This is a genomic window from Pseudomonas sp. FW305-96, from assembly GCF_058783825.1.
Genome location: NZ_JBYSYW010000009.1, coordinates 1 through 177,201 on the forward strand (window position 1 = coordinate 1; position 177,201 = coordinate 177,201).

160 protein-coding genes, 5 tRNA genes, 1 rRNA gene and 2 pseudogenes are annotated in these 177,201 nt (G+C 63.8%); 70 read left to right on the top strand and 98 right to left on the bottom strand.

All coding sequences use genetic code 11. The features are described from left to right. Positions 1-263 precede the first annotated feature (263 nt). Positions 264-1,619, bottom strand: coding sequence for an amino acid permease (locus AC3WL2_RS09055; RefSeq protein ID WP_046854285.1), 1,356 nt, complete (start codon positions 1,617-1,619; stop codon positions 264-266). 120 nt (positions 1,620-1,739) lie between these two features. Next, positions 1,740-2,681 carry an AEC family transporter gene (locus AC3WL2_RS09060; RefSeq protein ID WP_102684907.1) on the bottom strand — a complete coding sequence of 314 codons (942 nt, stop codon included), beginning with the start codon at positions 2,679-2,681 and terminating at the stop codon, positions 1,740-1,742. Positions 2,682-2,870: 189 nt separating this feature from the next. Here AC3WL2_RS09060 and AC3WL2_RS09065 point away from each other — a divergent pair, with 189 nt between their 5' ends. Beyond that, entirely contained in the window at positions 2,871-4,505 is a 1,635-nt protein-coding gene (locus AC3WL2_RS09065; protein ID WP_102684908.1) for a phospholipase, read from the top strand. 14 nt (positions 4,506-4,519) lie between these two features. Beyond that, a complete protein-coding gene (locus AC3WL2_RS09070) occupies positions 4,520-4,708 on the top strand; it encodes a hypothetical protein (protein ID WP_102684909.1) in 189 nt (62 codons plus the stop codon). A 133-nt stretch (positions 4,709-4,841) separates the two neighbouring features. Here AC3WL2_RS09070 and AC3WL2_RS09075 read toward each other — a convergent pair whose 3' ends face one another. Both AC3WL2_RS09075 and AC3WL2_RS09080 read right to left on the bottom strand, forming a co-directional pair. Beyond that, positions 4,842-5,402: a response regulator transcription factor gene (locus AC3WL2_RS09075; RefSeq protein WP_023632665.1), complete on the bottom strand. Its 561-nt coding sequence runs from the start codon at positions 5,400-5,402 to the stop codon at positions 4,842-4,844. Beyond that, entirely contained in the window at positions 5,402-6,658 is a 1,257-nt protein-coding gene (locus AC3WL2_RS09080; RefSeq protein ID WP_102684910.1) for an ATP-binding protein, read from the bottom strand. The genes AC3WL2_RS09075 and AC3WL2_RS09080 overlap by 1 nt, the downstream gene beginning before the upstream one ends. A 202-nt stretch (positions 6,659-6,860) precedes the next feature. On the opposite strand from AC3WL2_RS09080, the gene AC3WL2_RS09085 reads away from it, so the two are divergent. The 9 genes from AC3WL2_RS09085 to AC3WL2_RS09125 all read left to right on the top strand — a co-directional run bounded on the left by AC3WL2_RS09085 (position 6,861) and on the right by AC3WL2_RS09125 (position 18,505). Continuing rightward, a complete protein-coding gene (locus tag AC3WL2_RS09085; RefSeq protein ID WP_102684911.1) occupies positions 6,861-7,583 on the top strand; it encodes an SIMPL domain-containing protein in 723 nt (240 codons plus the stop codon). 312 nt (positions 7,584-7,895) lie between these two features. After that, entirely contained in the window at positions 7,896-9,521 is a 1,626-nt protein-coding gene (locus AC3WL2_RS09090; protein WP_102684912.1) for an ABC transporter substrate-binding protein, read from the top strand. Positions 9,522-9,733: 212 nt separating this feature from the next. Continuing rightward, complete coding sequence (locus tag AC3WL2_RS09095) at positions 9,734-11,326, top strand: ABC transporter substrate-binding protein (RefSeq protein ID WP_102684913.1); 1,593 nt, start codon at positions 9,734-9,736, stop codon at positions 11,324-11,326. A 157-nt stretch (positions 11,327-11,483) separates the two neighbouring features. Continuing rightward, positions 11,484-12,866, top strand: coding sequence for an OprD family porin (locus AC3WL2_RS09100; protein WP_404940935.1), 1,383 nt, complete (start codon positions 11,484-11,486; stop codon positions 12,864-12,866). 72 nt (positions 12,867-12,938) lie between these two features. After that, positions 12,939-14,534 (top strand): ABC transporter substrate-binding protein, encoded by a 1,596-nt coding sequence (locus AC3WL2_RS09105; RefSeq protein ID WP_102684914.1) that lies wholly within the window; start codon positions 12,939-12,941, stop codon positions 14,532-14,534. A 76-nt stretch (positions 14,535-14,610) separates the two neighbouring features. Further along, positions 14,611-15,621 carry an ABC transporter permease subunit gene (locus AC3WL2_RS09110; RefSeq protein WP_028689623.1) on the top strand — a complete coding sequence of 337 codons (1,011 nt, stop codon included), beginning with the start codon at positions 14,611-14,613 and terminating at the stop codon, positions 15,619-15,621. A 10-nt stretch (positions 15,622-15,631) separates the two neighbouring features. Beyond that, on the top strand, positions 15,632-16,558 hold the full coding sequence (locus AC3WL2_RS09115; RefSeq protein ID WP_046854276.1) for an ABC transporter permease subunit: 927 nt from the start codon (positions 15,632-15,634) through the stop codon (positions 16,556-16,558). Between the two features lie 10 nt (positions 16,559-16,568). Then, positions 16,569-17,537: an ABC transporter ATP-binding protein gene (locus AC3WL2_RS09120; RefSeq protein WP_046854275.1), complete on the top strand. Its 969-nt coding sequence runs from the start codon at positions 16,569-16,571 to the stop codon at positions 17,535-17,537. Then, a complete protein-coding gene (locus AC3WL2_RS09125; RefSeq protein ID WP_102684915.1) occupies positions 17,537-18,505 on the top strand; it encodes a peptide ABC transporter ATP-binding protein in 969 nt (322 codons plus the stop codon). The genes AC3WL2_RS09120 and AC3WL2_RS09125 overlap by 1 nt, the downstream gene beginning before the upstream one ends. A gap of 150 nt (positions 18,506-18,655) precedes the next feature. Here AC3WL2_RS09125 and AC3WL2_RS09130 read toward each other — a convergent pair whose 3' ends face one another. Continuing rightward, positions 18,656-19,564, bottom strand: coding sequence for a hypothetical protein (locus tag AC3WL2_RS09130; protein WP_102684916.1), 909 nt, complete (start codon positions 19,562-19,564; stop codon positions 18,656-18,658). A 244-nt stretch (positions 19,565-19,808) separates the two neighbouring features. Here AC3WL2_RS09130 and AC3WL2_RS09135 point away from each other — a divergent pair, with 244 nt between their 5' ends. From AC3WL2_RS09135 to AC3WL2_RS09150, 4 genes are all read left to right on the top strand, one after another. Continuing rightward, the gene (locus tag AC3WL2_RS09135; protein ID WP_102684917.1) at positions 19,809-20,618 is read left to right on the top strand and encodes a helix-turn-helix domain-containing protein; all 810 of its coding nucleotides are present in this window, start codon (positions 19,809-19,811) and stop codon (positions 20,616-20,618) included. A 64-nt stretch (positions 20,619-20,682) separates the two neighbouring features. After that, the gene (locus AC3WL2_RS09140) at positions 20,683-22,089 is read left to right on the top strand and encodes an NAD(P)/FAD-dependent oxidoreductase (RefSeq protein WP_102684918.1); all 1,407 of its coding nucleotides are present in this window, start codon (positions 20,683-20,685) and stop codon (positions 22,087-22,089) included. A gap of 33 nt (positions 22,090-22,122) precedes the next feature. Then, entirely contained in the window at positions 22,123-22,464 is a 342-nt protein-coding gene (locus tag AC3WL2_RS09145; protein ID WP_102684919.1) for a cupin domain-containing protein, read from the top strand. A 52-nt stretch (positions 22,465-22,516) separates the two neighbouring features. After that, a complete protein-coding gene (locus AC3WL2_RS09150; RefSeq protein ID WP_102684920.1) occupies positions 22,517-23,596 on the top strand; it encodes a polyamine ABC transporter substrate-binding protein in 1,080 nt (359 codons plus the stop codon). Positions 23,597-23,692: 96 nt separating this feature from the next. On the opposite strand, the gene AC3WL2_RS09155 is transcribed toward AC3WL2_RS09150, so the two are convergent. From AC3WL2_RS09155 to AC3WL2_RS09165, 3 genes are all read right to left on the bottom strand, one after another. Then, complete coding sequence (locus AC3WL2_RS09155; protein WP_102684921.1) at positions 23,693-25,276, bottom strand: peptide chain release factor 3; 1,584 nt, start codon at positions 25,274-25,276, stop codon at positions 23,693-23,695. A gap of 110 nt (positions 25,277-25,386) precedes the next feature. Further along, the gene (locus AC3WL2_RS09160) at positions 25,387-25,716 is read right to left on the bottom strand and encodes an XRE family transcriptional regulator (protein WP_102684922.1); all 330 of its coding nucleotides are present in this window, start codon (positions 25,714-25,716) and stop codon (positions 25,387-25,389) included. 3 nt (positions 25,717-25,719) lie between these two features. Further along, on the bottom strand, positions 25,720-26,166 hold the full coding sequence (locus AC3WL2_RS09165) for a type II toxin-antitoxin system RelE/ParE family toxin (protein ID WP_256582536.1): 447 nt from the start codon (positions 26,164-26,166) through the stop codon (positions 25,720-25,722). 291 nt (positions 26,167-26,457) lie between these two features. On the opposite strand from AC3WL2_RS09165, the gene AC3WL2_RS09170 reads away from it, so the two are divergent. From AC3WL2_RS09170 to AC3WL2_RS09185, 4 genes are read left to right on the top strand one after another with little or no spacing between them, the layout of a single operon-like run. After that, positions 26,458-27,171, top strand: coding sequence for an ABC transporter permease (locus AC3WL2_RS09170; protein ID WP_102684924.1), 714 nt, complete (start codon positions 26,458-26,460; stop codon positions 27,169-27,171). Positions 27,172-27,184: 13 nt separating this feature from the next. Next, positions 27,185-28,096 carry a glycine betaine ABC transporter substrate-binding protein gene (locus AC3WL2_RS09175; protein ID WP_102684925.1) on the top strand — a complete coding sequence of 304 codons (912 nt, stop codon included), beginning with the start codon at positions 27,185-27,187 and terminating at the stop codon, positions 28,094-28,096. Beyond that, entirely contained in the window at positions 28,093-28,746 is a 654-nt protein-coding gene (locus AC3WL2_RS09180; RefSeq protein WP_102684926.1) for an ABC transporter permease, read from the top strand. Before AC3WL2_RS09175 ends, AC3WL2_RS09180 begins: the two co-directional genes overlap by 4 nt. Further along, on the top strand, positions 28,743-29,900 hold the full coding sequence (locus tag AC3WL2_RS09185; protein WP_102684927.1) for an osmoprotectant ABC transporter ATP-binding protein OsmV: 1,158 nt from the start codon (positions 28,743-28,745) through the stop codon (positions 29,898-29,900). The genes AC3WL2_RS09180 and AC3WL2_RS09185 overlap by 4 nt, the downstream gene beginning before the upstream one ends. A gap of 72 nt (positions 29,901-29,972) precedes the next feature. On the opposite strand, the gene AC3WL2_RS09190 is transcribed toward AC3WL2_RS09185, so the two are convergent. The 3 genes from AC3WL2_RS09190 to AC3WL2_RS09200 form a co-directional block, all read right to left on the bottom strand. Then, the gene (locus tag AC3WL2_RS09190; protein ID WP_102684928.1) at positions 29,973-32,390 is read right to left on the bottom strand and encodes a TonB-dependent siderophore receptor; all 2,418 of its coding nucleotides are present in this window, start codon (positions 32,388-32,390) and stop codon (positions 29,973-29,975) included. 108 nt (positions 32,391-32,498) lie between these two features. After that, on the bottom strand, positions 32,499-33,461 hold the full coding sequence (locus tag AC3WL2_RS09195; protein ID WP_102684929.1) for a FecR family protein: 963 nt from the start codon (positions 33,459-33,461) through the stop codon (positions 32,499-32,501). A gap of 17 nt (positions 33,462-33,478) precedes the next feature. Next, positions 33,479-33,967, bottom strand: a complete 489-nt coding sequence (locus AC3WL2_RS09200; protein ID WP_102684930.1) for a sigma-70 family RNA polymerase sigma factor — start codon at positions 33,965-33,967, stop codon at positions 33,479-33,481. A 654-nt stretch (positions 33,968-34,621) separates the two neighbouring features. Here AC3WL2_RS09200 and AC3WL2_RS09205 point away from each other — a divergent pair. Beyond that, positions 34,622-35,785, top strand: coding sequence for a type III PLP-dependent enzyme (locus AC3WL2_RS09205; protein ID WP_102684931.1), 1,164 nt, complete (start codon positions 34,622-34,624; stop codon positions 35,783-35,785). Positions 35,786-35,964: 179 nt separating this feature from the next. On the opposite strand, the gene AC3WL2_RS09210 is transcribed toward AC3WL2_RS09205, so the two are convergent. Continuing rightward, positions 35,965-36,714, bottom strand: coding sequence for a tetratricopeptide repeat protein (locus AC3WL2_RS09210; RefSeq protein ID WP_102682066.1), 750 nt, complete (start codon positions 36,712-36,714; stop codon positions 35,965-35,967). Between the two features lie 3 nt (positions 36,715-36,717). Then, positions 36,718-37,398: a Fe2+-dependent dioxygenase gene (locus tag AC3WL2_RS09215; RefSeq protein WP_046854262.1), complete on the bottom strand. Its 681-nt coding sequence runs from the start codon at positions 37,396-37,398 to the stop codon at positions 36,718-36,720. 220 nt (positions 37,399-37,618) lie between these two features. On the opposite strand from AC3WL2_RS09215, the gene AC3WL2_RS09220 reads away from it, so the two are divergent. Together AC3WL2_RS09220 and AC3WL2_RS09225 are read left to right on the top strand one after the other, a co-directional pair. Continuing rightward, positions 37,619-39,898 (top strand): TonB-dependent receptor, encoded by a 2,280-nt coding sequence (locus tag AC3WL2_RS09220; RefSeq protein WP_102682067.1) that lies wholly within the window; start codon positions 37,619-37,621, stop codon positions 39,896-39,898. Between the two features lie 102 nt (positions 39,899-40,000). Next, positions 40,001-42,556 carry a sulfite reductase flavoprotein subunit alpha gene (locus AC3WL2_RS09225; protein ID WP_102690664.1) on the top strand — a complete coding sequence of 852 codons (2,556 nt, stop codon included), beginning with the start codon at positions 40,001-40,003 and terminating at the stop codon, positions 42,554-42,556. Positions 42,557-42,699: 143 nt separating this feature from the next. Here AC3WL2_RS09225 and AC3WL2_RS09230 read toward each other — a convergent pair whose 3' ends face one another. The 21 genes from AC3WL2_RS09230 to trmJ form a co-directional block, all read right to left on the bottom strand. Further along, positions 42,700-43,491, bottom strand: a complete 792-nt coding sequence (locus AC3WL2_RS09230; protein WP_102682069.1) for an amidohydrolase — start codon at positions 43,489-43,491, stop codon at positions 42,700-42,702. After that, positions 43,479-44,627 carry a pyridoxal phosphate-dependent aminotransferase gene (locus AC3WL2_RS09235; RefSeq protein ID WP_102682070.1) on the bottom strand — a complete coding sequence of 383 codons (1,149 nt, stop codon included), beginning with the start codon at positions 44,625-44,627 and terminating at the stop codon, positions 43,479-43,481. Before AC3WL2_RS09235 ends, AC3WL2_RS09230 begins: the two co-directional genes overlap by 13 nt. Before the next feature lie 200 nt (positions 44,628-44,827). Next, a complete protein-coding gene (gene der, locus AC3WL2_RS09240; protein ID WP_102682071.1) occupies positions 44,828-46,291 on the bottom strand; it encodes a ribosome biogenesis GTPase Der in 1,464 nt (487 codons plus the stop codon). A gap of 117 nt (positions 46,292-46,408) precedes the next feature. Further along, complete coding sequence (gene bamB, locus AC3WL2_RS09245; RefSeq protein WP_094011722.1) at positions 46,409-47,578, bottom strand: outer membrane protein assembly factor BamB; 1,170 nt, start codon at positions 47,576-47,578, stop codon at positions 46,409-46,411. Beyond that, entirely contained in the window at positions 47,553-48,194 is a 642-nt protein-coding gene (locus AC3WL2_RS09250) for a tetratricopeptide repeat protein (RefSeq protein WP_038706767.1), read from the bottom strand. Before AC3WL2_RS09250 ends, bamB begins: the two co-directional genes overlap by 26 nt. A 38-nt stretch (positions 48,195-48,232) precedes the next feature. Further along, positions 48,233-49,522, bottom strand: coding sequence for a histidine--tRNA ligase (gene hisS, locus AC3WL2_RS09255; protein ID WP_102682072.1), 1,290 nt, complete (start codon positions 49,520-49,522; stop codon positions 48,233-48,235). Between the two features lie 24 nt (positions 49,523-49,546). Further along, the gene (gene ispG, locus AC3WL2_RS09260; protein ID WP_011532347.1) at positions 49,547-50,656 is read right to left on the bottom strand and encodes a flavodoxin-dependent (E)-4-hydroxy-3-methylbut-2-enyl-diphosphate synthase; all 1,110 of its coding nucleotides are present in this window, start codon (positions 50,654-50,656) and stop codon (positions 49,547-49,549) included. Positions 50,657-50,659: 3 nt separating this feature from the next. Beyond that, positions 50,660-51,709, bottom strand: coding sequence for a RodZ domain-containing protein (locus AC3WL2_RS09265; protein WP_102682073.1), 1,050 nt, complete (start codon positions 51,707-51,709; stop codon positions 50,660-50,662). Beyond that, complete coding sequence (gene pilW / locus AC3WL2_RS09270) at positions 51,706-52,467, bottom strand: type IV pilus biogenesis/stability protein PilW (protein WP_102682074.1); 762 nt, start codon at positions 52,465-52,467, stop codon at positions 51,706-51,708. Before pilW ends, AC3WL2_RS09265 begins: the two co-directional genes overlap by 4 nt. A 14-nt stretch (positions 52,468-52,481) precedes the next feature. Then, positions 52,482-53,624 (bottom strand): dual-specificity RNA methyltransferase RlmN, encoded by a 1,143-nt coding sequence (gene rlmN, locus AC3WL2_RS09275; RefSeq protein ID WP_102682075.1) that lies wholly within the window; start codon positions 53,622-53,624, stop codon positions 52,482-52,484. A 28-nt stretch (positions 53,625-53,652) separates the two neighbouring features. Continuing rightward, positions 53,653-54,078 (bottom strand): nucleoside-diphosphate kinase, encoded by a 426-nt coding sequence (gene ndk, locus AC3WL2_RS09280; RefSeq protein ID WP_023630072.1) that lies wholly within the window; start codon positions 54,076-54,078, stop codon positions 53,653-53,655. 89 nt (positions 54,079-54,167) lie between these two features. Next, positions 54,168-54,368 carry a Fe-S cluster assembly protein IscX gene (gene iscX / locus AC3WL2_RS09285; protein ID WP_102682076.1) on the bottom strand — a complete coding sequence of 67 codons (201 nt, stop codon included), beginning with the start codon at positions 54,366-54,368 and terminating at the stop codon, positions 54,168-54,170. A 10-nt stretch (positions 54,369-54,378) separates the two neighbouring features. After that, positions 54,379-54,720: an ISC system 2Fe-2S type ferredoxin gene (gene fdx, locus AC3WL2_RS09290; RefSeq protein WP_046854253.1), complete on the bottom strand. Its 342-nt coding sequence runs from the start codon at positions 54,718-54,720 to the stop codon at positions 54,379-54,381. Positions 54,721-54,723: 3 nt separating this feature from the next. Continuing rightward, positions 54,724-56,586, bottom strand: a complete 1,863-nt coding sequence (gene hscA / locus AC3WL2_RS09295; RefSeq protein ID WP_102682077.1) for a Fe-S protein assembly chaperone HscA — start codon at positions 56,584-56,586, stop codon at positions 54,724-54,726. 43 nt (positions 56,587-56,629) lie between these two features. Further along, positions 56,630-57,151, bottom strand: a complete 522-nt coding sequence (hscB, locus tag AC3WL2_RS09300; protein ID WP_102682078.1) for a co-chaperone HscB — start codon at positions 57,149-57,151, stop codon at positions 56,630-56,632. Positions 57,152-57,159: 8 nt separating this feature from the next. Next, positions 57,160-57,483, bottom strand: a complete 324-nt coding sequence (iscA, locus tag AC3WL2_RS09305; protein ID WP_023630636.1) for an iron-sulfur cluster assembly protein IscA — start codon at positions 57,481-57,483, stop codon at positions 57,160-57,162. 25 nt (positions 57,484-57,508) lie between these two features. Then, entirely contained in the window at positions 57,509-57,895 is a 387-nt protein-coding gene (gene iscU, locus AC3WL2_RS09310) for a Fe-S cluster assembly scaffold IscU (protein WP_023630637.1), read from the bottom strand. 46 nt (positions 57,896-57,941) lie between these two features. Next, a complete protein-coding gene (locus tag AC3WL2_RS09315) occupies positions 57,942-59,156 on the bottom strand; it encodes an IscS subfamily cysteine desulfurase (RefSeq protein ID WP_023630638.1) in 1,215 nt (404 codons plus the stop codon). Between the two features lie 44 nt (positions 59,157-59,200). After that, positions 59,201-59,692, bottom strand: coding sequence for a Fe-S cluster assembly transcriptional regulator IscR (iscR, locus tag AC3WL2_RS09320; RefSeq protein WP_023630639.1), 492 nt, complete (start codon positions 59,690-59,692; stop codon positions 59,201-59,203). A gap of 168 nt (positions 59,693-59,860) precedes the next feature. After that, complete coding sequence (gene cysE / locus AC3WL2_RS09325; protein ID WP_102682079.1) at positions 59,861-60,649, bottom strand: serine O-acetyltransferase; 789 nt, start codon at positions 60,647-60,649, stop codon at positions 59,861-59,863. 3 nt (positions 60,650-60,652) lie between these two features. Next, on the bottom strand, positions 60,653-61,408 hold the full coding sequence (gene trmJ, locus AC3WL2_RS09330; protein WP_102682080.1) for a tRNA (cytosine(32)/uridine(32)-2'-O)-methyltransferase TrmJ: 756 nt from the start codon (positions 61,406-61,408) through the stop codon (positions 60,653-60,655). 151 nt (positions 61,409-61,559) lie between these two features. Between trmJ and suhB the strand changes: the two genes are divergently transcribed. Then, complete coding sequence (gene suhB / locus AC3WL2_RS09335; protein WP_046854248.1) at positions 61,560-62,378, top strand: type III secretion system regulator SuhB; 819 nt, start codon at positions 61,560-61,562, stop codon at positions 62,376-62,378. Positions 62,379-62,587: 209 nt separating this feature from the next. Here the strand turns inward: suhB and AC3WL2_RS09340 are convergent, their stop codons facing one another. The 6 genes from AC3WL2_RS09340 to queA form a co-directional block, all read right to left on the bottom strand. Then, a complete protein-coding gene (locus tag AC3WL2_RS09340) occupies positions 62,588-63,136 on the bottom strand; it encodes a glycine zipper 2TM domain-containing protein (RefSeq protein ID WP_102682081.1) in 549 nt (182 codons plus the stop codon). A 121-nt stretch (positions 63,137-63,257) separates the two neighbouring features. Continuing rightward, positions 63,258-64,166, bottom strand: coding sequence for a protein translocase subunit SecF (secF, locus tag AC3WL2_RS09345; RefSeq protein ID WP_102682082.1), 909 nt, complete (start codon positions 64,164-64,166; stop codon positions 63,258-63,260). A 10-nt stretch (positions 64,167-64,176) separates the two neighbouring features. After that, complete coding sequence (secD, locus tag AC3WL2_RS09350) at positions 64,177-66,039, bottom strand: protein translocase subunit SecD (RefSeq protein WP_102682083.1); 1,863 nt, start codon at positions 66,037-66,039, stop codon at positions 64,177-64,179. Between the two features lie 64 nt (positions 66,040-66,103). Then, positions 66,104-66,439 carry a preprotein translocase subunit YajC gene (gene yajC / locus AC3WL2_RS09355; protein ID WP_102682084.1) on the bottom strand — a complete coding sequence of 112 codons (336 nt, stop codon included), beginning with the start codon at positions 66,437-66,439 and terminating at the stop codon, positions 66,104-66,106. A gap of 42 nt (positions 66,440-66,481) precedes the next feature. Beyond that, a complete protein-coding gene (tgt, locus tag AC3WL2_RS09360; RefSeq protein WP_173862418.1) occupies positions 66,482-67,597 on the bottom strand; it encodes a tRNA guanosine(34) transglycosylase Tgt in 1,116 nt (371 codons plus the stop codon). 14 nt (positions 67,598-67,611) lie between these two features. After that, positions 67,612-68,661: a tRNA preQ1(34) S-adenosylmethionine ribosyltransferase-isomerase QueA gene (gene queA, locus AC3WL2_RS09365; RefSeq protein ID WP_102682086.1), complete on the bottom strand. Its 1,050-nt coding sequence runs from the start codon at positions 68,659-68,661 to the stop codon at positions 67,612-67,614. 109 nt (positions 68,662-68,770) lie between these two features. Between queA and AC3WL2_RS09370 the strand changes: the two genes are divergently transcribed. Both AC3WL2_RS09370 and AC3WL2_RS09375 read left to right on the top strand, forming a co-directional pair. Next, a tRNA-Leu gene (locus tag AC3WL2_RS09370) sits at positions 68,771-68,855 on the top strand. Between the two features lie 216 nt (positions 68,856-69,071). Further along, entirely contained in the window at positions 69,072-69,551 is a 480-nt protein-coding gene (locus AC3WL2_RS09375) for a GNAT family N-acetyltransferase (RefSeq protein WP_102682087.1), read from the top strand. Between the two features lie 155 nt (positions 69,552-69,706). Here AC3WL2_RS09375 and AC3WL2_RS09380 read toward each other — a convergent pair whose 3' ends face one another. Continuing rightward, entirely contained in the window at positions 69,707-69,868 is a 162-nt protein-coding gene (locus AC3WL2_RS09380; protein WP_102682088.1) for a helix-turn-helix domain-containing transcriptional regulator, read from the bottom strand. Between the two features lie 190 nt (positions 69,869-70,058). On the opposite strand from AC3WL2_RS09380, the gene AC3WL2_RS09385 reads away from it, so the two are divergent. Beyond that, positions 70,059-70,949 carry a bestrophin family protein gene (locus AC3WL2_RS09385; RefSeq protein ID WP_102682089.1) on the top strand — a complete coding sequence of 297 codons (891 nt, stop codon included), beginning with the start codon at positions 70,059-70,061 and terminating at the stop codon, positions 70,947-70,949. A 15-nt stretch (positions 70,950-70,964) separates the two neighbouring features. Here the strand turns inward: AC3WL2_RS09385 and AC3WL2_RS09390 are convergent, their stop codons facing one another. Further along, the gene (locus tag AC3WL2_RS09390) at positions 70,965-72,083 is read right to left on the bottom strand and encodes a polysaccharide deacetylase family protein (RefSeq protein ID WP_102682165.1); all 1,119 of its coding nucleotides are present in this window, start codon (positions 72,081-72,083) and stop codon (positions 70,965-70,967) included. A gap of 149 nt (positions 72,084-72,232) precedes the next feature. Here AC3WL2_RS09390 and yaaA point away from each other — a divergent pair, with 149 nt between their 5' ends. The 15 genes from yaaA (at position 72,233) to AC3WL2_RS09465 (ending at position 91,582) form a co-directional block, all read left to right on the top strand. Then, a complete protein-coding gene (gene yaaA / locus AC3WL2_RS09395) occupies positions 72,233-73,012 on the top strand; it encodes a peroxide stress protein YaaA (RefSeq protein ID WP_102682090.1) in 780 nt (259 codons plus the stop codon). Between the two features lie 791 nt (positions 73,013-73,803). Further along, positions 73,804-75,120 carry a nucleotide sugar dehydrogenase gene (locus AC3WL2_RS09400; protein WP_102682091.1) on the top strand — a complete coding sequence of 439 codons (1,317 nt, stop codon included), beginning with the start codon at positions 73,804-73,806 and terminating at the stop codon, positions 75,118-75,120. A gap of 71 nt (positions 75,121-75,191) precedes the next feature. Continuing rightward, positions 75,192-76,673, top strand: coding sequence for a glycosyltransferase family 2 protein (locus tag AC3WL2_RS09405; protein WP_173862416.1), 1,482 nt, complete (start codon positions 75,192-75,194; stop codon positions 76,671-76,673). A gap of 34 nt (positions 76,674-76,707) precedes the next feature. After that, positions 76,708-77,874: an alginate biosynthesis protein Alg44 gene (locus AC3WL2_RS09410; RefSeq protein WP_102682093.1), complete on the top strand. Its 1,167-nt coding sequence runs from the start codon at positions 76,708-76,710 to the stop codon at positions 77,872-77,874. 12 nt (positions 77,875-77,886) lie between these two features. Further along, a complete protein-coding gene (algK, locus tag AC3WL2_RS09415; protein ID WP_256582533.1) occupies positions 77,887-79,419 on the top strand; it encodes an alginate biosynthesis TPR repeat lipoprotein AlgK in 1,533 nt (510 codons plus the stop codon). Beyond that, positions 79,416-80,894, top strand: coding sequence for an alginate export family protein (locus AC3WL2_RS09420; protein WP_102682095.1), 1,479 nt, complete (start codon positions 79,416-79,418; stop codon positions 80,892-80,894). The genes algK and AC3WL2_RS09420 overlap by 4 nt, the downstream gene beginning before the upstream one ends. Before the next feature lie 18 nt (positions 80,895-80,912). Beyond that, positions 80,913-82,469: a mannuronan 5-epimerase AlgG gene (gene algG, locus AC3WL2_RS09425; RefSeq protein WP_102682096.1), complete on the top strand. Its 1,557-nt coding sequence runs from the start codon at positions 80,913-80,915 to the stop codon at positions 82,467-82,469. A gap of 13 nt (positions 82,470-82,482) precedes the next feature. Continuing rightward, positions 82,483-83,925 (top strand): alginate O-acetyltransferase, encoded by a 1,443-nt coding sequence (locus AC3WL2_RS09430; RefSeq protein ID WP_102682097.1) that lies wholly within the window; start codon positions 82,483-82,485, stop codon positions 83,923-83,925. 7 nt (positions 83,926-83,932) lie between these two features. Further along, the gene (locus tag AC3WL2_RS09435; RefSeq protein ID WP_102682098.1) at positions 83,933-85,036 is read left to right on the top strand and encodes a mannuronate-specific alginate lyase; all 1,104 of its coding nucleotides are present in this window, start codon (positions 83,933-83,935) and stop codon (positions 85,034-85,036) included. A 179-nt stretch (positions 85,037-85,215) separates the two neighbouring features. Next, entirely contained in the window at positions 85,216-86,673 is a 1,458-nt protein-coding gene (locus AC3WL2_RS09440) for an MBOAT family O-acyltransferase (protein ID WP_102682099.1), read from the top strand. Between the two features lie 10 nt (positions 86,674-86,683). Further along, positions 86,684-87,844 (top strand): alginate O-acetyltransferase, encoded by a 1,161-nt coding sequence (locus AC3WL2_RS09445; protein ID WP_102682100.1) that lies wholly within the window; start codon positions 86,684-86,686, stop codon positions 87,842-87,844. Between the two features lie 20 nt (positions 87,845-87,864). Further along, positions 87,865-88,512 carry an alginate O-acetyltransferase AlgF gene (locus AC3WL2_RS09450; RefSeq protein WP_102682101.1) on the top strand — a complete coding sequence of 216 codons (648 nt, stop codon included), beginning with the start codon at positions 87,865-87,867 and terminating at the stop codon, positions 88,510-88,512. A gap of 35 nt (positions 88,513-88,547) precedes the next feature. Then, the gene (locus AC3WL2_RS09455) at positions 88,548-90,002 is read left to right on the top strand and encodes a mannose-1-phosphate guanylyltransferase/mannose-6-phosphate isomerase (RefSeq protein WP_102682102.1); all 1,455 of its coding nucleotides are present in this window, start codon (positions 88,548-88,550) and stop codon (positions 90,000-90,002) included. Positions 90,003-90,144: 142 nt separating this feature from the next. Then, positions 90,145-90,609: a multidrug transporter gene (locus AC3WL2_RS09460; RefSeq protein WP_102682166.1), complete on the top strand. Its 465-nt coding sequence runs from the start codon at positions 90,145-90,147 to the stop codon at positions 90,607-90,609. A gap of 148 nt (positions 90,610-90,757) precedes the next feature. After that, positions 90,758-91,582: an SDR family oxidoreductase gene (locus AC3WL2_RS09465; RefSeq protein WP_094011735.1), complete on the top strand. Its 825-nt coding sequence runs from the start codon at positions 90,758-90,760 to the stop codon at positions 91,580-91,582. Between the two features lie 43 nt (positions 91,583-91,625). On the opposite strand, the gene AC3WL2_RS09470 is transcribed toward AC3WL2_RS09465, so the two are convergent. The 4 genes from AC3WL2_RS09470 to AC3WL2_RS09485 form a co-directional block, all read right to left on the bottom strand. Then, the gene (locus AC3WL2_RS09470) at positions 91,626-93,053 is read right to left on the bottom strand and encodes an efflux transporter outer membrane subunit (protein WP_102682103.1); all 1,428 of its coding nucleotides are present in this window, start codon (positions 93,051-93,053) and stop codon (positions 91,626-91,628) included. Then, positions 93,050-94,111, bottom strand: a complete 1,062-nt coding sequence (locus AC3WL2_RS09475; RefSeq protein ID WP_102682104.1) for an HlyD family secretion protein — start codon at positions 94,109-94,111, stop codon at positions 93,050-93,052. The genes AC3WL2_RS09470 and AC3WL2_RS09475 overlap by 4 nt, the downstream gene beginning before the upstream one ends. A 27-nt stretch (positions 94,112-94,138) precedes the next feature. Beyond that, positions 94,139-95,680 carry an MFS transporter gene (locus tag AC3WL2_RS09480; protein WP_102682105.1) on the bottom strand — a complete coding sequence of 514 codons (1,542 nt, stop codon included), beginning with the start codon at positions 95,678-95,680 and terminating at the stop codon, positions 94,139-94,141. Between the two features lie 145 nt (positions 95,681-95,825). Then, entirely contained in the window at positions 95,826-96,731 is a 906-nt protein-coding gene (locus tag AC3WL2_RS09485) for a LysR family transcriptional regulator (protein ID WP_102682106.1), read from the bottom strand. 260 nt (positions 96,732-96,991) lie between these two features. On the opposite strand from AC3WL2_RS09485, the gene AC3WL2_RS09490 reads away from it, so the two are divergent. The 3 genes from AC3WL2_RS09490 (at position 96,992) to AC3WL2_RS09500 (ending at position 98,368) form a co-directional block, all read left to right on the top strand. Then, a complete protein-coding gene (locus AC3WL2_RS09490) occupies positions 96,992-97,438 on the top strand; it encodes a universal stress protein (RefSeq protein WP_102682107.1) in 447 nt (148 codons plus the stop codon). Positions 97,439-97,547: 109 nt separating this feature from the next. Beyond that, entirely contained in the window at positions 97,548-97,874 is a 327-nt protein-coding gene (locus tag AC3WL2_RS09495; protein WP_102682108.1) for a type II toxin-antitoxin system PrlF family antitoxin, read from the top strand. After that, positions 97,871-98,368: a type II toxin-antitoxin system YhaV family toxin gene (locus AC3WL2_RS09500; protein ID WP_102682109.1), complete on the top strand. Its 498-nt coding sequence runs from the start codon at positions 97,871-97,873 to the stop codon at positions 98,366-98,368. The genes AC3WL2_RS09495 and AC3WL2_RS09500 overlap by 4 nt, the downstream gene beginning before the upstream one ends. Before the next feature lie 44 nt (positions 98,369-98,412). On the opposite strand, the gene AC3WL2_RS09505 is transcribed toward AC3WL2_RS09500, so the two are convergent. From AC3WL2_RS09505 to AC3WL2_RS09520, 4 genes are read right to left on the bottom strand one after another with little or no spacing between them, the layout of a single operon-like run. Next, on the bottom strand, positions 98,413-99,273 hold the full coding sequence (locus AC3WL2_RS09505; RefSeq protein ID WP_102682110.1) for an efflux RND transporter periplasmic adaptor subunit: 861 nt from the start codon (positions 99,271-99,273) through the stop codon (positions 98,413-98,415). Positions 99,274-99,283: 10 nt separating this feature from the next. Then, the gene (locus tag AC3WL2_RS09510; RefSeq protein ID WP_008097766.1) at positions 99,284-99,484 is read right to left on the bottom strand and encodes a DUF1656 domain-containing protein; all 201 of its coding nucleotides are present in this window, start codon (positions 99,482-99,484) and stop codon (positions 99,284-99,286) included. A gap of 4 nt (positions 99,485-99,488) precedes the next feature. Continuing rightward, complete coding sequence (locus AC3WL2_RS09515) at positions 99,489-101,666, bottom strand: FUSC family protein (protein WP_102682111.1); 2,178 nt, start codon at positions 101,664-101,666, stop codon at positions 99,489-99,491. Further along, on the bottom strand, positions 101,663-103,189 hold the full coding sequence (locus AC3WL2_RS09520) for an efflux transporter outer membrane subunit (protein ID WP_102682112.1): 1,527 nt from the start codon (positions 103,187-103,189) through the stop codon (positions 101,663-101,665). Before AC3WL2_RS09520 ends, AC3WL2_RS09515 begins: the two co-directional genes overlap by 4 nt. A gap of 180 nt (positions 103,190-103,369) precedes the next feature. Here AC3WL2_RS09520 and AC3WL2_RS09525 point away from each other — a divergent pair, with 180 nt between their 5' ends. Both AC3WL2_RS09525 and AC3WL2_RS09530 read left to right on the top strand, forming a co-directional pair. Beyond that, positions 103,370-104,317 carry a LysR family transcriptional regulator gene (locus AC3WL2_RS09525; RefSeq protein WP_046854215.1) on the top strand — a complete coding sequence of 316 codons (948 nt, stop codon included), beginning with the start codon at positions 103,370-103,372 and terminating at the stop codon, positions 104,315-104,317. A gap of 85 nt (positions 104,318-104,402) precedes the next feature. After that, positions 104,403-105,377, top strand: coding sequence for a 2-hydroxyacid dehydrogenase (locus AC3WL2_RS09530; RefSeq protein ID WP_102682113.1), 975 nt, complete (start codon positions 104,403-104,405; stop codon positions 105,375-105,377). 48 nt (positions 105,378-105,425) lie between these two features. Here AC3WL2_RS09530 and AC3WL2_RS09535 read toward each other — a convergent pair whose 3' ends face one another. From AC3WL2_RS09535 to AC3WL2_RS09550, 4 genes are all read right to left on the bottom strand, one after another. Beyond that, positions 105,426-106,364: a glycosyltransferase family 2 protein gene (locus AC3WL2_RS09535; protein ID WP_102682114.1), complete on the bottom strand. Its 939-nt coding sequence runs from the start codon at positions 106,362-106,364 to the stop codon at positions 105,426-105,428. Next, positions 106,361-106,729, bottom strand: coding sequence for a GtrA family protein (locus tag AC3WL2_RS09540; RefSeq protein ID WP_102682115.1), 369 nt, complete (start codon positions 106,727-106,729; stop codon positions 106,361-106,363). Before AC3WL2_RS09540 ends, AC3WL2_RS09535 begins: the two co-directional genes overlap by 4 nt. Continuing rightward, a complete protein-coding gene (locus AC3WL2_RS09545) occupies positions 106,726-108,183 on the bottom strand; it encodes a glucosyltransferase domain-containing protein (protein WP_158247500.1) in 1,458 nt (485 codons plus the stop codon). The genes AC3WL2_RS09540 and AC3WL2_RS09545 overlap by 4 nt, the downstream gene beginning before the upstream one ends. Positions 108,184-108,329: 146 nt before the next feature. Next, positions 108,330-109,229, bottom strand: a complete 900-nt coding sequence (locus tag AC3WL2_RS09550; protein ID WP_102682117.1) for a DMT family transporter — start codon at positions 109,227-109,229, stop codon at positions 108,330-108,332. 228 nt (positions 109,230-109,457) lie between these two features. Here AC3WL2_RS09550 and AC3WL2_RS09555 point away from each other — a divergent pair, with 228 nt between their 5' ends. Further along, a complete protein-coding gene (locus AC3WL2_RS09555; RefSeq protein WP_102682118.1) occupies positions 109,458-110,333 on the top strand; it encodes a helix-turn-helix domain-containing protein in 876 nt (291 codons plus the stop codon). 57 nt (positions 110,334-110,390) lie between these two features. Here the strand turns inward: AC3WL2_RS09555 and AC3WL2_RS09560 are convergent, their stop codons facing one another. The 6 genes from AC3WL2_RS09560 to AC3WL2_RS09585 all read right to left on the bottom strand — a co-directional run bounded on the left by AC3WL2_RS09560 (position 110,391) and on the right by AC3WL2_RS09585 (position 116,712). After that, entirely contained in the window at positions 110,391-112,793 is a 2,403-nt protein-coding gene (locus AC3WL2_RS09560) for a TonB-dependent siderophore receptor (RefSeq protein WP_102682119.1), read from the bottom strand. A 204-nt stretch (positions 112,794-112,997) separates the two neighbouring features. After that, the gene (locus tag AC3WL2_RS09565; RefSeq protein ID WP_102682120.1) at positions 112,998-113,969 is read right to left on the bottom strand and encodes a FecR family protein; all 972 of its coding nucleotides are present in this window, start codon (positions 113,967-113,969) and stop codon (positions 112,998-113,000) included. After that, a complete protein-coding gene (locus tag AC3WL2_RS09570; protein ID WP_256582529.1) occupies positions 113,966-114,517 on the bottom strand; it encodes an RNA polymerase sigma factor in 552 nt (183 codons plus the stop codon). Before AC3WL2_RS09570 ends, AC3WL2_RS09565 begins: the two co-directional genes overlap by 4 nt. Positions 114,518-114,521: 4 nt before the next feature. Then, positions 114,522-114,848, bottom strand: coding sequence for a DUF3325 domain-containing protein (locus tag AC3WL2_RS09575; protein ID WP_102682121.1), 327 nt, complete (start codon positions 114,846-114,848; stop codon positions 114,522-114,524). Further along, positions 114,848-116,410 (bottom strand): PepSY-associated TM helix domain-containing protein, encoded by a 1,563-nt coding sequence (locus AC3WL2_RS09580; RefSeq protein ID WP_102682122.1) that lies wholly within the window; start codon positions 116,408-116,410, stop codon positions 114,848-114,850. The genes AC3WL2_RS09575 and AC3WL2_RS09580 overlap by 1 nt, the downstream gene beginning before the upstream one ends. Then, positions 116,407-116,712, bottom strand: a complete 306-nt coding sequence (locus tag AC3WL2_RS09585; RefSeq protein ID WP_094011745.1) for a DUF3649 domain-containing protein — start codon at positions 116,710-116,712, stop codon at positions 116,407-116,409. The genes AC3WL2_RS09580 and AC3WL2_RS09585 overlap by 4 nt, the downstream gene beginning before the upstream one ends. A 178-nt stretch (positions 116,713-116,890) precedes the next feature. Between AC3WL2_RS09585 and AC3WL2_RS09590 the strand changes: the two genes are divergently transcribed. The 3 genes from AC3WL2_RS09590 to fecA all read left to right on the top strand — a co-directional run bounded on the left by AC3WL2_RS09590 (position 116,891) and on the right by fecA (position 120,771). Continuing rightward, positions 116,891-117,385, top strand: a complete 495-nt coding sequence (locus tag AC3WL2_RS09590; protein ID WP_102682123.1) for a sigma-70 family RNA polymerase sigma factor — start codon at positions 116,891-116,893, stop codon at positions 117,383-117,385. Then, positions 117,382-118,308, top strand: a complete 927-nt coding sequence (locus tag AC3WL2_RS09595) for a FecR domain-containing protein (protein ID WP_102682124.1) — start codon at positions 117,382-117,384, stop codon at positions 118,306-118,308. Before AC3WL2_RS09590 ends, AC3WL2_RS09595 begins: the two co-directional genes overlap by 4 nt. A gap of 153 nt (positions 118,309-118,461) precedes the next feature. Next, positions 118,462-120,771, top strand: coding sequence for a TonB-dependent Fe(3+) dicitrate receptor FecA (fecA, locus tag AC3WL2_RS09600; protein WP_102682125.1), 2,310 nt, complete (start codon positions 118,462-118,464; stop codon positions 120,769-120,771). A 58-nt stretch (positions 120,772-120,829) separates the two neighbouring features. Here fecA and AC3WL2_RS09605 read toward each other — a convergent pair whose 3' ends face one another. Then, positions 120,830-121,312 carry a glutathione peroxidase gene (locus AC3WL2_RS09605; RefSeq protein WP_102682126.1) on the bottom strand — a complete coding sequence of 161 codons (483 nt, stop codon included), beginning with the start codon at positions 121,310-121,312 and terminating at the stop codon, positions 120,830-120,832. A gap of 145 nt (positions 121,313-121,457) precedes the next feature. After that, complete coding sequence (locus tag AC3WL2_RS09610; protein ID WP_046854201.1) at positions 121,458-121,943, bottom strand: FKBP-type peptidyl-prolyl cis-trans isomerase; 486 nt, start codon at positions 121,941-121,943, stop codon at positions 121,458-121,460. On the opposite strand from AC3WL2_RS09610, the gene AC3WL2_RS09615 reads away from it, so the two are divergent. Both AC3WL2_RS09615 and pta read left to right on the top strand, forming a co-directional pair. Continuing rightward, positions 121,942-122,244 (top strand): DUF3565 domain-containing protein, encoded by a 303-nt coding sequence (locus AC3WL2_RS09615; protein WP_102682168.1) that lies wholly within the window; start codon positions 121,942-121,944, stop codon positions 122,242-122,244. The genes AC3WL2_RS09610 and AC3WL2_RS09615 overlap by 2 nt on opposite strands. Before the next feature lie 32 nt (positions 122,245-122,276). Further along, entirely contained in the window at positions 122,277-124,367 is a 2,091-nt protein-coding gene (gene pta, locus AC3WL2_RS09620) for a phosphate acetyltransferase (RefSeq protein WP_102682127.1), read from the top strand. 33 nt (positions 124,368-124,400) lie between these two features. Here pta and AC3WL2_RS09625 read toward each other — a convergent pair whose 3' ends face one another. Further along, complete coding sequence (locus tag AC3WL2_RS09625; RefSeq protein WP_102682128.1) at positions 124,401-124,931, bottom strand: cytochrome b/b6 domain-containing protein; 531 nt, start codon at positions 124,929-124,931, stop codon at positions 124,401-124,403. Further along, positions 124,928-125,197 carry a PepSY domain-containing protein gene (locus AC3WL2_RS09630; protein WP_046854198.1) on the bottom strand — a complete coding sequence of 90 codons (270 nt, stop codon included), beginning with the start codon at positions 125,195-125,197 and terminating at the stop codon, positions 124,928-124,930. The genes AC3WL2_RS09625 and AC3WL2_RS09630 overlap by 4 nt, the downstream gene beginning before the upstream one ends. Positions 125,198-125,390: 193 nt before the next feature. On the opposite strand from AC3WL2_RS09630, the gene AC3WL2_RS09635 reads away from it, so the two are divergent. Beyond that, positions 125,391-126,569 (top strand): acetyl-CoA C-acetyltransferase, encoded by a 1,179-nt coding sequence (locus AC3WL2_RS09635; RefSeq protein WP_102682129.1) that lies wholly within the window; start codon positions 125,391-125,393, stop codon positions 126,567-126,569. A gap of 445 nt (positions 126,570-127,014) precedes the next feature. Further along, the gene (locus AC3WL2_RS09640; protein ID WP_023631032.1) at positions 127,015-127,902 is read left to right on the top strand and encodes a hypothetical protein; all 888 of its coding nucleotides are present in this window, start codon (positions 127,015-127,017) and stop codon (positions 127,900-127,902) included. A gap of 67 nt (positions 127,903-127,969) precedes the next feature. Here the strand turns inward: AC3WL2_RS09640 and AC3WL2_RS09645 are convergent, their stop codons facing one another. Next, positions 127,970-128,677 (bottom strand): SDR family oxidoreductase, encoded by a 708-nt coding sequence (locus AC3WL2_RS09645; protein WP_102682130.1) that lies wholly within the window; start codon positions 128,675-128,677, stop codon positions 127,970-127,972. Positions 128,678-128,753: 76 nt separating this feature from the next. Between AC3WL2_RS09645 and AC3WL2_RS09650 the strand changes: the two genes are divergently transcribed. Further along, on the top strand, positions 128,754-129,710 hold the full coding sequence (locus tag AC3WL2_RS09650) for a bile acid:sodium symporter (protein WP_102682131.1): 957 nt from the start codon (positions 128,754-128,756) through the stop codon (positions 129,708-129,710). Here AC3WL2_RS09650 and AC3WL2_RS09655 read toward each other — a convergent pair. Continuing rightward, on the bottom strand, positions 129,707-130,225 hold the full coding sequence (locus AC3WL2_RS09655; protein WP_102682132.1) for a histidine phosphatase family protein: 519 nt from the start codon (positions 130,223-130,225) through the stop codon (positions 129,707-129,709). The two genes, AC3WL2_RS09650 and AC3WL2_RS09655, sit on opposite strands and share 4 nt — an antisense overlap. Before the next feature lie 135 nt (positions 130,226-130,360). Continuing rightward, complete coding sequence (gene metE / locus AC3WL2_RS09660) at positions 130,361-132,664, bottom strand: 5-methyltetrahydropteroyltriglutamate--homocysteine S-methyltransferase (protein WP_102682133.1); 2,304 nt, start codon at positions 132,662-132,664, stop codon at positions 130,361-130,363. Between the two features lie 301 nt (positions 132,665-132,965). Between metE and AC3WL2_RS09665 the strand changes: the two genes are divergently transcribed. The 3 genes from AC3WL2_RS09665 to AC3WL2_RS09675 all read left to right on the top strand — a co-directional run bounded on the left by AC3WL2_RS09665 (position 132,966) and on the right by AC3WL2_RS09675 (position 136,553). After that, positions 132,966-134,453 (top strand): methylenetetrahydrofolate reductase C-terminal domain-containing protein, encoded by a 1,488-nt coding sequence (locus tag AC3WL2_RS09665; protein ID WP_102682134.1) that lies wholly within the window; start codon positions 132,966-132,968, stop codon positions 134,451-134,453. Positions 134,454-134,622: 169 nt separating this feature from the next. Next, complete coding sequence (locus AC3WL2_RS09670; protein WP_102682135.1) at positions 134,623-135,405, top strand: hypothetical protein; 783 nt, start codon at positions 134,623-134,625, stop codon at positions 135,403-135,405. Positions 135,406-135,956: 551 nt separating this feature from the next. Next, the gene (locus tag AC3WL2_RS09675) at positions 135,957-136,553 is read left to right on the top strand and encodes a transglycosylase SLT domain-containing protein (RefSeq protein WP_102682136.1); all 597 of its coding nucleotides are present in this window, start codon (positions 135,957-135,959) and stop codon (positions 136,551-136,553) included. Between the two features lie 144 nt (positions 136,554-136,697). On the opposite strand, the gene AC3WL2_RS09680 is transcribed toward AC3WL2_RS09675, so the two are convergent. From AC3WL2_RS09680 to AC3WL2_RS09715, 8 genes and pseudogenes are all read right to left on the bottom strand, one after another. Continuing rightward, positions 136,698-136,928, bottom strand: coding sequence for a hypothetical protein (locus AC3WL2_RS09680; RefSeq protein WP_102682137.1), 231 nt, complete (start codon positions 136,926-136,928; stop codon positions 136,698-136,700). Beyond that, positions 136,921-137,061 carry a hypothetical protein gene (locus AC3WL2_RS09685; RefSeq protein WP_158247499.1) on the bottom strand — a complete coding sequence of 47 codons (141 nt, stop codon included), beginning with the start codon at positions 137,059-137,061 and terminating at the stop codon, positions 136,921-136,923. Before AC3WL2_RS09685 ends, AC3WL2_RS09680 begins: the two co-directional genes overlap by 8 nt. A 998-nt stretch (positions 137,062-138,059) precedes the next feature. After that, on the bottom strand, positions 138,060-142,199 hold the full coding sequence (locus tag AC3WL2_RS09690; protein WP_158247498.1) for a tetratricopeptide repeat protein: 4,140 nt from the start codon (positions 142,197-142,199) through the stop codon (positions 138,060-138,062). 866 nt (positions 142,200-143,065) lie between these two features. Further along, positions 143,066-143,259: pseudogene (locus AC3WL2_RS09695) on the bottom strand (hypothetical protein); the annotation flags it as partial. Then, positions 143,256-144,235: pseudogene (locus AC3WL2_RS09700) on the bottom strand (integrase domain-containing protein). The pseudogenes AC3WL2_RS09700 and AC3WL2_RS09695, both read right to left, overlap by 4 nt. A gap of 897 nt (positions 144,236-145,132) precedes the next feature. Further along, the gene (locus AC3WL2_RS09705) at positions 145,133-146,455 is read right to left on the bottom strand and encodes a tyrosine-type recombinase/integrase (protein ID WP_102682140.1); all 1,323 of its coding nucleotides are present in this window, start codon (positions 146,453-146,455) and stop codon (positions 145,133-145,135) included. A 161-nt stretch (positions 146,456-146,616) separates the two neighbouring features. After that, a tRNA-Thr gene (locus AC3WL2_RS09710) sits at positions 146,617-146,692 on the bottom strand. A gap of 58 nt (positions 146,693-146,750) precedes the next feature. Beyond that, positions 146,751-147,161, bottom strand: a complete 411-nt coding sequence (locus tag AC3WL2_RS09715) for a pilin (protein ID WP_102682141.1) — start codon at positions 147,159-147,161, stop codon at positions 146,751-146,753. A gap of 227 nt (positions 147,162-147,388) precedes the next feature. Here AC3WL2_RS09715 and AC3WL2_RS09720 point away from each other — a divergent pair, with 227 nt between their 5' ends. The 4 genes from AC3WL2_RS09720 to yacG are packed head-to-tail and all read left to right on the top strand — an operon-like array spanning position 147,389 to position 150,286. After that, positions 147,389-148,597, top strand: coding sequence for a type II secretion system F family protein (locus tag AC3WL2_RS09720; RefSeq protein ID WP_102682142.1), 1,209 nt, complete (start codon positions 147,389-147,391; stop codon positions 148,595-148,597). A gap of 2 nt (positions 148,598-148,599) precedes the next feature. Further along, positions 148,600-149,466 (top strand): prepilin peptidase, encoded by an 867-nt coding sequence (locus AC3WL2_RS09725; RefSeq protein ID WP_102682143.1) that lies wholly within the window; start codon positions 148,600-148,602, stop codon positions 149,464-149,466. Then, positions 149,466-150,089 (top strand): dephospho-CoA kinase, encoded by a 624-nt coding sequence (gene coaE / locus AC3WL2_RS09730; RefSeq protein WP_038706809.1) that lies wholly within the window; start codon positions 149,466-149,468, stop codon positions 150,087-150,089. Before AC3WL2_RS09725 ends, coaE begins: the two co-directional genes overlap by 1 nt. Continuing rightward, positions 150,086-150,286: a DNA gyrase inhibitor YacG gene (gene yacG / locus AC3WL2_RS09735; protein ID WP_046854173.1), complete on the top strand. Its 201-nt coding sequence runs from the start codon at positions 150,086-150,088 to the stop codon at positions 150,284-150,286. Before coaE ends, yacG begins: the two co-directional genes overlap by 4 nt. Before the next feature lie 159 nt (positions 150,287-150,445). Here yacG and AC3WL2_RS09740 read toward each other — a convergent pair whose 3' ends face one another. Continuing rightward, entirely contained in the window at positions 150,446-151,153 is a 708-nt protein-coding gene (locus AC3WL2_RS09740) for an energy-coupling factor ABC transporter permease (RefSeq protein ID WP_102682144.1), read from the bottom strand. Positions 151,154-151,239: 86 nt separating this feature from the next. Between AC3WL2_RS09740 and AC3WL2_RS09745 the strand changes: the two genes are divergently transcribed. The 4 genes from AC3WL2_RS09745 (at position 151,240) to AC3WL2_RS09760 (ending at position 154,042) form a co-directional block, all read left to right on the top strand. Further along, positions 151,240-151,671 (top strand): hypothetical protein, encoded by a 432-nt coding sequence (locus tag AC3WL2_RS09745; RefSeq protein WP_102682145.1) that lies wholly within the window; start codon positions 151,240-151,242, stop codon positions 151,669-151,671. Between the two features lie 55 nt (positions 151,672-151,726). After that, positions 151,727-152,356, top strand: a complete 630-nt coding sequence (locus AC3WL2_RS09750) for a DUF1780 domain-containing protein (RefSeq protein WP_038706811.1) — start codon at positions 151,727-151,729, stop codon at positions 152,354-152,356. 132 nt (positions 152,357-152,488) lie between these two features. After that, entirely contained in the window at positions 152,489-152,662 is a 174-nt protein-coding gene (locus AC3WL2_RS09755; RefSeq protein WP_023631877.1) for a DUF3094 family protein, read from the top strand. A gap of 84 nt (positions 152,663-152,746) precedes the next feature. Further along, complete coding sequence (locus tag AC3WL2_RS09760) at positions 152,747-154,042, top strand: NAD(P)/FAD-dependent oxidoreductase (protein WP_102682146.1); 1,296 nt, start codon at positions 152,747-152,749, stop codon at positions 154,040-154,042. A 124-nt stretch (positions 154,043-154,166) separates the two neighbouring features. On the opposite strand, the gene AC3WL2_RS09765 is transcribed toward AC3WL2_RS09760, so the two are convergent. From AC3WL2_RS09765 to rluD, 7 genes are all read right to left on the bottom strand, one after another. Continuing rightward, positions 154,167-154,703, bottom strand: a complete 537-nt coding sequence (locus tag AC3WL2_RS09765) for a dihydrofolate reductase family protein (protein ID WP_102682147.1) — start codon at positions 154,701-154,703, stop codon at positions 154,167-154,169. Between the two features lie 103 nt (positions 154,704-154,806). Then, positions 154,807-154,882: transfer RNA gene (locus AC3WL2_RS09770), tRNA-Lys, on the bottom strand. Between the two features lie 6 nt (positions 154,883-154,888). Then, positions 154,889-154,965: transfer RNA gene (locus AC3WL2_RS09775), tRNA-Pro, on the bottom strand. Positions 154,966-154,969: 4 nt separating this feature from the next. Next, positions 154,970-155,045, bottom strand: a tRNA-Asn gene (locus AC3WL2_RS09780). 456 nt (positions 155,046-155,501) lie between these two features. Beyond that, on the bottom strand, positions 155,502-158,066 hold the full coding sequence (clpB, locus tag AC3WL2_RS09785; protein ID WP_102682148.1) for an ATP-dependent chaperone ClpB: 2,565 nt from the start codon (positions 158,064-158,066) through the stop codon (positions 155,502-155,504). Positions 158,067-158,191: 125 nt separating this feature from the next. Continuing rightward, positions 158,192-158,932, bottom strand: a complete 741-nt coding sequence (gene pgeF / locus AC3WL2_RS09790; RefSeq protein WP_102682149.1) for a peptidoglycan editing factor PgeF — start codon at positions 158,930-158,932, stop codon at positions 158,192-158,194. Next, positions 158,929-159,891: a 23S rRNA pseudouridine(1911/1915/1917) synthase RluD gene (rluD, locus tag AC3WL2_RS09795; RefSeq protein ID WP_038706814.1), complete on the bottom strand. Its 963-nt coding sequence runs from the start codon at positions 159,889-159,891 to the stop codon at positions 158,929-158,931. The genes pgeF and rluD overlap by 4 nt, the downstream gene beginning before the upstream one ends. Before the next feature lie 149 nt (positions 159,892-160,040). Here rluD and AC3WL2_RS09800 point away from each other — a divergent pair, with 149 nt between their 5' ends. Then, positions 160,041-161,060: an outer membrane protein assembly factor BamD gene (locus AC3WL2_RS09800; RefSeq protein ID WP_046854166.1), complete on the top strand. Its 1,020-nt coding sequence runs from the start codon at positions 160,041-160,043 to the stop codon at positions 161,058-161,060. Between the two features lie 94 nt (positions 161,061-161,154). Next, on the top strand, positions 161,155-161,385 hold the full coding sequence (locus AC3WL2_RS09805; protein ID WP_102682150.1) for a PP0621 family protein: 231 nt from the start codon (positions 161,155-161,157) through the stop codon (positions 161,383-161,385). Positions 161,386-161,413: 28 nt separating this feature from the next. On the opposite strand, the gene thiO is transcribed toward AC3WL2_RS09805, so the two are convergent. The 5 genes from thiO to pilV are packed head-to-tail and all read right to left on the bottom strand — an operon-like array spanning position 161,414 to position 164,423. Then, positions 161,414-162,511, bottom strand: a complete 1,098-nt coding sequence (gene thiO, locus AC3WL2_RS09810; protein WP_102682151.1) for a glycine oxidase ThiO — start codon at positions 162,509-162,511, stop codon at positions 161,414-161,416. A 53-nt stretch (positions 162,512-162,564) separates the two neighbouring features. Beyond that, complete coding sequence (locus tag AC3WL2_RS09815; protein WP_102682152.1) at positions 162,565-162,963, bottom strand: type IV pilin protein; 399 nt, start codon at positions 162,961-162,963, stop codon at positions 162,565-162,567. A gap of 1 nt (position 162,964) precedes the next feature. Further along, the gene (locus tag AC3WL2_RS09820) at positions 162,965-163,435 is read right to left on the bottom strand and encodes a hypothetical protein (RefSeq protein WP_102682153.1); all 471 of its coding nucleotides are present in this window, start codon (positions 163,433-163,435) and stop codon (positions 162,965-162,967) included. Beyond that, positions 163,432-164,067, bottom strand: a complete 636-nt coding sequence (locus AC3WL2_RS09825; protein WP_102682154.1) for a PilW family protein — start codon at positions 164,065-164,067, stop codon at positions 163,432-163,434. Before AC3WL2_RS09825 ends, AC3WL2_RS09820 begins: the two co-directional genes overlap by 4 nt. Continuing rightward, positions 164,064-164,423 (bottom strand): type IV pilus modification protein PilV, encoded by a 360-nt coding sequence (gene pilV, locus AC3WL2_RS09830; RefSeq protein ID WP_102682155.1) that lies wholly within the window; start codon positions 164,421-164,423, stop codon positions 164,064-164,066. Before pilV ends, AC3WL2_RS09825 begins: the two co-directional genes overlap by 4 nt. A gap of 141 nt (positions 164,424-164,564) precedes the next feature. On the opposite strand from pilV, the gene AC3WL2_RS09835 reads away from it, so the two are divergent. Next, positions 164,565-165,011, top strand: coding sequence for a GspH/FimT family pseudopilin (locus AC3WL2_RS09835; RefSeq protein WP_256582537.1), 447 nt, complete (start codon positions 164,565-164,567; stop codon positions 165,009-165,011). A gap of 1 nt (position 165,012) precedes the next feature. Here AC3WL2_RS09835 and ispH read toward each other — a convergent pair whose 3' ends face one another. The 6 genes from ispH to murJ all read right to left on the bottom strand — a co-directional run bounded on the left by ispH (position 165,013) and on the right by murJ (position 172,348). Further along, positions 165,013-165,960, bottom strand: coding sequence for a 4-hydroxy-3-methylbut-2-enyl diphosphate reductase (gene ispH, locus AC3WL2_RS09840; protein WP_102682157.1), 948 nt, complete (start codon positions 165,958-165,960; stop codon positions 165,013-165,015). Between the two features lie 14 nt (positions 165,961-165,974). After that, complete coding sequence (locus tag AC3WL2_RS09845) at positions 165,975-166,412, bottom strand: FKBP-type peptidyl-prolyl cis-trans isomerase (RefSeq protein ID WP_023629753.1); 438 nt, start codon at positions 166,410-166,412, stop codon at positions 165,975-165,977. Further along, complete coding sequence (gene lspA, locus AC3WL2_RS09850) at positions 166,405-166,920, bottom strand: signal peptidase II (RefSeq protein WP_102682158.1); 516 nt, start codon at positions 166,918-166,920, stop codon at positions 166,405-166,407. The genes AC3WL2_RS09845 and lspA overlap by 8 nt, the downstream gene beginning before the upstream one ends. Continuing rightward, positions 166,913-169,744: an isoleucine--tRNA ligase gene (ileS, locus tag AC3WL2_RS09855; protein ID WP_102682159.1), complete on the bottom strand. Its 2,832-nt coding sequence runs from the start codon at positions 169,742-169,744 to the stop codon at positions 166,913-166,915. The genes lspA and ileS overlap by 8 nt, the downstream gene beginning before the upstream one ends. After that, positions 169,741-170,691 carry a bifunctional riboflavin kinase/FAD synthetase gene (ribF, locus tag AC3WL2_RS09860; protein WP_102682160.1) on the bottom strand — a complete coding sequence of 317 codons (951 nt, stop codon included), beginning with the start codon at positions 170,689-170,691 and terminating at the stop codon, positions 169,741-169,743. The genes ileS and ribF overlap by 4 nt, the downstream gene beginning before the upstream one ends. 118 nt (positions 170,692-170,809) lie before the next feature. After that, a complete protein-coding gene (gene murJ, locus AC3WL2_RS09865) occupies positions 170,810-172,348 on the bottom strand; it encodes a murein biosynthesis integral membrane protein MurJ (RefSeq protein WP_102682161.1) in 1,539 nt (512 codons plus the stop codon). Between the two features lie 250 nt (positions 172,349-172,598). On the opposite strand from murJ, the gene rpsT reads away from it, so the two are divergent. After that, a complete protein-coding gene (rpsT, locus tag AC3WL2_RS09870; RefSeq protein WP_023533220.1) occupies positions 172,599-172,877 on the top strand; it encodes a 30S ribosomal protein S20 in 279 nt (92 codons plus the stop codon). Between the two features lie 223 nt (positions 172,878-173,100). Here rpsT and AC3WL2_RS09875 read toward each other — a convergent pair whose 3' ends face one another. The 4 genes from AC3WL2_RS09875 to rrf form a co-directional block, all read right to left on the bottom strand. Next, positions 173,101-175,401, bottom strand: coding sequence for a PqiB family protein (locus tag AC3WL2_RS09875; RefSeq protein ID WP_102682162.1), 2,301 nt, complete (start codon positions 175,399-175,401; stop codon positions 173,101-173,103). Next, positions 175,394-176,017, bottom strand: a complete 624-nt coding sequence (locus tag AC3WL2_RS09880) for a paraquat-inducible protein A (RefSeq protein ID WP_102682163.1) — start codon at positions 176,015-176,017, stop codon at positions 175,394-175,396. Before AC3WL2_RS09880 ends, AC3WL2_RS09875 begins: the two co-directional genes overlap by 8 nt. Further along, entirely contained in the window at positions 176,004-176,663 is a 660-nt protein-coding gene (locus AC3WL2_RS09885; protein WP_102682164.1) for a paraquat-inducible protein A, read from the bottom strand. Before AC3WL2_RS09885 ends, AC3WL2_RS09880 begins: the two co-directional genes overlap by 14 nt. Before the next feature lie 228 nt (positions 176,664-176,891). Next, positions 176,892-177,007: ribosomal RNA gene (gene rrf, locus AC3WL2_RS09890) — 5S ribosomal RNA — on the bottom strand. Between the last annotated feature and the right edge of the window lie 194 nt (positions 177,008-177,201).

Genomic DNA, 177,201 nt, shown 5'->3' on the forward strand with positions numbered 1-177,201 from the left:
TCCATGGCCTGATCGGCGCTCGACGGGCATCCATGCCCGTCGCCTCCCTACGCAAGCCCTGCACTCGGCCTCCTGAAGTCGCAATCGGCGGCGCCTGAGCTACCGTGCGCTTAGAAGCAAGAGCAAGACCAAGAGCAAGAGCAAGAGCAAGAACAAGAACAAGAACAAGAACAAGAACAAGAACAAGAACAAGAAATGCGAGTTTCGTGGTTGGCAGTGGCGATGTTATCGCCACTGCCATCTTCAAACCGACATGGGGCAGATCAGGCCTGACGTGCCTTCTTCATCCGGAAGGCCACCCACAGCACGGCGATCCACGCTGGGATCAGCATCACCGAGATACGGATTGGCGGGGTGAGGTACATCACCACCAGGATCAGCACGATGAACGCCAGGCACAGGTAGTTGCTCAGCGGGTGCCACAGGCTCTTGTAGAACGGCGTGATGCCGGCCGCCAGCTTGGCCTTGCGGAACTTCAGGTGGGTGATGCTGATGCTCGCCCAGTTGATCACCAGCGCCGACACCGCCAGGGCCATCAGCAGGCCAAAGGCCTCGCCCGGCATCAGGTAGTTGATCAGCACGCACAGGCCGGTGGCGAACGCCGATACACCCAGCGCGGTGAGCGGCACGCCACGGCGGCTGACCTTGAGCAGCTGGCGCGGCGCGTCGCCCTGCGTGGCCAGGCCGAACAGCATGCGGCTGTTGGCGTACACGCAGCTGTTATAGACCGACAGCGCGGCGGTCAGCACCACGATGTTGAGGATGGTCGCCACCAGGTCGCTGTCCAGTTCGTGGAAGATCATCACGAATGGGCTGCCGCCCTGCACCACCTTCTGCCAGGGGTACAGCGACAACAGCACGGCCAGCGCGCCGATGTAGAAGATCAGGATGCGATAGACCACCTGGTTGGTCGCCTTCGGGATGCTCTCACGCGGGTTGGCCGCCTCGGCGGCGGTGATGCCCACCAGCTCCAGCCCACCGAAGGAGAACATGATCACCGCCAGGGCCATGATCAGCCCGGTGACGCCATTGGGGAAGAAGCCGCCGTACTGCCACAGGTTGGCGACGCTGGCATCCGGCCCGCCGTGGCCGCTGCTCAGCAGCCAGGCGCCGAAACCGATCATGCTGACGATGGCCACCACCTTGACCAGGGCGAACCAGAACTCCATTTCGCCATATACCTTCACCTGGGTCAGGTTGATGGCGTTGATCACCACGAAGAAGATCGCCGCAGTGGCCCAGGTGGGGAAGTCCGGCCACCAGTACTGCACATAGATCCCCACGGCCGTGAGTTCGGCCATGCCGACCAGCACATACACCACCCAGTAGTTCCAGCCCGAGACGAAACCGGCGAACTCGCTCCAGTACTGGTGCGCGAAGTGGCTGAAGCTGCCGGCAACCGGCTCCTCGACCACCATCTCGCCCAGCTGGCGCATGATCAGGAAGGCCATCAGGCCGGCGATGGCGTAGCCCAGCAGCACCGACGGGCCGGCCAGCTGGATGGTCTGGGCGATGCCCAGGAACAGCCCGGTGCCAATGGCCCCGCCCAGCGCGATCAGCTGGATATGACGATTCTTCAGCCCGCGCTGCAAGCGCTCGGGCGTGCTCTGGTCTTGCATGAAGTGTCCTTTAGGTGAGGCAGTGTTATTGGTTTTGCTTGCAACTGAGCTGGTGTGGTGTTTTGCAAATACGACCAATAAAAAGCCGCGAGTTATGGTCGTTATTTGTGAAACACCACACTAGATCCATCCACCCCATTGCAAGAAGAAAATCCCGATGTTCGTGGTGATGGCGGCCATCAGTGTAGTGATCACGATGATCGACGCCGCCAGTTCATGGTTGCCGTTGGCCTCCCGCGCCATCACATAGCTGGCCGCCGCAGTGGGGCTGGCGATGTAGAGGAACAGGATGCCCAGTTCGGCACCACGGAACCCGCACAGCCAGGCACCCAGGGTGCCCAGCAGCGGCAGCCAGACCATCTTCACCAGGCTGACATCGACGGCCAGCCTGCCGCTGTCGCGCAGGGCCGCCAGCGACAGGGTGCCGCCGATGCAGATCAGCGCCAGCGGCAGGGTCATCTGGGCCAGGTAGTCACCGGAGGTCAGCAGCCAGTTGGGCAGCGGCACCTGGCCGTAGGCCATGGGTGTTGCCACCAGCACGCTGAGGATCAACGGGTTGCTGAAGATGCTCTTGCAGATGCTCCACGGGTCGGACTTCAGGTCCGGGCTGTACACCGCCAGTACCACCGCCGACAGCGAGTTGTACATGAGGATCACCAGCCCGGCCAGCACCGCGCCGAGGGATATACCGTAGTCGCCATACAGGCTGGCCGCCAGTGCCAGGCCGATCACGCCATTGTTGCCGCGAAACGCGCCTTGCGTGTAGACGCCGCGGTCGGCCCGCGGGCAGCGCCAGATCGCCAGGCCCCAGGCCAGGCCGAAGCATGCCAGCGTCGCGCCGACGAAGTAGAGCATCACTCCTGGTTTTACCGCCGACGCCAGGTCGGCGTGGTAGATGCCGAGGAACAGCAGCGCCGGCATGCACACGTTGAACACCAGCTTGGAGGCGACCCGGTTGAAGTTGTCGTCGATCAAGCGGATGCGCTTGAGCAGCACGCCCATGAACAGCATGGCGAATACAGGTGCCGTGATGTTCAGTGTCTGGATGAGAAGGGCGAGCATGCAACGTGGTCCCGGGAAATGCGGTTAGGAGGGCAATCATACGTGAGAGCCGGGGGCTTGCGCCCGCCACAGCTGCCAGATGCCAGCACAAAGGGGGCTTGACGTAGGAAATTTCCTGCATATGATGCATATTACTGTATATGCATACAGTATAAAAATGGATTATCCAGACATTGCAAGGAGCAAATCATGTCAGGAATGCAAACAGCGCCTGCGGCCATGAAAGCCCAGGCCACGCTGGTGGTCGCTGACCTCGACCAGTTGTTCGATGAGCACGGCATCGCCCTGCCCGGCCCCGACAGCCATCTGGTGCTGGTCATGCACGGCCACCACACCCTCAAGTATCACCGCCCTGCGCCACCGTCGGCTGGCGGCAATGCTGCGCAGCGCGGCCCGGAGCTGTTCTTCGAAGGCGCAGAACACACCGCCATCGGCGACAACACCCTGTTGCGTTACGAGACAGGCCAACCAGGCACCCCCGCCCATCAGTCGCCATTGCCGCTGCCCAACGGCCTGAACCTGACCTATGGCCAGGTGATCGCCCTGGGCGGCGACTTCTATGGGGTGCCCGAGCGCCCGATTGCCGATGGCGGCACCGACGCCGAACGAGTCGAGCGCTTCATCCAGGCGTTCGACTCCCTGGCGCGCCTGCCGGCGGCCAAGGCGGAAGCCGAACAGATCCTCGCGGTCATGCAGGAAGAAATCCGCGCAGCCAACCAGGCCATCAAGGACGGCCGTCAGCCCCATGAAGCCTATGAGGCACTGGGCGACAGCCTGTCGGCACGCTGGAACCGCATCACCGGCGGCGGCAGCTTCGCCTCCGACCTGTTCCCCTTGGGCCGCTACCTGAAGCTGGCCGCCAGCAACTGGGACCACTTCGGCCCCTGGGCGCTGCTGGCCTACCAGGCCGGCCACGCCGCGGCCTTGCAACAGGCGCTGAAAGCCCGCGCCAGCGGCGCCGAACGCGACCTGCAACTGGCCTATGCGATGAACGCCTTCGCCGACCACTTCCTCACCGACCTGTTCTCCGCCGGCCACCTGCGGGTACCGCGCAAGGCCCTGGCCGACACCGTCACGCCGAGCGACGTTGGCTCGCTGATCTCGCGCTTCATGCACGACGAGGACAGCAAGTACGGCCTGGCCGTGCGCAATGCCGAGGGCGAGCAATGGCGCGCCTACGGCGACAAGCGCTACTTCGACAGCGTCGATGTGGCCAACCGTCGTCAAGTGGCGCGCGCCGTGCAGCGCTCGGCCGATGAAGTGTTCCAGGCCTTCGCCGAGGGCCGCGTGCCCCAGGCCAAGGACTTTTCGGCCCTGCGCCTGGCGCCCGACCTGCACGCCGCCGAACAGGACCTGGTGCCCGGCAACTTCGCCGCGCTGTACTTCCAGGACGGCAAGGCGGTGCTGCGGCGCAAGGACGTCAACGACCTCAACGACCGCAACCGCATCGGCGACTGGTGGGGCTGGAGTACCTACCTGCTGCTCAAGGACTACAAGCCGAACAAGCCCACCGGCTTCATCGATGCCCCTGCCACCTCGCCGGTAATCACCGGCTGGGAGCGTCGTGAACCCGATGGCCTGAACTGGCAACGGGGCAATGCGGTGCGCTATGCCTTCAGCATCACCGACCAGCTCAACGAGTCGTACATTGGCCCATGGAGCGGCTATGCCGAGCTCACCGACCAGTTCCACCCGAGCGTGCAGGTGCCGGCGGACGGTAAGCAACGCGGGCGCAACCTGTTCCGCCAGTTCCGCGGAGGTTCACCGGAGCTGATTGCCAGCCTGGACGGCAAGACCACTCTCTATATCGATCGCAACGCGTGACAAGGAGGTCACCGATGAATATCAAGGTCAAACTGGAACTGGCTTCGGGCCAGTCGATGGAAGGCATGCCGCTGGAATTGCTGCGTGATGGCAAGGTGATTGGCCGGGCGAAAGTGCCGGCAGGCGGACAGGTGGCGTTCGAGGCACCATCGGGAGCAGGACAGCTGGCGGTACGGGTTGACCGCTCGGGAGAAAAAGCCTGACAAAACGCAGGGGGCCACTACGTGGCCCTTTCGTCGCGGTTCGTCGCCACGACAAGCCGGCTCCCACAGGGCATCGATGATCCTTGTGGGAGCCGGCTTGCCGGCGATGGGCGCGCAGCGCCCCCAGTGGACTTCAGCGTCGGACCGGACGCTTCTGCAACTTGCGCTGCAAGGTGCGCCGGTGCATGCCCAGCGCCCGCGCCGTGGCGGAGATATTGCCCTCGTGCTCGCCCAGCACGCGCTGGATGTGCTCCCACTGCAGGCGGTCCACCGACATCGGGTTTTCCGGCACCAGCGTGTCCAGGTCGGTATGCTCCGAGAGCAGCGCCGCCAGTACATCGTCGGCGTCGGCCGGTTTGCACAGGTAGTTGCAGGCCCCGCGCTTGACTGCCTCGACCGCCGTGGCGATGCTCGAGTAACCGGTCAGGATCACCACGCGCATCTCCGGGTCCAGCTCCAGCAGCTTGGGCAACAGCACCAGGCCCGAGTCGCCCTCCATCTTCAGGTCCAGCGTGGCGTAGTCGGGCAGGTCCTGCTCGGCCAGTTTCAAGCCTTCCTCGGCGGAACCTGCGGTGCTCACACGGAACCCACGACGCGACATCGCCCGGGCCATCACCCGGGTGAAGGTGGCGTCGTCATCCACCAGCAGCAGGTGCGGCAGCTCTTCGCCTTCGACCTGGTTTTCTTCGCTCATCATGCATCTCCTCGCTTGCCATGGGGCAGGCGCAATTCGGTCAGGGTGCCACCCTGCTCATGACTATAGAGTTTCACCGAACCGCCCGCACGCGTCACGCTGGCCTTGCTCAAGAACAGGCCCAGGCCGAAGCCTTTGCCCTTGGTGGTAATGAAAGGTTTGCCGATCGCTTCGGCGATGGCCGGCGGCACGCCGGGGCCATGGTCGCGGATGCTGATGACGATGTCCTGGGCGTCCCAATCCAGGCGCACCTCCAGGTCGTCCGGGCAGGCATCGGCGGCATTGTTCAACAGGTTCAGCAGGGCCTGGGTCAGGTCCGGCGGCGGCGTCAGCCGCGGCACCACGCCGTCGCGCAGGCGCTGGAAGCGGTAGCTGGCTTCCGGGCGCATCAGGTGCCAGCGGTTGAGCGCCTCGTCGAGCCAGGCGGTGACATCCTGCTCAACGATCGCCAGGCGCCGGTTGGCCTCGGCAGCGCGCACCAGTTGCTGCAAGGTTTCCTTGCACAGCTTGACCTGGTCCTGAAGGATCTGCAGGTCTTCCTGCAACAGCGGGTCGGCGTGGTCCTGGCGCATTTCGTTGAGCAGCACGCTCATGGTCGCCAGCGGCGTGCCCAGTTCGTGGGCGGCGCCGGCGGCCTGGGTGGCCACGGCCAGCAACTGCTCGTCGCGCAGGCTTTCTTCCCGACGCTCGGCGCGCAGGTTCTCTTGCTGGCGCAACTCCTCGGCCATGCGCGCGGCGAAGAAGGTGATCACCCCGGCGGCCAGGGCGATGCTCAGCCACATGCCGTAGACCTGCATGGTATCGCGTGCCAGCGGCAGCGTTTCCAGCGGGTAGTACTGCACCAGCAACAGGCTGTAGGCGACCAGGGCGATACCCGAGAGCACCAACGAGTAGATCCACGGCAGGGTGACCGCGGCGATGGCCAACGGCACCAGGTAATAGGAGACGAAGGGGTTGGTCGAACCGCCCGAGTAATAAAGCAGGGCACTGTGGATCAGCAGGTCGCAGGCCAGTTGCAGGGCGTACTCGAGTTCGGTGACCGGCAGCGACAGGCGCAGGCGCAGGGCGGTGAACGCGCACAGCAGCGACGACAGGGCCAGCGTGACTGCCAGCGAGAACCACGGCAGCGGCAGCAGCTCGGTCCAGTAGGCCACGCCTACCGAGCCGGCCTGGGCCGCCAGGACGAGAATACGGATGAAGGTCAGGCGCCAGAGGTTCTGGCGTGTGGCGGACAACGGATGTGCGACGGCGAGCATGAGCTCTCCCAATTGAGTGCTCCAGGAAAATCGGCTGGAGTATACCGAAGCCGGGCGCTCCACTGCAGCGATGCGGCAAAGCGCCACACTTTGTCATAGATTCATGATGGCACTTTTGAACCCTCTACACTGTCACCGGTCTGATCGGCCATGCGTGGAACGGATCTGCTCACCCACGCCTTACCCTGCCAAGGAGTTCCACATGCACATTACCCGTCGCGGCGCCGCCGCCGTTGCCCTGTCCTGCGGCATGCTCGCCAGCCTGCCGGCCCTGGCGGCCGACGAGCCACGCTACAACCAGGTGTCGCTGCGTGCCGAAGTCAGCAAGGAAGTGGCGCGTGACCTGATGGTCGTGACGCTGTACAGCGAAGCGCAGAACACCGACCCGGGCAAGCTGGCCAAGGAGATCACCGAAACCATGAACAAGGCCGTGCAGCAGGCCCGCCAGGTCAAGGACGTGAAGATCAGCCAGGGCAGCCGCAACAGCTACCCGATCTACGACACCAAGGGCCAGAAGATCACCGGCTGGCGCGAGCGCGCCGAACTGCGCCTGGAAAGCGCCGACTTCCCGGCCCTGTCCAAGCTCACCGGTGACCTGCTGCAAGACCTGAAGATGGGCGGCATGGACTTCTCCATTGCCCCGGCCACACGCAAGTCCAATGAAGACGAGTTGCTCAAGGATGCCGTCGCCGCCTTCAAGGCGCGTGCCCAACTGGCCACCGATGCCCTGGGCGGCAAAGGCTACAAGGTGGTCAGCCTGAACCTCAACAGCAGCGGTTACCCACGCCCTTACCTGCGTAACGCGCCAATGGCGATGATGGCCAAGGGCGCCGCCGATGAATCCGCGCCGGCGCCGGATATCGAAGCCGGAACCAGCGAAGTGAGCATGAGTGCCGATGGCCTGATCGAAGTCCAGGTGCCCTGACTCACTCAATCGGATGTCAGAGGCGGTCAAAACCGTCTCTGACAGCAGTTTCAGACCTTTCCTACGCACCAAACGGGTGCGTCTGCTTGTCACATAAAGTGCGAAATATCCTGAAATTTTCGCCCTTTTCCCCCTCGCAAACGATCAACATTCGCCAAAGTTATATGGATGCGACATCCATGTACGTCCGTACCACGTTTTTGCCGTCAACCATCCTGCTGAGTGTTGCATTGGGAATACCCCCTGCATAAGTATCCGCAGGTCGGCTCACGAGGCCGCCTCAATTCGAAAAATGACAACAATGAGGCCACCATGCTCAAACACGCAGTCATTCCGTTCCTGGTAGGTGCAGGCTTGCTAGCCGGCGCTCCCTCCGCCCTCGCCGCATCCAACCTGGTGTTCTGCTCCGAAGGCAGCCCGGCCGGGTTCGACCCGGGGCAATACACTACCGGAACCGACTTTGACGCCTCCGCCGAGACCATCTTCAACCGCCTGACGCAATTCGAACGCGGCGGCACCAAGGTCATTCCGGGCCTGGCCACCAGCTGGGACGTCTCCGATGACGGCAAGACCTACACCTTCCACCTGCGTGAAGGCGTCAAGTTCCATACCACCGATTACTTCAAGCCGACCCGCGACTTCAACGCCGACGACGTGCTGTTCACCTTCAACCGCATGCTCGACAAGGACCAGCCCTTCCGCAAGGCCTACCCCACCGAGTTCCCGTACTTCACCGACATGGGCATGGACAAGAACATCGCCAAGGTGGAAAAACTCGACGACCACACGGTGAAGTTCACCCTCGCCCAGGTCGACGCCGCGTTCATCCAGAACATGGCCATGCACTTCGCCTCGATCCAGTCAGCCGAATACGCCGACCAGTTGCTCAAGCAGGGCAAGCCCGCCGACATCAACCAGAAGCCGATCGGCACCGGGCCGTTCGTGTTCAAGAGCTACCAGAAAGACTCGAACATTCGCTTCACTGGCAACAAGAGCTACTGGAATCCTGAAGAAGTGAAGATCGACAACCTGATCTTCGCCATCAGCACCGACGCCTCGGTGCGCATGCAGAAACTCAAGAAGAACGAGTGCCAGGTGACGCTGTTCCCGCGTCCGGCCGATATCAAGCCGCTGCAGGAAGACAAGAAGCTGCAGATGCCCGACCAGGCCGGCTTCAACCTCGGCTATATCGCCTACAACGTGATGGACAAGATCAAGGGCAGCAACGAAGCGAACCCCCTGTCCCAACTCAAGGTCCGCCAAGCCCTGGACATGGCGGTCAACAAGCAGCAGATCATCGAATCGGTGTATCAGGGTGCCGGCCAGCTGGCGGTCAACGCCATGCCGCCGACCCAATGGTCCTATGACGACACCATCAAGGACGCCGCGTACGACCCAGAGAAGGCCAAGCAACTGCTCAAGGAAGCCGGCATCAAGGAGGGTACCGAGATCACCCTGTGGGCCATGCCGGTGCAGCGCCCCTACAACCCCAACGCCAAGCTGATGGCCGAGATGCTCCAGTCCGACTGGGCCAAGATCGGCATCAAGGCCAAGATCGTCAGCTACGAATGGGGCGAGTACATCAAGCGTTCCAAGGGCGGCGAGCAGGGCGCCATGCTGATCGGCTGGAGCGGCGACAATGGTGACCCGGACAACTGGCTGGGCACGCTCTATGGCTGCGATGCCATGGATGGCAACAACTTCTCCAAGTGGTGCTACAAGCCCTACGACGACCTGATCAAGCAAGCCAAGGCGACCTCCGACCAGGCCAAGCGCACCGAGCTGTACAAGCAGGCGCAACATATCCTCAAGGAGCAGGTGCCGATCACCCCCATCGCCCACTCCACCGTGTATCAGCCCATGAGCGCGAAAGTGAAGGACTTCAAGATCAGCCCCTTCGGCCTGAACTCCTTCTACGGGGTCAGCGTGGACAAGTAACGGTCGTGACCGCCCCGCCAGCGTTTGGCGGCGGGGCGGTGACATGATCGGGCGATACGCAGGGCAATTCCCTAGTGTTCGCCGGAACGCTCCCGCACCCAAATCAGTAGCGAACCCTGGTTCCCGCATTCTGGCGCATCTATCGTCAGGACCGGGATGCAGCAGCCGCGTTTTGCCTGCCGCTGCCTGAAAACACGGACAAAGGACCTGCCATGCGCCTGACCACACTGAGCTCCACCCTGCTTGCCCTCGGCCTGCTGAGCCAGGCTCCCGCCAGCCTCGCCAACAACCTGGTGTTCTGCTCCGAAGGCAGCCCGGCGGGCTTCGACACCGCCCAGTACACCGCGGCCACCGACAACGACGCCGCCGAACCGATCTACAACCGCCTGGTCGAGTTCGAGCGTGGCGGCACCGCCGTGCAGCCGGGCCTGGCCACCGACTGGCAGGTGTCCGAGGACGGCCTGAAGTACACCTTCCACCTGCGACCCGGGGTGAAGTTCCATGGCAACAAGGACTTCAAGCCCAGCCGCGACTTCAACGCCGACGACGTGCTGTTCACCTTCAACCGCATGCTCGACAAGGACCACCCCTTCCGCAAGGCCTACCCCACCGAATTCCCATACTTCATCAGCATGGGGCTGGACAAGAACATCGCCAAGGTCGAGAAGACCGACCCGCTCACCGTGGTCTTCACCCTCAACAAGGTCGACGCCGCGTTCCTGCAGAACATCGCCATGGCCTTCGCCTCGATTCTCTCCGCCGAGTACGCCGACCACCTGCTGGCCGGCGGCAAGGCCAGCGATATCAACCAGAAGCCGATCGGCACCGGCCCCTTCGTGTTCCAGCGCTACCAGAAGGATTCGCAGATCCGCTTCAAGGGCAACAAGGACTACTGGGCACCTGACCGGGTGAAGATCGACAACCTGGTGTTCTCGATCAACGTCGACCCGTCGGTGCGCATCCAGAAGCTGCGCCGCAACGAATGCCAGATCACCCTGCATCCACGCCCGGCCGACCTGCCCGCGCTCAAGGAAGACGGCAAGCTGCAGGTAATGACGCAACCCGGTTTCAACCTTGGCTACATCGCCTACAACACCCAGCACCCACCCTTCGACCGACTGGAAGTGCGCCAGGCCATGGACATGGCGGTGAACAAGCAGGCGATCATCCAGGCGGTCTACCAGGATGCCGGTCAGACCGCCGTCAACGCCATGCCGCCAACCCAGTGGTCCTACGACAAATCGATCAAGGACGCCCCCTTCGACCCGGAAAAAGCCAAGCAGCTGCTCAAGCAGGCCGGGGTCAAGGAAGACACAGAGATCACCCTGTGGGCCATGCCGGTACAGCGCCCCTACAACCCCAACGCCAAGTTGATGGCCGAAATGCTCCAGGCCGACTGGAGCAAGCTCGGTTTCAAGGTGCGCATCGTCAGCTACGAATGGGGTGAATACCTCAAGCGCATGAAGAACGGCGAGCATGACATCGCCCTGATCGGCTGGACCGGCGACAACGGTGACCCGGACAACTGGCTCGGCACCCTGTTCAGCTGCGACGCCATCGGCAGCAACAACTACTCCTTGTGGTGCGATTCGCAATACGACGCGCTGGTGAAAAAAGCCAAGCAGGTCACCGACCGCGACCAGCGCACCAGCCTCTACGAACAAGCCCAGCAACGTCTCAAGCAACAGGTGCCGATCACCCCGGTCGCGCACTCCACGGTCAACCAGCCGCTGAGCATCAGCGTGAAAGACTTCAAGGTCAGCCCCTTCGGACGCAACGTTTTCTCCGGCGTCAGCATCGATTGACCCTGCAACGCCCGGACGGGAGTGCGACCCACTCCCGCGCCAGCGTGCAGCCCGGATTTGCCTGGCAACCCCCAGGCAGACACTGCAGTACCGCGTCACCGTGACAAGCCCGGCTCACAAGGCCGGGTGATAACTAGAAAAATATCAGGGAGCTTTCATGTTGATTCGTACCACAACCACCGCACTGGCCTTGTCCGTCGGCGCCTTCTGCGCCCTCGCCCAGGCCGAACCCGCAAGCCAGGACTTCGTGCCGTTCGCGCTCAAGTCCAGCAGCGAACAGGCCGAAGCCAAAGGCTTCATCGATGGCCAGAGCCTGTCCGGCAGCACCCGCAACTGGTATGCCCGCGAACGCGCCACCCGCGCGCCGCTGTGGAAATACACCAAGGGCGACGGCACCCGCCACGACACCCACAGCCGTGACAACTGGGTGCAGGGCACCATCCTCAACTACAGCTCGGGCTTCACCGAAGGTACCGTCGGCTTTGCGGTGGAGGCCGCCGCCTACAATGCCATCGCCCTCGAGCAGGGCCGCGCCGCCGTGGCCGGCCCGAACAACCGTACCCTGACCCACAGCGACGGCGACCCGATCGGCCAGTGGAGCAAGATGGGCCTGGGCAACGTCAAGGCGCGCATCTCCAACACCACGCTGACCGTCGGTCGCCAGTCGGTCGACACGCCGATGATCGCCTACATCGGTAACCGGGCCTTGCCATCGAGCTTCCAGGGCGCGTTCCTGCACAGCGCCGAGTTCGAGAACCTGTCGTTCGACGTGGGTACCTTCGACCGCGTTTCGCCACGTACCGAGCAGAGCCTGAGCAAGTTCCGCAGCGAGTACGGCGCCGCCGGGGTCGAGACCGACCGAGCCAGCACCGTCGGCATCAACTACCAGCCGCTCAAGAGCCTGACCACCAGCCTCTACGCGACCAAGGTCGACGACTTCTGGAACCAGTACTACTTCGGCGCCAACCACGTGCTGGGCGACAGCGCGGTGCTGAGCCTGACCACCGGTCTGAACTACTACAAGACCGTGGACGAAGGCAGCAAGAAGATGGGCGAGATCGACAACGACACCTACAGCCTGTCGTTCGGCCTGACCCACCAGGCCCACACCCTCACCGCCTCCTGGCAGCAGGTCAACGGCAACGAGTACTTCGACTACCTGCATGAGACCAACGGCATCTACCTGGCCAACTCCCTGCTGTCGGACTTCAACGGCCCGAACGAGAAATCGCTGCAGATCAGCTATGTGCTGAACATGGCGCCCTATGGCGTGCCAGGCCTGAAGTTCAACGTCTACAACGCCCGCGGCTGGGATATCGACGGTACCCACTACAAGGGCACCGCCTATGACGTCCGCGGCCAGGACGGCGAGAACCACTACGAGTGGGGCATCGGTACCAGCTACGCGGTGCAGAGCGGCATGCTGAAGGACACCACCATCCGCGCCACCTATACCGCCCACCGTGCCAGCAAGGCACAGAGCGACGGCAGTCTCGACGGGTTCCGCGTCGTCACCACCATTCCGTTCAACATCCTCTGACCGTTGGCGCCACGGCCCGCCTCCCCACGGGCCGTGGCGGCTACGCTGGAACTAGCACTGCAGGGAGGTTCCATGAAATCGCTACCGCTACGCGCTGCCCTGGCAGCCGTCATCCTGGGCACCGCATCGAATCTGGCGGCCAAGCCGCTGGTGGTGTGCACCGAAGCCAGCCCGGAAGGCTTCGACATCGTCCAGTACACCACCGCCGTCACCGCCGACGCCACGGCCGAGGCCATCTTCAACCGCCTGGTCGACTTCAAGCCCGGCACCACCGAGATCCAGCCGGCCCTGGCCACCAGCTGGGACGTCAGCCCCGACGGCCTGGTCTACACCTTCCACCTGCGCGAAGGCGTCAAGTTCCACACCACCGACTACTTCAAGCCCACCCGCGACTTCAATGCCGATGACGTGCTGTGGAGCCTGAACCGCCAGCTGAAGAAAGACCATCCGTGGCACGACAAGACCAGCGTCGGCTACCCCTACTTCGAGAGCATGGCCTTCAAGGACCTGCTCAAGTCGGTCGAGAAGACCGACGATCACACCGTGGTGATCACCCTGACCCGCCCGGAAGCGCCTTTCCTGCGCGACCTGGCCATGGCCTTCACCTCGATCTACTCCGCCGAGTACGGCGACCAGCTGCTCAAGGCCGGCAAGACTGGCGAGCTCAACAGCAAGCCGGTCGGCACCGGCCCGTTCGTGTTCCAGCGCTACAACAAGGACGCCAACGTCCGCTACAAGGCCAACCCGGACTACTTCCGTGGCAAGCCACCCGCCGACGCGCTGATCTTCGCCATCGCCACCGACAGCAACGTGCGCCTGCAGAAACTGCGCGCCAACGAATGCCAGATCGCCCTGTATCCCAAGCCTGACGACGTGCCGGGGATCAAGACCGACCCGAAACTCAAGGTCGCCGAGATCGAGGCGCTGGTTACCGGCTACATCTCGATGAACACCCAGCACAAGTACCTGAGCGATGTGCGCGTGCGCAAGGCGATCGACATGGCCTTCGACCGCCAGACCCACGTCGACCAGCTGTTCGGCAAGGGCAACGCCCTGGTTGGGGTCAACCCGTATCCACCGACCATGATCGGCTACAACACCGACAACAAGAACCCGCCCCACGACCTCGACAAGGCCCGCGCCCTGCTCAAGGAAGCCGGCGTGCCGGAGGGCACGGTGATCACTCTGTTCACCCGCAACGGCGGTGGCCCGACCAACCCCAACCCGCGCCTGTCCGCCGAAATGCTGCAGTCGGACCTGGCCAAGATCGGCATCAAGCTCGACATCCGCGTGATGGAATGGGCCGAGATGCTGCGTCGCGCCAAGAAGGGCGAGGCCGACCTGGTCTCGGCAGGCTGGGCCGGCGACAACGGCGACCCGGACAACTTCCTCACGCCGATGCTCAGCTGCGACGCGGTGAAAAGCGGCGAGAACTATGCGCGCTGGTGCAACCAGAAATTCCAGGACCTGATCACCCGCGCCCGCGAGGTGATCGACAACGACGAACGCGCCAGGCTCTATAACGAGGCCTTGGCGGTGTACGATGAAGACCAGCCGTGGATCAGCATGGCCCATCCGAAAATGTTCACCGCCATGCGCGAGAACGTCGAAGGCTATGTGATCAACCCACTGACCAACAACAACTTCGCCACCACCAAGGTGAAGTAGAACAACAACAGCCGCCGGACCTTGTGCAAGAGGCCCCGGCGGCGCGCCGTTTCCGGCTGATGAGGTACCCCTGACAATGTTGAGTTTTATTGCCCGACGCCTGGGTCTGCTGATTCCGACCTTCTTCGGTATCACCCTGCTGACCTTCGCGCTCATACGCCTGATCCCCGGCGACCCCGTCGAAGTGATGATGGGCGAACGCCGGGTCGACCCCGAAATGCATGCCCAGGCCATGGAGCGCCTGGGCCTGAACAAACCGCTGCCGGCCCAGTACCTGGACTATGTCGGCAAGCTCGCCCAGGGCGATCTGGGCGAATCCCTGCGCACCCGTGAAAGCGTATGGAACGAATTCCTCACCCTGTTCCCGGCCACCCTGGAGCTGGCCATGGCCGCCCTGCTGTTCGCCGGGGTCATCGGCCTGCTGGCCGGGGTGATCGCCGCGCTCAAGCGCGGCTCGCTGTTCGATCACGGGGTGATGGGCATCTCGCTCGCTGGCTACTCGATGCCGATCTTCTGGTGGGGCCTGATCCTGATCATGTTCTTCTCGGTGAGCCTGGGCTGGACGCCAGTCTCCGGGCGCATCGACCTGCTCTACGACATCGAACCGAAGACCGGCTTCATGCTCATCGACACCCTGCTCAGCGACGAGGAAGGCGCGTTCAAGGACGCGGTGATGCACCTGATCCTGCCGGCCATCGTGCTGGGCACCATTCCGCTGGCGGTAATCGCCCGCATGACCCGTTCGTCGATGCTTGAGGTGCTGCGCGAGGACTACATCCGTACCGCCCGCGCCAAGGGCCTGTCGCCGTCGCGCGTGGTGTTCATCCACGGCCTGCGCAACGCGCTGATCCCGGTACTCACCGTGTTCGGCCTGCAGGTCGGCACACTGCTGGCCGGCGCCGTGCTCACCGAAACCATCTTTTCCTGGCCGGGCATCGGCAAATGGCTGATCGAGGCCATCGGTGCCCGTGACTACCCCGTGGTCCAGAACGGCATCCTGTTGATCGCCTGCCTGGTGATCCTGGTCAACTTCGTCGTGGATATCCTCTACGGCCTGGCCAACCCACGCATCCGTCATCAGCGCTGAGGACTACGCCATGACCAGCCCGATTCCAAAATCCGTCACCCCGCCCAGCGTGGTCGACCAAAGCTTGCTCTACCCCTCGCCGTACAAAGAATTCTGGCAGGCCTTCTCGCGCAACAAGGGCGCGGTGGCCGGCCTGGCGTTCATGTGCCTGGTGGTGTTCTGCGCCCTGTTCGCCCCCTGGGTAGCGCCGCACAACCCCAGCGAGCAATACCGCGACTTCCTGCTCACGCCGCCGGTATGGCTCGAAGGCGGTACCTGGCAGTTCATCCTCGGTACCGACGAACTGGGCCGCGACCTGCTCTCGCGGCTGATCCAGGGCGCCCGACTGTCGCTGCTGATCGGCCTGTCGTCGGTGGTGATGTCGCTGATCCCGGGCATCCTGCTGGGCCTGCTGGCCGGCTTCTTCCCGCAGATCCTCGGCCCCTCGATCATGCGCCTGATGGACGTGATGCTGGCCCTGCCCTCGCTGCTGCTGGCCGTGGCCATCGTCGCCATCCTCGGCCCAGGCCTGATCAACACCGTGATCGCCATCGCCATCGTTTCGCTGCCGTCCTACGTGCGCCTGACCCGCGCCGCGGTGATGGGCGAACTGAACCGTGACTACGTCACCGCCGCGCGCCTGGCCGGTGCCGGCCTGCCACGGCTGATGTTCGTCACCGTGCTGCCCAACTGCATGGCGCCGCTGATCGTGCAGGCCACCCTGAGCTTCTCCTCGGCGATCCTCGACGCCGCAGCCCTGGGCTTCCTCGGCCTCGGCGTGCAGCCGCCAACCCCCGAGTGGGGCACCATGCTGGCCTCGGCCCGCGACTACATCGAACGCGCCTGGTGGGTGGTGAGCCTGCCCGGCCTGACCATTTTGCTCAGTGTGCTGGCAATCAACCTGATGGGCGACGGCCTGCGCGACGCGCTGGACCCGAAACTCAAGAACGCCGCCTGAGGAGATCGCCATGTCACTGTTGCAGATCAACAACCTGAACGTGCGCTTCGGCGACGCCAATGCCGTGCCCGTGGTGGACGGCCTCGACCTGAGCGTGGATGCCGGCGAGATCCTCGCCATCGTCGGCGAGTCGGGCTCGGGCAAGTCGGTGACCATGATGGCCCTGATGGGGCTGATCGAAGCCCCCGGGCGCATCACCGCGGACGTGCTCGACTTCGCCGGCACCAACATGCTCAAGCTCAGCGGCCGCCAGCGCCGCAAGGTGGTGGGCAAGGACATCGCCATGGTCTTCCAGGACCCGATGACCGCGCTCAACCCCAGCTATACCGTGGGCTACCAGATCGAGGAAGTGCTGCGCCAGCACCTGGGCCTCAAGGGCAAGGCAGCGCGTCAGCGCGCGCTGGAGCTGCTGAAGAAGGTCGAGATCCCGGCCGCCGAAAGCCGCCTCGACGCCTACCCGCACCAGCTGTCCGGCGGCATGAGCCAGCGCGTGGCCATCGCCATGGCCATCGCCGGCGAGCCAAAACTGCTGATCGCCGACGAACCGACCACCGCGCTGGACGTGACCATCCAGGCGCAGATCATGGAGCTGCTGGTCAACCTGCAGAAAGAGCGCAACATGGCGCTCATTCTCATCACCCACGACCTGGCCGTGGTCGCCGAAACCGCCAAGCGCGTGTGCGTGATGTACGCAGGGCAAGCAGTCGAAGTCGGCCAGGTGCCGGAGCTATTCGACATTCCCGCCCATCCGTACAGCGAAGCGCTGCTGGCGGCCATTCCCGAGCACAGCATCGGCGCCGAACGCCTGGCCACCCTGCCCGGCATCGTCCCGGGGCGCTATGACCGCCCGCAGGGTTGCCTGCTGTCGCCACGCTGCCCCTATGTGCAGGAAAACTGCCGCCGGCAGCGCCCGGCCCTTGATCCCCAGGCCCACAGCCTGGTGCGTTGCTTCTATCCGCTGAACCAGGAGGTGGCGTGATGGCCGTCGTACTTTCCGCTCGTGAGCTGACCCGCCACTACGAAGTCTCCCGCGGCCTGTTCAAGGGCCATGCGCTGGTGCGGGCGCTCAACGGCGTGTCGTTCGAACTGGAGGCCGGCAAGACGCTGGCCGTGGTCGGTGAATCCGGCTGCGGCAAGTCGACCCTGGCGCGTGCCCTGACCCTGATCGAGGAGCCGTCCTCAGGTTCGCTGCAGATCGCCGGCCACGAGGTCAAGGGCGCCAGCAAGGACCAGCGCAAACAGCTGCGGCGCGACGTGCAGATGGTGTTCCAGAGCCCCTACGCCTCGCTCAACCCGCGGCAGAAGATCGGCGACCAGCTCGCCGAACCGCTGTTGATCAACACCTCGCTGAGCAAGACCGAACGCCGCGAGAAAGTGCAGAAGATGATGGAGCAGGTGGGCCTGCGCCCCGAGCACTACCAGCGTTATCCGCACATGTTCTCCGGCGGCCAGCGCCAGCGTATCGCCCTGGCCCGGGCGATGATGCTGCAACCCAAGGTACTGGTGGCCGACGAACCCACCTCGGCGCTGGACGTGTCGATCCAGGCCCAGGTGCTGAACCTGTTCATGGACCTGCAGAAGGAATTCAACACCGCCTACGTGTTCATCTCCCACAACCTGGCGGTAGTGCGCCATGTGGCGGACCAGGTGCTGGTGATGTACCTCGGCCGGCCGGCGGAAATGGGGCCCAAGCAGGACATCTACGACAAGCCGCTGCACCCGTATACCCAGGCGCTGCTATCGGCCACCCCGGCGATCCACCCGGACCCGCTGAAGCCGAAGATCCGCATTGCCGGTGAGTTGCCCAACCCGTTGAATCCGCCGGACGGTTGCGCGTTCCACAAACGTTGCCCGTACGCGACCGAGCGATGCGCCAAGGAAGTACCGGCGTTGCGCCAAGTGAGTACGCGGCAGGTGGCGTGCCACTACGCCGAGCAGTTCCTGTAGCTGTATGCGCCAATGAAAACGCCGCCCTTTCGGGCGGCGTTTTCGTTTCTCAGTGCATGAACAATGCAATCAGGATGATCACCGGAATAGGGACCCCGAGCATCCACAGCAATAATGAGCGCATGATAATTCTCCTTGTTCCTGTGCGGGTTATCGGATCGGTGCAGAAGCGGGGCGCGGGTTGTAGTCCGCCGGACTGGCTTCGAGCCACTGCACCCGATCACGCTGCCGGCCGCCGAACAGTGCCGCCAGGCTGGCGAAGAAGGCGCCGCAAAGCAGGGCGACGAAAGTCCACAACGCCGTCCAGGCGGCGGCCTTGGTCGCAGCGTCCGCGGCTTGCTTGGCCTCGACCTTGGCCTGCTGCAGTTGTGCATAGACCTGATCAACGCGTGCTTCGGCCTCGGGCTGTGTCAGGCGAGTGCGCTGGGCCACTACCTGGGCCAGGTAGGTCCGATCCTCCGGCGATAGCGCGCCGCCCTGGGCCAGCGAGCGAGTCAGAATGCGGGCTGCCACACCATTTGCCGCATCGTCACTGACCGCCACCGGGCCTTGACCGCGGAACAGGCTATCGACGAAGTAGCCCATCGGGTTCTTGCCCTGGCTATCGCTGCCAGCCACACCTGCAGCCGCGGTGGTAGCCACCCCGGACGCAGCGGTGGCGCCGGCACCCAGCAAGTTGCCAGCGGTACCCAGCACCAGCATGGCGGCCACTAGCGTGGCAACCGCCCAGGCCAGGAAGCCATGGGCAGTGTCCCGGAAATACACTTCGTCACCGTGCAGGTTGGCCCATTTCACCCGCAGGCGACCGGCGATGTAACCACCCAGGCCCGAGGCCAGTATCTGTGTGATCAGTAGCCAGATGATGGTCGAAATCCCAAGCGCCTTGGCGCTGGCGCCTTCGTCGGCCCAAGGCGAGGTAGCGGCCAGGCCCAACCCTGTCCCCAGTACCACCAGGATCAGGGACAAGGCCGCCGCCGCTGCTGCGCCTGCGAAGATCGCGGCCCAGGAAACTCCGGAGCGATTGGGGTCGTTGGTGGGGTAGTCGGCAGGTGTGATCATGATTCGACGCCTTTATCTGAGGGGGAGGTCCGTTCTCAGGTAAGGCCGTGCAGGGGCTGTGCCACTTTGTGTCAAAACATGACTTCCTTATAAATCAGGCGGTTGGCTTGTAGGCAACGTCTGAGCATCATGCAAAATGCCAGATCGGTGCGGAAACGGCAGGGCCTTCTGCAACCCGGGATGCGGCCTGTGCGCACGGGCTGGTTCTTGTCAGACCGGGACATGACGAGGCACCATCCACGGCATGTCTATCGCCACCGTCCCCGACGGCACCGGGCAAACCCCGCTCACCGCCGCCACCGTCATGCGCTACCACCTGTGCTGGAAGCATCGCGACCTGGACGGGGTGATGGCCCTGTACCACCCGGATATCCAGTACCACGACTTCTTCCAGAACCGCGTGCTCGGTTTCGACGAGCTGCGCGACTACGTGCGCGCAAGCTTGCCCCATGAAGCCGGCGAGGACATCGTCCACAGCGACCGCATCCGCGTCGATGGCTGCACCGCGTTCATCCAGTACCAGGTCACGGTGCAGGGTGGCGACGGGCTGGTGGCGTTCCAGTCCAGCGAGGCGATCACCGTGCTGGACGGACTGATCTGGCGGGTCAACGAGTACGCCACGCTGGTCCATGGCAACGGAAAGGGCCTGCGCTCCAGCGGGCCGCGCCCAGCCACCAGTCGGCTCGGCCTGTCTCCCCGCCAGCTATCGACCATGGCCCAGGACCTGGAGCATTATTTCCAGGCCCAGCGCCCGTACCTGGACCCCGAGCTGGACCTGCAACGGGTCGCCGACGAAAGCGGCTACAGCCGCAACCAGATTTCCTACCTGCTTAACCAGGTGCTTGGCCAAAGCTTCTACCGCTACGTCAACCAGGCACGCCTGCAACACCTGATGAGCAGCCTGGACAATAGCTGCGTCGCGGCGCCCGTCGATGAACTGGCGTTCAACGCCGGCTTCAATTCGCTGTCGGCGTTCTACAAGTGCTTTCGCGAGCATACCGGCCTGTCGCCCAAGGCTTACCTCAAGCAAATTTCCCTGCGTGCACGCACGTAAGACAGCCCACGCCACGCTTCACTAGGATCGCCACAGACCCTCAGTGGATGTGGAGCACGACCCGATGCAACCTTTGCGCACGATCAGCCTGTGGATGGACCAGCTCGACGAGCCGTTGTGCGCGCGCCCGGCCCTGCGCCAGGACCTGGATCTCGACGTGTGCATCATCGGTGCCGGCTATACCGGGCTGTGGACGGCCTACTACCTCAAGCGCCAGGCGCCGCAGCTGAACATCGCGGTGATCGAGGCCAACATCGCCGGCTTCGGCGCCTCCGGACGCAATGGCGGCTGGCTGATGGGCAACCTGCTGGGCGAGGACCGCCTGCTGGCCACGCTCTCGCCGCAGCAACGGCGTGAAAGCATCGACCTGCTGCACGGCATCCCCGACGAAGTCCACGACGTGCTCCTGCGCGAAGGCATCGCCTGCGACTACCGCAAAGGCGGAGTGCTCTACTGCGCCGCCCGCTACCCGGAACAGGAACGCAGCCTGCGCGCCTGGCTCGACGACCTCTACCGCCAGGGCATGAATGAAGACGATTACCGCTGGCTGCGCCCCGAACAACTGGATGCCCAGCTGAAGGTAAGCAACCCCTACGGCGCCCTCTACAGCCCGCACGTCGCCACGATTCAACCGGCCAGGCTGGTGCGTGGCCTGGCACGGACGGTCGAGGCCATGGGCGTGCCGATCTACGAGAACACGCCAGCCATTGACTGGCAGACCGGCGAAGTGCGCACCCCGTTGGCACGTATCCGCAGCCACTGGGTGGTGCCGGCCGTGGAAGGCTACGCCGCCAGCCTGCCACCGCTCGGGCGGCACCAGCTGCCGGTACAGAGCCTGCTGGTGGCCACCGAGCCGCTGCCGGAGTCGACATGGGAGCAGATCGGCCTGAGCCAGGGCCAGGCCTTCAGCGAAAACAGCCGCCAGGTCACCTATGGCCAGCGCAGCGCCGACAACCGCCTGGTGTTCGGTGCCCGCGGCGGCTACCGCTTCGGTGGCCGCCTGCGCGAGGACTTCACCCTGACCACCGACGAGGTGGAGCTGCGCCGCTACCTGTTCGGCGAACTGTTCCCACAGCTCAAGCACGTACGCATCACCCACTCCTGGGGTGGCAACCTCGGCATGGCCCGGCGCTTCCGCCCGCACATGCTCTGCGACCGCCAGCGCGGTATCGCCCTGGCCGGCGGTTATGGCGGCGAAGGCGTCGGCGCCACCAACCTCGGTGGACGTACCCTGGCCGCGCTGATCCTCGGCCAGCACAACGAACTGACCGCGCAGCCCTGGGTGCACGACAACCGCCCGCTGTCGAGCCTGGCCAGCTGGCCGCCCGAGCCGTGCCGCTGGCTGGGCTACAACGCGATCATCCAGAGTTTCGTCCACGAGGACCGGACCCTCGCCAACCCGGCCAGCGCCCCCTGGCGGCGGCGCCTGGCCAGTGGGTTGGCCGATTTCATGGAAGGCTTCATGCACTGACTTCCCCTCACCACCACACAGGATCCACCGGTCATGAGCATCACCCAGTTCAAACACACCGACAGCGTCATCCTGGACAGCAGCACCCCGGTCGCCGTGCCCCTTGGCGAGCCGGTCGCAGTCACCTCGGTCACCTGCGTCGAGCGCAGCGACGGCGTCGAGACCGGCATCTGGGAATGCACCCCGGGGCGCTGGCGGCGGCAGATCGTGCAGCAGGAGTTCTGCCATTTCATCAAGGGCCGCTGCACCTTCACTCCCGACGGTGGCGAGCCCCTGGTCATAGAAGCCGGAGACGCCCTGATGCTACCGGCCAACAGCCTCGGCACCTGGGATATCCAGGAGACCGTGCGCAAGACCTACGTCCTCATTTTCTGATCCGCTGATCGCCTGCCTTCGATAACAACAGACAAAGCAAGGTAACCCCGACATGCGCACCCTCCTTCTCGCTCCCCTGATGCTGGCCGCCGGCATGGCCAGTGCCGCCGACTCGGTGAAGATCTACAACTGGTCGAGCTACATCGCCCCGGACACGCTGAAGCACTTCCAGCAGACCACCGGCATCAATCCCACCTACGACGTGTTCGACAGCAACGAGACCCTCGACGGCAAGCTGATGACCGGCAACTCCGGCTACGACGTGGTGTTCCCCTCCAACCACTTCATGGCCCGGCAGATCCAGGGCAAAGCCCTGAAGCAGCTGGACAAGTCGCAGTTGCCCAACTGGAAGAACCTCAACCCGGTGTTGCTCAAGGCCCTGGAGGTCAACGACCCGGGCAACCAGTACGGCTTCCCGTACCTGTGGGGCAGCACCGGCATCGGCTACAACATCGACAAGGTCAAGGCGGTGCTCGGCGACAATGCGCCCATCGATTCGTGGGACCTGTTCTTCAAGCCCGAATACCTCGCCAAGCTCAAGAGTTGCGGCGTGGCGGTGCTGGACAACGGCCCCGAGCTGCTGCCGATCGCCCTGCACTACCTGGGCCTGCCGCACCATAGCCAGAACACGGCGGACTACGACAAGGCCAAAGCGTTGCTGATGAAGGTGCGCCCGTACATCAGCTACTTCCACTCCTCGAAGTACACCGGCGACCTGGCCAATGGCGACGTGTGCCTGGTGGTGGGTTTCTCGGGCGACGTGCTGCAGGCGAAGAACCGTGCCGAGGAGGCGAAGAACGGGGTGAAGGTGGGTTACTCGATCCCGAAGGAAGGCGCGCCGATGTGGTTCGACATGGTGGCCATGCCGGCCGATGCGCCTGACGAGAAGGCCGGGTATGCCTACATGAACTACCTGTTGCAGCCGGAGGTGATGGCCAACATCAGCAACTTCGTGCAGTACGCCAATGGCAACCAGCAGGCGGATGCGCTGGTGGACCCGGCGCTGAAGGGCAACACGATGATCTACCCGAGTGACGACGTGATGGGCAAGTTGTATGCGCTGGAGGCCATGCCGGCGAAGATCGACCGCATCAGGACGCGGATCTGGACCAGCATAAAAGCCGGCAACTGACACTCGGCAGTTACAAGCTTGAAGCTGCAAGCGACAAGAAAAAGGCGGGCCTTTCCAGGCCCACCTCTTCTTGAAGCTCGCAGCTTGCAGCTGCTCTTAGTGGTGCTCGCGGGTCGCGCGGAATTTCACATCCGGCCAGCGTTCTTCCATCAGCGCCAGGTTGACCCGGGTCGGGGCCAGGTAGGTCAGGTGACCACCGCCGTCGATGGCCAGGTTCTCCACCGCCTTGTTCTGGAATTCCTCGAGCTTCTTCTTGTCGTCGCAGCTGATCCAGCGCGCCGACCAGACGGTGATCGGCTCATAGGCGCACTCGACCTTGTACTCTTCCTTCAGGCGGCTGGCGACCACGTCGAACTGCAGCACACCGACCGCGCCGAGGATGATGTCGTTGCTGCGCTCGGGGAAGAACACCTGGGTCGCGCCCTCTTCGGCCAGCTGCTGCAGGCCCTGGCGCAGCTGCTTGGATTTCAGCGGGTCCTTCAGGCGCACGCGGCGGAACAGCTCCGGGGCGAAGTGCGGAATACCGGTGAAGCCCAGCGCCTCGCCTTCGGTGAAGGTGTCGCCGATCTGGATGGTGCCGTGGTTGTGCAGGCCGATGATGTCGCCGGCATAGGCCTCCTCCAGTTGCTCGCGCTCGGAGGAGAAGAAGGTCAGGGCATCACCGATGCGCACGTCCTTGCCAGTGCGCACGTGGCGCATCTTCATGCCCTTCTCGTACTTGCCCGAGCAGATACGCATGAAGGCGATACGGTCACGGTGTTTCGGGTCCATGTTCGCCTGGATCTTGAACACGAAGCCGGTGAATTTCTCTTCCACCGGTTCCACGGTGCGCTCGCGGGCGACACGGGCCAGTGGGCGCGGCGCCCAATCGACAACCGCGTCGAGCACATGGTCGACACCGAAGTTGCCCAATGCGGTACCGAAGAACACCGGGGTCAGCTGGCCATTGATGAACGCGTCCTGGTCGAACTCGTGGCAGGCGCCCTGCACCAGCTCGAGTTGTTCGAGGAAACGGTCGTATTCATCACCCAGGTGGGCGCGGGCTTCATCGGAGTCGAGCTTCTCGATGATCTTCGCTTCGGTGCGCTCGTGGCCATGCCCCGGCGTGTAGACGATGATGTAGTCGCCGGCCAGGTGATACACGCCCTTGAAATCACGGTAGCAACCGATCGGCCAGGTGATCGGCGCGGCCTTGATCTTCAGCACCGCCTCGATTTCGTCGAGCAGTTCGATCGGGTCGCGGATGTCCCGGTCGAGTTTGTTGATGAAGCTGACGATCGGCGTATCGCGCAGGCGGCACACGTCCATCAGGGCAATGGTGCGCGGCTCGACGCCTTTACCGCCGTCGAGCACCATCAGCGCCGAGTCCACCGCGGTCAGGGTGCGATAGGTGTCTTCCGAGAAGTCTTCGTGGCCGGGGGTGTCGAGCAGATTGATCATATGCTCGCGGTAGGGGAACTGCATCACCGAGGTAGTGATGGAGATGCCGCGCTGCTTCTCCATTTCCATCCAGTCGGAGGTGGCGTGGCGGTCGGACTTGCGCGACTTCACGGTACCGGCGACGGCAATGGCCTTGCCCATCAGCAGGAGCTTCTCGGTGATGGTGGTCTTACCGGCGTCGGGGTGGGAAATGATTGCGAAAGTGCGGCGCTTCGCGACTTCGGCGGCCTGGTTGGTCATGGGAAATCGCCTGACTGGGGATTCAAAAAGGGGCGATATCATACCTGAAGTCGGGCGTCAGGCCAAAACAAGCCCCAACGGTTCGACCCAATTCGCCCCTGCCGCATTGGTTAACCATCAACAAGCGAATCGCCGGCAAGCCCCTCGATGGTTATAGGAGCTCGGCCAGGCAGATGAACGACCAGCTCCAGTCTTCCCCCCATGGCTTCCAGATAGTCACGCAACGTAGAGATCAACATATCGCTACGGTTCTCGAACCTGGAAACATTGCCCTGACGAACGTCGAGGCGCTCGGCCATGCTTTCCTGGGTGATCTCGAGTTGTTTACGCAAGGCCTGAAGCGTCATTTCCTCACGAATCAGTTCGCGACCACGCTCCTCGATTCTTGCCCTGCGCTCAGGCGTCAGCTCGTTCATCACGTCTTCAAGCGTCTTGTACATTTCTCAACCTCTGGACAAATGTCGATCAAACCGTTCATCGGCACGGGTAATCAGGCTTCCATAAAATCTACGCTCATTGATACCAGCCTTGTCCCCCGCAACGAGCAACAACGCAGAGCGCGAACGATCGAAAGCGAATGCGACTCGCCATACACCGCCATCTGCGTTGAACCTCAACTCTTTCATGTTCGAATGCCTCGAGCCTTTCAGCGTGTCCACATGCGGACGCCCCAATGCGGGGCCAAAATGCTTGAGCAGATGAAGCTGCGCCAGCAATTCATCCTGTACCACCTCGGTCAACACCTGTAGCTCGGAATTGAACTCCCGGCACATTCCAATAGACCACCCCATTAAAATACCTCCAAGGGAATATCCCCTCAAGCGCATATCAAGAATATTCGAGAAGAAATTCTGAACATCTGCAAGATGCCTCGATAGCAGGTACTTCAACGTCTCAACGTAATATTCACGCTTGATTTTCGCGTGAAATTTCCTACACACCAGTGATTAACACTGGTCAAATGCCGCCCCAGATGGGAACCTTTACGCCCACGGAGACGTCCACTCCCCTGCAAGCCGCTTCGCTTCAGGGCTGGTTTTACCTGCTTCACGAGCCCGACGGGGTTCGGCTCATGGCCTGATGCCGCGCATCGGGCTGCTACTCGCGACCACGCTGCCCGCCGCCAGGAATGGCCGGCCGCACGGGGGTGTGATCGCCGACTATAAAAAAGGAGTCCGCCTGTGGCTGCACGCTACGGAAAAGGGCTGTTGGGATGGGCCGCCGTGCTCGTCATCCTGGCCCTGCTGATCCACTGGATCGGCATCGACACGATCGCCCGCTACCGCGACGATCTTGGGTTCTACCTGCAAGCGCACCTGGTCCTGGTGCTGGCTTCGATGGCGGTGGCGCTGGCCGTGGGCATCCCCGCCGGCATTGCCTTGAGTCGACCGCACCGGGTCGACAAGGCCGAGCGCTTCATGCAGTTGTTCAACGTTGGCAACACCATTCCTCCCCTGGCCGTTCTGGCCATCGCCCTGAGTATCCTGGGCATCGGCGCAGGTCCTGCGATCTTCGCACTGTTCCTCGCCTCCCTCCTGCCCATCGTGCGCAACACCTACGAGGGCCTGAAAAACGTCCCCGCCTCGCTCAAGGAAGCCGCCACCGGTATCGGCATGACCCCGCGCCAGCAACTCTGGCAGGTAGAGCTACCCAACTCCGTGCCGATCATCGTCGGCGGCGTGCGCGTGGCCCTGGCACTGAACGTGGGCACCGCGCCCCTGGCGTTCCTGATCGGCGCCAACAGCCTGGGCAGCCTGATCTTCCCCGGCATCGCCCTGAACAACCAGCCGCAGCTGCTGCTCGGCGCCGCCTGCACGGCGTTGCTGGCCCTGGCGCTCGATGCGTTGGTGAGTTTCTCCAGCAAGCGCTGGCTGGAACGTGGCCTGGCCCAATAAGAAGAGGCAAAGCATGAAGAAGACAATCGCCTTGTTCCTGGGCGCGGCCCTGCTTTGCGCAGGCGTTGCCCAGGCCGTGGAAAAACCACAGATCCGCATCGGCGCCCGGGTGTTCACCGAACAGACCGTGCTCGCCGAGATCACCGCCCAGCACCTGCGCGCCAACGGCTTCGAGGTGCGGGTGACCACCGGCCTGGGCAGCAACATCGCCCGCCAGGCCCAGGAAACCGGCCAGCTCGACCTGATGTGGGAATACACCGGCGTATCGCTGGTCTCGTACAACCATATCGACGAGCGCATGCCAGACGCCGCAACCACCTATGCGCGAGTGAAAGAGCTCGACGCGAAAAAGGGCCTGGTCTGGCTGACTCCGTCGAAGTTCAGCAACACCTACGCCCTGGGCCTGCCAAAGGCAGTCGCCGCGGCCTACCCGCAGATCAACTCGATCAGCGACCTCAACCAGGTGCTGCATGACGAAGCCGACCGCAACCACCTGGTGGCGCTGGACACCGAGTTCGCCAACCGCCCGGATGGCCTGGTCGGCCTGCGCGAGCTGTACGAGCTGCCGCTGGACCGGCGCAACATCCGCCAGATGGACGGTGGCCTGGTGTACACCGCCATGCGCAACAACCAGGTGTTCGCCGGCCTGGTCTACACCACCGACGGGCGCCTGAACGCGTTCGACCTCAAGCTGCTGGAAGACGACAAGCACTATTTCCCCGACTACACCGCCGCCCCGGTGCTGCGCCAGGCCGTGCTCGACGCCCATCCTCAGCTGGCCACCCTGCTCAAGCCGCTGGCCGAACAGCTGGACGACGAGACCATGCGCCAGCTCAACGCCAAGGTCGATGTCGAGCACCAGAGCCCGACGGTGGTGGCCGCCGCGTTCCTGCGTGAGCACCCACTCAGCGAGGTACAGCCATGAACCTGCTCGACACCTTCGTCCACCTCGACTGGGCACAGGTCCTGCAACTGACCTGGCAGCACATCATGCTGGTCGGCATCGCGGTGGGCCTGGCGATCCTTGTCGGCGTGCCGCTGGGCATCCTGATGACCCGCTTCCCGGTGTTCGCCGGCCCGCTGCAGGCCAGCGCCACCGTGCTGCTGACCATCCCCTCGATCGCCCTGTTCGGCTTGCTGCTGCCGTTCTACTCGAAGTTCGGCCAGGGCCTGGGGCCACTGCCGGCGATCACTGCAGTGTTCCTTTATTCACTGCTGCCGATCCTGCGCAACACCTACCTGGCCCTGACCAACGTCGAGCCCGGTATCCGTGAAGCCGCACGCGGCATCGGCATGACCTTCGGCCAGCGCCTGCGCATGGTCGAGTTGCCCATCGCCGTGCCGGTGATCCTCGCCGGCGTGCGCACTGCCGTGGTGATGAACATCGGCGTGATGACCATCGCCGCGACCATCGGTGCCGGCGGCCTGGGCGTGCTCATCCTCACCTCCATCAGCCGCAGCGACATGTCGATGCTGCTGGTCGGCGCTGTGCTGGTCAGCCTGCTGGCGATCATCGCCGACCTGCTCCTGCAAGCCCTGCAACGTGCCCTGACTCCAGAAGGACTGCGCTCATGATCGAACTGAAGAACCTCAGCAAGACCTTCAACGTCAACGGCAAGGACGTCAAAGCCGTCGACGCGGTAAGCCTCACCGTCAACGAAGGCGAAATCTGCGTGTTCCTCGGCCCCTCCGGCTGCGGCAAGAGCACCACGCTGAAGATGATCAACCGCCTGATCACACCGACCTCAGGGCAAGTGTTCATCAATGGCGAGGACACCACCGGCCTGGACGAGGTGACCCTGCGCCGGCACATCGGCTACGTGATCCAGCAGATCGGCCTGTTCCCCAACATGACCATCGAGGAGAACATCACCGTGGTCCCGCGCTTGCTCGGCTGGGACAAGCAGCGCTGCCACGACCGCGCCCGCGAGCTGATGAGCATGATCAAGCTCGAGCCCAAGCAGTACCTGCAGCGCTACCCGCGTGAACTGTCCGGTGGCCAGCAGCAACGCATCGGCGTGATCCGCGCCCTGGCCGCCGAGGCCCCGGTGCTGCTGATGGACGAGCCGTTCGGCGCGGTCGACCCGATCAACCGCGAGATGATCCAGAACGAGTTCTTCGAGATGCAGCGGGCCCTGAACAAGACGGTGATCATGGTCAGCCATGACATCGACGAGGCCATCAAGCTGGGCGACAAGATCGCCATCTTCCGCGCCGGCAAGCTGCTGCAGCTGGATCACCCGGACACCCTGCTGGCACACCCGGTGGACGATTTCGTCAGCAACTTCGTCGGTCAGGACAGCACGCTCAAGCGCCTGCTGCTGGTGCGTGCCGAGGATGCCGCGGACAACGCACCATCGGTGAGTCCGGAAACACCGGTGAGCGATGCGCTGGAACTGCTGGACGAGCATGACCGCCGTTACGTGGTGGTGACCGATGCGCAGAATCGCGCGCTGGGTTATGTGCGCCGCCGCGACATGCACCGCCAGCAGGGCACGTGCGCGGATTTCCTGCGTCCGTTCAATGCCACGGCGGCGCACGATGAGCACCTGCGCATCCTGCTGTCGCGCATGTACGAGTTCAATCGGGCGTGGTTGCCGGTGCTGGATGCCGAACAGGTGTTCCTGGGAGAGGTGACACAGGAGTCGATTGCGGCGTACCTGAGTTCTGGGCGCTCGCGCGGGGCGAAGACCTCGATCGTGTCGCCGGCGCAGGCAGTGATTTCCTGAGCCGGCCTCATCGCGGATGAATCCGCTCCTACAGGTAGGAGCGGATTCATCCGCGATAAAGGCGACGCGCTATCAGAACCCTACACTGGCCTGCACATAGAACGTGCGCGGCTCACCCACATAGATCCCCGCGTTGTTGTCGCTTGAGCGGGTGAAATACTGCTTGTCGAACAGGTTCTTCACCCCGGCGGCCAGCTTCAGGTTCGACAGCTGCGGCCCGAACGCATAGCCACCCCGGGCATGCCAGGTGACGTAGCCCGGAATGTCGCCATACTGCCCGTCGGCGCTCGGCTGGGTGATGTAGTTGCCGTTGAAGCTGCCATCGGCGTTCATCCCGGTACCCGGCGCGCGCTGCTTCGACTGGGCGTAGGCATCCAGGTTCCAGGTCCAGCGGTTGACCTCGTAGCGCACGCCGGCGGTGGCTACCTGGCGCGAATAGAACGGCAGGTCACGGCCCTTGAAACCAGGGATCTCCCCCTCGTAGGTGGCACGGGTGTAGGTGTAGCCGGCATTCACCGACAGACCCTGCAGGCGTGGGTCCAGGCCGGACAGGTCGTAGCGCGCCGAGGCCTCGATGCCCTGGTGCTTGGTCGCCCCGAGGTTGGTCCAGCCGACATCGTTGCTGATGTATTGCAGCTCATCGTCGAAGTCGATGTAGAAGGCTGTCAGCTCACCGGCCCAGTTGCCGTTGTCATAGCGCGTGCCGATTTCGTAGGTCTTGGCCTTCTCCGGCTCCAGGCCGTTTGCCGTGCTGTCGCCGACGCCGCCCTGGCCCAGCTGGAAGTACTGCAGGCTGCCGAACGAGGTCTCGTAGTTGGCGAACAGCTTCCAGGCGTCGGACATGTGGTACATCACGCTAAGTGCTGGCAGCGGTTCGTTGCTGGTGATGCTGCGGTTCTTCTCCGGCACCGGACGGTAGTTGGCGTCCATCACCGGTCGGTCGCGCCAGTCGGTGTTGATGTGCTCGAAGCGGATGCCCGGGGTGATGGTCCAGTTGCCGACGTCGATCTTGTCGTCGATGTAGTAGGCGCTGGCTTCGGTGCCACCGCTGCGGTCCTGGAATACATGGCCGTCGGAGGTCGGGGTCACGGTCGGCACGTTGTCGACCAGCGCCAGGCGGGTGGACTGCTCGCGCATCGCTTCCTTCAGGTAGCGATAGCCGACGCTGACTTCCTGGGTGGTCGGGCCGACGAAGAAGATCCGCGACAGGCGTGGCTCGATGGCGAAGGTGTGGTAGTTGCGCGGGTACGACGACAGGGTCTTCTGGTCGCGGGCGGCGATGGCGCTGCCACGGAAGCTGTCGGTGTAATAAGTCAGCACTTCGAACTGGGTGGCGTCGTCGATCTGCCGCTGCCACTTGAACGACACGTCCTTGCGTCGGCCACTGAAGTAGTCGTAGTCGCGCACCGACTGGTAGGGGTTTTGGTCGTACTGGGCCTGGGTCAGGCCGCCCGGCATGTCGGCGCGGCCGTCGTAATAGTGGAAATTGAGCCAGAACTCGTCGACATCGGTCGGTGCCCAGTGGGTCTTGAGCATCACATCGTCGATATCGTTGTCGTTGTTGCTTTCGCGATAGCCATCGCCATTCACGCCCGTGTACAGCAACGCCACGCCCATGCCGTTGTCGGCGGTGCCGCCGACGAAGGCCGATTCAGTGTGTTTCCAGCCGCCATCGCGCGAAGTCTCGAGGGTGGTGGACAGCTCGCCGCTGGCCTTCTCGGGGATCGCCCGGGTGACGAAGTTGATCACCCCACCGACGTTCTGCGGGCCATAGCGCACCGAGCCTGCACCACGGACCACGTCGATGCTGTCGAGGTTGCCCGAGGAGATCGGCGCCATCGACAGCTGTGGCTGACCATAGGGGGCGAAGGCCGCCGGGATGCCATCGATCAGCACCGTCGAACGCGGCGACAGGCGCGACGTCAGGCCACGCACGCCGACGTTCAGCGACAGGTCGCTGCCACCGGTGCCGTTGGAATCCTGCACCTGCACGCCCGGGATACCGCGCAGGGCGTCACGCACGTTCATCGTGCCCTTTTCCACCATCGCTTCGCGGCGCACCACGGTGCGCGCGCCCGGGTGATTCTGCACCACGCTCTGCTCGGCGTCGCCCAGCCAGTCCCCGACCACCTTGATATCGGTGGGCGCCAGCTCCAGGCTGCCGGTGGTCAGGGTGCCAGCGGCCTGGGCCGGCTTGACCACCACGGTGTCGGCGGACTGCTCGAAGGTCAGCCCGCTGCCTTGCAGCAGTTGCTGCAGGGCCTGCTCCGGCGCCAGGTTGCCGGACACCGCCGGGGCCTGCTTGCCATCCACCAGCTCGGGGCTGAAGAACAGTTGCAGGTTGGTCTGCTGGCCCAATTGCTTGAGCGCGCCCGCCAATGGCTGGGCCTGGATCTGGATGCTGTCGGCGTAGCTGTTGCCGGCGGCGGCGCTGACCGCCAGGGCCAGCGCCAGGCGGCGCAGCTGGAGAAGGGGATTATTGTTGTTCACGTCTTCGATGGGTCCTGAGAGTCGGGATAAACGCCAACCGCATGCAAATGGAAATGCTTGGCAGTTGCAGCTGGCGGGGAAGACGAACGAACGGAAAAAAACCTGAATCTATTTCAGAACTATTTCGCTGGAGCCGTCCGCAAGGGTCTTCACCTGCACCGGGAGGATGCTCGGCAAGGCCCGCAACAGGGCGTCCGGGTCGTCAGTGCTGAAGGTGCTCGACAGGCGCAGCGCGGCGGCCTTGCCGGGTGCCACATGCAGTGGCCGGGTACGGTAGCGCGAGACTTCCGCCACGACCTCGCTCAGCGGCGCGTTGTCGAACACCAGCTTGCCCTGGCGCCAGGCGGTCACCGCGTTGGCATCGATGGCATAGGGCGCGGCGACCTTGCCCTGCGCATCGATATGCGAACCCTGGCCGGCAGTGAGCAGCGCCAGCGACTCGGCCGCGCCCTGTACCTTGACCGAACCCTGCTCCACCGCCACGCGGGTGCTGTTCGGATCCTGGCGTACATCGAAGCGGGTGCCGGTGACGGTGACATCGCCCTGGGCTGTGCTCACCACGAAGGGGCGATCGCTGTCATGGGCGACGATGAACATCGCCTCGCCCGCGCCCAGGCGCACATGGCGCTGCCCCGCAGAGAACATCACCTGCACCTGGGTGGCACTGTTGAGCTCCAGCCGTGAACCGTCCGGCAGTTCGACCTGACGCCTCTCGCCCAAGGCCGTAGTCAACGTGTCCTGATGGTTGAGCTGCTGATACTGCCAACCTGTCCAACCCAGCCCCAGCGCGACCACCGCCACCCCGGCCGCAAATGCCTGGCGCAGCAGGCGGCGGCGCGGCAACTGACGTACCGGCTCGGGCTGGCAAAGCGCTTCGAGGCGTTGACGCGGAATGAAGTCGGCGGCGCGCCACAGTTGCGCCAGGCGCTCGTACTCTTGCCGGTGCCGCGGGTGCTGCGCCAACCACGCCTGCAACGCCGCGTGCACGGCTTTGTCGTGCGGCGCGTCCTGAGCGCGGGCGAACCAGCAGGCCGCCTGCTCGACCACGGGATCGGGCACGTGCTGTTTCATCGAAGGGGTCTCCTGACTCATCTGGCCGACACATCCAGGTGCTCACGCAGATGTCGGAGCGTGCGGATCATATACTTTTCGACCATGTTCTTGGTCAAACCCATGCGCTCGGCGATCTCGGCCTGGGTCAGGCCTTCGAGCTTCTGCCAGATGAACACCCTGCGGCAGTTCAGCGGCAGCTCGGCCAGCGCCCGCTCGACGCTGTCGGCCAGTTCCAGGGCGTGCACATACGCTTCCGGGTCGTCCCCTGCGGCCATATCACCTGTGAAGGCCTCAAGCTCCAGGGCCTGGCGCCGGTCCTCGCGGCGAAAGCCGTCGACGGCGATGTTGCGGGCGGTCTGGTGCAGGTAGGCGCGTGGCTGTTCGACCTGCTCGCGCGGGTTTTCCAGCACCCGCACAAAGGCATCATGGGTGAGGTCCTCGGCCTGCTGTCGACTGCGCAGTTTGCGCGTCCAGGTGCCGATCAGCTCTTGGTAATGGTCGAGGAAGCCTTTGGGTCCGGACACGGTCGGGGTCGTCAGGGAGGCAGATGAGGTCGCGAATAGTAATGTTTCTCATCAAGGACGGCAATCGACATGTCCCCTGCACGACCAATGGCCACGACGGGCTCTGCGTAACAAAAAATTTATGGCCAATTTCGCGGTAAAGACCGGGCTGAGCACGTGGCCATAAATTTGAACACTCAGTGTCCATTCGCAGCCCGGCCTCAGCCCCCGACAAACGGTCACCTACGGGTTCCTCCGCCCTTTCGCAGCGAAACCAGAGCCATCATGCAAAGAATGAAGCTGTCAGCCGATCGCGGCCAGATCGCCACCTATTCCACAATTTTTTACGCTGATGGCCTTTTCAGGAACCTACCGGGCGCACATTAGTCGGTTATCACAGCGGCAGCTCCGCGACAGGCGACGAGCACCCCGGGATTGCCTGTTGATATTGCCGTTTTCACGTCCTAAAGTGCGCGCCGAACGTCCATGCTGGAAACGATCCATCCGGCTCAAGTACTGACGACGAGACAGCAAGGTCATCCGCCTTTTCCAAGCACGGCTGACCTTTTTGCTTTCGGCGACATGCCTTGGGAAGTAGGCGAACCAAAGTGGGGATACGGAGGACGTTCAGTTGCTGCCACTTATCTTTTCAGTTTGCCCATGGAGCCCCTGAGCATGTCGATCCAGGTCGAAGACTACTTTGCGCGTGACACCTTCCAGAAAATGAAGGCGTTCGCCGACAAGCAGGAAACCCCGTTCGTTCTCATCGATACCCAGATGATCAGCCAGGCCTATGACGACCTGCGCGCCGGGTTCGAATTCGCCAAGGTCTACTACGCGGTCAAGGCCAACCCGGCGGTCGAGATCATCGACCTGCTGAAGGAAAAGGGCTCAAGCTTCGACATCGCCTCGATCTATGAACTGGACAAGGTGCTCGGCCGCGGCGTCAGCGCCGACCGTATCAGCTACGGCAACACCATCAAGAAGTCCAAGGACATCCGCTACTTCTACGAGAAAGGCGTGCGCCTGTACGCCACCGACTCCGAGGCCGACCTGCGCAACATCGCCAAGGCCGCGCCGGGCTCGAAAGTCTATGTGCGCATTCTCACCGAAGGTTCCACCACCGCCGACTGGCCACTGTCGCGCAAGTTCGGCTGCCAGACCGACATGGCCATGGACCTGCTGATCCTCGCCCGCGACCTGGGCCTGGTGCCTTACGGCATCTCCTTCCACGTCGGCTCGCAACAGCGCGACATCAGCGTGTGGGACGCGGCCATCGCCAAGGTCAAGGTGATCTTCGAGCGCCTCAAGGAAGAAGACGGCATCGAGCTGAAGCTGATCAACATGGGCGGCGGCTTCCCGGCCAACTACATCACCCGCACCAACAGCCTCGAGACCTACGCCGAAGAGATCATCCGCTTCCTCAAGGAAGACTTCGGTGACGACCTGCCGGAAATCATCCTCGAGCCTGGCCGTTCGCTGATCGCCAACGCCGGCATCCTGGTCAGTGAAGTGGTACTGGTGGCGCGCAAGTCTCGCACTGCCGTCGAGCGCTGGATCTACACCGACGTGGGCAAGTTCTCCGGCCTGATCGAAACCATGGACGAAGCCATCAAGTTCCCGATCTGGACCGAAAAGAAAGGCGAAACCGAAGAAGTCGTCATCGCCGGCCCGACCTGCGACAGCGCCGACATCATGTACGAAAACTACAAGTACGGCCTGCCGCTGAACCTGGCCATCGGTGACCGCCTGTACTGGCTGTCGACCGGTGCCTACACCACCAGCTACAGTGCGGTGGAGTTCAACGGCTTCCCGCCGCTGAAGGCTTACTACCTGTAACTCGAGGCGTCACTTGGGGCTGCTACGCAGCCCATCGCCGGCAAGCCGGCTCCCACAGGGATCGCGCAGTTCTGAGACCTGCGCTGAACCTGTGGGAGCCGGCTTGCCGGCGATGGGCCGCAAGGCGGCCCCTACTTGCTCGTGGCAGCGGTCTCGCGCAGAGGCCCGCACGATCAGGCTCAGTCTTCCCGCCGTTCGATCTCCTCGGCATAACGCGCCGCAAAGGCCATCAATGCCGGCCCCGCCCCCTGCAACGTCACCAGCGCACTGCGCAGGAAATTCAGGTTGCCCTCGACCCTGGCCCGGTCCAGCCATGGCCCGGCCTCGGCTATCTGCCCCCGCTCGACCAGCACCAGCGCCAGGCTGAACATCCCGCGGAAATCCCCCGCCTCGGCTGAACGGCGATACCAGCGCATGGCCCGCACCGGGCTCGCAGCGGTGGCAATGCCCTGCTCCAGATACCGCCCATACAGGTTCATCGACTTGGCATGCCCCAGCTGCGCGGCTTTCTCGTAGCACATCAACGCCTGGGCCTGGCTGGCCGCCACCCCACGACCGGTGGCCAGCAGATTGGCCAGGTTGTACATCCCCCAGTCCAGCCCGGCGTCGGCCGCCCGGGCATAGTGAATGGCCGCCTGGGCGAGATCCACCTCGCCACCCCAGCCGTGCTCCAGGCAACGGCCAAGCATGTTGTGGGCCATGGCGCTGCCACCTTGGGCAGCAATCGAGAACCAACGCCGGGCCACATTGGCATCCTCTTCGATACCGCGCCCATCGAGCAGGATCTGCCCAAGCAACAGCTGCGCCTCGACCGCCCCTTGCCCCGCCGCCGTCAGGATCGCCTGCGCGGCCTGTCCCGGGCTGTGCTCGAGCATCGCCTTCAGCCCGGCCACATCCACCACTTCCTCACGACGCAATTGATAAGACACGGCTCAGACCTCGGCCCAGCGGCGCAGCAGGTTGTGGTAGGTGCCCGTCAGTTGCAGCAGCGACGGGTGCTCCGGCACATCGGCGCCGAGCTGACGGATGGCATTGTCCATCTCGAACAGCAAGGTGCGCTGGCTGTCCTCGCGCACCAGGCTCTGGGTCCAGAAGAACGCCGCATAGCGCGCCCCGCGGGTGACCGGGTTGACCTTGTGCAGGCTGGTGCCGGGGTACAGCACCAGGTCGCCGGCGGCCAGCTTGACCTGCCGCACGCCATAGGTGTCCTGGATCACCAGCTCGCCGCCGTCATAGCTGTCCGGGTCGCTGAGAAACAGCGTCGAGGACAGGTCGGTACGCACGCGCTCCGGGCTGCCCTTGGGCTGGCGCAGGGCATTGTCGATATGGAAATCGAAACTGCCGCCCTCGCGATAGCAGTTGATCAGTGGCGGGAACACCTTGTGCGGCAGCGCCGCGGACATGAACAACGGGTTGCGCCACAGCCGCTCGATCAACGCACTGCCGATTTCCTTGGCCAGCGCATGCCCCTCGGGCAACTGCAGGTTGTGCTTGGCCTTGGCCGACTGGTATCCGGCGGTGATTTTGCCGTCGGCCCAGTCGGCCTGCTCCAGGGCTTCGCGAATGCGCAGGATTTCGTCGGCCTCGAACAGGCCTGGGATGTGAAGCAGCATGGCGACGGCACCGAGAGCGAAAGGGGCGTCAATGATATTGATTACCTTTTACCTACCACAAGCCCCTTTCTCCAGAGCGCGACGGATGAGACCGTAAAAACCGTAAGGCAAAATTGTAAAGAATGTAAATTCCTGGCGAATGGTAACGCTTCTCAATTGTTCCTTACATTCGCTTACATTAACATCCGCGGCCTTCATACCTTGGGGAAGGTCTACAACAATGCGTCACGTGCCATCTGCTGTGAGTTCACCACGACTGCTCGCCTCTGCCATCGGCATGGCGATCACCGCCACCTCGGCCTATGCCGCCGACCCGGCCAGCAACTCCGCCATCACCCTCGATGCCACCAGCGTCAATGGCAAGGCCGAACAGGCAAGCACTGAGTACAAGGTCGACAAGGCCTCGTCGCAGAAGTACACCGCGCCATTGGTGGACACGCCGCGCTCGATCACGGTGATTCCCCAGCAGGTGATCAAGGACACCAACGCCATGTCCCTGCAGGACGCCCTGCGCACGGTACCCGGGATCACCTTCGGTGCCGGCGAAGGCGGCAACCCGCAAGGCGATCGCCCATTCATCCGTGGCTTCGACGCCCAGGGCGACACCTACCTGGACGGCGTGCGTGACACCGGCGCCCAGACCCGCGAAATCTTCGCCATCGAGTCTGTCGAAGTGGCAAAGGGACCGAACTCGGCCATTGGTGGTCGCGGTGCGGCCGGCGGCACCATCAACCTGGTGAGCAAGCGCGCGCACCTGGGCAACTCGCTGGACGGCGCCTGGACCTGGGGCAGCGACCAGACCCAGCGTTACACCTTCGATGGCAACTACCAGTTCAGCGACAGCGTCGCCGGGCGCCTGAACCTGATGACCCACGAGAGCAACGTCGCCGGCCGCGACAAGGTCAACTACGACCGCTGGGGCATCGCCCCGTCGCTGGCGTTCGGCCTGGGCACGCCGACCCGCGTCAACCTCGACTACTACCACCTGGAAAGCGACGACCTGCCGGACTCCGGCATCCCCTACAGCGTTCCATTGGCAGGCAGCGGAGCCCGTACCTCTGCCCATCCGGACAAACCGGTGGACGGCGGCGACAGCGACAACTTCTACGGCCTGACCGGCCGCGACTTCCGCAAGACCCGTGTCGATATCGCGACCTTCGCCATCGAGCACGATTTGTCCGACACGCTGACCCTCAAGAACACCCTGCGCCACGGCAACAGCATGCAGGACTACGTGCTGACCCAGCCCGACGACAGTGCCGGCAACGTCAACAACAACGGCGTCTGGCGTCGCGCCAACACCCGTGTGGGCAACACCGCCACCACCACCAACCAGACCGACCTGTTCGGCGAGTTCTACCTGGGCGGCCTGAAGAACAGCTTCTCCACCGGCGTCGAGTTCACCAAGGAAGAGTCCGACCGCCAGAGCTACACCGTCACCCCCAACAGCAAGCTCACCTGCACCGGGCCGGGCAGCGGCGGCAGTTGCACCTCGCTGGACAACCCGAACCCGGACGATGCCTGGGTCGGCACCGTCGCGCGCAACTACGCCGGCACCAGGACCAGCAGCAAGACCCGCGCACTCTATGTCTTCGACACCCTGGAGCTGACCCCGCAGTGGCTGCTCAACATGGGCCTGCGCTATGACCACTTCGACACCGACTATCGTGGCTACAATGCCGACGGCAGTACCGCAGTGAGCACCAAAGGCGTACCCGCCAAGGGCCAGGACACCAGCGAATTCATCACCGGCCAGCTGGGCCTGGTGTGGAAGCCGGCCGACAACGGCAGCATCTATGTGTCCTACGCCACCTCGGCCACACCGCCTGGCGCCATGCTCGGCGAGGGCACCGAAGGCAACCCGCTGGGCAACACCACCGACCGCTCCGGCAACCTGCTCAACAGTGACATGGAGCCGGAGGAAACCACCAACTACGAAATCGGCACCAAGTGGGACCTGCTCGACCAGCGCCTGTCCCTGGCAGCGGCGCTGTTCCGCACCGAGAAGGAAAACGCCCGGGTGCAGGTCAACACCAACACCTACGAGAACGTCGGTGAAACCCGTGTGCAAGGCATCGAGCTGTCGGCCAGCGGCAAGCTGACCGACAAGTGGCAGGTGTTCGCCGGCTACACCTACATGCAGGCCCGCCAGATCGACGGTGGCCCGCTGGGCAAGGCGAACGACGGCAACCAGCTGCCCAACACGCCGAACAACAGCGCCAGCCTGTGGACCACCTACCAGCTGACGCCGAAGTTGACGGTCGGTGGCGGCGCCTTCTATGTAGACGACGTGTACGGCAGCGTGGCCAACACCACCATGGTCAACAGCTACGTGCGCTACGACGCCATGGCGGCCTACAAGCTGACCAAGAACATCGACCTGCAGTTGAACGTGCAGAACCTCACCAACGAGGTCTACTACGACAAGGCCTACTCCACCCACTTCGCCAACCAGGCGGCGGGACGCACGGCATTGCTGACCACCAGCGTCCACTTCTAAAAGCCGCACCCCAGGCCCCGTTCAATCGATTGAACGGGGCTTTTGCGTATCAAGGCATAATGCACGCCGCGCAGTTGCTGGCGGCAAGACAAGGTGATCGATGTGGTGAAGAAGACGCTGTTCCAATTGCACTGGTTCTTTGGCATCAGCGCCGGCCTGGTGCTGGCGCTGATGGGCATCACCGGCGCGATCTGGTCGTTCCAGGAAGAACTGCTGCGCGCGTTCAACGCCGAGGTGCTCAAGGTCGAGGTACGCCAGGAAGGCGTGCTGCCGCCGGCCGAGCTGGTGCGTCGGGTCGAGGCCGCGCAAGGCGACCAGGTCTCCATGCTCTGGGTCGATACCCGCGACGGCAACGCCGCGCGGATCTTCTTCACCCCGGCGCCCGGCGAGCGCCGTGGCGCGCTGCGCTACGCCGACCCGTACACCGGCGAGCTCAAGGGTGAAGTCGCAGGCCTTGGCTTCTTCAACCTCATGCTCAACCTGCACCGGTTCCTGGCCATGGGCGACACCGGCCGGCAGATCACCGGCGCCTGCACCCTGATGCTGATCTTCTTCTGCCTCTCCGGGCTGTACCTGCGCTGGCCGCGCAAGGCCCTGAACTGGCGCACTTGGCTGACGCTGGACTGGGCCAGGAAAGGCCGCGCCTTCAACTGGGACCTGCATGCGGTGTTCGGCACCTGGTGCCTGCTGTTCTACCTGCTGTTCGCCCTGACCGGGCTGTTCTGGTCCTACGAGTGGTACCGCGAAGGCCTCAACCGCCTGCTGGCCGACCAGCCCGCGGCGGGCGAGCAGAAACGCGGCGAAGGCCGTGGCGGTCGTCATGGTCCGCCCAAAGTGGACAAGAACGCCCCGCCACGGGTGGTGGACTATGACGCCATCTGGGCCAGCCTCAAGGCAGCCGCAGGCCCGGACCTGGCCACCTACAACCTGCGCCTGCCGCCGGCCGGCGGCCAGCCCGCGACGCTGTTCTACCTGCTGCAAGGCGCCGAGCACGAGCGGGCCTTCAACACCCTGACCCTCGACCCGGCCAGCGGCCAGGTCAAGCGTCACGAACGCTATGCCGACAAGTCGTTCAAGGCGCAACTGCTGCAAAGCGTCTATGCCCTGCACGTCGGCGAATACTTCGGTCTGCCGGGGCGCATCATCGTCACCCTCGCCAGCCTGACCATGCCACTGTTCTTCGTCACCGGCTGGCTGCTGTACCTGGACCGTCGGCGCAAGAAACGCCAGGTACGCGCCGCCCGTGGCGCAGTGGCGGACCGGGGCAACGCTGGCGACAGCTGGCTGATCGGCTTCGCCAGCCAGAGCGGTTTCGCCGAACAACTGGCCTGGCAGAGCGCCGGCCAGCTGCAAGCCGCCGGCTTGCCGGTGCAGGTACGCCCGCTGGCCGAGCTGGGCGAAGCCCAATTGCGCCAGGCCAGCCGTGCCCTGTTCGTGGTCAGCACCTTCGGCGACGGCGAAGCCCCGGACAGCGCCCGCGGCTTCGAGCGCAAGGTGCTCGGCCAACCTTGGGCACTCGAGCATCTGGACTACGCCCTGCTGGCCCTGGGTGACCGCCAGTATCCGCACTTTTGCGGCTTCGCCCGCCGCCTCCAGGCCTGGCTCGGCGAGCGCGGCGCCACCTGCGCCTTCAGCCCGGTGGAAGTGGACAATGCCGACCCCACCGCGCTTCAACTGTGGCAACAGGAACTGACGCAACTGACCGGCGCCCGACCGATCGCCGCCTGGCAGCCGCCGAGCTTCGGCAACTGGCGTCTGCTGCGCCGTGAACGGCTCAACCCAGGTAGCCAGGGCGCGCCGGTCTACCTGCTGGGACTGCAGGCGCAAATGCCCGCAACCTGGGAAGCAGGCGACCTGATCGAGATCCTGCCGCGCAATGGCCAGCCCCGTGTCGATGCCTTCCTGGCAGGCCTGGGCCTCGACCCTCGCTGCCCGGTGCAGCTCGACGGCCTGCAGGAAAGCCTGGCGCAGGCCTTGGCCAGCCGCCAACTGCCGGTCGGCCGCGAACACCTGGTCGGCCTGCATGCCCAGGCGCTGGTCGATGCCCTGATCCCGCTGACCGCCCGCGAGTACTCGATTGCCTCCATCGCCAGCGACGGCGCGCTGGAGCTGATCGTGCGCCAGGAGCGCCACGCCGATGGCAGCCTGGGCCTGGGTTCCGGTTGGCTGACCGAGTATCTGCCACTCGATGGCAGCGTCAGCGCACGCCTGCGTCGCAACAGCGGCTTCCACCTGCCCGGCGGATCGGCCCCTCTGGTGCTGATCGGTAACGGCACCGGCCTGGCTGGCCTGCGCAGCCTGCTCAAGGCGCGCATCGCGGCGGGCGAGCAGCGCAACTGGCTGCTGTTCGGTGAGCGCAACCGGGCGCACGATCTGCTGTGCGGTGAGGAACTGCAAGGCTGGGTGGCAAGCGGCGACCTGCAACGGCTGAACCTGGCTTTCTCACGGGACCAGGCGCAGAAGATCTATGTTCAGGACGTGCTGTTGCAACAGGCTGCCGAGTTCAAGCGCTGGGTCGATGACGGCGCCTGTGTGTACGTCTGCGGCAGTTTGCAAGGGATGGCGGCCGGGGTGGATGCGGCGCTGCAGGGAATTCTGGGCGAGGAGCGGGTGCAGCGGCTGATCGAGGATGGGCGCTATCGCCGGGATGTGTACTGATCAGACAGTCAGGTCAGCAATGCCGGCCTCATCGCCGGCAAGCCGGCTCCCACTCCGACCGCGCCGCCCTCAAGCCAAGCGCCGTCCCTGTGGGAGCTGCGGTTCGCCGCCGCGACTTGCCAGCGATGAGGCCCGCGCAGCAATCAATGCAATTCGAAGGTATCGGCATCCATGTTGGCCGGGAACCGCGCCCGATACGCGGCCAGCTCCGCCGCCCGCAGCACCACGGTGAACACCCCGTCGGCCTCGCCCGCGCTGAGCAGGCTCTCACCCTGGAAGTCCAGCACCTGGCTGTCGCCGGAGTAGGCAAAGCCCTTGCCATCGGTGCCGATCCGGTTCACCGCTGCCACGAAGCACAGGTTCTCGATGCCCCGTGCCGGCAGCAGCCGGTTCCAGTGCAGGCGCCGCGCCGCCGGCCAGTTGGCGGTGTACAGCAGCAGGTCGGTGTCCTGCGCATCGCGACTCCACACCGGGAAACGCAGGTCGTAGCAGATCAGCGGGCGAATCCGCCAGCCCTTGAGCTCGAATTGCACCTGGCGCTCGCCCGGAGTGTAGTGCTTGTGCTCGCCGGCCATGCGGAACAGGTGGCGCTTGTCGTAATGCAGGATCTCGCCATCGGGCCGCGCCCACAGCAACCGGTTGCGATGGCTGCCGTCGGCGGCCTGGATGATCACGCTGCCAGTGATCACGGCGTTGGCTTTCTTCGCCTGGGCCTTGAGCCATTTGTAGGTAGGACCGTTTTCCGGCTCGGCCAGGCTTTCGGACTCCATCGAAAAGCCGGTGGTGAACATTTCCGGCAGGACCACCAGGTCCACCTCGCCGGCCTGGGTGATCAGCTCCTCGAAGTGCGCGTAGTTCGCCTCGCGGTCGTGCCAGGCCAGGGTGGTCTGCACCAAGGCGATTTTAAGGTTCGGCAGTTGGCTCAGATCGCGCATAGTCTTTCCGCTGCCTGGCGCAGCGTCTCCTCGCGTTTGGCAAAGCACAGGCGCACCAGGCGTTGCTCGGGGATGGGTTGCTGGTAGAACACCGACACCGGAATGCTGGCCACGCCATGCTCCTGGGTCAGCCACAGAGCCATGTCGACGTCGTTCAGGTCGGGGCGGATCTGCGAGTAGTCCACCAGTTGGAAATAGGTGCCTGGGGTACGGGTGAAGCTGAAGCGCGAGCCTTGCAGCAGGTCGCAGAACAGGTCGCGCTTGGCCTGGTAGAAGCCCGGCAGTTCGTCGATATGCTCAGGGTGCTCGGCCATGAAGTCGGCCAGGGCGCACTGCAAGGGCGTGACGCCACAGAAGTTGACGTACTGGTGCACCTTGCGCAATTCGGCGCTGAGCGCCGGTGGCGCGACCACGTAGCCGGTTTTCCAGCCGGTGACGTGATAGGTCTTGCCAAACGAGCTGATGACGAAGGCTTTGCTGTACAGCTGCGCGTGGGCCAGCACGCTGGCGTGGCGCACGCCGTCGTAAATCAGGTGCTCGTAGACTTCGTCGCTGACCAGGTAGATATCGCGGTCGCCGATCAACGCAGCCAACTGGTCCAGGTCGTCGCGGCTGATCAAGGCGCCGCTTGGGTTGTGCGGCGAATTGAGGATGACCATGCGCGTGCGCGGGCTCAGGGCGTCGCTGAACTTCTGCCAGTCGATGCTGAAGCTGCCGTCGCGCAGCGGCACATGCACGCAGCGGCCACCGGCCAGCTCCACCGACGGCTCGTAGCTGTCGTAGCTGGGGTCGAAGACGATCACCTCGTCACCGGGATGGATCACCGCCTGGATCGCGCAGAAGATCGCCTCTGTGGCGCCCGGGGTGATGGTCACTTCCTGGTCGGCATCCACTGCCACGCCATACAGCCGGGCGATCTTGGCTGCAACCTGCTGGCGCAGGGCTGGCAGGCCGGTCATCGGCGAATACTGGTTATGCCCGGCTGCCACATGGCGGCCAACGGCATCGAGCAAGGCCGGGGGGCCGTTGAAGTCAGGGAAGCCCTGGGACAGGTTGAGCGCACCGGTCTGCATGGCCAGTTGCGACATGGTGGTAAAGATGGTCGTGCCGACGTTCGGCAGTTTGCTGCGGATCATGGAGCCCTCTTTCCTGGGGTTTGTCCGGCACGGGGGTGGATCCGAGCATAGCGGAACGAGCGGTCAGGAAAAAGGTTGAAACAATAGGGGGATTGCGGTGGATCAAAGGGCCCTATCGCCGGCAAGCCGGCTCCCACAGGTATTGTGGCTTGTGCATACGCTGTGGGAGCCGGCCTGCCGGCGATGAAGCCAGCACGGAATCAGCGCTTGTCGCGGCGCTTCTTCTCGGCCTTCTTGTGGTGCGACATCAGGCGGCGCTTCTTGTTGACCTGGCGATCGGTGAGGGTGTTCTTGTTGCCCTCGTACGGGTTCTCACCGCCCTTGTACTCGATGCGGATCGGCGTGCCGACCAGCTTGAGCACGCGGCGGTAGGTGTTCTCCAGGTAACGCGAGTAGGACTTGGGCACCTTCTCGGTCTGGTTGCCGTGGATCACGATCAGCGGCGGGTTGGCGCCACCGAGGTGGGCATAGCGCAGCTTGATGCGGCGGCCGTTGACCAGCGGCGGTTGGTGCTCGCTGATGGCGTCTTCGAGGATCTGCGTCAGGCGGCTGGTCGGCCAGCGGGTAACCGCCGACTTGAACGCGGCCTGCACCGACTTGTACAGGTGGCCAACGCCGGTGCCGTGCAAGGCGGAGATGAAGTGGATGTCGCAGAAGTCGACGAAGAACAGCCGGCGCTCAAGCTCGGTTTTCACATAGTCGCGCTCGCCCGGCTCCATGCCGTCCCACTTGTTCAGTGCGATGACGATCGCCCGGCCAGCGTCGAGGGCGAAGCCCAGCAGGTTGAGGTCGTGGTCGACCACGCCTTCGCGAGCGTCCATGACGAAGATCACCACGTTGGCGTCCTTGATCGCCTGCAGGGTCTTCACCACCGAGAACTTTTCGACTTCCTCGTGGATCTTGCCGCGCTTGCGCACGCCGGCGGTGTCGATGAAGGTGTACTTCTCGCCATCGCGCTCGAACGGGATGTAGATACTGTCGCGGGTGGTGCCAGGTTCGTCGTACACCACCACACGCTCTTCACCGAGCATGCGGTTGACCAGCGTCGACTTGCCCACGTTCGGGCGGCCGATGATGGCGATCTTGATACCGTCCTTTTCGCTCGGGCCGGGAATGCGCACGGCCTCTTCGCCTTCGGCGACGTCCTGGTCGAGGGCTTCTTCTTCGGCGTCACGCGGAATGTGGCCGAGCACCGACTCCATCAGGGCGTTGATACCACGGCCCTGGGAGCCGGCCACCGGGATGGCGTTGCCCATGCCCAGCGGCGAGAACTCGGCGCGGGCGATGTCGGGGTCGATGTTGTCGATCTTGTTCGCCACCAGCACAGCCGACTTGTTCCGCTTGCGCAGGTGGTCGGCGATCATCTGGTCGGCGGCGGTCATGCCGGCACGGGCGTCGACCAGGAACAAGACGTAGTCGGCTTCCTCGATGGCCATCAGCGACTGCTCGGCCATCTTCTCGTCCATGCCTACTTCGTCGCCGGTGATACCACCGGTGTCGATCAGGATGAACGAGCGACCCTGCCAGCTGGCATCACCATACTGGCGGTCACGGGTCAGGCCCGACAGGTCACCGACGATGGCATCGCGGGTCTTGGTCAGGCGGTTGAACATGGTGGATTTGCCGACGTTGGGGCGGCCCACCAGGGCGATTACGGGAACCATGCGGCTCTCCACTCTTGAATTCTTGAAAATGCAAAGGCCGCTGCAAGGCAGCGGCCGGAGTTCGGGCGGCGTTTCCTACGCCGCAACCTGAGCCCGCGAACGGGCCCAAGCATAGCTTCAGCGGATGGTCAGTGCCTCGAGCTTGCCGCTGTTGCCAAAGACGTAGATGGTGTCGCCGACCACGAGTGGGCGGGCGCGCAGGCCATCGCTGTCGATACGCTCACGGCCGACGAAACGGCCATCGACCTGGCTGAGCAGGTGCAGGTAACCTTCGAAGTCACCGACAGCCACATAGCTGGAGAACACTTCCGGCGCCGACAACTGACGACGGGCCATGGAGTCGTTGCTCCACAGCGAGCTGGAGGAACGCTCGTCGACGCTCTGCACGGTGCCCGACGCTTCGCTCACGTAGACGTTGCCGAAGCCCTGGGCGACACCCACGTAGCTGGAAGCATCGCGCTGCCACAGCACGCGGCCGCTTTCCAGGTCCAGGCCGGCGACGCGGCCCTGGTAGGTGCTGACGTACAGGGTGCCACCGGACAGCAGCAGGCCGCCGTCGATGTCCACCACGCGGTCCAGCTCGGAACGGCCCTGCGGAACGGCCACGCGGCTTTCCCACACTGGCACGCCGTTGCTGATGTCGACCGCCACCACCTTGCCGGTTGAGAGGCCGGCAACGGCCAGGCGGTTGGTCACCACCGGCGCGCCGGTACCGCGCAGGGTCAGCACGGCCGGGCTGTTCTCGTAGATCCAGCGACGGTCGCCCGTGGCGGCGTCGAAGCCGACCAGGCGGTCGTCCTGGGTCTGCACCACCACCACGTCGCCATTGTTGGCGGGCGGAGCCAGCACTTCACTGGAGACGCGGGAGCGCCAGCGCTCCTCGCCGGTGCTGGAGTCCAGGGCAATGACCTCGCCCTTCAGGGTACCCAGCATGACCAGGCCATAGCCCACGCCCACGGCGCCGGAAACCGGCAGCTCGAGGTCCTTCTTCCACACCACGTCACCGGTGATGCGGTTCAGCGCGAAGACCTCGCCGTTGACGTCGGAAGCGTAGATGCGGTCGTTCTCGATGGCCGGCACCAGGGTGTTGTAGGTCTCACCCTGGCCGTCACCGATCGAACGGCTCCACTGCTTCTTCAGCACCACTTCCTCGGTGAACTTGGTCAGCTCGGCCGGGGGCAGTTCCTTCTTGCTGTTGCTGCTGCAACCCGCCGCCAGGACGGCGAGGGTGAGCACTGCTGCTTGTTTCCAACCCTTCACTTCAGGCGTCCCCTTTGGCCAGGTCATCCAGCTTCAGTTGCAGGCCACCGATCGCGGCGTCGTCGGACAGCGCGGCCTTGGCTTTTTCGTAGGCGCCGTGCGCGTCGTCGGCGCGGCCCAGCTGCACCAGCAGGTCGCCCTTGAGTTCTTCACGGCTGGCCAGGAAGGCCTTGTCGGTGTCGCCGTCGAGCAGCTTGAGGGCGTCCTCGGCCTTGTCCTGGGCCGCGAGCACGCGGGCCAGGCGCTGGCGCGAAATCTCGCTCAGGGTGGCGTCGGCCGGCTTGTCCATCACGCTTTTGAGTTCGCTCGCCGCGTCGTCCAGCTTGCCGCTCTCGACCGCCACCTTGGCGACGAACAGGCTGCCGTACTGGGCGTAGGCGGTGCCGCCGAACTCGCTCTTGAGCTTGCCGGAAAGCTCCGCCACCTTGCTCGCGTCAGGCTTGCCATCTGGCGTCAGCGAGGTTTCCAGCAGGGCCTGATACAACGCCGAAGCGCCTTGCGACTGGTTGGCCTGATACTTGTGCCAGGTCTGCCAGCCCATCACCACCACACCGGCCAGCAGGGCGCCGGTCAGCAGTGGCTTGCCGTTGCGGTTCCACCAGTCCTTGGCCGCTGCCAGGCCTTCATCATCGGTACTCGACACCCCAATACTCCTATTCGCCTATTCGTTGTCGGACCGCATCACGCCTGGGCGATCGCGGTTTCCAGGTGCGCAGCAAGCGCATCCCAGGCAATGTTCTGTTGTTCGCCCTGGCCGCGCAGGGGCTTCACGCCAATCTCTTGCTTGGCCAGCTCGTCGTCGCCGAGGATCAGGGCGAACAGCGCGCCGCTCTTGTCGGCCTTCTTGAACTGGCTCTTGAAGCTGCCGCCACCGGCATTGACCGCCAGGCGCAGGTTCGGCTGGAGGTCGCGCAGGCTTTCGCTCAGGCGCAGGCCGGCCAACTCCGCCTGTTCGCCAAAGGCGCACAGGTAGACGTCGATGGTACGGCTGATCGACTCAGGCACCTTGCCCAGGGTCTCCAGCAGCAGGATCAGACGCTCGATGCCCATGGCAAAACCGACGCCCGGGGTGGGCTTGCCGCCCATCTGCTCGACCAGGCCGTCATAACGGCCACCGGCGCAGACGGTGCCCTGGGCGCCGAGCTTGTCGGTGACCCACTCGAACACGGTCTTGCTGTAGTAGTCCAGGCCGCGGACCAGCTTGGTGTTGATCACGAACGGAATGCCGGCGGCGTCCAGGCGGGCCTTCAGGCCCTCGAAGTGCACGCGGGACTCTTCGTCCAGGTAGTCTTCGAGCTTCGGTGCGCCAACCAGTACCGCCTGGGTGTTCTGGTCCTTGCTGTCGAGGATGCGCAGCGGGTTGCTCTTCAGGCGGCGCTGGCTGTCTTCGTCCAGTTGTTCGAGGCGGGCCGACAGGTACTCGACCAGCGCATCGCGGTAACGCGCGCGGGCTGCGCTGGTGCCCAGGCTGTTGAGCTGCAGCTCGACCGCATCCTGGATACCCAGCAAGCCCCACAGACGCCAGGTCAGCATGATGAGTTCGGCGTCGACGTCCGGGCCGTCGAGGTTGAACACCTCCACGCCGATCTGGTGGAACTGGCGGTAGCGGCCCTTCTGCGGCCGCTCGTGGCGGAACATCTGGCCGATGTACCAGAGCTTCTGCACCTGGCCGTTGCCGGTAATGCCGTGCTCGAGCACGGCACGCACGCAGGCGGCGGTGCCTTCGGGGCGCAGGGTGAGCGAGTCGCCGTTGCGGTCCTCGAAGGTGTACATCTCCTTCTCGACGATATCGGTGACTTCACCGATAGAGCGCTTGAACAGCTCGGTGAACTCGACGATCGGCGTGCGGATCTGGCTGTAGCCGTAGCTGTCCAGCAAGCCGGCCACGGTGCCCTCGAAGTAGCGCCACAGCGGCGACTGGTCGGGCAGGATGTCGTTCATGCCACGGATGGCTTGCAGCGATTTGCTCACGAATAGTCCTTACGAATCTGTGTATCAGCCGCGGGCGATCAGCGCCGCGTCGGCCTCGGCCTTCTCGGCCGCTTTCTGGCGGATGAGCTTTTCCAGCTCGTCGACCAGGTTGTCGTTGTTCAGCTTCTGCGATGGCTTGCCGTCGATATACACCAGGTTCGGCGTGCCGCCGGTCAGGCCCACGTGCGACTCTTTGGCCTCGCCCGGGCCGTTGACCACGCAACCGATCACCGCCACGTCCAGCGGCACCAGCAGGTCCTCCAGGCGCCCTTCCAGTTCGTTCATGGTCTTGACCACATCGAAGTTCTGCCGCGAGCAGCTCGGGCAGGCGATGAAGTTGATGCCACGGGAACGCAGGTGCAGCGACTTGAGGATGTCGTAGCCGACCTTCACTTCCTCGACCGGATCGGCGGCCAGGGAAATGCGGATGGTGTCACCGATGCCTTCGGCCAGCAGCATACCTAGGCCGACGGCGGATTTCACCGTCCCCGAGCGCAGGCCGCCGGCTTCGGTGATGCCTAAGTGCAGCGGCTGGATGATCTGTTTGGCCAGCAGGCGGTAGGCTTCGACGGCCATGAACACGTCGGAAGCCTTGACGCTGACCTTGAAGTCCTGGAAATCCAGGCGGTCAAGGTGCTCGACGTGACGCAGGGCCGATTCGACCAGCGCCGCCGGGGTCGGCTCGCCGTACTTCTTCTGCAGGTCCTTTTCCAGGGAGCCTGCGTTGACGCCGATGCGGATCGGGATGCCACGGTCGCGGGCGGCATCGACCACGGCGCGCACACGGTCTTCACGGCCGATGTTGCCCGGGTTGATGCGCAGGCAGTCGACGCCCAGTTCGGCCACGCGCAGAGCGATCTTGTAGTCGAAATGGATGTCGGCGACCAATGGCACGCTGACCAGTTTCTTGATTTTGCCGAACGCCTCGGCGGCGTCCATGTCCGGTACCGAGACACGGACGATGTCCACGCCGGCATCGACCAGGCGCTGGATCTGCGCCACGGTGGCGGCGACATCGTTGGTGTCGGTGTTGGTCATGCTCTGCACCGCGATGGGCGCATCACCACCCACCGGCACATTGCCGACCCAGATCTTGCGGGATTCGCGACGTTTGATCGGAGATTCGCCGTGCATGACTTACTGTCCCAACTTCAGGCGAGCGGTTTCGCCACTGGTGAACGGGGCGACATCGACCGCCTGGCCGTTGTAGCTCACCTGGGCGCCGCGGGCGAAGCCCAGGCGCACCGCGAACGGTGGCTTGCCGGTCAGTTCCAGGCTGTCGCCCTTGCGCTTGATGGCGCTGAACAGCACCTTGCCGTTGCCGTCGGTGACCTGGGTCCAGCAATCGGCGGTGAATTGGATATGAACCTTGGCGCTGCCGGCCGGGGCCGGCGTGGCTTCAGCGGGCGCAGCCGGCGCGACCGCGGCGGTGGCCGCGACGGCTGTGGTTGGCGCGGCGGCGGCAGGCACGGCGGGGGTGACCACGGCAGGCGCGGCTGGCGCGACAACCGGTGCCACAGGCGCGGCGGCAGTCGGCGCGGCGCTGGTGGCTGGCGTTGCAGGTGCCACGGAGGCGACTGGCGCCTGGGCCTCGGCGACCGGTGTCTGCTCGGCGCTGTTCGGTTCCAGCGGCAGGGCCTGGCCTTCGGCCTGCTGGCCCTCGCTCACGGCCTGGTCTTCCGGCTCGTCCAGCGGGTGAATCTGCGTGGTGCCGTCGGCGCTCTCGACCTCGACGTGCTCCAAGGCGATCTTGGCCAGGTCCTTGCCGCGCAGGTTGCTCTGGTCCTGCCACCAGAAGAAACCGCCGCCGACCACGGCGACCAGCAGCAACAGGCTGACCACGCGCAGGATGTTGTGCGACAGGCGCACCGGCTCTTCGATACGGCCGAGCGCGTGCACCTCACTGCCTTTGGCATGGGTCCCGGTGATCTGGTCGAAGGCCTCGACCAGGGGCGCCTGGTCCATGTCCATCAGCTTGGCGTAGGCGCGGATGTAGCCACGGGCGAAGGTATGCCCGGGCAGCTTGTCGAAGGCGCCGTTTTCCAGGTTGTTCAGCGAAGATACCGTGAGGTTGAGCTTGCGAGCGACCTCGGCCTGGCTCCATTCGCGTTTTTCGCGGGCCTGGCGCAAGACGTCACCGGGGTTCTGGCGAGTCGCTGCTGCTACTTCAGTGTGCGCGGCTTTCATCGTTGCTCCGACAGGTATTGCTGATATTCCGGCGTACCGGGATAAAGTCGTTGTAATTGCTGGCCCAAGCGAGCCGCGGTGCCCTGCTCGTCAAGGGCAAGTGCCAGGCGATGGCCCAGCAGCAGGCTGCGGGCATTCTGGTCGCTCAGCTGGCTGAATCGATCGTAGTAATTCCGGGCCGGCACATAATGCCTGTTTTCGTAGGACAACTCAGCCATTTCGAGCAAAGCCTTCGGTTGCCGCTGATTGAGCCGAAGGGCCTTCTCCAGGTATTCGTGCGCCTGTTCACCCTGCCCCCGCTTCAAGGCGGTGAGCCCGAGGTTCTCGTAGACCCGCGAACGTTCAGGATACAGGGTATCGGCGGCAGCCTGGAGGAACATCGCGTGGGCTTCGTCGAATCGGCCCTGAGCATATAGGAAACTGCCGTAGTTGTTGCGGATTCGCGTGTCATCCGGGCGGATGGACAAGGCCTTGTCGAAGTGCTCGCCGGCCAGGGCAGGCTCGCCCTCGGCCTGGAACACCAAGGCCAGCGCCGCATGGGCATCGGCATCGCGGGCGTCGAGGGCCAAGGCCTTGGCCAGAGGGGCCTTGGCGCGTTCGGTCAAACCTTGTTGCAAATACCCCAGGCCCAACTGCACATAGGCATGCCCCGCCGCCTCACGCCCCTGGCGGTTGGCCAGGGGGTCACCCGCGCCGCCGGACACGCAGCCGGCCAGCAGCGAAAGCGTCAGGATCGACAGCGCGGTGCGCAGGCTCATGGGGCAGGTGCTCGTCAGGGGCGCGCGGCGCTGTCTTGCGGCTCGTCGGCGGCCAGCTGACGCACGGCGATGTAGCGCTCGCTGCGGCGGGTGCGGTCGTTGACCTGGCCCACCAGCTGGCCACATGCGGCGTCGATGTCGTCACCGCGGGTGGTGCGCGTGGTCACGTTGAAACCGCCGTGGTGCAGCAGGTCCTGGAAGCGGCGGATGGCATTGTTGCTCGGCCGCTCGTAGCCGGAGTGCGGGAACGGGTTGAACGGGATCAGGTTGATCTTGCACGGCACATCACGCAGCAGCTCGATCATCTGCGCGGCGTGCTCGGGCTGGTCGTTGACGTCCTTGAGCAGGGTGTACTCGATGGTCAGCACACGCTTGCCGCCGAGGGTGGACATATAGCCCATGCACGACTCCAGCAGCATCTTCAGCGGGTACTTCTTGTTGATCGGCACCAGCTTGTTGCGCAGCTCGTCGTTCGGCGCGTGCAGCGACAGGGCCAGGGACACATCGATGTGCTTGGCCAGCTCGTCGATCATCGGCACCACGCCCGAGGTGGACAGGGTGACGCGCCGCTTGGAAATGCCATAGCCCAGATCTTCCATCATGATCTTCATGGCGGCGATGACATTATCGAAATTCAGCAAGGGCTCGCCCATGCCCATCATGACCACGTTGGTAATCGCGCGGTCGATCTTGGCCGGGACGGTCCCGAAGGATTTGTTCGCAAGCCACACCTGGCCGATCACTTCGGCGGCGGTGAGGTTGCTGTTGAAGCCTTGCTTGCCGGTGGAGCAGAAACTGCAGTCCAGGGCGCAGCCAGCTTGCGACGACACGCACAGCGTGCCGCGATCGTCGGTGGGGATGTAGACGGTCTCGACGCAGCTGCCGGAGGCAACGCGGATCACCCACTTGCGGGTGCCGTCGGCGGAAATGTCTTCGCTGACCACTTCCGGACCCCGAATTTCGGCAACGGCCTCGAGCTTTTCGCGCAAGACCTTGCCGACGTTCGTCATGGCGGCGAAATCATCGACGCCAAAGTGGTGAATCCATTTCATCACCTGACCGGCACGGAAGCGCTTCTCCCCGATTGAGTCGAAGAACTGTTCCATTTCCGCCAGGGTAAGCCCCAGCAGGTTGATCTTGTCAGTCGATGTCGTCATGGATTCACCCTCACTCGTAAGCCTTCGCTTAGCGAGTGGTTACCTCGGTAGCAGCGAAGAAGTAAGCGATTTCGCGAGCGGCAGCGGCTTCGGAGTCCGAACCGTGAACAGCGTTGGCGTCGATCGACTCGGCGAAGTCAGCACGGATGGTGCCGGCAGCAGCTTCTTTAGGATTGGTGGCGCCCATCAGCTCACGGTTGGCCAGAATGGCGTTTTCGCCTTCCAGAACCTGCACAACAACAGGGCCCGAAGTCATGAAGGCAACCAGGTCACCGAAGAAGCCGCGCTCTTTGTGCTCAGCGTAGAAGCCTTCGGCTTCGGCTTTGGACAGCTGCTTCATTTTCGAAGCGACGACGCGCAGGCCGGCTTTCTCGAAGCGAGTGGTGATCTCGCCGATGACGTTCTTGGCAACGGCGTCAGGCTTGATGATGGAGAAAGTACGTTGAACAGCCATGGAAAACTCCAGAATATTGAGTGTTGCGAAAAATTAAACCCGCGAATTATACGCGGGTTCCAGGGGATTGCCTAACCTGCAGCGTGCGCTCAGTCGGCTTCTTCGATCCAGGCCGCCTGGATGGCCTCGAGAACCTTCTCACCGCAACGCGACGGATCGTCATCGAATTCAGGCAGCGCCATCACCCAGGCGCGCAGATCGACGAAATTCACGTAATGAGGATCGACCTCAGGCTTGCTTTCCGCAAGCTGGATAGCGATCTCAAGTACATCAACCCATTTCAGACTCATGTACAAAACCTCAGTGCGGCGCTTCTGCGGCGTGGTTGAGCGAATACTTGGGGATCTCGATGGTGAGGTCCTCATCGCCGACGACCACCTGGCAACCCAGGCGCGACTGCGCCTCCAGGCCCCAGGCCTTGTCCAGCATGTCTTCCTCCAGCTCATCGGCCTCCTCAAGGGAGTCGAAGCCCTTGCGGATGATGCAATGGCAGGTGGTGCAGGCCTTGACGCCGCCGCAGGCGCTTTCCATCTCGATGTGATGGTCGTGGGCCAGTTCCAGGATATTGGTCCCGGACGGCACTTCCACGGTCAGCCCTTCGGGGCAGAACTTCTCATGCGGCAGGAATGTCACCAGCGGCATCGATTACTCCTCGATCTCATTCAGGTTGCGCCCGGCCAGTGCGGCTTTGACCGTCGAATCAAGGCGACGGGCGGCAAATGCATCGGTCACCTGCGACAGACGCTTGGTCTGTTGCTCGATGGCAGCGCCATCGGTGCCGCTCAGCAAATCACGTAGTTCCTGCATCTGGAATTCGATCGCTTCGCGCTCGTCGCTGCTGAGCAAGCGTTCGCCATCGGCGTCCAGGGCGCCCTGCACCGCTTCGAGCAGGCGCTCGGCGTCGACCTGGTGCTCGCGCAGTTGGCGCGCGTGCTTGTCGGAGCCGGCATGCTCGAACGAGTCCTTGAGCATGCGGGCGATCTCGCCGTCGGTCAGGCCATACGATGGCTTGACCTGAATGCTCGATTCCACGCCCGAACCCAGCTCGCGGGCCGCGACGCTGAGCAGGCCGTCGGCGTCGACCTGGAAGGTCACACGGATCTTCGCGGCACCGGCCACCATCGCCGGGATGCCGCGCAGCTCGAAGCGTGCCAGCGAGCGGCAATCGCTGATCAGCTCGCGCTCACCCTGCAGCACGTGGATCATCATGGCCGACTGGCCATCCTTGTAGGTGGTGAACTCCTGGGCGCGGGCCACCGGGATGGTGGTGTTGCGCGGGATCACCTTCTCCATCAGCCCGCCCATGGTCTCGAGGCCGAGCGACAGCGGGATAACGTCCAGCAGCAACAGCTCGCCGCCTTCGCGACGGTTGCCAGCCAGGGTATCAGCTTGGATCGCGGCACCAATGGCCACCACCTGGTCCGGGTCGATCGAGGTCAGCGGGGTACGGCCAAACAGTGCGCCGACCGCCTCGCGCACACGTGGCACGCGGGTCGAACCGCCGACCATGACCACCGCGCCGACTTCTTCGAGCTCGACGCCGCTGTCACGCACGGCACGACGGCAGGCCTTGAGGCTGCGGGCGACCAATGGCTCGATCATGGCGTCGAAAGCCACCCGGCTCAGCTCGCCCTGCCAGGCGCCGTGGCTGACACCGACCACATCGGCGTCGGTCAGGGCTTCCTTGGCCGCGCAGGCAGCCTGCAGCAGCTGGCGCTGGGTGGCCGGGTCGAGGTCGGAGGACAGCCCCGCCTGCTCGATGATCCAGCCGGCGATGGCGTGGTCGAAATCATCGCCGCCCAGGGCGGTATCGCCACCGGTGGCCAGCACCTCGAAGACACCGCCGGTCAGGCGCAGGATGGAAATATCAAAGGTACCGCCGCCCAGGTCGTAGATCGCCACCAGGCCTTCGGCATTCTGGTCCAGGCCATAGGCCACGGCCGCCGCAGTGGGCTCGTTGAGCAGGCGCAGGACGTTGAGGCCGGCCAGCTTGGCGGCATCCTTGGTCGCCTGGCGCTGGGCATCGTCGAAGTATGCCGGCACGGTGATCACCGCCCCCACCAGCTCGCCGCCAAGGGTTTCCTCGGCGCGCTGGCGCAACACCTTGAGGATATCGGCCGACACTTCCACCGGGCTCTTCGGGCCCTGGACGGTGTCGATGAATGGCATGTGCGACTCGCCACCGACGAAACGGTACGGCAGTTGCTCGCCCAGCTGCTTGACGTCGGCCAGGCCGCGCCCCATCAGGCGCTTGACCGACAGGATGGTGTTCAATGGGTCGCTGGAGGCGGCATCGCGGGCAGCCTGGCCCACTTCATTGCGGCCTTCGAGATAACGCACAGCCGAGGGCAGGATCACCTGGCCCTGGTCATCGGGCAACGGCTCGCTGCGCCCGCTGCGCACGGCGGCGACGAGAGAATTGGTGGTGCCCAGGTCGATGCCCACCGCCAGGCGGCGCTGGTGCGGTTGAGGGCTCTGACCGGGTTCGGCGATCTGCAGTAGGGCCATGCTTATCTGAGTACCTTAGGCGTCATCACGGGCGACGCCGGGGTTAATCGTCGAGGCGCTCTTCGAGTTGGCGCACTTCTTGGGCGAGCTTGTCGAGGAACTGCATGCGGCGCATCAGGCGCTCGGCCTTGTCGCGCTGGGCTGCATCGTCCCAACAGTCGGCGAAGTCATTGTTCAGTGCGTCCTGGGCACCCTTGAGGCGCTTCTTGAACACACCAACACCGTCAAGATCGGCTTCGTCCTGCAACTCTTCGAGCTCTTCGCGCCACTGCATCTGCTGCAGCAGGAAGTCCGGGTCATGCACCGTGACTTCCTGAGGCACTTCGTGGCCACCGATGGCCAGCAGGTAACGGGCGCGACGCGGCGCGCTGCGCAAGGTCTGGTAGGCGTCGTTCAATGCTGCGGACTTTTCCAGGGCGACACGCTGCTCACGCTCGGAAGCGTCGGCGAAGCGGTCAGGGTGGACCTCACGGGCCAGTTCACGATAGCGAACGGCCAGTTGGTCGAGGTCCAGGCGAAAAGCCGGTTGCAGGTCGAACAGGGCGAAATGGCAAAGAGTACCCACAGCCAGCCTCAAACGTTGAAGCTTTCGCCGCAGCCACACTCACCGCGCACGTTGGGGTTGTTGAACTTGAAACCTTCGTTCAACCCTTCCTTGACGAAGTCCAGCTCGGTGCCATCGAGGTACACCAGGCTTTTCGGGTCGATGATGACCTTCACGCCATGGTTCTCGAACACCTGGTCTTCGGCGGCGAGCTCGTCGACGAACTCCAGCACGTAGGCCAGGCCCGAGCAGCCGGTGGTGCGCACGCCCAGGCGAATGCCCTCACCCTTGCCGCGCCCGTCGAGGGAGCGGCGAATGTGGTTGGCGGCGGCTTCTGTCATGCTGATAGCCATCGGAACTCCTTACCTCGCAGTCGACTTAGACCAAGCCTTTCTTCTGCTTGTAATCGCGAACAGCGGCCTTGATGGCATCTTCGGCGAGCACGGAGCAGTGGATCTTGACCGGCGGCAATGCCAGCTCTTCAGCCAGCTGGGTGTTCTTGATGGTCTCGGCCTCGTCCAGGGTCTTGCCCTTCATCCACTCGGTGGCGAGGGAGCTGGAGGCGATGGCCGAACCGCAACCGTAGGTCTTGAACTTGGCGTCTTCGATGACGCCCTGCTCGTTGACCTTGATCTGCAGGCGCATCACGTCACCGCAGGCCGGGGCGCCGACCATGCCGGTACCGACATCCGGATCGTCGGCGTTCATCTTGCCGACGTTGCGCGGGTTTTCGTAGTGGTCGATGACCTTTTCACTGTATGCCATGGTGCAATTCCTTCCTCATCAGGGAGCCGCTCTTGCCGGCGACTGCTTAGTGGGCGGCCCACTCGATCTTGGAGATGTCGACGCCGTCTTTGTACATGTCCCACAGCGGCGACAATTCGCGCAGCTTGTTCACGGCCTCGCAGACTTTCTGCGCGGCGTAGTCGACTTCTTCCTCGGTGGTGAAGCGACCGAAGGAGAAGCGGATCGAGCTGTGCGCCAGCTCGTCGTTGCGGCCCAGGGCGCGCAGGACGTAGGACGGCTCGAGCGAAGCGGAGGTGCAGGCCGAACCGGACGAAACAGCGATGTCCTTGAGCGACATCAGCAGCGACTCGCCTTCGACGTAGTTGAAGCTCAGGTTCAGGTTGTGCGGAACGCGCTGGGTCTGGCTGCCGTTGACGTACAGCTCTTCGAGGTCCGAGACCTGCTTGAAGAAGCGGTCGCTCAGGGCCTTGATGCGCACGTTTTCAGCGGCCATTTCCTGCTTGGCGATGGCGAAGGCTTCGCCCATGCCGACGATCTGGTGGGTCGGCAGGGTGCCCGAACGCATGCCGCGCTCATGGCCACCGCCGTGAATGATGGCTTCCAGGCGCACGCGCGGCTTGCGGCTGACGTACAGCGCGCCGATGCCTTTGGGGCCGTAGACCTTGTGCGCGGAGAACGACATCAGGTCGACCTTGAGCTTTTGCACGTCGATCTCGACCTTGCCGGCCGACTGCGCGGCGTCGACATGGAACAGTACACCGCGCGAACGGGTCAGTTCACCGATGGCGGCGATGTCGTTGATCGAGCCGACTTCGTTGTTCACGTGCATCAGCGAGACCAGGATGGTGTCGTCGCGCAGGACGGCTTCGACCATCGCCGGGGTGACGATGCCGTCTTCACCCGGCTCGAGGTAGGTGACCTCGAAACCTTCACGCTCGAGCTGGCGAGCGGTATCCAGGACCGCCTTGTGCTCGATCTTGGAGGTGATGATGTGCTTGCCCTTGGTCTGATAGAAGTGCGCCACGCCTTTGAGGGCGAGGTTGTCGGACTCGGTGGCACCGCTGGTCCAGACGATCTCGCGCGGGTCGGCGTTGATCAGTTCGGCGACCTGGCGGCGGCCGTTCTCGACTGCTTCCTCGGCTTTCCAGCCGAACACGTGGGAGCGCGAGGCCGGGTTACCGAAGTTCCCGTCAACCAGCAGGCACTCGGCCATCTTCTGGGCGACACGGGGATCGACCGGCGTGGTCGCGGAGTAATCGAGGTAGATCGGCAACTTCATTGAGTATCTCCTATCAGGCGGTGGCGTCGCTCGTCGCTGCAGTTTCAGTCGACGGCGGACGTCTCAATCTTGTCCAGCTGGGCGGTTCGGCCTGCGACGCGGCGCAGGTCCTGGCGCTGGGCGACTTCCTGCACCTCGCGGCGCATGACGAGGTCGGCCAGGCTGATGCCACTGAGGAATTCATGGATCTGCTGGCTCAGGTCACACCACAGGTGGTGAGTCAGGCAGGTATCACCGGCGTGGCAATCCCCCAGGCCCTGGCAACGGGTGGCATCGACCGATTCGTTGACCGCGTCGATGACCTGGGCCACCTGGATGGTTTCCATGCCTCGCGACAGCTGGTAGCCGCCGCCTGGGCCGCGAACGCTGGATACCAGGCTGCTGCGGCGCAGCTTGGCGAACAGCTGCTCCAGATAAGAGAGGGAAATGCCCTGGCGCTCGGAAATATCGGCCAAAGACACCGGCCCCTGCTGCGCGTGCAACGCCAGGTCAAGCATGGCGGTCACGGCGTATCGGCCTTTGGTAGTCAGTCGCATGGCGTATGGGTACCACGGGAGTTACAGGATGTGTGCGAGTATGCGATTCCCGAGCATTTAAGTCAACTATAAGACCTAGTGCTTTAGTCGGGTATGCATGCGGGAGGCGGCCGCGAGTGTAGCAGACAAGGGGCGCGAGCACACGCCCCTTGTATCGGGCCGGCGCAATCAATGCGACCGAGTGTCGCCCTGCTTCAGCTCGACGCAGGCCTCGGCGAAGTCGTCGTCGGGCAGCGCTGGCAGCTCCTTGGCGCAGTAGTCACTGCCCATCCGGGTCAGCGCGCCACACATGCCCTCCAGGCGCTCGTCGACGGCCTGCAGGTGGTCGAGCATCTGGCCGATGGCGCGCGCCACCGGGTCCGGCATGTCGCCACTGACGCCATAGGCGTCGAAGCCGATCTTCTCGGCCATGGCCTTGCGCTTGGCCTCGATGGCGTCATCCTCGGTCTTGACGATGATCCGCCCCGGGATGCCTACCGCCGTGGCGCCGGCCGGCACCGCCTTGGTAACCACCGCGTTGGAGCCGATCTTGGCCCCGGCGCCCACGGTGAACGGGCCGAGCACCTTGGCCCCGGCACCGACCACGACGCCGTTTTCCAGGGTCGGGTGACGCTTGCCCTTGTTCCAGCTGGTGCCCCCGAGGGTGACACCCTGGTAGAGGGTCACGTCGTCGCCGATCTCGGCGGTTTCGCCAATGACGATGCCCATGCCGTGATCGATGAAGAAGCGCCGGCCGATGGTCGCGCCCGGATGGATTTCGATACCGGTCAGCCAGCGGCCGAAGTTCGACACCAGGCGCGCCAGCCACTTGAAATCGCGCTTCCACAGGGCATTGCCCAGGCGGTGCAGCCAGATGGCGTGCATGCCCGGGTAGCAGGTCAACACCTCGAAGGCATTGCGCGCGGCGGGGTCACGATGGAAAACACTTTGAATATCTTCACGCAGACGCTCGAACATCGTTCAGTCCTTCCGTTTATGCGGCTCGCCCCGGACAACTTTCTGGGTCTCGGTGAGGATGCCGCGCAAAATGCTCATTTCCGTACGCTCGACCGAGCTGCGCCCATACAGCCGACGCATGCGCGGCATCAGGTGCTTGGGCTTGGCTGGGTCGAGGAAGCCGATGTCCACCAGGGTTTTTTCCAGGTGGTCATAAAACAGCTCCATTTCGTCCATGGTCGCCAGTTCATTGGCGTCCGCCTTCTCGACCTTGGGCGCCGCGTCCGGCACCGCCAACGAGGCCATGCGCACCTCGTAGGCGAGCACCTGGACCGCGGCGGCCAGATTCAGCGAGCTGAAGTCGGGATTGGAGGGAATGTGCACGTGGAAGTGACATCGCTGCAGTTCTTCGTTGGTCAGGCCGGCGTGTTCGCGACCGAACACCAGGGCGATTTCTTCGCCGGCCAGGGCGTGCTCCACCGCCTTGGTGCCGCACTCACGGGGACCGATCAGCGGCCAGGGAATGCTGCGCTCGCGGGCGCTGGTGCCCATGACCAGGCTGCAGCCGACCAGCGCCTGCTCGAGGCTGTCGACCACCTGGGCGCCGGCCAGCACGTCGTCGGCACCCGAGGCGCGCGCCGAGGCATCGGCGGCCGGGAATTCTTTCGGCTGCACCAGCACCAGGCGCGACAAGCCCATGTTCTTCATGGCACGCGCAGCGCCGCCGATGTTGCCGGGGTGGCTGGTATTGACCAGGACAACACGAATATTTTGCAGCAAGGTGTCGTGCTCTCGGATGCAGAAAAAGGAGGGTTCGATCTTACAGAACCGACCAGCGTAACGCCATGAAAGCAAATGTGACACTTCTGTCGTCAAAGATTTCTGCTAGAATGGCCGGCTTTCCTCTTTAACATCTCCAGGTGACCTTCCCATGCAGCCTATGCTGAATATCGCCCTGCGCGCCGCTCGCAGCGCCAGTGAACTGATTTTCCGCTCCATCGAACGCCTGGACAGCATCAAAGTCGACGAAAAGCAGGCCAAGGACTACGTGTCCGAGGTTGATCGCGCCGCCGAGAAGGTCATCGTCGAAGCCCTGCGCAAGGCCTACCCGAACCACTCCATCCAGGGCGAAGAAACTGGCCTGCACGCCGGCACCGGCGAGGAAGGCAAGGACTATCTGTGGATCATCGATCCGCTGGACGGCACCACCAACTTCCTGCGTGGCGTGCCGCACTTCGCTGTCAGCATCGCCTGCAAATACCGCGGCCGCCTCGAGCACGCCGTGATCGTCGATCCGGTTCGCCAGGAAGAATTCACCGCCAGCCGTGGCCGTGGCGCCCAGATCAATGGCCGTCGCCTGCGCGTCAGCTCGCGCACCAGCCTGGAAGGCGCCCTGCTGGGTACCGGTTTCCCGTTCCGTGACAGCCAGATGGCCGACCTGGACAACTACCTGGGCATGTTCCGCGCCCTGACTGGCCAGACCGCCGGCATCCGCCGCGCCGGTTCCGCCAGCCTGGACCTGGCCTATGTCGCCGCCGGCCGCTTCGACGCCTTCTGGGAGTCGGGCCTGTCCGAGTGGGACATGGCCGCAGGCGTGCTGCTGATCCAGGAAGCAGGCGGCCTGGTCAGCGACTTCAACGGTGGCCACGAATTCCTCGAGAAAGGCCACATCGTCGCGGGCAACATCAAGTGCTTCAAGGCCGTGCTGACTGCCATCCAGCCGCACCTGCCGGAACACATGAAGCGCTAAGCGCCGATTGCGAGCACAAAAAAAGCACCTCTCGAGGTGCTTTTTTTGTGCCGCCGTTTTTAGGAAATCACCAGCGTGGAGCGGGCTTGACCCGCGATCACCGGCAAAGCCGGTGCCATACACCGCATCGCGGGGCAAGCCCGCTCCCACGCTGTTCCTGCTAAATCAGCACGGTGCGAACAGTTCCTTGAGATGAATCCGCAAAAGGCTCACTGCCCCGGCTGGTTCTGACTCAGGATCAGCTTGCCGTTCTTGTCCAGCGGGATGGTCGAGCCCGGCTCATGATCCATCTTCACCTTGCCAACCTGGTCACCGATGGAATAGGTCACGTTGTAGCCCACGACCTTGTCGCTGATGTCATTGACCGTGTTGCAACGGGTTTGCGTGGTGGTGTAGGTGTCACGCTCTTGCATGCCTTCCTGCACCTTGTTGCCGGCATAGCCGCCGCCGACCGCGCCGGCCACGGTGGCAATCTTCTTGCCGGTACCGCCGCCGATCTGGTTACCCAACAGGCCACCAGCAATGGCGCCGACCACCGTACCGGCGATCTGGTGCTGGTCCTTGACCGGCGCCTGGCGCGTCACGGTGACATCCTTGCAGACCTCGCGCGGCGTCTTCACCTGCTGCTTGATCGGCTGCACGTCGGTGACCTGGGCGTACTCAGGCCCCTTGTTCACCAAGCTGTAGGTCGCCACAGCACCTCCGGCAGTCACACCGACAGCACCCAGAACCGCACCCACCAGCATTGATTTGTTCACGTGAACCTCCTGATCGTACCCGCGGGCATAGGGCCCGCCTTCTCCCAGCCTTGGAGCAAAAAAAAAGGCGCGAGTTCAACACTCGCGCCTTTCTTTACGCCAGACGGCGTGGGGCGAAGCCTTACGGGCGCTCGTCCACACCCTCGGCCTTGACCGGCGGGATCAGGTCTTCGCTGCTCAGGTTCAGCCAGATCAGCACCACGTTGGCGATGTAGATCGACGAGTAGGTACCCGCCATGACACCGATGAACAGCGCCAGGGAGAAGCCGAACAGGTTGTCACCGCCGAAGAACAGCAGCGCGGCGATGGCCAGCAAGGTCGACACCGAGGTGGCGACGGTCCGCAGCAGGGTCTGGGTGGTCGAGATGTTGATGTTCTCGATCAGCGAGGCCTTGCGCAGCACGCGGAAGTTCTCGCGCACCCGGTCGAACACGACGATGGTGTCGTTGAGCGAATAGCCGATGATCGCCAGCACCGCCGCCAGCACCGTCAGGTCGAAGGTGATCTGGAAGAACGACAGGATGCCCAGGGTGACCACCACGTCGTGGATCAGCGAGATGATCGCGCCGACCGCGAACTTCCACTGGAACCGGAACGCCAGGTAGATGAGGATGCCGCCCAGGGCCAGGAGCATGCCGAGGCCGCCCTGGTCACGCAGCTCTTCGCCCACCTGCGGGCCGACGAACTCGACGCGCTTGACCGTGGCCGGGTTATCGCCACCGATCTTCTGCAACGCCTCGGCCACACGGTTGCCCAACTGCGGGTCATCGCCCGGCATGCGCACCAGCAGGTCGGTGGTGGCGCCGAAGCTCTGCACCACGGCATCGTGGAAGCCGGAGCCAACCAGCTCGGTACGCACCTTCTCCAGGTCCGCCGGGCGCTCGTAGGTGAGCTCGATCAGCGTGCCGCCGGTGAAGTCCAGGCCGAAGTTCAAGCCCTTGTGCCACCAGCTGAACAGCGCCAGCACGGTAAGGAGCACGGTGATGGCGAACGCGACATTGCGCACGCCCATGAAGTTGATGGTTTTCATCGCAGCTCCCTCAAACCCACAGCTTCTTGATGTCACGCCCGCCACAGGTCAGGTTGACCAGTGCGCGGGTCACCATGACGGCGGTGAACATCGAGGTGAAAATCCCGAGGGACATGGTGACCGCGAAGCCCTTGACCGGACCAGTACCCATGGCGAACAGGATGCCGCCGACCAGCAATGTGGTCAGGTTGGCGTCGACGATCGCCGAGTAGGCGCGGTTGAAACCTTCGTGGATGGCGCGCTGCACCGACATGCCGGCGGCGATCTCTTCGCGGATCCGCGAGAAGATCAGCACGTTGGCGTCCACCGCCATACCCATGGTCAACACGATACCGGCGATGCCCGGCAGGGTCAGCGTGGCACCCAGCAGCGACATCAGCGCCAGCAGCAGGACCATGTTGCCCGCCAGGGCGATGGTCGCCAGCACGCCGAAGGCACGGTAGATGGCGATGATGAACAGCGAGACGAACAGCATGCCCCACAGCGAGGCATCGATACCCTTGGTGATGTTGTCGGCACCCAGGCTCGGGCCGATGGTGCGTTCTTCGGCGAAGTACATCGGCGCGGCCAGACCACCGGCACGCAGCAGCAGGGCCAGCTCGGAAGACTCGCCCTGGCCGTTCAACCCGGTGATGCGGAACTGGCTGCCCAGCGGCGACTGGATGGTCGCCAGACTGATGATCTTCTTCTCTTCCTGGAAGGTCTGCACCGCGACTTCTTTCTCGACGCCGTCGACCACCTGCTTCTGGTAGCGGGTCACCGGCTTCTGCTCGATGAAGATCACCGCCATGCTGCGGCCGACGTTGCTGCGCGTGGCGCGGCTCATCAGCTCGCCGCCGTGGCCGTCGAGGCGAATGTTCACCTGCGGACGACCGTGCTCGTCGAAGCTGGCCTGGGCGTCGGTGACCTGATCACCGGTGATGATCAGGCCGCGCTCGACCGGAGCGGAGCGGCCGCCTTCGCGGAACTCGAACACCTCGGTGGTGGCCTTGGACGCGCCCGGCTCGGCACCGAAGCGGAACTCCAGGTTGGCGGTCTTGCCGAGGATACGCTTGGCTTCGGCGGTGTCCTGCACGCCTGGCAGCTCGACCACGATGCGGTTGGCGCCCTGGCGCTGCACCAGCGGCTCGGCCACGCCCAGCTCGTTCACACGGTTGCGGACGGTGGTGAGGTTCTGCTTGATGGAGTATTCGCGGATCTCGGCGACCTTGGCCTGGGTCAGTGCCAGGCGCAGCACGGCGAGCTCGTTGCGCTCGGTGGTGGTCAGGTCGAAATCACTGAAATTCTTGCGGATCAGGCTGCGCGCCTGTTCGCGGGTAGCATCGTCGGCGAAGCCCAGCATGATGCCGCCGTCCTGCTGCGGCAGGCTGCGGTAGCGGACGCGCTCTTTGCGCAGCAAGGTCTTGACCTCGCCTTCGTAGACTTTCATGCGCGCGGTCATGGCCTTGTCCATGTCCACTTCCAGCAGGAAGTGCACACCACCGGACAGGTCCAGGCCGAGCTTCATCGGGCTGGCACCCAGGTTGCGCAGCCACTGCGGGGTGGTCTGGGCCAGGTTCAGGGCCACGACATAGTCGTCACCGAGGGCCTTGCGCGCCACATCCTTGGCCGGCAGCTGGTCTTCCTGGTTGGTCAGGCGCACCAGCGCACTGCCCTTCTCGCCCAGGTTGCCGCCTTTGACGGTGATGCCGGCATCGGTCAGCGCCTTGGTGACGCGATCGAGGTCGGCCTGGCTGACATGCAGGGCGGAACTGGCGCCGCTGATCTGCACCGCCGGATCATCCGGGTAGAGGTTGGGTGCGGAATAAATGAAGCCGATCGCCAGTACCACCACGATCAGCAGGTATTTCCACAGAGGGTATTTGTTCAGCATCACGCCGCCCGTTCAAGACGCGGGGCGCTTTGCGCGCCCCGACTGGAAAAATGAAACCGGTAACTCAGATAGCCTTGAGCGTACCTTTTGGCAGGGTCGCGGCAATGGCGCCCTTCTGGAACTTCAGTTCGACGGTGTCGGACACTTCCAGGACCACGAAGTCATCGGCAACCTTGACGATCTTGCCGGCGATGCCGCCGTTGGTGACAACTTCGTCACCTTTCTGCAGGTTGCTCAGCAGGTTCTTCTGCTCTTTTGCACGCTTGGCCTGCGGGCGCCAGATCATCAGGTAGAAGATGACCAGGAAGCCGACCAGGAAGATCCACTCGAAGCCGGTACCGGCTGGGCCGGCGGCTGGGGCTGCTGCGTCCGCGTAGGCGGCGGGGATAAAGAAGCTCATTGGGCTCTCCTAATGGAATTTTCTAATAATGGTTGCGAACAGTCAGTCCAAAGGCGGAACGGGAAGCCCGCGCTTGGCGTAGAAGGCGTCGACAAAGGCGGCCAATTTACCCTGTTGAATAGCCTCGCGTAAACCGGCCATCAAGCGCTGGTAATGGCGCAAGTTGTGGATGGTATTCAGCATGCTGCTCAACATTTCGCCGCACTTGTCCAAGTGGTGCAGGTAGGCGCGGGAGAAGTTGGTGCAGGTATAGCAATCACAGGTCGGATCCAGCGGCGATTCATCGTGGCGATGGAACGCGTTGCGGATCTTGATCACCCCGGTATCGACGAACAGATGGCCGTTGCGCGCGTTGCGCGTGGGCATCACGCAGTCGAACATGTCGACGCCGCGGCGCACACCCTCTACAAGATCCTCCGGCTTGCCTACCCCCATAAGGTAACGAGGTTTGTCAGCCGGCATCTGCGCGGGCAGGTAGTCCAGCACCTTGATCATCTCGTGCTTGGGTTCGCCCACCGACAGGCCGCCGATGGCCAGGCCATCGAAGTCGATGTTGACCAGCGCTTCCAGCGAGCGCATGCGCAGGTCCTGGTACATCCCACCCTGGACGATACCGAACAGCGCCGCGGTGTTGTCGCCATGGGCGCTCTTCGAGCGCTGGGCCCAGCGCAGCGACAGCTCCATCGAGGTGCGCGCCACGTCGTGCTCGGCCGGGTACGGCGTGCACTCGTCGAAGATCATCACGATGTCCGAGCCCAGGTCGCGCTGGACCTGCATGGACTCTTCCGGCCCCATGAACACCTTGGAACCGTCCACTGGCGATGCGAAGGTCACGCCTTCCTCCTTGATCTTGCGCATGGCGCCCAGGCTGAACACCTGGAAACCACCGGAATCAGTGAGGATAGGGCCTTTCCATTGCATGAAATCGTGCAGGCCGTTGTGTTTCTTGATGACCTCGGTGCCCGGGCGCAGCCACAGGTGGAAGGTGTTGCCAAGGATGATCTCGGCGCCGATGGCCTCGATGTCACGCGGCAGCATGCCCTTGACCGTGCCATAGGTGCCCACCGGCATGAAGGCCGGGGTTTCGACCGTGCCACGGGGGAAGGTCAGCCGGCCGCGACGGGCCTTGCCGTCGGTGGCCAGCAGTTCGAACGACATTCGACAGGTGCGACTCATGCTTGATCCTCTGGGCCGCGTGGCGCCGGATTGCGGGTGATGAACATGGCATCACCGTAACTGAAGAAGCGGTAACCGTTCGCGACCGCCGCTGCATAAGCGGCCATGGTCTCGGGGTAACCGGCGAAGGCCGAGACCAGCATCAGCAGCGTGGACTCCGGCAGGTGGAAGTTGGTGACCAGGCAATCGACCACATGGAACGGCCGGCCGGGGAAGATGAAGATGTCGGTGTCGCCGCTGAACGCCTTGAGCTCGCCATCGCGCGCCGCGCTCTCCAGCGAACGCACGCTGGTGGTGCCCACGGCGATCACCCGCCCGCCACGGGCGCGGCAGGCCTGCACGGCATCGACCACATCCTGGCCCACTTCGAGCCACTCTTTATGCATGGTGTGGTCTTCGATCTTGTCGACCCGCACCGGCTGGAAGGTGCCTGCCCCTACATGCAGGGTGACGAAGGCGCGTTCAACGCCTTTGGCGGCGATCTTTTCCAGCAGCGCCTCGTCGAAGTGCAGGCCGGCGGTGGGCGCGGCCACGGCGCCAGCGCGCTGTGCGTAGACGGTCTGGTAGCGCTCGCGGTCGGCGCCCTCGTCGGGGCGGTCAATGTACGGCGGCAGCGGCATATGGCCGACGCGCTCGAGCAGCGGCAGCACCTCTTCGCTGAAACGCAGCTCGAACAGCGTGTCGTGGCGGGCGACCATCTCGGCCTCGCCACCGCCGTCGATGAGGATCTGCGCGCCTTCCTTAGGCGCCTTGCTGGCACGCACATGGGCCAGCACGCGGTGGCTGTCGAGCACGCGCTCGACCAGCACTTCCAGCTTGCCGCCGGAGGCTTTCTGGCCGAACAGCCGCGCCGGGATCACCCGGGTGTTGTTGAACACCATCAGGTCACCGGGGCGCAGGTAGTCGAGCAGGTCGGTGAACTGCTTGTGGGCCAGTTCGCCGCTGGGGCCGTCGAGCACCAGCAGGCGGCTGCCATGACGCTCGGCCAGTGGATGGCGGGCAATCAGGGAATCGGGGAGTTCGAAGGAAAAATCGGCGACGCGCATGATGATGTTCGGGTTCGACAGGGCCGGGAAGTTTAGCCCAATGCGTGAAAATTGACCATGAAAGCCGATTGACCGCCTTGGGCGACCTCTCTATACTGCGGCGCCACAAGCCCTGATGGCGGAATTGGTAGACGCGGCGGATTCAAAATCCGTTTTCGAAAGGAGTGGGAGTTCGAGTCTCCCTCGGGGCACCAAGATCCAGAAAAAACCGACCTTATGGTCGGTTTTTTTGTGTCTGGCATGCCAGGGTGCTAAGAGGCAGCTGCTTTACCGCCTCTAGCCAAGTCTTGCGACACTCCTGACTGCACAGAAAATCACACTTAGTGCGATTTACCGTAGCGCCACAGCATTGACTTCACGTTACCAGCCGCACAGGGTAAGTGACTTCTAGCCCCATCGGAACATTCCCTGTGCCACTAAGCCATCGCCCCGTTCAGCCTGCCGATATCGCCACGCTCTGCGGCTTCCCTCAAAGCCCGGACGAACTCTTCTACATGTTCCCCAAAGCCACCTACCCGCTCACACCCGCGCAGCTGAGCGAAGCCATCACCCTGCGCAGCGGTTCGACTGTCATCGAGGCCGATGGCGTGATCGTTGGCTTCGCCAATTTCTACAAAGCCGAACACGGCGGCGTCTGCGCATTGGGTAATGTGGTGGTGGCGCCGGCTGCGCGGGGTCAGGGGGTGGCACGTTATCTGGTGCAGTGCATGATCGGCCTGGCTCGCGAAGAGTTCGCAGCGCGGGAGGTCTGGGTATCGTGTTTCAATCACAACACCGCAGGGCTGCTGCTTTATCCACAGCTCGGTTTTGTGCCGTTCGGGATCGAGGAGCGGCGGGCGCCGGATGGAAGCCGGGTGGCGCTGGTGCAGATGAAGCAGGTGTTGGGCTGAGGTTGATATGGTTTACCGGTGTGCAGTGTGGCCTGGATTGAGGCTGCGTTGCAGCCATCGCGGGTCAAGCCCGCTCCCACGCTGACGATGCTCGCAATTCTACTCACCGTGCGACAGTGCAGTACAAAAGACCGGGTGCAAGGAATCTGGCTGGACTAGCCATCTGTATTGCGCAAGCGTGCAGCCTGGACATGGGACTGGGCTCGCATGATTTCATCTGCGTCACCTTCGGCCAGTACCTGTGACAGGTATTCCTGAATCGCTGCCTCTGAATCCAGTAGATCCGCAATCTTGAATGACGTCAGTTCACTGGTCATGCTCGACTTCCTGAAAGTGAATGGGTCATGAGCCTAAACCATCGCCGCGAGGGACGTTTCTCCGCTTGATGTAGGCATCTTCTTAGGCACTGATCAGAAAAACCACGTTACACCCTGCGACGAATCCCAGCGAACCTTAACCCCTCCCGCGACGTCGGAACCTGCATCCCCGCTTCGAGGTTCCCCCAACGTGAAAGCCCTCCTCGCCCGCAAGTACCGCCTGGTGGTCAAGACCTTCGGCTACATCGGCTGGTCGCTGTTCTGGCTGCTGATCTGGGACGTGCTGGTCACCATCGACTTCATGCTGTTCTTCAACAGCAAGTTCAGCCTGCCGCTGATCCCGCTCACCCTGCTGGGCTCGGCGCTGGTGGTGCTGGTGAGCTTTCGCAACAGCAGTGCCTACAACCGCTGGTGGGAGGCACGCACCTTGTGGGGGGCGCTGGTGAACAGTTCACGCAGTTTCGCCCGGCAGGTGCTGACACTGGTCGACGACCCGGCTGACGAGCCAAACCCGGTGAAGGCGACCTTGCTGCGCCGGCATATCGCCTATGTGAACTGCCTGGCCGCCCACCTCAAGAACGAGAAATGCCCGGACGAGCTGATGGCCTTCATACCGCCCGGCGAGTTCGAGCGGCGCAATCGCTCCAACAACTTTGCCAACGACATCCTCAGCGGTTCGGCGGCACTGCTGGCCCAGGAATACCAGGCTGGGCGGCTGGACAGCATTCGTCTGGCGCGCCTGGAGTCGACGCTGGTGGACCTGTCCAACGCCCAGGGCGGGATGGAGCGGATCGCCAATACGCCGCTGCCCTACCCTTATGTGTACTTCCCACGGCTGTTCATCACGCTGTTCTGCCTGATCGTGCCGGTGGGGCTGGTGGAATCGCTGGGCTGGTTCACGCCGCTGGCCTCGACCGTGGTCGGCTTCATGCTGCTGGCGATCGAACGGATCGGCACGGACCTGCAGAGCCCGTTCCGCATCAGCGAGCATCAGATCCCGATGGACACGATCTGCGAGACCATCGAACGCAACCTGGAGTCGATGCAGCGTGAGGCGCAGTGTACAGCCAGCGTGCCTTGAGCCCCCGGCCCCTGCCTACCCCCGCCGTGCGTACTCCCGACACCCTTCCCAACCGATCCCGCTCTGGGCCGTGTGCTGCAACAACCACTCCAGCGCCGGCTGGGCCTTGGGCAAGCCGTCACGGAACTGGATCACCCCCTTGCGCCACAGCAGCATCAACGTCAGCACCCGCTGCGCCGAGGCCTCGGCGGTCAGCGGGCCGTCATCCTGGGCATCGATGTCCCACAGAGAAACCCGCAGTTGCTGGCTGTCCAGGAACGCTTCACCATCGGCGCGTCGCTGGCCATAGGGCGGACGGAACAACGGTACATACTGTTCGGCCAAGTCGGCCTGCACCCGCGCCTGGCTGCGTCGCAGTGAGTCCTGCCAATCCTGCCACTGGGCATGAGAGCGGTATTCCCAGCCCTGGATACCCACGCACTGGCCGGCATACAGATCGCCCAGCGGGCCGGCATCGCGGCGTTGCTGCAGGCGATTGCCGAGCACGAAGAAAATCCCGTCGAGCTTCTGCCGACGCAGGTAGTCAGCCAGCGCATCGGTGCTACCGCCCTGAGGGGCAGGGCCGCTGACGAAGGTCAGCAGGAACATCCGGTCATTGAGTTCCTCGCCATTGCGCTCACGATCGGAGAGCTTGGCCACTTCGCTGGTGGTCTGCGGGAACAGCGCGGCCTTGCGCAGTTGCTCATCCAGGTAACGGGTATGGAACTGATGACTGGGCTCTACCCACTCGGTGTAGAACGAGCCGACATCATCGGCGAAAACGGCCGCCTGCGTGCGTAGATCCGCCATGGACTCAACCGGGTAGCAGAACGAGGCATCCTGCTCGCAGCTCTGCTGCGCCTGTTGATAACTGGTCCACAGGCGCTGCCACAGACGAGCGCGCACGGCCCGCACGACGCTCAGGTTGACCTGGCGCAGGCCAAGGCGGCTCTTCAACGCCGGCTCGTCGAGCATCTCGCTTTCATGCAGCACGCGGGCAAACGACAGGATTTCCGCCCGCGACGCAACATCGAACAGCGCCGGGCTGTTCAGCTGCTCGGGCCACAGGTCACGGTCGAAACTGACGAAATTCGCCGGGGCCGCCTGCGCACCCAGGCTCAGCAGCCCGGCGAACAGGGCAAACGCGATACGCACGATGTGCATTCTCCTTGAAGGCATGCCGCGCACTATAACGCGACGCCCGCCGCTTGCCTGTGGCGATGTTCGCTGACTATCGTCGCCATAGTTTGGCGTTGCGCCGGCAGCCCCGTAGAATTCGCCCGACGATTCCAGGAGCCGACCCGATGCTGACGGTGATTTCCCCCGCCAAGACCCTCGACTACGACACCCCGCCGGTGACCCAGCGCCACACCCTGCCCCAGTACCTGGACGATTCCCAGGAACTGATCGTGCAACTGCGCGAGCTGTCGCCGGCGCAGATCGCCGAGCTGATGCACCTCTCCGACAAGCTCTCCGGCCTCAACGCCGCGCGTTTCGGCAGCTGGACCCCCGATTTCACCCCGGCCAACGCCAAGCAGGCGCTGCTGGCGTTCAAGGGCGACGTCTACACCGGGCTCGATGCCGAAAGCCTGGGCGAGGACGATTTCAGCTATGCCCAGGATCACCTGCGCATGCTCTCGGGCCTGTACGGCCTGCTGCGCCCGCTGGACCTGATGCAACCCTACCGCCTGGAAATGGGTACCAAGCTGGCCAACGCCCGCGGCAAGGACCTGTATGCCTTCTGGGGCACGCGCATCAGCGAGTGGCTGAACCAGGCCCTGGCCGACCAGGGCGACGACGTGCTGCTGAACCTGGCCAGCAACGAGTACTTCAGCGCGGTGAAGAAAAGCGCCCTGAAGGCACGGGTGATCGACGTCGACTTCAAGGACCTGAAGAACGGCCAGTACAAGATCATCAGCTTCTATGCCAAGAAAGCCCGCGGGATGATGAGCCGCTTCGTGATCCAGGAGCGGGTCAACGACCCGGAGCAGCTCAAGCGCTTCGATGCGCAGGGCTACTACTACAGCGCGGAGCAGTCCAAACCCGACCACCTGGTATTCCTGCGCGATCACGCTGAGGGCTGATTTTTTCAGCGCCGCTTTGCAGCTCATCGCGGGGCAAGCCCGCGATGAGCCCATCAGCCCTGCAACGGGGCACGCTGCAAAACGCCATCAGCCAAAATTCCAGCGTCAATAAATCATCAGTCACATCCTTATCGCAAAACGCCATAAGACCGTTCGTAGTTTTTTGACGATTTTTGAAAAATATTTTCGCATGCTGGCATATAACCATCCCCCTGCGATTTCGCCCTTTATATACGGGGATCAAACTGTGGCGTGCCATCACATTGAAAGTATTTCCCTCTGAAAAAATATTTAGAAATCTTTCACCGTGGCGGAACCGCCCCAGGAACTTCTGCTACGCCCAATGGCTCATAGCACCCGTAACGAGTTTCAAGCGCTGAGCGTGAGAAATGACTTACAGATGACAAAGGGCCGCTATTCACAATCGGCCCCACAACTTCAACGGCGGTACAGGAAGTGCCTGAAGCCATTATCCATGCAGGAGAGAAGCGCCCCTAAAATTCGTCCTAGTGGTTGATTTCAAAGGATTTATCCACTTGAAAGAACAAGCACAGCAATTCGCGAATGGCGATTTGCAATAAAGACGGCTGCATTTCAGGGCACGCCTTTTAAATATTGGCCTTTGACTGCCAACTTTGAGTGCATAACTTTTTGCGCTCCGGATTTATTCATGCCTGCGTTCGGTGAAGTGTCAATTCGCCACGGATCCGTACGCCCGAATACTGCTGGTCAATCAACCCGGTCGGCTCTTCGCTGAAGGGCTGGCGTGATAAACACACGAGGTGAATGCGATGCGTATCAGCATCTTTGGTTTGGGTTATGTGGGTGCAGTCTGTGCCGGTTGCCTGTCGGCACGAGGCCATGACGTGATTGGGGTGGACGTGTCCAGCACCAAGATCGACCTGATCAACCAGGGCAAGTCGCCCATCGTCGAACCGGGCCTGGAAGCGTTGCTGCAGCAAGGCATCGCCAAAGGCCGCCTGCGTGGCACCACCGACTTCGCCGAAGCCATCCGCGCCAGCGATGTGTCGATGATCTGCGTCGGCACGCCGAGCAAGAAGAACGGCGACCTGGGCCTGGAGTATATCGAGTCGGTGTGCCGCGAGATCGGCTACGTGCTGCGCGACACCGACCGCCGTCACACCATCGTGGTACGCAGCACCGTGCTGCCGGGCACCGTCAAGAACGTGGTGATCCCGATCCTCGAGGACTGCTCGGGCAAGAAGGCCGGTGTCGATTTCGGCGTGGCGGTCAACCCCGAGTTCCTGCGCGAAAGCACCGCGATCAAGGACTACGACCACCCACCAATGACCGTCATCGGCGAACTGGACAGCGCCAGCGGCGACGTCCTGCAAGCCCTGTACGAAGAACTCGATGCCCCGGTGATCCGCAAGCCGATCGAAGTGGCCGAGATGATCAAGTACACCTGCAACGTCTGGCACGCGACCAAGGTCACCTTCGCCAACGAGATCGGCAACATCGCCAAGGCGGTCGGCGTCGATGGTCGCGATGTGATGGACGTGGTCTGCCAGGACAAGGTGCTCAACCTGTCGCAGTACTACATGCGTCCCGGCTTCGCCTTCGGTGGCTCGTGCCTGCCCAAGGACGTGCGCGCCCTCACCTACCGCGCCTCGAGCCTGGACGTGAAGGCGCCGCTGCTCGACTCGCTGATGCGCAGCAACGAATCCCAGGTGCAGAACGCCTTCGACATCATCGAAAGCCACGACAAACGCAAGGTCGCCCTGCTCGGCCTGTCGTTCAAGGCCGGTACCGACGACCTGCGCGAAAGCCCACTGGTGGAGCTGGCCGAGCGCCTGATCGGCAAGGGCTACCAGCTGGACATCTACGACCAGAACGTCGAGTACGCCCGGGTGCACGGCGCCAACAAGGAATACATCGAATCGAAGATTCCGCATGTGTCCTCCTTGCTCAACGCCAACTTCGAGCAGGTGGTGAACGACGCCGACATCATCGTGCTGGGCAACCGTGATGAGAAGTTCCGCGCCCTGGCCCAACAGGCACCGGCCGGCAAGCAAGTGATCGACCTGGTCGGCTTCATGAGCAAGCCGACCTGCACCACCAGCCGTACCGAAGGCATCTGCTGGTAAACCCGGTCGGGCGGCGCGTCCCTCCCCAGCGCGCCGCCCTTCCTACCCCGAATTCTCGACGGATGCCGAACATGCAAAGGTTCCAGACAGTGCTGTTGCAGTGCGCCGGCTGGCTGCTCTACATGAGCCTGCTCATGCTGATCGCCCTGGCCCTGCCCAGCGATATCTTCGATTCGCAGTCGAAGCACTTCATCTTCCTGGTCGGCGCTGTCGGCATCTGGCGCTACTCCATGGGCGCCACCCATTTCATCCGCGGCATGATCTTCCTCTACCTGGTCTACCCATACCTGCGCCGCAAGGTGCAGAAGCTCGGCAAGGCCGCCGACCCGTCGCATGTGTACCTGATGGTCACCAGCTTTCGCATCGATGCGCTGACCACTGCCCAGGTGTACAGCTCGGTGATCCGCGAGGCGATCGACTGCGGCTTCCCCACCACGGTGGTCTGCTCGCTGGTGGAGAAGTCCGACGAGCTGCTGGTCAAGAGTCTGTGGGCCAAGTACAACCCGCCCGGACACGTCACCCTGGACATCGTGCGCATCGCCGGCACTGGCAAGCGCGATGGCCTGGCCTATGGCTTTCGCGCCATCTCGCGGATGCTCCCGGACGACAACGCCGTGGTGGCGGTGATCGACGGCGACACCGTGCTGGCCGAAGGCGTGGTACGCAAGACCGTGCCGTGGTTCAAGCTCTACCCCAACGTCGGCGGCCTGACCACCAACGAGTTCTGCGAAGTGCGCGGCGGCTACATCATGAGCGAATGGCACAAGCTGCGCTTCGCCCAGCGCCACATCAACATGTGCTCCATGGCCCTGAGCAAGCGCGTGCTGACCATGACCGGACGCATGTCGATGTTTCGCGCCAGCGTGGTGACCAACCCCGAGTTCATCGCCGACGTCGAAAGCGACTCGCTGATGCACTGGCGCCTGGGCCGCTTCAAGTTCCTTACCGGCGACGACAAGTCCAGCTGGTTCAGCCTGATGCGCCTGGGCTACGACACCTTCTACGTGCCTGACGCGGCGATCAACACGGTGGAGCACCCGCCGGAGAAAAGCTTCGTCAAGGCCAGCCGCAAGCTGATGTACCGCTGGTACGGCAACAACCTGCGGCAGAACTCCCGCGCCCTGGGCCTGGGCCTCAAGCGCCTGGGGCTGTTCACCAGCATCGTCCTGCTTGACCAGCGCGTGTCGATGTGGACCAGCCTGCTGGGCCTGACCGTGGCGGTGATCGCCAGCTTCAAGTTCGGCCTGCAGTTCCTGCTGGTGTACCTGCTGTGGATCGGCATCACCCGCCTGATCCTCACCATCATGCTGCTGTGCTCGGGGCACAACGTAGGCCCCGCCTACCCGCTGATTCTCTATTACAACCAGATCGTCGGCGCGGTGATGAAGATCTACGTGTTCTTCCGCCTCGACAAGCAGTCCTGGACCCGCCAGCCCACTGCCCTCAAGCGCGACCTCGCAAGTTTTCAACAATGGTTCAACACCTGGTCCTCGCGGACCATGACCTTCTCGGCCGCGAGCATCTTCGTCGCCGTGCTGTTCATGGTCGTGTGAGCCCCCGGATCGGATAACAGGAACGAATATCGCCATGAATACCGCCGTGAACGTCAACGTCGTGCATGAATCCGAAGCGCAGCGCCAGCATGCCCGGGTGCGCATTCCCGCCAAGCTGCGCTACCTGGACGGCAACCGCGAGCCGCACGAGGTGAAGATTGACGACCTGTCCGCCGGGGGCCTGTCCTTCCATGCGGCGAAGCCCCTGGCCGAAGGCGAAGTGCTGCGCGGCCGCCTGCAGTTCGTGGTCGACAACCTCGGCCTGTCGATGGACGTCGAGCTGCTGGTACGCACCAGCAGCCGCGACACCGGCCGCACCGGCACCGAGTTCCAGAACCTGGAGCCACGCGACATCGCCACCCTGCGCCATATCATCACCAGCCACCTGTCCGGCGAGCTGATCAGCGTCGGCGACGTGCTCAGCACCCTGCAGCGCGACAACTTCACCAAGGCGCGCAAGCAGAAGGACGGAGGCTCGGGCTTGTCCGCCTTCGGCCGCCTGCGCGCGGTCACCGTCACCGCCGGGGTGTTCGTGGTCGGCCTGGTGGCCTTCGGTTTCGTCGCCAAGTCGCTGTATGGCCTGTACTTCGTCAGCCATGCCGAAGCCGGCGTGGTCGCGGTGCCCACCACCAACGTCACCATGCCCCGCGACGGCAGCGTGCAGAGCCTGGTGGAAAACGGCGCGAGCGTGGCCAAGGGCGCGCCACTGGCAACCTTCAACACCAGCATGCTCGACCTGCTCAAAGGCCACCTGGACGACTCGCAACTGGAGCCGGCCAAGGTCGAGGAGCTGTTCGGCAAGCAACTCTCCGGAACCCTTACCAGCCCGTGCGACTGTGTGGTCTCGCGCCAGCTGGTGGATGACGGCCAGTACGCCAGCAAGGGTCAGCCGGTGTTCGCGCTGATCCCGCGCACCAGCACCCCGACCATCGAGGCGCGCTTCAGCTATCGCCAGTTCGATGAAGTGAAGCCGGGCACCCGGGTCAACTTCCAGATCGCCGGCGAGGATGAAGTACGCAGCGGCCGGATCACCGGCAGCTCGAGCCTGGACACCGACAACCTGGCCTCCGATATCCGCGTGCAGATCAAGCCCGACGGCGGCCTGCCGGCCGAACTCGCCGGCCGCCCGGCCTCGGTCAACAGCGACCGTGGCCCGTCGCTGAACTGGCTGATCGACAAGGCCGTGGCCCGCGGGCTGTAAGAGGATCGGATAATGACCAGCAGACACCCCGATATCTGTGGGAGCCGGCTTGCCGGCGATCGAGTGCGCAGCACTCGCCCAGCGGATGCAGCGCCTGCACTGGCCTCTCGCCGGCAAGCCGGCTCCCACAGGGACAGCTTGCGCCTGGGGGCATGCGCCCTGGCCGCCGCCATTACCCTGGCCGGCTGCGCCGGCCTGCCCGACCAGCGCCTGGCCAACGAAGCGCTCAAGCGTGGCGACACCGCCACCGCCGAACGCAACTACAAGGCCCTCGCCGACCTCGGCTACAGCGACGCCCAGGTCGGCCTGGCCGATATCCAGGTCGGCACCCGCGACCCGGCCATGCTCAAGCAAGCCGAGGCCACCTACCGCGCCGCCGCCGCCACCTCGCCCCGTGCCCAGGCGCGCCTCGGCCGCCTGCTGGTGGCCAAGCCCGACAGCACCCAGGCCGAGCGCGAAGAGGCCGAGACCCTGCTCAAGCTCGCGGCGCGACAAGGTGAGACGAACACCCTGATCCCGCTGGCGATGCTCTACCTGCAATACCCGCAGAGCTTCCCCAAGGTCAACGCCCAGCAACAGATCGACCAGTGGCGCGCCGCCGGCAACCCCGAAGCTGGCCTGGCCCAGGTGCTGCTGTACCGCACCCAGGGCACCTACGACCAGCACCTGGGCGAGGTGGAGAAGATCTGCAAGGCCGCGCTGTCGACTACCGACATCTGCTACGTGGAACTGGCCACCGTCTACCAGAAACGCGCCCAGCCCGAGCAGCAGGCCGCCTTGCTTGAACAGCTCAAGGCCGCCCATGCCCGCGGCGCCGTGCCCGCCACCCGGGTCGACAGCGTCGCCCGCGTGCTGGCCGACCGCAGCCTGGGCCAGACCGACGAGAAGACCGCCAAGGACCTGCTCGAGCAGGTCGCACCGGCCAACCCGGCATCCTGGGTGAGCCTGGCGCAGCTGCTCTACGACTTCCCCGAACTGGGCGACACCGACCAGCTGCTGGCCTATATCGACAAGGGCCGCGAGGCAGAACAGCCCCGCGCCGAACTGCTGCTGGGCCGGCTCTACTACGAAGGCAAGACCGTGCCCGCCGACGCGCAGAAGGCCCAGGAGCACCTGCAGGCCGCCGCCGACGCCGGCGAAGTCAGCGCCGACTACTACCTCGGCCAGCTGTACCGCCGTGGCTACCTGGGCCAGGTCGAGCCGCAAAAGGCCGTCGACCACCTGCTCGCCGCCGCCCGTGGTGGCCAGAACAGCGCCGACTATGCCCTGGCCCAGCTGTTCAGCGAAGGCCACGGCATCCGCCCGGCGCCGACCAATGCCTGGGTGTTCGCGCAACTCTCCCAGGTCAACCCGACCCCACAGTCGAGCGACCTGCTGCAACAGCTCGACCAGCAGCTCACGCCCGACCAGCGCAACCAGGCCCAGCAACTGCTGGCGCAGGAAAAGCAGGCGCGCGGCAGCATGGCCCAGGGCGCCAACAGCACCCTGGCCATCGAAGCGCTGCAGGACGAAAAAGAAGAAGTAGACGCCGAGGATTCGCTATGACGCTCAACCCCTTCGTGAAAGCCGGCATCGGCCTGGGCTTCGCCCTGCTGTGGTCGATGCCGACCCTGGCGGCGGAAACCGCGCAGAAGAACTTCGGCCTCGACGTGAAGATCACCGGCCAGTCCGAGGACGACCGCGACCTGGGCACCCGCTCCGGCGGCGACGTCAACGGCCTGGGCCTCGACCTGCGCCCTTGGGTGTATGGCGAGCGCGGCAACTGGAGCGCCTTCGCCATGGGCCAGGCGGTGGCCGCCACCGACATCATCGAAACCGACACCCTGCGCCAGAACGACGACGGCACCACCAGCGACAACGGCGACGACAGCCGCAAGCCGGACAAGAGCTACCTGGCCATGCGCGAATTCTGGATCGGCTACAGCGGCCTGACCCCCTACCCCGGCGAGCAGCTGCGCTTCGGCCGCCAGCGCCTGCGCAGCGACGACGGCATGTGGCGCGACACCAATATCGAGGCGCTGAACTGGACCTTCGACACCACCCTGCTCAAGGCCGACCTCGGCGTTGCCCAGCGCTTCAGCGAATACCGCACCGACCTCACCGAGCTGGCCCCCGAAGACAAGGACCGCACCCATGTCTACGGCAACGTTGCCACGCAATGGACACCCGGCCACTGGGTTGGCCTGCGTGCCCACCACAGCCATGACGGCGGCAGCCTGAAGCGCCCCGGCGAAACCGTCGACGCCCTCGACAAGACCCGCACCGGCGACCTCACCTGGCTGGGTCTGGAGGCCAACAGCGACGCCTACAACTGGCGCAACGACCACACCGTCAACTACTGGGGCAGCGTCACCTGGCTGACCGGCGACCGCGACACCCTCAGCAGCCAGGCAGTCGGCAACGATCAGGTCGCCACCGGCAAGCAGAGCGGCGACGTCAACGCCTGGGCCACCGACCTCGGCATCCGCCTGCGCCTAGACCCGCAGTGGCAGGTCGGCGCGGCCTACGCCCGAGGCAGCGGCGGCGGTGGCAGCGACGGCTCGAACAACTTCGAGCAGACCGGCCTTGAGAGCAACCGCTCCAACTTCACCGGCACCCGCTCGCGCGTGCACCGCTTCGGCGAGGCGTTCCGCGGCGAGTTGGGCAACCTGCAGGCGGCCACCCTGTTCGCCTCCTGGCAGCTGCGCGACGACTACGACGCCAGCTTCATCTACCACAAGTTCTGGCGCGTCGACGGCAAGCAGAACATCGGCTCCAGCGGCATCAACGCGGTGGTCGACGACGGTGGCATCAGCCGCCCGCTGGTGCAGGGCGAGAAAGACCTCGGCCAGGAAATGGACGTGGTCGTGACCAAATACTTCAAGCAGGGCCTGCTGCCGGCCTCGATCAGCCAGTCGATCGACGAACCGTCGGCCCTGGTGCGCCTGCGCGCCGGTGTGTTCAAGCCGGGCGACGCCTACGGCAAAGAAGCCGACTCGTACATGCACCGCGCCTTCGTCGACGTGATCTGGCGCTACTGAGGCCGGGAGAGGATAGCCATGAACCTGCACCCGAACCTTCGCCACAGCCTGCTCGCCAGCGCCCTGCTGCTGGCCGGCAGCCTTGCCCAGGCCGCCGAGCCCGAAATGGCCAAAGGGCTGCAACAGGCCAAGACCTATACCGTCTCCAGCGCGCCGATCGAGCCGCTGAAGATGGACCCGCCCAAGCTGCCCGACCTGTCCGGCTACACCGCACAGGCCGTGCAGCAGAAGATCGACCGCCGGCACAAGGGCAAGGTCAGCGTGCGCCGCATGCTTCAGGAGGACACCCTCAAGGAGTTCATCGGCGGCGACAACAAGGGCGCCGAATGGGTCCGCCGCCAGCACGGCATTCCCCAGGCGATCTTCGTCGATGACGGCCACGTCGACCTGGTGGAGCTGAGCAAGAAAGTCCCCAGCCAGTACCTGCGTGAAACCGCACCGGGCGTATACCTGGCGCGCCTGCCGATCGTGGTCGGGCGCAAGGGCGTGCTGGAGATCGACGGCAAGGTCAAGGAACTGCGCCTGTCCGAAGAAGGCGGTTCGTTCATCGTCAACGACGGCAAGCTGTTCGTCAGCGATACCCAGGTCACTGGATGGCGCGAGCAGGCCAATGGCCCGGCGACCTTCCGCAAGCCCGATGAATTCCGCCCGTTCCTGCTTAGCTGGGGCGGCACCGAGACCTATATCGTCAACAGCAAGATGGCCAGCTTCGGCTACGCCAAATCCAAGTCCTATGGCGTGAGCATCTCGCAGTACACGCCGAACATGGCCAAGCAGATGGGCCGCCCGGAACCCACCGGCTGGATCATCGGTTCCGAGTTCAGCGACATGTGGTACGGCTTCTACTGCTACGAGACCCAGGACTTCGTGATCAAGGACTCGACCTACCGCGACAACATCGTCTACGGCATCGACCCCCACGACCGCTCGCACCGCCTGATCATCGCCGGCAACACCGTGTATGGCACCAAGAAGAAGCACGGGATCATCGTCTCCCGTGAGGTCAACGACAGCTGGATCATCAACAACAAGAGCTACGACAACAAGCTCTCGGGGGTGGTGATCGACCGTAACAGCGTCAACAACCTGATCGCCTACAACGAGATCTACCGCAACCACACCGACGGCATCACCCTGTACGAGAGCGGCGACAACCTGATCTGGGGCAACAAGCTGATCAACAACCGCCGCCACGGCATCCGCGTGCGCAACAGCGTGAACATCCGCCTGTACGAGAACGTCGCCATGGCCAACGGCCTGGTGGGCGTGTACGGCCACATCAAGGACCTGTCCGACACCGACCGCGACATCGCCCTCGACCCGTTCGACACCAAGGTGTCGCTGATCGTGGTCGGCGGCGAGCTGGCGGCCAACGGCTCGGGCCCGCTGTCGATCGATTCGCCGCTGTCGGTGGAGTTGTACAAAGTGTCGATGCTGATGCCGCGCAAGGCCAACGGCATCAGCTTCAACGGCGTGCTCGGCGAGCGCCAGGACGAAATCCTCGACCTGCTGGTGCGCCAGCAGAAGGCCGTGCTGATCGACCCGGTCGAACGCCAGACCGAAATGATCGACTAAGGAAGCCCAGACCATGACTCCACACCTGATGAAACTGCTGGGCCTGTCCGCCGCCCTCCTGGCCATCAGCCAGGGCGTGCGCGCCGAAGACGTCAAGGCACCGACCTTCAGCGCCGAACCGTGCTGCCAGCTATGCCCCGAGGCTCACGACGCCAGCCGCTACACCACGCGCTACCAGCAGAACTTCACCACCCTGGTGCAAGCCCAGGGCGACTGGCTGTTCCGTACCCGTGAGGACCTGCGCACCGAGTTCGACACCACCCCAGGCGGCTACAAGCGCCTGCAGCAGGTGCACGACGCGTTCAAGAAGCGTGGCGTCGAGCTGGTGGTGGTGTACCAGCCGACCCGTGGCCTGGTGAACCGCAACATGCTCAACCCCGAAGAGAAGGCCGCCTTCGACTACCAGAAGGCGCTGCGCAACTACCAGGCCATGCTGCAGCGCTTCGCCAGGATGGGCTACAACGTGCCCGACCTGTCGCCGCTGACCAACGAGCAACTGGCCGCCGCCGACCAGGGCAAGGACTTCTACTTCCGCGGCGACCAGCACTGGACGCCCTACGGCGCCGAGCGCGCGGCGAAGATCGTGGCCGACACGGTGCACAAGATGCCGGCCTTCGAAGGCATCCCGCGCAAGGAGTTCGAGACCAGGAAGTCCGGGCGCATGGGCAAGACCGGCACCCTGCACAACGTCGCCGGCCAGCTGTGCGGCACCAGCTATGCGGTGCAGTACATGGACCAGTTCGCCACCGAACCGAAGGGCGCCGCCGGCGGCGACGACCTGTTCGGCGATTCGGGCAACGCGCAGATCACCCTGGTGGGCACCAGCCACAGCGGCAAGAACTACAACTTCTCGGGCTTCCTCGAGCAGTACATCGGCGCCGATGTGCTCAACGTCGCCTTCCCCGGCGGCGGCCTGGAAGGCTCGATGATCCAGTACCTGGGCAGCGAGGAATTCCAGAACAACCCGCCGAAGATCCTGGTCTGGGAGTTCTCGCCGCTGTACCGCCTCGACCAGGAAACCATCTGGCGGCAGATCCTCGGCCTGCTCGACGATGGCTGTGACGATCGCCCGGCACAGATGAGCGCCAGCGCCACCCTCAAGCCCGGCAAGAACGAGCTGATGGTCAATGGCAAGAACGGCGTGATCAAGGACCTGGTCAACCGCAACCACCAGCTCGACATCAAGTTCGAGGACACCTCGGTGAAGGTGTTGCAGGCCACCCTGTGGTACCTCAACGGCCGCCACGAGGACATCAAGATCGAGAAGCCCGAGACCTCCGACACCGACGGGCGCTTCGTCTTCCAGATGCGCGAGGACGAAGACTGGGCAGGCCAGAACCTGCTCGCCCTGGAGGTACAAGGGCCAGAAAGCGGTACGCAGAAAGTCGAAGCCAAACTCTGCAAACGCAACAACTTCGCCAGCCCCGCGCAGCACACCGCGCAAGCTGGCCAGTGAGGCGACCATGACCACCATAAGCAGCAAGACCGCACCCGCCCTGCTCGCCCTCGCCCTGTTCGGCGGCGCGGCGCAGGCCGCGCTGGTGCCGCCCCAGGGTTACTACGAGGGCATCGAGAAGCTCAAGACCGGCGACGGCAATTTCCGCTGCGAAGCCGCGCCCAAGCCCTATACCGGCGCGCTGCAGTTCCGCAGCAAGTACGAAGGTTCGGACAAGGCCCGGGCGACGCTCAATGTCGCCTCGGAAAAAGCCTTCCGCAAATCCACCGAGGACATCACCACCCTTGAGAAGGGTGTCAGCAAGATGGTCGGCCAGTACATGCGCGATGGCCGCCCGGCGCAACTGGACTGCGCCCTGACCTGGCTCGACACCTGGGCACGGGCCGATGCGTTGATGTCCACCGATTACAACCACACCGGCAAGTCCATGCGCAAATGGGCTTTGGGCAGCATGAGCGGTTCGTGGCTGCGCCTGAAGTTCTCCAACTCGCAGCCACTGGCGGCGCACCGCGCCGAAGCCGAGCAGATCGAGAAATGGTTCGTGCGCCTGGCGCGCCAGACCGTGCGCGACTGGAGCGACCTGCCGCTGGAGAAGATCAACAACCACAGCTACTGGGCGGCCTGGTCGGTGATGGCCACCGCCGTGGCCACCGACCAGCGAGAGCTGTTCGACTGGGCGGTGAAGGAATACAAGGTCGGCGTCAACCAGGTCGACGAGCAGGGCTTCCTGCCCAACGAGGTCAAGCGCAAGCAACGCGCCCTGGCCTACCACAACTACGCCTTGCCGCCGCTGGCGATGATCGCCAGCTTCGCCCAGGCCAACGGCGTGGACCTGCGCAAGGAAAACAACTTCGCCTTGCAACGGCTTGGCGAAGGCGTGCTGGCCGGTGCCCGCGACCCTGTTCATTTCAACACCCGCGCCGGCGTGAAACAGGACCTCAAGGACCTGAAGATCGACAGCAAGTACGCCTGGCTCGAACCGTGGTGCGCGCTGTACCAGTGCGTCGGCGACACCCTCGAGCGCAAGCATGACATGCAACCGTTCAACAGTTTCCGGCTGGGGGGTGATGTGACGCGGGTCTACGACCCGAGCGCGGAACAGAAAAAGTAACGCGATCCCTGTGGGAGCCGGCTTGCCGGCGATGGGCCGCACAGCGGCCCCCGACTATCGCTGGGCAAGGCTTCGCCGGCAAGCCGGCACCCACGGGGGACTAGGTTGCCTTCCGGTTTTTACTGGGGGGTTTGGGGGGCGCTGTGCCCCAGGTGCTGTGCATAACTAGGAGAACCGGGATGGTCTTCTCGTCCAACGTGTTCCTGTTCCTGTTCCTGCCGGTTTTCCTCGGCTTGTACTACGTGAGCGGGAATCGCTATCGCAACCTGCTGCTGCTGGTTGCCAGCTACATCTTCTACGCCTGGTGGCGGGTGGACTTCCTCGCCCTGTTCGCCGGGGTCACCCTGTGGAACTACTGGATCGGCCTGAAAGTCGGCGCCGCCGGCGTGCGCACCAAGCCCGCGCAGCGCTGGCTGCTGCTCGGCGTGGGCGTCGACCTGTGCATCCTCGGCTACTTCAAGTACGCCAATTTCGGGGTCGACAGCCTCAACGCGATCATGACCTCGATGGGGCTGGAGCCGTTCATCCTCACCCACGTGCTGCTGCCGATCGGCATCTCGTTCTACATCTTCGAGTCGATCAGCTACATCATCGACGTGTACCGCGGCGACACCCCGGCCACGCGCAACCTGATCGACTTCGCGGCCTTCGTGGCGATCTTCCCGCACCTGATCGCCGGCCCCGTGCTGCGCTTCAAGGACCTGGTCGACCAGTTCAACAACCGCACCCACACCCTGGACAAGTTCTCCGAAGGCTGCACCCGCTTCATGCAGGGTTTCATCAAGAAGGTGTTCATCGCCGACACCCTGGCGGTGGTCGCCGACCACTGCTTCGCCCTGCAGAACCCCACCACCGGTGATGCCTGGCTCGGCGCCCTGGCCTACACCGCGCAGCTGTACTTCGACTTCTCCGGCTACAGCGACATGGCCATCGGCCTGGGCCTGATGATGGGCTTCCGCTTCATGGAAAACTTCAAGCAGCCCTACATCAGCCAGTCGATCACCGAATTCTGGCGGCGCTGGCACATCAGCCTGTCGACCTGGCTGCGCGACTACCTGTACATCACCCTGGGCGGCAACCGCAAAGGCACCTTCAACACCTACCGCAACCTGTTCCTGACCATGCTGCTGGGCGGGCTGTGGCACGGCGCCAACTTCACCTACATCATCTGGGGCGCCTGGCACGGCCTGTGGCTGGCCATCGAGCGCGCGCTGGGGCTGGACACCAATCCGCAGCGTTTCAACCCGGTGAAATGGGCCTTCACCTTCCTGCTGGTGGTGGTCGGCTGGGTGATCTTCCGCGCCGAGAACCTGCACGTGGCCGCCCGCATGTACGGCGCCATGTTCAGCTTCGGCGACTGGCAGCTGTCGGAAATCAACAGCGCCCAGCTCACCGGACTGCAGGTCGCCACGCTGGTCGTCGCCTACCTCAGCCTGGCGTTCTTCGGCCTGCGTGATTTCTACCGCAACGCCAAGCCAACGCCAAAGGCAACGCCCGTGCAAATCAACGCCGACGGGTCGGTGGGGCTGGACTGGACGCGGATCATGACCCGCGCCCTGGTCCTGCTGCTGTTCGTCGCCTCGGTGCTCAAGCTCTCGGCGCAGAGCTACTCGCCTTTCCTCTACTTCCAGTTCTGAGGCCCCGATCATGAACCGGACACTTCGCATCACCTATTCGCTGTCGTTCATGGGCCTGCTGGTCGGGTTGGGCGCATGGTCGGTCGGCGGGCTGGAAAGCTTCAACCGCACCGGGCAGATGACCCTGCTCGACGGCAAGCTGGCCAAGGCCGCCGAAACCCACTACGACGAGCAGTTCCCGATCAAGCGCGTCGGCACCAACCTGTGGGCCGCGCTGGACTTCAAGCTGTTCAACGAAGGCCGCCCCGGCGTGGTGCTGGGCCGCGACCAGTGGCTGTTCACCGACGAGGAATTCAACCCCACCGCCGGCGCGCAGCAACAGATGCAGGACAACCTGGCACTGGTGCGTGGGGTGCGCGACGCACTGCAACGCCAGGGCGTGCAACTGGTACTGGCGATCGTCCCGGCCAAGGCCCGCCTCTACTCCGAATACATCGGCAAGGAGACGCCGGCCAGCCTGCACGACGACCTGTTCAACCAGTTCCACGCCCAGGCGCGCCAGGCCAATGTGTTCGCCCCCGACCTGCTGGCGCCGCTGGAGCAGGCCAAGGCCCGCGGCCAGGTATTCCTGCGCACCGACACCCACTGGACGCCGATGGGCGCCGAAGTGGTTGCGCAATCGCTGGCCGAAGCCGTCGACCGCCAGCAGTTGCTCACCGGCGAGCCACAGGCGTACATCACCGAGGCCGGCGCCAGCGCGCCGTACAAGGGTGACCTGACCAACTTCCTGCCGCTCGATCCGCTGTTCAGCAACCTGCTGCCCACTCCCGACACCCTGCAACAACGCAAGACCCACCCGGTGCAGGCCGAGGGCGGCGAAGGTGGCGACGCGCTGTTCGACGACAGTCGTATCCCGGTGGCGCTGGTAGGCACCAGCTACAGCGCCAACCCGCACTGGAACTTCCTCGGCGCCTTGCAACAGGCCCTGCGCAGCGACGTCGCCAACTACGCCGAGGACGGCCACGGGCCGTTGCTGCCAATGCTCAAGTACCTGCAAAGCGACGCTTTCAAAAACGCCCCGCCACAGGTCGTGGTGTGGGAATTCCCCGAACGGTATCTGCCAATGAAGAACGACCTCAGCGCCTTCGATCCGCAGTGGATCGCGCAGCTGAAGAACTCCCGCAAATCCGAAGAAAACCTGGCCCTGTCGTCCAACCGGACGGACCACTGAAGATAGAGAGGAACACGCACATGACCACCAAGACTTCCATTGCCAAAGCCCTCACCCTCGCCGCCGGCCTGACCCTGGCCTCGATGCAGGCCTTCGCTGGCGCCGATGCCGCCCTCTATGGCCCGAGCGCGCCGAAAGGCTCGACCTTCGTGCGCCTGTACAACGCCGCCAGCAGCCCCACCGCCGCCAGCGTCGGCAACACCCAGATCAAGCAGGTCGGCGCCCAGGCCAGCAGCGACTTCAGCTTCCTGCCCGGCGGCGACTACACCGCCCAGGTCGGCGGCAAGAGCGTGCCGGTCAAGCTGGCCGCCGACAAGTACTACACCCTGGTCAACAACAGCGGCGGCAACCCGCAGCTGATCGAGGAGCCACCGTTCAAGAACAAGCAGAAAGCCCTGGTGCGGGTGCAGAACCTCAGCGACCAGCAACTGACCCTGAAGACCGCCGACGGCAAGACCGAAGTGGTCAAGCCGGTGGCGGCCAAGGGCCGTGGCGAACGTGAAATCAATCCGGTCAAGGTCAACCTTGCCCTGTATGCAGGCGACAAGAAAGTCGGCGACGTCAAGCCCGTCGCCCTGGAGCGCGGCGAAGCGGCCGTGCTGTATGTCACCGGTTCCGGCAACAGCCTGTCGCCGGTGTGGGTAACTCGCCCCGTGGCTAGCAACTGATCCCCCTGCCTCTAAACGACTATTGGAGAAACATGATGATCCCGGTAATTCTTTCTGGTGGTAGCGGTTCGCGTCTGTGGCCTCTGTCGCGCAAGCAGTTCCCCAAGCAGTTCCTGGCGCTGACCGGCGAACACACGCTGTTCCAGCAGACCATCGAGCGCCTGGTATTCGATGGCATGGACACCCCCATCGTGGTCTGCAACAAGGACCACAAGTTCATCGTCCAGGAGCAGCTAGGTGCGCTGAAGCTGGAAACCCAGGCCATCCTCATGGAGCCGTTCGGCCGCAACACCGCGCCGGCAGTGGCCATCACCGCGATGAAGCTGGTCAACGAAGGGCGTGACGAACTGATGCTGGTGCTCCCGGCCGACCACGTGATCGAGGACCAGAAGGCCCTGCAACGTGCCTTGGCCCTTGCCACCGTGGCCGCCGAGCGCGGCGAAATGGTGCTGTTCGGCGTGCCGGCGACCAAGCCCGAGACCGGCTACGGCTATATCCGCTCCAGCCAGGACGCGCTGCTGCCCGAGGGCGTGGCACGGGTCGCGCAGTTCGTCGAGAAACCCGACGAGAAGCGCGCCAACGAGTTCGTCCGCGCCGGCGGCTACTTCTGGAACAGCGGCATGTTCCTGTTCCGCGCCAGCCGCTTCCTCGAGGAGCTGAAAAAGCACGATCCGGATATCTACGACACCTGCCTGCTGGCGCTGGAGCGCAGCGACGAAGACGCCGATGTGCTGAGCATCGACGAAGCCACCTTTGCCTGCTGCCCGGACAACTCCATCGACTACGCGGTGATGGAGAAGACCCAGCGCGCCTGCGTGGTGCCGCTGTCGGCCGGCTGGAGCGACGTAGGCTGCTGGTCGTCGCTGTGGGATGTGCACGAGAAGGACGACAACGGCAACGTCACCAAGGGCGACGTGGTGGTGCAGGACAGCCACAACTGCATGATTCACGGCAATGGCAAGCTGGTGTCGGTGATTGGCCTGGAGAACATCGTGGTGGTCGAAACCAAGGACGCCATGATGATCGCCCACAAGGACAAGGTCCAAGGCGTCAAGCAACTGGTCAACACCCTCGACGCCCAGGGCCGGACCGAGACCCAGAACCACCTGGAAGTCTACCGCCCCTGGGGCTCGTACGACTCGGTGGACATGGGCGGGCGGTTCCAGGTCAAGCACATCACCGTCAAGCCGGGCGCCAGCCTGTCGCTGCAGATGCACCACCACCGCGCCGAGCACTGGATCGTGGTGTCCGGCACCGCTGAGGTGACCTGCGACGAGAACGTGTTCCTGCTGACCGAGAACCAGTCCACCTATATCCCCATCGCCTCGGTGCACCGCCTGCGCAACCCAGGCAAGATCCCGCTGGAGATCATCGAGGTGCAGTCCGGCAGCTACCTGGGCGAGGATGACATCGAGCGCTTCGAGGATGTGTATGGGCGCACCTCGACGCCGGTGGAGCGTGGGGTTTCGGTGAAGACCATCGCGCAGTAACAGCTGCGAGCTGCAAGAAAAAGCGGGGGCGCGGTGAATCGAAATGCTCGATTCGTCGCGCTCCCGCTTTTTCTTGTGGCTTGCAGCTTGCAGCTTGGCGCTCCAAGATGATCAAACCCCCGCCACCAAGGCCTGCCCCACCATGATCATCGGCGCCCTGCTCATCCTTACCTGGCTGGTCCTGCTGCTGCGTTACCCGGCCAAGGCCCTGCCGATTTCCCTGGCCGCCGTGTGCGGCCTGGGCCTGGTGGCGCTAGGGGTGGTCTGGCAGGACACCCGCGAGGCCTCGCAGCTGGCGCGCCTGGACATTCGCCTGACCTACGCCCCCGACCAGTGCCCCGCCGACCGCGCCCTGCAGGTGCGCATGAAGAACGGCAACAAGGCGCCGCTGACCGAACTGCGCTGGCGCGTGGCCGCCTATGCACCCGGCGATACCGTGAACCTTGCCGAGAATACCTATGCAGCACCCCGCTATCGCGGTCCCGGCGAATTGCAGCCCGGCGTCGAGTGGAGCGACTGCCTGCCGGTGCCGCCGCTGCGCTCGGGGTATCGGCCGCAGACCCTGGAGTTTCGTGCCGAGCATCTGCAAGGTACATTCGCCAATTGATTCATTGCCTGTACCGGCCCTATCGCCGGCAAGCCAGCTCCCACAGGGATCACCGAAGCCCCTGTGGGAGCTGGCTTGTCGCAGCGGCGAACCGCAGCGATAGGACCGGGGCAGGTATTACGACCCTCCCAGACCTAAGGCCTACCCCATGCCCACCGTCCTCATCACCGGTTGTTCCAGCGGCATCGGCCGCGCCCTGGCCGACGCCTTTCGCGATGCCGGCCACGAAGTCTGGGCCACCGCTCGCAAGCCCGACGACGTCGACGCCCTGCTCGCCGCCGGCTTTGCCGCACGCCAACTGGATGTGAATGACGGCGAGGCACTGACCCGCCTGGCCGACGAGCTGGAAGACCGCCACGGCGGCCTTGATATCCTCATCAACAACGCCGGCTACGGCGCCATGGGCCCGCTGCTCGACGGCGGTGTCGAGGCCATGCGCCAACAGTTCGAAACCAATGTCTTCGCCCTGGTCGGCGTGACCCGCGCGCTGTTCCCGCTGCTGCGCCGCTCGCGTGGGCTGGTGGTGAACATCGGCAGTGTCTCGGGCGTGCTGGTCACCCCGTTCGCCGGCGCGTACTGCGCGTCGAAGGCCGCCGTGCACGGGCTGACCGATGCCTTGCGCCTGGAGCTGGCGCCGTTCGGCATTCGGGTGATGGAAGTGCAGCCGGGGGCGATCGCCTCGCAGTTCGCCAGCAATGCCCAGCAACAGGCCGAGCAGGTACTGGCGAGCGATTCGCCATGGTGGCCGTTGCGCGAACAGGTACAGGCCCGGGCGCGGGCCTCGCAGGACCGACCGACTTCGGCGGCGGTGTTTGCCCAGCGCCTGCTGGCCGCCACGCGCAAGTCGCCAGTGCCGGCGCTGGTGCGTATCGGCAATGGCAGCACGGCGTTGCCGTTGATGGCCCGGGTGCTGCCGCAGAGGCTGTTGGATTGGGTGTTGCGCAAACGCTTCGGGCTGTTGCGACCGCTCTGACGACACAAGGCATCGTGGGAGCGGGCTTGCCCCGCGATGCCTTTCAAACCTGATCGAACGCCTGCCAGCCGCCGCCCAGCGCCTTGTATAGCCCGACCAGCGCCTGCGACACCGCCGCCGAGCTGTCGATCCACTGTTCCTCGCTGGCCAGCAGCGCCGACTGCACCGTCAGCACGTTGAGAAAGTCCACCGCCCCTTCCACGTACTGGCGCTGCGCGGTCTCCAGGGCGATGCGGTTCTGCCGCACCGCCTCGGCCAGGTGATCACGACGTAGCTGGCTGGCGTTGTACAGGCGCAGCACGTCGTCGATCTCGTGCCAGGCACCGAGCACCACCTTGCGGTAGTTCAGCGCCGCCTCCTGCTGCTGGGCCTCGCGCAGCTCCAGGGCGCCCTTGAGCCGCCCGCCCTCGAAGATCGGCAGCGACAGCTGCGGGCCGAAGGCGAACCGGCGCGAATCCCAGCCGCCGAAATCGGACAGTTGCATGGCCTGGAAACCGACACTCCCGGACAAGCGGATGCTCGGGTAGAAGTCCGCCTTGGCCACGCCGATGCTGGCGGTGGCGGCATGCAGGCGGGCCTCGGCCTGGCGAATGTCCGGCCGGCGCTCGGCCAGCTCCGAAGGCACGCCGATGGCGAAGCGCTGCTGCGGCGCGGGCAGCTCGCCACCTTGCAGCAGCTCACGCTGCAGGCTGCGTGGTGGTTCGGCAGCGAGCAAGCCGAGGGCGTTGATCAGGTCGTCGCGACGGGCTTCCAGGGTCGGCAGGCGCGCCTCGATCGAAGCCACCTGGGCGCTGGCCTGGGCTACGTCGAGGCGGGTAGCGACCCCTTCAGCCTGACGACCTTCGGACAACTTCAGGCTGTGGCGGGCAACCTTGAGGTTGTCCTGGGTGATGTCCAGGGTGTGCTGCACGGCACGCAACTGGATGTAGTTGCCGGCGGTTTCCGCAAGCAAGGCCAGCAGCACGCCCCGGCGGTCGTTCTCCGCCACCGCCACGCTCGCGTCGGCGGCCTCGACCTGGCGGCGCACACGCCCCCACAGGTCAAGTTCCCAGCCGGCCACCAGGTCGCCTTGCCAGAGGTTGTACGCCGACTTGCCGGACTTGCCGGACGGGTCGTTCAGCCCCTCGGCGCTGTTGCGCGCACGGCTGTACCCGGCGTTCACGTCCACCGCCGGCAGCTCGTCCGCCGCCACGCTGCTGCGCAAGGCGCGGCTTTGCAACAGGCGGGCACTGGCCATGCGCAGGTCGAGGTTGCGTTCGGTGACCTTCTGGATCAGCGCGCTCAGGCGCGGGTCATGGAAGCTGTCCCACCAGCGCAGTTCCAGCGGTTCGGCCACCGGCTGGCTGGCCGCGGCAGCGCCTTGCGGCTCGGCCCAGTCCTTGGGCGCCTCGCTGTCCGGGCGCCGGAAGTCCGGGCCGAGGGTGCAGCCGGCCAGCAGCATGGCCAGCAGCAGAGGGCTCAGGCGTCTCATCGCGCAGTCACCTCTTTGCCAGCCAGCGTGTCGCCGTGGGTATCGATGGTCGCTTCCACCGACATACCCACGCGCAGGCGCGCCAACAGCGGCTGGCCGTCATCGAAGACGATCTTCACCGGAATGCGCTGCACCACCTTGGTGAAGTTGCCGGTGGCGTTGTCCGGCTTCACGGCAGCGAAGGTCACCCCGGTGGCCGGGGCGATGCTCTCGACACGGCCGTGGAGTTGTTCACCGGAGAAGGTATCGACGCTGATACTCACCGGTTGCCCCGGTTGCACATGGGTCAGTTGGGTCTCCTGGAAGTTGCCGACAATATAGGCGCGCTCCAGCGGCACCACCGACAGCAGCCGCGCCCCCGGATTGACGTAGGCCCCGATGCGCAGGGCGCGCTCGCCGACCATGCCGTCGACCGGCGCGGTGATGCGGGTGTAGGACAGGTCCAGCCGGGCTTTTTCCAGCCCGGCTTCGGCACGCTTGAGCTGGCCATCGGCGCTGGCCACCTGGGCGCTGAGGATGTCCACCTGCTTGCGCGTGGCCAGCAGCGCCGCCTGGCTGTTGGCCAACCGCGCACGGGCCTGGTCGACGCCGCTGCGCGCCTGCTGGGCATTCTGCACGGTGCCGGCGCCCTGCTCGGCCAGGCGGCTGTAGCGGGTCACCTCGTGGTCGGCGAAGGCCGCCTCGGCCTGGGCCGCCTTCACCGCCGCCTCGGCCTGGGCGATCAACGAGGCCTGGCGTTCGAGGGTGGCGCGGGCATCCAGGCTCTGCGCCCTGGCCACCAACAGCTGGGCCTGCGCGGCGTCGAGCGCGGCCTGGTAGTCGCGCGGGTCGATGGTCGCCAGCAACTGGCCGGCACTCACCTGCTGGTTGTCCTCCACCAGCACCTCCTTGATGAAGCCCGCCACCTTCGGCGCCACCACCGTGTAGTCGGCGGTCACGTAGGCGTCGTTGGTGCGCTGGCGATGATCGCTGCCGAACATCCAGGGGCCGACCAGGGCGGCGAGCACGGCCACGGCGAGTGCCGAGCCGATGAAGAGCGTCTTGCGGTTGTTGGTCATCTTTCTATCTCGAATTCAGCCCCGGCTTCAGGCCACCGCACGCGGCGGGAAGATCCGGGTAGGCACGAAGGGGATCAGGCAGATCATGGCGACGGCGATACCCGCCATCACCAGGTAGAGGTCGGCCGAGGTCAGCACCAGGGCCTGTTCATGGATGCGCTTGGCCAGGCCAGCGGCGTTGTCGTCGATCAGCGGCGCGTTGCCCAGGCTGTCGACCAGGTGGTTGGAATGAAAATGCCGGCGCAGGGTGCCAAGGGCGTCGAGCAGGCCGCCGGCGATCACCGCCGAGAGCCCTTTGACCGTGTTGAACCAGGCGGAAGCGAACGGCCCTTCCTGCGGGGTCATGCCATTGGTGGAGAGCATCAGCAAGGGCAGCACCGCCATTGGCTGGCCGAACACCTGCAGCAGGTAGAAGGGGTAGAAGTCGCCGCGAATCCACTGCGAGGTCAGCAGGCTGCTACCCACACACGACGCCGCCAGCATCGCCAGGCCCACGGCCAGCACCCAACGGCAGTCCACCGCGCGGATGTTGCACAGCGCTGCGGTGAGCGGCAGGGCGAGCAACTGCGGCATGGCCACCAGCAGCATCAGCGGGCTGGTTTGCGCCGGGCGGTAGCCCTGGATCTGCGCCAGGTACGCCGAAGGAATGCTGCCCACCCCGGACAACACCACCAGCACACCGGCCAGGGTCACCAGGGCGAAGCTCAGGTTGCGCCGCGAGAGCATGCGCAACTGGAAGAACGGCAGCGGCTCGGACCACTCGTTGTACATGAACAGCACCAGCAACAGCAGGCCGCCACCGAGCAGCCAGCAGATCAGCGGCGAGTCGAACCAGCCCCAGCGGTCGCCCAGCGACAGGCCAAGGACGATGCAACTGATCGCCGGCAGGCCAAGCAGCACCCCGCGCCAGTCCAATTGCCTGAAGCGCTCCAGGCGCAGCGGATCCTGGGGCAGGCCCCAGCCGACACAGGCGATTGCCAGCAGCGACGGCAGGATGATCTGCCAGAACGCCCACTGCCAACCGACGTACTCGGTCCACAGCCCGGCCAGCGGCGTGCCGAGGTTGGGCCCGAAGGTGGCGGTCAGGGCATAGCAGGCCAGGCCATATATCTTGATGCCCGGTGGCAGGAAGCGCAGCGCCACGCTCATCAGCATCGGCGGCAAGGCGCCCGAGGCGAAGCCCTGCAGCACACGCAGCAACATCAGGCTGTGCAGGTTGGGAGCGAAGGGTTGGATCAGGCCGAGCACGGCAAACAGGCCGACGGCGGTCATGGTGAAGCGGCGCAGCGAGAAGGTGGTCGCCAGCCACGGCGCGAAGGCCATGGCCGAGACCGAGGCGGCGCTGTACACCGCCAGCAACCAGGCGCCTTCGTCGGCACCGATGCCCATGGCGCCACGGATGTCGCTCAGGGAAATCTTGGTCACCGCCTCGTTGAGCCCGGCGCACAGCACCGCCAGCAACACGCCGAACAGCCCGACCACCACCCGCAGGCCGAACGCCGTCTGCGCGGGGGCGGCCGGCGCAGGGGCGGCGGCCAGCGCGGCGGAAGGCGCGGTCAGGGAACTCATGGATAGACATCTCCAGCAACATTTTAAGGGCTGGGGGAAGTCTAAGAAGGTCCAATGCTGACGAAAACTGACTTGTTGGCAGCTTTATGTTGCGCCAGACGCAATCCAGATTGATTTGCCGACTATGGAACGCAAACGTTGCCGATCAAGGATCGATGCTGCCGCAAGCCTTCAACGTCTGCCGCAACCAGCGGTGCGCCGGGTCATTGTCGAAGCGCGGATGCCAGGCCTGCATCACGTTGACCTTCTCCAGCGGCACCGGGATCTCGAACGAACGCAAGGGCAGCTTCAAGCGCTGCACGCTGTTGAGGATATTGGCCGGTATCGGCAGGATCAGATCTGAATCCGGCAGCGAAAACATTGCCGAATGGAAGCTGGTGGTGATCAGCGCCACTCGCCGCTCCACCTTGCAGTTGGCCAGCGACACGTCGATCGGCCCGTTGGCGCGACCACGCCGGGACACGCTGATCTGCGGGTAGGCGGCAAAACGCTCGGGAGTGATCACGGCATCGAAGATCGGGTGATCCTCACGGGCCAGGCCGACAAAGTAGGTGTTGAACAGGCTCTGCACCTTGATCTCCGGCCCCAGCTCGATGGCCGAGCTGATGATCAGGTCGATCTGCCCGTTGCGCAGCACCGCATCGTCATCGCCACTGCCCTCGGGCACGAAACGCAGCACCGTGCGCGGCGCCTGGGCCAGCATCATGCGCAGCAACTGTGCGCCATACAGGGCAATGAACAGGTCGTTGGTGCGGATGTTGAAGGCGCGGTCGAGGTTGACCAGGTCGACGGCATCGCGGCTGCGAAACACCAGGCCAGCCTGCTCCACCAAGCCATGCACCTGTTCGCGCAGGGCCAACGCTCGCGGGGTCGGCACCAGGCCACGGCCGGCACGCACCAGGATCGGGTCGCCCATGGCCTCGCGGATTCGCCCGAGGGTCCGGCTCATCGCCGCCGGGCTCAGGTTCATGCGCTGGGCGGCGCCCACCACACTGCCTTCGTCGAGCAGCACATCGAGGGCGACGAGCAGGTTCATGTCCGGGAGTTGCATGGCCGTTTTCCGTGACAGCTGTGGGAAACGCGATGGTAACAGGTTGGCCGATTGCGTCTGACGCAATGGCGCCGTGCGTGGGGGACCATTTATCCGCAGAGGTTATTGAATCGACAATGGTGTGGCCTCACCGCCGGTAAGCCGCGGCCGCGAACCGCAGCGCCTACAGGCAGCGCATCTCCCTGTGGGCGCCGCGGTTCGCCGTTGCCACTTGCCGGCGATGAGCGCAGCACTGCCATCCATTCTCCAAAGGATTGCCCATGCCCCACCCGGTTCTGATCGCCATCGACGCCTCCCCGGCAGCCACCAGCCTGCTCACCCTCGCCCAGCGCTACTGCCGCCCCGGTGAGCACACCCTGCATGTGCTGCTGGCCATCGACTCGACCTTCGCCGTGCACGACAACCGCACGGCCTACACCGAGCAGGAGTTGGAGGAATACCCCGCCGCCTGCGACGAACAGCAACAGGCCGAGCACGCCGTGAACAGCGCCGTGAGCATGCTGCGCGAAGCCGGCTTCGACAGCCTGGGCTGCATGGTCGCCGGCCAGCCGGTGGAGGCGATCGTCGCCAAAGCCCGGGAACTGGAGTGCGAACTGGTCATCATCGGCCACCGCCACCTGACACGGCTAGGCAGGCTGCTGGATCCGTCGATCAGCGCCAAGGTGATCGACCGGGTGAAGGTGCCCGTGCTGGTCGGGGCAGCTTGAGCCAGGAAAACCGTTGATCAGCCAGTACACACGAGGTAATGCAACTGCATTGACCAGGTAATGCACTCGCATTACCGTGGCCGATATTACCCCTCGCGGACTGACGACCATGGCTACTACCTTCGAAGCGGAATCGACCCTGACCGAGCGCTACCAGACAACGGTCCCCGAAACCGTTCGCCGCGCGTTGGGCCTGAAAAAGCGTGACAAGATTCACTACTCGATCCGCCCTGACGGAGCAGTGATACTCACCCGCGCAGAGACAGCCGAGGAAGACCCTGCCGTGGGGCAGTTCCTCGAATTCCTGGAGCGGGATATCGCCACGAACCCGCAACGTTTGAAGGTTGTCGATGCAGAGTTTGTCGCTCGCCTGAAGGCACTGGTTGGCGATGAAGAACTCGATCTGGATCAACCTCTTTCGGCGGATGATGAATGACAGATGCTGACCTCCCCCCCGTTTCTTCAACTGGCTGGACGGTGTTCGCACACCCCATGTTCCTCGATAAGCTGGACCAGCTGAAAAACGAACTGGAGGTCCTGAAGCGCAAGGCCCCCGATAGCTACACCAGGAAGAATGCCTGGAAACGGCTGACTGCAATTATTCGCCTGGCTTTTGATGGCATCGCGCAGGATCCAACCAAAACCGAGTATCGCCAGGGCAACACCCTGGGAGATGCCCACCGGCACTGGTTCCGGGCGAAGTTCTTCCAGCAATATCGTTTGTTTTTCCGTTATCACGCGTCGAGCAAGATAATCGTCCTGGTTTGGGTAAACGATGACGACAGCAAACGCGCTTACGAAAGCAGTGACGATGCCTACAAAGTGTTCCGTCGCATGTTGGGCACCGGATACCCGCCTGACGACTGGAGTCAGCTGTTACAGGAAGCAACTGCAGCAACAGCCCGATTCAACGCCACCCTCAAGCGCTGACATTTGCCCGCCAATTTATCGATGGCGTCAGCGCGAGAACTGGATCAGCCCTCGCTCGGCTTGACCACCACGGTACACGTGGTCCCCGCCGCCAGCAGGAACCCTTCCGGCACTTCATCGATATGGATCCGCACCGGCACCCGCTGCGCCAGGCGCACCCAGTTGAAGGTCGGGTTCACATCGGCGATCAGCTCGCGGCTTTGCGGGTTGTCACGGTCGTAGATCCCCCGGGCGATGCTCTCCACATGCCCTTTGATGCGCTCGCCGCTCATCATCTGCAGCTCGGCCACATCCCCTACCTTGACGTGGGGCAGCTTGGTTTCCTCGAAGAAGCCGTACACCCAGAACGACTGCTCATCCACCACCGCCATCACTGCCTCGCCGGTGCGGGCGTAATCGCCCTTGTGGATGTTCAGGTTGGTCACATAGCCATCGACGGTGGCAACGATCTGCGTGCGCTTGAGGTTCAGTTCGGCGGCGGCCAACTGGGCCTGGGCGTGCTGGTAGTCGGCCAGGGCGGAGCTGGCGATGTTGCTGGCGTCGTCGCGGTTCTCTTTCGAGATGACCAGGTTGTCCATGTCGGCGCGGCGCCTGGCGTTGACCTTGCGCATTTCCCAGGTGGCCTTGCGCGAGGCCACCAGCGCCTTGGCCTGGTCCAGCGCCAACTGATAGTGCTCGGGATCGATGCGGATCAGCACGTCGCCCTTCTTCACCCGCTGGTTATCCTTGACCGGCACATCCACCACATAGCCCGGCACGTCGGCGGCAACGTTGATGATATCGGCGCGCACCCGGCCGTCGCGGGTCCACGGCGTGGTCATGTAGTGCAGCCACAACTGGCGGCCAATCACCACGGCAGCGGTCAGCACCAGCAGGGTGGCGATCAGGCTGAAGAACTTTTTCATTGCAGGATTCTCACCAGTAGAGCGACAGCGCCAGGGCGCCGAACAGGCAGACGAACAGGCTCAGGCGCAGCAGCGCCGGGTGCCAGAAGAAGCGGTAGCCATCATGGCTGGCGATGAACCGGTCCAGGCCCCAGGCCAGGCCCAGGGCGAACAGGAACATCAAGGTCATGGTGGGCATGTACACGCCATGGAAGGCGATCTCGCGGGGCATGGTTTCACGGAGCATCGTGCAGTCCTTTCGCCGGTGCCAGCGGCGACTGTGGGTCGAGCAGGGAAGAACGGATGAAATGCAGGTAGCTCTGCGCCCGGCGCAGCACCGAGGTGTCGAAGTGCCGGGCGAAAGGTTCATCGGTGGCCTGCACGCGGCTGATGGCATGGTCCACCGCCACCAGGGCGCGTTCGTGGTTGCTGGCGCTGGGTTGCAGGAACAACCGCGCCAGGGCCCGGCCCATGACGCGGATGGCCTGGCGCCACGGCTGCGACTCGGCGTAGGCCGGGTGCACCGGGGCGCGAGCCTGCTCCTTGCGCAGCTCGATAATGGCGTGGCCGATCTCCAGCACCGTGAACATCCAGCCCATCAGCTGGCTCTGCACCTGCGGCTTGCCGGCGGCCAGGCCGTAAGCCTGGTGCAGCAGGTCGCGGGTACGGCTCTCGAAAGCCGAGCCCAGCCCGCGTAGGCGCCCGCTGATGGCGAACAGCACCTGCTCGCGCAGCTCCTGCTCCAGCCGGCTCCACAACCAGCGGCTGTTGGGCGGCAGGATGATCGCCCCGGCCGCGGCGCAGACGAACATGCCGATGACCATGCCGATGTAGTCGTTGATGAAGGTGTAGGGGTCGTAGACCGTCAGGTTGTTGGGCACCGAGCCGATGGCAAAGAACACCAGCAGGCCCAGGCCGTAACCGGCATAGGCCGGGCGCGAGGCAAGGAACGCGCCGAACACGAACACCGGCGCCAGGACCATGCACAGCAGCGCGAAGCCGTCGATCCAGGGGAACACGAAGAAGGTTTCGAAGAAGCCGACAAAGGCGCCGATCGCCGTGCCGCAGGCCATCTGGAACGCCATGCGCTTGGGATTCGGCGATGCCGCCGACAGGCCCACCGTGACCGTGGCGATCAGCGTCATCATGCCGCCACTGGGCCAGTCGCTGAGCAGCCAGTAGCTGCCCAGCAGCAACAGCACCGCCGAGGCGCGCACTCCAGCGGCCAGCGATACCAGCCAGCTGGTCTGGGCCACATAAGGTTCATCCCACTGTTCGCGTTCGTGCTTGTGCACGGCCAGCGAGGCGTGGGTCTCGGCGTAGCTGTACATCTCGTCGACGAAGCGGTACAGCAGCTCGAAGGCGGTATGGAAGTCGAGCAGGTCGGCCTCGCTGGGGCAGGTCTGCAGATACTCGGCGCGCAGACCACGCACCTGGGCCTGCAGGCCTTCCTTGTAGGTGCCCAGCTCCAGGGCCAGGCGCAAGGCGTCGGCGTCGGTCAGTGCCCGGCCGACGTAGGGCTGCAGCAGCTCGGCCAGGGTGGCCAGCCCGGGTTCGATGGCGCCGACGATCTGCAACGGGCCACGGGCGCGCAGGCGCTCGAGCAACCGGTGCAGGGCGTTGAAACGCGTGGTGATGGCCATGAACTCGCTGTTCATCCGTACCAGCCGACCTGAGCGCCGGCGCATGTGCGGGTCTTCGAAGGCGGTGACGTTGCGCAGGCTCTCCAGGCCCACCGCCTCGGCGACAAAGCGCACATTGCTGGTCTCGAAGCGGTCGCGCTGGCTGTCGCCGCGCAGGGCCTCGACCACCACCCCGGCGAATACACCGAAGCGCTGGTAGAGGGCGTTGCGCATGGCGGCACTGGCCGATTGCGGCAGGATCGCAGCGCTGACGAAAGTCGAAACCAGAATCCCCAGGGCAATCTCCAGCACCCGCCACACCGCCGCCATGAACGCCTGGTCGGGGTGCTGCAGCACCGGCAGGCCGATCATCGCCGCGGTGTAGCCGGCCAGCACGAAACCATAGGCGCGGAAGGTGCGATAGCGCATGGCGCCCGCCGAGCACAGGCCGACCCACAGGGCCAGGCTGGGCAGGAACAGCTCGGTGTTCTGCGGGAAGATCGCGATCAGCGCGACCATCATCGCCGAGCCGGCCAGGGTGCCGAGCACCCGGTAGAAACTCTTGGCGAACACATGGCCGCTCTGCGGCTGCATGACGATGAACACAGTGATCATCGCCGTGCGCGGCTGCGGCAGCTCCAGGCGCATGGCCAGCCACAAGGTGATGAAGGCGGCGGCCAGGACTTTGAAGATGTAGACCCAGGTGACGCCGTCGGTCCGCGCCCAGGCAAAGAAACCCCGGCGCCATTCCAGGCTCCGCAGCCAGCGCAAGGGCAAGCTCGATGTGCTCATTCGGCGTAATCCGGCGTGTCGAAGATGGCCAGGGTGGCCGGCGTTTTCGGTGCGGCCTGGCGCTCTTCGTCCGGCACGTCCTTGCCCGCCTCCAGCCCGCCGCCCAGGGCCGTGACCAGTTCGGCATGGGCCACCAGGCGCGCGGCCTGTACCTGCTGCTGCACCTGCTGCTGGCGGAACAGCAAGGTCTGGGCGTTGAGCACGTTGAGGTAGTCGGTGAGCCCGCGCTGGAAGGCGACGGTGGCGATGTCGTAGGTCTTCTGCGCGGCGGCGACGGATTCGGCGGCGAAATGCGCCTGCTCCTTCATCGACTCACGGCGGATCAGTTGGTCGGAGATGTTCTTCAACGCGCCGATCACCGTCTGGTTGTAGTGCGCCACGGCCACGTCGTAGCCCGCCGAGGCCACGCCCAGCTGCGAGCGCAGGCGCCCACCATCGAAGATCGGCAGGCTGATGGCCGGCCCGACGTTGTAGTTGAATTTACGCCCGGTGATAAATTCCAGCGGGCCGCCCCCGGTGGCCATGAAGCCCAGGCCGCCGACCAGGTCGACATTGGGGAAGAACCCGGCGTGGGCCACGTCGATGCCACGGGCCTGGGCCGCCACCTGCCAGCGGCTGGCGACCACGTCGGGGCGCTGGCCGACCAGCTCGGCGGGCAGGTTCGAGGGCAGTTTCAGCGGCGCGCCGAGGGTCAGGGTCGGGCGTTGCAGTGTCGCGCCCTCCCCCGGCCCCTTGCCGGCCAGGGCTGCCAGCTGGTTGCGGGTCAGGGCGATCTCTTCGTTGAGGCTGTCGATCTGGCGGTGGGTTTCCGGCAGCGGCGCCTCGGCCTGGCTGACTTCGAAATGGGTACCGATGCCACCGTCCAGGCGGCGCTTGGCCAGGGCGACGATCTGCTCCTGCTGCGCAAGCTCGGCCAGCACGATATCGCGCCGGGCGTAATGCAGGCTGAGCTGGATGTAGGCGCGCACCACGTTGTTCTCCAGCTCCAGCTGGGCCTGGCGCGCCTCGGCGACGCTCATGTGCGCCTGGTCCACGGCCTGCTCGCTGGCATTGCGCTCACGGCCCCACAGGTCCAGCGCGTAGCTCAAGCCGATGGCGGCGTTGTTGTCCCAGGTGTTGGCGCCGGACAACGCGCCAGGGCCATAGAACTGATCCTCCGGCCAGTTATGGCGCTTGAGCGTGGCAGTGCCGTTGACCTGCAGCTTTTCCGCCGACTCGACCACGCCGGCCATGGCCTTGGCTTGGCGCACGCGTGCAGCGGCCATCGCCAGGCTCGGGCTGCCGGCCACGGCCTGGATGATCCAGGCGTCGAGTTGCGGGTCGCCATAGGCGCGCCACCATTGCTGGGCCGGCCAGTGGGCGTCACGCGCAGCCTCACGGATGGCGTCGTCAGTGGTCAGTTGGTTGGCTTGGAGTGTCTTGCTTTGCGGGGCGATGCCCCAGGTTCCGATACAGCCGCTCAAGGTGAGACAAAGGGCACAGGCACTGAGCGCGCTAAGCGCTCTGATGTTGCGACGCGGCACAGCTGCGATTTCCCGAGGAAGAGGTGGAGGGGCCGGGCAATTCTAGGGGCGGGTTTCATTGGCGATAAGCGTATATTCCTGCGAATCTTTGTTACCAAAACAGCGATAATCCGGCTTTAGTCGGAAGCGAAATAGCGTTACTTCATGTCACAATTTTGTCCTCTAAACCGAGAGTGACCCATGGACACCCTGCAAAACATGCGTGCTTTCAGTTGCGTGGCCCAGCTCGGCAGCTTCACCGCTGCCGCGGCGCAACTGGACACGACCACCGCGAACGTGTCGCGGGCGGTCTCCAACCTGGAAGCCCATCTGCAAACCCGCCTGCTCAACCGCACCACCCGGCGCATCGCGCTGACCGAGGCCGGCAAGCGCTACCTGATGCGCTGTGAACAGATTCTTACCTACGTGGAAGAAGCCGAGGCCGAGGCCAGCGATGCCCATGCCCGTCCCGCCGGGCAGCTGAAGGTGCATTCGATGACCGGTGTCGGCCAGCATTTCGTGGTCGACGCCATCGCCCGCTACCGCGAGTCGCACCCGGACGTGACCTTCGACCTGACCATGGCCAACCGCGTGCCCGACCTGCTTGATGAGGGCTACGACGTGTCGATCGTGCTCGCCAGCGAGCTGCCCGACTCGGGTTTCGTCTCCCAGCGCCTGGGCATCACCTACAGCATCGTCTGCGCCGCGCCCGACTACGTGGCGCGCCACGGGTTCGCGCACAAGCCCGCCGACCTGCTCAAGCATGCCTGCCTGCGCATGGTCAGCCCGGTGATCCCGCTGGAGAAATGGCTGTTCGACGGCCCCGAGGGACAGGAGGTGGTCAATATCACCACCTCACCGTTCCAGGTGAACTCCGCCGATGCGATGAAGACCGCGATCCGCAGCGGCATGGGCGTGGGCGTGCTGCCGATCTACACCGCCATCGATGGCCTGCGTGACGGCAGCCTGGTGCGGATCCTGCCGCAGTACCGCCTGCAGGAGCTGAACCTGTATGCGATCTACCCGTCGCGCCAGTACCTCGATGCGAAGATCAAGACCTGGGTCGAGTACCTGCGCAACTCGCTGCCGGAAATCCTCGCCGCCCACGAGGCCGACCTGAAAACCCACGAGCTGTTGATCGCCAACTGAAAAAGCCGGTGCATTCGGGCGGGGGACAATGGTAGGTTGCTAAGCAACGACACCGCCCCTACCCGCCTTGCAGAGAAGCAGCCCGATGAAAAAGACCGTCCTGGCCTTCAGCCGCATCACCCCGGCTATGGCCGAGCGCCTGCAACACGACTTCAACGTGATCGTGCCCAACCCCAAGCTGGGCGACATCGCCGCCCAGTTCAACGAAGCGCTGCCCGAGGCCCACGGCCTGATCGGCGTTGGCCGCAAGCTGGGCCGGGCGCAGCTCGAAGGCGCGGGCAAGCTGGAGGTGGTGTCCAGCGTCTCGGTCGGCTACGACAACTACGACCTGGACTACTTCAACGAGCGCGGCATCGCCCTGACCAACACCCCCGACGTGCTCACCGAAAGCACCGCCGACCTGGGCTTCGCCCTGATCATGGGTTGTGCCCGGCGCACCGCCGAGCTGGACGCCTGGACCAAGGCCGGCCACTGGCAGGCCACCGTCGGCCCGGCGCAGTTCGGCAGCGATGTGCACGGCAAGAAACTGGGCATCGTCGGCCTGGGCAACATCGGCGCGGCCATCGCCCGGCGTGGCCGTTTCGGTTTCAACATGCAGGTGCTGTACACCGGCAACAGCCGCAAGGCCGCGCTGGAACAGGAGTTGGGCGCGCAGTTCCGCAGCCTGGATGAGCTGTTGGCAGAAGCCGATTTCGTCTGCCTGGTGGTGCCGCTGTCCGACGCCACCCGCAAGCTGATCGGCGCCCGCGAGCTGAAGCTGATGAAACCCAGCGCGTTCCTGGTCAACATCGCCCGTGGCCCGGTGGTGGACGAAGCGGCACTGGTCGAGGCACTGCAGGAAGGGACCATTCGCGGCGCCGGCCTGGACGTGTACGAGAAAGAACCGCTCGGCGATTCGCCGCTGTTCAAGCTGCCCAACGCCCTGACCCTGCCGCACATCGGCTCGGCCACTGCCGAGACTCGCGAAGCCATGGCCAACCGGGCCATCGACAACCTGCGCTCGGCCTTGCTGGGCGAGCGACCGCAGGACCTGGTGAATCCGCAGGTGTGGCAAAGCTGAAAGCCCAACCACGGGGTTTGTGCAAGCGGGTTTGCCCCGCGATAGAGCCTACTGGGGTTGGCTACGCCGCCCCAGTACCTTGCGTACAACATAGCGGGGCCGGTGCTTGGTTTCCTGGTAGATCCGCCCGATGTACTCGCCCAGGATGCCAATCCCGATCAACTGCACCCCGCCAAGGAACAGAATCGCCGTCATCAGTGACGGATACCCCGGCAAGTCGTTGCCGAACAGCAACTTGTCCAGCACCAGAAACACCGCATACAACAGGGCGAACAACGAAACGCCACCACCGATATAGGTCCATAGCCGCAGCGGCACCGTGCTGAACGAGGTAATACCGTCCAGTGCCAGGTTCCACAGGCGCCAGAAGCCAAACTTGCTATTGCCCGCCGCCCGCTCCTGGCGGTCGTACTCGATGATCTCGGTACGGAACCCCACCCACGACAGCACGCCCTTCATGAACAACTGCTGCTCCGGCATCTGCCGGATGGCAGCGACCACCTTGCGGTCGAGCAGGCGGAAATCGCCGACGTTCTCTTCGATCGGCAACGCAGCGATGGCGTTGTGCAGACGATAGTAGAGCCCCGCCGTCCACCGTTTGAACCGCGTATCGGCCAGCCGGCTGCGGCGCTTGGCCAGCACCACGTCAGCGCCGCCCTGCCAGCGCTCGATCATCTGCGCGACAACCTCAATGGGGTCTTGCAGGTCGACATCGATTGGCACCACCGCGTCGCCTTCGGCATGCTCCAGCCCCGCGAACAACGCCGACTCCTTGCCGAAGTTGCGCGAGAAGGTGATCGACGTGACCCACTCGTCCCTAGCCGCCAGCTCGGCGCAGATGGCTTCGGTGTCGTCGGTGCTGCCGTCGTTGACGAAGACGATCTCCACGGTCTTACCCTGCAACGAAGGTTCGCTCCGCACCGTCTGGTAGAAGCGCTCCAGGGTTTCCTGTTCGTTGAACAACGGCACCACCAAGGTAATGTTCACAGGTCCCTCCTCTTGAACACCACGGTGTGTGAAAAGGCATACCCGACAATAAGGCTGACCATCGAAAAGGTCACCAAGGTCAACCATGGAGACAGACGGGCAAAGTCAGAAAACGCACCCAGAGCCAGACTCAGGCAACTCATGCCAGAAAGGAACATCAGGTAGCGTCTCGTACGAGCTCTGACGGCAAAGGTGTAGTGGGCATTCATGAAGTAGGACACGCTCGCCGCCAACAGAAACGCCAGCAGGTTGCTCGCCCCTTGCGACAAGCCCACAAGCAGGTGGAGGAGCAGGAAGGTCAGCCAATGGATCAGCGTGTTGCCGACGCCAATCAGCGCGTAACGGTTGAAACGTACCAGGCTCATTTATGGAAGGCCTCTGCGTCGAGAATCGGCTTCATCAACACATAGCCGACGTCCTCTACCCGATGAATGGCAAAGAACTTTCCATCCACTTGGGGCTGAGGGCTGGACACCAATACTTGCGCTCTTTGCAGGGGCGGGTGGCTGCCGAAAGTCGTCATGCCCACTCTCGGCATCATTTCGGGAAGCACCTGGTAACCAATGGCGAACACATACCTCAAGGCCGGCATGGCCTGGAACGAACCACTGCCGGCGGGCAACCACACTTGACGGCTGTCATGGCCAAGGATGTAGAAACGCTTGGCGCCATACAACGCGGGGTTGGACTGGATGGCTTGCGCGATACTGAAGGTCATCACCCGCTCCACTTCCTTTTGCGCCACCAGCAGCCGCCCATAGGCATAAGAAAAAGACAGCATGAACACCAGGGGCATGGCGGTGACCCAGGCCAGTCGTGCATGCAGGCCAGCAAGCCGCTCATGTGCCAGCAACATCACCAGCACCATGGCGGGCCCCACCCCCATCAACAATCGCGCGCCTTGGTTGTAATGGTCGAACAGCAGCGACATGCCCGGCACCAGTAGCATAAGTGCCACGACAGAGAACCAAATCAACGTCAACAGCGCCACCCTCGACATCACCGGGCGCGCACTGCGTAGCACCTGACAGGAGCACAGCACCAGCGTCGCGCCAGCCAGGCCGCCGAGCATGAGGAACAGCCAGGCCGTGCCGGCCGTTGCCAACAACCCCACATGCTCGAAGGCCATCTGCAGGCGACGCGCCAGGGTTCCCGGCCATGCGTGGTCCAGGGGGAGCAGCGCCGTGCGAGGAACATCAATGAGTCGATATCCCGTGAGCAAATACAGCAGGACGCCACCCAGCAACTGAACCGTACGCTGCGCCAACTGCCGTACCACCTGCTTCAGGGGTGCATGCGCGGCGACCTGACGAATGACTTCAATGCAGCACAACCCCGCGAAGACATTGACACTGACCTGATAAAGGCTGGCCGCCGCCGCAATCAGCACCATCGCCAGGCCTGTGCCCCACCGGTGCCGTGCCCCTTGCGTGATGGCCATGACACTCGCGGCAAGGGCCAGCGCCATCACGGCCCCGTCGTACTGGTAGGACAGGTTCTGCAGGAAGAAGGGGTTGTACCAAAGGGGCAAGACCACTAGCAGTGCCGTACCTGTGGGTGCCTCGAAGTAGTGGAATGCCAAATCCGACAATGCCTTGGCGGCCACCACCATTGCCAGCAGCAACGGCAGTGGGTAAAGGTTCGGCGTCGCATTGCCGAACCCCAGCCCACCATGCAGCACGTCAGCCAACACCCGGCCCTGACCCGTCCAGGAATCACCCGGGTCTTGCAACTGCCCCGCCAATTGAGATCGCCAGACATCGTCGATGTAGGCCAGGTCTGCCAGCACCAGGGGCAAGACGTGCAGCCCGATCGCCATGAGACACAACAGCCAAACGTCCCTGCGAGACAGTCGATGATCCAAGATTGCCGAAACGGCCATTGCGCTCCCCAGTCTGTCGCCCCTGGGCTAGTCTAGTCACCCGCTGGCTGGCCGCACCTGCTAAAAATATCAGTTGTGCCGGACTAGCTTCTGGCCAGGGCACTCTGCGTACGTTGCGACGGCTTGCGAAACACCAGCACATTTCCCGCCATCACCGCGACCAGTCCCAGCAGGGCTGGTGCAGTCCACTCATAGCCTTCTGCAAACGCCGACACGTTCAGCGCCACCAACGGGAACAGCACGGTGCAGTAGGCGGCCCGCTCCGGCCCCATGCGCCCGACCAGGGTGAGGTAGGCGGTAAAGCCGATCACCGAGCCCGGGATCACCAGATACAGCAGCGAGCCTATGTAACGCGTGTTCCACTCCATATCGAAGGGGATCCCCCTGAGCAGGCAATACCCCGCCAGCATCGACGCGCCATAAACCATGCCCCAGGCATTGGTGGTCATGGGTTTGAGCCCGGCCTTCTGCTGCACGCTGGAGAGCATGTTGCCTGCGGAGAAACACAACGTGCCAAGCAGCGCCAAGCCCAGGCCATAAAGGGTTTCGCGGCTGGCGGCATGATGGGAAAGCTCCGGCCAGAACAGCAGCCCCAAGCCCAGCAGCCCCATGGCCCCGCCGCCAAGCACGTTGGCGGCGATCTTCTGGCCGAAGAAGATCCGTGCATTGATCGCGTTCCACAGGGTGGCGGTGGAGAACACCACGGCGATCAGGCCGCTGGCGACCCACTGGCTGGCGGTGAGGAAACACATGAAGTTGACGCAGAACAGGCACAGGCCCTGGGCCAGGCACACCAGATGGCCCCGGCGGTTCATCGGCTGCAGACGGCGGGTGAGCAGCAGCAAGACGAACAGGATCAACCCGGCCAGGGCGAAGCGGTAGACAATCGACACCGGGATGGCGACTACCCCCAGTTGCAATTTCAGGGCGATCCAGGTGGTGCCCCAGATCAGGACGGTGAGCAGGTAGAGCGACAGGTTCATGGCGACTTCCTCGAACAGGCTTTCGGCCCATCGCGGGCAAGCCCGCTCCCACGTTTTGGCCACCCTGGCGGGCTGGCGTGGGAGCGGGCTCGCCCCGCGATGGCCGTCACAGGCAAACAGTGTCTTCCCGAGCTTCACGCCTGCGCTTGCATAAACTTGCGCTTTTCCTCTTCGGCCAGCTGCCTTCCCGCCCGCGCCGCAGTACGATGGCCTTCAGAGGAGTCTCCCATGCCCGCACTCGACCACCTGCAAGTCTTCAACGCCATGCATGCCTCGCCCCACGCCCGGCTGGAGCTGAGCGCGCACCTGGGCGACGGGCTGGCGGCGGCGTTGTGGAGCAACCGCGACGACGCCCGCGACTACCAGGCGCCCAGCCACCACACGTTGTCGTGCTACATCGCCGACGGCACCGGTACCTTCCGCCGCCAACGCCCGGCCGACAAGGGCGCGCCGGGCAAGCTATGCATCATGCCGGCCGGCCATGAGTCCAACTGGGTGGTCAACGGCACGATCCGCCTGGCCCACCTGTACATCAGCGAACAGCAGTTCGCCCTTGGCTGCACCCGCCTGCTGGACCGCGAGCCGCGTGAAATGCAGCTGCACGAGGCGACCTTCCTCGACGACCCGCAACAGGCTGCACGCTTTCGCCAGCTGATCGGCCTGGACTGGGCCGAACCCGGCGAGCGCCTGCTGGCCAGCAGCCTGGCCCATGACATCATCGACCACGCCGTGCTCAATCAGGCCGGCCTGCGCCAGGGGCTCAAACTCAAGGGCGGCTTGGCGCCGCACCAGCGCCGGCAACTGGTGGACTATATTGAGGCCCACCTCGACCAGGCGCTGACGCTGGGCGAGCTGGCACTGCGCTGCAACCTGTCCGAATACCACTTCGCGCGGATGTTCCGCGCAAGCTTCGGTCTGCCGCCGCATCAGTACCTGCTGGCCCGACGGCTGCAAAAGGCGTGTCACCTGCTGCGCATGGGCACGCTGCCCCTGGGCGAAGTGGCGCTGCTGTGCGGGTTTGCCAGTGCCAGTCACTTCAGCAACCGGTTTCGCCAGGCGTTGGGAGCGACGCCGGGGGAGTATCGGGCGGCGTTCTGCGCCTGACTGCCGGGCGCTATCGCGGGGCCAGCCCGCACCCACGCCGCCCATCATCGGTTGGCGTCAGAACTCGAAGGTGCTCGACAGGCTGACTTGCCGCGCATCCCCCACGGCGACGAAGTAACGGTTCACCGCCGAGCTGTAGTACACCTTGTCGAACAGGTTCTTCACGTTCAACTGCAGGCGCACCTTGTGCTCGTCCAGCTTGGTTTCGTAGCTGGCGAAGGCATCGGCCACGGTGTAGGCCGGCAGGTCGAAGTCATTGGTCGCGTTGCCCGCACGCTCACCCACGTAGCGCGCACCGGCCCCCAGGCGCAGGCGATCACCGCCGAACAGGCTGCCGTAGTCGTATACCGCCGACAGCGAGCCACTGTGACGAGCGACGTTCTGCAGGCGATTGCCCTTGAGCTGTGGGTCCTTGGTGACCTCGGCGTCGGTGAAGGCATAGGCGCCGATCAGGCTCCAGCGCTCGCTGAGTTGGCCGGCAAGGTCCAGCTCGACACCCCGTGAGCGGACTTCCCCTGCGTTGCTGTAGAGAATGGTCCCCGGCTGGGTGTCGCCATCGGCCACCAGCACGTTGCGCTTGGTGATGTCGAACAGCGCCAGGGTACCGCTCACCGCGCCCGGCACATCGAGCTTGGCCCCCAGCTCCCAGGACTTGCCCTCCTCCGGCGCGATCCCAGAGTCCAGGGTCAGGGTGCGGCCACCGCCGATGCTCAGCGGGGCGATGGTCGAGTTGGGCTTGAACGACTCGCTGTAGCTGCCATAGAACGACAGCTGGTCATCGACCTTGTACACCACGCCCGCATGGGGCACCCAGGTCTGGTCGCGGGTGTCGGTGTTGACGGTGAACGGTCGGCCGCGGCCGGCGTACTGGTCGTACTGCTGGAAACGCCCGCCGGCCACCAGGATCCAGTGCTCGTCCAGGTGCCAGGCGTCCTGCAGGAACAGCGAATCGGTGCGCAGCTTGTCGGTCTGGTCGCTGTCGCTGGCGCGCACGCTGGTGCCTTGCACTTCGCGGCCATAGACCGGGTTCAGGTAGCTGAAGGTCGAGCGGCTGTTCTGGCGGATCAGGTCGGCGCGGTAGACCTTGCGGTCCTCGTGATCGACACCGACCACCAGGTCGTGGCGCATGCCCGCCAGCTCGACGCTGCCGTTGAGGCTGAAGGTGGCGAACTGGTCGCGGCTCAGGGCGCCCCGGGTGCCGTCGATGCTGCGCGACAACGTGCCCTGGCTTTCATCCACGCCGGTCACGCGCACCTGGCTGGCGTCGTAGGTCTCGCGGTTGAAGCTGTAGCCGACGTGCAGCTTCCACGCATCGTCCAACTGATGATCGACCTCCAGGCGGTACAGGTCGGAGCGCCCTTCCATATCGTTGAATGGCTCGTCCAGGCGGCGGGTGGCAGGAATATTCAGTGGATGGCCGTCGCTGCCGAAGGCGGTACCGCGGTCGAACGGGTAGCGAAACTCGCGGTGCTCATAGGCCAGCACCACCTGGGTGTCCTCGCCATACCAGGCCAGCGATGGCGCCACCAGCGATTCGCGGTGCACGCCGAAGTTGCGCCAGTAGTCCTCATCCTCATGATCGACGATCAGGCGATAGGCCAGGTTGCTCTCCCCCAGCGCACCGGTGCTGTCCAGGCCGCCACCGCTGCCGTTCTTGCCGCTGCCGTAGGTCGAGCCGCGCAGGGTCAGGGCGTTGTACTGGGTAAGTTGCGGGCGCTTGCTGACCACGTTGATCACCCCGCCCGGGTCCTGGATGCCGTACAACAGCGAGGCCGGGCCCTTGAGCACCTCGACCCGTTCGGTACTGGCATTGAGCGCGCGGCCCTGCACGATCGGCATGCCGTCGCGCATGATCGAGCCGTCACGGTTGTCGCCGAAGCCACGCTTCATCACGGTGTCGGCGGTACCGCCGAAGTTGTTGCCCTGGGTGATGCCGCTGACGTTGTACAACGCATCGTCCAGGTTGCGCGGCGCCTGGTCGCGGATCACCTGGGCCGGAACCACGTTCACGGCCTGCGGGATATCCAGGGTCGCGCCCTGGCCGCGCATGATCGAGGCGCTGGCCGGCGGCTGGTAGCTGTAGTCGTCCAGCTGCGAGTTGATGGTGGTGGCCTGCAGGTTCAGCGCGCCGGAGGTGTCGACCGGCTCCAGGGTCAGGGTGCGGGCGTCGATGCGGCGCCAGGCCAGGCCCGAGTTGCCGAGCAACTGCTGCAGCGCCTGCTCGGCGTCGAAGGTGCCGTTCAGCGCCGGGGCCCGCAGGTCCGGTAGCGTCAGGGTATAGACCACGCTCTGCCCGGTGGTACGGCTGAAGGCGTTGAGTGCCTGGGCCAGCGGCTGGCTGGGCTGGGCGAAAGCATAGACCTGGCTCTGCTGGGCGGCCACGGCAGGGGGCGCGACGGCCACGGCGGACAAGCTGCAGAGGCCGAACCAGAGCGAGACGCAACGCGGGGTGAACTTCATGGACGCGGACCTGTGGGCGGGATGATCGTATGCGAATGAATCGCAGTTCCACTCACTACACGGATGCCGGCGTGGGGTACCTCATCACCTGATGGAAATATTTTGCTGTTCCGACGCTATCGCGGGGCAAGCCCGCTCCCACGCAATGGCTTATGGGAACGGACTCGTGGGAGCGGGCTTGCCCCGCGATGGCGTCGGTGTAGGTCAACGCAAAACGGTCAACCGCCCCAGCAGCGTCTGCCGCTCGAACCCCATCACCTTGCCCAGCGAATCCAGCGCGGCCAGCGGTTCCGCCACCGGGAAACTGCCACTGACCCTGCGCTGCGCCAGCTCACCGTCGAGCAGCAGGATCCGCCCCGGGTAGTAACGCCCCAGGTCCTCGATCACCTGCGCCAACGGCACCTGGTAGTAGTTCAGCCAACCCTGGCGCCAAGCCAGGCGGCTGTCGCTGTCCACCGCCTCGACCCCAGCGGCCACACCACCGGCATAGGCCAGCTGCTGGTTGGCTGTCAGTTCCCGGGCCGGTTGCCCTTCGGCCGCCGTCACCGCCACCCGCCCGCTACGCACCGTGACCTGCGCGCCGTCACCCTGCCCGCGCACCTCGAACTGGGTCCCCAGCACCCGCACTTCGCCGCCCTGGGCATCCACCAGGAACGGTTCGCCGGTATGGGTCACCTCGAAGAATGCGGCGCCGCGCAGCAACCGCACGCGCCGCTGCCCATGGGCGAAGTCCACCGCCACGGCGGTACCGGCATCCAGGGTCAGTTGCGAACGATCGGCCAGGGTCACCTGGCGCACCTGCGCCCCGCTGGTGTAGTCGGCACGCAGGTCCTGCAGCCAGAACTGCGGCTGCCAGCCTGCCGCGAATCCCAGCGCCAGTACCAAGCTCGCCGCCACCGCCAGGCCGCGCCACGGTCGCTTGCGCTCGGGCCGGCGCATGGCCTCCAGGTATGCTTGCAGACCTTGGTGTTCCTCGGCCGCCAGCCGCGCCGCCGGCGCCTCGCTCAGGCGCCAAAGCGCCTGGGCCTCGGCATAGGCCTGGCGATGGGCGGGGCTCTCCAGCAACCAGCGTTTGAACGCCGCGCCCTCGGCCTGCGCCGGCTGCTGCTGGATGCGCCCCAGCCAACGCAGGGCGGCCTGGGACTGGGCGGCAGTGATCGGCTGTTCAACACTCATCGACGGGCGCTCCCTGGCCGGCGCAATGGGGACGCGGGTTCGGCAACACTCGCCTTGCACGCTTCGAGGGCGCGCATCATATGCTTTTCCACCGCGCTCTGGGACAGTTGCATGGCCTTGGCGATCTCGCCGTAGGTGCAACCATGGATGCGGCTGAGCAGGAAGATCTGCCGGGTGCGTTCGGGCAATGCCCGCAGGGCAGCCTCTATGCGTTGCAGGTCGTGGTCGACCTCCAGGGCCTGCTCGGGCGCCTGGGCGCAGTGGGCTTCGTCGGGGTCGTGCAAACCCACGGCAGCGCGGTCGCGGCTGCCCTCGCTGCGCAGGTAGTCAATGGCCAGGTTGCTGGCGCTGCGCAGCAGGTAGGTGTCGAGCGCCTCGACCTTCACCTCGGGGCGCCGCCAGAAGCGCAGGAACAAGTCCTGCACCAGGTCCGACGCCGTGGCGCGGCAGCCGACGCGCCGGCTGACCAGCGCCTCCATGCGCGCGCGCTGGGCGAGGAACACCTGGAGGAAGCGTGCCCGCCCGCCGCCGGCCTCGGAGTCGCTCAAGGGCCTAGACCGCCAGCACGGCCAGCAGCGGCCCGAACACCAGGCTGGCAAGCGCCGCGCCGAGCAACAGCCGCGGCTGATAGGGCAGGCCGAACACCCACAGGGTCACCCCGGCCATCAGCACGGCGATCCACTCCACCAGGCCCAGGGCCCAGCCGCGCCCATTCACCGCGAGGATCAACGACAGCAGCAGCAACGCCCAGCCCGTGATTTTCAAGGCTCGTAGCTGCCGCCCCGTGGGCTTGCGCCCGAGCAGGTCGTTGAAGTGTTTTTCCATGGCCAGGCACAGGCCGGCAAAACCGGCGAAGCCCATCAGCGCAACTCCCAGCATCAGCTCGCCTCCACGGTCTTGGCGGCGCGGGGCGCACGCTTGGCGGCCGGCTTGGGCGCGCGCAGCATCTTGCCGGCGGCCCAGGCCAGGAACAGGCCGGTGGCCAGGGCCGTCAGGTCGAAACCGGCCATGGCCCAGTCACCGGCGGCGATGGAGTGATCCAGCCCCTTGTCGGAGGTCAGCGCGTTGAGCAACGGCAGCAAGGCGAACGCAAGCGCGCCCAGCGTCAGTTGCTCGCCCCAGGCGCGGCGCCCGCTCCTCAGCATGGCGTGGAGCAATGACGCGCCCCAGGCCAGGAAGAAACCGTTGATTTCCCAGTCGGCCCGCCCTTCCAGCGTTGCCGGCAGCAGGCGATTGGCCCAGAAGAACGCCGCCACGCCCAGCAACAGGCCGCTCATGCTGGCGATGTTCAGCACTTCGACCAGGCGCAGCTCGCCGGGCATGCGTGCGCTCTTGGCATGCTTGAGCTGGCGCTTGCCCAGCCACATCACCAGCCCGGTGCCGATCACCGCGGTGCCGGCCACGCCGAAGGCGAAGTACAGCCAGCGCAGCCAAGGCCCGGCGAAGTTGCCCATGTGCAGGCCGACGAAGGTGAACGAGGTGGTCATCGCCGCGCTTTCCGGCGCGCCGCGCCGGAGCAGCTCGCCACTGACGCCATCGAAGGTCCAGATGGCGCTGCGCTGGTAGGCGACACTGTCGGCCGAGGCGCGGGTGAAGGTGACCCGGGCGTTGCGGTCACCGGGGTTGTGCACCTGGATGTAGCCCATGCGCGCCCCCGGCGCCTGTTCCTGGACCTTGGCATACAGGTCGGTCAACGGCGCCAGCGGCGCGGCCTGGGCAACCGCCTCGGGCACCTCGTCGCGGCCGAACACATCGTTGAAGTAGCCGCTGCTGTCGCCGTAGCTGGCCAGGATGCTGGCCGGCATGACCATGTACATGAAGATCACCAGGCTGCTGTAGCTGATCATCAGGTGGAACGGCAGCACCAGCACACCGATGGCGTTGTGACCATCGAGCCAGGACCGCTGGCCCTTGCCCGGGCGGAAGGTGAAGAACTCCTTGAAGATCTTCTTGTGGGTGATGATCCCGGTGACAAGCCCCAATAGCATGATGAAGGCGCAGAAGGTCGACAGCCAGCGCCCCCAGGGGTGCGGCATCTGCAGTTGGAAGTGGAAGCGGTAGAAGAACTCGCCGCCCCGGCTGTCGCGGGCCTCGACCGCCTCGCCGGTGCGCGCGTCGAGCTCCTTGTCGGTGAAGCCACGGCGCCCACCGCCGTTCGGATCGCGCCAGCTGACGCTCAGCGCCGCCTCGCGCTCGCTGGGCAAACGGATGAACCAGGTGCTGGCGTGGCCGGCATTAGTTTCGAGGTAACGCTGGGCCAGGCCGAGACTGGTTACCGGGTCGAGCGGATGACTCTGCACCTCGGGCTGGGTCCAGTGGCTGATCTCGTCCTTGAAGTACGACAGCGTCCCGGTGAGGAAGATGGCGAACAGCAGCCAGCCGAAAATCAGGCCGGTCCAGGTGTGCAGCCAGGCCATGGCCTGGCGGAAGCCTTCTTTCATGGCAGGTTCATCCAGTAGGCCAGTGCGTTGATCAGCCCCAGCACCAGGCTTGGCAGCAGCATGCCCAGCCAGGCGCGCCAGGCGCTGCGGCAGGCGAAGCACCAGATGAAGGCGATCAGGTAGAAGACGAATGACAGCATCATCCCGGTCATCGTCGCGTCGGCCTGGGTCATCGGCGCAAGCAGGGTGATGCAGACACTGGCCATCGACGCCAGCAGGTATCCACCCAGCAGCGCGGCCAGGCTGCGTGAGGTCACGGCCAGGCGGTAGCTCAGGGGAAGGCCGGCAGCTTTGCTCTTCATGGCGAGGGTCCGGGAATTGGGGCTGCAATACTAATGATTTCAATTCTCATAAGCAAAGCATGGCGGCGCGAGCGGTCGCATGCCTTGCGTCGGCAGCGATTGCCGAACACCAGCGGCATGAATACAATGCGAACAATTCTTACTTCCAGTTGCGCTATCCGGCGCCGGAGTCGCATCGGTGCCCAGCGCCCTCTCTTCCACCGTCGAAGGCCTCTACCTCGCCCACCACAGGTGGCTGACCGGTTGGCTGCGACGGCGCCTGGGCTGCCCGCAGAGTGCCGCCGACCTGGCACAGGACACCTACGTGCGCTTGCTCCAGGCCCGCGAAGCGCCGCAACTGATCGAGCCCCGTGCGTTCCTCACCACCGTGGCCAAGCGTGTGCTGTGCAACCATTTCCGCCGCCAGGAACTGGAGCGCGCCTACCTTGAGGCCCTGGCCCAGGTGCCCGAACAGGTGGCACCGAGCGAGGAAGACAAAGCCCTTATCTTCGATACCCTGCTGGAGCTCGACCGCCTGCTGGACGGCCTGCCGGCACTGGTCAAGCGCGCCTTCCTGCTGGCCCAGGTCGATGGCCTGGGCCAGGGCGAGATCGCCCGTGAGCTGGGCATTTCCCTGGCCACGGTCAAACGCTACCTGCACAAGGCAGCCCTGCGCTGCTACTTCGCCCTGTGAACGGCACGTTCTCGGCGCAGATCGCCGAACAGGCGGTGCACTGGCTGATCGAGTCGCAGAGTGCCGATTTCGACCAGCACCAGGCCCTGCAGCATTGGCTGCAGGCAGACAGCGAGCATCAGCGCGCCTGGGCGCATATCCAGCAGGTCAACCAGCGCCTGCGCGGCGTGACCGCGCCAGTGGTCCACGCCACCCTGCAGGCACCACCCTCACCCGCCCGGCGCCGCGCCCTCAAGGTCTTGCTGCTGGCCGGCGTGGCCAGTGCCGCCGGGCTGGGCCTGCAGCAGCACAATCCGCAGCCCGGGCTGATGGCCGACTACCGCAGCCCGGTCGGCCAGCGCCGTCGCCTGACCCTCGACGACGGCAGCCAGCTGCACCTGAACACCCGCAGCGCCGCCGATGTGCGTTTCGACGGCCAGCAGCGCCGGGTGCGATTGCAGGAGGGCGAGTTGTTGCTCGACGTGCAAAACGATCCCCGTCCACTGCGCCTGGCCACGGCCCAGGGCGAACTGCGCCTGGAAAGCGGGCGCTTCGATGTGCGCCAGTTCGACGGTTTCAGCCTGGTTTCGGTGTTCAGCGGCAGCGCCAGCGTGGCCGGCACACCGCTGCTGGCCGGCCACCAGGCGCGGTTTGCCGGGGGCGGCTGGCAGGCCATCGCGCCGCTCGACCCCAACCGCGCGGCCTGGGTAGACGGCATGCTGGTGGTGTCGCAGATGCGCCTGGGCGATTTTCTCGCCGAGCTTGGGCGTTATCGGCTCGGGCAGTTGGGCTGCAGCGAAAGCGTCGCCGAGCTGCGGATTTCCGGGTCGTATCCACTGGCCGACAGTGAACGGATCCTGGAAATGCTGGAGGTGACACTCCCGGTGAAGGTGCGACGGTTCACCCGGTACTGGGTGACGCTCGAGGCGGCGTCAACCGGCTGAGAGGCAAGCGAGCGGCCACACATGGCCATCGCGGGGCAAGCCCGCTCCCACGAAGAGCGGCTCCAGCGCACATGTATTTCATATCCGTTGAGCCATTTCCCGAACCTCGCGTGACAGAGAAGGCAGAACCCCTTGTCACAGGACCTCCGTCACATGCCCCTGCGCCTCAGACCCCTCGCCTACGCCCTGATCCTCGCCGCCCCGTTTGCCCTGGCCGGCGAGCCCCGCGACTACCACATCGCGCCCGGCACACTGGAACAGGCCCTGAACCAGTTCGGTCGCGAAAGCGGCGCGCTGATCTCGTTCAGCCCCGGCCTCACCCAAGGCCTGAGCAGCCCTGGCCTGGAAGGCCAGTACGAGGTCGGCCAGGGCTTGGACGCCCTGCTGCGCGGCAGTGGCCTGCAGGCGCGTAAGGAGGTCGACAATGCCTATAGCCTGCAACCGATGCCGGCCACGGGCGGCAATGCACCGGTCGAGCTGGGCGCCTCGACCGTGGTCGGCGATTGGCTGGCCGAGGCCCGCCAGGACAACGTCTTCGAGCACCCTGGTGCACGCGACGTGGTGCGTCGCGATGAATTCGAACGCAGCGGCGCCAGCAGTGCCCGCGAAGTGCTCAACCGCATCCCCGGCGTCAACGCCCCGGAAAACAACGGCACCGGTAGCCACGACCTGGCGCTGAACTTCGGCATCCGCGGCCTCAATCCGCGCCTGGCCTCGCGCTCCACCGTGCTGATGGACGGCATCCCGGTGCCCTTCGCCCCCTACGGCCAGCCGCAGCTGTCGCTGGCGCCGATCAGCCTGGGCAACATGGACGCCGTGGACGTGGTGCGCGGCGGCGGCGCGGTGCGTTACGGGCCGCAGAACGTCGGCGGCATCGTCAACTTCGTCACCCGCGCCATTCCCGAAGAGGCCACCTTCAAGGCGGCGATGCAGAACCAGCTCAGCCCGTCGTCCAGCCAGGATGGCCTGAAGAACAGCGCCAACCTGCTGATCGGCGGCACCAACGCCAACGGCCTGGGCGGCGCCCTGCTCTACTCCGGCACCCGTGGCAGTGACTGGCGCGAGCACAGCGACACGCAGATCGACGACCTGATGCTCAAGGGCAAGCTGCAACTGGACGACGCCAACAGCCTGCACGCCATGGCCCAGTACTACGAGGGCGAGGCCGAGATGCCCGGCGGCCTCAGCAGCGCCGACTTCGATGCCGATCCGTACCAGTCGACCCGCCTGAAGGACAAGTTCTGGGGCCGTCGCACCCTGTTCAACTTCGGTTACGACTACAAGCAGGACGACCGCCAGTTCAGCGTCAACAGCTTCTTCACCAAGACCCTGCGCAGCGGCTACCTGGACCAGGGCAGCTTCGTCTCGCTGTCGCCGCGCGAGTACTGGGTGCGCGGCATCGAAACGCGTTTCTCGCAGGGCCTGGCCCTGGGCGACAGCTGGCACGAACTGGGCGTCGGCTACCGCTACGTCAACGAAGCCGGCCATGAACTGCGTTACCGCGAGCCGGTCAACGGCGCCCTGCCGACCACGGCCAGCCGCAACGACCGCGACACCCGTGGCAGCACCGAAGCCCACGCGATCTACCTGGACGACCGTATCGACATCGGCCGCTGGACCATCACCCCGGGCATCCGCTACGAGATGATCGACTCGCGGCAGAGCAACAAGCTCAACGGCCAGCAGTACCAGGGCAGCTACAACACCGCCTTGCCCGCACTGAACGTGATGTACCACCTCACCGACCACTGGAACCTGTACGCCAACACCGAAGGTTCGTTCGGCAGCGTGCAGTACAGCCAGATGCCCAACCGGGTCAGCAGTGGCGAGGTGAAACCGGAGAAGGCGCGCACCTGGGAAGTCGGCACCCGCTACGACAATGGCGACCTGCAGGCGGAGATCGGCGCGTTCCTGATCAATTTCGACAACCAGTACGAAAGCAACCAGACCAACGACTCGGTGATCGCCCGCGGCGAAACCCGCCACCAGGGCATCGAGACCAGCGTGCGCTATGCCCTCGACGGCCTGAGCCCGGCCCTGGCCGGTTTCGATGTGCATGCCGGCTACGCCTTCGTCGACGCCACCATTCGTGAAGACGGCCCGAACAAGGGCAACCAGGTGCCGTTCTCGTCGCGCCACAAGGGCACGCTGGGCATCGGCTATACCGAAGGCCCGTGGCAGTTGAACCTGGACAGCAGCTTCCAGAGCAGCCAGTACGCCGATAACGCCAACACCGCCAGCGAGAGTGCCGACGGCAGCACCGGGCGCATCCCCGGCTACATGCTGGTCAGCACCCGCGCCGGCTATGACTTCGGGCCTGCGCTTTCGAACCTGAAGGTGGCGGTGGGGGTGAAGAACCTGTTCAACCGCGAGTACTACACCCGCTCGTTCGACGACAACAACAAGGGCAAGTACGTGGGTGAACCGCGCACGCTTTACGTGCAGACATCGGTAGAGTTCTAGATCGCCCGGGGCTGCGTTGTTGCCCAGCGCCGGCGGGCCGGCGCTGGGCAAACCATGATCAGGCCAACGCTTTCTCGATCGCCTGCACCACGGTCGGATCGTCTGGCGCGGTACGCGGGGCAAAGCGTGCCAGCACCCGGCCATCCTTGCCGACCAGGAACTTCTCGAAGTTCCAGGTGATGTCACCGGGGAACTCGGCGCCTTCGCCCGCCAGCAGGCGATACAGCGAATGACGTTGCGCGCCGTTGACCTCGAGCTTGGCCCCCAGCGGGAAGCTCACGCCGTAGTTGAGGCTGCAGAAGTCCTGGATTTCCTTGTCGCTACCAGGCTCCTGGCCTGCGAACTGGTTGCACGGCAGGCCGAGCACGTTGAAGCCCTGGCCCTTGTACTGCTGGTGCAGCTTTTCCAGCGAAGCGTATTGCGGCGTCAGGCCGCACTTGGAGGCGACATTGACCACCAGCACCACCTGGCCCTTGAACGGTGCAAGGGGCAGGTCCTCGCCGTTCAGCGCCTTCAACGTCAGGTCGTGAAATGCACTCATGATGAAATCCCCTCTCAGGTTCCGATTGCCGCAGGGGCGAATCCCGCCCACGAAAAAGGCGCGCGGCCAAACCGTCCACCCTCCCGAGGAGGGCAAGTCCGGCTTGCCCGAGCGCCTGGCGACTCTCTGAGCTTAGCGCAGAAAATCAGTGGTGATGGCCACCTTCACCGTGGATGTGACGGTGAGCGATTTCTTCTTCGCTGGCGTCACGCACGTCGACAACCTTGACCTTGAAGTTCAGGCGCTGGCCAGCCAGCGGGTGGTTGCCGTCGACGGTCACGTCGTCGCCGTCGATGTCGCGGATGGTGACGATCTGCATCTGGCCGTCCGGCGCCGAGGCGTGGAACTGCATGCCGACTTCCAGTTGGTCGACGCCTTCGAACATCTTGCTGCTCAGGGTGCTGACCAGCTCGGCGGAGTACTCGCCGTAGGCTTCTTCGGGTTCGATGGCAACGGTCAGTTCCTCACCAGCCTGCTTGCCTTCCAGGGCTTTTTCCAGGCCCGGGATGATGTTGCCGGCACCGTGCAGGTAGACCAGCGGCGCACCACCGGCGGAGCTGTCGATGACCTCACCTGCGTCGTTGGTGAGGGTATAGTCGATGGAGACAGCCTTGTTGGCGGCGATCAGCATGGGGCAAGACCTTTTGCAAAAGAATATAGAACGAACAAGTGTAACCAACGCATCGGCCGATTGCGAACCCGGCGCGGACCAACAGCAGCCCATCAGTCGGATCACCGGCTTCCACCTCGACGAAGAGCGGCACTGGGTGGTCGAGCTGTCCTGCGGCCACACCCAGCATCTGCGCCACCAGCCACCGTGGCAGGCCCGGCCCTGGGTGCTCGATGCCAACGAACGCGCCCGGCGCATCGGCCAGACATTCGCCTGCGGCTGGTGCGCTCAAGGTGCCGTTAGCGCTACCCTTGGCCGCTGAACTCCTTGCACCGCTTATTCCGAGAAGCACGCATGCAGACATTTTTCATCGCGCCGACCGACTTCGGTGTCGGCCTGACCTCCATCAGCCTGGGCCTGGTGCGCACCCTGGAGCGCGCCGGGCTGAAAGTCGGCTTCTTCAAGCCGATCGCCCAGCCGCACCCCGGCGACACCGGCCCGGAGCGCTCCAGCGAACTGGTCGCCCGCACCCATGGCATCAAGCCGCCGACGCCCCTGAGCCTGGGCCATGTCGAACGCATGCTCGGTGACGGCCAGCTCGACGAACTGCTCGAACAGATCATCCGCCTGTACCAGCAGGCCTGCGTCGGCAAGGACGTGGTGGTGGTCGAGGGCATGGTGCCGACCCGTCACGCCAGCTATGCCGCCCGGGTCAACCTGCACCTGGCCAAGAGCCTGGACGCCGAGGTGATCCTGGTGTCGGCGCCGGAAAACGAAGTGCTCAGCGAGCTGTCCGGCCGCGTCGAACTGCAGGCCCAGCTGTTCGGCGGCCCGCGCGACCCGAAGGTGCTGGGGGTGATCCTCAACAAGGTGCGCACCGACGAAAGCATGGCCGATTTCGCCATGCGCCTGCGCGAGCATTCGCCGCTGCTGCGCGGCAACGACTTCCGCCTGCTCGGCTGCATCCCCTACCAGGCCGAGCTCAACGCCCCGCGCACCCGCGACGTGGCCGAGCTGCTCGGCGCCCAGGTGCTCAACCCCGGCGACTATGACCAGCGGCGCATGAGCAAGATCATCATCTGCGCGCGCACCGTGGCCAACACCGTGCCGCTGCTGACCTCCGGCACCCTGGTGGTGACGCCGGGCGACCGCGACGACATCATCCTCGCCGTGTGCATGGCGGCGATCAACGGCGTGCCCCTGGCCGGCCTCCTGCTGACCAGCGACAGCAAGCCCGACCCGCGCATCCTCGAGTTGTGCCGCGGCGCCCTGCAGGCCGGCCTGCCGATCCTGTCGGTGAGCAGCGGCTCCTACGACACCGCCAACCAGCTCAACTCGCTGAACCGCGAGATCCCGGTGGACGACCGCGAGCGCGCCGAGTTCATCACCGACTTCGTCGCCAGCCACCTGGACGCCGCCTGGCTGCACCAGCGCTGCGGCACGCCACGCGAGCTGCGCCTGTCACCGGCGGTGTTCCGCTACCAGTTGATCCAGCGTGCCCAGCAGGCCAACAAGCGCATCGTTTTGCCCGAAGGCGCCGAGCCCTTGCTGGTGCAGGCCGCGGCCTTGTGCCAGGCCCGGGGCATCGCCCGTTGCGTGCTGCTGGCCAAGCCCGAGGAGGTGCAGGCCGTGGCCCGCGCCCAGGGCATCAGCCTGCCGCCGGACCTGGAGGTGCTCGACCCCGAGGTGATCCGTGGCCGCTATGTCGAACCCATGGTGAACCTGCGCAAGAGCAAGAACCTCAATGCGCCGATGGCCGAGCAGCAGCTGGAAGACCCGGTGGTGATCGGCACCATGATGCTGGCACTCGGTGAAGTCGACGGCCTGGTCTCGGGCCTGGTGCATTCCACCGCCAACACCATCCGGCCGGCCTTGCAACTGATCAAGACCGCGCCGGGCAGCAGCCTGGTGTCCTCGGTGTTCTTCATGTTGTTCCCCGACCAGGTACTGGTCTATGGCGACTGCGTGATGAACCCGCACCCCAGCGCCGCCGAGCTGGCCGAGATCGCCCGGCAGAGCGCAGAGTCGGCCGAATCGTTTGGCATCGCGCCACGGGTGGCGATGCTCAGCTACTCCAGCGACTCGGCGGCCAGCGACGAGGAGGTGGAGAAGGTCCGCGAAGCCACGCGCCTGGCGCAGCAGGCCGAGCACGACCTGCTGATCGACGGCCCGTTGCAGTACGACGCCGCCGCCAACCCCGAGATCGCCCGACAGCTGGCGCCCGCCAGCCCGGTGGCCGGGCGGGCCACAGTGTTCGTGTTCCCCGACCTGAACACCGGCAACACCACGCACAAGGCGGTGCAGCGCAGCGCCGACTGCGTCAGCCTCGGGCCGATGCTGCAAGGGCTGCGCAAGCCGGTCAACGACCTGCCGCGCGGGGCGCAGGTGGACGACATCGTGCACACCATCGCCTTGACCGCGATCCAGGCCAGCACCGTGCGCTGAACGGCAAAGGGCCGCCATGCGGCCCCAGGCTCATCAATCCTCCGGCGAGCGCCGCCGCCCGGTCACCATCGACCACGGCAGGTTCTCGCGCAGGCGCACGCTCTCCACCAGCGCCGCCAGCAGGTGCACGCAGACCAGCGCCAGCAAGCCATCGGCCAACAGGCTGTGCAGCGTCTCCAGCCACTCGGCGCCCCAGAAGGCATCCACCTCGAGCATCATCCAGCCGCTCACCCCCAGGCTGGCGATGCCGAGCATCATCAACACCATCACCAGCGCGCCGATCGGCGTGTGCCCCATACGGTGGTAACGCTCGCCGCGCCACAACGCCCGGGCATGCGCCCGCAACCTCGACGGGGTGGGCCAGAAGTCGGCCCAGCGCGCGCTGCGCGGCCCGACAAAGCCCCACACCAGCCGCAGCAACAGGCAGCCGCAAGCGTAGTAGCCCAGCCACTGATGCCAGTCGTCACCGGCCTCGTTGAAGCAGTAGTTGGCGAAGAACACCAGCGCCAGCGACCAGTGACTCACGCGCAGCAACGGATCCCATAGCCGCACGCTTGCCGTCACTTGTGGATCTCGGTCTTGACCGCCTTGCCCGTCACCGGGTCGTGGTAGATCTCGACCTTGCGCCCATCCTTGTCGAAGCCATAGATCTCGTAGCAATTGCCTTTGGTGACCTGGAACTTGTTGATCTTGTAGCCCTGCTCCTTGAGCTGGGCCTGGAACTTGTCGGCATCCTGCCAGGTGCTGCGGTCGGCGCTGGTGCATTCGGTCCTGGCGAACGCACCGGCACTGGCCAGCAGCAGGGTGAGGGCGATCACTGAATGGCGCATGGTCGGCAACTCCGTTCAGGTTGACTGGAAACCGCACTGTGACCGGCCAAGCTTAGTTCTGCGCGAATGAGGGCACCGCGCCGCCACGATCATTCATTTGAATTTCGGATCAATGGCAAAGAAAAACAAACTTCTCAAATAAGCCCCAGGCGCGGATGCTGTGACGATCACGCTCGTATCCTGGAGAACAACAATGAACGAAGTCGTCATCGTCGCCGCCACCCGCACTGCCATCGGCAGCTTCCAGGGGGCCCTGGCCAACGTGTCCGCCGTGGAACTGGGCGCTGCGGTGATCCGCCAGCTGCTGGCCCAGACCCAGCTGGACCCGGCCCAGGTCGACGAAGTGATTCTCGGCCAGGTGCTCACCGCCGGCGCCGGGCAGAACCCCGCCCGCCAGGCCGCCGTCAAGGCCGGCCTGCCTTACGAAGTACCTGCCCTGACCCTGAACAAGGTCTGCGGCTCGGGCCTCAAGGCCCTGCACCTGGCCGCCCAGGCCATCCGCTGCGGCGATGCCGAGGTGGTGATCGCCGGTGGCCAGGAGAGCATGAGCCTGGCGCCCTATGTGATGCCCTCGGCACGCACTGGCCAGCGCATGGGCCACGGCCAGTTGGTCGACAGCATGATCAGCGACGGCCTGTGGGATGCCTTCAACGATTACCACATGGGCATCACCGCCGAGAACCTGGTGGACAAGTACGGCCTGACCCGCGAGCAGCAGGACGCCTTCGCCGCCGAGTCGCAGCGCAAGGCCGTGGCCGCCATCGAGGCCGGCCGCTTCCAGGCCGAGATCACCCCGATCCACATCCCGCAGAAAAAAGGCGAACCGCTGGTGTTCGACACCGACGAGCAGCCACGCCCCGGCACCACCGCCGAGTCCCTGGGCAAACTGCGCGCCGCGTTCAAGAAAGACGGCAGCGTCACCGCCGGCAACGCCTCCAGCCTCAACGACGGCGCCGCCGCGGTGCTGTTGATGAGCGCCAGCAAGGCCAAGGCCCTGGGCCTGCCGGTACTGGCGAAGATCGCGGCCTACGCCAGCGCCGGCGTGGACCCGGCGATCATGGGTATCGGCCCGGTGTCGGCAACCCAGCGCTGCCTGGACAAGGCCGGCTGGCAGCTCGCCGACCTGGACCTGATCGAAGCCAACGAAGCCTTCGCCGCCCAGGCGCTGGCGGTGGGCAAGCAGCTGGAATGGGATGCGGCGAAGGTCAACGTCAATGGCGGCGCCATTGCCCTGGGCCACCCGATCGGCGCGTCGGGCTGCCGGGTGCTGGTGACCCTGCTGCACGAGATGATCAAGCGCGATGCGAAGAAAGGGTTGGCGACGCTATGCATCGGCGGCGGCCAAGGCGTGGCCCTGGCAATCGAACGCTGACCTGACGGCTTTGGGGCTGCTTTGCAGCCCATCGTCGGCAAGCCGACTCCCACCCCGTTCGCACTGCCCGATAGCCATGCGCTGTTTCGGTGGGAGCCGGCCCGCTGGCGATGGACCGCAGAAGCGGCCCCGAAGACCTGTTGCCCACCCTGAACAATCGCCATCCACAAGCACTAGTTGTAATTAATAGTGCAGCTTTAAAGAGCTCATTAAAGAAACAAACATATTCAAATGAACACTTAACGTCTCATCAACTTAACCCCTCACGATAAGCAGCTGCGCCATTAATTCGAATACTCTCGCCAGCGCCCCCTACTTTCCGACTGCCACCAAAACAGCACTTTGACACTTTCAAGGCGCCCTCTAACCTGTGTCAGGCACTCCCTGAACTGCTTAAGTTCAAACGCAATCGACCCTATAAATAAATCTGCTAAAGGGATTTGACATGCACGCTCCAGGAGCAATTCCATCGGAAAAAGAAAGTGCCCACGCCTGGCTGACGGAAACCAAGGCGAATGCAAAATCCACCGCGCTGCGCGGCAACATTTTCGCGCAGGACTACAACCGCCAACTGCTCACGGCGACTGGCCAATCCATGCGCAGCGGCGCGGATGCCATCAACCCCTTCTTCAGCCCGGCCAAGGGCACGGCGACCGGCAGCTATGCCAAGGATGCGGACGCCAACGTCAGCCCCGGCAGCGCACCAGTGAGCATCTACGAAGGCCTGCAGACGGCCATCGACATTGCCCGCCGACGCTCCGGCTACAACCCACTGGACCAGCCGACCGACCAGAAGCCGAAGTCCGCCGGTGACCGTGAGCACTTCATCGCCTTCACCCAGCAGATCGCGGAAATCCCGTTCCTTTCCCTGCTGGCAGCGCAAGTCACGCAGATCCAGCAAAAAAGCCATGACGCCAACGCGCTGGTCGACTCATTCGTCAAAGGCTTCATCGGCCTGAAGAACCAGGATGTCGAGCAGATCAAACAGTCCCTGAGCAGCCTGGTGAATGCGGCACTGTCCTATTCCGAGCAGACCGAGCGCCAGTCGAACTTCAACCAGAACATCCTGCAAACCGGCGACAGCGGCTCGGTGAACTTCATGCTGTACGCCAGCGAATTCACCATCAAGGCGTCCAGTCACAAGGGCACCATCACCTTCCAATCGTCTTACACCTTGTCCCAGGCGATCTACCAGCTGTCGGTGGAAAGCTGGAACAACGTCAAAGACGTATTCTCCAAACAGCAGAAGACCGATACCCAGCAATGGCTCGGCGATACCACCACGCAAGTGCGCGAAGGCTCAAAACTGCGGGCGATCTGCCTGGTCAGCTGAGACCTTCGCCCAGGCCCGACGGGTTCTCCTGTCGGGCCTTTTCAGCATCAGTGCGCGCCCTCGCAGCTCAGAAGCGCTCGTCGCGCAGCGCCGGCAAGGTGATGTCGCGCACATAGCTGGCCGACGACAGGCTCAGCATCATCCGGCACACCTGCACCACATCGTGCAGCGGGATCAGCGCGCCCTCGCCCCGCCGTTCGGCCTCGGCCAGCGGCACGTCCAGGCCATCCTCGGTGTTCAGGTAGCCCAGGTTCAGGCAACTCACCCCCAGGCCCTGTTCGCGAAAACCTTCGCGCAGGCTTTCGGCGATGCCGCGCAAGCCGAACTTGCTGGCGCCGAAGGTCACCTCCGGGCGACCACTGCCCGGCAGGCCGGAGGTGGAGCCGGTGAGGATGATCCGTGGCCGCTCGCTCCTGAGAAGCACCGGGAGCAGGCGCTTGATCAGCAGCAATGGCGCGGTGATGTTGGTGTCGACCATGCGCTCGATCTGCGCCTCGTCATCATCGAGGAAGCTGTAGCCTTCCTCGAAGGCCCGCGCCTCCCAGATGCCGACGTTGTACACCAGCACGTCCAGTCCACCGTCGGCCACCGCCTCATGGATGATCGCCGCGGCCTGGCGCGGCTGGCCAAGGTCGGCCTCGATCCACTGCGCCGCGCCCGGCAACGCCACCGGCCTGCTGCGCGACACACCGATCAGCGTATCGCCATGCCCACCCAGGCCCTGCACCAGCGCCTGGCCCAATCCCTTGCTTGCACCGACCACCAGAATTCTCATCGAATCACTCCCTATGGACTGCGCCGGATAGTACCCTGCCTGCCCCAGTAATCCAGTCGGAAATGCCAGGCCGCCCGTGGACAGAGAGCAACTCGAGCAAAACCAGATCCCCCTTTACTTCGTCGCCGTGGCGCTGGCCGCCGTGCTCGGCCTGCTCGCACCCGGCGCCGCCGGCGCGCTCGAAGCGCTGGTGACTCCGGCCATTGCCGTGCTGATGTACGCGATGTTCCTGCAGATCCCGTTCCTCGACCTGCGCGCGGGGCTTGGCAATCGGCGCTTCATGGGCGCGCTGCTGCTGGCCAACTTCGTGCTGGTGCCGCTGCTGGTCTGGGCTGGAACCCGCGGGCTGGTCGAACACCCCGCCGTGCTGGTCGGCGCCCTGCTGGTGCTGCTGACGCCGTGCATCGACTATGTGGTGGTGTTCACCCACCTCGGCAAGGGCGACGCGCGCCTGACCCTGGCCGCCACGCCGGTGCTGTTGCTGGTGCAACTGGCGCTGCTGCCGCTGTACCTGGCGTTGATGCTGGGTGGCGCCGGCCATGTGGAGATTTCCGTGGCGCCATTCGTCGAAGCCTTCGTACTGCTGATCGCGCTGCCCCTGCTGCTGGCCGTCGCCACCAGCGCCGGGGCGCGGCGCTCTGCGCTGGTTTCGAAGTGGAACGATGCCTGGGCCTGGCTGCCGGTGCCGGCCATGGCCCTGGTGCTGATCGCGGTGATCGGCTCGCAGATCGGCGTGGTCGCCAGCCGGCTGGACGACCTGCTGCCGGTAGTGCCGGTGTATGTCGGCTTCGCTTTGCTGGCGCCGTTGCTTGGGTGGTTTGCGGCGCGGCTGTTCAAGTTGTCCACAGGCGAGGCCCGGGCGGTGACCTTCAGCGCCGCCACGCGTAATTCGTTGGTGGTGCTGCCGTTGGCGTTGGCGCTGCCTGAGTCGATCCGGGCGTTGGCGGCGGCGGCGGTTATTACCCAGACGCTGGTGGAGTTGGTCAGCGAGCTGGTCTATGTTCGCGTCGTGCCGGCGCTGGTGCGGCGCTAGGCCTGTCGCACTCGCCACTGACCGTAATGACTGAAACGCACACTGGCCAGGGGCTGCACATCGATGCGGTGGAAGGTGTGCAGAGGCGCGCCCAGCGCATGCAGCATTGCGGCGCGGATGACGAAGGGGTGGGTGACGGCGGTCCATTCGCCCTCGCCCAGGGCGCTGTCCATCCAACGGGCAACACGTTCGCACAGGGCGGCCAGCGATTCGCCGCCGTGAGGCGTGGCATGGGGGTCGCTCAGCCACGCCTGCAACGCGGCCTCATCCAGTTGCTTGAGCGGCTGACCTTTCCAGGTGCCCAGGTCGCAGTCGCGCAGCCCCTCATCAACCGTCGCCCTCAGGCCCTCGGCCGTCTGCCGGGCGCGCAGCTCCGGTGCGCTGAGGTAGCGCACCGCCGGTTCAGGCACAAGCGAGGGCAACTCCAGCAACGGCTCACTATCCAGAGCGAAACGCCCCACCCTTTGCGCCGCGGTGCGGGCGTGGCAGATCAGGGTGAGGTGGATGGGCTTCATGGCAGGGCTTCGGCAGGGATGTCCGGGCACTCTAGCCGAAGTCCGGGGAACATGCGCGGGCCCAATCGCGGGGCAAGCCCGCTCCCACAACGCCGGAATGAACCTACGTGGGAGCGGGCTTGCCCCGCGATGGGATCAGGCCGAAGCGCGCAACTCGCGGGCAGCGGCGACCATGTTCACCAAAGCTGCCTCGGTCTCCGGCCAGCCACGGGTCTTCAAGCCGCAATCCGGGTTCACCCACAACCGCTCGGCCGGAATCCGCTGTGCCGCCTTGCGCAGTAGCTTGACCATCTCTTCCCTGGCGGGCACTCGCGGCGAGTGGATGTCGTACACCCCCGGGCCGATCTCGTTCGGGTAGGCGAAACGCTCGAACGCCTCCAGCAACTCCATGTCCGAGCGCGAGGTCTCGATGGTGATCACATCCGCGTCCATTGCCGCGATCGACTCGATCACATCGTTGAACTCGCTGTAGCACATGTGGGTGTGGATCTGCGTCTCGTCCCGCACACCCGAGGCACACAGGCGGAACGCCTCGGTGGCCCATTCCAGGTAGCGCGGCCAGGCGCTGCGGCGCAGCGGCAGGCCCTCGCGGAAAGCGGCCTCGTCGATCTGCACGATCTTGATGCCGGCGGCCTCCAGATCGACCACTTCGTCACGAATGGCCAGCGCCAGCTGGCGTGCCTGCACCTCGCGGCTCACGTCCTCGCGCGGGAACGACCACATCAGCATGGTCACCGGGCCGGTCAGCATGCCCTTCATCACCTTGCGGGTCAGGCCCTGGGCGTAGGTGATCCAGGCCACGGTCATCGCCTTCGGGCGGCTCAGGTCACCGAAGATCACCGCTGGCTTCACGCAGCGCGAACCGTAGCTCTGCACCCAGCCGAAACGGGTGAACACGTAGCCGTCCAGCTGCTCGGCGAAGTACTCGACCATGTCGTTGCGCTCGGCCTCGCCGTGCACCAGCACGTCCAGACCGAGGTTTTCCTGGATCTCGACTGCATGGCGAATCTCGCTGTGCATGGCCTCGATGTAGTCGGCCTCGGTCAGCGTGCCCTGCTTGAACGCCTGGCGCGCCAGGCGGATGGCCGCGGTCTGCGGGAACGATCCGATGGTGGTGGTCGGAAACGCCGGCAGGTTGAGCCCGGTGCGCTGCTTGGCGATGCGCTGCTCGAAAGCGCTGGCGCGCTGGCTGTCGGTTGGCTTGATCGCGGCGACACGGGCCTGCACCGCCGGCTTGTGAATCCGTGGCGAGGTGGCGCGGCTGCGCTGCACGGCGCGGCTCTGCGCCAGCGCCGCCAGTACCTCGTCGGCTTCGGGCTGGTTCAGTGCCTTGGCCAGCAACGTCACTTCGCGGCACTTCTGCACGGCGAAGGCCAGCCAGCTTTTCAGTTCGTCATCGAGCAGGTCTTCACGGGCCAGGTCCACCGGGCTGTGCAACAGCGAGCACGACGGTGCCACCCACAGGCGATCACCCAGGCGCTCATGGGCATGGCGCAACACCTCCAGCGCCTTGTCCAGGTCGCAGCGCCAGACGTTGCGGCCGTTGACCACGCCCAGCGACAGCACCTTGTAGGCCGGCAGGCGGTCGAGGATGGTCGGGTACTGGTCCGGCGCACGCACCAGGTCGATGTGCAGGCCATCGACCGGCAGGTTGGCGGCCAGGCCGAGGTTGTCTTCGAGGCCGCCGAAGTAGGTGGCGATCAGTTTTTTCAGCGGCGCGCGCTGGAGGATGTTGTAGACCCGCTCGTAGGCGTTCTTCCAGTCCTGCGGCAGGTCGAGGGCGAGGATCGGCTCGTCGATCTGCACCCACTCCACGCCCTGCACCGCCAGGCGGTTGAAGATCTGGTCATACAGCGGCAGCAGGCGGTCGAGCAGGTCGAGCTTGTCGAAGTCGGCGCCCTTGGCCTTGCCCAGCCACAGGTAAGTCAACGGGCCGATCACCACCGGCTTGACCGCATGGCCCAGGGCCCTGGCCTCCTCGACCTCCTCGAACAGCTGCTCCCAGCTCAGGGCGAATTGCTGGTCGGCGCTGAACTCGGGGACCAGGTAGTGGTAGTTGGTGTCGAACCACTTGGTCATCTCCTGGGCGTGGGCACCACCGCAGCAGCTATCGCTTCGGTCCGTCGCCACGGCGCCTCGGGCCATGGCGAACAGGGTCTGCAGGGTCGGCTTGGCACCGTCCTTGGCACGGAAGCGTTCGGGGATCACGCCAAAGGTCAGCGAGTGGGTCAGCACCTGGTCGTACCAGGCGAAGTCGCCGACCGGCAGCAGGTCGATGCCGGCATCCTTCTGCACCTGCCAGTGGGCGGCACGCAGCTCACGGCCCACGGCGCGCAAGCCGGCTTCGTTCAGCTCGCCCTTCCAGAACGCTTCCTGGGCTTTCTTCAACTCACGGTCGCGGCCGATACGTGGGAAACCCAGGTTGTGTGCCAGTGCCATGTCGTGGTCCCTCGATCTTTTTAAAATGAATGAGGGATATTCTGGGCTGCGGTTTAATGTGAGACAAACTCATTAAATTTGAGATGAACTCAAGATTTGTTCATAGTACCAATTCCTGTGATGAGCCATTACAGCCATCGAAGTTGTTGCAGGCTTCGTGGGAGCGGGCTTGCCCCGCGATGACGTCGCCCCAGGTGACCCAAATGTCTCAATCAACACACTCACCCGCGCAATCAGACATGCCAACGCCGCCCACCTGTCGCACACTGCCACCCTGCCCCAACCCGGTAGCCCACACGCCATGAGCCTGCTGAAAACAACCCTGGACGCCAACGCCTTCGCCTGCATCCTGGAGTTCGTGCCCAAGCCCAGCGCCGAGCGTTTCGCCACCCTCGACACCCTCATGGCCCGCACCCAGCTGTGCGGCTGGCCGCTGACCGTGGCCATCGGCGACCGCGTCGGCAGCGCCCTGGACATGTCGCCGCTGGACGCCTTCAACAGCCTGGCCGAGCCCGTCCCCGCCCTGCTGCACTTCTCAGGCAAGGACCGCGAACGTCGCGAACTGCTGGCGCAATTGCAACGCATGGACGCCGCCGGCCTCGACCAGCTCCTGCTGCTCACCGGCGACCGCCTGCCCGGCCACGTCCCGGGCGAGCGCCCGGTGCGCTACCTCGAATCCGTCGCCGCCCTGCAGATCGTTCGCCAGGCCCGGCCGCACTGGCTGCTGGCCGCCGCACTGAATCCGTTCAAGTATCAGGAGGCCGAAGGCGGCGCGCAGTACTGCAAGGCCGAAAAGAAACTCGCCGCCGGGGCCGACCTGTTCATCCTGCAACTCGGTTTCGATATCGACAAACACCAGGAAGCCTTCGACTGGATGCAGCGCCAGCCCCGCCCCAAGCCGCTGATGGCCTGCATCATGGCGCTGACCGAAGGCCGTGCCGGGATGCTCGAGCATGTCGCCGGGGTGACCGTCACGCCATCGATGCGCGCACTGCTGGCCGCCGAGGCAGCGGTTTCCAGGACCTACGCCAAGGAGCGCGCCAACCAGCGCCTGGCCTTGCAGGTGATCGGCCTGAAGTTGATGGGCTATGCCGGGGTGCACTTGTCCGGTATCCACGAGGTGGCGCAGTTCGAGGCGCTGGAGCAGGCCATCAGCGCACTGCAACCGCAGTTCACCTCACTGGAAGACTGGACCCCGGCCTGGGAAGCGGCCTGGCAGGAAGCGGACCTTGAGCCAATCACCTTCCATCCACCCGGGCACGCCTGGCGCCTCGGGCAGCGGCAGATCACCGCCTCCAACAAGGAAAAGGTTCGCTATCACCTGCTGTCGGCGATGCACCACCAGCTGTTCAGCCGCACCACCGCCTTGAGCAAGGCCTTCGGCTGGGCCGTGACCCGGCCACTGTGGGCCAACCCCACGGCGGCGCAGTGGCTGCATCAGCTGGAGCGGCGTATCAAACGGCCGATGGTGGGCTGCGATACCTGTGGCAGTTGCCGGCTGGAGGACACGCTGTATATCTGCCCCGAGACCTGCCCCAAGGGGCTGGCCAACGGGCCGTGCGGCGGCACCCGCCTGGACCGTTGCGAGTTTGGCGATCGGGAATGCGTGCACAGCGCCAAGTATCGGCTGGCGGTGAGCGTGGGCAGGACCGAGGTGTTGCGTGAGCGGCTGATTCCCTGTGTGCAGGTGGAGAACCGGCAGCGCAGTTCGTGGCCGGTGTGGTTCGAAGCGGCCACCTCGAAATCGCCCTCCCGGCAGCCCGACGTCGCTGCGGAGTTCAACGAGTAATACGCCTATAGCCATGCGCATTGTCCGTCGGAAAAGTCACTGACCGAGCAGCAAACGAAGTACTGGCATTCCTCGCCCGCTCCCGGCTCGAACCCTGCGTTTTACCCAAGGTATACTCCCGGCCCGTCGCGCCCAGAGTGGCGCGTAGCCTTCATGCGCAGGATGCCTTATGTCAGTTCAGCAACACGTTACCGCCGCCGATACCCTCCTCACCGCCACACCCGAGCCGCTCAGCCGCGCCCTTGAACAGGTGCGGCAGGCCGAGGCCAGCCTGCACCAGCGCCGGCGCCAGGTCACCCTGGCATTCATGGGCGTGCAAGCCGCCTACTGCGCCTATCTGATGCTCAAGTGGATCTGGCAGGGCCATTACATCGGCGGGCCGATCTATGCCGTGTTGCTCTGGTGCCTGTTGTGGCTGCTGTACTACCCGGTGTCGGTACTGTGGTACCCCCGCCAACGCGCGCTGGACAAGGCCTGGCGCACACTCGATGCGGCGCGCATGGAGCATGGCAAGGCATTCCTGGCCAGCCAGGCCCTGGGGCCATACCGCTGGGTGTGCCGCGGCGGGCGCATGCTGGCGGTGTTCCCCGACAGCCACGCGCTGTATGTGCTGGCCCCGGAAACCGGCGAGTGCCACGCACTGATGGATGCGCCACGGGTGGTCAAGCAAGTGCGCGTGGACGAACAGGCTGTCACCCGCAGCACTACCAAGACCACCACCAAGCACGGCTGGCGCAACGTCTACGCGTTCAACAACCATTTCGGCATGATCGGCGGCGGCAAGTCCCGCTCCACTTCGACCACCACCCACGACACCGTGCGCACCTTCACCCTGCACGTGCAGTTGCAGAGCGCTGGCCAGCATCCCTACTGGCTTCAGCTGCCCTTTGCCGCCGACTGGCAAGAGGCGCGCAACTGGCAGTTGCTCATCGAGCAAGCGACCGGGCGCTGAGCGTGCCTATGCCGCCCCACCTGCCGGGGCGGCCTTGTGCCGCGCCTGATGGCATTGGCAGACCGTCATGCCCGGCTGCCGCGCCAACACCACGATGACCGTCCGCCGGCGCAGCGATGATGAACCGCCGCTCAAAGGCCACGGCAGATCGATGCCGTTGAAACTTTTTAACAATCATTAGCAAGGTTCATAAAGTTGGCCAACTGCCGCGATTGCTACGGTGCGCACCCATTCGAAGCTCCGCCACCTGGGCCTCCCGCCCCAAGCGGACGCACCTTGGAGACACCCTGCAGCCGAGCAGCCACTTTCGCGGCATGGTCGCATCTGTCGGGGTGATATAGAACGGCTACCTGAGCGTCGCGTATGAAGAGTATTGCTCCTGTAGGCTTTTCACTACAGGAGCTGGGATCGAATGGCTTGCGCCACCTCACAGCAGGGCAGAGCAAAAGCTCGGCATCGTGTGATCGCCCGCTGATTCATCTGCATCTCAAAAGAATGTATAAAGCGTCAGCGCCCTGCGACCCCGACGTCCGCACAAGGAACCCCCCTCCATGCTTCGGCTCACCCTGCCGGCCCTGCTCCTGGCTGTAGCCGGCTGTGCCACCAAGCCCCCCGCCAACCCCGACAACCTCTGCGAGATCTTCCGCGAGAAGCCGAAGTGGCACGAGGCGGCGTTGAAGATGCAGGCGCGCTGGGGCGCCCCGGTGCAGGTGCCGATGGCGATGATGTACCAGGAGTCGTCGTTCAAGCACGACGCCCTGCCGCCGCGTTATTACTTCCTCGGCTTCATCCCCTGGGGCCGGGTCAGCACCGCCTACGGCTACGCCCAGGCCAAGGACGAGACCTGGGCCGACTACAAGCGCGAAGCCGGCGGCTGGGCCGCCGCCCGCGACGACTTCGCCGACGCCCTCGACTTCATGGGCTGGTACATGCAGAAGAGCCAACGGGTGAATGGCACGTCCAAGTGGGACGCCTATGGCCAGTACCTGAATTACCACGAAGGCTGGGGCGGCTACCGCAACCGCAGCTACGACGCCAAGCCGTGGCTGAAGAACGTGTCGCAGAAGGTGCAGGCGCGGGCGTCGGTGTTTGGCGCGCAGTATCGGAGTTGTGAGCAGGAACTGGCTCGGGGTGGGTGGTTCTGGTAGGCGCTGAATCGGGGGTGATGAAACACCGGGCGAGCGATGCGTTGCCGACCGGGCACGCTCTTGCAAGACGCGATGGTTCAAGTGCAGTCCGCTCAGGACACACCCCGCAATAGGGCCGCAAAGCGGCCCCGATGATGCGCAGCATCAACCTGTAGAAACACCCTCTTCTTTCATCACCTCCAGCTTGCCGAACTGCTCGCTGGCCAAGCGGCTGATGATCCGGATCGCCTGGTGAATGCCCGCCGTGTTGCGAAAGCTCAGTTGCGGGTTGTGCTCGCACTCGAGCACCTCGTCATGCTGGACCAGGGCCTCGCCTAGCAGTTCGAGGGTCCAGACGTAGCTTTGCAGGGTAGACATGCGGTCACGGTCAGTCATGGGACACCTCGCGGTTGGCGCGGTCGGCAAGGGACTGGCTGTCGATCGGGTAGAAGGTTGGGGATGGGGTGACCGCACGGGTTGGGCGGCGGAGAGCGGATGCGAGGATCCTGTACAGACGTGTGATGGTCATGCATGAGACTCCAAGTTAGGTTGGAACCACCACGCACTGTCGCCAAACAATGGGTGGCAGCTGTACGCAGGTTGGCGAACCGGGAACTTGGAACCCGGCAGACCCGAAGGTCTCCCGCGCACAGCCGCCATGGCACGAGGCTGCGGACGCAAAAAAAGCGCCTGCAATCGTGTGGGGCGCTGCTGCGCCAAGTTTATCCGGGTCGCCAAACCCGGTCGCGGAATTTGCCGCGACTGGTAGGGAATTTATTCCTTGGGGGCTTCTAGTGCAAGGTTCTTGGGCATGGGAAATGGCAATGGAAAACGTAGGAAATGGCTTGCACGGAGGGGCTGGGTGGCAACAGTACGTGGGTTGGCCGACCGGGACGAAAGGAACCGGCACACCGGAGGTGTCCCACGTGCTGTCGCCATGATGGAAAAGTGCCCGATATGGACAGCCCTACGTGTGGAGAGGGTGGCAGCTGTACGCAGATTGGCGAACCGAGGAAAAGATAACTCGGCAGACCTGGTGGTCTCCTGCGTACAGTAGCCATGTCACAGCAGACGTGTGCAGGTTAGCTGCATCTGGTCATTGATGAGGCTTGCTGAGATAGCTAGAAACAAAACGCCCGCACTGCAAGGACTGCGGTGATAGGTGCGGAGACAAACAGACGATTGTTGGCCGTGATGGCCCCATTTTCGCGGGACTGGAATTTGGTGGATTTTTTTGCATACCTCATAGGGTATCTATAAAAAATCAGATAGCGGTGGCTTTCAGTGGAATCGATTTGGGAATTACGGAGGTTCCTCCCACCTACTTTAAATGATACGTAAGGAACGGCAGAAACCGACATAATGTAGGTTCTTCGCGGAAATCCGCTCACGCCAATAGCGGCCATTCACCAACGCCCAACTTGTGCCAAAAAAATCAAGGCATGTGACAAGCAAGGCGCAACTCAATAAATGGCCACTATTGTAATTCTGGGTATTTGATAATTCCCAGATCTCATAATTCGCAGCCTATAAAAGAGTTAGACCTCTAGCTTCGGCTGCCTTGATCATCCAGTGCGAATATTTATTACCTACTCTCATGCGGTAGCGATCAGACATTTCTCGCCAGCTATCTGCGATAAATCCACTCCCAAACAAATGCTCGGCCAAATTAACTAGCAAAAACATATGGGCTTCAGCCCCTCTTTGTTGAGTGCTATTCAACAAGGAGAAAAAACCAAGTGCTTCTGAAACAAGCCCGGAGCCTTGCTCGGTCCATGCCACTAGCCAGAGCCTGTGAAACTCGATACCCCGCTGCATACTCGCATTTCGAGTCACTGGGGCTTGGTAGCGGACTTCGTCAACAGCTATTTCCCCCGACAATAGCCATTGCAGTAATTTGAGATGCAGACGACAATGTTCTCGATGAGGCATATAGAAGCCTGGATTTGATCTTACCAAGTCATCTAATATGCTTAAAGCCTCACGCTCTGCAGATAATGCTCCTTCGATATCCCCTGTGTTTGCCAACCCATCTGCATAGCCCAAATAAGAAAAAGTCAGATCAGTACTAAATCTAGCATATCTTACCTCTGCTAGCTCTTGGCAAATATTTAAAGACTCCTCATACGCTGCAAGGCCATCTTCGTACTCACCTATCTTGCTTAGGTGGTCTCCATAGTTCCTAAGTGTGCTTGCCAAATCGCCAATGAACCGATCAGGGCGTAACCCCACCAATTGTCTGTATATTTCAAGTGCTTGTTCAATTGCGTCTCTCGCCTCTGGGAATTTTTCCTGAAAAAATAAGTAGCCAGAGTAATTGCAAAGCGACATCGCGAATTGTGACTGAAAGCGATGTGGTGCAGAAATTGCTAACTCTTGAAAAGCATTCATGGTTTCTTTTGCTGCCGCAGATGCTTCTTCGTCCCTCCCTTCAGTGACTAGACGGTTTGCGTAGTTATTAAAGGCGGATGCGATCTCCCCTCTCAGATCCTCAGAAGTCTCGAGGGTTATTTTCTGGTAAAGATCTAGGCACTCTTTAGCAATCACGATGGATTCATCGGCCCTACCTAAATTATCTAGGCGGCATGCATAACTATTTAGCGCGACGGCAAGTTCTCGATTATATCCTTCATGTTCAACCTTGTTGATTGCGCGATAAATTTCAACTGCCTGCAAAGCTATTGTTAACGCCTCTTCCGCCTGACCTTGTTCACATAGTCGGTTCGAGTAGTTAATTAACGATTCCGCAAAGCCAGATTTAAACTTGATCGTTTTCGGTTGAGCGATCTCTCTGTAAATCTTTACAGAATCCCGCGCAAAAGACAGCGCCTCATCACCTTTCCCGTCACGATAATAAGCTATGGATAAATTTTTCACTGCGGACGCGTACTGCGCGACATCTTCTTCCTTGTTATTTTTGACTTGCCCAGCCCTTCTTTCGGCAATAGTTTTAGATACCGCCACATCCAAGGCCGTAAGTTGTAATACCTCATGATGCAATCTATCTTCGAGAACGCCTGCTGCCTGCAGCTTTTGAGGCCTTGACAATTTCTCGTAGGCACGCTGTACAATTTCAGGTAGGGAGCTAGGGGTTTCAATGCAGACGGATATAACTTCGTCGATGCAAAGTATAAATTTTTTTGTCAGGACTTCTTCAGTAAGTGAAGCTAATTCTGTCCTGTGACGCAGCAGCCGTGCAAGGACAGTCAAACTTGATTGTCGTATCTTCTTTTCTCCACCAATGACAACATCCAATAGTATCGAGCCGTTACGGGCGAGCAGGCTTTGTGCTACTAGTGCCTCTCCGATCAAGTCCGGACGTAGACCCTGAAGCCCCTGCCTGTCAGGATAAAGTGATGATAAAGAAGTAAAAACTCTGCGCAGGTCTGATTTTTTTTCTCCAGCCGCCACCCACGCTTTTTCAATACTTCGTTCGGTAGCGATACCATTTGCAAGCGTGGCAAGAGTCATTAAAAGTGCAGCCTGTCTTTCATATGCACTATTATCACCTGGAACAATAGACAAGATCCTCCCCCAGTAGCGTTTCTCATGGTTAACAACTGCTCGCTGAAGAGCCTCTGCTGAGCGCGGTCGCTCACCACGAAGCGCCATCAAGGCCGCCATTTGTATGTATAGGGGATGAGCAAAGTGCGGGTCAACAAGCTTGGGAATATGTTGCCCCGGGGTAAGTCCCAACAGATCTGCAAATGTATTTAATGCTATCGAATATGCTTCTTGACGTTCAGACTCACTATTGTGCAAGCGCGGTAGTAGAAAAGGTCCACTACTGGCATCTCCTTCCAATAGGGCCTCACAACTCGCATCCTTTGCAGATAAGCCGGCCCACCATTCACCGCCATCACGAGCCAATAGAAGAATACGAACAGCACTTGAAGTTTTGGCCTTAAGCAAGGATCTTAAGATTGCAAGCAAAACAACTTGGCGAGTCTCAGCGTAGTCGATTACAACGCAACACGGCCTCCCAGAATCGTTTATCTGGCTAATCAGCTTTTCACAATTGTTAACTTCGCACTCACTGGACAGGAAGCCTGCATCCCACCCCTGTACTTTTAGGCGCAGGCACAACTCCAACGCCAACCTAGTTTTCCCAACACCACCTGCACCTATCAGTAAGCGAACAGCGATTGGGAACTGTGAGGTTGCCCAATTCAACTGAGAGTTCAGGAATGGCTCACGTTTGGGATCAAAGGGAATTATGGCCTCCTCTGCTCTCAGCAACTGACTGTCACTCAAACCAGCATTCGCGCTCCAGCGCGGATTAGGAAGATTAATGAAATCTACGCTTTTACTTGATGAAAGCGTTTCAAACCTATGATCTATTAGCTCAATTCTAGGTTCACTTTCAATTGCCTGCCAACCTAGCACCCCAACAATGCTTCTTGCGCAATTCGCCCACGTAAACTCACCAATTAAAGCTTCTCTCAGTCGTGCAGCTTTTTGACGTGCAAGTTGAGGATCCTTCGCAATACTTATTAGCTCTCTAGATAAACCTGTTATATCCTTATCTAGAAAGTATGGTTCGTTACTACTGCCTGCTACGTCAATCGGGAATAGCCAAGATAGATAAGCTCCATCATTTAGCTCCCTGAGCAATCGATAAACTCCACTTTTTTTACTGACGATAAGTGGTACTCCGGCCGCAATCGCTTCCCATGCGACAAGTCCAAAGCCTTCATGCCACGATGGCATCATGGCTACACTAGAGCTTCTGAGGTCATCAAATAGCTCTTTACGATCAGTTGTGAAGGGTAAAGCCACTAAATTGAAAGCGCGACCAGCATATTTTTCAGCAAAAAGCTTTAGTTCCTGCTCTGCGCTTGGGTGATGCTCAATATGGGGATTCTCAAATTCGACTCCGCGGAGAGTCAACATAGGCTCATTCTCTCCGCGCAAGGTGTTCGGCAGGCCCGAGTTTTCATCTGCCTGTCGAATAGAGTCGGCAAAAGCTGCAACACCGAGATGAGCTTGTTTTATTCGCAAGGCATCGTCACTTAGCCGACCACTTAGAAACCCTTTAAATATTTTTGGCGTATCCTTAACAACTATGTCAGGCAGACCGGGAACCAATTGTAAAACATCCTGACCATTCCGAATGTCTGACAACGCATCGCTCAGCAACGGGCCAACTGCCATTGCGATATCTGCATTTTCAAATAACCTAGCCTGCTCGTTTTCTTTGCCTTTCGCGGTGCTACTCTTTTCAGCGAAGGATTCGTATCGACTGTAACTCATATGATGAATAAGGGCTGATCTTCCACCGCGCTGATTACTGGCGGCAATCGCTATCGCACCAGTAATTCGATCATGGCCTAACCATACAGTATGATTGCAGTCAAATTTAATCGCGCTCGATTGTAGCTTGCCCCAGACCAAACTCTCCAACTCTGATTTAAATACTGATTCATTGGGAAGATCAAGGGAAACCAAGTGCACTTGATCGTTGAGAGCACTTTGCTGATCTTCAATGCTCGCATTTAAAACTACGCATATGGTTTTTACATTATCGAAGCCAACAGCGGCAATAGCACTGATCAAATCCTGATTAAAGCTATTGACCCCTCCGAACTGCGTCCCCCATCGTGTGGCAAACGCAATAAGAGTTTTCGAAACAGGGAGATCATTCAGTTCGAAATCCTCAGCGCTCATTTGCAACTCCATTTCTGGAAAATCCAATTATAAATCATCATCCGCGCACCAAAAATGGTGCTACCAAGATCGTAATACTACTGAAAATTATTTATATTAATCGACCCCATATCACAACACTCCTAATAAAGCTCTCTGAAATTAATATATCACTGAAATTGAGCTTGAGGATTGATGCGTCTTAACAAATTACCATATGCATTATTTTCATAGGATTAGGGTTGACTTGCCAAATGAAAGACCTATCTAGGAATTGATACAAGGCCGATCGTGCTCACATAGTATCCGCTATTTGAATACAGTTTCAATTCCATTGCCCACTATTGTCTGATAACCGTCTTCGGTGAGGGACCGCTGTGGGTCGTTAGCTGTCCTCCACGAAGGGCAGCTATGGGTTGATTGCTTCCAGTCGTGCCTATCTAGAGCAGTACCTCGCTCAGCGATTGAACACCCATGCTTTTTGCAAACGCGGCGAGCAGCCGCACAATCAGCAGATAGTTGAATCGCCCCGGCTTTTCTAGACCCTTTCGAGCGGCTGCTTTTGGCCGTTAGCTGCCCTTCCTAAAGCGCAGTAATGGGTCGATTGCTGCCAGTCGTGCTTATCAAAATCAGATACTCGCTCAGAGGTTAAACACCCATGTTTTTTGTAGACGACAAGCGAGTAGCCGTACAGTCAGCAAATAGTAATACTGCGTCGCCTCGCTGCGTCGTCTTAGGCTCTGTACGAAAAGTCTTGAGACGCCGGTCAGACAAGGAGAAAACAGCCGAGGAACGGCCGGGGTCGCGCCCGACTGTACTGGAGTACATGAGCATTCCGAGGCTGTTTTCAACGCAGCATGAACAAGTATCAAGGCTTTTCGTACAGAGCCTAGGCGATGCTCAAGAAACCAGTCCATATGCTTTTTCTGCCAAGCCCAAGGCGTCTGTCGCTGCCAGCGATCTGCGAGTTCAGCCTAGATGATTTTCGCCTGGCGTACATGGCGTTGCCGGGTTGCCGGGTTGCGTGCGAGCCGGTCAGAACGCCAGCCAAGAACAAGTCCATATCGAATGGCTTGCTCATGTCCGTCCTCCAATGTAGGCAGCGACCACTTCGATCCGCCCGTGCCCCAGCTCATAGCTGATTTGCCTCCGGGCTTCCCGATCAAGGTGCTTATCTAGCTCGCAGCATTGACCCCCATTGATAGGTGCGCGGTGTTGGGTGATTTTTTCATAGCGCTCACATGCGTACGCCGCTCGTAGCTCGTGGAGGCCTTTGAGGCCGTGGGCATGCAGGAGGTCCCGCGCTGGGCAGATGATTTTTTTCAGAAAAATCAGGTAGCTTTCGTGCGGCGCAATCAGGTTGAGGCTACTCGCAGGCGACACCTGCCGTGCAAACTCAAGTGCGTCTTGAACATGTTGGTCCACCGCAATCCATCGTGGCGCTGAGGCACCAGCTCGGCCCCTTTGGTGCCATCCTGGATGTTAATCCTGCCTAGGTTGTTAACCTCACGGTTCAGCCGTGGCAGGTCAGCCAAGATGGCCTCACGCAAGCGCATGCCGGTGGATCGCGCCATCAGAACAATCGCAGCGGCCCGTAGCTGATGTTGGCTGCAAAGCGCTCTGACGATCTGCTTAATCTGTTCACGGTCTTGGCCCTGCGGCACCGAATTACGGACCCCAGTGCGCTGAATACCCAACGCCTTGCTCGGACTGGGCAACTTCACGTACTGATCACCGCGAAGCGCCGCCATAGTCCTGTTAACGCTGGATAGCCGGTTTTGTGCGGTGCTGACCGCGAGATCACCGTGCCCTACCACGTCACGCAGGAACGCCGCTTAGTCAGCCAATACCTTCCGATCAATCTGCCGGGCATCATTGATACCGGGTCCTGGTTCGGAGCGGCACCATTTCACGAATGCCTGCCACCGATCACAGTGTGCCTTCACCGTGCCGTAGTGGCCGCCGCCGAACATGTCTTTCAGCGCCTGCGGCCCTGCATAGCTCAATTGCCTACCGTAGCCGAAATTACGGCCGTCGCGTCTACCCACCAATGCCATGTCGGTCACCTCATCTACCGTTCTACGATCCTCGCCCCACGTCATCCCGCCAAGAATGTTGAGTGTTATCAGGGATCAAGGCCCCTGCGACCTGTGGGAAATGTCCACTACGCGGGACTGGCGGCTCCTTACGTCCGGGAGCAAGGGCATCTCATGATTTGGCCTCCTGAGCACCGTTACCGGTGGGCGGGTGGAGGCTGCATTGGCTGACGAGACCAGTGCCGCGAGATCCTGAGCCGGGTGCAAGCAGCAATGCGATGACCGGGGCATACCTGACTGTCAGTCAGGTGCAGTCCATTCCTTGATCTGCGGCACCATCATCTACAGCGCTGTTGCTGGTGACATCGGCGTTTGTCACGCCGATTGTCACGAGGGGGAATGCCGCAAAGCCTTGTGCGATCGGGGCTGCAGCAGTGGTAGAAGTGCCCGTCTCTTTCCAGAAGAAAGAGACGGGCACAGGTTGTGCGCAATATTCGGCCAAGCGGATAGGTTGCTGCAGGGCAGCAAGGTACGGTGTGTCTGGCGCACGAGGGCCATCTGTGTAAGAGCATCCATCACATGGGTAGTGACCGGGCGAGCTGCCGGATGCGAATCGCCCTTGGGGAGAACCACCGCGGGAGCGGCGTAACCTTGAAGGCTCGGGTCACCTGGGGTGCTGTCAACGACAGCCTTTGCACTGTCTTTTCTACGCCCGCAATCCGAGAGGGTCAAGCGACTCGCCCGCAGGATTTTGTGGTTGAAAATGGCATTGGGTGTGTACGGAATCCCGTGGTTTCCAGTGGCCGATGTGGCGCTTTTGATTTTTCAGGTGAGGTCCATCCAAACAGGGCGGCTTTGCAGCCCTGTTTGAATGGACCCGCGTGGAAAGCGGACCACCGAAAATTCAAAGCCGGGCACTCACTCGACTGCGCCACGCCTTGCTCTAAGGCTAGAGACGTTTGCCCCGGTCTGATTCGCGAACTCATGCGGCGAGATATGCTCCAGCCGGTTCACTTCGAGGTAACGGCTCCACCAACTCATGATCATCCGCCGTTCCTCCAGGAACTCGGCCTTGTGGATATAAGCCGCCCGAACGCTATTGCGCTCCCTGTGGCTCATCTGCCGCTCAATAGCCGTCTCTGACCAAAGCCCGGATTCGACCAAGGCACTGCACGCCATGGTCCGAAAGCAATGCCCGCAGATTTCGGTCTTGGTGTCGTAGCCCATGTTCCGCAAAGCGCTATTGACCGTGTTCTCGGACATAGGCTTCCACGAGCGAGCGTCACTGGTGAACACCAGATCGAAGTACCCCGTGATCGCGTGAATCTGTTCGAGCAACGCCACCGCTTGCGGTGACAGGGGGACCAGATGGATGTCGCCCGCCATCTTCGTGCCTCTGGTCGAATACGGGACGCCATCCAAAGCGGGCCGCGTATCAGGTATCTCCCAGATACCGCGCTTCAGGTCGAACTCACTCCAACGTGCGAAGCGCAATTCGCTGGACCGAACAAACACATGCAGCGACAGCATGACTGTCAGCCGAGTGAGCGTGCGTCCCTTGTAGTTCTCGATGCGGTCCATCAACTCAGGCAGACGAGACAGCGGAAGTGCAGGCCGATGCGTAACCCGTGGCGCGCTGATGAAGCCCTCAAGGTCATACGCAGGGTTCACCGTGATCAGCCGTAGCCGCTTAGCCTCACGCATGATGCTCTGAAGGTAGTTTTGTACCCTTAAGGCCACATCGATCGTGCCGCGCTTCTTGATTGCTTCAAGCGGCTGCATGAGGTCGAAGGTATCCAGATCAACGATGGCGCGTGCACCTAGCAGCGGGAATACGTGCGTCTTCAAGCGACTCAGCACGGTCCTCGAATGGCTAGCTGCCCACTTCACGGACATTTCCTTATGCCAATCCAAGGCAACGCGTTCGAATGTATGGCCTCTGACAACCGCCTCGGCCTTGGCCTGTTGCTTGGACGCAATCGGATCGATGCCTTCAGCCAGCATCCGCTTAGTCTCCAGACGCTTCTGCCGAGCATCTGCAAGCCCGATGACGGGGTAGTTGCCAAACGAGGTCAGCCCCTCTCGCCCATCCGGTTTCACATAGCGGAAGCGCCAGCCTTTGCGTCCATTGGGGTAAACGAGAAGGTAAAGACCGTCACCGTCGAAAAGCTTGTAGGGGCGGTCAGTAGGTTTGGCCGAGCGGCATGCGGTGTCGGTCAGGGGAGCAGTAGTACGAGCCATAAGGGTAAACCCCTTTATCGAATCGACTTTATCCCAAGCGTTACCCCTAAATCGGCTGGCAGCTGCCGGATTCCGACGGAACGCCTTAACGAAAAAACCCGCCAGAAGGCGGGTTTTACGGGGGTTACAGAGATTTTGGTAGCCTTCGCTGGAACCTGAACTGGTGCCGGAGACAGGAATCGAACCTGCGACCTTCGCGTTACGAGTGCGCTGCTCTACCGACTGAGCTACACCGGCGTGTTGCGCAACGTACCACTGCCGTGTCGGTTACGCAAACCCCTGTTTCACCTCACTTTCATTGCACCGTGCAGCCATTGGGGGCGAGGTCTTCCTCTACCGTGGTCACGCAGGTCCAGCCTGCCTGGGTACGGGCCAGGGTCACGGTCTTGCCCAGCACATTGGCCGGTGCGTCGGCCAGGGTGCAGGCGATGCTGGCGGTGCCGTCGGCGGCCTTGCCGCTGGCGGTGATCGCGCAATGGGCGGTGGCGGGCTGGCCGCCGAGGCTGGCGACGTCGGGTACGTCCTTGCCGTCGTTCAGGCGCACGTCCATCGGCGTCTTCAGCGCGGAAATCTCCAGCAGCGCGGCGGTAGCCTTGGCGCGGGCTTGGTGGTTGGTGTACATGGGGATGGCGATGGTCGCCAGGATGCCGATGATCGCGACGACGATCATCAGTTCGATCAGGGTGATACCTCGTTGCCCTTTCATGAACAGTCTTCCTTCGTGATACGTGGAGGCGCGGCGGGCGCTTTGCTGCGTGGCGCGCCCCGGCCGGCAGGCGCGCAGTAGGCCTGAACCGACACCTTTTGTCACCCCTGCGCGGCGGGGCGTCATCTTCGCTGGACTACTCTAGTGAGCCACAGGGAAACGCGCCCGGCAGCAGGCCGGGCAAGCTGTTACCGGGCTTTTCGCCCCCGCGCAAAAGGACTCTCGCCATGCCTGCTTCCACCCGTCTGTACGCCTGGGAAGGCGTCGATGCCAGCGGCACGCCGCAACAGGGCCAGCACACTGGGCGCAGCCCGGCGTTCGTGCAGGCGTGGTTGCGCCAGCAGGGGATTCGCGCGACGCGGGTGCGGCTGGCGGGTGGGCTGCGCTGGCGCTGGCCGCAACGGGCGGGCAAGACGGATGCGCCGGGGTTCAGCCGCCAGCTGGCGACCTTGCTCACGGCGGGGGTGCCGCTTTTGCAAGCGTTCGAGGTGATGGCGCGCAGCACGGTGAACAGCGCCATGGCGGAGTTGCTGGCGCGGTTGCAACAGGATGTAGCGGCGGGGTTGGGTTTGGCGGATGCCTTGCAGCGCCATCCGGGGTGGTTCGATGCGCTGTACTGCAACCTGGTGCGGGTGGGCGAGCAGTCGGGCACGCTGGACCGGCAGCTGGAGCAGATGGCGACCATGCTGGAGAAACGCCAGGCGCTGCGGCAGAAGGTGCGCAAGGCAATGCTGTATCCGGCGCTGTTGCTGCTCACGGGGCTGGGGGTGGCGGCGTTGTTGCTGCTGGAGGTGGTGCCGCGGTTCCAGGGGTTGTTCGCCAGTTTCGACAAGGCGCTGCCGGCATTTACCCAGTGGGTGATCGATTTATCCACAGGGCTGGGCAATCACGTCGGGTGGTTGGTGCTGTTGATAACTGCACTGGGGTTTGGCGTGCGGGCGATGTATCGGCGGCATCTGCCGGCGCGTCTGTGGATATTGCGCGGGGTGTTGCGGGTGCCGGTGGTGGGCACCTTGCTCGGGCAGGCGGCGTTGGCGCGCTTTGCCCGTAGCCTGGCGACCTCCTATGCCGCCGGGGTGGCGTTGCTGGATGCGCTGGCCACGGTGGCGCCGGTGAGTGGCAACAGCCTGCACGAGCGGGCGATCATCAAGTTGCGCCAGGACGTGGCCAGCGGCATGGGCCTGCAGCAGGCGATGGAGGCGGATGCGCTGTTCCCGCCGCTGTTGCGCCAGCTGGTGGCGGTGGGCGAAGCCAGCGGCACCCTCGACCGGATGCTGGACAAGGCCGCGCTGCATTACGAAGAACAGGTGAGCCAGGCGCTGGAGCAGTTGACCACGCTGCTGGAGCCGGCCATCGTGCTGATCCTCGGGCTGCTGGTGGGGGGCCTCGTCGTGGCGATGTATTTGCCGATCTTCCAGTTGGGTAGCCTGATCTGAACATGAATGCCTGGACCGTAATCGTCGATCATCCGCCGTTTTTCTACGCTCTGGCCGCAGTGCTGGGGCTGCTGGTGGGCAGTTTTCTCAATGTGCTGGTGTACCGGCTGCCGATCATGCTCGAGCGCCAATGGCAACGGGAGGCGCAGGAGGTGCTGGGGCTGCCGCAGGCCGAGCACGAGCGCTTCGACCTGTGCCTGCCGGCTTCGCGCTGCCCGCACTGCCAGCGCCGGATTCGCGCGTGGGAAAACATTCCTGTGCTGAGTTACCTGGCCTTGCGTGGGCGTTGCTCGGGGTGCAAGGCACGGATCAGTGCGCGTTATCCACTCGTGGAGCTGGCCACCGCGCTGCTGTCGCTGTTGGTCGCTTGGCATTTCGGGCCAGGCGTGGAGGCGCTGGCAGTGATGCTGCTGACCTGGGGATTGATCGCCTTGAGCCTGATCGATGCCGAGCACCAGTTGCTGCCGGATGTGCTGGTGCTGCCGCTGTTGTGGCTGGGGTTGATCGTCAACGCCTTCGGGCTGCTGGTGCCGCTGAGCGATGCGCTGTGGGGCGCGGTGGCGGGTTACCTGAGTTTGTGGTCGGTGTACTGGATCTTCAAGCTGGTCACCGGCAAGGAGGGCATGGGCTTCGGCGACTTCAAGCTGCTGGCTATGCTCGGTGCCTGGGGCGGCTGGCAGATCCTGCCGTTGACCTTGATGCTGGCGTCCTTGGTCGGGGCGCTGATCGGGCTGACGCTGGTGCGTTTCAAGCGCACGCAAATGGGCGCGGCATTGCCTTTCGGGCCTTATCTGGCCATTGCGGGGTGGATCGCAGTGCTCTGGGGTGATGAAATAGTCGCCTCATACCTGCAACTGCTTGGAACCTGATGAGCACAGCGCCCTTCACACCCTGGATTCTTGGCCTCACTGGCGGCATCGGCAGCGGCAAGAGCGCCGCCGCCGAACGTTTCGTCGAACTGGGCGTGCACCTGGTCGATGCCGACCAGGCGGCGCGCTGGGTCGTCGAGCCGGGGCGCCCTGCCCTGGCCAGCATCGTCGAGCGCTTTGGCGCAGGCGTGCTGCAGGCGGACGGCCAGCTCGACCGTGGCGCCCTGCGCCAGCTGATCTTCGCCGACCCGAGCCAACGGCAATGGCTGGAACAACTGCTGCACCCGCTGATCGGCCAGGAGATCTTCAGCTACCTGGCCAAGGCCGAGACGCCCTATGCGGTGTACGTTTCGCCGCTGTTGATCGAGTCGGGGCAGCACCAGAAGACCCAGCGCATCCTGGTGATCGACGCGCCGACCGAGTTGCAGGTGCAACGCACCTTGGCCCGCGACAACACCAGCGCGGAACAGGTGCAGGCGATTCTCAAGGCCCAGCTGGCCCGGGAAGAACGCCTGCGCCATGCCGATGACGTGGTGGTCAATGATCGTGACCTGCAATCGCTGCACGACGAGATCGACCGCCTGCACCACTTTTACCTGACTTTACGAGGAGGCCAGCCATGAGCCAGCCGATGACCGTTGATTGCCCGACCTGCGGGGCGCCCGTGGAATGGGGCGAGCAGAGCCCGTTCCGGCCGTTCTGCTCGGACCGCTGCAAGTTGATCGACCTGGGCGCCTGGGCGGCCGAGGAGCACAAGATCGCCGGGGCGGAGGAGTCCGAGGATGAGCTGTATTCGGGGGATCTGGAGCCGCGGCACTAAACGGATCGCGCAGCCTTGACAACAGCTGCTGCTTGAATCCTGGGGCCGCGTTGCGGCCCATCGCTGGCAAGCCAGCTCCCACAGGGACGGCGCTTGGCTTTAGGTTTACGCGGTCGGTGTGGGAGCCGGCTTGCCGGCGAGAGGCCACTCGATAACGCTTTAGCGCTCTTCATCCTTCCACGGCGCCTGCAAATAGCGGCTGCGGTTGAAGGTCTCCAGCCACTCCGGGCAGAACACCACCAGCGCACTGATCACCGTGCCATTGATGAACGCCTCGGGGAACATCATCAGCCATAGGTAGCCAACAAAGTCGCTTAGCCATTCCGGCATGGCGAAACGCTCGTCCATCCACAGCACCCCCAACCCCGCCGCCAGGCACAGCAACACCGTCAACGCTGCCGGGAAAAACCCGCAACAGAAGATATAAACGAACAGGTTACGCGGCTGGGCGCGCTCGACCAGGATCGCGCACACCTCGGTGACCAGCACCGGCAGGCCGACGATCAGCAGGCCGTTGACGCCGATGGCGGCGAGGTCCTGCCGGCCCATCAGCAGCAGGCCGAGCTGGGCGAGAAAGCCGCCGAGCACGGCCAATGGCCAGTCCAGCAGCAAGGTGACGGCGGTCATGCCGATGAAGTGGTACGACACCCCGGTATCGAAGTCGCGGCGCACCAGCCAGAGTATGAACAGGCAGAACACCGTGCCGAACAGCAGGTGCTGGCGGCGGGTGTCAGTGAACAGCTCGACCCAGCGGGTGCGGCTGGCGGCCCAGATCAGCAGGGGCACGTAACCTATCCAGCCAAGGGTAAGGCTGGTGCTGGACAAGACTTGTGCGCTGATCACCTGAACAATATCCCTGTCGGCCATGTGGACAAGCCTGAGTCTACACCCATTCTCCCTTGTCACCGGTTGCTATAGGCTGGCACCTCATTTCGATGCAGGACGCGTCCGCCATGCCTGAAGGACTTAACCTGCCGCTGCTGCTCGGCGCGGCATTCAGCGCCATCGCCGGCGTGCTGCACCTGGCGGTGATCGCCGTTGGCCCGCGCTGGTACCGCTTGTTCGGCGCCGGCGAGCGCATGGCCAGGGCGGCGGAGCAAGGGCGCGTCTACCCGGCCCTGGTTGCCGCAGCGATCGCGGCGGTGCTGCTCGTCTGGTCGGCCTATGCGTTGTCGGCGGCCGGGCTGATGCGCCCGTTGCCCTTGCTGTTGCCGGTGATCTGCCTGATCACCCTGGTGTACCTGGCGCGGGGCCTGCTGGGGCCGCTGGTGCTGGCCGGCACCGGGCGCAGCCGGCGGTTTATCGCGGTCAGTTCGGCCATTTGTTTGGGCGGCGGGCTGTTGCATCTGCTGGGGGTGGTGCAGCAATGGCTGGTGCTGGGCTGATTCCTACGCACAAACAGCATCTTACCGTCATCAATTAGCGACTAAGCTTGTCCCCATGGATGACTCAGACTACCTCCGCCTGCTTACCATCCAGGCCGAGCAAGCCAATGCGTTCCTGTCCAATGCCCGCAAATGGGAGCGCGAGCGTTGGGTCTGCCAGCGCCTGCTGCAAGGGCTGAACATCCCCTACCGCAGCGAGGATTTCACCCCGGCCGGGCAAGAGCCACCGGACGTGCTGTTCCGCGACGCGGCGTTCGAGGTGTTCTTCGTGCTCGACGAGGGCCGCCGGCTCAACGATGAATGGCGCGAGGAGCTGCAACGGCGGCGCAGCGCCTTCTCCCTGGCCCAGCTGGTGCGCCGCGAGCAGCGGCCCCGGCGCATCAGCGCCCAGGAGCTGCTGGCGCGCCTGGCGCCGACCCTGCGCAAGAAGTCGCACAACTACCGCGAGCGCGGGCTGGACCTGAGCGAGCTGGACATCATCGCCTTCGCCAGCCTCAAGCGCGAAGTGCTCGACCTCAACAGCCATTTCCCGCCGCCCACCGAGTACCTGCGCCAGGGCTGGCGGTCGCTGTCGCTGGTGGGGCCGACTTTCGCCCGGGTGCTGTTCGCCCACCCGGACGCGCCGGATTTCCTGCGCGGCAACCTGGGGCGCAGCATCGTGTTCGACGTAGGCATCAGTCTTTGATCCAGTGCCGGGTGTCTTTGCGATCACGTACACTCGGCGCCAGGGATAGAAAGCATTATCATTCGACCCATGCGTTTGCGTGAGCGCTGTGGCGTGCACGCAGTCACGAACGTCTATCTGACGAGGCCCACCATGACCAGCCGCCTGAATCCTGAAGATCAGCGTCGCGTCGATGAGTATCTGAGCGCCCCCCAGCATCAAGTCGAGCGCCGGCCCTTCCGGCCGTGGCTGCTCCTGCTGCTGGTGGTGGCCGTGACCATCGGTCTGGGCCTGTTGAGCCGCCTGCTGAGTGGACTGGTGCTATGAGCTGCCTCGCGCTCGCCCGCCTCTCATGCCGGATGCGGCCGGACCTTGTGTCCACGAATTCCGTAAAACTTGTGAGATATCCCCATGACTCATCGCATCGTGATTGTCGGCGGCGGCGCCGGCGGCCTGGAACTGGCGACCCGCCTGGGTAAAAGCCTGGGCAAGCGCAAACAGGCCGAGATCACCCTGGTTGATGCCAACCTGACGCACATCTGGAAGCCACTGCTGCACGAAGTGGCGGCCGGCTCGCTGAACTCCTCGGAAGACGAACTGAACTACGTGGCCCAGGCCAAGTGGAACCACTTCAACTTCCAGATGGGGCGCATGAGCGGCCTGGACCGCGAAAGCAAACTGATCCAGCTGGCCGCGACCCTCGACGACGAGGGCCGTGAGCTGCTGCCTGCGCGCACCATCGGCTACGACACCCTGGTGATCGCCGTGGGCAGCAACACCAACGACTTCGGCACCCTCGGCGCGGCGCAGCACTGCCTGTTCCTCGACAGCCGCAAGCAGGCCGAGCGCTTCCATCAGCAACTGCTCAACCACTACCTGCGAGCCCACGCGGGTGATGTGGCCAGCGAGCAGATCAGCGTGGCCATCGTCGGCGCCGGTGCCACCGGCGTGGAGCTGGCGGCCGAGCTGCACAACGCCGCCCACGAGCTGGCAGCCTATGGCCTGGACAAGATCCAGCCGAAAGACATGCACATCACCCTCATCGAAGCGGGCCCACGGGTGTTGCCGGCGCTGCCGGAGCGCATCAGCGTGCCGGTGCACAAGACCCTGGAAAAACTCGGGGTGACGGTGATGACCAATGCCGCGGTCAGCGAAGTGACCGAGGATGGCCTGAAGACAGCGGCCGGCGAAGTGATCCAGGCCAGCTTGAAGGTCTGGGCGGCGGGCATTCGCGCGCCGGGCTTCCTCAAGGACATCGACGGCCTGGAGACCAACCGCATCAACCAACTGGTGGTGCGCCCGACCCTGCAGACCACCCTGGACGACAACATCTTCGCCTTCGGCGACTGCGCCGCCTGCCCGCAGCCGGGCACCGACCGCAACGTGCCGCCACGGGCCCAGGCCGCGCACCAGCAGGCCTCGCTGCTGGCCAAGAGCCTCAAGCTGCGTCTGGAGAACAAACCGCTGCCGACCTACGAGTACAAGGACTACGGCTCGCTGGTATCGCTGTCGCGCTTCTCGGCGGTGGGTAACTTGATGGGTAACCTGATGGGCAGCGTGAAGCTGGAGGGCTGGTTGGCGCGGATGTTCTATGTGTCGCTGTACCGGATGCACCAGATGGCGCTGTACGGGACCTTCCGCACCTTGATGCTGATGCTGGGCAGCAAGATTGGCCGGGGCACTGAGCCGCGTCTGAAGCTGCACTGAGGCGTCAAGATCCTGGGGCTGCTTTGCAGCCCTTTCGCTGCGGTTCGTCGCCACGACAAGCCAGCTCCCACAAGGATGCGCGCTCCTGTGGGAGCTGGCTTGCCAGCGATGGCCTTGACGCGATTTATCTGACCACGCGATACGTGCTCTGCACGAACCCACTCTCGTAACTGGTCGTCTTCATGTGCTGCAACAGCACATCCTTCGCCAACTCGCCGAACAACGGTATCCCCTGCCCCAGCAGCACGGGGATGCGGGTGATGGTCAGCTCATCCACCAGCCCCTCGCGCAAGAACCCTTGAATCAGCTTGCCGCCATCCAGGTAGAGGCTCTTTGCGCCCGTGGCCTGCAGGTGCTCGAGCAACGCCGGGATCGGCCCCGGATGCAGCTCGACGCGCCCTGACACACCCCTGGGCAGTGCCTCGAGCGTACTGCTGACCACCACCACTCGCGTATCAGGGTACGGCCACTCACCAAAGGTCATGACCTTGTCGAAGGTGCCGCGCCCCATTACCAACGTATCGACGCCCGCCATGAAACCGGCATAGCCATGGTCGTCGCTGGACTGAGTCGCCCCCATCAACCAATCGAGGCCGCCGTCTTCGCGGGCGATAAAGCCATCCAGGCTGGAGGCAATGAAAACACTGGCTTTGAGTGGCATGCGCGGGCGCTCCTGCGGGCGAAGGCCACAGGGTAGCAAAGGGCGGGGATATAAATCGCGGACAAAAGAAAAAGGGCATCTCATTCGAGATGCCCTTTTTACATGGTGGGTCGTGTAGGATTCGAACCTACGACCAATTGGTTAAAAGCCAACTGCTCTACCAACTGAGCTAACGACCCGGAAAATGGTCGGGGTGAGGGGATTCGAACTCCTGACATCCTGCTCCCAAAGCAGGCGCGCTACCGGACTGCGCTACACCCCGAGATTGGCTCCGCGACCTGGACTCGAACCAGGGACCCAATGATTAACAGTCATTTGCTCTACCGACTGAGCTATCGCGGAACTGAACTTCGGTACATCTTTACTGCTTCGAAGCCTGTGTTAGCTTCGATCTCTTTGGCTATCCGCTTTCGCGTTGTCGCTGCTGAGGCCGGCTATTCTACATTCTTCGTTTTGCTTGTCAACCACTTTTTTTCGTTCAACTTACTGATTTGTAAGTTATTTTCAGATCGTCGGTGTTGCTGGCGATCTGCTCAGTGCCTGACAGCGGGGCGAATATTAGGGGCACTCTGATTTTTGTGCAAGCACTTTTTTCAAAATTTTCAGCAAGTTAGCTGGGAAGCCGGAAAATCAGGGGTTTGCGCTGCCTGCACTGGCCTTATCGCGGGGCAAGCCCGCTCCCACGCATTGGGTATCTTCTGGCGCAGATCGGCGTGGGCGCGGGCTTTGCTCCGCGATAAGGCCGGACAGCACACATAAAAAAGCCCCGCTGACGCGGGGCTCTTCGTTTACTGCGGGTCAGGCGAAGACGATCTCGTCGCCCTCCACCTTCGCGGTGATCGCGGCACCCGGCAGGAACTCGCCCGCCAGGATCAACTGCGCCAGCGGGTTCTCGATCCAGCGCTGGATCGCACGCTTCAATGGCCGTGCGCCATACACCGGGTCGTAACCGACGGCGATCAGCTTGTCCAAAGCCTCCGGGCTCAGGCTCAGCGACAGCTCGCGCTCGGCCAGGCGACCACGCAAACGGCCAAGCTGAATCTCGGTGATACCGGCGATCTGCTCGCGGCCCAGCGGTTCGAACACCACCACTTCGTCGATACGGTTGATGAACTCCGGGCGGAAGTGCGCGCCCACCGCGTCCATCACTGCCGCACGCTGCGCTTCGCGGTCACCGGCCAGTTCCTGGATCTGCGCCGAGCCCAGGTTGGAGGTCATCACGATCACGGTGTTGCGGAAGTCCACGGTGCGGCCGTGGCTGTCGGTCAGGCGACCATCCTCCAGCACCTGCAGCAGCACGTTGAACACATCCGGGTGGGCTTTCTCCACCTCGTCGAGCAGCACCACCGAGTATGGCTTGCGGCGCACGGCCTCGGTCAGGTAACCGCCCTCTTCATAGCCCACGTACCCTGGTGGGGCACCGATCAGACGCGCCACGGAGTGTTTCTCCATGAACTCGGACATGTCGATGCGCACCATGGCCTCTTCGGTGTCGAAGAGGAACTCGGCCAGCGCCTTGCACAGTTCGGTCTTGCCCACCCCGGTGGGCCCAAGGAACAGGAACGAGCCGCTCGGGCGGTTGGGGTCGGACAGCCCGGCGCGGGAACGGCGCACGGCGTTGGCCACGGCGGTCACCGCCTCGTCCTGGCCGATCACCCGTTCGTGCAGCAGGCTTTCCATCTTCAGCAGCTTCTCACGCTCGCCTTCGAGCATCTTCGCCACCGGGATGCCGGTCCACTTGGACACCACTTCGGCAATCTCTTCCTCGGTGACCTTGTTGCGCAGCAGCTGGTTGTCGGTCTTGCCGTGCTGGTCGACCATCTGCAGGCTGCGCTCCAGGTCCGGGATCACCCCGTACTGCAGCTCGGCCATGCGGCTGAGGTCGCCCTTGCGGCGCGCGGCTTCCAGTTCCTGGCGGGCCTGCTCGATCTTCTGCTGGATCTGCGCCGAACCTTGCACCTCGGCCTTTTCCGAGGCCCAGATTTCTTCGAGGTCGGAATACTCGCGCTCCAGACGCTCGATTTCCTCGGTCAGTTTTTCCAGGCGTTTCTTCGCCGCTTCGTCTTCTTCCTTCTTCAGCGCCTGGGATTCCACCTTCAGCTGGATCAGGCGACGGTCGAGGCGGTCGAGCACCTCCGGCTTGGAGTCGATCTCCATGCGGATGCGGCTGGCGGCTTCGTCGATCAGGTCGATGGCCTTGTCTGGCAGCTGGCGGTCGGTGATGTAGCGGTGGCTGAGCTTGGCCGCGGCAATGATCGCGCCGTCGGTGATGGCCACCTTGTGGTGCACTTCATAGCGCTCTTTCAGGCCGCGCAGGATGGCGATGGTGTCTTCCTCGCTCGGCTCCTCGACCAGCACCTTCTGGAAGCGGCGCTCGAGGGCTGCGTCCTTCTCGATGAACTGGCGGTACTCGTTGAGCGTGGTGGCGCCTACGCAGTGCAGCTCGCCACGGGCCAGGGCCGGCTTGAGCATGTTGCCGGCGTCCATGGCGCCCTCGCCCTTGCCGGCGCCGACCATGGTGTGCAGCTCGTCGATGAACAGGATGATCTGGCCTTCCTGCTTGCTCAGTTCGTTGAGCAGGCCTTTGAGGCGCTCTTCGAACTCGCCGCGGTACTTGGCGCCGGCGATCAGCGCGCCCATGTCCAGCGCCAGCAGGCGCTTGCCCTTGAGGCCATCGGGCACTTCGCCGTTGATGATGCGCTGGGCCAGGCCTTCGGCGATGGCGGTCTTGCCCACACCGGGCTCACCGATCAACACCGGGTTGTTCTTGGTACGGCGTTGCAGCACCTGGATGGTGCGGCGGATCTCGTCGTCACGGCCGATTACCGGGTCGAGCTTGCCTTCCTCGGCGCGCTTGGTCAGGTCGACGGTGTACTTGTCCAGGGCCTGGCGCGATTCCTCGGCGTTGGCGTCGTTCACTGCCGCGCCGCCGCGCAGGTTGTTGATGGCGTTTTCCAGGGCCTTCTTGCTCACGCCCTGGCCGAGCAGCAACTTGCCGACCTTGCTGTTCTCGTCCATGGCGGCGAGCAGCACCAGCTCGCTGGAGATGAACTGGTCACCCTTCTGCTGGGCCAGGCGGTCCGCCTGGTTGAGCAGGCGCGCCAGGTCCTGGGACATGTTCACGTCGCCGGTGGGGTTCTGGATTTTCGGCAGTTGGTCGAGCTCTTTGGTCAGCGCCTTGCGCAGGCTGTTGACGTCGAAGCCGACCTGCATCAGCAGCGGCTTGATCGAGCCGCCCTGCTGGTCGATCAGCGCCTGCAGCAGGTGCAGGGGCTCGATGGCCGGGTGGTCCATGCCCACGGCCAGGGATTGGGAATCGGATAACGCGAGTTGCAGCTTGCTGGTCAGTCGGTCTATTCGCATGGGGGATACCTTCCTTTAAAGGGCAGGCGGAGCGATGGACAGCACCTGTAATGATGAACCTGCCTGAGATGACCAATAGATAAGGGTGATTCTGGAAGATTCAAGCGTAGCGGGGTTGACGGAGGTCAGCGTGGCTGCAACCAGATCAGCGAAGCGAAGCGCCCACCCTGCGGGGTACGGCGGTAGGAGAAGAAACGCGGGTCGCTGACGGTACAGAAGCCGCCACCATAAACGGCAGTCACCCCACGCGCAGCCAGGCGAATCCGCGCCAGCTGGTAGATATCGGCCATCAGCTTGCCCGGCCGCTCGCCGTCAACGAACGCCACGGCTGCCTCTGGATGCACGGCGGTAAAGGCATCGCGCACCTCCATGCCCACCTCGAACGCCAGCGGTCCGATGGCCGGGCCCAGCCACACCAGCACCTCTTCAGGTGGCAGGGCCAGGCGGTCGAGGGTGGCTTCCAGCACGCCACCGGCCAACCCGCGCCAGCCGGCATGGGCGGCGGCCACGCGGGTGCCGGCGCGGTCGCAGAACAGGGCCGGCAGGCAATCGGCGGTCATCACGGTGCAGGCGATGCCCGGCTGGTCGCTCCAGCTGGCGTCGGCCTCGGCGACCACGGCGGGATCGGCATCGGCCACCACCAGCCCGTGCACCTGCTTGAGCCAGGCGGGCTGGATGGCGAATTCGTCGCTCAGGCGACGACGGTTCTCGGCAACCGCAGCGGGGTCATCGCCCACATGATCGCCAAGATTGAAGGATTCATAGGGCGGCAGGCTGACGCCGCCCTCGCGGGTGGTGACACAGGCGCGTACCGAGGCCGGGGCCGGCCAGTCGGGAATGATCAGCGCCTGCGTCAGGCCACTCATCCGATGAAGCTCTCGCGGTCGTCGTTGAGCAGCGACAGCAGCCAGAGGAAGTCGTCCGGCAGCGGCGAGGCCCATTCCATGCGCTCACCGGTGGTCGGGTGATCCAGGGCCAGGAAGCGGGCGTGCAGGGCCTGGCGCGGGAAGTTCTTCACCGCCTCGACCATGGCCACGCTGGCCGCCGGCGGAATGCGGAAGCGCACGCCGTAGGTCTGGTCGCCGACCAGCGGATAGCCCACATGCGCCATGTGCACACGGATCTGGTGGGTACGGCCGGTCTCCAGCTTGACCCGCACATGGGTGTGCGAGCGGAAGCGCTTGAGCACGCGGTAGTGGCTGACGGCCGGCTTGCCGCCATCGGTGACCGCCATGCGCTGGCGCTCGCCGCCGTGGCGGCCGATCGGGGCGTCGATCTTGCCGCCGGCGATCACCACGCCGACCACGATGCACTCGTAGATGCGGCTGACCGAGCGCTTCTGCAGCTGGTCGACCAGGTTGGTCTGCGCCTGCAGGGTCTTGGCCACCACCATCAGGCCCGTGGTGTCCTTGTCCAGGCGGTGCACGATACCGGCGCGCGGTACGTTGATGATGTCCGGCACATGGTGCAGCAGGGCATTGAGCAGGGTGCCGTCGGGGTGCCCCGCCGCCGGGTGGACCACCAGCCCGGCCGGCTTGTTGATCACCAGGATCTGGTCATCTTCATAGACGATGTCCAGCTCGATGTCCTGAGCCACCCATTCGCCCTGGGCCTCCTGCTCGGCCTCGAGGGCCAGGATGGAGCCGGTGTGGACGGTGTCGCGCGGCCGCAGCACCGCGCCATCGACGGTCAGGCGGCCATCTTTGATCCACGAGGACAGGCGCGAACGCGAGTACTCGGCGAACAATTGGGCGGCGACCTGGTCGAGGCGTTGGCCGCCCAGTTCGGACGGGACCTCTGCGCTAAGTTGAATGATCTCGGACATGCTCGAATCGACGGGCGTTCAGCCTTTGGTTTCGGCTGCGCGCTTGTGGTTAAATACGGCTTCTTTTGCCCCGGGGTTTGGCCGGGGGCGCTCATCATAACAGGACGGCACCGCCCAAGACAGCGGCCGTCAAAGGGACGCAAGCCGCCATGCAAGTGAAACACCTGCTGCTGATCGCCATCCTCGGGCTCACCGCTGCCTGTTCCTCGAACAAGGAAGTCATTGACGAGAACCTCAGCGAGGCCGAGCTGTACCAGCAGGCGCAGGCCGACCTGGACAACTCCAGCTATACCAGCGCCGTGAACAAGCTCAAGGCCCTGGAGTCGCGCTACCCGTTCGGCCGCTACGCCGACCAGGCCCAGCTCGAGCTGATCTACGCCAACTACAAGAACTCCGAGCCGGAGGCCGCCAAGTCGGCTGCCGAGCGCTTCATCCGCCTGCACCCGCAGCACCCGAACGTCGACTACGCCTACTACCTCAAGGGCCTGACCTCGTTCGACCAGGACCGCGGCCTGCTGGCGCGCTTCCTGCCGCTGGACATGACCAAGCGTGACCCGGGCGCCGCCCGCGACTCGTACAACGAATTCGCCCAGCTGACCAGCCGCTTCCCCAATAGCCGCTACGCCCCGGACGCCAAGCAGCGCATGATCTACCTGCGCAACCTGCTGGCCTCCTACGAAATCCACGTGGCCAACTACTACCTGAGCCGCGAGGCCTATGTGGCCGCCGCCAACCGTGGCCGCTATGTGGTGGAGAACTTCCAGGAAACCCCGTCGGTGGGTGACGGCCTGGCGGTGATGGTCGAGTCGTACCAGCGCATGCACCTGGACGAACTGGCCGCCACCAGCCTCGAGACCCTCAAGCTCAACTACCCGGACCACCCGAGCCTGGTCGATGGCCAGTTCGTCACCAAGGTCGACGAAAACGGCAACCGCTCGTGGCTGTCCAAGGCCACCCTGGGCCTGATCGAGACCAAGACCCCGCTGCCGCCGGGCGAGACCCGCGCCAACCAGGACGTGGTTAAGCAGTTCCAGGACGCCCGCTCCGAGATGCCCGAAGAACTGCTGCCCAAGGACGAGAACGGCGACCCGATCCTGCCGGAAGGTCCGAAGGAAGCCGAGAAGGACCGCAGCTGGTTCAGCTACATGACCTTCGGTCTGTTCGACTGATACGTCGCATGCGAAGAAAGGGAGGCCCGAGGCCTCCCTTTTTTATTGGCCGCGTCCTAGACTGTCGCCTTCTTCATTCGACAAGCTGGACACCATGGTTCGCCTACTTTTCTGGATCGCCCTGATCGCCGCCGCGTTCTGGCTGTGGCGCAAGTTCAAGACCAGTCAGCAATCACCTGCCGAACCGCGCCTGCAGGACCCGCTGCAGATGGTGCGTTGCGCCCATTGCGGCGTACACCTGCCCAATGACCGGGCGTTGCAGTTGGGCAAGGACTGGTATTGCAGCCAGCAACATCTGGAGCAAGGGCCGGGGCAACCGCGCTAAGCAAGGCGGCAGGGCGGGCACGACGAACTTACCCCAGCCGCCCTTTAGGCGCATACGGCGCCGGATCGATGATCGGCTCACGCCCCAGCAGCAGGTCGCTGAACAGTTGGCACGACGCCGGCGCCAGCACCAGCCCGTTGCGGTAATGGCCGCAGTTCAGCCATAGCCCCTCATGCCCCGGCACCGCGCCAATGTAAGGGATGCCTTCCGGCGACCCAGGGCGCAGGCCAGCCCAGTGCCCCACCACCTCGGCATCTGCCAGCGCCGGCAGCAGCTCCACCGCAGAAGCCTTCAGACTCTCAAGTGCATCCGCGGTCGGGGTCTTGTCGTAACCGGCATGCTCCAGGGTGCTGCCGACCAGGATATGCCCATCGCGGCGCGGGATCGCATAGCGGCCCTTGGCCAGGACCATGCTCGGCAGAAAGTCCTCGGCGCACTTGAACAGGATCATCTGCCCTTTCACCGGTTCCACCGGCAGGCTCAAGCCCAAAGTCTGCAGCAGATCGCCGCTCCAGGCACCGGCACTGAGCACCACCTCGTCGGCAGCCAGCACACCCTGCTCGGTACGTACCCCGGCGACACGCCCGCCTTCATGGACAAAACCGCTGATCTGGCAATGCTCGCGCAGGGTCACGTTGGGCAGCGCCTGCAGCGCCGCCTTGAGCGACTTCACCAGTCGCGGGTTGCGCACGTTGGCCACGCCCGCCATGTACACGGCGCGGCGGTAGCCCGCACCCAGCACAGGCACCGCGTCATAAGCAGCCGAGATATCCACGGCGCTGAGCGGCCGTTGCTCACGCGCCGCCCAGGCCAGCGCCTCGGCTTCGTCGTCCAGGTCCAGCCAGTACAGCCCGGTGGTGTGGACCTCCGGGTCGATGCCGGTGCTGGCGAACAGACGCTCGCCCAGCTGTGGATAGAAATCCTGCGACCAATGCGCCAGCGCCGTCACCGCCGGGCTATAACGCCAGGGGTACAACGGCGAGACGATGCCGCCACCGGCCCAGGACGACTCACGCCCTACTTCGCCCTGGTCGCACACCACCACTCGGTCGACATCCGCCGCCAGGTTCAACGCCGTCAGCAGGCCGATGACGCCACCGCCGACAATCACTACTTGCTTGCTCATCGTTCGATCCAACACCTGAAGTAATTCCACGGTGCGCGGGCACCTTTTGATCTTCAGCTTCCCCAGCATGTCTGCTCGTCTTCGCTGCCGCCCGGGTTGTCACGCACGCCAGCGTGATCGAGGCGGAAGTCGCCACAGCGGTCGCCTGCCATGAACGTCTCCGTCACACGGCGGGCAAGCAGTGTGAAAGCGTCTTCGTCGCGCTGAGCCTGCAGGCGGTAGTAGCGGCTGCCAGCCGACAATACCGTGACGAGTTGCTCGGTGTCGGCGTAGCCGCCGACATACGAGCGATGCTGTTCCAGGCGCAACGCCGCATCCTGCAGCAGCCCGACCACCTCGCCGCGCGCGGCACGCCGTAGCTGGTCGCTGTAACTGGGGTAGGCAATGGTTGCCAGCATGCCGATCAGCGCCACGACAATCAATAATTCGATCAGACCAAGGCCCCGCTGCATGTCAGCCCTCCTCCAGACGCTGACGCCAGCTGATACGCCCGATATTGCCGTGCCCGTCCACGGCATAGACCGCTTCCAGGAATTGCCGGCCCCGCACCTGGCGGCTCAGCGCCGTGATCCGCACGAGGTCGACCCGCTTGTCTCGCGGCAGGCCGACGGCACGGAGTGTTTGCCCCAGATGCTGGAGCAGCACGTAGCCACTGTCGGTGGTTCGCCACGGCGCGGCAGGTGATGCCGTCGGCAGCTCAGGCGGCAGGCAGTCAAGACACAACGCAGGCAACCCGCCTTGCAGCAACGCGGCCCCTTCCACCAGGCTGGCTTCGGCTTGTTCGAAGGCCTGCGCCCTGCGCCATTGTTCGCCGACCTGCCGCGCCTGCAGCAAGGCCTCGCGCATGCCCAGCGCGGTCAGCAGGCCAAGCAGCAGGCTGAGGCTCAGGGCCAGCAAGAGCACCACCCCACGCTGGCGAATCATGCGCCAGCCCCAGGATTGCGCACGGCCACGCTCAGGGTATGGCGCTGCTCCAGTCGGTGATCACGGTCCTGCATGAGCAACTCGATGTCGACGCGACCGTCGCCCTGACGCACCCGCAGGGCCCGGACATTATCGACCAGGCTGGCGTGCTGGGCGTTGCTGGTGAACAACAGGCTGCCATTACGCACCCGGTAGGTAACCCGGCGCACCGGCAAGGCCAGCTGGGCATCGCCAGGTACATGCTGCCCACGCTGTACCCGCGCCCAACTGCGACAGTCGGTAAGCACGGTCCAGTCCGGCGCGCCGAGCAATCCCGGCAACTCGGCGCCTACCAGCGTGAAGCTGTCAGCGTTGACCTCGATTGGCCTGGCGAAGGCTAGCGCAGCCTGCGGATCGGCGAAGTCCGCCGCCTCCAGGCGCAGGCAGCCGAACATGCCCGCCATGCGGATATCCTCGGCCAGGCGCTGCAGGACCAGGCGCGCATCGTCCTGCAGCCTCGCCACCGCGCCTTGCAGCCGCCAGGCCTGATAGGCCTGGCCGAACAACTGGCCCGCCGCCACCAGCAACAATGCCCCCAGGGCCACGGCCAGCAACACCTCGACCAGCCCGGCGCCCGCTTGCCCGCGTTTCATGGCAGCACCTTGCCCTGCAACTGCAAGGCCGGGCGGCCCTCTGCCTGGGCCGGCCAGTTCACCTGCAGCGCCAACATGCGGGCGTGGCGCCTGATCCGCCCCTGTGCCGAGGCGCCAAGCACCTGGGTGACCCGCGAGCGCCAGGCACTCTCCTCCCCCGCTTCGAGCGTGCCGCTGGCCCTCACCCGCTCGAGCATGCCCTGGGCCAGTTGCAACGCCTGACCGTCGCGCCGGGCGCTCTCGGCCGCCTGCATGCCACGCACCTGCAAGGCCGCTGCGGCGAACACCCCAAGCGCCAGCACCGTCATCGCCAGCAGCACCTCCAGCAGCGTCATCCCGCCTTCCTTCGCTCGCATCGTCGCCCTCCTGGGATCTTTCCTCGCCGTCTGCCCGAACCGGCTGACTGGCGCCTCGCGCGGCCAGGCCGGAAGCTACAGCGAAGCACTTCCAGGGAGGAATGCACGGTGAAGCAACAAGGTGTAACACTGCTACAAATGATGTGCGCATTGACGATTGGCAGCCTACTGACATACCTGGGGGCAACGTCCTACGCCAGGCTCGGCGAAACCCTGCAACTGGCCGCCGTCGCCCGGGAACTGGCGCAGGCACTGCGCGCCGCGCGCAACCAGGCCGCGCTGCAACAGCAGGCGCTGACGGTTCATCCATTGGAAGGTGACTGGGGCAAAGGCTGGCGCGTATCGCAAGAGCACGACGGCCAGATGTTGCGCGAACATCGCCTGGCCAAGCCGGTAAAGGTAGTAGCCAGTTCTGCGCGGGAGGTGCGCTTCAGCAGGCGGGGCGCACCGATAGGGGAAGGCTTTGTCGGCATCACGCTGGACATCTGCCAGCGCAGCGGGCCTGGCAGCCAGCATCAGGTGGTGCTGAGCCCCAGTGGCCGGGTCAGCCTGCGCAGCGACGAGGACCGCCGCTGTGCAGGTGACTAAGTCAGATCAGCGAGCGAACCCGCAGTTCCTTGGGCATCGAGAAGGTGATGTTCTCTTCGCGGCCGTCGAGCTCTTCGGCGCCGGTGGCGCCCCAGGCCTTGAGCTGCTCGATCACGCCACGCACCAGCACCTCGGGCGCCGAGGCACCGGCGGTGATGCCGATGCGCTGGACACCGTCGAACCAGCTGCGTTGCAGGTCCTCGGCACCGTCGATCAGGTAGGCCGGGGTGCTCATGCGCTCGGCCAACTCGCGCAGGCGGTTGGAGTTGGAGCTGTTGGGGCTGCCGACCACCAGCACCACGTCACACTCGTCGGCCAGTTGCTTGACGGCGTCCTGGCGGTTTTGCGTGGCGTAGCAGATGTCGTCCTTGCGCGGGCCACCGATGTTCGGGAAGCGTGCGCGCAGGGCGTCGATCACCCGGCTGGTGTCGTCCATCGACAGCGTGGTCTGGGTGACGAAGGCCAGGTGGTCGGGGTCGTTCACCTGCAGCCTGGCAACATCGTCCTCGTCCTCGACGAGGTAGATGGCACCGCCGTTGCTGGCGTCGTACTGGCCCATGGTGCCTTCGACTTCCGGGTGCCCTTCATGGCCGATGAGAATGGTCTCCCGGCCATCACGGCTGTACTTGGCCACCTCGATATGCACCTTGGTCACCAGCGGGCAGGTGGCATCGAATACCTTCAGGCCACGGCCCGCGGCTTCCTGGCGCACGGCCTGGGAAACGCCATGGGCGCTGAAGATGACGATGACGTCGTCCGGCACCTGGTCCAGCTCTTCGACGAACACCGCGCCACGGTTACGCAGGTCTTCGACCACGAACTTGTTGTGCACCACTTCGTGGCGCACGTATATCGGCGGGCCGAAGACTTCCAGGGCGCGGTTGACGATCTCGATCGCCCGGTCGACCCCCGCACAGAAGCCGCGCGGGTTGGCGAGTTTGATTTGCATGCTCGGCTCCAGGCTCACACGGCCTTCACGTCGAGGATCTGCACCTCGAAGTTCAGGGTCTTGCCAGCCAGTGGATGGTTGAAATCGATGGTCACCTGGTTATCGTCGAACGCTTTTACCACACCTGGCAGTTCGGTGTTGGCGGCATCGTTGAAGATCACCAGCAGCCCTTCGGACAGCTCCATGCCTTCGAACTGCGAGCGCGGCATCACCTGCACGTTCTGCGGGTTGTGCTGGCCGAAGGCGTTCTCCGGGGCGATGCTCAGCTTGCGCTGGTCACCGGCCTTGAAACCGAACAGGGCGTTCTCGAAGCCCGGCAGCAGGTTGCCGTCGCCGACCTTGAACGTGGCCGGGGCCTTGTCGAAGGTGCTGTCGACGGTGTCGCCGTTTTCCAGGTGCAGCGCGAAGTGCAGGGTGACTTCGGTGTTCTGGCCGATACGGGTCTCAGTCATGGACGGCTTCCTCGGACTTCTTGCTCTTGAACATATCCAGCGCCAGCATCACCGCGCCCACGGTAATGGCGCTGTCGGCCAGGTTGAAGGCCGGGAAATAGTGGCGGTTCTGCCAGTGCACCAGGATGAAGTCGACCACATGGCCGAGCACCACGCGGTCGTACAGGTTGCCCAATGCACCGCCCAGCACCAGGGCCAGGGCCACGGCCAGCCAGGTCTCGTTACGCCCCAGGCGCTTGAGCCAGACCACCAGCACGGCGCTGACCACCACGGCGATCACGGCGAACAGCCAGCGCTGCCAGCCGGAGCTGTCGGCCAGGAAGCTGAACGCCGCGCCGGTGTTGTAGGCCAGTGTCCAGCTGAAGTAGTCAGGGATGACCACGATCTGCTGGTACAGGCTCAGCGCGCCCTCGAAGTAGACCTTGGTGGCCTGGTCGAGGACCAGCACCACCAGGCTCAGCCAGAGCCAGGCAAGGCGCCCGAAACGCCCCGCGGACGCATTAGGCATAGTGGCGCACCTCGCCCGAACCGCTCAGGTTGTCGACGCAACGGGCGCAGATTTCCGGATGCTCCGGGTGGCTGCCCACATCGGCGCGGAAGTGCCAGCAACGGCCGCATTTGACATGGCCGGACTTGACCACCTTCAGCTTGAGACCTTCCACTTCGGTTGCCACGGCATCGGCCGGGGCCTGGACGAACGGCATCACGCTGGCGGCCGAGGTGATCAGCACGAAGCGCAGCTCGTCGCCGAGCTTGTTCAGGTCGGCGGTCAGGCCCTCTTCGGCGAACAGGGTGACTTCGGCCTGCAGGTTGCCGCCGATGACCTTGGCGGTGCGCTGGTTCTCCAGCTCCTTGTTGACCGCCGCCTTGACCGCCATCACGCGGTCCCAGTAGGCGCGGTCCAGCTCGGCGTCGGCCGGCAGTTCCGTCAGGCCCTGGTACCAGGTGTTGAGCATCACCGACTCGTTGCGCTCGCCCGGCAGGTACTGCCAGATCTCGTCGGCGGTGAACGCCAGGATCGGCGCGATCCAGCGCACCAGCGCCTCGCTGATGTGGTACAGCGCGGTCTGGCAAGAGCGGCGGGCGACACTGTTGGCGCCGGTGGTGTACTGGCGGTCCTTGATGATGTCGAGATAGAAGCCACCAAGCTCCTGCACGCAGAAGTTGTGGATCTTCGAGTAGACGTTCCAGAAACGGTACTCGCCGTAGTGCTCTTCCAGCTCGCGCTGCAGCAGCAGAGTGCGGTCGACCGCCCAACGGTCCAGGGCCAGCATGTCCTCGGCCGGCAGCAGGTCGCGGGCCGGGTCGAAGCCGGACAGGTTGGAGAGCAGGAAGCGCGCGGTGTTGCGGATGCGGCGGTAGGCGTCGGCGCTGCGCTGCAGGATCTGCTCGGAAACGGCCATCTCACCGGAGTAGTCGGTGGCGGAGACCCACAGGCGCAGGATGTCGGCACCCAGGGTGTTGTTAACCTTTTCCGGCTCGATGGTGTTGCCCAGCGACTTGGACATCTTGCGGCCGTTCTCGTCCACGGTGAAACCGTGGGTCAGCAGCTCGCGGTACGGCGCGTGGCCGTCGATGGCACAGCCGGTCAGCAAGGAAGAGTGGAACCAGCCGCGGTGCTGGTCGGAGCCTTCCAGGTACAGGTCGGCGCGCGGGCCGGTGGCGTGGCCGATATCGTGGGAGCCGCGCAGCACATGCCAGTGCGTGGTGCCGGAGTCGAACCAGACGTCGAGGGTGTCGGAAATCTTGTCGTACTGGCCGGCTTCATCGCCCAGCAGTTCGGCGGCATCCAGCTTGAACCAGGCCTCGATGCCTTGCTGCTCGACGCGCTTGGCCACTTCTTCCATCAGCTCGACGGTACGTGGGTGCAGTTCACCGGTCTGCTTGTCCAGGAAGAACGGGATCGGCACGCCCCAGTTGCGCTGACGCGAGATGCACCAGTCCGGACGGTTGGCGATCATCGAGTGCAGGCGCGCCTGGCCCCAGGCCGGAACGAACTTGGTCTCTTCGATGGCCTTGAGCGAGCGCTCGCGCAGGTTGTCGCCGCTGGTGGGCTGCTTGTCCATGCCGACGAACCACTGCGCGGTGGCGCGGTAGATCAGCGGGGTCTTGTGGCGCCAGCAGTGCATGTAGCTGTGGCTGATGGTTTCGGTGTGCATCAACGCGCCGACTTCGCTGAGCTTGTCGACGATGGCCGGGTTGGCCTTCCAGATGAACTGGCCGCCGAAGAACGGCAGCGACTCGACGTACACGCCGTTGCTCTGCACCGGGGTGAGGATGTCGTCGTTGACCATGCCGTAGCGCTTGCAGGTGACGAAGTCATCTTCACCGTAGGCGGGCGAGGAATGCACCACGCCGGTACCGGCGCCCAGCTCGACGTATTCGGCCAGGTAGATCGGCGACAGGCGGTCGTAGAACGGGTGACGGAAGTTGATCAACTCGAGGGCCGAACCCGGGGCGGTGGCGATGACCGAACCTTCCAGGGCATAGCGTTTCAGGCACGACTCGACCAGCTCTTCGGCCAGCACCAGCAGGCGCTCGCCGGTATCGACCAGCGCGTAGGTGAAGTCCGGGTGGATGTTCAGCGCCTGGTTGGCCGGGATGGTCCACGGGGTGGTGGTCCAGATCACGATGGCGGCGGGCTTGGCCAGCGCGGCCAGGCCGAAGGCAGCGGCCAGCTTGGCCTCGTCGGCGACCGGGAAGGCGACGTCGATGGTCTGGGACTTCTTGTCGGCATACTCGACTTCGGCTTCGGCCAGGGCCGAACCGCAATCGAAGCACCAGTTCACAGGCTTCAGGCCTTTGAACACGAAGCCTTGCTTGACCATCTCGGCCAGGGCGCGGATCTCCCCGGCCTCGTTGGCGAAGTTCATGGTCTTGTACGGGTTGTCCCAGTCACCCAGCACGCCCAGGCGGATGAACTCGGTCTTCTGCCCTTCGATCTGCTCGGCTGCGTACTCGCGGCACAGCTCGCGGGTGCGGTCGGCGGACAGGTGCTTGCCATGGGTGACCTCGACCTTGTGTTCGATCGGCAGGCCGTGGCAGTCCCAGCCCGGTACGTACGGGGCGTCGAAGCCCGACAGGGTCTTGGAGCGGACGATCATGTCCTTGAGAATCTTGTTCAGCGCATGACCGATATGGATCTTGCCGTTGGCATAGGGCGGGCCGTCGTGCAGGACGAACTTCGGACGATCCTTGCCAATTTCGCGCAGCTTCTGGTACAGGCCAATGCTGTCCCAGCGCTGCAGGATCTGCGGTTCGCGCTGAGGCAGGCCGGCCTTCATGGGGAAGGCGGTGTCCGGAAGGTTAAGCGTGGCTTTGTAGTCGGTCATTTCAGGCTCTTCGTTAGCGGTTGAGCGTGCCAGTGGGCACGTGCGGCGGCGATGTCCGCGTCGATCGCCGACTTCAGCGCCTCCAGGGAGGCGAAACGCTGCTCTTCACGCAGCTTGTGGTGGAATTCCACCGTCAGGCGCCGGCCATAGAGGTCACCGGCGTAGTCCAGGAGATGAATCTCCAGGTGAGGACGCCCGTCACCGGCAACGGTGGGGCGTACTCCGATATTACCGACACCCGGCCACTGCTGGCCGTCGATCTCGATGCTGGCCAGGTAGACCCCGGACAGCGGCACGCGACGGCGCTTGAGCTGGATGTTGGCGGTAGGGGTGCCAAGCTGGCGGGCCAGCTTCTGGCCATGCAGCACGCGGCCGGTAATGCGGTACGGGCGGCCCAGCAGGTGTTCGGCCAGCTCGAAGTTGCCATCGGCCAGGGCCTTGCGCACTTCGGTGCTGCTGACCCGCAGGCCGTCCTGGATGACCGTGTTGGCTGCCTCGACGCTGAAGCCATGGCGCTTGCCGGCTTCGGTGAGGAAGGCGAAATCACCGGCGCGGTCGCAGCCGAAGCGGAAGTCGTCGCCCACTTCGAGGTGGCGCACGCCCAGGCCATCGACCAGCACCGCCTTGACGAACTGCTCGGCGCTGAGCTGGCTCAGGCGCTGGTTGAACGACAGGCACAGCACCCGGTCGATGCCCTCGCCGGCCAGCAGCTCGACCTTGTCACGCAGGCGCGCCAGGCGGGCCGGCGCGGTATCCGGGGCAAAATACTCGCGAGGCTGTGGCTCGAAGATCACCACGCAGGTGGGCAGGCCGAGTTCCTGGCCACGTTCGCGCAGGCGCGCGAGGATCGCCTGGTGGCCGCGGTGGACCCCGTCGAAGTTGCCAATGGTGGCGACACAGCCCCGGTGCTCGGGGCGCAGGTTGTGAAGACCTCGAACCAGCTGCATAACGCGCTTCTTGCTCATAAAGTGGCCGATTATAACCACACCCGGGCGCTGGTGACAGGCAGCAGCGCCACCACGGGGTATGGAATGCGAAAAACCGACGCCTGACCCTTTTCGCGCCTCAGTGCAGCGCCTTGCGGGCGAAATGCCGTGGGCGGAAACCACACAGGTACAGGCAACCGAAATAGGTCACCACACCGGCGACGATCAGACCGCTCAGGCGCACGAAGCGCTCGAGCATGTTGCCCTGCTCCCAGGCCGGCATGTAGTGCATGCCCAGCAACAGCACGCCCGACATCAACGCCACTGCCAGCACCAGCTTGAGCAGGAACATCGCCCAGCCCGGTTGCGGCTGGAACAGTTGCTGGCTGCGCAGCTTCCAGTACAGCAGGCCGGCGTTCAGGCAGGCGCCCAGGCTGATCGCCAGGGCCAGCCCGGCATGGGCCAGCGGGCCGACAAGGGCCAGGTTGAGCAACTGCGTGCACACCAGCGTGAACACGGCGATCTTCACCGGTGTGCGGATATTCTGCTGCGCATAGAAGCCAGGTGCCAGCACCTTGACCAGGATGATCGCCATCAGCCCCACCGAATACGCGACCAGCGCCCGCTGGGTCATGGCTGCGTCGAAGGCGGTGAACTTGCCGTACTGGAACAGCGCCACGGTCAGCGGTTCGGCGAGGATGCCCAGGGCCAGGGTGCAGGGCAGCACCAGCAGGAAGCACAGGCGCAGGCCCCAGTCGAGGATCCGTGAATACTCCTCACGGTCCTGGTTGGCGTAGGTCTTGGCCAGGGTCGGCAGCAAGATGGTGCCCAGGGCCACGCCCAGCACGCCGGAGGGCAGCTCCATGAGGCGGTCGGCGTAGTACATCCAGGACACCGAGCCGGCCACCAGGAAGGAGGCGAAGATGGTGTTGATGATCAGCGAGATCTGGCTCACCGATACCCCAAGGATCGCCGGCAGCATCTGCTTGAGCACGCGCCACACGCCGGTATCGCGCAGGTTCAGACGCGGCAGCACGAGCATGCCGATCTTCTTCAGCGCCGGCAGCTGGTACAGCAGTTGCGCCAGGCCACCGGCCAGCACGCCCCAGGCCAGGGCCATGATCGGTGGGTCGAAGTAGGGGGTGAGCAGCACGGCGAAGGCAATCATCGCCACGTTGAGCAACGTGGGGGTGAACGCCGGCACGCTGAAGCGGTTCCAGGTGTTGAGGATCGCACCGACCAGCGACGACAGCGAGATCAGCAATATATAAGGAAAGGTCACCCGCAGCAGCGCGGTGGTCAGCTCGTACTTCTCGGTGCTGTCGACAAACCCAGGTGCCGTGACCCAGACCACCCAGGGCGCGGCGAGGATGCCGATGACGGTGACCACGGCCAGGATCAGGGTCAGCAGGCCACTGACATAGGCGACGAAGGTACGGGTGGCCTCCTCGCCCTGCTGGGTCTTGTACTCGGCAAGGATCGGCACGAAGGCCTGGGAGAACGCGCCTTCGGCGAAGATCCGCCGCAGCAGGTTGGGCAATTTGAAGGCGATGAAGAAGGCGTCGGTAGCGATGCCGGCGCCGAACACCCGCGCCAGGATGGTATCGCGCACGAAGCCGAGCACCCGGGAAATCATGGTGATGGAGCTGACCGCGGCCAGGGATTTGAGCAGGTTCATCGAAAAGTTTCACGCCAGGGGCAGAGGACGCTGCCAGACAGCGTCCGAATGTGCGATACTCCCGCGCCTTCGCAGGGGAGCCAAAAATTCCCGAGTTTACAGGTCGTGCGACAGAAAGGAATATTTCCCTCCTGTTGGCTCACCACTCGGCGGAACCTTGCAGGTGGCCTTGACATCCGATCGACTCATCGGCATGATTCGCGGCCTATTTTGTTTGCTATTTACCTAAAGTCTTTCGAGGAGCTCGACGGTGGCCAACTCACCTTCCGCCAAGAAACGTGCAAAACAGGCTGAGAAGCGTCGCAGCCACAACGCCAGCCTGCGTTCCATGGTCCGTACCTACATCAAGAATGTAGTCAAGGCCATCGACGCAAAAGACGCCGAAAAAGCGCAAGCCGCTTACGTTCTGGCTGTACCTGTAATCGACCGTATGGCCGACAAGGGTATCATCCACAAGAACAAAGCTGCTCGCCACAAAGGCCGTCTGAATGGCCACATCAAGGCACTGAAAGAAGCTGCAGCTGCCTAAGCGACGTTCTTGTCGAAAAAACCGACCCTAGGGTCGGTTTTTTTATGCCTGTGATTTTCTCGTTACTCGCCAAAACTGCATTAGCGTCGGTGCCTTCGAGGCTACCGGCAAGCCGGCTGCCACAGAATAACGAATGGCCCGAGGCCAATGCGGTCGGCGTGGGAGTCGGCTTGTCGTGACGAAGAACCACGGCGAAAGGGCCGCATAGCGGCCCATCCCATCATTACTTGCCGATCTGGATCTTCGGTGCCCACTGCATCCACTCATCCTCCGGCTTGTCGAACAGCGCAAAGGTCTGCTGCGGTCGCGCCGGGTTGCCCATCTGCTCGCCATCGGGCGTGGCGAAGGCAATCCCACCCTCGATCAAGGTCTCCACCGACTCGGTACGTACCGTGGCGCCCTTGAACAGGCCCCAGTCGAAGCCGAACCCACTGCTGTTCCAGAAGCGGCTGCCGCCACGCACCAGCCCGGCGTAGCGAGGCTCGATAAGGATGTGGATAAGTACCCGGTCGGCGGTCTGACCCAGCTCGAAGCCGGTGACCTTGCCCACTGCGATCTCACGGTAGGTGACCGGCACGCCCGGCTTGATCGAGCCACGACGCGCCGCGCTCAAGGTCAGCGGCAGGCCGACCTCCTCGCCTTTCACCTCGGGGGCATCGCCCAGGGCGATGAAGTCACGCTGCGGCCCTTTATCCTTGAGCGCTGGCAGCACCTCCAGGTATTGGCCGCCGATCAGCGTGTCGAGATTCTGGGTACGCACCAGCCCCAAGGCAGGCTTGACCACCCAGAACTGCGTACCCACGCGGGCGATACGCTCGGCCGCCTGGGTAATCCGCGCACGGAGCAGAACCGCCTGCAGGTCGCCAGTCAGGTCGACGCTCTCTACGCTGCCCACGTCCAACCCGCGGAAGCGGATCGGCGTGCCCGGCTTCAGGCCATCGGCGCGGTCCACGCGAATGGTGATCAGGGTACCGGCACGGTTGGCCGCGTCCTGGCTTTCATGCAGGCGGAAACGCGGGATGCGACGCTTGAGCGGTACATCCGGCTTCGGCGTGTCGAAGGCGATACCGCCGGCCATGAGCGTCTGCAGCGACTCACTCTTGACCTGGATACCCGACAGGCCACCGGTCAGGGTGATGCCACTGGCATTCCAGAAGCGCGTGGAACCGTTGACCAGATTGGCGTATTCCTTCTCGATGTGCACGCCAATCAGGATGCGCTTGCTGTTGCGAGCGAACTGGTAGCTCTGCACGCTGCCCACGCGCACCTGGCGGTACATCACCGGGCTGCCCACTTCCAGCGAGCCCAGGGTGTCGGCGAATAGCACCATGTGCAGGCCGGGCGCCTTCAGGTCCAATGGTGGCGCCTTGGGACGCGCCTCGAACTCGCGCAGGGGCTTGGCGCCTGGCTCGCCCGGGCGGACCGCAATGTAGTTACCCTTTACCAATGCCTCGAGGCCGGTGATACCGGCAAGCGAGATCGACGGCTTGACCACCCAGAACTGCGTGCCTTCGACCAGGTAGTCCTCGGCCAGTGGGTCGAGGGTCAGCTCGGCCGTTGCACTGGCAAGGTCATTTTCGACCTTGAGATCCTTGAGCGTGCCCACCTGGATGCCCTTGTACAGCACCGGTGTACGCCCCTTCTGCAAACCTTCGAAGTCACTGAGCTTGACCTTGACGCGGATGCCGGCCTGGGCTGCGTCGAAGTCCTCGTACAAGCGGAACGGCAGGCTTGGATCGGTGGGCGGGCTGTCCTTGCGGTTCTCCGGCGTTGCAAAGGCGATGCCCCCGGCCACGATGCTCGACAGCGATTCAGTGCGCACCTTGACCCCGGACAGGTCGGCATCGATGCTGACCCCGCTGGCGTTCCAGAAACGTGTGTGCTTGCGCACCAGGCTGGCATAGGCTGGCGCGATGAACACCTTGATCTCTACCGTGCCCTGATCTTCAGACAGCCGATAGCTCTTCACCCGACCGACCTGGATCTGCTTGTAGAAAATCGGACTGTCGCGGTTGAGCGAGCCCAGTCGCTCGGCCTTGAGGGTCAGGTGCAAGCCAGGCTCGGCATCGGACAGTGGCGGAGCTTCCTTGAGCGCGGTGAAGCGCTTGGTAGGCTCCCCCTCCCCGGGATCGACGGCAATGTAGTTACCTGAAACCAGTGTCTCCAGGCCCGAGATACCTGCCAGGCTGACGCTCGGCTTGACCAGCCAGAAGCGCGTGCCCTTGGTCAGGTGCGGGCCTGCCTCCTTGCGCATCTCGACGGTGGCGACGACGCCACGGCTGTCCCCTTTGTCATCCAGCACCAGGGCGACCACCTTGCCCACCGACATGCCTTTATAGATGACCTCGGTCTTGTTGGCGACGATGCCCTCGCCACTCTCGAAGCGCACCTGTATCTCGATGCCGGCATCCTTGTAGGCTTGCCAGGCCAGCCAGCCGCCGATCGCCAAGGCAATCAGCGGCAGGATCCAGATGGCCGACCAGTTCGAAGCTGGGCGGGTTTTAGCCGTAGGCAAGTCACTCATGGTCGTCATCCGACTCCGTGTTGTCCCAGATCAGTCGGGGATCGAAAGTTAAAGCGGCGAGCATCGTCAGGATCACCACAGTGGCGAAGGCGACAGCGCCCAGGTTGGCTTCGACACTGGCGATGCGGCCGAAATTCACCACGGCCACGAGAATGGCGATGACGAAGATGTCCAGCATCGACCAGCGGCCGATGAATTCGATGAAGCGGTACATCAGGATGCGCTGCCGTGCGGACAGGGGCTGGTGGCGTTGCACCGAATAGAGCAGCAGGGCGATACCCACCAGCTTGAAGGTGGGCACCAGGATGCTTGCGATGAACACCACGGCGGCGATCGGCAACATGCCGTGCTTCATCAGGGTGATGACGCCAGACATGATGGTGTCCGGGCTGCCCTGCCCCAGGGCACTGACGGTCATGATCGGCAGCACGTTGGCCGGGATATAGAGAATCATCGCCGTGACCAGCAGCGCCCAGGTACGCACGATACTGTTGGGCCGCCGAGCGTGCACCACCGCACCGCAGCGGGTGCAGGCCTGCGAGGTGCTGCCAGGCTCATGGCGGTTCAGCTCATGGCATTCATTACAGACCAGGATGCCTGCATCAATCGCCCGCATGGACATCCTCCCCCGACAAGGCCACCCAGATCTGGTGCGGCGACATGACCACCTCGAGCCAGACCTGCACCAGCAGCAGGCTGATGAAGCAGAACAGGCCCAGGCCGATGCTCAGCTCGGCCAGGTCGACCAGCTTGACGATGGCCACCAGCACGCCCATGAAGTAGACCTCGAGCATCCCCCACTCACGCAGGTGGTGGTAGATACGATAGATCAGCAGGCCATAGCTGCGACCGAAGTCGAAACGGATGCTCAGCAGCACCGCCAGCTGGCACAGCAGCTTCAGCAGCGGGATGGCCATGCTGCACAGGAACACCACCACGGCGATGCCGCGCATCTCTGAGTTGTACAGGCCGAGCACGCCACTCCAGACCGTATCGTCGGAGGTCTGACCGAGCAGGTGCAATTGCATGATCGGCAGGAAGTTGGCCGGCACGTACAACAGCAGCGCCGTCAGCACCAGGGCGAGGCTTCGGTTGACCAGGTTGTGGCGATGGGCATAGAGCTCATAGCCGCAGCGTGGGCACAGGGCCTTCTCGTCATGCTGCAGGGTTGGCTTGCGCATCAGCAGGTCGCACTCGTGGCAGGCCACCAGTTCATCCAGCCGCAGCTGCGCGAGCGCTTCGGGTTCGACAGGGTTAGGCATAAAGGGGTTCTGAATGGATGCGTCGGCTCTATTCTAGTGTTCCGACTCGAATTGTGGGAGATGGCCATATGAGGAACTGTATCGGTGTTCGAGTCACACTTTCCATGGCGTGGCCCCCAGGGCGCCGCTGACGCGGCGCATCGCCGGCGAGCCGGCTCCTACAGTGTTTTCCAGGCACAAAGACAAAACCCCTACCTGCTCGCGCAGATAGGGGTTTTGCGAAATGAATCTTGACGATGACCTACTCTCACATGGGGAAACCCCACACTACCATCGGCGATGCATCGTTTCACTACTGAGTTCGGGATGGGATCAGGTGGTTCCAATGCTCTATGGTCGTCAAGAAATTCGGTTGCCAGTACGTCCTTGCAGACATGCCAGCCAATTCGGATATGCGATATGTGTGGTTCGTCGCGAACTTTCGGTTCGTTTCGTCTTCACCACCACAATTTGGCCTCAGCGCAAATTGCTTGGGTGTTATATGGTCAAGCCTCACGGGCAATTAGTATTGGTTAGCTCAACGCCTCACAGCGCTTAC

Coding starts and splice junctions, on each gene's coding strand:
- AC3WL2_RS09825 (WP_102682154.1), bottom strand. CDS start 164,067: ATGAAACGCGGGCAAGCGGGCGCCGGGCTGGTCGAGGTGTTGCTGGCC.
- AC3WL2_RS09705 (WP_102682140.1), bottom strand. CDS start 146,455: ATGGCTCGTACTACTGCTCCCCTGACCGACACCGCATGCCGCTCGGCC.
- AC3WL2_RS09765 (WP_102682147.1), bottom strand. CDS start 154,703: ATGCCACTCAAAGCCAGTGTTTTCATTGCCTCCAGCCTGGATGGCTTT.
- AC3WL2_RS09560 (WP_102682119.1), bottom strand. CDS start 112,793: ATGAAGTTCACCCCGCGTTGCGTCTCGCTCTGGTTCGGCCTCTGCAGC.
- AC3WL2_RS09470 (WP_102682103.1), bottom strand. CDS start 93,053: ATGAGACGCCTGAGCCCTCTGCTGCTGGCCATGCTGCTGGCCGGCTGC.
- AC3WL2_RS09430 (WP_102682097.1), top strand. CDS start 82,483: ATGACTCCACACCTGATGAAACTGCTGGGCCTGTCCGCCGCCCTCCTG.
- cysE (WP_102682079.1), bottom strand. CDS start 60,649: ATGTTCGAGCGTCTGCGTGAAGATATTCAAAGTGTTTTCCATCGTGAC.
- AC3WL2_RS09220 (WP_102682067.1), top strand. CDS start 37,619: ATGCGTCACGTGCCATCTGCTGTGAGTTCACCACGACTGCTCGCCTCT.
- AC3WL2_RS09720 (WP_102682142.1), top strand. CDS start 147,389: ATGCCTGCTTCCACCCGTCTGTACGCCTGGGAAGGCGTCGATGCCAGC.
- AC3WL2_RS09820 (WP_102682153.1), bottom strand. CDS start 163,435: ATGATTCGCCAGCGTGGGGTGGTGCTCTTGCTGGCCCTGAGCCTCAGC.
- queA (WP_102682086.1), bottom strand. CDS start 68,661: ATGCGCGTCGCCGATTTTTCCTTCGAACTCCCCGATTCCCTGATTGCC.
- AC3WL2_RS09635 (WP_102682129.1), top strand. CDS start 125,391: ATGAACGAAGTCGTCATCGTCGCCGCCACCCGCACTGCCATCGGCAGC.
- iscR (WP_023630639.1), bottom strand. CDS start 59,692: ATGCGACTGACTACCAAAGGCCGATACGCCGTGACCGCCATGCTTGAC.
- AC3WL2_RS09460 (WP_102682166.1), top strand. CDS start 90,145: ATGATCATCGGCGCCCTGCTCATCCTTACCTGGCTGGTCCTGCTGCTG.
- AC3WL2_RS09555 (WP_102682118.1), top strand. CDS start 109,458: ATGCCCGCACTCGACCACCTGCAAGTCTTCAACGCCATGCATGCCTCG.
- AC3WL2_RS09690 (WP_158247498.1), bottom strand. CDS start 142,199: ATGAGCGCTGAGGATTTCGAACTGAATGATCTCCCTGTTTCGAAAACT.
- AC3WL2_RS09580 (WP_102682122.1), bottom strand. CDS start 116,410: ATGAAAGAAGGCTTCCGCCAGGCCATGGCCTGGCTGCACACCTGGACC.
- AC3WL2_RS09815 (WP_102682152.1), bottom strand. CDS start 162,963: ATGCAGCGGGGCCTTGGTCTGATCGAATTATTGATTGTCGTGGCGCTG.
- AC3WL2_RS09505 (WP_102682110.1), bottom strand. CDS start 99,273: ATGAAAAAGTTCTTCAGCCTGATCGCCACCCTGCTGGTGCTGACCGCT.
- AC3WL2_RS09630 (WP_046854198.1), bottom strand. CDS start 125,197: ATGCGCCATTCAGTGATCGCCCTCACCCTGCTGCTGGCCAGTGCCGGT.
- AC3WL2_RS09565 (WP_102682120.1), bottom strand. CDS start 113,969: ATGAGTGTTGAACAGCCGATCACTGCCGCCCAGTCCCAGGCCGCCCTG.
- AC3WL2_RS09445 (WP_102682100.1), top strand. CDS start 86,684: ATGAACCGGACACTTCGCATCACCTATTCGCTGTCGTTCATGGGCCTG.
- AC3WL2_RS09530 (WP_102682113.1), top strand. CDS start 104,403: ATGAAAAAGACCGTCCTGGCCTTCAGCCGCATCACCCCGGCTATGGCC.
- AC3WL2_RS09480 (WP_102682105.1), bottom strand. CDS start 95,680: ATGAGTTCCCTGACCGCGCCTTCCGCCGCGCTGGCCGCCGCCCCTGCG.
- yaaA (WP_102682090.1), top strand. CDS start 72,233: ATGCTGACGGTGATTTCCCCCGCCAAGACCCTCGACTACGACACCCCG.
- AC3WL2_RS09455 (WP_102682102.1), top strand. CDS start 88,548: ATGATCCCGGTAATTCTTTCTGGTGGTAGCGGTTCGCGTCTGTGGCCT.
- AC3WL2_RS09550 (WP_102682117.1), bottom strand. CDS start 109,229: ATGAACCTGTCGCTCTACCTGCTCACCGTCCTGATCTGGGGCACCACC.
- ispG (WP_011532347.1), bottom strand. CDS start 50,656: ATGCACGGCGAATCTCCGATCAAACGTCGCGAATCCCGCAAGATCTGG.
- AC3WL2_RS09195 (WP_102684929.1), bottom strand. CDS start 33,461: ATGAAACAGCACGTGCCCGATCCCGTGGTCGAGCAGGCGGCCTGCTGG.
- AC3WL2_RS09230 (WP_102682069.1), bottom strand. CDS start 43,491: ATGCGCGATCTGAGCCAACTGCCGAACCTTAAAATCGCCTTGGTGCAG.
- thiO (WP_102682151.1), bottom strand. CDS start 162,511: ATGAGCAAGCAAGTAGTGATTGTCGGCGGTGGCGTCATCGGCCTGCTG.
- AC3WL2_RS09665 (WP_102682134.1), top strand. CDS start 132,966: ATGAGCCTGCTGAAAACAACCCTGGACGCCAACGCCTTCGCCTGCATC.
- algK (WP_256582533.1), top strand. CDS start 77,887: ATGACCAGCAGACACCCCGATATCTGTGGGAGCCGGCTTGCCGGCGAT.
- AC3WL2_RS09675 (WP_102682136.1), top strand. CDS start 135,957: ATGCTTCGGCTCACCCTGCCGGCCCTGCTCCTGGCTGTAGCCGGCTGT.
- AC3WL2_RS09380 (WP_102682088.1), bottom strand. CDS start 69,868: ATGACCAGTGAACTGACGTCATTCAAGATTGCGGATCTACTGGATTCA.
- AC3WL2_RS09450 (WP_102682101.1), top strand. CDS start 87,865: ATGACCACCAAGACTTCCATTGCCAAAGCCCTCACCCTCGCCGCCGGC.
- AC3WL2_RS09085 (WP_102684911.1), top strand. CDS start 6,861: ATGCACATTACCCGTCGCGGCGCCGCCGCCGTTGCCCTGTCCTGCGGC.
- suhB (WP_046854248.1), top strand. CDS start 61,560: ATGCAGCCTATGCTGAATATCGCCCTGCGCGCCGCTCGCAGCGCCAGT.
- AC3WL2_RS09410 (WP_102682093.1), top strand. CDS start 76,708: ATGAATACCGCCGTGAACGTCAACGTCGTGCATGAATCCGAAGCGCAG.
- AC3WL2_RS09610 (WP_046854201.1), bottom strand. CDS start 121,943: ATGCTGATCGCCGCCAACAAGGCTGTCTCCATCGACTATACCCTCACC.
- ileS (WP_102682159.1), bottom strand. CDS start 169,744: ATGACCGACTACAAAGCCACGCTTAACCTTCCGGACACCGCCTTCCCC.
- AC3WL2_RS09420 (WP_102682095.1), top strand. CDS start 79,416: ATGACGCTCAACCCCTTCGTGAAAGCCGGCATCGGCCTGGGCTTCGCC.
- pta (WP_102682127.1), top strand. CDS start 122,277: ATGCAGACATTTTTCATCGCGCCGACCGACTTCGGTGTCGGCCTGACC.
- AC3WL2_RS09155 (WP_102684921.1), bottom strand. CDS start 25,276: ATGACCAACCAGGCCGCCGAAGTCGCGAAGCGCCGCACTTTCGCAATC.
- rlmN (WP_102682075.1), bottom strand. CDS start 53,624: ATGACGACATCGACTGACAAGATCAACCTGCTGGGGCTTACCCTGGCG.
- ndk (WP_023630072.1), bottom strand. CDS start 54,078: ATGGCTGTTCAACGTACTTTCTCCATCATCAAGCCTGACGCCGTTGCC.
- fdx (WP_046854253.1), bottom strand. CDS start 54,720: ATGCCGCTGGTGACATTCCTGCCGCATGAGAAGTTCTGCCCCGAAGGG.
- algG (WP_102682096.1), top strand. CDS start 80,913: ATGAACCTGCACCCGAACCTTCGCCACAGCCTGCTCGCCAGCGCCCTG.
- ribF (WP_102682160.1), bottom strand. CDS start 170,691: ATGCAGCTGGTTCGAGGTCTTCACAACCTGCGCCCCGAGCACCGGGGC.
- AC3WL2_RS09130 (WP_102684916.1), bottom strand. CDS start 19,564: ATGATCACACCTGCCGACTACCCCACCAACGACCCCAATCGCTCCGGA.
- AC3WL2_RS09145 (WP_102684919.1), top strand. CDS start 22,123: ATGAGCATCACCCAGTTCAAACACACCGACAGCGTCATCCTGGACAGC.
- AC3WL2_RS09540 (WP_102682115.1), bottom strand. CDS start 106,729: ATGAGCCTGGTACGTTTCAACCGTTACGCGCTGATTGGCGTCGGCAAC.
- AC3WL2_RS09175 (WP_102684925.1), top strand. CDS start 27,185: ATGAAGAAGACAATCGCCTTGTTCCTGGGCGCGGCCCTGCTTTGCGCA.
- AC3WL2_RS09435 (WP_102682098.1), top strand. CDS start 83,933: ATGACCACCATAAGCAGCAAGACCGCACCCGCCCTGCTCGCCCTCGCC.
- lspA (WP_102682158.1), bottom strand. CDS start 166,920: ATGCCTAATGCGTCCGCGGGGCGTTTCGGGCGCCTTGCCTGGCTCTGG.
- fecA (WP_102682125.1), top strand. CDS start 118,462: ATGCCCCTGCGCCTCAGACCCCTCGCCTACGCCCTGATCCTCGCCGCC.
- AC3WL2_RS09150 (WP_102684920.1), top strand. CDS start 22,517: ATGCGCACCCTCCTTCTCGCTCCCCTGATGCTGGCCGCCGGCATGGCC.
- pilW (WP_102682074.1), bottom strand. CDS start 52,467: ATGAGCCTGCGCACCGCGCTGTCGATCCTGACGCTTTCGCTGCTGGCC.
- iscX (WP_102682076.1), bottom strand. CDS start 54,368: ATGAGTCTGAAATGGGTTGATGTACTTGAGATCGCTATCCAGCTTGCG.
- iscU (WP_023630637.1), bottom strand. CDS start 57,895: ATGGCATACAGTGAAAAGGTCATCGACCACTACGAAAACCCGCGCAAC.
- AC3WL2_RS09315 (WP_023630638.1), bottom strand. CDS start 59,156: ATGAAGTTGCCGATCTACCTCGATTACTCCGCGACCACGCCGGTCGAT.
- yajC (WP_102682084.1), bottom strand. CDS start 66,439: ATGAGCTTCTTTATCCCCGCCGCCTACGCGGACGCAGCAGCCCCAGCC.
- AC3WL2_RS09750 (WP_038706811.1), top strand. CDS start 151,727: ATGGATGACTCAGACTACCTCCGCCTGCTTACCATCCAGGCCGAGCAA.
- AC3WL2_RS09605 (WP_102682126.1), bottom strand. CDS start 121,312: ATGAGTGCATTTCACGACCTGACGTTGAAGGCGCTGAACGGCGAGGAC.
- AC3WL2_RS09755 (WP_023631877.1), top strand. CDS start 152,489: ATGACCAGCCGCCTGAATCCTGAAGATCAGCGTCGCGTCGATGAGTAT.
- tgt (WP_173862418.1), bottom strand. CDS start 67,597: ATGTCGTTCGAACTGCTGGCCACCGACGGCAAGGCCCGTCGCGGCCGG.
- murJ (WP_102682161.1), bottom strand. CDS start 172,348: ATGAACCTGCTCAAATCCCTGGCCGCGGTCAGCTCCATCACCATGATT.
- yacG (WP_046854173.1), top strand. CDS start 150,086: ATGAGCCAGCCGATGACCGTTGATTGCCCGACCTGCGGGGCGCCCGTG.
- AC3WL2_RS09090 (WP_102684912.1), top strand. CDS start 7,896: ATGCTCAAACACGCAGTCATTCCGTTCCTGGTAGGTGCAGGCTTGCTA.
- AC3WL2_RS09055 (WP_046854285.1), bottom strand. CDS start 1,619: ATGCAAGACCAGAGCACGCCCGAGCGCTTGCAGCGCGGGCTGAAGAAT.
- AC3WL2_RS09510 (WP_008097766.1), bottom strand. CDS start 99,484: ATGCCCCGCGAGATCGCCTTCCATGGCGTGTACATGCCCACCATGACC.
- AC3WL2_RS09080 (WP_102684910.1), bottom strand. CDS start 6,658: ATGCTCGCCGTCGCACATCCGTTGTCCGCCACACGCCAGAACCTCTGG.
- AC3WL2_RS09760 (WP_102682146.1), top strand. CDS start 152,747: ATGACTCATCGCATCGTGATTGTCGGCGGCGGCGCCGGCGGCCTGGAA.
- AC3WL2_RS09680 (WP_102682137.1), bottom strand. CDS start 136,928: ATGACTGACCGTGACCGCATGTCTACCCTGCAAAGCTACGTCTGGACC.
- AC3WL2_RS09615 (WP_102682168.1), top strand. CDS start 121,942: ATGGGGCAAGACCTTTTGCAAAAGAATATAGAACGAACAAGTGTAACC.
- AC3WL2_RS09060 (WP_102684907.1), bottom strand. CDS start 2,681: ATGCTCGCCCTTCTCATCCAGACACTGAACATCACGGCACCTGTATTC.
- pilV (WP_102682155.1), bottom strand. CDS start 164,423: ATGCGAGCGAAGGAAGGCGGGATGACGCTGCTGGAGGTGCTGCTGGCG.
- AC3WL2_RS09835 (WP_256582537.1), top strand. CDS start 164,565: ATGTGCGCATTGACGATTGGCAGCCTACTGACATACCTGGGGGCAACG.
- AC3WL2_RS09465 (WP_094011735.1), top strand. CDS start 90,758: ATGCCCACCGTCCTCATCACCGGTTGTTCCAGCGGCATCGGCCGCGCC.
- AC3WL2_RS09185 (WP_102684927.1), top strand. CDS start 28,743: ATGATCGAACTGAAGAACCTCAGCAAGACCTTCAACGTCAACGGCAAG.
- AC3WL2_RS09715 (WP_102682141.1), bottom strand. CDS start 147,161: ATGAAAGGGCAACGAGGTATCACCCTGATCGAACTGATGATCGTCGTC.
- AC3WL2_RS09140 (WP_102684918.1), top strand. CDS start 20,683: ATGCAACCTTTGCGCACGATCAGCCTGTGGATGGACCAGCTCGACGAG.
- AC3WL2_RS09575 (WP_102682121.1), bottom strand. CDS start 114,848: ATGCTGGGAGTTGCGCTGATGGGCTTCGCCGGTTTTGCCGGCCTGTGC.
- AC3WL2_RS09070 (WP_102684909.1), top strand. CDS start 4,520: ATGAATATCAAGGTCAAACTGGAACTGGCTTCGGGCCAGTCGATGGAA.
- AC3WL2_RS09125 (WP_102684915.1), top strand. CDS start 17,537: ATGGCCGTCGTACTTTCCGCTCGTGAGCTGACCCGCCACTACGAAGTC.
- AC3WL2_RS09875 (WP_102682162.1), bottom strand. CDS start 175,401: ATGAGTGACTTGCCTACGGCTAAAACCCGCCCAGCTTCGAACTGGTCG.
- AC3WL2_RS09640 (WP_023631032.1), top strand. CDS start 127,015: ATGCACGCTCCAGGAGCAATTCCATCGGAAAAAGAAAGTGCCCACGCC.
- AC3WL2_RS09845 (WP_023629753.1), bottom strand. CDS start 166,412: ATGACTGAGACCCGTATCGGCCAGAACACCGAAGTCACCCTGCACTTC.
- AC3WL2_RS09180 (WP_102684926.1), top strand. CDS start 28,093: ATGAACCTGCTCGACACCTTCGTCCACCTCGACTGGGCACAGGTCCTG.
- AC3WL2_RS09405 (WP_173862416.1), top strand. CDS start 75,192: ATGCAAAGGTTCCAGACAGTGCTGTTGCAGTGCGCCGGCTGGCTGCTC.
- AC3WL2_RS09800 (WP_046854166.1), top strand. CDS start 160,041: ATGCAAGTGAAACACCTGCTGCTGATCGCCATCCTCGGGCTCACCGCT.
- AC3WL2_RS09485 (WP_102682106.1), bottom strand. CDS start 96,731: ATGCAACTCCCGGACATGAACCTGCTCGTCGCCCTCGATGTGCTGCTC.
- AC3WL2_RS09065 (WP_102684908.1), top strand. CDS start 2,871: ATGTCAGGAATGCAAACAGCGCCTGCGGCCATGAAAGCCCAGGCCACG.
- AC3WL2_RS09885 (WP_102682164.1), bottom strand. CDS start 176,663: ATGCCTAACCCTGTCGAACCCGAAGCGCTCGCGCAGCTGCGGCTGGAT.
- AC3WL2_RS09490 (WP_102682107.1), top strand. CDS start 96,992: ATGCCCCACCCGGTTCTGATCGCCATCGACGCCTCCCCGGCAGCCACC.
- pgeF (WP_102682149.1), bottom strand. CDS start 158,932: ATGAGTGGCCTGACGCAGGCGCTGATCATTCCCGACTGGCCGGCCCCG.
- AC3WL2_RS09235 (WP_102682070.1), bottom strand. CDS start 44,627: ATGATCCGCAGCAAACTGCCGAACGTCGGCACGACCATCTTTACCACC.
- AC3WL2_RS09100 (WP_404940935.1), top strand. CDS start 11,484: ATGTTGATTCGTACCACAACCACCGCACTGGCCTTGTCCGTCGGCGCC.
- hscA (WP_102682077.1), bottom strand. CDS start 56,586: ATGGCCCTACTGCAGATCGCCGAACCCGGTCAGAGCCCTCAACCGCAC.
- AC3WL2_RS09120 (WP_046854275.1), top strand. CDS start 16,569: ATGTCACTGTTGCAGATCAACAACCTGAACGTGCGCTTCGGCGACGCC.
- AC3WL2_RS09740 (WP_102682144.1), bottom strand. CDS start 151,153: ATGGCCGACAGGGATATTGTTCAGGTGATCAGCGCACAAGTCTTGTCC.
- AC3WL2_RS09545 (WP_158247500.1), bottom strand. CDS start 108,183: ATGGCGATCGGGCTGCACGTCTTGCCCCTGGTGCTGGCAGACCTGGCC.
- AC3WL2_RS09725 (WP_102682143.1), top strand. CDS start 148,600: ATGAATGCCTGGACCGTAATCGTCGATCATCCGCCGTTTTTCTACGCT.
- AC3WL2_RS09115 (WP_046854276.1), top strand. CDS start 15,632: ATGACCAGCCCGATTCCAAAATCCGTCACCCCGCCCAGCGTGGTCGAC.
- AC3WL2_RS09475 (WP_102682104.1), bottom strand. CDS start 94,111: ATGACCAACAACCGCAAGACGCTCTTCATCGGCTCGGCACTCGCCGTG.
- AC3WL2_RS09515 (WP_102682111.1), bottom strand. CDS start 101,666: ATGAGCACATCGAGCTTGCCCTTGCGCTGGCTGCGGAGCCTGGAATGG.
- secF (WP_102682082.1), bottom strand. CDS start 64,166: ATGAAAACCATCAACTTCATGGGCGTGCGCAATGTCGCGTTCGCCATC.
- clpB (WP_102682148.1), bottom strand. CDS start 158,066: ATGCGAATAGACCGACTGACCAGCAAGCTGCAACTCGCGTTATCCGAT.
- metE (WP_102682133.1), bottom strand. CDS start 132,664: ATGGCACTGGCACACAACCTGGGTTTCCCACGTATCGGCCGCGACCGT.
- AC3WL2_RS09095 (WP_102684913.1), top strand. CDS start 9,734: ATGCGCCTGACCACACTGAGCTCCACCCTGCTTGCCCTCGGCCTGCTG.
- AC3WL2_RS09105 (WP_102684914.1), top strand. CDS start 12,939: ATGAAATCGCTACCGCTACGCGCTGCCCTGGCAGCCGTCATCCTGGGC.
- rluD (WP_038706814.1), bottom strand. CDS start 159,891: ATGTCCGAGATCATTCAACTTAGCGCAGAGGTCCCGTCCGAACTGGGC.
- AC3WL2_RS09670 (WP_102682135.1), top strand. CDS start 134,623: ATGTCAGTTCAGCAACACGTTACCGCCGCCGATACCCTCCTCACCGCC.
- coaE (WP_038706809.1), top strand. CDS start 149,466: ATGAGCACAGCGCCCTTCACACCCTGGATTCTTGGCCTCACTGGCGGC.
- AC3WL2_RS09685 (WP_158247499.1), bottom strand. CDS start 137,061: ATGACCATCACACGTCTGTACAGGATCCTCGCATCCGCTCTCCGCCGC.
- AC3WL2_RS09075 (WP_023632665.1), bottom strand. CDS start 5,402: ATGAGCGAAGAAAACCAGGTCGAAGGCGAAGAGCTGCCGCACCTGCTG.
- AC3WL2_RS09265 (WP_102682073.1), bottom strand. CDS start 51,709: ATGAAAGCCGCGCACACTGAAGTAGCAGCAGCGACTCGCCAGAACCCC.
- AC3WL2_RS09160 (WP_102684922.1), bottom strand. CDS start 25,716: ATGTACAAGACGCTTGAAGACGTGATGAACGAGCTGACGCCTGAGCGC.
- AC3WL2_RS09135 (WP_102684917.1), top strand. CDS start 19,809: ATGTCTATCGCCACCGTCCCCGACGGCACCGGGCAAACCCCGCTCACC.
- AC3WL2_RS09525 (WP_046854215.1), top strand. CDS start 103,370: ATGGACACCCTGCAAAACATGCGTGCTTTCAGTTGCGTGGCCCAGCTC.
- AC3WL2_RS09440 (WP_102682099.1), top strand. CDS start 85,216: ATGGTCTTCTCGTCCAACGTGTTCCTGTTCCTGTTCCTGCCGGTTTTC.
- AC3WL2_RS09215 (WP_046854262.1), bottom strand. CDS start 37,398: ATGCTGCTTCACATCCCAGGCCTGTTCGAGGCCGACGAAATCCTGCGC.
- AC3WL2_RS09745 (WP_102682145.1), top strand. CDS start 151,240: ATGCCTGAAGGACTTAACCTGCCGCTGCTGCTCGGCGCGGCATTCAGC.
- AC3WL2_RS09495 (WP_102682108.1), top strand. CDS start 97,548: ATGGCTACTACCTTCGAAGCGGAATCGACCCTGACCGAGCGCTACCAG.
- AC3WL2_RS09400 (WP_102682091.1), top strand. CDS start 73,804: ATGCGTATCAGCATCTTTGGTTTGGGTTATGTGGGTGCAGTCTGTGCC.
- bamB (WP_094011722.1), bottom strand. CDS start 47,578: ATGACCTGGCCAAAGGGGACGCCTGAAGTGAAGGGTTGGAAACAAGCA.
- ispH (WP_102682157.1), bottom strand. CDS start 165,960: ATGCAAATCAAACTCGCCAACCCGCGCGGCTTCTGTGCGGGGGTCGAC.
- der (WP_102682071.1), bottom strand. CDS start 46,291: ATGGTTCCCGTAATCGCCCTGGTGGGCCGCCCCAACGTCGGCAAATCC.
- AC3WL2_RS09205 (WP_102684931.1), top strand. CDS start 34,622: ATGTCGATCCAGGTCGAAGACTACTTTGCGCGTGACACCTTCCAGAAA.
- AC3WL2_RS09645 (WP_102682130.1), bottom strand. CDS start 128,677: ATGAGAATTCTGGTGGTCGGTGCAAGCAAGGGATTGGGCCAGGCGCTG.
- AC3WL2_RS09585 (WP_094011745.1), bottom strand. CDS start 116,712: ATGAAGAGCAAAGCTGCCGGCCTTCCCCTGAGCTACCGCCTGGCCGTG.
- AC3WL2_RS09805 (WP_102682150.1), top strand. CDS start 161,155: ATGGTTCGCCTACTTTTCTGGATCGCCCTGATCGCCGCCGCGTTCTGG.
- AC3WL2_RS09500 (WP_102682109.1), top strand. CDS start 97,871: ATGACAGATGCTGACCTCCCCCCCGTTTCTTCAACTGGCTGGACGGTG.
- AC3WL2_RS09110 (WP_028689623.1), top strand. CDS start 14,611: ATGTTGAGTTTTATTGCCCGACGCCTGGGTCTGCTGATTCCGACCTTC.
- iscA (WP_023630636.1), bottom strand. CDS start 57,483: ATGGCTATCAGCATGACAGAAGCCGCCGCCAACCACATTCGCCGCTCC.
- secD (WP_102682083.1), bottom strand. CDS start 66,039: ATGCTGAACAAATACCCTCTGTGGAAATACCTGCTGATCGTGGTGGTA.
- AC3WL2_RS09880 (WP_102682163.1), bottom strand. CDS start 176,017: ATGCGGGCGATTGATGCAGGCATCCTGGTCTGTAATGAATGCCATGAG.
- AC3WL2_RS09655 (WP_102682132.1), bottom strand. CDS start 130,225: ATGAAGCCCATCCACCTCACCCTGATCTGCCACGCCCGCACCGCGGCG.